Raw genomic sequence first — 220717 nt, 5'->3', positions numbered from 1 at the left:
GTCCCGTGGCGGCCGCCTCGGGACGCCGGACGCAGCGCGGCGGCGGCGCGTGCCCGCATTGCGGCGGCGCACGCCGCCTGCGTCTGCGCGGCCCGGTGACGATCGTCATCCGCGGGTCCCGCTAGCGGCGCGATCTGGCAAACGCAGCGGACGGAGCCCGCCATGAGCAATGTGGAGCGTTTTCTCCAAGCGAAAATCACCGGCCTGACGGCGCGGTTGTCGCGGCTCGCGCGCATCGACAATGCATTCGTCGGGTTGCGGCCGCAGGACATGCCTTATGCGCCGTCGGCGGATCATATTCGCGCGGCGAATGCACGGCTCGCGAGCGTCGAGCAGAGAATCCGCGCGCGTTCCGCCGAATTGCGCAAGGGCTGGCGGCAACGCCCGCCGCAGCGCGTGCTGATCGACATCGCACTCGTCGAACGTGAGCTCGACCGCGCGCGCCGTCTCTTCGGCATGTTCTACGAAGTCTTCGCGCAACGCGGCACGAGCTTCGGGCCGGCGCTCGCGGCGCACGATGTCATCGCGCAGGACTGCTACCGGGCCATCCGCCAGGCCGCGCCGCGCATCTTCGACGGTCCGCTGCTCAAGCCGGTGTGCTATCTGGAGCACGGCTATTCGCCCGCGACGATGCGGCGCGGCGTGCAGTTGTCGCGCCTTCTGGGCGAGCCGAACCCGTTTCCGCTGATTCGCATTCCCTGGGACCGCGACCAGCCGTGGCAGTCCGTTTTTCTGCATGAAGTGGCGCACAATCTGCAGGCCGATCTCGGCATCTGGCAAGAGAACCGTCAGGCCGTGCTGCGGCGCATTCTCGGGTCGTCGCGCGATCCGCTGGTCGCGACCGTCTACGGACGCTGGCACAAGGAAATTTTCGCGGATCTCGCCGCGCTGCTGCTGGGCGGCCCGGCCGCCGCGTGGGGCATGGCGGACTTTCTCGCGAATCCGGGGCCGCGCAGCATGACGTACCGGCCGGGCAGCGCGCATCCGACGGCCTATCTGCGCGTCTACCTGCTCGCGGAGATGCTGCGGCGCATGGGCTTCGGAAAAGACGGGACGCGTCTCTTGCGCGTCTGGCAGGCGCTGTACAAGCCGTCGCAGGGGCACCGCATACCGGCTGCGCTCATGTCGAGCGCGCCGCGCGTGATCCCCGACGTCGTCGATGAAATTGCGTTTCAGACGCGCCGCAATCTCGCCCAGCGCGCGCTTGCCGACATCATTCCGTTTCGCCGCGAGGACGAGGACGCGATCCGGGCGGGCGCGCGCTGCCTCGCCGAGGAACGTCCGGCCGAGTTGCCGCCGCGTCATCTCGTGAGCGCGGCGCACTATGCGCTCGAAGCCGGCCGTATTGCGCCGCGCCGGCTGGCCGAGAACGTCATCGGACAACTGACGGATCACCTGCGCGAGAAGGCCACCGAGCCTTCGCACTACAAGACGGCAGCGTGACCAGCAACGAATTCTCCGACGCCAGGACTTGCCAAAGGTAGGTAGCCGCCATGAACGAAACCCCGAACGCCCTTTCGCCGATGCCGGATCGTCAGACCCTCGCCATCGACAATCTCATCCGGCGCGAACTGAAGGTGGGCGATCCGCGCGATCCTCAGGCGATCGCGCAGGCGCTGGCAGACCGCTATCAATCCGACGTTCGCGCGCAGGCGATCGAAGGCGAGGCGCAGGGCATGCCGTTTCTGCGCACTGCGGTGGTCCGGCCTTCTGCGCCGCCGCCGCTCGCCGCGACCAACATCGATCTGAACCAGGCCCGCCACGACGTCGACACCGATATCGCGCGTCTGCTCGACGACAACCAGAGCAAGGACATCCGGCCGGAACTGGAAGGCTGGCAGCAGGTGATCGTGCGCTCCATCGACGAGGGCGTGGCGGCCGCGCGCATGTCGATGGACACGCGCCAGCGCGACAAGGCTTTCGCGATGCGACGCCAGCTCGGCGACTATGCGCGGCTCGCGCGCATGATCGGCGTGCTGACGCCGGACCTGAACCGCAGTTTTCGCGATCTCGGCCAGAGTCTCGACGAAGTGTCCGCCGTGATCCTCGTGCTGATGGGCGAAGCACTGGCGAACCTCGGGTTCGCGGGCGGTCACTTCCTGCTGCAGGCGCCCTTCACCGAGCTTCAGGCGCGTCGCGATGCCGTGCTGAATGCGTTGCGCCAGGTCGACGGCGTCGCGGCGATGGTCGGACAGGGAAGCACGTGGCCGCGCGGACTGCAATCGTACCGGCAGCTCGCCGCGATGCTCGAAGCGCGCGGACAGGGTGATCTGCGCTCGCTGCTCGGTGAAGGCGAACTCGCGCGCACCATGGACGAAGTCGTGCAGCTCGCGAGCGGCGGCGGGTCGAGCGGATCGCGGGCGATCGGAGCCACCGCGTGGGGACCGCTCGCGCGGCTCAACCGCTTCGTGCAATCGACGCTCGGACAGATTCCGAACGTGTCGCCGGAACTGGCGACGCTTTTGGAGGCGCTGCAATTGTTCATCGACGGATTCATGCCGGCTGGCGGTTTCCGGCTGCTGCGCGTCGCGCGGCCCTCGGTGCTCAACTACGGGCTGTACGGACCGTCGCCGATCACGCCGGCGGAAAACCGGCTGATGAATGTCGTCAATCATCGTGGCACGCTCGCCCGTCAACTGGATTGCCTGACCGACTGCGCGTGCGATCACGACACCGTGCTCGCCCAGATCGTGCTCGACAAGCTGCTGTACGACATCGACCGCTCGATCGACTTCTACTGCGTAGGCGACGCCGATCTCGGTCTGCCGGAAGCGCGCGCCGCCGCATATAGCTTCCTGATCGACGTGATCGTCGCGTCGAACCCGATCAACGCGAGCGCGCAGGCAAGAGAGCCGTTCTTCGGCCCAATGTGGCCGTTCCGCGGCAACCTTCAGCGGCCGCGCGCGTTCTGCAGCACCGGAACCGTGGTGGCCGGCGTGGCGGGCGTGATTCCCGACGCGGTCATCAACGAACTCGACGCGATCCGCCGCCTCTTGCGCCCGCTCGACGCGAACTACTGGTCGGTCACGACGACCGTGGCGAGCTTTGAGAGCATCGTGAAGAACAATCTGAGCTTCATGGGCGGCGCGCCGTCCGCGCTGCGCTTCGTCGACGTGATGCACGAGGAACTCTGCCTGCAGCGGGACAGCGATCTGCAATGGCGTCCGCTCGTCGAGCAGATGACGATTGGCTGCGTGTCCGTCGAAGAGATTTTCGACAGTTCGACCACCGGGCCGGAAGGCATCTTGCCGCTCTTCATCGACCGTGCGCTCGACCTGTTCCGCGAGGCGACGGGCGGCGGCGTCCCCGCTTCGTGCACGCCGCTCGATCCGAGAATTCCGCCGCACTTCGAACAGACGCTCTTCGATCGCCTGTAAGCATTCACGCGTCGCCGGCCGCTTTTGCGGGAGGACATCATGACGATAGACAAATATGGCGGATGGGGAAGCCTTCCTCCGGCCGCCGCGCCGAGCCCGACCATCGCGCAGACGCTCTGCATGGCGCGCATCGAGCAGGACGACAACTTCGACGCGCTGACGCGGGCCGTCAACGATGCAGGCGACAACATCCGCGTGGCGCTCGCGAATCTGAATCCGAATGTGAACGTGGCGCTTGCCGCGCCGGTGGGCACGCTGCTGAACGACCTGAAGACGCTGCTCGACACGACCAACCGGAATATCGACTGCGTCGCGAAGGCGATTACCAGTCAGCCGAGTCTCAGCGAGATCGCTACGCAGACGGCGGCGTTGCGCCAGTGCGTCTGCGAAGCGGGGGAGCGGGTGCGCCTGCTCGCCGGCATCATGAACCGGCAGGCGGACTGGCCGACGCATCTTTCTTCCGTCGCTATCCGCGTGCTGCGGCATTTGTCGCGCTTGAAGGAGGTATTGCTCGCGGCAATGCACGAGGAGCCCTCGGAGGGTCTGACAGAAAAACTCAATGAGCTTGGCGAATCGTTCGGCAATGAGATCGGCGAGCGCAACGACATTCCCTCAGGGATAGTGGATGAAATCGGCAATCTGTATGGCCCTATCCCGCCGGACGAATACGAGAAGGAAATCAACGAGCGTCTGATCGCATTAGCGCGGGTCGAGCAAACTGTGATCGTCGAGCTGGCTTGATCGACGTGCCCGAGGAGCGGGACCATGAACTTCAATACCACGGAAACCATTCAGCGGCTGTGGGAGTCGTTCCTTCAGGAACAGCTCGCGAGCCTGCCGCCCGAACAGCGCGACGCCGCGGCGTCGCAGTTCGAGCAGCGCTTCGCCGAACTGCTCGGCAAGCCCAATGGCGACAGCGGCGAGTCGGCGTTTTTCGATCTGATTGGCCTCGGGCAGCAAGGCGTCGTCGGTTTCGACAAGGTCGGCTATGCGTACATCAAGCCGGACTTCGACGATTCCATCGTGCCGAGCCAGTTGCACGCGGCGGCCGAGCTGTACTACATCTATCAGCACGAGCGCATGAAGATCTTCGAGGTCGCCGAGACACTGCTCAAGCTCTTCCGCCTCGGCAAGATGCGCATTCAGCGCGGACCCGGCGCGCGCGGTTTGTATCTGCTCGAAAAGTGGCGTCCGCTGCGTTATACGCGGCAGGACCGCATGGTCGCGTACCGGCGGGCGTTCAATTACGGCACCGCCCCGGCGCCCGCGGGCGCGATCGTCAATCGAAACTTCCACCGCCAGTTGCTGGGATTCATGGTCGCCGTGAGCCAGTACTTCCGCGACCTGATGATCGGCGAAGTGATCCGCGGCGGCCCCATGCTCGAACAGCGGCCCTTCGGCAGCGTCGCGACGGTGCAGCGCATCGGGCTGGATCTGCGCTATGCGCTCGACCGCTCGACCTACGGCAACATCTTCGCGCTGACGATGGAGACCGGCCATTACCTGATCCAGGTGCTGAAGCTCCTCGATGCGCCCGACATCAAGAAGTCCTTCGATGCGAACACGAAGTGGGACGTGGTCGAGATCGTGTCCAACCGCTACCTCGGCGGCGTCGCGGAGCCGTCGCAGCGCGCGAAGATGGCGGAAAGCGGGCGGCGCATCCTTCAGTTCATCGCGGACAACGACTTCAAGACCGCCGTCGATCCGATACTGTTCCAGAGCGTCGTCCGGCCGATGGGCGCGCACGCGGAAGCATGGGTCGCCGCGTATCGCATGACGCCGGAAGGACGCGGCTTCCCCGGCGTGACGCCGGCGCTGCGAGGCGTGCTCGGCGTGCCGCAGCCGGTGGCCGTTTGAGCACGAGTGGCCGACCGGTGAACCATGAGCCATCGGCCGCGTAAGACGTGAGGCAGGAAAGCCATGCACGCATCCGACATGCTGGTCCACGTCCACACGAGGAAGCTCTCGTGTGTGCTCGATCCGGCGCTGATCCTCGCGACGCCAGGCGGCATCAAGCTGGCGCTGCGTCTGACGCACGTCGTCGAGCCGTGGCTCACCCGCACGTTCTGGCAGTTGATCGATTCGAGCGACTGGCTCCGGGCCGTCCTGCCGAACGAGGACGCGGACGCGTCCGTGGCACCGCGCAGCGACGTGCTCGGCGCGTGGATCGAGATGCGCGAGCAGACGGATGCCGCGTCCTGGCCGTTTCGCTGGATCGGCGACCGTCTCGCCGAATCGCAGTTGCTCGATCACGCGGATGCCTGTCTCATCGAACACTACGAAGCGCTCGCCGACAGTCTCGCCGCCCGCGCCGAGCGCGGTCGCGGCAGGCGCGCCATGGACTGGCACATGGACTGGCCCGCGCACTGGGACCCGGGCACGGCGAGCATCGACACGCTGCCGCTGTCGGCGGCGCTCGATGCCGCGATGATCCTGACCGCGCGAGGCGCGCTGAACGGCGACGAGTGCGAGCCCACGCTGGTGTCCAGGCTGCGCGAGCTGGACATTCTCGTGGAGGAAGCCGACAGCGCGTCGCCCGACTCGCTTTTCGCGGCGGAACGCGCGCTCTTGCGCGAGGCGCTGGCGCAGGCGGGTCTCACGGGCCTGTGCCAGCGCCTGCCGCGGCTCGCCGTCGTGCATGTGACGGCTGAAAGGTGGAACGCCTCATCCGCGGATGAGAACCGTTCGGACGATGCCCGCTCGTCCGACGCGTGGTCCGAAGCGCGGGCGTGGTGGTATCCGGTCTGACTCGGCGGCGGCTCGCGGCAGTCCGCGCGGCGCATCCGTCGGGCCGTAGAAGGGAGCGTGAATCATGCCGAGCGAACTGGCGACAACGCGTGCCGGCGCGCCGCGAATCAACACCGACGAACTGGTCGCCGCGGCCGTGACCGGACAGATCGCGCATCCGGTCGGGCGCACGTCGGCGTATCGCATCGGTTACGACGGCGTGCCGCGCGTGCTGCACGGCACGGGCGGCATCGCGCTGAACAAACGTATCGGCGATGCATGCGTCGGGCTTGCCAGCGATCACACCGAACCGGGCGTCGCGCTGCATCACAACGGACGCGAAATCGTCGGTCCGCGCGACGGGCCGAACAACGCGCTGCTCACGTATGCCTGCGTGGGCAATGCGGTGCATGTGATCAGCGGCCCATGCGAGGGACGCATCGGTCTCGTCACGGGCAAGCACGGCGGCGTGAATCACGTGCTCGTCGACTTTCCCACCGAAGTGCTGCGGCGTCTGCGCATCGGCGACCGGATGCAGGTTCACTCCGTCGGTCCCGGCATGCGGCTCACGGATCATCCGGATATCGACGTCTTCAATGCGTCGCCCGCTCTCATCCGGCGCTGGGGCCTCGTCGAGCGCGACGGCAAGCTGCATGTTCCGGTCACCCATCTCGTGCCGGCGCGCGTGATGGGATCGGGACTCGGCAAAAACACCGCATGGCGTGGCGATTACGACATTCAGCTCGCCGACCGGCAGACGCGCGAGCGTTACCGGCTGGGCAGCCTGCGCTTCGGCGACATGGTGGCGATCATGCATGCCGATGCCCGGCGCGGCCCGCTTTTTCGCAGCGGGTTCGTGACCATCGGCGTCGTCGTGCATGGAGATAGCACGGTGAGCGGACACGGACCGGGCGTCACGCCGCTCATGAGCGGGTCATTGAATGTGATCCGGCCGATACACGCGCCGCAGGCCAATCTCGCGGAGATCTTCGGCGTGCGCCGCGCGGTGCCGCCGCGCGCGCGGCCCACGCTGATCGAGGCGACATCGCGGCGGCCGCGGCGTGGCGATCCTGCGGCCATCGCTCACGCAAAGCCAGATCGGGACCGGCATGAACCGTTACGTCGATGAAGGCGCATCGAGGTCGGCTGATGCGCTCCACCGCGCGCGCTTTACTTCGCCACCTGCTCGCGCCACTTGTAAGCCTGCTGCCAGCCGAGCAAGCGCTTGAGCTTTTCGTTGCTGAGCAGGGTTTCGGATTCCGCCAACTGCTTCTTGACCGGCACGTTCGGATAGAAGCGCTTCAGCAATTCGGCGGTGGGCAGATCCGACGAGACGTCGTCGGCGGCGACGTTCATCACCTGGAATCCGAGACCGTCGTTCTCGATGGCGAGGCGCGCCGCCGTCGCGAGATCGCGTCCGTCGATGTAGCTCCACGCGATGCGCTTTCTCAACGCGGGGTTTTCGAGCCACGCCGGGAATTTCTGGTAGTCGGCGGGATCGAGCACGTTGCCGATGCGAAAGCAGTAGATGTCCGCGCCCGTGCGGGCGTGAAACGCCTTGGCCGTGACTTCGTTGATGACCTTCGACGTGGCATAGCTGTCCATCGGGTCCACCGGATACTCTTCGTCCAGCGGGAAGTACACCGGGTCGCGATGCCGATGCGCGAACACCACGCCGTATGTCGTCTCGCTCGATGCGACGATCACCTTCTTGATGCCGAGCTTCGACGCCGCATCGAGGATGTTGTAGGTGCCCATCACGTTGATGCGAAAGACTTCGTTGTCGGTCGTGACCAGAATGCGCGGAATGGCCGCGAAATGCACGATGGCGTCGATCGGCTTGGGCTCGATGTCATCGTCGAACTCCTTCGGCGTCGTCGTGGATGCCAGCGCGTTGAAGACCTGTCCCGCGTCGGTGATGTCGGTAATGAGCGTGCGAGCGGTGCCCTTCGCCATGGGCACGCGGTCCACGTTCAGCACTTCATAACCGTGCGCGACCAGATCCTCCACCACCCACTTGCCGGCCAGCCCGCTACCGCCGGTCACAATCACTCGCTTCGTCATGCTGCGCTCCTTTTGAATTCGACAGTGTGTGCGCGCATCGTAGCCGTTCTTGGCCTTCCATTTCTGTGACGCGCGTCATAGCGGCGCGCGAGTTGTTCTACGGGTCATCCCCGATGCGCGACTATGACGCGCGTCACAGATTTGCCGTTTCCATCGCGCCTATGATCGGCCTCAGCCTGAACGGAGGAGCGATCGGTGAGCGCACTATCGTCGAATAAAGCGTCGAACAAAGGTTCGAACAAGCCGCAGCCGCAATCATCGCGCGGCGTGGCTCTGCTGCGTGCCTGCCTGCGCATCCGCGAGCTGAACGTACTATCCGTGGTGTTGCTGGTCGGACTCCTGATCAGCGCGTTCTCGCCGTACTTTCTCACCACCAACAATCTGATGGGCGTGTTCCGCTCGTTCTCGCTCGTGGCGCTCATGTCCATCGGCATGATGCTCGTCATCATCACGGGCGGCATCGATCTCTCGGTCGGCTCGGTCATGGGGCTGTCGTCGCTCGTGACGGCGCTCGCCTTTCAGCACGGCATGACGGCATTCGCCGCGGTTCTGTCGGGGCTCGCGGTCGGCGTGATCGTAGGGGCCTTCAACGGCCTGATGATCACGTGGATACAGTTGCCGCCCTTCATCGCGACGCTCGGCACCTTGTCGATCGGGCGCGGGCTCATGTACATCATCACCAAGGGCGTGCCGGTTACGCCGGACGTGCCGGATGCGTTCACATACATCGGGCAGGGCTATATCGGCTTCGTGCCGTTTCCGGTTGTCATCCTGCTCGCGATGACCGGCGTGTTCTCCGTCGTCATGCGTCAGACGCGCTTCGGCCGTCACGTCTACGCGACGGGCGGCAACGAAGTGGCCGCGCGATTGTCCGGCGTGCGCACCGCCCGCGTGAAATTCGCGGTGTATGTGCTGTCCGGACTGATCGCATCGATGGCGGGCGTCATCGCGTTCTCGCGCTTCGTATCGGCGGAACCGGCGTCGGGATTCGGCGCGGAACTGGACGTGATCGCGGCGGCGGCCATCGGCGGCGCGAGTCTTTCGGGCGGCGCGGGCAGCGTCGAAGGCGCGATCATCGGCGCGGCGCTCGCCGGCATCATCACCAACGGCGTGGTGCTTCTCAACATCGATACCTATGCGCAGCAGGCCATTACCGGCTGCGTGATCCTGATTGCGGTGAGCATCGACATATGGCGCGTGCGCCGCAAAGGGCCCTGATCCGAGCCGAATCGACAGAAACCATAACGGGAGACGAAGCATGAAGACCACGCCGAGAATTATCGCGGGCTTGACGCTCGCGCTTTGCGCGACGCTCGGCAGCGCTGCGCACGCGAAGGAGGGGAAGGACATATCGGTCGCCGTGATTCCCAAGGTCGCGGTGCCGTTCTTCGACGACTGCAACAAGGGCGCGCAGTCCGCCGCGGACAAGGCCGGCGTCAAGTATCAATGGGTCGTGCCGCAGAACACGCAGGGCTCGACGCAAGTGCAGATCATCGAAGACCTCATCTCGCGTCAGGTGGATGGCATCGCCATTTCCGTGAACGAGCCGAAGTCAGTCGAAGGCGTCATTAAGCGGGCCGCGCAAAGCGGCGTGAAAGTCCTGACCTACGATTCGGATTCGCCGAAGAGCGGCCGCTCGATGTACATCGGCACGAACAACGTGCAGGCAGGCGAGACGATGGCCGACACGATGGGCCGTGCGTTGAACGGCAAGGGCGAAGTCGCGATCGTGACGGGGCAGCTCGGCGCGGTGAATCTCAACGAGCGCATCACCGGCATCAAGAAGGGTCTCGCGAAGTACCCGGGTATCAAGATCGTCGAGACGCAGGGCACGGACGACGACCTCGCGCGTGGCGTGTCCGTTGTCGAGACGACGCTGCGCGCGCATCCGAACCTGAACGGCATCTTCGGCGTGAGTCAGGTCGGTGGCCCGGCGGTCGCGAAGGTGCTCAATACGAAGGAATTCGGCGCGATGAAAGGCAAGCTCGAAGTGCTCGCCTTCGACGACCTCCCGGATACGCTCAAGGGCCTGAGAGAGGGCTACATTCAGGGCATCATGGTGCAGCGTCCGGTGACGATGGGCTCGCTCGCGGTTCAGCATCTCGTCGCGCAGATCCAGGGTAAGGAGACGCAGGAGAAGGACATCGACACGGGCGTCACGGTGGTGACGAAGGACAACATCGGCAGCTACACCAAATGACGCCCGCCGGCGACCGTACGAAGCCCTTTCTGGAGATGCGCGGCATCTCCAGAACGTTTCCCGGCGTGAAGGCGCTCGACCACGTCGATCTGGCCATCTACAGGGGCGAAGTGCTCGCGCTCGCCGGCGAAAACGGTGCAGGCAAGAGCACGCTCATGAAGGTGCTGACAGGCGTGTATGCGCCCGATCCCGGCGGCGTCATCCTCGTGGAAGGTCGCGAAGTGACGATCGCGAACAGCAATCATGCGCGCGCGCTCGGCATCAACATCATCTATCAGGAGCTGGCGGTCGTCGAAAATCTGACGGTCGGCGAGAACATCTTTCTGGCGAAGGAGCCGCTCACGCGCTTCGGCCTCATCGATCGCGCGCGCATGCATCGCGAAGCGCGCGAGGTGCTGCAGATGATCGACATGGACGTCGATCCGGCGACGCGCGTCAGCGAACTGAGCGTCGGCCAGCGGCAGATGATCGAGATCGCGAAGGCGCTGTCCGCGCAGTCGAAGGTCATCGTCATGGACGAGCCGACCGCATCGCTCAGTCATCACGAAACGAGCGTGCTGCTGGGACTCGTCAAGCGCTTGCGGGAGCGGGGCATTGCCGTGGTCTACATCTCGCATCGGCTCGAAGAGGTCTTCGAGCTCGCGGATCGCGTGACCGTGCTGCGTGACGGCCGCACGGTCAGCACCATGCCGATCGACCGCGTGACCCGTGAAACGCTCGTGCGTCAGATGGTCGACCGCGAGTTGAGCGAGCTTTATGGCGAGCCGCAATCGCACGCGACCGGCCGCCCGGTGCTCGAAGTGCGCGATCTGTCGCTCAGGCAGAGCAAGTCCGCCGATGCACGCATACGCGATATCAGTTTCACGCTGCATCGCGGCGAAGTGCTCGGCATCGCGGGGCTCGTCGGCTCGGGACGCACCGAGATCATGGAGATGATCTTCGGCATGCGCCCCTCGACCGGCTCGATCCTGATGGAGGGCAAGCCGGTCGCGATCCGCAATCCGCATGATGCGATTCGCGCGGGCATCGGCTTCGTCACCGAGGACCGTAAGGCGCAAGGGCTCGTGCTGGGCATGAGCGTGCGCGAGAACTTCAGCCTGACCCATCTCTCGCGCTACTCGCCGTTCCAGTTTGTGCAGCAGGCGCGCGAGCGGTCCAGTTGCGCGGAGTACGTGCGCATGCTCGGCATCAAGACGCCGGGCGTCGAGCAGAAAGTGGTGAATCTGAGCGGCGGCAATCAGCAGAAGATCGTCATTGCGAAGTGGGTCGCGCGGCAACCGAAGGTGCTGATCGTCGATGAGCCTACGCGCGGCATCGATATCGGCGCCAAGGCGGAAGTGCATGCGCTCATTGCGCGGCTCGCGTCGCAGGGCATCGGCGTGATCGTGATTTCGTCGGACCTGCTCGAAGTACTCGCCGTGAGCGATCGCATTCTGACCGTGCGCGAAGGGCGCATTAGCGGCGAGTTGCGCCGCGAGGAAGCAAACCAGGAGAAGGTGATGGCGCTCGCCACTGCCTGACATCAACTCATTTAAACGTTAGAGCGAAGCATGGCAAAGATCGTCGTAGTGCATACCGGACCCGTTACCGTCGAGCCGCTCAAGGCGCAATTCGCAGAGCAGTTGCCGGGCGATCGCGTCATCAACATCGTGGACGACAGCCTGCTTGCCGATGTGCGCGCAGCAGGACGCCTGACGCCCGAAGTGACCGCGCGTCTTTACGCGTACATGTCGAGCGCGCAGGGCATGGGCGCGGACATCATTCTGAACGCATGCTCATCGGTCGGCGAAGCGACGGATCTGCTGCGCGGCCTCATTCGCACGCCCATTGTCAAAGTGGACGAGTCGATGGCCGAAGAAGCGAGCGCGATCGGTTCGCGTGTCGGTGTGGTCGCGACGGTGTCGACCACGCTGGAGCCGACCGTCCGTCTCATTCGCAGCAAGGCGGCCGAGCACGGACGGCAGGTCGACGTGACCGAATGCATCGCGCAAGGCGCATTCGAGGCGCTGCTCGCGGGGGACGCGGGCCGGCACGACGACATCGTGAAACGGGCGATCGTCGAACTGGCCGATCAGGTCGACGTGATCGTGCTGGCGCAGGTTTCGATGGCGCGTCTCGTGCCCGCGCTCGGCTCTCTGGCCGTGCCGGTGCTGTCGAGCCCGCAAAGCGGCGTGGCCGCCGTCAAGCGGGCACTCGCGAATATCGCCTAAGCCGTGGCGAGCGCGTGCGTTCTGCCGATGAAGCGCGAGACGAACGCGGGCGTCAGCACGATCTTGCGTTCGCGCATGTCGACGAGACCTTCGGCCTTGAGATCGCTGATATGCCGGTTCACCGATTCGCGCGACGTGCCGATGAATTCCGCGAGCTTGTCCTGCGCTATCGGCAAGTCGATGAGAATCGCATCGCCGTGATCGACGTAATCGCAAGCGATGCCCACTTGTCCCGAGAACATCACGAGAATGTTGGTGAGCCGCTTGCGCACGTCGTGCAGCGAAAGGTTCTCGATCAACTGCTGCGCTTCCTGCCAGCGCAGGTAGTGATTGCGCAGCACGAACTGGTTGATGACGTCATAGCGTGCGAGCAGGTCCTTGAAATCCTGCTTGCGGATGAAGCAGACCATGCTCGGCGCGAGCGTCTGTGCGTGATGCGAATAGTTCGCCTGATTCAGCACGTCGCCGTCGCCGAAAATCATGCCGGCCTTCACGAACGCGAGTGTGATTTCCTGACCGTCCTCGGTCAGCCGGTACAGCCTCACGCTGCCGCTCTTGAGCAGATAGACGTGCTCGCTCGATTCATCGGGGCGATAAACGATGGTGTTCTTGCGGAGCGTTCGGTGATCGCTGAACGCGGGCATTACCTCGTCGAGGCAATTGCGCTGGATGAGTGAAAGCAGTTCGCTCTTGCCGACAAACCACATTGCCGTCTCCTTGGGGTTGCCTTTCGATCGGCTCTCTTTCCGGGCGCTCGTTCATCGGCGCATGCGGAGCCGTACTTCAGGACGGCTCATTCTACACACGCAAGCATTCGCCGGTCTCTCATGCCGCGTGCGTTGCACCGCACTTTTTCCCGCGAGGCGATGCGCGTTATTGCAATGCGACGAGCGCATGCGCCAGCGTGGGCCGGATTGCGTGGCGAAAATTGCTGCAACTGCGGGAGTTTGGTCATGTAGATGAGCGCACGCAGCTAAGGGAAAATCCCAACAGGAACATCAGACGTCTGATGTATATTTGACCTCATGCCACCTGCGGGAGTCCCATGCGTCTAAGCGTCGAGCGTTCGATGAGCGACAAGATCCAGGAGTCGCTTCTCACGATGATTCGTGAGCGCAAGCTCAAGCCCGGCGACCAGATTCCAACGGAAATCGAGCTATGCGAGCTGCTGGGCGTGGGGCGTTCGAGTCTGCGCGAAGCGGTCGCGCAAATGATCTCGCATGGACTGCTCGAACGCGTGCAAGGCAGAGGAACCTTCATCAGACAAATTTCGCTCAAGCTGCAAGGCGGGCTGGATGATCTGATGTCCGTGACCGACATGATCAAGAGCGTCGGCGCGGTGCCGTCGACGAGCCGCATCCGCATGGACATCGTCGGGGCATCGGAGAGTCTTGCGGACAAGCTGGGTATCGAGGCAGGCGACGAATGCGTGCGCATCGAGCGCGTGCGCCGCGCGGACGACGCCATTGCCGCGTACTGCATCGACACCATTCCGAAGACGCTGTTCGATGCCGCGGACGGAGAACTGGGTGAGTCGCTGTTCGGCATGTTCGCGCGTACCGGGCGCCGTTTGTCCCACACGCATACGTCGATACAGCCGACCATCCTCACGCCGCGCGACTTGCCGGAACTGGGCGACGGCTTCGGTCTGTTTCTGCTGCTGGACGAAGTAGATTTCGATCAGAGCGGCGAGCCGCTTTGCTATAGCAACGACTACTACAACACGAGCATCTTCAAGTTCGACCTGGTGCGCAAACGTCGCTGAAGCGTTCCGCTGACCTGCGCGCTCAACACATCGGAGGAGACACCGATGGAGTTCGAAGCATTTACCGCAGCCGCACTTGCCGATTACCTCGGCGGCATTCCCGAAGTGCGCGCGCGGCTGGGCGATCCCGATGATCTGGAGATCGTCGAAGTGGGGGACGGCAATCTCAACTTCGTGTACTTCGTGACCAATGCGAAGGCGCGCGAGCGCAGCGTCGTCGTGAAGCAGGCGCCGCCGTTTCTGCGGCTCGTCGGCAAGAACTGGCCGCTGTCCTGCCAGCGCATGGAGCATGAAGTCGCGGCGTTGCGACGCTTCGGCGCGTTGTGTCCGCAGCATGTGCCGCAGGTCTTTCACGCGGACAGCAAGCGCTTCCTGATGGTCATGCAGCATCTCTCGTCGCATCGCATCTTGCGGCACGGGCTCATGGACGGCGTCAGGTATCCGCTCATGGCCGAGCATCTGTCGACGTATCTCGCGCAGACGCTTTTCTTCGGCTCCGATCTTTATCTTTCACCCGACATCAAGAAGCAGGCCGTGGGCGGGGCCGTGAACGCGGAGTTGTGCAAGATCACCGAAGACCTCGTCTTCACGTTTCCGTTCGAAGACCATCCGTCCAACGTCTACAGCGCCGCCTTGCCGAAGTCCGCGCTCGACCGCCTGCGCACCGACGATGCGTTGCGCCTCGCCGCCGCCGACATGAAATGGGCGTTCATGAATCATGCGGAAACGCTGCTGCATGGCGACCTGCACACCGGCTCGATCATGGTCAACGAGCGCGAGACCTATGTCATCGATCCTGAGTTCGCCTTCTATGGGCCGATGGGCTTCGACATCGGCGCGCTGATCGCCAACCTGCTGCTCGCGTATTTCTCGCGCGACTATCACGGCCGCCTCGATGGCGGCGATCCCGGCGCGTATCAGGAATGGCTGCTCGATCAGACGGCGCGCATCTGGAACGGCTTCAGCGCGAAGTTCCTTGCGCTCTGGCGCGATCACGAAAGCCGAAGCGGCCGGCCCTTCATCGGCGGATCGGCGGATAGCCGCGCGGCCGAGGCATACCGCGCGCACTTCATGCGGCGGCTTCTGGCGGACACGCTGGGCTTCGCGGGCTGCAAGATTATCCGGCGCATCGTCGGCATGGCGAAGGTCGCGGAAATCACGCGCATTCCCGACGCCGACGTGCGCGCGCAAATCGAAGTGCGCTGCCTGCGCTGTGCCGAAGCGCTGCTCGTGCAGCGCGCCGCTCTGACCGGCATCGAAGATGTCACCCTGCTCGCGCGCGACATGCAGCGCGAGGCCGTCGAACAACGCTGACTGGAGCATGAATGAATTCGCAGCCCTTGTTTCCTGCGCTCGCGCCCACCATCGAGTGGCGTGACGGCAAACTGCTGCTGCTGAACCAGACGCGCCTGCCGCACGAGATCGTGGTAGAGCATGCCGCCGATGCCGCCGCCGTGTGGTGGGCCATTCATGAACTGCGCGTGCGCGGTGCGCCTGCCATCGGCGTGGCGGCGGCCTATGGGCTATGCGTCGCGATGCAGGATGCGCGCGCGTTGCCCGTGGCGCGGTTTCGAGCGGAACTGGAACGGCGCGCCGCGTGGCTCGACAGCGCGCGTCCCACGGCGGTCAATTTGAGCTGGAGCCTGCGGCGCATGGTGCGGCGCGCGCGCGAATGCGACGCGCAGGATGGCGCGGCGCTCTACGACGTGCTCGTCGATGAAGCGAAGCGCATCCACGAGGAAGACATCGCGCTATGCGAAGGCATCGGCCTGCATGGCATGTCCCTCATCCGGCCGGGGAGCGGCGTGCTCACGCACTGCAATGCAGGCGCGCTCGCGACCACCGGTCTCGGAACGGCGACGGCGCCCATTTACGCGGCGCATCGCGCGGGCGTCGCATTCAACGTCTTTGCCGATGAAACCCGGCCCCTGCTGCAAGGCGCGCGTCTCACGGCGTTCGAGTTGCAGCAGGCGGGCGTCGACGTGACGCTCATCATGGATGGCGCGGCGGCTTCGATCATGTCGCAGGGTCTCGTGAATCTCGTGATCGTCGGGACGGACCGCGTGGCCGCGAACGGCGACTTTGCGAACAAGATCGGCACGCTGGGCCTCGCGATCGCCGCGCGCCATTACGGCATACCGTTCTATGTCGCGTGTCCTTCTTCGACGCTGGACTTCTCGACCGCGACGGGCGAGCGCATCGAGATCGAGGAGCGCTCGGCGACCGAAGTCACGCATCTCGCCGGGCAACGTATCGCGCCGGAGAACATCAAGGCGCGCAATCCCGCATTCGATGTGACGCCGCACGCCCTCGTGACCGGCTTCATCACGGAACGAGGCATCGTCGAAGCGCCGTTCGAGCGTTCGCTCAGAAACCTCTTCGCCGCCGAAGGCAACGCGGCATGAACGCGACGGATGAGGACACGCTGCGCCGGGGCATCGTGGAGACGGCGCTCGAAATGCAACGCCTCGGCATCAATCAGGGCACGTCGGGCAATGTCAGCGCGCGTCTGGGCGACGGCCTGTTGATTACGCCGAGCGGCGTTCCGGCACGCGAGCTGGACGCCGCGAGCATCGTGTATCTGCCGCTTAACGTGCGCGACGACGACGATGTCTTTCGCGTCGAACGGCCTTCGTCGGAATGGCGTATTCATCGCGACCTGCTGCGTGCGCGCCCGGACATGCATGCGGTCGTGCACACGCACTCGACGGCGGCAACGGCGCTCGCCATTCACGGCCGCGATATACCGGCCGTTCACTACATGGTCGCGGCCGCAGGCGGCGCGTCGATACGCTGCGCGCCGTATGCGCTCTTCGGCACGCAAGCGCTGTCGGACCACGCGCTCGCCGCGCTGGAAGGAAGACGCGCGTGTCTGCTCGCGCATCACGGTGTTGTCGCGCTCGGCGCGGATCTCCCGCGCGCCGTGTGGCTCGCGCATGAAGTGGAAGTGCTCGCGAGGCAATACCTGCTCGCGTTGCAGCTTGGCACGCCGCCTATCTTGAGCCACGAGCAGATGGACGAGGTGCTGGAACGATTCAAGACGTACGGAAAGCGCAGCAAGAACGATTGAAACCCCGCGACACGACCTGAAGCTAACTGCAATGAACAACTCATACAAAGGAGACAGTGATGGCCTGGAGTTCTGCACGATTCGATAGTTGGGGAACGTTCGGCAAATCCACCGGGGCGCTGCTGCTTTGCGCCGCCGCGCTCGCGGGATGCAACAAGAGCGAAAACACATCGTCGGGCAGCGGTTCTGCCAAGAGCGCGAGCGAAAGCGCGAGCGCGCCGGCGAGTGCACCGGCAAGCGCACCGGCGGCCGCCGCGAGCGGCGCGAAGCCCAAGATCGGCTTCTCCATCGCGACGTTGAACAACGCGTTCTTCGTGGGCCTCAAGGCCGGCGTCGAGCGCGGGGCGAAGGATCAGAACTTCGACCTCGTGCAGACCAACGCGAACGGCGATGCGCAGCAGCAAGTGAACGATGCGCTCAATCTGCTGAGTCAGGGCGTGACGGCGCTCGTGCTCAATCCGATCGATTCGAAGGCGATCATCCCGGCCGTCGAGAAAGCGAACCAGATGAACATTCCCGTCTTCACGCTCGATCGCGGATCGGACGGCGGCAAGGTGACGTCCTTCGTCGCGTCGGACAACGTCGCGCTCGGCCAGACGGCGGCGAAGTGGATCGCGGAGCAGCTCAAGAAGCGATACGGCTCGGAGAAGGGCAACGTCGTCGACCTGATCGGTCTCGTCGGCACCACGGCGGCGACCGATCGCGAGAAGGGCTTCAGCGACGAGATCGCGAAGTATCCGGACATCAAGGTGGTGGCTCGCCAGGAGGGCGCATTCGACCAGGAGAAGTCGCTCAACGCGATGACCAACATCCTGCAGAAGTATCCGCAAATCGACGCGGTATTCGGCGCCAACGACGACAACACCGTGGGCGCGGAAAAAGCCATCGACAACGCGGGGCGCTACAAGCCGCTCGACGACAAGGCGCACATCATGGTGATCGGCGCGGACGGAACCGCACAGGCCCTCTCCGCGATTCGCGCGGGCAAGCAGGACGCGACCATCTCGCAGAACCCCATCAAGATGGCGGCAAAGTCGCTGCAGTTCATCGCGGACTTCAACGCGAAGAAGGACGTCCCCGCGAATTATGCGTGGCCGACCATGCTCATCGACAAGTCGAACATCGACTCGGACGCGGTCAAACAGTACGGCCTGTGGTCCGAAGAAGTGAAGCAGTAAGGCCAACCGGCGGCCGCGCGTTTTGAGGCGCGCGGCCGCGAGCGGAATGCGAACATGAAAGTCGAAACCGAACCGCGCACGCGCGCGCCTTCGAGCACGAAGGCGCCGCTTTTGCGCATGCAGGGCATCGTCAAGAGCTTTCCCGGCGTGAAGGCGCTGCGCGGCGTGAGCCTGGAATTGCAGGCCGGACATGTGATGGCGATCGTCGGCGAAAACGGCGCGGGGAAGTCGTCGCTCGTGAAGACGCTTTCGGGCGCTTACGAGCCGGACGAAGGCGACATCGAAATCGACGGCAAGCCGCTTGCGCGCGGCACGAACGCCGCCATCGACGCCGGTGTTGCCGTCATCTATCAGGAGCTTTCGCTCATCAACGACATGACGGTCGCGGAGAATCTGTTTCTCGGCCGCATGCCCGCGAGCAAGGGCTTCGTGAGGCAACGCGAGGCGCATGCGATGGCGCGCGAGGCGCTCTCGCGCGTGGGCCTCGACGACGTAGCGCCGTGGATGCGCCTCGGCGATCTGCCGCTCAACAAGCGGCAACTCGTGGAAGTCGCCAAGGCCATCGCACGCGACGCGCGCATCCTCGTGATGGACGAGCCGACCGCCGCGCTGCAAAGCCACGACATCGAGAACCTGTATGCGGTCGTGCGGCGCTTGCGCGAAGAAGGACTCGGCATCATCTTCATCTCGCACCATCTGGAAGAAGTGTTCGAGCTGGCGGATTCCGCAGTCGTGATGCGCGACGGCGCGACCGTGGGCGCGCGTCCCATGTCGCAATGGACCGAAGCCGAGCTCGTGCAGGCGATGGTCGCGCGCAATCTCGAATCGTTCTATCCGTGGGAGCCGCGCGACTACGGCGAGGTCGTGCTCGAAGTGCGCAACCTCGCAAGCGCGCCTCTGCTGCGCAACGCGAGCTTCACGGTGCGCGCCGGCGAGATCGTCGGCATTGCGGGCATCGCGGGCGCGGGGCGTACGGAACTGCTGAAGACAATCTTCGGCGCGCTGCCCGCCACGCATGGCGAGATCTTCGTGAAAGGCAGGAAGGTCTCGAATCATTCGCCGAACGAAGGCGTGCGTCACGGGCTCGTCTATACGTCGGAAGATCGCAAGCTCGAAGGGCTCGTGCTGGATGCCAGCATCGAAGAGAACATTGCGCTGTCGAGTCTCCGGGCGCTCGCGAGCGGCGGCTTCGTGCGCGGCGCGAGAAAGCGCAAGCTCGCGCAGGACGCGAGCACGCGCTTCGGCGTGCGCGCTTCGTCCGTGCTGCAAATCACGGGCACGCTCTCGGGCGGCAACCAGCAGAAGGTCATTCTCGGACGCGCCACCGCGACGAATCCCGCCGTCATCATGCTCGACGAACCGACGCGCGGCATCGACGTGGGCGCGAAGACCGAGATCTACGCGCACATGGTGGCGATGGCCCGCGCGGGCGCGGCGGTCGTCATGGTCAGCTCGGAACTGCCGGAACTGCTCGGCATGTCGGATCGCGTGCTGGTGATGTATCGCGGCAGCATCGTGACTGAAATACCGCGCGACAAGGCGGACTCCGAAACGGTGATTCAATGGGCAACGACAGGAGCAGGGGCATGACATCCACGGCAGCCAACCGGGCGGACACCGAAGCGCTGTCGCGCCGCGTGATCCGTCAACTGAGAAGCGGCATCGGGCCATTGTTCGCGGCGCTCGTCATCATCTGCGTCGCGTTGTCGATTGCATCGCCGGAATTCCTCACGACGAGCACGCTCACCAACATCATGGTGCAGGTCTCCGTCGTTGGCATCGCGGCGGTCGGCGGCACCTTCGTCATCATCACGTCGGGCATCGATCTTTCGGTGGGATCGCTCGTCGCGCTGAGCGGCATGGTCGCCGCGACCTTCATGGCGGGATCGAGCCCGGATGCGGTCGGTCTCGGCATAGGCGGGCTCTTCATTGCGCTGGCGACCGGCGCGGCGGTCGGGGCGATCAACGGCTTCGCCATCTCCTGGCTGCGACTCGTGCCGTTCATCGTGACGCTCGCCGCGATGGCAATGGCACGCGGCCTCACGCTTGCCATCTCGGACGGCCGCACGAAGTTCGACTTCCCGAACGCGTTCACCGTGTTCGGCGCGAAGGCCATCGCGGGCCTGCCGATGCCGATGATCGTGATGCTGGTCGTCTTCGTGATCGGCCACGTATTGCTGCGCAAGACCACGTTCGGTCATCAGGTGTTCGCGGTCGGCGGCAATCAGGAGGCCGCGCGCCTCGCGGGCATTCCGGTGCGGCGCGTCGTGTTTCTCACGTACATGCTCGCCGGCGTCACGGCGGCGATCGCGGGCATCGTGCTCGCGGGACGGCTGAATTCGGCGCTGCCGTCGGCGGCGAACGGTCTCGAACTTCAGGTCATCGCGGCCATCGTGATCGGCGGCACGTCGCTCGCGGGAGGGCGCGGCTCGATCGTCGGCACGTTCATCGGCGTCGTGCTGATCGGGGTGATCAACGTCGGCCTGTCGCTGCTGGGCGTGAATCCGTTCTGGACGCAGTTCATTCAGGGTGGGGTGATCTTCGCCGCAGTCCTGCTGGATGCGCTGAGCCAGCGACGCAAGCTGTGACACGCGCGACGTCAACCAATAACGCAGGACATCGAGAGACAAACCAAGGAGACACGCGAAGATGAAGAAGATCATCAACAACCCGGAAACCTTCGTCGATGAGATCATCGACGCGCTCTTGCTTGCGCATCCGAAATGGATCAAGGCGGCGAACGCGGACAAGCGCGCGCTCGTTCGCGCCGATGCGCCCCGCGAAGGCCGCGTAGGCATTGTGACGGGCGGCGGATCGGGCCATATGCCGGGATTTCTCGGCTACGTGGGCGAAGGCTTGTGCGGCGGCGTGGCGGTGGGCAACGTGTTCTCGTCGCCATCGTCGGAACAGATTCTGGAGGCCACCAAAGGCGTGAATGGCGGCGCGGGCGTGCTCTACGTGTACGGCAATTATGGCGGCGACGTGCTCAACTTCGATCTCGCGTCGGACCTCGCGGATGCCGAAGGGATCGAAGTGAAGACCGTCGTGCTGACCGATGACGTCGCATCGGCGCCGAAGGAGCGCGCGTCCGACCGGCGCGGCGTCGCGGGCATGGTGTTCGCGTTCAAGTGCGCGGGCGCGGCGGCCGAACGCGGCGGTTCGCTAGAAGAAGTGGCCCGCATCTGCGCGAAGGCCAATGCGAACTGCCGCACCATGGGCGTCGGCCTTTCGCCGACCATCCTGCCCGCGGCCGGCAAGCCCACCTTCACGCTGCCGGATGGCGAGATGGAGATCGGCATCGGCATCCACGGTGAACCCGGAACGCATCGCGGCGCGCTGCAGTCGGCCGATGCCATCGCCGAGAATCTGATGCGCCAGATTCTCGACGATCTCGCAGCACCGAAGGGTTCGCGGCTCGCGCTGCTCGTCAACGGCTTGGGCGCGACGCCGCTCGAAGAGCTTTATCTGCTGTATCGGCGCGCGGCGAAGATCGCCGAGGGCGATGGCCTGTCGATCGCGTGGTCGTATGTCGGCGAATACGTGACGAGTCTGGAAATGGCGGGGGCATCCATCACCGTCATGCTGCTCGACGATGAACTCGAAGCGCTGCTCGCCGAACCGGCGCATTCGCCCTTCTTTCGCGAAGGCACGCGTGCGTGATTAGGATGACGAAATGATTTCTACGAGACAAATGCGGGACTTGCTGTCGCACGCATTGAGTGAGCTTCCGTCTCATGCCGACGAGCTACGCGACCTCGATGCCGCACTCGGCGACGGCGATCTCGGCATCACCGTGCGCGCGGGATCGGAAGCGGTCGTCAAGGCAATCGGCGCGCTGCCCGACGAGGCCACGCTCGGCGACCTGCTGCTCGCCGCAGGGAAGGCTTTTTCGACGGCCAATCCATCGACGTTCGCAGCACTGGTGGGCGGCGGCCTGCTCGCCGCCGCGAAGACGGTGCAGGGCAAGGATGCGTTGGGACGCGACGAGGCGCTCGCCGTCGGGCGGGCGGTGGCGTCACGCATTACCGAGCGCGGCAAGAGCAAGATCGGCGACAAGACCGTGCTCGATGCGCTGGCGCCGAGCCTGGACGTGCTGGAGGCATCGCAGGGAAGCGCGGCCGATACACTCGACGCGATGATCGCCACGGCGAGCGAACGCGTCGTGGAAACGGCGAAAATGCAGTCGCAGAAGGGCCGCGCGGCGTGGGTGCAGGAGCGGAGCATCGGCCATCCGGACCCCGGCGCGACGGCCTATGTGCGTTTTCTGGAAGCGTTGCGCAAGGCGGTCGATCAGGGCGCGTCGGCGTGAATGCGCGGGCATGCGCGCGCGCGCCCCTGAACTCTATCGGTGAGAGAGCGCGCGCGCCGATTGCAGGAGGTCGTCGAGCATGGCCTGCCGGCGGTCCGGGGTCGTGTCGCGGCCTGTCATGAAGCAGAGGGCCGCGACCGGCGTTCCGGCCCGATCGCGAACGGGCGCGGCCATGCATAGGCGAAACGCGTTCGAGAGTCCCTCGGTGCAGCAGTAGCCGAGGTCGCGCGCGAGCTCGACATCGCGCATGAATGCCTGGAAGTCGATACGAACGCCGTTGTCCAGAACGAAGTCCTCCTGCGGAATCAACGCGCGGATCTCGTCGGCGTTCATGTGGCCGAGCAAGAGGCGTCCGGTCGCGGTCCACGGAATCGGCACTCTCACGCCGATGTCCGAACTGATGTTGAAAGGGCGCGCGCTGTTCTCCGATAGAACGACGGTGTACTTGTTGCCCTCCAGCATGCACAACTGCGCGGTTTCCTCGTGCTTGCGCACCAGCGCGAGAATCGATTGATGCGCGCGGCTGATCAGGTCGTTGTGCGTTGCATAGTCGGAGCCGTAGTAATGCATCTCCCGTCCGAAGAAGACGCTGCCGTCGGCGGTGCTTTCCAGCCAGCCGACTTCGGCGAGGATAGCGACGAGTTCATAGATGCTCGATCGAGGCGCGCCGGTCGCTTCGATCAGCTCGCGAATCGACATGGGGCGCTGCGCAATATGCAGTTGCCTGAACATCGCAATCACGCGATCCACGCCCCGGGCGCGCGACGATTCCATCACAGCCATTCATCCGCTCCATCGTGCGTCAATGATCGAGCACCCGATGCAGAAACTGCCGGGTGCGCTCGTTCGACGGATTGACGAAAATCTGCTCGGGATCGCCTTGCTCGGCGATGACGCCCTTGTCCATGAACACCACGCGATCGGCGGTCTTGCGCGCGAATCCCATCTCGTGCGTGACGACCACCATCGTCATGCCGTCGCGCGCGAGACCGCGCATCACGTCGGTGACTTCGCCGACGAGTTCGGGATCGAGCGCAGATGTGGCTTCATCGAAGAACATGATGCCGGGCTCGACGGCAAGCGCCCGGGCAATGGCGACGCGCTGCTGCTGTCCGCCGGACAACTGGCTCGGATAATGATCCGCGCGCTCGGCGAGCCCTACGCGATCGAGCACGTCCATCGCGCGCTTCCGTGCATCGGCAGGACTCATCTTGCGCGCCTTGATCAGCGCGAGCGTGACATTGCCGAGCGCGGTCTTGTGCGGAAACAGATTGAACTGCTGGAACACCATGCCGACGTGACCGCGTATGTCGCGCGCGCGTTTCGGGTCGTGCAGCGGTACGTCGTTGACCCAGACTTCGCCGGAATCCGCCGTTTCGAGGCCCGCCATGATGCGCAGCACCGTGCTCTTGCCCGATCCCGACGCGCCGATGAGTACGAGGACTTCGCCCGCACGCACGTCGATATTGATTTCGTCGAGCACACGCGTTGCACCGAATGCCTTGCTGACGCCCGTGAGCGCAATGACGGGCTTGTTCTGGCTTTGCTCGCTCACGAGAGCCTCCTGCGGTCATGGTGGCGCACCCACTGCGAAAGCGGGAAGCACACGACGAAGTAAATGAGTGCGACGAGCCCGTAGATTTCGACCGGCTTGCCGATCCGGTCGACAATGGCTTGTCCGCCGTGCATGAGTTCCGACATGCCGATCATGCTGACGATGGACGTGTCCTTGATGAGCGACAGATACTGTCCGACGAGCGGCGGCAGCACGATCCTTCCGGTCTGCGGCAGTACGACGGCGCTGAAGGTCTGCATGCGCGACAGCCCGAGGATCTGCGAGACTTCCCACTGGCCCCTCGGCACCGCCTCGATTCCCGAGCGGAACACTTCGGCGATATAGGCGCCCTGATAAACGCTCAGACCGACGACGCCGGCAGCGAACACGTCGATGGCATAGCCGAAGTAAGAGACGCCGAAGTAGATGAACATCAGCGTGATGAGAACCGGCGTGCCGCGAAAGAGTTCGACGTAGAGCCTGGCGATACGGTCCGTGCCCCACGGCCCGAACGTTCGCAGCACGGCGGCGAGAAGTCCGATCAGCGTGCTGCCGACGATGGCCGCGACCGACAGCAGCAGTGTCGTCACGAGACCCTGCAACAGGATCGACAGACTGGTTCGCAACAATTCGAGTGACATGATCCGGCTCCGGTTCGCGGCTCAGGCGCGGTTGGCACGGCGCAACGCGAAAGCGCCGAACCGCGCGCGCGGGGGCACGACGAGCGGCGGATGAAACAGCTTCGCGCCGAGCCGGCTCGCAACCCATGACAGCACGTTGCTCAGCACCAGATAGGCAACGAGCACGACCGCGAACGTCTGGACGTAGAGCAGCGTGCGCGAGTTGATGACCGTCGCGGTTCCGGTCAGCTCAGGCAGCGCGATAGCGGACAAGAGCGACGTGCCGAGCAGCAACTGGATCAGGTAGTTGACGATCGCCGGATAGACGGCGCGGGCAGCCTGGGGCAAGACGATCTCGGACATGATCTGTGCGCGCTCCAGACCGAGAATTGCCGCCGCTTCCAGTTGCCCGCGCGGCACCGACTGAATGCCCGCGCGAAACACTTCCGACAGATAGGCGCCGACATTCAGTCCGAGCGCGATCACGCCTGCCCAGTAGGCATCGAGCGCAATGCCCGCCGACGGCAAGCCGAAGAACACGATGAAGATCTGGAGAAGCACCGGCGTGTTGCGGATAACTTCGACGTACGCCCGCGCGAGAAAACGAACCACGCCGAGCGGGGACATGCTCGCCAGCGCGGCCACGAGGCCCAGAAAAATCGCCAGCACGAACGCGAGCAGCGTGACCTGCAGAGTCAGCCAGCCGGCTTTCAGGAACTCTGGAACATAGCCCCACAGGGTCAACCACTCATAGCTCATGTCCTTCTCCCTTTCGGATCTATCGGTCCTATCGGTCCGTCGTCGGCCGGCGATTCAGTCATGGGCTGCTCAGAATTGCGGATTGAGCGGAAAGCGCGGATCGACGCCGAACCACTTCTTGTAAAGCTGCGCGTTCACCTTCGACGCATTGATGTTGAAGAGGAACAGATTCAGGTAGTTGAGCCACGCCTGATCGCCGGCTTTCACGCCGAACGCGTTGTACTCCAGCGGCACCAACGCTTCGTTGGTCACGGTCAGTTCGGGGTCGAGTTTCGCCTGATAGGCGAGGAAGTTGTTGTCCTCGATCATCGCGTCGGCTTGCCCTTGCTTGACGGCGAGAATCGCGGCCTGCGAACTGTCGTATTCCTGAATCTTGACCTGCATGTTCAGCGAGCGGACTTCATCGCCGTTGGTCGAACCTTTCACGGTCGCGATCGTGCGGTTAGTCATGTCCTTTACCGACTGAATACCGCTGCTCTTCTTGACCAGCAGCGCTTCGCTCGCGACGACGTACGGCGACGTGAATTCGATGACCTTCGCGCGTTCGAGATTGCGGGTGAAGTTGCAGAAGACGACATCCACCTTGCTCGTCTGCAGATTCGGAATGCGGTTGGCGCTGGTCGTGTTCACGACTTCGAGCTTGACGCCCATCTGCCGGGCCAGCTCTTTCGCGAGATCGACGTCATAGCCGTCCGGCTGGCCGTCCTTGTCGTAGAAGCCGAACGGCGCGAAGGTCAGACAGTCGCCCACGCGCAAGGTCCCGCGTTGCAGGACCGCCTGCAGCGTCGAGGAAGTCGTTGCCGCAGGGCTTTCGGCTGGGGTGGAGACCTTCGTGCATGCCGACAAGGCCACCGTTCCGACGACGAGGAGAGCGGCCGCTTTGCCGCGTAGAGCAACGAATTTCATATGCAGGTCCTGATTCCAGGGTGGACGAGGGACCGGTTCCAGAACTGCATCCGAAAGGCACCGGAGTTTGTGGGTGGTGTCCGATATACCGGACGGGCATCTGACTGTTTGGATTCGGGATCAGTGTTGACCGAGAGAATTTCGGCGGCAAGCAGCCTAATTACGGATTGTCTTGAGCTTTTTGGTGAGATACGGGCTCGATCGTTGCGATGTGTCGAACTGAATCGTTGCGGTCCTGCCTGCTCTCGAATATTCCGTGATAGAGATGAGCGTATCGAGATCCGACATCGAAGATTGCGTGCTGCGCCTGCTTCGGCAGCGCGCCGCGACTTCCTCTATCTGTCCGTCAGACGTCGCGCGCGCCCTGGCCGCCGATGAAGCCGCGTGGCGCGCGCTGATGCCTGCCGTCAGGCAGGTCGCCTCGGCACTGGCGCGTGAAGGGCGCATCATCGTCACGCAAGGAAGCGCAACCGTGCATCCGGACGCGATCAGTCACGGGCCTATCCGCTTGCGACGCGGGCCGACGTTCGAGCAAGCAGAGTGATGCGCAGCGTGGGTTCGGATTGCGTCATCTAAGACGCAGCCGATGACGTACGTGCAACCGCGGTCATCGCAGCGAATGCGCGGCAAGCGTTCTACGGACGCCTTGACGGCGTTCCCGCAAACTGGCCTCATTTCAATGCAGAACGCCTTGCGCGATTCCCGCCAGCGCGCAACCGATCACCACGATAAGCGGCGGAATCTTCCAGCGCACCAACAGGAAAAAGCCGATGACCGCGATCGCGAAGTCGGACGCGGTATGCACGGCGCTGGTCCAGACCGGCGAGTAGAGTGCTGTCGCCAGTAACCCGACGACGGCCGCATTGACGCCGGACAACATGGCAGCCATCGACGGCCGGGCTCGCAGCGCTTGCCAGTACGGCAAGGCCGCCAGCACGAGCAAGAGACCGGGGAGGAAGATGCCGGCGGTCGCGAGCATCGCTCCCCAGGCGTGACTGCTTGTCCCGCTCATCGTCCAGCCGAGAAAGGCAGCAAAAGTGAAAAGCGGGCCCGGAACCGCCTGTGCTGCGCCGTATCCCGCGAGAAAGTCGTTCGACGATACCCAGCCCGTCGCCACGGTTTCCTGCTGAAGAAGCGGAAGGACGACGTGACCGCCGCCGAACACGAGTGCGCCCGAACGGTAGAACGCATCGAACAGGCGGATTGCGTGCGTGGGATCGGTCGCGATCAAGACCGGAAGTCCGAAAAGGAGAACGCAAAACATGATCAGCGCGATCGCGCCGGCTGCGCGCGGCACATGAAACGCCTCAGCGTGTTCATGAGTCACAGCGCGGCTTTTCGCCGTGGCTTCGCGGCACAGCGCAATGCCGAGCAGCGCGCCCGTCACGATGACGACAAGCTGCGCGTAGACGGTCGTCAGCGCTGCGAGGATCGCGATGCTAGCGAGCGCGATGCCCGCCCGGCGATGATCGGGACACAGGCGCCGCGCCATGTCCCATACGGCTTGCGCAACGACGGCAACGGCGACGAGTTTGAGCCCATGAATCAGGCCGCTGCCCACCGGGCCGCCAAGCGAAGGCGCGAGGATCGCAAAGCCGATCAACAGTGCGACAGACGGCAGCGTGAATCCGCACCACGCGGCGATCCCGCCGAGCCAGCCCGCGCGCAGCAAGCCGATGGAGAAGCCCGCCTGGCTGCTGGCCGGTCCGGGCAGGAATTGGCAGAGACCGACGAGATCGGTGAAGGTCTCGTCGCTAAGCCAGCGGCGCCGCTCGACGAACTCGCGGCGGAAATAGCCGATGTGCGCGACAGGCCCGCCGAACGACGTCAGGCCGAGCTTCAGGAAGACCAGAAGCACCTCGAGCGCAGAGCCTGGCCAACGCCGGCTGGATGTGAGACTGTTTGTTTCCATCAAGGGCATGCAATCATCGAGTCCAACAAGCGCGACGGGAGGCACTGCGCGGCATCAGTCGCCGTCGCGAACATCATGGCGATCGTCTCGAATGGGGTGTGCATTGTTATCGGCGCGTTCAAGATCGGCGTCGTCACAGAGTTGCTCTGCGAGCCGGTACCGGACGGTTATCTTAGCGGCATTCCGCTGGCGCTGGTCACAGGCAGTTGCCTCGCGTGCTGGTGACACCAATTCAGTAATTGATCGCGCGGGCGATGCCACGTCGGCCATTTTCGTACCACGAGGTCGGCCCAGCCGGAGTCAATTGCACAATAGACCTGCTGGAAATAGCCCGCCTGAGCCGCGACGTCCCGCAGCGATCGCAGGAATGCGCGCGTGAAGGCCGCACTGGCTTCAGCAGACCCAGCGGGTCGCGGTCTTGTCGACCACGATGACGGCATATCCGCAGGGGCTGACGCGGTCGAAAGTGTCGAGGTGAACAGCATGCGCATAAAACGCTCGCTGGTGCTTCCAGCGCCCGGAACGACGAACAGTTGCAAGCATGCGCTTGCCTCGCGGTCATGGTCGTGCCCGGGCGAGCGGTCGAAGCGTCGATCCCCGCATCGTCATTCAGCGGTCGTCACCGAAGCCGACGTCGGCGGCCGGAGCAAAGCAGCAATATCGTGGCGACGCAAAACCCGGCACCGACATAGAACGTCGCTGCGGGACTGACTCGATCCCATATCGCGCCGGCAACGGTGCTGGATAGCAACGTAACGCTCCCGCTGAACAAGTTGAAGAAGCCGAACGCCGTTCCGCGCGAGTGAGCCGGCGCAGCGTGCGCGACCATGGCCGAGAGCAGGCCCTGCGTCATGCCCATATGCATGCCCCAAAGCGCGACACCCGCGACGACCACGCCCCAGTGCGTCCCCTGCGCGAGCACGATGTCGGCGGCGATGAGAACGCCGAGGCCGCCGATCAGCAACCGGGTATGACTGACTCTGTCCGCGAGCTTGCCGAATGGGTAGGCACAGAGAGCGTAGACCGCATTCATGGCGACCAGGACGAGAGGAACGAGCGCCGTGGGCACGCCGCTTTGCATCGCGCGGAGAACGAGAAACGCTTCGCTGAAGCGCGCCAGCGAGAATACCGCGCCCACGGCGACGACCCACCAATAGCCGCTGCCCATTTCGACGAGCGTGCGCCAACGGATCGATTTCGCGCCTTTCGCGTCTTTCGCGTCCTGCGCATAGTGCGTGTGCGCGGGTTCCTTGATGCCCGTGACGAGCAGCGCAACGGCGAGCAATCCCGGTATGACCGCGATCCAGAATGCAAGGCGATAGTTGTCGGACGAGACGAGCATGATGCCGACCGCGAGCAGCGGGCCGAGGAATGCTCCGACAGTGTCGAGAGACTGACGCAATCCGTATGCAGCGCCGCGCAGATGAGGCGGCGTGACGTCTGCAACGAGCGCATCGCGCGGCGCGCCCCGGATGCCTTTGCCGACACGATCGATGACACGGGCGCCGATGACGACGCCGATCGTCGGCGCGATGGCGAAGAGCGGCTTGCTCAATGCCCCGAGGGCGTAGCCGGCGACGGCGAGCCACTTGCGATTCCGAAGGTAATCGCTCAGCGCACCGGAGAACACCTTGACGATGGGCGCGGTGGCTTCCGCGAGGCCTTCGATCAGGCCGATCGTCGTCGCGCTGGCGCCGAGTCCGACGAGCAGGAACATCGGAAGCAGGCTATGGATGATTTCCGACGACACGTCCATGAGCAGGCTGACCCATCCGAGCACCCAGACGCTCGGCGGTATCTGGCGAAGAATACGTTCTTTCGGTCGAATTTCCATTTTGTCGCGCCAGGTCGTTTCGTCCAGGCACTGCTTCAGCACCTGGTCATATTCGACGATGATCGCGAATGTTAGTTCGACCGCGTCAGCGCGGTTCGCAAGGACGGCTGGAAGTTCGTCACGCCATGATGTTCACGCCGCCATCGATATACAAGGTCTCGCCCGACAGGCGGCGCGCATAAGGCGTCGCGAGAAACGCGCAGGTGAAGCCCACATCCATGATGTCGACGAGTTCGCCGAGCGGCGCGCGCTGGGCCGCCTCGGTCAGCAGCACGTCGAAGTCCTTCAGACCTGAGGCGGCTCTCGTCTTGAGCGGACCCGGCGAGATGGCGTGCACCCGTATGCCCTTCGGCCCCAGTTCATAGGCGAGATAGCGGGCGCAGGCTTCCAGCGCCGCCTTGACCGGCCCCATGACGTTGTAGGTGGGCACCACCTTGTTCGCGCCGTGATAGCTCATGGTGAGCATGGTGCCGCCGTTTTTCATCAGGGGTGCGGCCAGTCGCGCCATCCGTACGAACGAGTGGCAGGAAATGTCCATCGCACGGGCGAAGCCTTCGCTGGAACTGTCGAGCAACTGGCCCTGTAAGTCCTCCTTGGGCGCCCATGCAATGGAATGGACGAGGATATCGAGTCCGCCCCATTCCTTGTCGATCCGTTCGAACACGTCTTCGAGTTCGGTCTGCCGCGATGCATCGAGCGGCATGAAGAGAGAGGCGTCGAGGTCTTTCGCAAGCGGCTCGACATAGGGTCTTGCCTTGTCGTTCGCATAGGTGATCGCGAGCGTCGCGCCGAGTTCGCGAAACGCTTTCGCGCATCCGTATGCAATCGAATGTTCATTCGCGATGCCGGTGATGAGCGCCTTTGCGTCGCGGAGAATGGGCTGCGGCGAGGTCGGTGTCATGAGAGCATCCTTCAGGCAGGCAGAGGCATGGTGTCGCCGGACGACGCCGTTGCGTTGATCGCCGCGAGCGTATGCTGGCCGATCATGAGTTCTTCATTGGTCGGTATGACCCAGACGGTCGCCTTGCTCGACGCCGCGCTGATGCAAGGGCCGCCCGAAGCGTTCGCGGCATGGTCCAGTTCGATTCCGAGCCAAGCGGCATCGCGCACCACGCGCTCGCGAATGATGCTGGCGTTCTCGCCCACGCCGGCCGTGAAAACGAGCGCGTCGATGCCCTGCATCGCGGCTACGAGCGAGCCGAGTTCGCGGGCGATCCGGTACGTGTACATGTCGATGGCAAAGCGCGCGCGCGGCGCGTCGCTCGCGAGCAGCGCGCGCATGTCGCTCGACATGCCCGACACGCCGAGCAGGCCCGACTGCCGGTAGATCAGGTCTTCGATCTGCCGCGTGTCCATCTTCAGTTCGGACATCAGGTAAAGGATCACGCCAGGGTCGAGGTTGCCGCAGCGCGTGCCCATCAGCAGGCCGTCGACAGCGGTGAAACCCATCGTGCTCGCGACGCTCTTGCCGCCTGCCATCGCGCACATGCTCGCGCCGTTGCCGAGATGCGCGACGACCGTGCGGCCGCTCGCGGCGGCCGGCGCCAGGCGCGGCAGCACGCTCGCAATGTACTCGTACGAAAGGCCGTGGAAGCCGTAACGGCGCACGCCCTTTTCGGTGATCGAGGCGGGCAGCGCATAAGCCTGCGCGACTTCGGACGCCGAGCGGTGAAACGCCGTATCGAAGCAGGCGACTTGCGGCAACTCCGGGCGAGTACGCGCGATGATGCGGATCGGACTCAGGTTATGCGGTTGATGCAGCGGTGCGAGCGGCACCAGTTTGTCGAGTTCGTCCAGCACCGCTGGCGTCACTCGCACGGGGCCCGCATACTTCTGGCCGCCATGCACCACGCGATGACCGACGGCAATAAGACGATGCCCTTCGCCGTGGCTGCGCAGGAACGCGCCGATATGCTCGATCGCGCCCTCGTGATCGATGCCGGCGTGCGCGCCCATGTCCTGCGTCGTCGCGTGACCGGCGTGGTCCGTCGCGCTGAAACGCGGCGCTGTGCCCAGTCCGTCGACCTGTCCGCGCAACACGAGATGCATCGTCGTGCCGTCCACGCCGAAAGCGCGGAACTTGATGCTGGACGACCCCGCGTTCAGTACCAGAATGACGTCGGCCATGACGCTACCTCAACACGTTGTTGGGCTCGCGCCTCGCCTGCGCCACGAGCGTGGCGACCGCGCACGAGGCGAGGCGCGTGAGCAGGGCGTCGGCGCGGCTCGTCAGAATGATCGGCACGCGCGCACCGAGCACGATGCCGGCCGCGTCCGCGCCCGCCAGGAACGAGAGGCTCTTGGCGAGCATGTTGCCCGCTTCGAGATCGGGGACCATCAGCACGTTGGCGCGTCCGGCGACCTGCGAATCGATCTGCTTGATTCGCGCGGCTTCGAGATTGATCGCGTTGTCGAGCGCGAGCGGACCGTCCACCAACGCGCCCGTCACCTGGTGTCTGTCCACCATCTTGCACAGCGCGGCGGCTTCTATCGTGGACGGCACCTTCGGATTCACGGTTTCCATCGCCGAGAGAATGGCGACGCGCACTTGCTCGAAGTGCAGCGCGTGGCCGAGGTCGATAGCGTTCTGCAGAATGTCCATCTTCACGTCGAGCGACGGCGCGATGTTGATCGCAGCGTCGGTCACGATCAGCGCATGCTCGGTCTGCGGCACATCCATGACGAAGCAGTGGCTGATGCGCCGCTCCGTGCGCAATCCCGATTCGCGGTTGACGACCGCACTCATCAGCTCGTCGGTATGCAGGCTGCCTTTCATCAACGCTTCGGCCTTGCCCTCGCGCACGAGTTGCACGGCGGCCGAAGCCGCGGCGTGACTGTGCGGGGCATCGACGAGCGGGTATTCCGCAATGGAGATGCCGGCTTGCGCGGCCGCTGCTTCGATGCGCTCTTTGGGTCCGACCAGTTTCGGCGCGATCAGCCCCATGCGCGCCGCTTCCACCGCGCCTTGAATGGAAGTCGGATCGCACGGATGCACGACCGCCGTCTGCAACGGGGCCAGGCTTTTGCAGAACTCGATCAGCCGTTGATACTTCGCGTGGTTGTTTTCCATCGTGCCTCCATCGAGAAGATGACTGCATGCGATACCGCGGGCAAGCTACGGCCGTGCGAGTGCAGCGGCGGTTCGGCCGCGCGCGGGCTTCGCCGTGAGAATCTCGCGGATGCGGTCGAGCATGGCCCGCTGCGCGTCGGTCGGACTCGTGCTTTGAACCCGTTCGTCGGTCATCAGCGCGTCGAGCAGCGTGACGAAGCGCGCGCGATCGTTCTTGTCGGCGATGAGCGTCGGCAACGTTGCGAGCGCCTGTTCAGGTTCGAAGCTGACGATGATTTCCTGCTCGCCCCGAATGCGCCGCCATTGATCGGGCGGCACTTCCGGAAGGTAGTCCGCATACGCCTGCGCCAGCTCCTTGCGCGTGATGAGCCGCGAAAGCGGCAGGGGTTCGCCCTTGCGTGCAAGAAGCGCCGCTGCGCGCGCAATGGCTTCCGTATAGCCGCCTTCGCTGATCGCCGCTAGCGCGTCCTTCACGAAGGGCAGCTCGCGCGGCGGCGCGCCGGTCTTCGCCGGGCTCTCGGCCGGCGCCTTGTGATCGGCCAGATACAACGAGAAGAGGTTTGCGTAGATCGTGAAGAAAGCCGCTTCCATGCCGGCGTCGCGCATGGCCCGGTAATAGTCGAGCGAAGCGCTGATCATCTCGGAGCCGGTCGTCTCCACTGCGCACCACGGGTTATCCGGCTTCGCGGGCTGGCGGTTGGCTTTCACGGCGCTGGCCGCCGACGGCAGCCACGCGAGCCACGGATTCAGGTCCGAAAACGCCCAACGCTGAAAGCGCAGCGGATGGAAGGCGCGCAGCATGCGGGCTGTCGTATCGTTCGACATCGACTGCACGAACGGACGCCCGAACAGTTCATAGGCACGCTGGTTGAATTCGGAGATCTGGGCCACGGCCTCGAAGGGCTTCTCGTCTTCGCGCTCGAAGCGGTTGAAGTGAGCCGCCACTTCTTCGAGCCGATACTCGCGAAACTCGACCTCGTATTCGGGTTGGCCGTCGGTGCCTTCGCGTTCGGTTATGGACATTCCGTACAGACCCGGCGCGAACGATTCGATGGCTTCGAGCACGGAGACGATCTGCGTGTGCTCCTTCTTCGCCACTTTGCCCGACACGAAGATGCCGAGATGGCCGATATGCTGATGCATCAGACCGACGATGACCTGGCCGCGCGCCTTGATTTCCTCGGTGCTGCCGTACAGGTCCGCGACCCAGTTGAAGGCCTGTTGCGGCGGCGTGATGTTATCGCCCAGCGACGCGAACAGAATGATCGGCGAGCGGATCTCGCGCAGATCGAATGCCTTGCCGCTTGCGCCTTTGACATCGCCCGACCAGAGCTTGTTGCCCACGAAGAGGTTGCGCGTGATCCACTCGATCTCCTCGCTATTCATCAGATAGTAGTCGCCCCACCAACGTTCGAAGTCGAGAAAGCGCGCCGGTTCCGTATCGATGTTGTGATACAGGTGGTAGTACTTGTCCCACAGCGTGTTGGCCGGATTGAGGTTCTCGAAGTTCTGCACCAGATGCGCGCCGTCGAACTTGCCGGCGCCGAGGTCCGCGGCGAACGACGCGAGCCACGAGCCGCCGAGCAATCCGCCCGCGTAGCGCATCGGGTTGTCGCCTTCGCCTTCGCTCCACGCGCCGCTCCAGTAAGACATCGGCGCGCCGTTGATCACGATGGGACCGGTGTCGCCAGGGTCGGAAGCAGCGAGCATCATCGCGGCCCAGCCGCCCTGGCAGTTGCCGATGAGCGCGGGCTTGTCACTGTCCGGATGCAGCTCGCGCACCCGCTTCACGAACTGTTGCTCGGCCACGCAGACGTCGAGCAGTGTCTGACCCGGTTCGGGGTCGGGAAAGAAAACGACGAAATACACGGGATGTCCCGCTCGCAGCGCGACACCGGCTTGCGAATCGTCCTTGAAGCCGCCGATGCCCGGGCCATGTCCCGCACGCGGGTCGATGATGAGGTACGGGCGCTTGCGTGCGTCCACGGTCACGCCGTCTGGCGGTGTGATCTTGAGAAGCGCGTAATTGACGGGTCTCTCGAACTCGCGGCCGTCGACGACGACCTCGTAGTCGAAGTGAAGCACCGGTTTCGGCTCCTGCCGGCTTCGTTCGTAGAATGCGGTGCCGCGCTCGCGCAACGTATCCCAGAACATGACGGAACGCTGAATCAAGTCGAGCCCGTAGGTCCAGGTGTCCCAGGGAGTAGGAACACGCGCATTCGTGCCGGGCGCCGTGCCGCCTTGGCCGAGGGCGGCGTGCAACCGATCGGTGAAGTCCTTCTGCGCGTTTTCGGTGCGTGCCTTGAGGATGCGCGCAATCTTCGTGTTGATCTCCCGACTGCGTGACAAATGGTTTGCTGCGTCCATGACGTAGACCTCTCGATCGAAGAGCGGGGACAGCAGTGTGCGACCTGAGTTTTGCGCCAAGTCGCGGCATGAATTCTGAAGTTAGCAGCGGCCGATGACGATTAGACTAAAGCCGCATACGCGGACCGCCAACCGCCGAGTGCAACGACCTTGAGATACATCAAGCTCGCGCGCATTGCAATGCGACGCTGGCCGTGTGTAGCAATGCCTTACTTATGCCGGAAAATGAAGCTGCAATTGAGCTATTGCAACAGGCCTCGTGCGAGTAACGCAAGTCTGTTTAGTCCCGACGTCCGGGTATATTTGTCTTCAACGCGCCGATCGGAAGAGTACTTGGATATGTAGTTAGCCTTATGGCTCTGTCGTAGGGAGTCACTACTTAAGTAGAAGGCGGTGCCGAGCGCAGATGCAGATTGCCTCGCCACTGTAAGGCGTCCTACGATATCCCTGTGCACCGAAAGCAGGATAGGAGTCGTTTTCTCAGCCTCTGCGTGCATCGAGAAGAATGCCGACGCCACGCCGGCGGCCACCACGGCGAATGCCATTTGCGCCTGCTTCACGTCTCGACGAAGAGCGGACGCAGCTACGAAGGAGTCGCAGCGGACTAACGCTCGTTGCGCGCGGCGAGAGTCTGTGAAGCACGAACACCATTTCGGCTCCGCCACGTCTTGGCATAGCGGCTGCTATGCAACGCTGGTTTCACGTCGTGATGACCAGACAATGAGCGAAAAGAATAACAATTCGCGTGCCGATAGGGACATGTATCTTGGTCTCTCGGACTACATCCGCGCCGAGGTAAACGGAATCGTCGATGAGTTCGCTGAATTCGCGCGAGACCATTTGCCGAGCGCGAAGCGGCTCACGCCCACTGAGTTGCGCGATACGGCCGCCGATTTGCTGAGGCACGTAGCCGATGACATGGAGTCGCGTCAAAGCGAGGCAGAGCGGTCCGGCAAGAGCCGTGGCGACTCGCCGCAGAACTCCCCTCCGCTTACCGACGACGCCCGGAGTCACGCACGCGACCGCCTCGCCGCCAGCTTTTCGATGACCGAGCTGATGTCCGAATTCCGCGCTCTACGCGCCAACGTTCTCAGGCGATGGCGCGACGCCAATGTCGGCGATCCTGCGACTGCTGTCGAAGAAGTCGTGCGCTTCGACGAAGCAATCGATCAGGCGTTGACGGAGTCCATCGCCTGGTATGCGTCGCAGACCGATCGCTCGCGCGAACTCATGTCCGGCATGATCGCGCATGATTTGCGCAACCCGCTCGGCGCCATTGTGATGTCGGCGCACTATCTGTTGCGCAGCGACTCGATATCCGGTCCAGAGATGAAAGCAGCGGGCCGTATTCTCAGCAGCGCAACGACGATGGAAAAACTCGTAGGGGACTTGCTCGACTTTACGCAGGTGCGCATGGGCGGAAATCTTGGCATGACGCCCGTGAACACGTCCTTGCGTGAGATCTGCACGAACGCCGTGGAGGAACTGCGAGCGTTTCACCCTGATCGCACCATCGACGTCGATGTACGAGACTCCATCGACGGCTATTGGGACCGGAACCGGCTGCACCAGGTGATCTCGAACCTGATCGCCAACGCACTCGGTCACGGCGCGGCAGATTCCCCGGTGACTGTCAGCGCGGCCACAGAAGGCGCATGCATGAGGCTCGATGTTCACAATCTCGGCGATCCGATACCGGCCGAGAGCCTCTCCGATATCTTCGATCCGCTCAAGCGCCTGCCGCGCACTGGCCCGCATCCGCGCCCGTCGACGGGCGGCGTCGGGCTCGGCCTTTTTATCGTGAAAGAAGTCGCGCAGGCGCACGGTGGATCGGTGACGGTGGCATCTTCTCGCGAGGCCGGGACCACCTTCACCGTCAGGTTGCCGAGGACGCCGTCGGCAGGCGGGGCAGCCGCCGAACTGATAAGCCATGAACGGATTGCCGCAGCCTGCATGTGTGTTTACGGCACCCGTCGCCCGGGGCGCGAGCGTCGCTCCGGGCGGTCATGACGCTCGTGGCGCTCGGAGTGGTGAGGGCGACCCTGATCCTCGCTGATCGTCGAAATCGCTCGCTTGAAGATCGCCTGCGGGCCGGTCGCGGCATTCAGATAGACCATGTACGTATCGAATGACTGAATCTCGCCTGTCAGCTTGATGCCGCTGACCAGGAAGACGGAGACGCGCTTTCGCTGTTTTCGCAGCGCATTCAGGAACTCGTGCTGCGGGGTTGAAACGGCGTCGGACATGGTCGCCTCAGTCAGTGAATCAAAGGTTGGCGGTCGTGGTTGCGCGGCTCGGTAGGTGACATCTGCATGGTCGCTTTACGTCACCCGAACCGCTGACGATTCATTATGGACACGGCCAAAAAAAGCCCGCTCGGAAGCGGACGGCAATGCATATCTTCGACGACGGCCTCACGAAAAGAATCATGTAAGAGCGCACTGTGGAAGTGTAAGGAAACGTTAAAGTGCTGCATAGACGAAATTGGCATCGGTAATATCACCCTCGGTTGCAGAGATCGAATACGACGACAGGCTAGTAAACGCCCACGCACATGAAAGGCATCGTTGAATGCCGACGCTTTCCAGAACCTGAGAGACGAAAACGATGATCATCTACCACGGCAGAGCAGCCTTCGAACCGCAGGTCACGCGCAACGGCAACGCCTTCGTCGCCACCGCGTCGATCCTCGGCGAAGACGGACATTCGACGTCGCTCGGAAAGTGGGGATTGTTCGCCGACGAAGATTGCGCGATGCAATTCGCCATTCGATCCGCAACCGCGTTCATCGAAGGGGATGAATTGCCGGTGCCGCCGGCTCATCTGCCGGCTTGACGTGCTCCGGTCAAATGGGCCGGGCCGATTCAGCTAGTTGCAACAGAAGCGCCGGTCACTGATATTGGCCGGCGCTTCTTACGTGACGACGAACGCGATTACTGCGTCTCTTTCAGCTTTCGAGGCTTGGCCGGCGCCTTCACCTTGTTGTACTCGAATTCCGGCGTGTTCTTCAGCGCCTCCTTCGTCGCGCCGGGCAGATAGAAATTGCCGTCGCGCAATTCCAGCGACGAGATCGGGACCGCCACGTCATGCGTCGCGACGCCGAGGAAGCCACCGGTCGAGATGATTGCAGCGGAGACGGTCGCATCCGGCGAGATCACCAGGTCCATGATGGAGCCGATCTTCGCGTTCTCGTTGTTGTACACGGCCTTGCCGAGAATGCTCTTCTTCGTGCTCCAGCCCTGCAGCAACGCCTGAGATTGCTGGACAGTGACACTCAGAGGCTGTGTCCCGGCGACCTGTGCGTGAGCGCCAAGGCTCACAGCGCCGATAGCGGTGGCGAGTACGAGGCATCGCAGCGATTTCATTAGTGTTCTCCAAGTTGTTTGGCTGGACCCTGTTGCAAGGAACAGGCCCAGTTCCTTGCGTCCGCCAGCCGGTCGTACTCCGCCGCCAACCGGTGGCGCGTCTCTTGCGTAGTTGTCGCGCTAGTTCAGTGTAACCGTGGCTGCGGGCCACGTTCTCAATGAGCAAAGGGGATGAGATGAGCGACATCGAGCGAGATAACAACGAAGCGCGGTCCGTGCAGCCGGAAGACGCAATGGAGCGACGCGCGCTCTTGCTGCATTTGGGCGATGTGGTCGAAGCGATCGGCTGCGTGCTGAAACTCTCCGATCGCCATAAGACCATCGGTGAGGCTGCCGCTAGCGAGGACTCGCTCGCGGACTTGCCGCTACTGCGCTTCGTCGCGCCGGAGTTGACGCCGCACGACTTCGCGGCGCGCGCCGCGACCGCGTACTTCCTCTGGACCAAGGAATTGCTCGAAGCCACGCTCAACCGGAAGCTTCTTGCGCACACGGTTCAGCACGACCTGTTCGCAGGCAATCAGGCCGGCTGGGACGCGTACGTCGAAATGATGAAGCTGCAAGTGCCCTGGTTCGGCGATGATCTCGGGCCGGTCAGCGAGGCGCAAGCCGAGCCTGCGCGGACAGAAATCTGGCCACCGGCGCAGACAGCCAACAGCGATGCAGTCGTGCCAACGCATCCGGTCGAATCAACGAGCTAGATAGCTATGAATAGCTGCTGAGGATCGGTCGGTGGGAGAGGTGGACATGAACCTCGAAGACGAAGAGAGAGCCCTCTGCGAAGCCAACGATGATCTGCACGAAGCGGACAAGCGCATACAGGCTCAAATGAATCTCTTGAAGGAGATGGAGCGGGACGGGCACGACACTTCCCAAGGTGTCAGCCTGCTCGCCGCGATGCGCGAAGCTCGAAAAGCCATGGAGGGTCACAGGGACCGGATACTGCAAACAATCGACCTGCTCAAGAAAGGCAAGATCAAGCCTCGCTGAATGACGCCGAGCGAGACGCTCGGCGTTTGCCGGACTACCACGCCTCAAACAGCGCAACGTGTTCAGCCAGATTGCTTCCGGCTGAGATAGCGATCGAGGAGGGTAGTCGCTGTCGCGCCGTGCAGAAATACCGAAAGTACGATGGCCGCCAGAATGATCGGCAGAAGCGGCCCCACGCGGTCGTGCCCGGCCTTCTCGAGCGAAAACAGCAGATAGTAGAACGCGCCGACGCCGCGCAGGCCCAGCCATCCGGACAGAAGCCGCTGATGCCGGTCCATCGACGAGCCGACGAGAGACAGGGTGCTGCCAAGCGGCCGGGCCACAAGGAAGAGAAACAGGACCGGCCAAATAACCGGCCATTGGATCAGCTCGCGCCAGTGCGCCGACACGACGCTGCCGATGATGACCATCAGCCCCAGTTCGACGAAGCGTTCGATCTCGACCGAGAAGCCCATCATGTTCTCCGCGATATACGCGTGAGCCGTTTCCGGATCTTTGGCCGCTTCTTCCCGCTGCCCGCGCTCGACGGATTCCAACACCTCCCTCGGCGGTTTGTCGCCCGTCGCCTTCATTTCCTGCCGTCGCAGCGCGACGCCGGCGGCGAAGACCGCAATGAAGGCATAGCCATCGACGATCAGGGTCGCACCGTAGGCCAGCGCAACGAGTCCGAGCGCAAGAAAGCCTTCGAGCCCCAGCGCATGGTCGTACTTCGTGCGCAGCTTCGTCACGAGCACGACCACACCGGTGCCCAACGCCCAACCGCATATCGCTGCGCTCGCCAGTCCCCACGCGATCGCAAGGGCGAACGTCCACGGATCTCCGCTGCCGAGACTGCCGATTCCGCAAAGCGCGAGCGCAATGAAGACCATCGGGGAGGCCGCGCCGTCGTTGAGTCCGCCCTCCGATGACAGGGCGAAGCGCAGGGGTTCATCGTCGCCCGCTTCTTCGACGCGCAACTCGTTGGCGAGCACCGGATCGGTCGGAGCGAGCGCGGACGCCAGCAGCAACGCAGGGCCTGCGGCGAGGCCGAGCCCCCATCGCGCGGCGGCGAACATGGTCGCGATGGTAATCAGCATCGCTGGACCGGCGAGGCGCAAGGTCAGTCGCCAGAGCGGCCTCGAAAGCTCGACGCGCAGATACATTCCGATGGCGAACAGCGACACCATAAGCCCCGCTCCGGTGAGCGTGCGAAGCAGGCGCACGTCGCGCTCGATGTCGATGTTGAGCAGCCCGACGCACGCCGGACCAAGGACGAAGCCGACGACGAGGTACACCATTGCGCCGGTCATCGGCAGCCGCTCGACGATTTTGCGGCCCAGCGCCATCAGCACCATCAATGCCCCGACGATCAGGAACCAAACGGCTTCGATCGTCATCGACGTCTCCTGTCAGAGCTTCTGCAGTCTGCGAAACTGATTGAAGTGGCGAATCGCCAGGGTCGCTTCGCCCAGTTCTTCGTGGATGCGCGCGGCGTTGTAGTGGGCATCCGCGAACTCGGGGTCGTGTTCGATGCAACGCTCATAGAACTGCAGTGCCTCGCGAAAGCGGCCCGAATCTTCGAGCGCCACCCCAATGTTGAACAGCAGCACCGGGTCGTTCGCGCGGTATGCCAGCGCGTCTCGATACACCGCTATCGCCTCGTCGAACCGCTCGCTGTCCATGAGGATGCCGCCGAGGTTCAGCGATGCGTCGGTATAGTCGGGCGCGCGTTCGAGCGCTTGCCGATAGGCCGCTTCGGCGGCATCGATATCGTCGTCCTCAAGAGCACGCGCCCGCCGGAACAGTTCGACGGCTTCTTCACGCGCCCGCTGCTCGCGCGGCGCTTGCATGGAGGCGACGTTTCCCGGCGCCTTCGCCTGCTCGAAGTCCAGCAGCAACTGGCCGGTCTCCGCATCCCACTGGCGGCTTGCCTCGTCCCGCACCGCGACCCGGTCGCCGACCGCAGCCACGCGCACGCCAGTGAGCGATCCTTCACGCCCCCAGTTTTTGCGAAGGTGGTCGAGCGCGCGGACGATCTTCATCGGCGAGACGCCAGCGACGCGCAGGGCATGCGCGGTCCTGAGCATGACGATGTCCTGAAAGGTGAAGCGCCGCTCGCGTTTTTCACCGCTCGCCGGTGACACCAAACCCGCAGCGATCATGCGTTCGACGACGCTGCGCGACACGCCGAGCATGCGTTGCACGTCGCGAAGGCTGTAGCCGTCGTCTTGCATGTCACCGCTTCGTGCCCGTTTTGCGGGCCGGCGCCGGTTGGTCCTCGCTGGCCGCGCGGCGCACGGCACGGCGCCTGGGCGCCGGAGTGGCTTCGGCCGCTTCTTCCGCCGGCGCGGCGGTGCGCGCGCTCTTGCGCGCCGCTCGCGCAGCGGTCGGCTGTTCGGCAGGCGGCTTCTTCTTCAGGCTCGCCCGCAGCGCTTCGACAAGGTCGATCAGTTGTGCTCCCGGCTGCTCGACGGCCGGCGCGGCGGTGATCTTGTTGCCCGCGATCTTCTTGTCGATCTCGGCGAGGATGCGCTCTTTCTCTTCGTCCTTGTACGCGGCTGCGTCGTAGCTGTCGACGCGATACTGCTCGATCAACTGCTCGGCGAGCTGTAGCTCTGTCGGCTGGATCTCCGTCTCTTCGATGCCGATGTCGGCCTGCGAGCGCACCTCGTCGGCGTAGAGCAGGGTCTGAAGGATCAATCCGTCGTTACTGGCGCGCACCTGCACCATGTGTTGCTTGCCCTTCCATGTCCAACGGGCGAGCGCGCAGGTCCCGCTATCGTTCATCGCCTTCTGCAGCAGGCGGTACGGTTTGCCGCCGCGCTTGTCGGGTGCGAGGTAGTAGGGCTTGTCGAGGTAGATGGGATCGATCGCCTCGGTCGGCATGAACGAGACGATGTCGATGGTGTGACTGGCGCTCGCTTCGAGCGCATCGAGCTCGGACTTCTCGAAGATCACATACTTCTCTTTCTCGAACTCGTAGCCCTTGACCATATCGGCGCGCTCGACGACCTTGCCATCGTGCGGGCAGACGTACTGCTGCTTGAGCCGGGTGCCGCAGTCCTTGTGCATCAGGTTGAAGCCGACCCCGGACTTGCTTTCCGTCGCCGCATAGACTTTCACCGGGACGGAGACGAGTCCGAAACTCAGAGTCATGGACGCAATCGAGCGAGCAGCCACGGCGGCCTCCCATTGAAGGTAATGGCCCGTTCAACGGTACGCGCCTATGGCGCTTATGGCGCTCATGGCGCTTTCGCGGCCTGGGCCTCGTCCGCGCGCACGTGCCGGTCCAGCCCGGCCGTGACACGCCATTCTTCCAGCACGCGTTCCAGCAGATCGTAGGTGACCGGCTTGCACATATAGCCATCGAACGACGGAAAATCATTGTCGCCCAGATCGTGCCTGCCGGTAATTGCCACCATATAAGCGGTCTGCGAGGCGCCTTCCTGCCTCAGACTATCGCACGTGTGCCGGCCATCGCCGTCGGGCAGGTCCACGTCAGCGAGGATCACGTCGAATAGCTGCGCGCTCGCCAGTTGGCGTGCCGACTCGCACTCGTGCGCGACCGTCACCTCATGACCCATTTGCTCGATCAGCGCCGCAAGACCCGCTGTGAAGTCCCGATCGTCGTCGAAAACGAGAATCTTCATATTATCTCTCCCCGGCGGGCGCTAGACGGTCGCCCGCATGCGCCTCGACGCAACGCAAAAACCATGCCGTGAGTGAATGCGGCCGGCAGCGCGAGGCCTCCGTTGTGCGACCAAGTCTACGCAGCCGCTGCGCTGTAATATTTTCGCGACTGAGTTGCGATAGTACTGGAGCTTCTATTGGCGTCGAGCCTAACCGGCGCGAGAGAGAACGAAGTCTAGGCGGCTCGTTTCACGATTCCCCAGAGTGAGCTGCCGCAATGCATGCAAAGCGGCTTGCGGGATCTTCGCGAGCGCCGCTTTGCGCACGATCAGCGTCGCTTCGTCTGTGCCGCCGAGAAGTCCCTTCGGGTCCTTCAATTCTCGAATGCGGTACTGCTCATGCAGGTACTGCGGGCTCCACAATGGCACGACGACCCAGCGCCGCTCCTTTACGGCGGCTTCGAAAGCGCGCACGCAATCGTCGAGCGTGCCGTTCTCGAAGTAATAGCCGGCCTCCTGCAAACCGTACTGAACGATCATTTCCCGAGAGAATCGACTGATGCCGGCTCCGGGGTTGATGCCCTGAATGAGTTTCGTCATTTTCGCGGCCACGTCCGGCCGCTTCAGGTCCGCAACGCTGTTCACCGCGCTTTCCGGCACATAGTCAGGCACGCCCCACAAGGCGTACGGACGATAAAGCACGGTGATCTTGTCTACCTCATGCTCGAACGGCCCCAGATAGATACCGTGGCTGCTGGGCAGCCAGGCGCTGCTGAGCATATCGGCCTTGCCGTCGCGCAGGATTTCGAAGGCCTGCTCGTGCGGAGCGAATACTTCGTCGACCGCAACACCATGCTCATGCAACAGGCGCCGAACCGCGCCGGATGCAGCGCGATGAAACGAGAGATCGATAGTGACGAGTGTGATGCGGGGATGGTCTGAGGCAGCGCCAGTCATGATCGCTCTCCCGTTCAGATAAAGGTGAAAACCTGTTCGCGCGGCAAACGCGACTTGGGCAGATCGGCGTTGAAGTCTTCGCCACTGCGATGCCCCAGCGCGACAATGACCACGCTCGTGAGCCCTTTTTCGCGCAAGCCCAGACTTGCATCGAGCGCGCGGCTGTCGAAGCCTTCCATCGGCGTGGCATCGACGCCGAGGATGGGGGCACCGAGAAGCAGCCCACCCAGTGCGAGATATACCTGCTTCTCCATCCACTGCGGCGTGTCGCGCAATTCGTACTTGTGCATGTCCACGTACGAGCGGCGGCTCTTGTCCTGACCTGCCTGCATCTGCGGTGTCTTGAAACGGCCGTCCGCCGCCTCGCGCTCGAGAATGTTTTGCAAATGGCGGTCATCCATTGACTCGCGCATGCACATTGCGATGACATGCGATGCGTTGAGCACTTTCGGTTCGTTGTACGCGTAGGCGCCGGTGGTCGATTGAGCGATGCGGGCGCGGCCTTCGGGCGTTGAGGCAACGACGAAATGCCACGGCTGCGAATTCACCGACGAGGGCGACTGATGCAGAACGGTGAGCAAAGTTTCGATCTGCTCGGCCGGTACGGGCGTGCCTGCCTCGAAGGCTTTGACGGTGTGACGAATGCGAACGGCATCAGCGAGATTCATGATTGGACTCCGGTGCTGGATAGGTAAATGCGTCAGAACGTCGGTGCGGGGCCGGCGCCGATTCGTACGCGGAAGAGGGCGTACGGCTTCTTGCGCTCGTCCTTGCCGGCGTGAAAGACCGGTTGGCGATGCAGCTGATTAGCGGTGAAGTACAGATATCCGTCGGTGCCGACCGACAGCGTGTCGGGCCACAGCACGCGCGGGTCGTGCACGATGGTCCGCCACTCGCCGCCCGGTTCGAGCTTGCGGATGGAGTCGTGCTCGTAGTCGCCTGCATAGACGGCGCCGTTCGCATCGCTTTCGAGTCCGTCAGACGCGCCCTTCTCGCCGAGGTCTTTCACAGCGGCCGAAAGTTGTGCTTCGCTGATCGAGGGATCGCGCAGCATCGCGGTGGGCACCGAATACAAATGCCGGCTGGAAAGGGGGCAGTAGTAGAGCGTCGTGCCATCAGGCGAAAGCGCGATGCCGTCCGAGGCGACGGTGAACGGCGCGCTCTTGCCGTTGGCGTCCCGCACTTTGAGGGCTTCGCCTTCGACCACGGGTACGAAGCCCGGATCGGCGGAGGTCGAAACGTCGCCGGTAAGGCGTCGTAATGCCTTGCCCGAATCCAGATCGATCACGATCAATCCACCGGTGCCGCTCAACGACGAGTCGGTCACATACGCGACGCCCGCTTTGCCGACGCGAAAGTCGAACCGCACGTCATTCACGTAGGTCTGTTCGCGCATGACATCGGCCGGAAAAACCAGCGTCTTCACGACGCTATTCGTCGCCAGGTCGATGGCGACGAGCTTCGCACCTCCGGCTACCGGACTCGAAAAGTTGGGCGCGGCCGTGTCGAGTACCCACAGTCGGCCGCGGCCGTCAGCAACCACGCTTTGAACGCTCAGAAAGTGCGTGCCGGGATGAGAAGCGTCGGCGCGATTGATCTCCGCATTCGGATACGCGACCACCTTGCCGTCGCGCAACTCGGCAACGGTGGCCTGAACGTCGTCGCCCCAGCGCGGGAAGTTGACGAAGATCCGCCCGGTCTCGGTGACGCTCACGCCCGTGGGCATCGGACCCATGAATGTCGCGACTGTTTCGATCGACCCGATGGCGCGTTCCGTGGCTTGGTTCGACGACGGCCGATGCGACGCCGCCGCCTGAGCGAGCGCGGGATGCGCCACGACGCCCGCGAAGCCCAGCGCCGCTGCAATTGCAATGACGGCGCGGCGTATCGGATGGCTGTTCCTGCTTTCTCGATGGATGGAAGGCATGGCTGTTCTCCAGTTGTGTCGATGTTGCATGCGGCGCAAGCGCGAGGTCCGCACGGACTAGAAGTTTTCCAGCACGATCTTTCCGCGAGCACGACCGCTCTCGATGAGCGCATGAGCGCGGCGCAGGTTCGTTGCGTTGATGGTTCCGAAGTGGTCGGCCATCGTGGTGCGCAGCGTGCCGTCGTCGATGAGCGCAGACACGCGGTTAAGAATCTCGTGTTGCCTGACCATGTCGGCGGTTTCGAATAGCGACCGCGTGAACATCAGTTCCCAATGCAGCGAAATGGACTTGCGCTTGAGCGGCATGGCATCGAGCGTGTCGGGGTCGTCGATGACGCCGAGCCGGCCTTGAGGCATGAGTGCCTCGACAAGCTGCGGATAGTGAAGATCCGTCTGGGTCAGGCTCGCGACGTAACGCACCTGCGGCGAGCCGATGCTGCGCAGGCCTTCCAGCAAAGGTTGCGAGTGATCGATCACGTCATGCGCGCCGAGTGCTTCGACCCATTCACGTGTTTCGGGGCGGGAAGCGGTGCCGATCACGCGCAGGTTGGTGAGGCGGCGTGCGAGCTGTGTGAGCATCGAGCCGACACCGCCAGCCGCGCCGACGATAAGCAGCGCGTCCCCCGCGCCTGCGTTCTCCGCCACGCCGAGCCGGTCGAAGAGGAGTTCCCACGCAGTCAGCGACGTCAACGGAAGCGCTGCGGCTTGCGCGTTCGAGAGCGTGGCGGGCTTGCGGCCGGCAATGCGCTCGTCCACGAGCGCGTATTGCGCATACGCGCCGGGGCGGGCAATGCTTCCCGCGTAGAAGACCTTGTCGCCTCGCGCGAACATCGACACCTTGTCGCCCACGGCCTCGACGGTTCCGACGGCGTCCCAGCCGAGCACGCGCGGCGTTTCGGTCGGCGAGCCCATGCGAACTTTGGTATCCACCGGATTGACGGCGATCGCGTCGATTTTCACCAGCAGGTCGTGCGGCGCCGGTTCAGGCGTGGGCAGGTCGAAATCGACGAGAGCGTCGGGATGGTCGGCGGGAAGGCCGTGCTGCGTATAGACCACTGCTTTCATGTGCTTGCTCCAGGTACGTGATGGCGGATCTCGGCGGTCACCGTGCTGATGTGCCGCTGTCGTGTGGCTGAATTCTGGCGCGACCGCACAGGTGTGAGAAAGCGGTTAAATTAGGCAGGACTTTCACTCCTGGAATGAAAATGGTCCGCTTGGAAGACCTGCAACTCTTTGTCAGAACCGCGGCGCTCGGCAGCTTTTCGAATGCGGCGAGGGAGGCAGACCTTCTGCCCGGCCAGGTCAGCGCGGCCATCTTGCGGCTGGAGCGAGAGCTCGACGTCCGGCTCTTCGCGCGGTCCACACGCAGTCTCAAGCTCACCGCAGAAGGCGAGCAGTACCTTCCCTATGCGGAAGAAGTTCTCTCCATGCTCCATGAGGGCCGCGAACGTCTGCATGGAGAACGACATGCCCTGCAAGGCATCTTGCGCATCGCGGCGCCATCCGATCTGGGCCGCAATAGCCTGCTGCGTTGGCTGGGAGCGTTTCGCGATCTCCATCCGAAGCTGACCTTGCGGCTGTCGTTGTCGGATCATGTGACCGACGTCTTTCGCGATCCGGTGGACGTGGCCATCCGCTATGGGTCTGCGGAACAGGCGAGCTATGTTGCGCTTGCCCTTGCCGTGAACAATCGAAGGGTGTTGGTGGCCTCGCCGGAGTACCTCAAACGGCGCGGCTCACCGGCTTCTCTCGATGAACTCGTGTTGCACGACTGCCTGCCCTATGTCCTGGCGGGGCGCGTGTACGACCGCTGGTCGTTTCCATTCAACGGCGTGCGGCGGCAGGTGACGGTGAGGGGCACGCTGCTCTGTGACGACGCGGAAATCGCAAGGCGATGGGCGGTGGAAGGCCGGGGCATCGCCTATAAATCGTGGCTCGACGTGCACGACGACGTGCTGGCCGGCCGATTGCAGGTTCTGTTGCCCGACCAACCGGGGGAAACGGTGCCGCTGAACCTCGTGTGTCCGCACCGCCGTCAGTTCTCGCCGGCGGTGAGATATCTTCACGCCCATCTCAGCGAACGGGTGCTGCCGATGAGCGCAGCCATGCGCGAGTACGCGAGCGCGCGCGTGGAATGACCATGAAGCGTTCGAGCGCGGCACCGACTCTGCCGCTCCGACGAGCGCGCGGCATGAAGCGAGCCGGTCAGAACGGTGATTGCTCAGTGGAGACATCAGGGAGTTGTCGCATGCAATCGCACGCAATTCCGAGCGATGCTGCCACGTTGGTCGGTCCCCCTAATGTTCTATCAGACGGACCGGCGTCGATCACGATACGCCCCCGTCACGAAGCGATGCATTCAGGGCCCTTCTATTTTTGACCGCCGTTGACAACTGAAAATTCGACGCATTAGACTGCCTCATACCTCGCGGCCTGACAAAGATGTCCGCCCGAGGACCCGGCACAGAAGCCCCCTGACGAACCGACGGTTCGTCAGGGGGCTTTTTTTTGTTCGCATTTTTCCCTTGTTTCTGCGCCCACTTCTGGAGAATCCGCATGTTGCTGAAGCCGTCGGGCTGGATGCGTCTCGCCCTTACCGCAGGACTTGCACTGACTTCGCTCGCATCGAGTGCCGCCGATCCCGTGAAGATCGGCCTGCTGGAAGATGCCTCGGGAAACTTCGCACTGGCGACGATCCCGAAGATTCACGCCACGCAGCTCGCCGTCGATGAGATCAACGCCAAGGGCGGCATCCTCGGACGTCCGGTTTCACTGATCGCCTACGACACTCAGTCGGACAACACCAAGTTCCAGGAACTCGCACGGCGTCTCGTGCAGACCGACAAGCCGGATGTGATTTTCGGCGCCTTCTCCAGCGCGTCGCGCGAGGCCATACGGCCCATCATGGATCGCGCGCATCAGCTTTACTGGTACGACAATCAGTACGAAGGCGGCGTGTGCGATACCAACACCTTCGTCACGGGCGCGGTCCCCGAGCAGCAATTCTCGACACTCATTCCGTGGATGATGCAGAAGTACGGCAAGAAGGTGTACACCATCGCAGCCGACTACAACTTCGGGCAGATTTCCGCCGAATGGGTGCGCAACATCGTCAAGGAGAACGGCGGCACGATGGTCGGCGAGGAATTCATTCCGCTGTCCGTATCGCAGTTCGGCCAGACGATCCAGAACATCCAGAAGGCCAAGCCCGACTTCGTCGTGACCTTGCTGGTCGGCGCGAATCAGGCCTCGTACTACGAACAGCAGGCTTCGGCCCATCTCAACCTGCCGATGGCGAGCTCGGTGAACGTCGGTCAGGCGTATGAGCACAAGCGCTTCAAACCGCCCGCGCTCAAGGACATGTACGTGACCGCGAACTACGTGGAAGAAGTCGATTCGCCCGCCAGCAACGACTTCAAGAAGCGCTTCCACGCGAAGTTCCCGAACGAGCCGTACATCAATCAGGAAGCGGCGAACGCGTACGACGCCATCTATCTGTATAAGGCGGCCGTCGAAAAGGCCAAGACGACGAATCAGGATGCGGTGCGCAAGGCGCTCGAAACCGGCATCTGCACGGAAGGCGCGCAAGGCAAGGTCTGCATGGACCCGAAGAGCCATCACGCGAGCCATACCATTTACCTCGTGCATGTGAAGGACGATCACTCGGTCGATATCCCGAAGGTCTGGAACGACGTCCAGCCGTACTGGCTAGGCAAGGTGGGCTGCGATTTGCCCAACAAGCCGGATCACCGCCAGTACACGCCGTCGAACCTGCCCAAGAAGTCCTAATGGGGCCGGCGCGCGCTCGCAGAACATAGCGAACGCGCGTCCGCCTTCTGAACGTGGAGCATGCATGGCCACCTTTTCCGTTCTCTACTCGCTCATCTATCAGTTCGGCGACAGCTTCGCCTATCTGGTGCTCGCGGCGCTCGGTCTCGCGGTGATCTTCGGCATGATGGGCGTGATCAATCTCGCGCACGGCGAGTTCATCATGTGCGGCGCGTATGTGACGATCATCGCGGCCAAGCGCGGGTTGCCGCTTCCGCTCGCTATGCTGCTCGGCGCGCTCGCGGCGGCGCTCGCGGGCGTCGTGATCGAACGGCTCGTCATTCGTCATCTGTACGACCGCTTGTTCGATTCCGTCGTGGCGACGTGGGCCATCAGCCTCATCGTGCAACAGACCATGCTGCTCGTCGCCGGTCCTTCGATAGAAGGCATCGGCACGCCGTTCGGCTCGTTCTCGCTCGGCGACTATTCGTTTTCGACATATCGCGCGCTGTTGCCGGGCATTGCGCTCGCCATCCTGCTCGGGCTGTATGTGCTGTTCTTCAAGACGAACTACGGCGTCTGCGCTCGCGCCACGATTCAGAACGCCAACATCGCGCAATGTCTCGGCCTGCGCACGGACCGGCTCTACACGCTGACGTTCGCGCTCGGCGCGGGGCTCGCCGGGCTGACCGGCGCGCTGTATGCGCCGACCATGACCGCAGTGCCGACGATGGGCAGCAACTTCATCGTGCAGGCCTTCGTGTCGGTGGTGGTCGGCGGCGCAAACGTGATCGCCGGGACGACGCCCGCTGCCGCCGTGCTCGCCGTCATCCAGACCGCACTCACGGCCTCGTATGGTCAGTTGTTCGGCCAGATCGGCTTGCTGGTGACGGTCATCGTCGTGATCCGGCTGATGCCGCAAGGTCTCGGCAACCTCTTTTCCCGCGCGCGCTAGGAGGCAAACGTGAAGCAAACGAAAGAGCCTTCGCGGCTGTTCCCGGCCCGCGCCACGCGCGCGGTCCAGTACGTGCCATGGCTCGTAGGGCTCGCGCTGCCGCTCGTCGTGGACGCCACCACGAGCGGCAATCTCGCGTACTGCCTGTTGTGGGCGTTCGGCGCGGTCGGCCTCGCCGCGATGTGGGGCTATGGCGGCATCCTGTCGTTCGGGCAGACGGCATTTTTCGGCTTGGCGGGCTACAGCTACGGCATCTTCACGCTGAACTACGGCGATGCCTGGTTCGATTCGTGGCTGGGTCTCATCGCGGGACTGGCCGTGAGCGTCGTCGTGGCGGCGCTGATCGGCTACATGATCTTCTACGGCCGTATCAAGGGCGTGTTCATCGGTATCGTCACGTTGTCGGTGACGCTCGTGCTCGAAACGTTCATGTCGCAGACGGCCGGCCCGCAGTGGGCGATCGGCGAAGCGCGTCTGAACGGCTACAACGGCATGGGCGGCATGCCGCCGCTCACGATCCCGTGGCCTGGCGGTCCGCTGACGCTGGAAAACGCGAGCTTCTACTACCTCGTGCTGATCCTGTTGATCGTGGTCTATGCCGCAATGCGCAGGCTGCTCGACGGCACGTTCGGGCTCACGCTCATCGCCATTCGCGAGAACCCGCAGCGCGCCGAGATGCTCGGCGTCGACATCCGCCGGCATCAGCTTCTGGTATTCGTGCTCGGGTGTACGCTCGGCGGCTTGTCGGGCGCGCTGTACACGGTCTGGGGCTCGTACATCACGCCTTCGACGATGGGCCTCACGTCCGCCGCCATGCCCGTCATCTGGGTGGCGACGTCGGGCAGGAAGAGCATCGGCGGAACCGTTCTCGGGACCGCGCTGCTGGTGTGGCTTTCGCAGAATCTCGCGGTGTACGGCAGCCAGTACGCGCTCATCCTGCTCGGCGCGATTCTACTGATCGTCGTGCTGGCCGCGCCGGAAGGTCTGCTGCCGTTCGTGACACGGCATCTGCGGCGTCTGAGCCGCCGCCCGGGTCAGGATGCGCGTCTAGGCGGCGCATGTCTCAAACGTGAGGAGGGCAAGTCATGACCACGCTCCTGGAAACGCGCGGACTCAAGAAGCACTTCGGCGGCGCGCATGTCATCAACGGCATCGACTTCAGTATCGATGCAGGCGAGATCCGCTGCGTGATCGGCCCCAACGGCGCGGGCAAGAGCACGTTCTTCAAGCTCATCACCGGCGAGCACCGGCCGTCCGAGGGCAGCGTGATGTTTCTCGGCCAGGACATGAGTCATGTGCTGCCGCACGAACGCATTCGCATGGGCATGAGCATCAAGTTCCAGATTCCCGGCGTGTTCCCGGATCTGAGCGTGCGCCAGCATCTGCAGTTGTCGCTGCATCGCGCAAAGGACGACCGGCCCGAAAGCCTCGATGAACTGTTGCAGCGCTTCATGCTGGAAGACGAGGAGCGTGTGCTCGCCCGCAATCTGTCGCACGGCAAGAAGCAATGGCTCGAAATCGCCATGGCGGTCTCGCTGCGTCCGAAGCTGCTCTTTCTCGATGAACCCGTGGCGGGCATGTCCGTCGAGGAAACGCATGCGACCGGCGAACTCATCAAGCGTCTTTCGGCGGCCGGTCTCACGATGATGGTCGTCGAACACGACATGACCTTCGTCAAGCAGATCGCGTCGCGGGTGACGGTGCTCCACGGAGGAAGCCTGCTCGCCGATGGTCCGCTCGACGAGATCCTCGCCCGCGATGATGTCGCGGAAGTCTATCTGGGGAAGAAGAAATGAGTGCGTTGCTCCAGGTGTCGGGTGTGGAAGCGGGATACGGCGGCGGCCGCGTGCTCAACGGCGTGTCGTTCGGCGTCGGGCGGGGCGAAGTGCTCGCGCTGATCGGCCGCAACGGCGTCGGCAAGACGACGCTGATGCGCGCGTTGATCGGCCTGATCGGCCTCGATGGCGGAAGCATCGAACTGGATGGAGAAGCCATCGGCCACGAGAAGCCGTATGTCCGCGCGCAGCGGGGCATGGGCTATGTGCCGCAGGGCCGCGAGATCTTCGGCGCGTTGACGGTTGCGGAGAACCTGCAGGTCGGCGCGCAGGCGAATCGCGCGCAGGCGGCGCAGATGAAGGACAAGGTCGTCGGCTACTTTCCGATTCTGAAGAAGCGGTATCAGCAGAAAGCGGGAACCATGAGCGGCGGCGAACAGCAGCAGCTTGCCATCGCGCGTGCGCTCATCAGTTCGCCGAAGGTCGTGTTGCTCGATGAGCCGTCCGAAGGCATCCAGCCATCCATTGTCGATCTGATCGGCGAAACGCTTCAGCAAATCGCGCATGAAACAGGGATCGGCGTGGTGCTGGTCGAGCAGGACATGGGAATGGTCGAACGCATCGCGACGCGCTGCTGCGTGATGGACAAGGGCCGTATCGTCGAGACGCTGAGCCCGGCGCAGCTCGCGGACGAACAACTGATTCGCCAGTATCTGGCACTGTGACGGAGACGAAACATGAAATGGCTTGAAGACTCGATCATGATGAAGCGTGGCGTCGGCGCGGATCGTGAACCGGTGGAGCACCATCTGACCGAGGAGATGCAAAAGACCTATCACTACACCATCGGGCCGTACTCGCAGCCGGTGTTGCATGTGAAGCCGGGCGATCGCGTCGTGGTCGAAACGCGCGATGCGTTCGAAGGCAAGATCAAAGAGGAGACCGACAAGCCGTCCGAAGTGCTGCAGGTGCCGTTCCTCAATCCGCAGAACGGCCCGATCATGATCGAGGGCGCGGAGAAGGGCGATGTGGTCGCCGTGTACATCGAAAAGATGGCGCCGCGCGGTGACGATCCGCATGGCTTCTGCTGCATTATTCCCAACTTCGGCGGACTGACGGGCACGGACTACACCGCGCTTCTGAACGAGCCGCTGCCGGAAGTGGTGCGCAAGATCAGGATCGACGAAGAAAACGTGTACTGGAGCAAGCGCAATACGCTGCCGTACAAGCCGCATATCGGCACGCTGAGTCTTTCGCCGGAGATCGACTCCATCAATTCGCTCACGCCCGACAACCACGGCGGCAACATGGACGTGCCCGACATGGGACCGGGCAGCATCACGTACTTGCCGGTGCGCTCGCCGGGCGGGCGGCTCTTCATCGGCGATGCGCACGCTTGTCAGGGCGACGGCGAAGTCTGCGGCACGGCGGTCGAATATCAGAGCACGACGACCGTGCGCGTCGATCTCATCAAGAAGTGGCAGATCGACTGGCCGCGGCTCGAAAACGAAGACGCGCTCATGAGCATCGGCAGCGCGCGGCCGCTGGAAGACGCGACGCGCATTGCCTATCGCGAACTGGTGCTGTGGATGGCCGCGGAATACGGCTTCGACAAGTGGGACGCGTACATGATGCTCAGTCAGGTCGGCAAGGTTCGACTGGGCAATTTTGTCGATCCAAAATACACGGTTGGCGCGATGGTCGCCAAGCACTACCTCAAGTAACGCTTCGGTCAGACGAAACCAAGGCAGTCGGCATCACGCGCGGGGCGTCCGTTCCGCGCGCATTCTAGAGTGCGTCACGAAATGGCTTTGTCCGATCCCATCCGAGTGGGCCTGCTGTGCTCGACGAGCGGCTCGACCGCCTTGCTCGAACAGTCTCAATGGCGCGGTGCGCGCCTCGCCGTCGAGGAAATCAATGCGCGCGGCGGCATTGGCGGGCGCGAGCTCGTCGCGATTCACTACGACCCCGCGTCCGATCCGGCCGTGTTCCGCGAGCTCGCCGAGCGGCTGATCGTGAAGGACGGCGTCAACACGATCTTCGGCGGTTACACGTCGACGAGCCGCAAGGCGATGCTGCCCGTCGTCGAGAAGCACAACCGGCTTCTCATCTACGCGCAGATGTACGAGGGCTTCGAGTATTCGGACAACATCATCTACAGCGGCGCGTCGCCTAATCAGAACGGCGTGCAACTGGCGGACTTCATGACGGAGACCTTCGGCGCGCGCGTGTACTTCGTCGGTTCCAGCTACGTCTATCCGTACGAATGCAACCGCACCATGCAGGAACTGCTGCTTCAGCATCCCGAAGGCGCGATCCTCGGCGAACGGTATCTGTCGCTCGACGCCACGCGCGAGCAGTTCGAGCAAGTGGTCGCGGACATCCGGCGCAAGTCTCCGGACTGGATTTTTAGCACGGTCATCGGCGCGACGGTGCCGTATCTTTACGACGCCTACGCGCACGCGGACTTCGATCCGTCGCGCATGCCCATCGGCAGCCTGAATACGTCGGAGACCGAAATACACGCGATGCAGCCCGGCATCGCGGCAGGACACATCACGGCAGCGCCTTATTTTCAGAGCGTCGATACGGAAGAGAATCACCGCGCCGTGGCGCATCATCAGTCGCGCTACGGTTCGGACACCCCGACCGACATGAACTGGGAGGCTGCGTACTATCAAATGCACATGTTCGCCGAAGCCTACGCACGGTCGGGTTCCGACGAGATCGGCGTCATCATGCCGCATCTTCTCGGATCGGAATACGCGGCGCCGCAGGGCCGGGTGCGTATCGATCCCGTGAATCATCACATGGCGCTCTATCCGCGCATCGGCCGCGCGAACGCCGATGGCCAGTTCACCATTCTGCGCGAGTCGAAGTTCGCCGTCGGCCCCGACCCGTACATGACGCGCCAGAAGCTCGGGGACTGGGTCACGAAGCTGAGCACGCGAGAGTACTGACGTGAGCGCGCGAACAGACAGAGGTCAGCGAAGCCTCACGGGTTCGATTCTCGAGCGCAATGCTCGCGTTGTCGTTTTTCATCCGGACGACGACGACGGACTGACGCTCACGAATCATCTGCGGCGCATGGGCTTTCAGGTCGAGCGATGCTGGCCGCCCACCGACACGCTGCCCGAGAAGACCGATCTCGTGTTTCGGGCGTTGCTGCCCGAAGAGCGCGCGCCGAAGGGCGAGTGGTGCGGGCCGGATGCGCCGCCCGTCATCTGCGTGGTGGCATACGAGAACCCGACGTTCATCGATCAGGCGATCAAGATGGGATCGGACGGCATCGTCACCACGCCGATTCGCGCCTCCGGCCTGCTGTCTACCGTGGTGATGGCGCTCTATCACGCGAAGCGCGCGCGTCAACATACGCAACGCATTGCGAGGCTCGAACAGAAACTGCTCGACAGCCGGCACTTGCAGGAAGCCAAGAGCATCTTGATGACCATGCATCGCGTGAGCGAGCGCGAGGCTTACGACATGCTGCGCGCCCAGGCAATGGAAAAGCGCGTGACCATCGACGACATCTGTCATTCGGTCATTCAGGCGGGCGAAGTGTTGCAGATCGCGCGCGGGCTGGATTCGGAGGACGGGCGCGACAGGGATTGAACGCGTCGCGCCGCCCATTCATCGACACATTTAGGAGCGGCGAACATGGACCTGCAACTGAAGGGCTTGAAAGCGATCGTGACCGGCGGCACCAAGGGCATCGGTCTCGCGATTGCGCGGACGCTGGCTGCCGAGGGCGCCGATGTGGCCATCTGCGCGCGCGACGAAGCGAGCGTCGCGGCGACGGCGAGCGCGCTATCCGAACTGAGCGGCGCGCGGGCGTCGGGTGCCGCCGTCGATGTCTCCGATGGCGCCGCGCTGAAGGCGTGGGTCGAACGTGTCGGCGCGGAGTGGGGCGGGCTGGATATCGTCGTGGCCAACGTGAGCGCGCTTGCCATCGGCAACGACCTCGAATCGTGGCGCAAGGAGTTCGAAACCGATCTGCTCGGCACGGTCAATCTCGTCGATGCCGCCATGCCTTATCTCACCGGGAGCAAGGCGGCGTCGATCGTCGCCATATCGAGCGTGTCGGCACGCGAGATCGACTTCGCGGCCGGACCTTATGGCGTCTTCAAGGCCGCAATCGTGCACTACATGCAGGGGCTCGCGAATCAACTCGCCTCGAAGGGCATTCGCGCGAACACGGTCTCGCCGGGCAATGTGTACTTCGAAGGCGGCGTGTGGGACTGGATCGAGCATAACGATCCGGCGCTGTTCGAACGGGCGCTGGCGTTGAATCCGACCGGCCGTATGGCGCGGCCGCAGGAGATCGCCAATGCAGTGGCGTTCGTCGCCAGTCCGGCAGCGAGCTTCGTGAGCGGCGCGAACATCGTCGTCGACGGCGCGCTTACACGCGGCGTCCAGCTCTGAGGAATCAATCAACTCAACGGGAGCATCGAATGGAAAAACGCAGCGCAATCGACGTGGATCTCGCGACCCTCACGGTCGATGCCGTGCAGGACGGATTCAGCACCGGCCGGTTCACCGCGGAAGAACTGGCGCGCGCCTGCTTCGACTGGATCGAACGTCATAACGACAGGTATAACGCGCTGATCTTCCTGAATCCCGCCGCGATCGACGATGCGCGCAGGATCGACGAGCGGCGCGCCGCCGGCGAAGCATTGGGGCCGCTCGCGGGCGTGCCGGTCGTCATCAAGGACCCGATGGACATGGTCGGCTTTCCGACCACGGCGGGATGGTCGAAGCTGTACAGCAAGACGGGCGGCATCGACCTGATGCCCGAGCGCGACGCGCCGGTTGTCGCGCGCATGCGCCGCGCGGGCGCGGTTCTGCTCGGCAAGACGAACGTTCCTATTCTAAGTCACACCGGATCGCATGCGAACGATAGCTGGGCGGGTCCGACGATCAATGTCGCGATGCCCGACCGCGTGCCGGGCGGCAGCAGCGCGGGAACGGCGGCGGCGGTGGCCTCGGGCATGGCGGTGCTCGGACTCGCCGAGGAGACCGGCGGGTCCATCCAGAACCCCGCATCGGCGCAGGACCTCGTCGGCATCAAGCCGACCATTGGGCTCGTGCCGAACGCGGGCGTGATGCCGCTGTCGGGCAATCGCGACGTGGTCGGGCCGATCGCGCGCAACGTGAAAGATGCGGCGCTGTGTCTCGACGTGATCGCCGGTTACACGAGCGAAGACCCGAAGACGCTCGCTGGCGTCGGCCGGCAACCGGAAGGCGGCTATGCGTCGGCGCTCGACCCTGATGCGCTGAAGGGCAAGCGCATCGGTCTCTATGGTCCCGGCTGGCGCGACCAGCCGCTTTCCGACGAGGCCGCGGCGCTGTACGAGCGCGTGAAGGGCGAGCTGGCATCGCTCGGCGCGACGCTGATCGACGATCCTTTCCAAGGGTCCGGCTTTGCCGAACTGCGCAGGACGACTCCGCCGCTGCGCAATTTCGACGCGCGCGGTCTCGAATCCATCCCCTACGACGTCGAGAAGTATCTGGAGCGTCTCGGCAAGCACGCGTCGATCAAGAGCTTCGCGGAATTCGCGGAGGCCACGAAAGACGAAGACGCTTTCGCACCGAACGGCGTGTTGAACTTCATGCACAGCCTGGCGGATTTCGAGGCCGCGCTGGCGAATCCGTCGCTGCCGCCGGAGATGCCCGAATTCATCGAACTGAAGGCGCGTTATCTGCGCATCTTCGAGCGCGTGTTCGACGAGCAGCGACTCGATGCCCTCGTCTTTCCGCAGATGAGGTGCGAGCTTCCGCCGTTGCACGGAAAGGACACCATTCAGGAGACGACGGTGGGAGAGATCAACATTGCGGGCTTGCCGGGCATCGCGGTGCCTGCGGGTTACTACGCGTCCGGCTCGCCGTTCGGGCTTATTTTCGTGGGTCGCCAGTGGGACGAAGCGGCGCTGCTGGGCCTCGCCTACGCCTATGAGCACGGCGCGGGCAGGCGGAAGACCCCAGTGCTTGGCTGAAGCGCCTTTCGCGCTGCAGCGGCATTGCGGCGGGGGCTCGGCTGCGTGCTGTCGGCGTGCGCGTATGACATCGTCGACACGGATTTGCGCCCCCACACACCAATCACCCCGGATTCGACCCGCAATGCCACGCCGGCATCCTGTCCCGCGCTTCGCTTGACGTGAGTCAAAGGCCGCACGATTCAGCCGCGCATACTGACCGCTCATTCGGCGCCTCGTCGCACGAGTCGCCTCACACCGTCCAGGGGAGTGGTTCATGAGCAGGTCGATGAAAGCTGCAGTCGTTCACGCGTTCGGCGAACCTTTGCGCATCGAAGAAGTGCCGGTTCCGACGCCGGGCCGCAATGAGATACTCGTGAAGATCGCCGCGTCCGGTGTCTGTCATACGGATATCCACGCAGCCGACGGCGACTGGCCCGTGAAGCCCGCGCTGCCGTTCATTCCGGGTCATGAAGGCGTCGGTTACGTGGCCGCCGCCGGGGCGGACGTTACGCACGTGAAGGAAGGCGACCGCGTCGGCGTGCCGTGGCTTTATACAGCGTGCGGTTATTGCGAGCATTGCCTCTCCGGCTGGGAAACGCTTTGCCATGCGCAGAAGAACACGGGCTACTCGGTCAACGGCGGCTATGCGGAATACGTGCTCGCCGATCCCAACTATGTCGGCCATCTGCCGAAGCAAGTCGCCTTCGATCACATCGCGCCGATCCTGTGCGCGGGCGTGACCGTCTACAAGGGGATTCGCGTGACGGACACGCGGCCCGGACAATGGCTCGCCATTTCCGGCATCGGCGGGCTCGGGCATGTGGCGGTGCAATACGCCATCGCGATGGGACTGCATGTGGTCGCGGTGGATGTCGAACCGGGCAAGCTCGCTCTGGCGCGCGATCTCGGGGCGAAGCTGGCAATCGATGCATCCGTCGATGATCCCGCCGCCGTCATCCAGAAGGAGATCGGCGGGGTGCATGGCGTGCTGGTCACGGCCGTGTCGCGCGGCGCGTTCGCGCAGGCGCTCGGCATGGTGCGCCGGGGCGGCACGGTCTCGCTGAACGGCCTGCCGCCGGGCGACTTTCCGCTGCCCATCTTCTCGACTGTGCTGAACGGCATCACGGTGCGCGGCTCTATCGTCGGCACGCGGCGCGACCTTCAGGAAGCACTCGACTTCGCCGCCGAAGGCAAGGTGCGCGCGCACATTCGTCGTGACCGGCTGGAGAACATCAATTCCGTCATCGCCGATCTGAAAAGCGGGAAGGTGGACGGCCGCGTCGTGCTCACGCTGGAGTGAATGCCGCGAACTGCGCGTGTCCACGAACGGCACGCGCATATGCGACGCGCGGGGAAAGGCCGTGAAGTCTGCGTCTCTTCACATGTCCTTTCGACGATATGCAAGGCGAGGAGGCGATGATGAACAATGCTCCCGTGGCAGATGTAGCCTGCCGCATCCGGACGGCAGCGAGTGACGTTGCCGGCTCTTCCCTGCTGCATGACGTCGTCAGGAATCTGATCTGCCGGCAAGCGCGCTATCCCGACATTGCCACCGCGCAAGACTGGTATATGGCGCTTGCCTACAGCGTCAGGGACCGGATGCTGGCGCGCTGGGCCGCGTCGACGAAGATCTACGCCGCGAGAGACGTGAAGATCGCCTGTTACCTGTCGGCGGAATTCCTTATCGGTCCGCAGCTCGGTAACAACCTGCTGAGTCTGGGCATGCAGGACGAAGCGCGAGAAGCGATGACTTCGCTCGGCCAGAACCTCGATGCGCTGCTCTCCATCGAGGAGGAGCCTGGGCTCGGCAACGGTGGACTAGGGCGGCTGGCCGCGTGTTACATGGATTCCCTTTCGACGCTGGAGGTACCGGCGCTCGGGTACGGCATCCGCTATGAATTCGGCATTTTCGATCAGGAGATACGGGGAGGCTGGCAAGTCGAGGTCACCGACAAGTGGCTACAGAACGGCAACCCATGGGAGATCGTGCGACCGGACGTGTGTCACTACGTCGGCTTCGGCGGATACACCACGCAGCGGACCGACGAGCAGGGCCGTCTGCGCGTCACCTGGATACCGGCGCGGCAGGTGAAAGGCGTTGCGTGCGATTTCCCGGTGCAAGGCTATCGCGTGGGCACCTGCAATCTGCTGCGCTTGTGGAAGAGCGAGGCCGTGGAGTCATTCGATTTCGAAGACTTCAACGCGGGCCAGTATTATGAGGCGGTGCAGGAAAAGGTCTTGTCCGAAACCATATCGAAGGTGCTGTATCCGAACGACGAGCCCGAAATAGGTAAGCGCCTTCGGCTCGCCCAGCAGTACTTCTTCGTGTCCTGTTCGCTGCAGAACATGCTGTGGCTCATGGAATACAAGGGCACGTCCATCGAGCATTTCCCCGATCTGTTCGCCGCACAACTCAACGATACGCACCCGTCCATCGCGGTAGCCGAGTTGATGCGTCTGCTGCTGGACGTGCACGGGCTCGCGTGGGATACGGCGTGGGACATCACACAGCGCACGTTCGCCTATACGAACCATACCTTGTTGCCCGAAGCACTGGAAACGTGGGGCTTACCGCTTTTTCAGAGCATGCTGCCGCGTGCGCTCGAAATCATCTATGAAATAAATAGCCGCTTCCTGAGCGATGTGCGCCGCGCCTTTCCGGGCGACGAAGCGCGCGTTGTGCGGATGTCGCTGATCGACGAAACCGGCGAGAAGAAAGTGCGCATGGCGCATCTCGCCACGGTCGGCAGCCATGCGGTCAACGGCGTCGCCGCGCTGCATTCAGAGCTGTTGAAACAGACCGTGATGCGCGATTTCGCCGACATGTTCCCGGAGCGTTTCCTCAATGTGACCAACGGCGTGACACCCCGCCGGTTTCTGCTGCTGAGCAACCCGGGTCTCGCGCGTCTTCTGGATACGACCATCGGCGACGGATGGACCACGGATCTGTCGAGACTTCGCGCACTCGCGGCGCTCGCCGACGATGGCGAATTCCATGGCGCATGGCGTTCGATAAGGCGCACCAATAAAGCGGCGCTTGCCGACCGCATCCGGAACGTGACATGCATCGTGGTCGATCCCGACGCGCTCTTCGACATACAGGTCAAGCGGATACACGAATACAAGCGCCAGCATCTGAATGCGCTCTACATCATCAGCTTGTACCGCCGGTTATGCGCGAACCCGGATCTTGCTTGCGCGCCGCGCTGCTTCATTTTCGGAGGCAAGGCCGCGCCGGGCTACGCAATGGCCAAACTCATTATCCGGTTGATTACGGGCATTGCGGAAGTGGTGAACAACGATGCCGCCATCAGGGACCGGTTGAAAGTGGTGTTTTATCCCGACTTCAACGTGAAGAACGGCCAGTGGATTTATCCGGCAGCCGACCTGTCGGAGCAGATATCCACGGCGGGGAAAGAAGCGTCGGGCACCGGCAACATGAAGTTCATGATGAACGGAGCGGTAACGATCGGCACGCTCGACGGGGCCAACGTGGAGATTCGCGAAGAGGCGGGCGCGGACAACTTCTTCCTTTTCGGACTGACCGCCCAGCAGGTCGAGGAAACAAAGCGCGCGGGTTATCGTCCTGCGGAATACGTGGATTCGAACGACGAGTTGCGCGACGCGCTGGACCAGATCGCGCAAGGGCGCTTCTCGGGCGGGGACACTAACGTGTTTCGGCCGCTAATCGACAACCTCATGCACTCCGATCCTTTCCTCGTGCTGGCCGACTTCGCGGATTACGCTGCTTGCCAGGAGCGCGTGAGCGACGCATGGCGCGACGTCAGGCAATGGACGCGCATGTCGATCATGAACACGGCGCAGTCGGGCAAGTTCTCATCGGACCGGGCGATTCGCGAATACTGCGAGCGCATCTGGAATACTGCGGCAGTGAGAGTCGACCTTGCTCAAGGCTAACATCGAAAGCGCACGCCGCTACCGCGTGCAGCCGGGTTCGCGTTTTCCCGTCGGCGCGACCGTCTCGCCGGGCGGCGTCAACTTCTGCGTGTTCTGCCGCCACGCGACGGGCATGGAGCTGCGTCTTTACGCATCGACGGACAGCGTCGAGCCGTTTCAGATCATCCCGCTCGTCCGCGAGGAAAACAGAACGTTCTACTTCTGGCATGTCTTCGTCGAAGACCTTCCCGTTCACTGTTGCTATACGTGGCGTGCCCACGGTCCGCACGGCATGCCGCAGATGGACGACGAAGCCGCCAGCCGCAAGGAACTGCTCGATCCGAACGCGCGCGCGGTGAGCGAGCGCTTCTGGGACCGGCAACAGGCGAGCGAAGCGCAAGGACCGTCTAACGCATGCATCAGAGCCATCGTCACGGAGCCGCTGGAGACGACCTACGACAGTGACGTTCGCACGCTCGACGACGCCATCATCTACGAGTTGCACGTAGCCGGCTTTACGCGGCATCGGTCGAGCAATGTCCGCAATCCCGGCACCTTCGCTGCGCTGATCGAGAAAATCCCCTATTTGAAGGAGCTTGGTGTCACCCACGTCGAGCTGCTTCCCGTGATGGCCTTCGACGAGCAGGACGTCCCGCGCACGGCGGCTGCGAGAGGACTCACCAACTATTGGGGTTACAGCACGCATGGCTTCCATAGTCCGCACTCGGGCTACTGCGTGGAACCGGCTCGGGCGCCGCAGGAATTTCGCGCGCTCATCGACGCCATGCACGCGGCGGGCATTCGCGTATTGCTGGACGTGGTGTTCAATCACACGGCGGAGGCGGGCGTAACGGGGCCGGTGATCAACTTCAAGGTGCTCGCCAACGAGATCTTCTATCACGTCGATCCCGCCGATGCCGGGCGTTACCGCGATTACACGGGCTGCGGCAACACGATCAATTGCAATCACCCGCTGGTATCCGCCTTCATCTTGCGATGCCTCGAGTACTGGGTGCGCGACCTCGGCGTGGATGGTTTCCGGTTCGATCTCGCGAGCGTCTTCACGCGCGGCGAGGGCGGCGCGCTGCTGAGCAACCCGCCGTTGCCTTGGGCGATCGAATCGTCGGAGGTGCTCTCGCGTGTGCCTTTGATCGCCGAAGCGTGGGACGCCGGGGGGCTCTATCACGTCGGCGCTTTTCCCGGCATGGCATGGGCGGAGTGGAACGGACGCTACCGTGACGTGATACGACGCTTCGTGCGCGGCGATCCGGGCCTCGTCGGGCAAGTATGCACATGCATGGCGGGAAGCGCGGATCTCTATGAAGCGGATGGGCGGCTGCCTGCCAGTAGCATCAACTTCGTGACGTGTCACGACGGCTTCACCCTGCTCGACCTGGTGAGCTATGACACCAAGCACAACGAGGCGAACGGCGAGGACAACCGCGACGGCACGAACGACAACTTGTCGTGGAATTGCGGCGTAGAAGGCGAGACGCAAGATCGCTCGATCATGCGTCTGCGTCTCTCGCAGGCGCGCAACTTCATGGCGATCCTGCTTTTGAGTCAGGGCGTACCCATGATTCTCGCAGGCGACGAAAGCCTGCGTACCCAGCGCGGCAACAACAACGCGTTCTGCCAGGACAACGAGCTTTCATGGATGGACTGGCGCATGTCGAGCGACGCGCTCGCCATGTCGCGCTTCGTTCGGGAAATGATTGCGCTGCGCAAACGTCACGCGAGCCTGCGCCGTCGTCGCTTCCTGACCGGCCGGCCCGCGAAGGGCTGCTCTGAACCGGACGTCGCCTGGCACGGCGAGCGGCTCGGCGAGCCGCCGTGGCATGACCCTGGTGCGCGCCTCGTCGCGTTCACGCTCGCGGGTCAATCAGCGGAAGAAGCCATGCTGCATATCGTGCTGAACATGAATGACGATGCGCGTATCGTCGCGCTTCCTGGCCTTGGCAGCGGAAGCTGGCACCGCATTGTCGATACGTGGGCCGAATCACCGCTCGACATTGTCCCGGACAAGGAATTAGCGCGGACAGAGCGTGACACGTGCCGCGTAGAACCTCGCAGTGTGGTCGTCCTTGAATCGGGCGCAGATTGAGATTGCCCTGGTTCTTGAGGAACCGCTGGATTGCTTGCCTCGATTGCTTGCCTCGAGTCGGGCGCGCACGGCCGTTCAGCTTCGCGTGGCCTTGCCCTTGCGAATGCATGGAATCCGCGAAGCCGGCCTCACGCGCCCGGCGTTTCGGAACTCGGAGCCGGCGGGGTGGGGCGTGCCGATCTTCTCGCCTGCAACTGGCGCGCGCGACCCGCGTCTGCGGAAGATACTTGCCCAGTCGGCTGACCCGTCAGGTCCACTCTCGGCGCACCTTCGACAAGGCTGCTCCAGTACCGGTTCCCACGGCACCAGACTTTGATTGCGTCCTTCAGCTCTTGTTCGGAGAGAGAAAGGTCCGCTCTTTCAGCGAGAAGATCCTTGAGGATGCCTACCTTTAGCGGCACCTTGGGCGCGGGGTTCTTCGGAAAGGCGTTCGGAAAACGCTTCTGCAGCTTCCCGATGGTGTGCACGACGTCGTCGACCGGCGCACCGGCGGTCTTGCGTGGCGCACGGTCCTCGCGCGTAGCCTGCTTCTTGGGCGGCTTCTGCGTGCGGGTACTTTTTGCCTGTTGCGCGAGCTGCTGTTTCAAAGCGGCGAGTTGTTCAAAGCCCATGTGCGTATACCTGAGATATAAGGGCCGATTCTAACAGTCGCTGGAGACACCTGCGTTTTCGTTGCCGCGCACGGTTTTCTCCGCCCGGCAATTGTCGTTGTAATTTCTTCGATCGTTGCAGCGCTCAATTCGCCGCCGATTCTTCAATTCAATGGCGCGCGGGCCGAGTTCTCGGCACCCAACTAAGCGCCTTCGCCTGGCTGACCGCAGCCAGTGCTTCAGGTATGACGATTGCAACTATAGGTTGTCTCCTCCGCGTCCTTCCCCTCTCTCTCGGACGTGGATCTCGGCCCGCCCGTCCCCCCGCGCGGGCCTTTTTTCGTCGCGATCTTGGCCGAATGGAACGATAGAGCGCTTTTGCACCCGACAATCTACGCGAGCGCGGCGGCACCGGCTTTCGCGACGCACGAGTCTTCGGCCGGCTTCATCCCGGAAACGCCGATTGCGCCGACGACATGACCTTGCGATAACAGGGGAACGCCGCCCTCCAAAGCTGTCACGATAGGGGCGGTCGTGAAGGCGGTGCGTCCGCCGTTGACCATGTTTTCGTACGCCTTGGATTCACGGCGGCCCAAGGCTGCAGTACGCGCCTTGCCTATCGAAATCTCGGCGCCAATCGGTGCGCAACCGTCGAGACGCAACAGGCCGAGCAAGTGTCCGCCGTCGTCGACCACTGCGATGGCGACAGGCCAGTTTTGCTTGTCTGCCTCGGCCCGCGCAGCGGAGAGAACGGTGGTCACGTCGTCGATGGACATCACGGGTTTCGTCTGCATTTAATTATCTCGTCGTGGAAAGGTTCGATACCGCTTCGTCGAGCATACCTCTTACCCGGCGGCATGTTGAGTCGGGGTTCATGGAAACAGACGGGCGCAGCGTCGTGAACGAGAGGCGCCGAACTCATGCGCGGCGCCGCATCGTACGTTGGTCAACGCTTACCCTGCGACTCGCCGCGAAGCGGTTATCGCGCGACCTGTTCCCAGAAGGGCGAGCACGGCGCCGAAGATAAGCGCACCCGATACGCAGTAGATGCCGGCGTTCGTGCTATGCGTGATGTCCTTCAGCCAGCCGATGATCGACGCGCTCGCAAAGCCGGCCAGATTGCCGATGGAGTTGATCATGCCGATGGCTGCCGCTGCCGATCCGCCCGCGAGAATGGCGCTGGGATAGGTCCAGAACACCGGCATGGTCGCGAGCATGCCGGCGGTACCGACCGTGAGCGCGAGCATCGCGACGGGAATGTTGCCCGTCATCTGCGTGCTGACGAAGAGCCCGATTTCCGCAAGCGCCGCAGGAATGGCGAAGTGCCAGCGGCGCTCGCCCGTGCGGTCCGAGCTGCGCGCGACGAAGAACATGCTCGCCACGGCGCACGCGTAGGGAACGGCCGTCAGCATGCCGACTTCGAGCGCGCTTTCCACGCCCGTCGCCTTGACGAGAGTCGGCAAGTAAAAGCTGATGCCATAGAGTCCCATCATGCAGCAGAAGTAGATCAAAGCCATCTTCCAGATGCGCAGGTCGGCGAGGACGCCGGCGAGCGAGCCGTGGGTCTTGCCTGCATCGTCGCGCTGAATGTTCGCTTCCAGCACGCGCTTTTCGTCTTCGGTCAGCCACTTCGCCGCGCGGATGTTGTTCGGCAGGCAGGCCAGCGTGACGATGCCGAGCACCGCGGACGGGATCGCTTCGAGCAAGAAGAACCACTGCCAGTTCGACCAGCCGCCTACGCCCCCGAACGTCGCCATGATCCAGCCCGAGAGCGGTCCGCCCACGACGCCGGCCACCGGAATGCCCATCATGAACATGGCGTTCATGCGCGAGCGCCGCGCGGCCGGGAACCAGTACGTCAGATACAGCACGATGCCGGGAAAGAAGCCGGCTTCGGCCACGCCCAGCAAGAAGCGCATGACATAGAACATGGTCGGCGTCTTCACGAAAAGCGACACCGCGGAGATGATGGCCCATGTGATCATGATTCGCGCGATCCAGACCCGGGCGCCCACGCGATGCATGATGATATTGCTTGGCACTTCGAACAAAAAGTAGCCGATGAAAAATATGCCTGCGCCTAAGCCGTACACGGTTTCGCTGAACGCGAGGTCGCTCAGCATCTGCAGCTTGGCGAAACCGACGTTCACGCGATCCAGATAGGCCGCGACGTAGCATAAAAAGAGGAAGGGCAAGAGCCGCCATGCGGCTTTCGAATACGCGCGCGCTTCGGTGGCGAGCGCATGCGCATCCTTGTCGGGTCGGGTGGTCGTTACCATTGTCTCCAGTCTCTCTGTCAGTGTTCAATACTGTGATTCGCGGCTCATGAAATGGCTTCGTCGACGATCTCGATCCAGTGACGAACCGTCGTGCGGCCCGCGCCGCCGAGGTGTGTCTGACAGCCGATGTTCGCCGTCGCGATAACGTCGGGCTTGCCGCTTTCGAGGGCGTCGAGCTTGTTGTCGCGAAGCTGGCGCGACAGTTCCGGCTGCGTGAAGGCATACGTCCCCGCGGAGCCGCAGCACAGATGCGCATCGGGGACGCTCGTGAGCGCGAAGCCGAGCCGCGCCAGCACGCCTTCAACCGAGCCGCCGAGCTTCTGCGCGTGCTGCAGCGTGCACGGGCAATGGAACGCGACGCGCTTCTCGGGCTTGACAGACAGGCGTTCGAGCGGCAACGCGGCAAGCACTTCGCTGATATCGCGCGCAAGCTCGCTCACGCGACGCGCCTTGTCCGCATAGGCAGCGTCGTCGCGCAGAAGATGACCGTATTCCTTGATGAACGCGCCGCAACCGCTTGCCGTCTGAATGATGGCGTCGGCGCCTGCCTCGATCTTCGGCCACCACGCGTCTATGTTGCGCCGGGCGCGGTCGAGCCCTGCGGCCTGCGCGTCGAGGTGATAGTCGACGGCGCCGCAGCACCCGGCTTCCGACACCGCTTCGATGCTTATGCCCAAGCGATCGAGCACGCGCGCGGTCGCCGCATTCGTGTTCGGCGAGAGCGACTGCTGCGCGCAGCCTTCAAGTATCAGCATGCGCCGCGCATGACGCAACGGCGGGCGCACGCCCGCACTCTCGACGGCACGCGGAATCTTGTCGCCGATCGCCGCAGGCAATGCGCCGCGCATCAGCCGACCTGCCTTCAGCAATGCACCGAAGGCGCGCGGGCGCGGAATCACATGTCTGAGACCCGCGCGCATCACGCGTTGCGCGATGGGACGCTCGACGCGCCCGTCGAGCACGTCGCGGCCGATATCCAGCAACGCGTGATACTTGACGCCCGATGGGCACGTCGTTTCGCAGTTGCGGCAGCTGAGGCAGCGGTCCAGGTGCAGTTGCGTCTTGTCGCTGATCGGCTCGCCTTCGAGCATCTGCTTGATGAGATAGATGCGTCCGCGCGGGCCGTCGAGTTCGTTGCCGAGCAGTTGATACGTCGGGCAGGTCGCGTTGCAGAAGCCGCAGTGCACACACGTGCGGAGAATGTCTTCGGCTTCTTTCGCGCGCGGCAGCGTGAGCGCCTGATTGCTGAGATTAGTTTGCATGTCTTGAATGTCGGCTGCGCCGGGTTTCAATAGTCCGCGTACATACGGCCCGGATTGAAGATGCCGTGCGGGTCGAGTCGCGTTTTGAGTTGACGGTGCAGGCGCATCAGTTGCGCGGGAAGGGGATGGAAAGGCTCGGCATCGCGATGCGGCGTGAAGCAGGTTGCATGGCCGCCGGCTGCGCTGGCGATGGCGCGGATCCCGGACGCGCTCGCATCGCTCTTCAGCCAGCGTTGCGCGCCTGCCCAGTCGAGCAGCACCGCGCCGGGAAGATCGATGAGCGGCGTCGCATTCGGCAAGGAGACACGCCAGAGCGGACGCGGATCGTCGAAGAAGGCGAGCCGCTGATCGCGCAGATCGTCCCAGAAGCGCGCATCGAGCGGCTCTCCTCCGATGCGGTCGACCGCGGCCCGCACCGATCCCGTGCCGCCTTCGAGCCGCACATGCAGCGCGCCATCGACGAAGCACGCGCCGGACAGAGGCAGCGCCGCGCGCCGCCACGCACTCAGTTCCTGCATGGCCTCGCTCGCGCTCATCGCGATGGCGAGACTGGCGCAGGCACGCGGCTTCGGCAGCACCTTGAGCGAGACCTCCGTTAGGACGCCCAAACAACCGAAGCTGCCGCTCATGAGGCGCGAAACATCGAAGCCCGCGACGTTCTTCATCACCTGGCCGCCGAAGCGCAGATGCTTGCCCTCGCCCGTCACCACGCGGCAGCCGAGCACGAAGTCGCGCACGGAACCCGACCACGGGCGGCGCGGTCCGGCAAGGCCGGCAGCGACCGCGCCGCCGACGGTCGCCTCGCCGCCGTACATGGGCGGCTCGCACGGGAGCATCTGGCTGGCGTCGTCGAGCACGGCGTTGAGCTCGGCGAGCGGCGTGCCCGCGCGGGCGGTGATGACGAGTTCGCTCGGATCGTAGCTGACGATGCCGCGATGCGAGCGCGTGTCGAGCGTTCGCGCACCGCTCTCGACAGCGCGCGCGAGGCATGCCTTGCTTGACGCACCGCGGATGGAGACCGGCTCTTTACGCGCGATCGCGTGCCGCACTTCGTCGACGAGACGCGCGCTGTCGTCGATGGACATGGAATCGCGGCGCATCAGAATCGCTCCAGTTCGGGGAAGGGCAGTGCCCCGTGATGCACGTGCATCGCGCCGAATTCGGCGCAGCGATGCAGCGTCGGCACGTTCTTGCCGGGGTTGAGCAAACCGGCCGGATCGAAGGCCGCCTTGACTGCGTGAAAGAAGGTCAATTCGTCCGCGTTGAACTGCGCGCACATCTGGTTGATCTTCTCGCGTCCGACGCCGTGCTCGCCGGTGATGCTGCCGCCCACTTCCACGCACAGTTCCAGAATGCGCGCGCCGATGGTTTCGGCGCGCTCCGTCTCGCCGGGCGCGTTCGCATCGAAAAGAATCAGCGGATGCATGTTGCCGTCGCCCGCATGGAAAACGTTCGCCACGCGCAGGCCATATTCCTGCGACAGCGCCGCAATGCCGCGCAGCACGCGCGACAGTTCCCGGCGCGGAATGGTGCCGTCCATGCAGTAGTAGTCGGGGGAAATGCGGCCCACGGCGGGGAACGCGTTCTTGCGGCCCGCCCAGAAGCGCTGACGCTCCGCTTCGTTCGCCGCGAGCCGGATGTCGGTGGCGCCCGCCGCGCGCAGCAGCGCCTCGACGCGTTCGCAGTCTTCGTGCACGTCGGACTCCACGCCATCCACCTCGCAGAGCAGAAGCGCCTCGGCGTCCACCGGGTAGCCCGCGTGGATGAAGTCCTCGGCCGCGCGGATCGCGAGGTTGTCCATCATCTCCAGACCGCCCGGAATCACGCCTGCCGCGATGATCTGCGCAACCGCGTCGCCCGCGCGTTCGACATCGTCGAAGCTCGCGAGCAGCACCTTCGCGCTCTGCGGCTTGGTCAGCAGCTTGACCGTCACCTCGACCACGACGCCCAGCATGCCCTCCGAACCCGTGATGAGCGCGAGCATGTCGAAGCCCGGCGAATCGAGTGCCTCGGAGCCGAGCGTCACGCGTTCGCCGTCGATCGTCACGATCTCCACCTCGAGGACGTTGTGAACCGTGAGTCCGTACTTGAGGCAATGCACGCCGCCGGCATTTTCCGCGACGTTGCCGCCGATCGAGCACGCGATCTGCGAAGAAGGGTCGGGCGCGTAATACAGTCCGTGAGGCGCCGCCGCCTGCGATATCGCGAGATTGCGCACGCCCGGCTGCACGCGCGCGATGCCGGCTTCGGCGTCGATTTCGAGAATTCGGTTGAAGCGCGCCATCACGAGCAGGATGCCTTTTTCCAGCGGCAATGCGCCGCCGGAAAGACCGGTGCCCGCACCGCGCGCGACCACCGGTATCTGTTTCGCCGATGCATAAGCGAGCAGCGCCTGCACTTCTTCGACCGTTGCGGGAAGCGCGACGAGCATGGGCGTCGTGCGGTACGCGGAAAGGCCGTCGCACTCGAAGGGGCGCAAGTCTTCCCTGTCGTGCAGAAGCTGGAGTCCGGGCAGCAGGGCTTGCAGATCGCGCACGATCGCAGCCTTGTCGTGATTCGCGAGCGGCCCGTCGATCTTTTCGTCGTAGGCGTAAGTCATGCGGTGTCTCCGAGCAGAGGGCGTTCGTTGCGACGCCCGTCGTCTTCAATTTTTTCTAAGATTCTTGCGGTCCGAAGCCGGGTTGTCGACAGATTCCGCACTGGTATGACCAGTTTTTTTGAGCGTGCTATTGCTTGATCCACGTCGTGCAGCATGCCAGAACGAGCGACGCATTGTGCCGCTCGGTGCCCGTGTTAGCATTGCAGCTGGTCATACCAGTGCCGGAGCTGCGAAAACGCCATGGAATCGGACAAGCGCAATCTTGCGGATGTCGTCGTCGAGCGCATCGAACGCCTGATCGTCGACGGCGTGCTCAAGGAGGGCCAGGCCCTGCCGTCGGAACGCCGTCTCACCGAAAAGCTCGGCGTTTCGCGCACAGCCCTTCGCGAAGGACTCAGAATCTTGCGTGCGCGCGGCTTGATCGAAACCGCGCAAGGCAAGGGCTCAGTCGTGGCGAAGCTGACGGCCGAGCCTGCGCAGACGCCGATGATGCATCTGCTCGGCTCGCAGCCGCGTACGCTCTACGATCTTCTCGAAGTGCGCGAGATGCTGGAGGCGGAGTCGGCGCGGCTCGCGGCATCGCGCGGGACGCCCGCCGACCATATCCTCATCAAGCGCCGTTACGAAGAGATGGTGGCCGCGCAGTCGCAGGAGACGGACGCCTCGACGCACGCGCGGCTGGACCACGCGTTTCACCTCGCAATCTGCGAGGCGTCGCACAATCCGGTGCTCGTTCATACATTAGGGATGCTTACGGATCTCATGCTGAGTTCCGTCTTCGCCTCGGTGAACAACCTCTATCATCGAGAGCCGCATAAACGCGTGATCGACCGGCAACACGCGCGGTTGTACAACGCGGTGGTGGGCCAGTTGCCCGAGCAGGCACGTCGCGCCGCAAGCCAGCATATCCGCAGCGTGCGCGAGAGCTTCATGGAAATCGAACAGGAGGAGCAGCGGCTGGTGCGGGCGACGTTGCGGCTGAAGGGCTGGTCGTGACTTGCGACGACAGCGTACGTCCTTAAGATGGAGGCTTACAGAATGGCCGCGTCGACGGCCCGCGGCGACACTGCCCCACACGCGCGAATGACGAGCCGCACGACTTCTTCGGTCTGTTCATCGAAGGCTTTTTGCGTCAGCGCCCGCTTGCCTTTCAGCGCGCGAATCTGCGCATCGAAGTCGGCGTAATGCTGCGTGATCGCCCAGATCATGAACATGAACGTGTCCGCCTCGACCGGCGCGAGCAGGCCGCGCGCAATCCAGCTTTCGATGACCGTCACACGCGTATCGAGCCACGGCTTCACACGCTCGCTGAGGATGTCCTGCATGTGGTGCGCGCCGTGAATGATTTCGCTCGCCCACACCTTCGAGCCGAGCGGCCGTCTTCTCGACAACTCCATTTTCGCGCGCACATAACCGCCGATCGCTTCCACCGGGTCGTCGCTGCACTCGAAGGTATCCGCCGCGCGATGCCAGTCCTCGAATATGTCTTCCAGCACGCGGCGATAGAGCGCGAGCTTCGTCGGAAAGTAGTAATGCAGATTGGCCTTCGGCAATCCGGCGCGCTCGGCGATCATCGCCGTGCTCGCGCCTTCTAATCCTTTCTCGGCGAAGACCGCCTCCGCACACGCAAGCAGATGCACCTCGTTGCTTTCGCGAATCTGCGCGCGGCGTCGCCGCAAGGGTGGCGCCGCCTCTTCGTTTCCGGTGATGCCGTTCGTGGCTTCGTCGTGTCTCATCGTCGCACTCTGGTGCCGTCTGTGCCGCATCGTGCCTGAATCGCGCCGTTCGTGCACGCCGCGCTGCATCGCGTCGAAAGCATGGGGAAACCCCGTATGCATCGATGCTGCGACGCAATGGCATGGTTATCGCTTTTACGCCTCCGTGTTTGCCCGCACACAAAATACGTTGATTTGCTTATTTTAATCGGCTAAAACCTGTCCAACCGGACAGGATTCGAAGAGCGCGGCGGTGATCGGCGACGCCCGCTCTTTGCGTGATCCATCGTAGAACGAAGAGTCGTGCACCGCGCGGGTGCGATCACGCACTGCAAGCGCTCGACGCGCACGAACCGAGGTCACTCACATACGAAGTTCCATCGCAAGGAGCGAGGCGCATGAACGTCCTAACGGAGGCAATTACGGAGTCCGGTCTCGACACGTCCATCCGCGTCAACGGCGCGCGGTTGTGGGAAAGCCTGATGACGATGGCCAAGATCGGCGCGACGCCGAAGGGCGGGGTCTGCCGCCTCGCGCTCACCGATCTCGATCGCGAGGGCCGCGATCTCATCGTCAGTTGGGCGAAGGCGGAGGGCTGCACGGTGCACGTCGATCAGATGGGCAACGTGTTCATGCGACGGGCGGGCCGCAATCTGGATGCATTGCCGGTCGTGACCGGCTCGCATGCCGACTCTCAGCCTACGGGCGGTCGTTTCGACGGCATCTACGGCGTGCTCGGCGGGCTCGAAGTGATCCGCACGCTGAACGATCGCGGCATCGAGACCGAGCATCCGATCGAAGTGGTCATCTGGACCAACGAAGAGGGCTCGCGTTTCGCGCCCGCGATGGTCGCATCCGGCGTGTTCGCGGGCGTTTTCCCGCTGGATTACGGGCTTTCGCGCAAGGACGTCGACGGCAAGACCATCGGCGAGGAACTCGCGCGTATCGGCTATGCGGGCGATGTTCCGTGCGGCGGCCGCAAGCTGCATGCGGCGTTCGAACTGCATATCGAACAAGGGCCGATCCTCGAAGCCGAAGACAAGACGATCGGCGTCGTCACCGATGCGCAAGGCCAGCGCTGGTATGAAATCACCCTGACGGGACAGGAAGCGCACGCCGGCCCCACGCCGATGCCGCGCCGCAAGGACGCGCTGCTCGGCGCCTCGCGCGTGGTCGATCTCGTCAACCGCATCGGTCTCGACCATGCGCCGCTCGCGTGCGCGACGGTCGGCATGATGCAGGTGCATCCGAACTCGCGCAACGTGATTCCCGGCCGCGTGTTCTTCACCGTCGATTTCCGTCATCCCGACGATGCCGTGCTCGCGCGCATGGATGCCGCCTTGCGCGAAGGCGTCGCGCGCATCGCGGGCGAGATCGGCTTGCAAACCGAGCTCGAACAGATCTTCTACTACGAACCAGTCAAGTTCGATGCGGCCTGCGTGGCATCGGTGCGCGCGGCAGCGCAACGCTTCGGCTACTCGCACTGGGACATGGTCTCGGGCGCGGGCCATGATGCGTGCTATCTCGCGCAGGTCGCGCCCACATCGATGGTGTTCGTGCCGTGCGTCGACGGCATCAGTCATAACGAAATAGAAGACGCTACGCAGGAGTGGATCGAAGCGGGCGCGAACGTGCTGCTGCACGCGATGCTCGAACGCGCATCCGAACCGGCTCCCTGAGCCGCGCCTTTTTCTCGTTGATTACTTCCGGCCGTCCGCTCGCCCTGCGGACGGAAGGCACCGTCACGCCTTCGACAAGGAACGCGCATGACCATGAAGACCATCGGCGATATCGCGAGCCATCGTCAGACGCACGAACGTCTCGCGTGCGAATTCTCGGACGTCGCGCCGCTGCTCGACGCGACCGCTGCGGCCGCCGCCGCGAGCCGCTGTCACTACTGCTATGACGCGCCATGCGTGCAAGCGTGTCCGACGCGCATCGACATACCCGGCTTTATCCGCAAGATCGGCAACGGCAATCTGAAGGGCGCGGCGTCCGACATTCTCTCGGCCAATCCGCTCGGCGGCATGTGCGCGCGCGTGTGCCCGACCGAGATTCTCTGCGAAGGCAGTTGCGTGCGCAATCATCCGGGCGACGAGCCCGTGCAGATCGGCGCATTGCAACGTCACGCGACCGACTGGGCGATGTCGAAAGACGTTGCGTTGTTCAGCCGCGCGCCGGAAACCGGAAGGCGCATTGCGATTGTCGGCGCGGGACCGGCGGGGCTCGCGTGCGCCTATCGACTGGCGCTCGCGGGACATCGCGCCGTGATTATGGATGCGCGCAACAAGCCGGGCGGTCTCAACGAGTACGGCATCGCCGCCTACAAGACGGTCGACGACTACGCGCAGCGCGAGATCGAGTGGCTTTATTCGATAGGCGGCATCGAGATCCGCACCGGTCAGGCGCTCGGACGCGACTTCACGCTCGACGAGTTGCGCAAGCAATACGACGCGGTGTTTATCGCGTTGGGGCTCGCAGGCGTGCGCGAATTGGCGCTCGAAGGCGAGTCGCTGAACGGCGTGATGAACGCGGTCGATTTCATCGAACAGGTGCGTCAGGCCGATGACCTCGCGAGCGTGCCGGTCGGCCGTCGAGTGGTCGTGATCGGCGGCGGCAATACGGCCGTCGATGCGTGTGTGCAAAGCCGCAAGCTCGGCGCGACGACTGTGACGATGGCTTACCGGCGCGGCGTCGAGAATATGAGCGCGACATGGGCCGAGCGCGAGTTCGCGCAAAGCAATGGCGTACACATCGTCACGCATGCGCAGCCCGTGCGTCTGATCGGCGAGAACGGTCAGGTAACAGGCGTCGAATTCCAGCGCGACGCCGAGCGCTTGGTGATCGAAGCCGACATGGTCCTGAAGGCGATCGGTCAGACGCTCGTGCCTGTGGGCATCGGGCGCGAACTGCTGACGCTCGACGGCGGGCGCATCGTGACCGACGAGAATCGGCAGACGACGCTCGCCAAAGTTTGGGCCGGCGGCGATTGCGCCACCCACGAAGGGCTCGATCTCACCGTGCAGGCCGTGCAGGACGGCAAGCTCGCGGCCGCGTCGATCGACGCGTCGTTCGAGCTGACTGCAATCAAAGCCGCCTGATTCGAAGAGGAGACACGAACATGGCCGATCTTCGCTGCAACATCGCCGGCATCTCGTCGCCGAATCCCTTCTGGCTCGCTTCTGCGCCGCCTACCGACAAGGCCTACAACGTCAACCGCGCGTTCGAGGCGGGCTGGGGCGGCGTCGTGTGGAAGACGCTCGGGCTCGATCCGCATGTGGTGAACGTGAGCTCGCGCTACGGCGCCGTGCAATGGAACGGGCAACGCATGGCGGGGCTGAACAACATAGAGTTGATCACCGATCGGCCGCTCGACGTGAATCTTCGCGAGATCGCGCAAGTGAAACGCGACTGGCCCGATCGCGCATTGATCGTTTCACTGATGGTTCCGTGCAACGAGAAAGACTGGAAGTGGATTCTGACGCAAGTGGAGGACACGGGCGCGGATGCAGTCGAACTCAACTTCGGCTGCCCGCACGGCATGAGCGAACGCGGAATGGGCGCTGCCGTGGGGCAGGTTCCCGAGTACGTGGAGATGGTGACGCGCTGGGTCAAGGAAGGCACCAGGCTGCCGTGCCTCGTCAAGCTGACGCCCAATATCAGCGACATTCGCATGGGCTCGCGCGCCGCGTTCAAGGGCGGGGCGGACGGCGTGTCGCTCATCAACACGATCAACTCGATCGTCGCCGTCGACCTCGACCAGATGGCGCCGATGCCGACCGTCGACGGCAAAGGCACGCACGGCGGCTATTGCGGACCGGCCGTGAAGCCGATCGCGCTCAACATGGTCGCGGAGATCGCGCGCGATCCCGAGACTCCCGATCTGCCGATCTCGGGCATCGGCGGCATTTCGTCGTGGCGCGATGCGGCCGAGTTCATGGTGCTCGGCGCAGGCAGCGTGCAGGTGTGCACGGCGGCGATGCATTATGGCTTTCGCATCGTCACCGATCTGGCCGATGGCCTTTCGAACTGGATGGACGAGAAGGGCTACGCGAGCCTCGACGACATTCGCGGCCGCGCCGTGCAGAACGTCACCGACTGGAAGTACCTGAATCTGAAGTACGACATCAAGGCGCGCATCGATCAGGACAAGTGCATCAAGTGCGGACTGTGCCATATCGCGTGCGAGGACACGTCGCATCAGGCAATCCTGAAGGAGAAGGACGGCAAGCGTCATTTCGAAGTGGTGGATGCGCAATGCGTCGGCTGCAACCTGTGCATGCACGTGTGTCCCGTCGAGCAGTGCATCACGATGGAACGCGTCGATGCCGGTGAATACGCGAACTGGACCACGCACCCGAACAATCCGGCTCGCGAGAACGTCGAGGAGCCCGCGAAAGCGGCCTGAACCACACGCAGCGCTCGTCATTGACCCCGCCGCGCACATCGCGCGAAGATGCGATGGCGCGGCGAACACTTAAGCGGAGTGCATCCGATGAATCAGACAGCGCGTAACGTCGAAGCGAGCAGCCTTTACAACGACGATCTTGCGCCGACCGGCCCGGCGCAACGGACGTGGAAGTGGTATCACTTCGCGGCGTTGTGGGTCGGCATGGTGATGAACATCGCGTCGTACATGCTGGCTGCGGGACTCACCGATCAGGGCATGTCGCCGTGGCAGGCGGTGATGACCGTGCTGCTCGGCAACGTGATCGTGCTGGTGCCGATGCTTCTGATCGGCCATGCCGGCGCGAAGCACGGCATTCCCTACGCGGTGCTCGTGCGTTCGTCTTTCGGCACGCAGGGCGCGAAGCTGCCGGCGCTCTTGCGCGCGATCGTCGCGTGCGGCTGGTACGGCATTCAGACTTGGCTGGGCGGCAGCGCGATCTATACGCTGCTGAACATCCTCACGGGCAATGCGCTGCACGGCGCGGCGTTGCCGCTCACCGACATCTCCGTCGGGCAGCTCGGCTGCTTTCTGTTCTTCTGGGCGCTGCAACTCTACTTCATCTGGCATGGCACCGATTCGATTCGCTGGCTGGAAAGCTGGTCAGCGCCGATCAAGGTGGTGATGTGCGTGGCGCTCGTATGGTGGGCGACCTCGAAGGCGGGCGGCATCGGTTCGATGCTCTCGGCACCGTCCCAGTTCGTCGCCGGCGGCAAGAAGGAGGGCATGTTCTGGGCGACGTTCTGGCCCGGCCTCACCGCCATGGTCGGCTTCTGGGCGACGCTCGCGCTCAACATTCCCGACTTCACGCGCTTCGCACGCACGCAGCGCGATCAGATGGTCGGACAGTCGATCGGCCTGCCGCTGCCGATGGCGCTGCTCTCCGTCATCTCCGTGGTCGTGACGTCCGCGACGGTGGTGATCTACGGCAAGGCGATCTGGGACCCGATCGATCTCACGAGCCGCATGACGGGCATCGGCGTGGGCGTCGCGCTCGTCATTCTCACGCTCGATACCATGTGCTGCAATCTCGCGGCCAACCTTGTCGGACCCGCGTATGACTTTTCGAGCCTGTGGCCGAAGGGCATTTCGTATCGCGCGGGCGGCATGATCACGGCGACCATCGCCATCGTCATGATGCCGTGGAAGATTCTCGCCACCACGCAGGGCTATATCTTCACGTGGCTCGTCGGCTACTCGGCGTTGCTCGGGCCGGTCGCGGGCATCATGATGGTCGATTACTTCTTCATTCGCGGCACGCGGCTCGATCATCGCGAGTTGTTCGAGGAAGAGGGCGAGTACTCGTATCACGGCGGCTGGAACATCGCCGCAGTCGTCGCGCTACTCGTCGGCGTGTTGCCGAATCTGCCCGGGTTCCTGCATACCGCATTCCCCGCTTCCTTTCCCAACGTGCCCGCGTTCTTCAACACGGTCTACACGTATGCGTGGTTCGTCGGCCTCGTGCTGGCCGCGCTCGTGTATGGATCGTGGATGAAACTGCGCGGCAGCCCGCGTGCCGACATGCTGAGCGCTTGAACATCAACGGAGGACGACACATGCCTATTCTCATTCGCGGCGGCACCGTCATCGACGCGGACCGCACTTATCGCGCCGATGTGCTGTGCGCCTATCCGCAAGCGGGAGGCACGATACTCGCCATCGGCCAGGACCTCGATGTTCCCGCCGACACGCAGATCGTCGATGCAGGCGGCCAGTACGTCATGCCCGGCGGCATCGATCCGCATACGCACATGGAACTGCCGTTCATGGGCACGACCGCCAGCGACGACTTCTACAGCGGCACTGCGGCGGGATTGTCGGGCGGCACGACGAGCATCATCGACTTCGTGATTCCGAGCCCGAAGCAGCCGCTCATGGACGCGTTCAGGGAATGGCGCGGCTGGGCGGAGAAGGCATCGGCGGATTACGGCTTTCATGTGGCCGTGACATGGTGGGATGAGTCCGTGCATCGCGACATGGGCCTGCTCGTACACGAACACGGCGTGTCGAGCTTCAAGCACTTCATGGCCTACAAGAACGCGATCATGGCCGACGACGAAGTGCTGGTGAACAGCTTCACGCGCTCGCTCGAACTGGGCGCGTTGCCGACCGTGCATGCGGAAAACGGCGAGCTCGTGTTCCAGTTGCAGAAGCAGTTGCTTGCCAAGGGCTTCACGGGACCGGAAGCGCATCCGCTCTCGCGTCCGCCCGAAGTGGAGGGCGAGGCGGCCAATCGCGCGATCCGCATTGCACAGGTGCTGGGCGTGCCGCTTTACATCGTGCATGTGTCGGCGAAAGATGCGGTCGGTGTCATCGCGAAGGCGCGCAACGACGGCCTGCGCGTATTCGGCGAAGTGCTGCCGGGCCATCTCGTGATCGATGAATCCGTGTACCGCGATCCCGACTGGACGCGCGCTGCTGCGCACGTGATGAGCCCGCCGTTCCGCACGAGCGAGCATCGCGAGGCGTTGTGGCGCGGGCTGCAATCGGGCCAGTTGCATACCACGGCGACGGATCACTGCGTCTTCTGCGCGTCGCAGAAGGCGATGGGACGCGAAGACTTCACGAAAATCCCGAACGGTTGCGGCGGCGTGGAAGATCGCATGGCCGTGCTGTGGCATCACGGCGTGAATATGGGGCGTCTCACGCCGAACGAGTTCGTGCGCGTGACATCGACGAATGCGGCGCAGATTTTCAATCTGTATCCGCGCAAGGGCGCGGTTCAGGTTGGCGCCGATGCGGACCTGGTGGTCTGGGATCCGCAGGCTTCCCGCACGATATCGGTGAAGACGCATCATCAGCAAGTGGACTTCAATGTCTTCGAGGGCATGACGGTGCAGGGCGTGGCGACGCATACGCTCACGCGCGGCGCGCTCGCATGGACCGATGGCGATCTGCGCGCGGTGCGCGGCGCGGGGCAATATCTGAAGCGTCCGCCTAACGCATCGTATTTCGAAGCCGCGCGCGTGGCGAACAAGTTGAGGGAACCGCGTCCTGTGGAGCGAGCGGGGTCGGCGTGAATCGGGTCGATCGGGAAGCCCGGCGGTCTTGTTGCGCGGGGCTTTGTCGCGGGGTCGCGCAGTGCATGTCGTACATGGGCCGGCCGCGCCGCGTCGTCGTCTGTCGCCAGTCCGGTTCGCCCGGGTGATGCGAAACACGCTCGCGCGATCGTTCTAGAACGCGCCTCGCTTGCCGTGCTGCTCGATCGATTCAGGCGTGGCTTTGAAGTAGCTGAAAGTGACTCGCTCGCTGTGAAGTGCAGCGACATTGAGCGGCTGATATAACACTGCCAATGATGTCGAGCGCACGAAGCGCCAAGGCAATCAACTTGCCAACGAGTCAACACCCGACGTCTCGACTTGGCAGAACGCGACATTCGAACTTAGGACCTCCACATAATGTCACGGCCGAAGTACAAATGTCCGATGTCTGGCTCATTAAAACTGTCCGATTGAGATATGCGAGCCATCGCAACGCAGCGTTGAAGCAAGGCATCTGAACGGGCAGGGCGATGAAGCACGGCGCGTTACCGGTTGCGGGCCGCTGACTCGCTCTTGATCGACTGCACGCGGCGCTTCTGCTGCTGCAGCGCCAACGGGGTCGCCTTGATGTCCTGCTGGGTGGATTCACGCTGTTTCTTCAGACGGCGCCCTGATCGACTTCTGTAAGCCGAACGTACTGCCGACAGCCGAGCACGCGCTGGCCGGCGCTCGGTTCCATGCGTTCGTCCGGACCCCGGCCAAACCCGTTGCGCTTGCCGACACGATCGAGTCAAAGAGAGGCAACTAACTGTCTTCCGCCTTCACATGCCCGACTCAGGGGCTTCCTTGTCGTTTGCTGGCAACATCTCGGACTTTACGTATTCCCTAGTCAGAGCTAACAGCCCAGCATCGAAACACGCTCTATGTGCCATTGAGTATGGCTTCTAAAGAGGGTGCAGGAAAGCTCATGGACAGCGGTCGCGCTTTCGATTCGGCGCAGCAAACGCAATGGATGGTCCTACATTGATTAGCATAACGGAATACTGGGTAAGCGGGCACACGAGCGAAGCATGCGGAAAAATCTAGACGGTGGGAATAGGTATGGCTTGTCGGTTATCAATCGGATTCGTTGACGTCGCCCTGTATTCACGCAACGAATCGAGAAAATTCGGCGACTTCCAGGCCCGCCGAGCGATCGAATCAGCTCAGACACTTCACCTGTCGGTAGACGGGTCGGACAGCCTGCGCAGGTTCCTGGGCAGACATACGAGCGACGGATACTTGTCGCCAGACACCCATCCCTCGGAAGTCTTGCGTCGACTGAAGCAAGGGGTTGCAAGTGGCAACATTGTGGCCATATCTTCTCCGCGCCAGTCGCGACAGGCAAGCGGGATAGGTCCAGCAGAGCAATCACCGCGCCCTTACTATGCGACCGTGACGCCATCGCAACTTCATCGCAGAGCCGCGCCGGAGAGCTTAAACCGTTCGCTCGGCCGTGTTGCCCAGCGGTGGGAGAAACTGCCAGCCGAAGATGGACTTGCGATTTTCCGATCAAAGCCTGGCGATGTGTTGCCTGACGGCCGCATCGCCACTCCGTTGACAGAGGGCGGCTCCATGTTCGCTGGCATTATGATGACGGTGGCAGCGACTGCCACCGCTGATTCCGAATCGAACGGTCATAGCGCGCTGGCGAGGAGCTTTGGAGACGAAAGTCCGCTCGGCGACGCATCGCCGTTTGAGTATTCGGATGACTCATCGTTGAGTGATATATCCGACGTGGCAGCCCGAGGTGTCAGTGAGTTCGATGAAGCGGAGTGTTACTCGACTTACGAGTATGAGCTAGATCAATGCGATGCGGTTAGAGCCATGACGCAGAACTTGCGCGCGTTGGCCGTTTGCAAGGAGCATGCGTTTCTGAACTATCAACGCTGTAGAGGATTCTGATGTCCAAATTGCCCCGCGCCACGATCGTGTTTTATAACGAAACCACTCGTCAACTCCAGTTATGCACCGTGCCACTTGCTGAAGTCCGAAGTGCGATTGACCGACAGACATCGCGTGGTTTTGCGATGAACCTGCCGCTTGGTGCTGATGACGATGATGCCTCGCCCATTACTAACGAAGTCTTGCAGCAAATAGGCGGCATGGCTGTATTGAACCAAGGAATGGCCCATCCTGAATTGCGATCACGATTCCAGTTCGATACGCCGGGACCGATGGTAGATTGGGACGCGGCAGATAACAGGACATAGCCAAGGTCGTGCATGAGCGAATCCAGAGAGGCGTGACCCACGAGCGGCTTGTAGTCAAATGTTCAGACAATAAGTCCGAGCGACGCTAATTGATATTATGTCAATCAAAGTCAATGCACGACTGAACCTCTGGATCTAAGCGACAATCGTAATCCACGCCGCACTGGTGCAAAGGGTCGCCACGTCGGCGCATCATGCACATCGATGACTCACCATCTTGCCCGTCGATAGCCAATGCCTTTGCATTACATCGATAAACAATATTTTTCCGAGTTAATCGGCGAGATAACTTATGCCTCGTGGCGCTGCAGGACGGCGCGAAACCATCTCACAGGGCATATCGATGAACGCGATCAAACACTGGAAACGCTATCTCCTCGCAGTCATGTTCGCCGCGGGCAGCGTGTCCGCGCATGCGGACGACCTGCTTTCGCGTGTCAAGAAACAGGGCGAACTTGCCGTCGGCACCGAGATGCAGTTCGCGCCGTTCGACTTCATCGAGAACGGTCAACAGGCGGGCTTCAACAAGGACCTGTTCGCCGCGGTCGGCAAGATCATCGGCGTGAAGGTGCGCTTCATCGATCTGCCGTGGGACAGCGTGTTACCCGGGCTGGACGCGGGCAAGTTCGACATGGTCGCGGGCCCGCTCACCGTCACAAAGGCGCGCATGGAGCGCTACGCCTTCACTTCGCCTATCGCCGATGCCACCGATGCCCTTCTCAAGCGCGCGAACGACGCCAGTATCACGAAGAGCGCGGACATCGCGGGCAAGACCGTCGGCGCGCAGAAGAGCAGCGCACAGAACGCACAACTCAAGACCTATGCAGAGACGCTCAAGCCGGGCGTCACCGTGCGCGAGTACGTCGATAACAATCAGGCCTATGCGGACCTCGCTTCCGGTCGCCTGAACGCGGTCGCCAACTCGCTGACGAACATCGCATACGTCGCGAAGCAACGCCCGAATGTTTTCGCCGTCGTGCAGCCGCCGTTCGGCTCGGCGGTGTACTTCGCCTATTGCATGCGCAAGGACGCCGACAGTCAGTCGCTCAACGCCGCATTCAACGATGCCCTCGCGACGCTCGGCAAAAACGGCGAGCTCGCGAGCCTGCAGAAGAAATGGTTCGGCGTGGCCGTGGATCTGCCCGCCGTGATGCCCACGCCCGCGTACTGAAGCGCGCGATATGTTCAGCATCGAGGCCTTCACCGCAGCCCTTCCGCTGCTGCAGCACGCGGCGCTGACGACGCTGGGGGTATCGGCGGCGGGCCTGGTCATCGGCTTCGTCATTGCGCTGGCCGTGTGTGCGGCGAATCTCTCCGCGAAGCACGGGCTGCATGTCGCCGCGGTCGTGTACGTGCGCGTGTTTCGCGGCGTGCCCCTCCTCGTGCAACTGCTGCTCGTGTACTACCTGCTGCCGTTCATCGGCATCAACGCGCCGCCGTTGATCGCGGCCATCAGCGCGGTGTCGTTATGCGCGGCGGCGTATATCGCGGAGATTCTGCGGGGCGGCTTCGCCAGTCTGCCGCCCGGTCAGAACGAAGCGGCCGTCATGCTCGGCCTGTCGCCGTTCGACCGGCTCGTGCGCATCCAGATTCCGCAGGTCGTGCGCTCGACGCTGCCCTCGCTCGTCAACGAAATGGTGCTGCTCATCAAGGCGTCGTCGCTGATTTCGGTGGTGGGTGTCGCGGAGGTCACGCGCACGGCGCAGAACGTCGCCGCCAGCACCTATCAGCCGATGGAAGCATATGCCGCCGCCGGCCTGATCTATTTCTGCATCTGCGGCGGGCTGGCATGGGTCGCGCATTCCGCCGAACGGCGTCTCGCAGCCTGACCGCCACATCGACGACAGGATTCGTTCCGTGCCTCACTTCGACCTCTCCGCCATCACGCATAACCTGTCGCAGATCGGCGCGGGCTTCGCGACCACGCTGTGGATGTGGCTCGTCAGCGTGCTGCTGGGTGCGATGCTCGGCTTCGTCGTGGCGCTCACGCAGCAACTCGGCGGGCGCTTCGTGCGAGCGTTGCTGCGCGTGTATGTCGAGCTGTTTCGCGGCACGCCGTTTCTCGTGCAGCTGTTTTTGCTCTACTACGGCGGCCCGTCATTCGGACTGACGCTCACGCCTGCGATGGCCGGCGTCCTCGCTCTCACCGTGTATGGCGGCGCATACTTCGCCGAAGTGTTTCGCGGCGGTTTCGCGTCGGTGCCGAAGGGGCATCTCGAAGCGGCGGCGTGTCTCGGCCTCACGCGCATGCAGGCGGTCTGGCGCATTCAGTTGCCGCAGATGCTGGCGCTGATTCTTCCCGCGCTTTCGAATATGACCATCGTGCTGAGCAAGGAAACGGCCGTGCTGTCGGTCGTGACCGTGCCCGAGCTGACGTTCGTGCTCACGGGTATCGGCTCCGCGACGTTCGCCTATGTTCAAACGCTGCTCGTGCTGTGCGCCTGCTATCTGCTGCTCGTCGAGCTGGCGACCGCGGCGGGTAACTGGGCCGAAAAGCGCATGACGCGCTTTCTCGCCTGAAGGTATCGAGGAATCCATGACGCTCATCATCGCCGAACCCGCGCCTGTTCTCAGCGGCGCAGCCGCCGAGCCGCTCGTCGACGCGAAGGGCTTGTACAAGCGCTTCGCTTCCACCGACATTCTTCGCGGCATCGATCTGACCATCCGCAAGTCCGAAGTCCTGTGCATCATTGGGCCGTCGGGGTCGGGCAAGAGCACGCTGCTGCGCTGTCTCGCCGGACTCGAGACCTACGATCATGGCGAGGTGCGTATCGAAGGCCAATTGCTCGGCTATACCGAGCGCGGCGGCAAGCGCGTGCGCGCCACCGCAAGCGAGCTGCAACACACGCGGCGCAATGTCGGCATGGTGTTTCAGCAGTTCAACCTCTGGCCGCACATGACCGTGCTCGGCAACGTCATGGAAGCGTTGCAGCGCGTTCGCGGTTTTCCGAAGGCGAAGGCCGCCGCGCAGGCGGGCCGCATGCTGGAGCTGGTCGGTCTGTCGGGCAAGGCGGACGCGTATCCGTCGCGCCTGTCGGGTGGGCAGCAGCAGCGCGTCGCGATTGCGCGCGCACTCGCCATGGAGCCGCACATCATGCTGTTCGACGAACCCACGTCCGCGCTCGATCCCGAACTCGTCGGCGAAGTGCTGCAGGTGATGAAGCAGCTCGCCCGCGACGGCATGACGATGGCCGTCGTGACGCATGAAATGGGATTCGCCGCGCAAGTGGCGGACACGGTCGCCTTCATCGATGCAGGCCGTATCACCGTGTCAGGCCCGCCGCGACAGGTGTTTCGCGAGTCGAAGAACCCGCGCCTTACACAGTTCCTGCAAAACTATCTGGACCGCAACGCGTTCTGGTCGGGCGACGGCGCGTGATGCCCATTGCATCGACACGCGCATCGACACGCGCATCGACACGCGTGCATATATTCGATGACGCCGACGCTCGCGGCAAACGCCCATCGGATCGCGCATTTCCTCCCTCTTGACAATACACAGCCATGAACACGAATGAGCGCCAGTTGCGCATCGACCTCGCCGCCGCCTTCCGTTGCTTCGCAAAGCTCGGCATGCATGAAGCGGTCGCCAATCATTTCAGCGCGGCGGTGTCGCCGGACGGACGCAAGTTTCTGATGAACCCGAAGTGGGTTCACTTCTCGCGCATCCGGGCAAGCGATCTGCTGCTCCTCGATGCCGAAGACAGCGAAGATCTCGCGGGCCGCCGCGATGTCGATGCCACCGCGTGGGCGATTCACGGCCAGCTTCACCGGCGCGCCCCGCATATCCGTGTGGCGATGCATCTGCATCCCGTTCATGCGACTGCCATCGCGTGCCTCGCGGACCCGGAGATCAAACCTATCGAGCAGAACACGGCGCGTTACTACGGCCGCGTCGCGCTCGACAGCGAGTTCGGCGGCATGGCGGACACGGCCGCCGAGGGCGCGCGTCTTCTTGCAGCGCTCGGCGACAAGTCGCGCCTGATGATGGGCAATCACGGCGTCATGGTGACTGCGGCGAGCATCGGCGAGGCGTTCGACGATATGTACACGCTGGAACGCGCGTGCCAGATTCTGTGCATCGCATACGGCACGGGCCAGCCTCTGAAGGTGCTGTCGCCCGAAGTGGCCGAAAGAACCGCGCGCGACTGGGAAGGCATCGTCGACTTTTCCCTCGCGCACTTCGAAGAGATGAAGCGCGTTCTGGACAAGGAAGACCCGTCCTACGCGGACTGACATGAATCGCGCGAGTCGGCGCAGGTGTTCACACTGCCGGCTTCGCGACGTTCGCCGGAGGCCGCGCGGTTAATACGCGGCCGGCTCGCGCTAGAGCGACCGAGGCAAATCTCTCTCGATTAAATCTCGTCCCTGCCCTTCCTCGAAATTCGAACGACGTAGTGCAGCCATCAGCGTCACGTCGTCTTCTCACTGTCCATACGCCCCGCCTTTCGCTCGCCGCCTTCGTGAAAGCAATTCAAGAAACGCGCACGCGAGCACCGAAGATGGACACCCCCACTGCGAAAAAGAATTTTGGCGAGGACAGCTTTCTTTTTTGATTGTGCATTATGCATTGCAGCAAACGCCTAATTCGCGCGAGACCTTGCGAGGATCAACATGAAGACATCGAACCCAGTGGCAGAGAACACACCGCAAGCCCCGCTGCGTGTGCGACAACTCAGTCACGGCTTCAAGACGCCCGATGGCTCGACAGTGACCATCTTCGACAAACTCGACTTCTGCGTGGGTCACGGGGAGATCGTGTCGATCGTCGGACGAAGCGGCGCCGGCAAAAGCACCCTGTTCAATCTGATCTCGGGACTGCTCACGCCGCAGTCCGGCGAGATATCGGTCGGCAGGCGTCCGGACGGTGGCCCGGGGCGCATCGCCTATATGTTGCAGAAGGACCTGATGATGCCGTGGCGCACGGTACTGCAAAATGCGCTGCTCGGCATCGAGCTGTATCGCAAGGTCAGGCCCGACGATATCGCGCGTGCGCGGCAGATGCTCGCGCGTTACGGCCTCGGCGCGGTCGCCGATGCTTATCCGCATTCGCTGTCGGGCGGCATGAGGCAACGCGTTGCGCTCACGCGCACGCTCCTTGTCGATCCGACGCTCGTGCTGCTCGACGAGCCCTTCTCCGCTCTCGACTACGAAACGCGCCTCGCACTCGAGGACGACATCATTGCGTTGCGTGCACAAAGCGGCACGAGCGTCGTGCTCGTGACACACGACATCGAAGAAGCCATCGCAATGAGCGATCGCGTCATTCTCCTGGGCGGACGTCCCGCCCGCATCGAGGATCAGGTTCTGGTCGAACTCACTACGCACGGTCCGCGCAACGCCGTCTCGGCGCGCGAGGCGCCGGAGTTCCGCGGCTATCACGCGCGCGTGTGGAACGGCCTGCGCGGAAACGTCACGTCGCGCGACCCGCAAGACCTCGCCCAATCCAACACCCTTGCAGGAGCCATGCATGACTGAAGCCGTTCTGTCCACTGGCGTCGCGCAAAAGAAAGCCGTACGCCGCGTACCGCGCAAACTCGGCACGACAGGCGCCGTCGTCGGTATCGTTGTCGCGCTCGTCGTCGCCTGGCAGCTCGCCGTCAGCGCCGGCTGGATCAACGGCAAGCTGCTCGGCTCGCCGTCGGGCATCTATGAAGCCGCCGTTATCGGACTGACGCAGGGCACGCTCGTTTCCGATACCTGGGTCACGCTCTATGAAACGCTCGCGGGTCTTGCCATCGGCAGCGGCCTCGGCATTGCGCTCGGCCTGCTGCTATGGTTTCTGCCGGCCGTATCGGGGGTGGCGGAAGGTCTATCAGTGATCCTAAATAGTATTCCGAAGATCGCGCTCGGGCCGCTCATCGTCATCTGGTTCGGTTCCGATGCTTCGTCGAAGATCTGGCTCGCCGCGATTTCGACGTTCGCCGTCGCGATGATCTCGTCCTGCGCCGCTGCGCGCGAGGTCGACAAGGACTTGCTCAACCTCTTCCATTCGTTCAAGGCCAGGCCTTCGATGATCTTCACCAAGCTCATCGTTCCGAGCGCACTGCCGTGGATCTTCTCGACGCTGCGCGTGAACATCGGCTTCGCGCTCATCGGCGCGGTGGTCGGCGAATACATCGCGTCGCAGTCGGGTCTGGGTCACGCGGTTTTCGTCGCAGGCTCGCTTTTCGACCTCAATACCGTCTGGCTCGGCATCATCGTGCTGACCGTGATGGCTTCGGTTCTGAGCTGGATCGTTCAACTCGCGGAAGCGAAAATCATCTCCTGGAAGAAAAAATGAAGAAGACCCACGCTCTGCTCAACAGTATCGCGGCCGGATGTCTGGTCGCATTCGGGATCGGCGCGACCAGCGTCCGCGCTGCCGAACCGGTCGTCATCTATCAGGCGTTTCAGTCCATTCAGTATCTGCCGCTCTACGTGGCCATCGACAAGGGCATCTTCGAGAAGAACGGTCTCGCGGTGCAGAAAGTGACCGCTGGCAGCGGCGCGGCGGGCGTCGCGGCGGTGATCGGAGGCCATGCGGACTTCTCGCTGCAAGACCCGATGACCGCCATGCTGGCCAACCTCAAGGGTGCGTCGCTCGTGAACGTGGCCAACGTGGTCGCGGGCGTGCCGGTCTGGGTGATCACACCGAAGGACTCGAAGGTCAAGGGCGTCGGCGATCTGGCAGGCAAGAGCGTGTCCACCGCGCTTCCGCCCTCGACGAGCACGTATTTGCTGCAGCGGCTCATCAGCGAACAGAAGCTGGCGGATGTCAAGATGAACACGGTGCAAATCGGCACCGAACTCGCGCCCGTGACTGCGGGCCGCTCGGAAGCCGCCGCGCTGTACATGCCGCAAGCGGAGACGGGACTCGCGCAGGGTTATCGCATCGTTTATGCGTTCCCGAAGGCGTATCCGGGGGGCTATGCTTTCTCCACCATCGACACGCTCGCTTCGACCGTCAAGACCAAGCCCAAGATGGTGGCCGCGTTCGTGAAGTCCATCGGCGAGGCCGAGGCGCTGATCCAGCAGTCGCACGATACGGCGAAGAGCGTCGCGCGCGCGGAGTTTCCGTCGCTCGATCCCGCGATCGTCGATTCGGCGGTGCAGCGGCTGATCGATCAGAAGATCTATGCGGCCACGCCCGACATTTCCGAGCAGGCGTTCCGCAACGCGCTCGATCTGCAGGAGTCGATCGGCAACATCAAGCCGGGCGCGATCACCTATGCCAACGGCGTGGACAACACGTTCGCCGCCGCCGTGAGCAAGTAGCGATGAATCGATCCAACGAGTCACTGCTCGCGACACTGATCGCGAACCGTAACGACGATGCCGCCGCGCGCGCGACGCTGCTCGACGCACAGGCCCGCGCCGATGCGGTCGATCCGTGGCTGCGCGCCTTCGTCCATCGGCCGAGCGCATACGATCTGAGCGATGCCGTTGCGCGCCCGCTTGCGGGCGTTCCGATCGGTGTCAAGGACCTCGCCGATACCGCCGATATGCCGACGAGCTACGGCTCGCCGGCCTACGACGGGCACCGGCCGGAGCGCGACGCGCGCATCGTTTCGACCATCCGTGAACTCGGCGGCACGGTCTTCGGCAAGACCGCGACGACCGAGTTCGCCTGGCGCGGACCGGCCGCCACGGTCAACCCGTGGAACCGCGCGCACACGCCTGGCGGCTCGTCGAGCGGATCGGCGGCGGCTGTCGCGGCAGGCATCGTGCCGCTCGCCATCGGCACGCAGACGGTCGGCTCGATCATTCGGCCGGCCGCCTATTGCGGCGTCGTCGGCTACAAGCCGTCGTATCGGGCGGTGCCGACGGAAGGCTTGCATCCGCTCGCCGCGTCGCTCGATCACGTCGGGTTTTTCGCGCGATCCGTCGAGGATGTCGCGATCGCCCACGCGTTGTTCGTCGATGGCGCGGCACAGGCGGTCGAAAGCGAATCGGCTTGGCGCGACCGCTTTGTGCGCGACTCGTCCACGCTGACGCTCGGCGTCGTTCGTACGCCGTTCTGGGATGACATGATCGCGCCGAATCAGCGCGACAACTTCGATGCCTCGCTGCGCACGCTGAGCGAAGGCGGCGTGCGCATCGTCGAACTCGACTATGGCGCGGACCTGCGTGAGATGCGCGAAGCGACGCTGACGATTCTCGCGGTGGAGGCGTATCGCGCCATCGGCGAAGTGGCGGCACGCGTGCCGGCGCTGATGAGCGAGCACATGCGCCTGCTGTTGTCGGAAGGCCGGGCCATGCCGCTCGAACGCTATCAGCAGGCGTTGCTGTTGCAGGCGCAGGTACGCTCGCAATCTGCCGCGCTCATGCAAGGCTGCGACGCGCTCGTGACCATACCGGCCAGCGGCGAGGCGCCCCGAGGCTATGCGGATACAGGCGACGCCCGCTTCTGCGCGCCCTGGAGCCTCATGGGCGCGCCCGCCGTCAACGTGCCTTCCGGCTGGAGCGATGCTAACCTGCCGCTCGGCTGTCAGGTGATCGGCGCATTCGCCGACGACGCGAGGCTGCTGCGCATCGCCGCGCGCATCGAGAACCTGCTGAAGTTCGAGAGACGCGCCCTGCCCGTCTGAACGACGTGCCGCACCGCACGCGATAACGATAACTCATGGAGACGAGCATGAACCGGCCCTTTCGCACGATCCAACAATACGTGCTCGGCACCTTGCGCGCCGAGATCCTCAATGGCGTCTATCCGCCGAATACGCGGCTTCGTCAGGAAGAAATCGCCAGGCGCATGAGCGTCAGCACGACGCCGGTACGTGAAGCGTTCCGCGATCTGCGTGCGGAAGGGCTCGTCTCGATCGATCCCAACAAGGGCGTCGTCACGCGCGCGCTCACGGCGGCGGACGTGAACGAGATCTACGAACTGCGGATGGTGCTGGAGCCGATGCTGGCCGAGCGCGCCTGCGCGCATGTCAGCGAGGACGATCTCGCGGCTGCGGAGAAGGTCCACGGCGAGATGTGCGCGACATCGTGGTCCGAGACGTGGGCTGTCCTCAACGAGGACTTCCACCAGCATCTGATGAAGGCTGCCTCCGGCACGCGCCTCGCCGAAGTCGTCGAGAACCTTTCGCTCGTTGCGCGGCCTTACGTATCGCTCTCGATGCACGTCAAGCGTGACATTCTGGACAGCAACAACCGCGAGCATGCAGACTTGCTCGATGCGTACCGCGCACGCGATACGCGCGCCGTGCGTGAGCAAACGCGCGCACACCTGGAAAACACGCGCGATGCGGTTATCGCGTGCGTCGCACAGGGCCTGCGTCCGCAAGCGGCGGCCTGATCGCTCATCCTTTCCTGTCCGATGCCCATGACGCACGACTCCCTCGCCTCCCTCGCCTCCCTTTCCGCCGTCGATGCGCGCCGCCTGATCGAAGAGCGCAGCATCTCGCCCGTCGAACTGCTCGAAGCATGCATCGCGCGCGCGGAGGCCATCAATCCTGCCGTGAACGCGTTGGCTGCGACCTGTTTCGAGCGCGCCCGCGACGAGGCGCGCCGTGCCGAAGCAGAGGTCATGCGCGGCGGGCGGCTCGGTTTGCTGCACGGCTTGCCTGTCGGGGTCAAGGATCTGGAAGAGACAGCGGGCGTGCTGACGACGTACGGCTCGACAATGTATCGCTCGAACGTGCCCGACGAAGACAACGCGATGGTCGCGCGCATCCGCGCGGCGGGCGCGATTGTGATGGCGAAGACCAACACGCCGGAAATGGGCGCGGGTGCGAACACGCGCAATGACGTCTGGGGCGCGACGGGAAACCCGTTTGCGCCGCTGCTGAACGCGGGCGGATCGTCGGGCGGATCGGCAGCGGCGCTTGCCACCGGCATGATGCCGCTCTGCACCGGCTCGGACACCGGCGGCTCGCTGCGGATTCCTGCCGCGCTATGCGGAGTCGTGGGGCTGCGGCCATCGCCGGGACTCGTGCCAGCCGACCGGCGGGAGCTTGGATGGGCGCCGATCACCGTCAGCGGCCCGATGGGCCGGACCGTCGCCGACGCGCGCTTGCTTCTCGGGGCGCAAGCCGGCTTCGACGCGCGCGATCCGCTGGCATACGACATCGGTTCCGCCGCGCTGGCGCAGCACCGGCCAACGGATGTTGCGAAACTGCGCATCGGCTTTACCGATGACTTCGGCGTCTGCGCGCTCGACGACGCATCGCGGGCGACGTTCCACGCGAAGGTCGACAGGATCTCACGCTACGTTGCCGTGTGCGAACCGGTGAGCATCGACATGACCGGCATCGACTGGTGCTTCGACGTAGTGCGAGCGCAGAACTTCGTCGCGCAGTTCAAGGAAACGTATGAGCGCGATCCTTCCCAGCTCGGTCCGAATACGCGCGCGAACTTCGAGATGGGCGCGTCGATGACGCTCGGCGACGCGGTCTCGGCGCACAAGTTGCAGACCACCTTGTATAGGCGCTTTCAGTCGCTCATGCAGCACTATGACGCGATCATTTCGCCGACCGTGTCCATCACGCCTTTTCCATGGTCGCAATGGCACCTCGAAGCGATCAACGGCAAGCCGCTCGATACCTACTATCGCTGGCTCGGGCTGACTTATCTGGTCTCGCTGATGACCAATCCGGCGCTATCGCTGCCGTGCGGCGTCGACCATGCCGGCATGCCGTTCGGCGTGCAGGTGATCGGGCCCGCGCGCGGCGATGGGCGGTTGCTCGACATTTCGCAGGCGCTGGAAGACGCATTCAGATCGGAAGACGCGTTGCGGCGCCATGAGCCGGATCTCGATGCACTGTCGCGGCCCGTGCCTGAATTGCGGGCCATCGTGTCGTCGCCGCCGATCGTCGCTTAGATGGATTTGCGGATCGAACGGATCGGGGAAGTCCGGCATCAGCTTGCCATTCGATGCGCTTTGCAAGCCGCATTGCGGTGAGCGTCTTGGCCACTTCCGGTCCGCGGCCGGCAAGCCGTCCATAATCCCGCGAGCTTCAGCGCTGCCTGTAGCGCTTGAACACGTCCTTGCGAATCGAGCCATGTACGCCCCAGTTTGCGTCGACCACCTGCGTTACGCCGAAGTCCGCCGCCACGGACATGAGCGCGATAGCTTCGTCTTCGCTCAGGCCATGTACCGTCATCAGGAAGCGGCGCAGCTTGCGGAAGGCATCGCGCATGGCTTTGTCGAGGCTTGCATGCTGCGCCACTTCCACTTGCGCGCTAGTGCCGAGTTCGGCCAGATAGTTGGGGAACGTGAAGCCATACACCGACCATTGCTGATCTGTTTCGAGCAGCGGATGCGTGAGCCCTTCGAGCAGTGTGCCTTCGAGATCCGCCTTCTTGTGCAGGATGAATTCGAAGTCCCCCGTCAGAGACGTTTCGATAGCCGTGCCGCCTAGCTCGCTGTCGCCCTGCGCCGCGTGCGGGTCGCCCACGGAGAATAACGCGCCCTCCACCGCCACCGGGTAATACATGGTCGCGCCCCGCCCAATGCGCCAGTCGTCGATGTTGCCACCGGTGTAGTTCGGCGGTATGGAGCTGACGTAGTCCGCTTCCGCGGGCGCTACGCCCATGGTGCCGAAGTGCAGGCGCGCCGGTACGCGGATGTCGGAGAGTATGTTTTCGCGCCGCTTCACGAGCCGGTGATCGACCTGAACGCCGGGATAATCGATCGTCGCATGCACGATGCCATCGGGGTCGGTCTGCGGGGTCCACACGTAGTTGTAGACCGCGCGGGCATAGGGTTCGCCAGAAGTATCGAGTTCGAAGATGGTCACCACTTCCCGCGGCTTCGGCTCCTCGAGCAGATCGTGATACTGAAAGCCCCACGACGCGGCCACGTTCGAGCCGAAGCATTTGCCCGCGTGACACGAGCTGCAACTCGGCCGCGGCCTGACATCGAGGATGCGCACTTCGAGCACGTCGCCAGGTTCGGCGCCTTCGATCTCCACGGGGCCGGTCAGCAGATGCACGCCCAGGCCTTCGCCATTGCCCAGGCGGAACGGCCCCTCGGTCGGACCGGCGCCTCGCCGCGAGACGGCCTTGTGCTCGCGCGTCCATTCGAACACGCTTTCTGCGCCCGGATCGCCCGCGACCATGCGCTCGTGGTCGTCGTTGGCATGGTGAGTCAGCGTTTCGATGGTGGCGCGGTCGCCCGACTTGAGCGTGAGGCGCGGTTCTACCCGCTTGCTGAAGTATCCCCAATGCACGGTGGATGATGAAACGGGCAGCGTGTAATGCGTCATTGAATCGTCCTCGGCAAGTGGATGTTCTCGTGTGATTCAGTGCGCGGCTTCGAGCGTGCTGCCCGCGCCCATTACGTTCACGAAGCGCGCCGTCAACGGATGATGCGGTCGCGTCAGCACCTGATGCGCGGGTCCCTCCTCGACCACGGTCCCGCCGCTCAGGAACACGACGCGGTCGGCAACCTCATCCGCAAACCGCAACTGATGCGTCGAGATGATCATCGTCAAGCCATCGTCGAGCGCCAGGCGGCGGATGACTTCGAGCACTTCGCCCACCAGTTCGGGATCGAGCGCGGAGGTCGGCTCGTCGAGCAGCAGCACGCGCGGATTTGGCGCCAGTGCGCGCGCAATCGCCACGCGTTGTTGCTGGCCGCCGGACAGATGACGTGGCAGCGCATCGGCGCGATTCGCGAGACCTACGCGTTCGAGTAGCTCATCCGCGCGGCGGTTCGCATCGGCGAGCGTTGCGCCGTGCACCCAGACGAGCGGCAACGCAATGTTCTCGCGCGCCGTGAGATGGCCGAAGAGATTGAACTGCTGGAACACCATGGCGACGCCAAGGCTTGCACGCTCCTTTGCAAGCTCCCGCCGATTCATGCGCCGCCCGTCATCCCGAAAGCCGAGACGCCGGCCGCCCACGCGTATCTCGCCTTCTTCCCACTGCTCGAGATGATTGATACAGCGAAGCAGCGTGCTTTTGCCCGAGCCGCTCGGTCCGAGCAACGCGACGACTTCGCCCGAGCGGATGTCGAGATCGAAGCCCTTGAGCACTTCCTGCCCGCCATAGTGCTTGTGTACGCCGTCTATCTGCACGGCGATACTGTTGCGGGAAAGCGCGTCATAACGGCGTGCGCGGTCGCCGAGCGTGACGGGCGCCGGGCCGAAGACGGGTGGCAGATCGGTCGGTTCTGCCTGCTTCACGGATACCGGCGCGCTGTGTCGACGTCCGCGTGAGCGGCCGCCCAGGCTCGCGCGATCCAGATCCAGCGCGCGTTCGATCATCAACTGGATGGCCGCGATCGCGCCCGTGAGACACAGGTACAACAGGCCCGACGCGAAGAAAATGGAAAAGAAGTCGAATGTGGACGATGCAAGCTGCGTGCTTCGCAAGGTCAACTCGCCAACAGAAATGACCGAAGCGAGTGACGAGTTCTTCAACGCGCTGACGGTTTCGTTGCCGAGTGCGGGAATCATCGAGCGAATGGCTTGTGGCGCGATGATCCGGCGCATCAGCACCGAAGGCGTCATGCCGAGGGCCTGCCCTGCGAGCGTCTGTCCGCGGTCTACCCCGAGCACGCCCGAGCGGAATATCTCCGCGATGAACGGTGCTTCGTTTGCGGCGAGCGCGAGGCCAGCCGCGCCGATGGCGCTCAGCTTGATGCCGATATGCGGCAGCGCATCGTAGGCGAACACGAGTTGCAGGATGAGCGGCGTGCCGCGAAAAATCACCGTATAGCCCCGCGCAATGGCCGCGAGCGGTCCTATATGGCTCAGTTGCATGGCGGCGAGAACGAGTCCAAGCACGAGCCCGCCCGCGAGTCCGAGCAACGTGACGGCAATCGTGAAGCGAATGCCGTCGAGCAGATACGGCAGGCCGAGATAGTGAAAGAACAGGTCCATATGCCGATGCTTTCGCGCTTACTTTGCGACGACGAGTTGCGGCGTCGCGAGATTCTCGACGCCGAGGCCCCACTTCTTGAGCAACTCGGACTGCGCGCCGCTCTTCTGAACGGCGATGAGCGCGGCCATCACGGCATCGCGGAAATCCGGTTTGTCCTTCGGTACGCCAATGCCGACGAAGTACGGCAAGGTCACGGCGGTCGCTTTATCCAGCTTGTCCGGATACGCCTTCACCGCCTGGTCGACCGTGTTCACGTCGTTGATATACGTATCGGCGCGGCCCGCGAGAATGGCCTGGATGCAGTTGGCGTTGTTGTCGTAGAGCTGCACGGTGGCTTCGGGCTTGCCGGCCGCCTTGCATTGCGGCGCAAGCGCCTGAATGAGCGGCACTTCCACATAGCCTGTGTTCTCGGCGGCCGTCGTGCCGCACATCGACGTATTGATGCCGGTGATCTTCTTGGGATTGCCCTTGGCGACGAGTACGCCGTCGAACACCTTCGAGTACGTGATGAAGTCGGCGGCCTTGGCGCGTTCCTCCGTTGCGTAAATATCGGAGATGACGATATCGGCCTGACCGCTCTGCAAGGTCGTGAGCAGCGCGGCGAAGGTTACGGGCTTGTAGGCCATCGTGAAGCCCAGGCATTGAGCGATCAACTCGCCGAGATCGATATCGAACCCGACGTACTTGCCCGGATCGTTCGGGTCGAGTGCTTCGTAGCCTGGCGTATGCGGATTGATCGCATTGGTGAGCGTCTTGCCCTTGAACTGCGGATACTTCGCCTGCAACGTGCTGCACTCCGCGGGCGCGGCGGCATGCGCCTGTCCCGCGAAAACGAACAACACCGCGCAAAGAGCGCCAAGTCCTGCACGAGATAGTCGGCTCACGAGATTCTTATGCATCGATACGCTCCTGACGGCTGATGACGATTGACTTGCAATGCCCCGAGCGTAGGCGACCTAAATCCAGCGGACTTGACTGGCTGCGCACAACTGCTGGTCTGGGCGTGCACGCTCATCCAAGAAGGCATGACGCAGCGCGTAGCGCGATGCAGGCAAGTGCATGAGTGCGCCGCGATGGCGCACTCATGCACTGCCTTCAGTACACCGTCAAGCTCGCACCGCACGGAGCGCCGTGGCGCGAAGGTTGCTTTTCGAGCGAGAAGCCCCGCTCGACCTATCTCGGAGTTCCCGTTGAACCTGTCGCGCTTCACCACCGAGTCATATCCTGGTTCCAGACGTCGGCATGAATGGATAGGGGCGCTCGCACGTTTCGGCTGGAAGGCCAAGATCGACGGCGGCGAAAGTGGTCTGCAAGGCACGCTGACCTCGCGCGTATCGGCCGGCGGGATAGAATTCATGACCATCGCCTCTGTCGCGCAGACGCTTGAGATGAGCGCGGACCACGCGGACAGTTTCATTCTCGTGCTCCTGATCGATGGCGACGCCACGCTCATCGCCGATGGTCTGCGCGAGCGCGTGAGTCCGCATGACATCGTCTATGCAGTGTCGGGACAAAGCGCTTCGCTCGCTTTCGCAGGGAGCTTTCGCGCGTTCATCGTGCGTGCGCCGAAGAGCGCCATCAACGCGCGTCTCATCTCGCCGCTCTCGCTGCGGGTGGCATTGTTGCCGGGCGCGTCTGGCATGAGCCACGTCTTCTCGGGCTTTCTGCGTTCAGTCGTCGAAACGCACGAAACGCTGAGCGCGGAGGAGTTGCGTCCCACCGAAGTCGCGCTCGCGGAAATACTGGTGGCCTGTCTCGCTGGACAGGAAAGCAAAGGTTCGTTCAACGGGCTGACGCCATCGCAATCGGCCTTGTTCACCCGGCTGTGCCGCTTTATCGAAACCCATCTCGCCGATTCGACTCTCAGCGTGGCCACGCTCGCCAAAGACGAGCGCGTGTCGCCGCGTTACGTGCACAAGCTGTTCGAACTCGCCGGGCAGAGCTTCTCGACTTATGTGCGCTCGCGCCGCCTTGAACGCTGCCGCGTGGAACTGGTCGATCCGCTATCGGAGAAAGTCTCCATATCCGACATTTGCTTTCGATGGGGCTTCAACGATCCCGCGCATTTCAGCCGCGTTTTTCGCGAGCGTTATGGCGCGTCGCCACGCGCGTTCCGGCACGAAGCGAGTCTGGAAATGGCGCGTCATCTGGTGCATTCCCTATCGCGCGGGCTGCCGGTGAATGCGGCGGGTCTGACCGCGCAAGCGCGCAGTGAGGATTCCGGCGATACGCTCGTCGGCGTGCGAGAGGAAAGCGATGCCGTGCGAGCGCGGCCCGCACGGACTGTCGGCAGGCCGCATCATCATCTGTTGCGCGCAACGGCAAATAACGTGCACTGGGGCTATTTCAGCCACGATCTCAAGCCTGTGCTCGAAGTAGAGAGCGGCGATACGGTGACCGTCGAAGCGCTCACGCAGCATGCGTCCGACGACTGGGACCGCATGATCGCGGGCGATGCCGGGGCTGAGAGCGTGTTCCACTGGACGCACGAACGCAAGAACGTGGACCGGCGCGGTGCGGGCCCGATGAACGCCTCCATTTACGGACGAGGCGCGGGCGAAGGCTTTGGCGTGCATATCTGCACGGGGCCGATTGCGGTGAAGGACGCGGAGCCGGGCGATGTGCTCGAAGTGCGCATCTTGGACATTCATCCTCGACCCTGCAAGAATCCGAAATTCCATGGCCGCGCCTTCGGCAGCAACGCCGCCGCGTGGTGGGGCTTTCACTATCGCGAGTTGCTCACCGAGCCGAAGCCGCGCGAAGTCGTGACCATCTACGAGATCCACACCGACGACGCGGGCGACGACAGCGCCTATGCGCGCGCCGTCTACAACTATCGCTGGACACCGCAGCGAGATCCGTTCGGCGTGCTGCATCCGACCATCGATTATCCGGGCGTGCCCGTCGATCACGCGAGCGTCATCGAGAATCACGACGTACTGAAAAACGTGACTATTCCGGTTCGTCCGCACTTTGGCGTGATCGGCGTGGCGCCGCAGCAGAATGGCTTGATCGATTCAATTCCACCTTCGGCCTTCGGCGGCAACATCGACAACTGGCGTGTGGGACCGGGTGCAAGCGTATTCTTGCCGGTCGGCGTGGCGGGCGCGCTGCTGTCTATCGGCGACCCGCACGCCTCTCAGGGCGACTCGGAGCTGTGCGGCACGGCCATCGAATGCTCGCTCACCGGCGACTTCGAACTGATTCTCCACAAGAAGCATACGCTCGCCTCGCAGTCGTTCGCGGACTTGACGTATCCGCTCATCGAAACCGCTGACGAATGGGTGCTGCACGGCTTCAGCCATCCCGACTATCTGGCTGAATTCGGCACCAGCGCTCAAAGCGAGGTGTATCGAAAGTCAACGCTGGATCAGGCCATGCGCGATGCCTTCATCAAGACGCGGCGGTTTCTGATGTGCACCAAGGGGCTTACCGAAGACGAAGCAATTTCGCTTATGTCGGTGGCGGTGGACTTCGGCGTTACTCAAGTAGTCGATGGCAACTGGGGCGTTCACGCGATCATCCGCAAGGTTTTGTTCGCGGATCAGCAGCGGCCTACGTGACCGGTAGCCGTGGCATCGCAATGCGAAGCCCACAGATAAAGCGCTCAGAGTGCCAGGGGCACGACGTACCCAGCGCTTGCTGGACCGATGGTCGGCGCTGGCTGCCGGTTATTCGAAGCGCATCCGCATATGCCGTTGATGCCGTAGCAGCCGTTTGGCTCAAGCAGTGCCGGTGATGGTCGACGTCGTTTGCGCGAGCCATCCGGCGACTCAAAATCGCTCCGCACGGAACGGCGTCAGGTTGACCGCCGGAGGGGTGCCTGTGATCGCTTCTGCAATCAAACGCCCGGTGATGGGCCCAAGCGTCAGACCATGATGCGCGTGGCCAAAGGCGAACCAGAGGTTCCGGTGATGCGGCGCGGGTCCGATGACGGGCATCATGTCCGGCGTGCAGGGACGACGGCCAAGCCAGGGCTCGGAGTCGAGTCGCTCCCCCAAGGGAAATACTTCGCGGGCCAGGGGTTCGATGGCTTCGAGTTGCACGGGCGTCTTCGGTGAGTCCCGTAAGCCGAGTTCGACGCCCGTGGTCAAGCGAATGCCTCTCACCATGGGCGTAATCATGTAGCCGATTTCCGCGTCGAGAACCGGCTGATTCAGCGTCGCGCCGGCCTTGCTTGCGTAATGCATGTGGTAGCCGCGTTTCACCTCTAGCGGCAGACGATACCCGAGCTTCGTGGTCACGTCGCCGGACCACGGGCCCATCGCGATGACCGCGACATCCGCCTGCACGTCGCCGAGTTCCGTTCGAACGCGCCAACCCTTCTCGAGCGTGGATGCGTCACCCACGAGCACTTTGCCGCCGAGCTTTTCCAAGAGCTTCGCGTACGCACCGACAAGGCCGGCCGGGTCACTCACCGAATCGGACGACGAGTAGCGTACGGCAGCCCGCAGGACGGGACTCAAGAAAGGCTCCGTCCGATGCAGCGCATCTCCCTCCAATACGTCGAAGTCGATTCCGTATTCTTCTCGCCAGCGTGCCGCCTCCGCGACGGCGGCGTCGAAGGCTTTGCCTGTACGGAATGCCTTCATCCACCCGTTCTTCCTCAGTAGCGCCTGTGCGCCAGCCGCTTCGATGAGTTCCCGGTGCTCGGAAACGCAATGCTCAATGAGCGTCGAATAGGCTCTCGCGATCTTTGTGTGACGGTCAGCTCGGGAGTGCTGCCAATACTTCACCAGGAACGGCGCCAGCCTTGGCATCGCCATCGGGTGATAGCGCACGTCCGTCGCGCGATTGCGTGCGTAGTGCGCAAGGGACGCAAAGTCGCGCGGCAAGGCGTACGGATACACGCCTTCGCGCTGAATGAGGCCTGCATTTCCGAGCGACGTTTCGTTCCCGGGCGCTTTGCGGTCGATCAGCGCCACGCCAAGACCTCGACGCTGCAGCTGCAGAGCGACCGATGTTCCGACAATGCCGGCGCCGAGGACCATTGCGTCGAACTTCATGTTCTCACTCCTTGCTTTATCCACGATGCGAAAGGCTCCATCGCTCGCGCGGCCCCGATTCCTGCGCTTGAACTGCCCAATTCGCTAAGGGAACTCTCTCTAGTTGTTTCAGAGAATCTTTTGAAGACTCTGGCGAGTGAGTTTATACCTCTGCCCGGAGTGTGCAGCCGCTTCACTTTGGTCAGCGCGTGAGTAATTGCCGGAGAGTGCAATCACGCAATTCGCCAATAAGAAGTCGGGCGCACTTCACACTCTGCCATGTTCTTCGCGTTGGGACGGCTGTCTCGAGTGTTCATTCCTTAGGCCGAGACGTTACGACACCCGCCGTCACCCCTGCGCGGATGTCTACGGGGGATTGCCCTAATGCGTCGCTACGAAAGGCGCTCCAGTGCCGCAGTCGGCCGCCGCAGGCTTCTGCGCACACGCCCACGCACCCGGCTTGCCCAATTATTCGTATATCGCAAATGGCGCGTTCGCTGATTGTTCCATACCAAGGACACACGCCCGCGCCCTATCTTTTGGGCGTCGGCCCTTTGCATTTGAATTGTGTTGCCGCAAAGGCGGACGACGACCCACGCGAATATCAACGCGCATAACGCGCACGAAAGCAACGGAGCCGGGACATGCGATTGCGCCGATTGCGCTGATTGCGCCGATCGCGCTCGCGCTGGAACTGGCTCTTTCGGAGACGGACATGAAAGAAACTGATTGGGACACCTCGTACGAATGGAAGGCAGTCACGCTGCTCGCATTGGGCTTCGGGCTGGTGGGATTGGACAGATGGCTCATTGCCCCGCTGTTTCCCTCAGTGATGAAGGACCTCAACCTGACGGCGCAGGACGTAGGCAACTGCATCGGAATCCTTGGACTGTCCTGGGGAATATTCGCGGCCCTGATGGGCGGCATCTCGGACAAGATCGGCCGCAGGAAAGTTCTCATTCCCGCAATCATCGCGTTCTCGCTGCTTTCGGGCTTCTCCGGTCTCGCTGGCGGGCTCTTCAGTCTCATCGCGATTCGTGGCCTGATGGGTGTCGCGGAGGGCTCCTTCTGCCCGACCAGCTTCGCCGCGACAGCTGATGCATCCCTTGCGCGCCGTCGCGGCCTGAATCTCGGTCTGCAGCAAAGTGGTTTCGCGCTCTTTGGATTGGCGCTGTCGCCCATCATCGCCACGCAGTTGCTCAGTTTCGTTACGTGGCGCTGGGTCTTCGCCCTGGTTGCAATTCCCGGGCTGATTCTCGGGGCGCTCATGTTCTTTGTCATTCGCGAACCGAAAGTCGTTAAGGAGGTTGCTTCGGAACATGCGCCGGCATCGCTCGGCCATGTGCTCAAGAGCCGAAACATTCTTGTCGCCATGCTGGCGTTGTGCTGCGCAATGACGGGTGTTTTCGTTCTCGGCGCCCTGCTGCCCCTTTATCTCACTGGCTACCTGTCGCTCGATACACAAAAGATGGGCCTTGTTGTCTCGGCTATCGGCTTTGGCGGCTTTGTGGGTCAGTTCGCACTGCCGGGCCTCTCGGACCTGGTCGGGCGCCGACTGGCGAGCATCGTGGGCTTCGCCGGAACTGCCGTCATGCTCTATATTTTCCGCGGTCTCGGCGCTCAGCCGCTTGCGCTTTTCTCCGTCCTGTTTGTCGCGTCTTTCTTCACGCTGGGCCTGGTCTCGCTGCTCTCCGGACCCGTCGCGACCGAGGCAGCACCGGTCGGACTTGTGTCGACATCCATCGGCGCAGTGGTGGGCGTCGGTGAGATTTTCGGCGGCGGGATTGCGCCGGCGATGGGCGGCTACGTCGCCACGCACTTCGGTATCGCAAACATCCTCTGGCTGCCGATGTGCGCTGTCGTCCTCGGTATCGTGGTCAGCTTGCTTCTGAAGGAGACAGCGCCGACCGTCGTTCAGCGCCGCGCGGTCGTTCGACCCGGACTGGCTGCAGGTGAGCAACCGCGGTAGTCTACGCGGTGCGCGACGTGCCCTGAGAAGACGGACTTTAGCGCATGGGCCGCGCGACGCACTGAGCCATCCGGTCCGTTTAAACTGGCGTTTTTGCACAGGGAAAGGCGCCACATGGACCGGTTTCTCAGCATCGAGGCATTCGTGAGAGTGGCGGAGGCCAGCAGCTTCGCGGAAGCGGCAAGACAGCTCGGTGTGACGAGTTCGGTGGTGACTAACCGCATTCAGCAGCTGGAAAGGTTCGTGAATGCGCCGCTGTTCCACCGCAGCACGCGCCACGTCCGCCTTTCGGAAGTCGGCGAGGCGTTCTATCGCGAGTGCGCCGAGGTGGTGGGCCGCGTGAATGAGCTGACCGACCAGATGCGCGAGCTCCGCGCGACGCCGACGGGGCGCTTGCGCATTCAGATGCTCCCGGGCTTTGCTCTTGGACATTTCGGCGCGCCGCTCGCCGCATTCAACAAGCGCTATCCGGGAATCCAGCTCGATATCATCGTGAATGACCGGGTTGTCGACCCGGTCGAAGAAGGCTTCGATATCGCCTTCCAGATATTCCCCGCTATTTCAGAGTCGCTCATCGAGCGTCGACTATTCACCGTGCGCCGCCTGTTCTGTGCGTCGCCTGCTTACCTCGAAGAACATGGTGCCCCGCAGCATCCGCGCGATTTGCTGCACCACATCACTGCGCTCTATTCGGGATATCCCTCACGAAACCGCTGGACGATGACTCACGGCACGGAGGTCGTGGAGATGGAGTTGCCGGGCATGATTCGTTCGAATTCCGTCCATTTGCTGAAGGAATACGCGCTGACGGGTGGAGGCATCGTATGTTTGCCGACCCTGGTCGCAAGCGACGCGCTGGTGAACGGGACACTGGTGCCCATTTTGACGGACTATGAGCTCTCAACCTTGAACTTCGCAGCCGTCTATCCGGCGACCCAGCGCCAGGCGTTGAAGGTCAAGGCACTCGTCGAGTTTCTCATTGAATATCTGGGCCCTGAACCGTCGTGGGACGTGCCGTTGCTGGAGCGCGGCTGGGTGCGCTAAAGAGCGAGATCGCGAGACGATTATTCGCGAATCGCAAATGCCATCGTCGGTGTCTGGCAGGTTGTTGCGACCGGCTGTTACCCCTAGAGTTGAACGTAACGAGCAGTTCAACACAGGAGACAGCAATGACCGACACTGCATTCCATACCGTCTTTGGCTCACTCGATAACTTCAAGAAAGGTGGCGTCGAAATAACGAGCGGGAGCGCTCGTCACTACGCCTTCTCGAACGTGTTCGAGGTGGCGTCCAAATCGGCGCCCTACGAGAAGGTTGTCGCCGGCAAGAACCTCGAATACGTCATCGAGGTACTGCGTACCGAGGGCATGTCGCCGTGGTACGCATGCGCGCACGACGAATTCGCCATTCAGATGGACGGCGAAGTCCGCATCGAATTCATCAAGCTCGAACATCCGCCGACGTCCGGGCGCGGAACCGTGAACGCAGGCACCCAGCCTGACGGCCGAAACATGGGCCACGTCGTGCTGCGCAAGGGTCATCAGGCACTGCTGCCCGCCGGCTGCGCATACCGCTTTTCCGCAAGCAAACCGGGGGTCGCGCTCGTGCAGACCGTTCTCGGCGAGCTGTCCGTAGAGAAGTGGGCAGATATCTGTCTGCACTGAGACCTCGACAGACGATATCAAACGTTTCCAGGAGACAAACCATGGCCACCCTTGACACGCTCGACCATCCCGCAGACTTCGCAGCCGACACGGTGCGTTCGACGGAACCTGACGCCATTACCGGCTATCGCCGCTTTCAGCTCGGTGAATTCGAGTTTCAGCGCGACGAGTATTTCGTGAAGATCAGTTGGCCCGCAAAAGGTCAGACGCGCACGCACGCCGTGCCGGCAGACGCTTTCCTGCGCGCAATGATGCGCGATGTGGCATGGGGCTTCTTCTACGGCTGGGTCAACTTCGACCATGTTTTCGGCACGCGCAATCACTACGGCAAGGTGGATGTGTACGCAGGCACCTTCAACGGCATCATGAAGGAGGCGGGCGTCGACTATACCGAGACGTTCGAAACGCCGACCATCATGGCGACGTTCAAGGCCATCCTGCACGACTGGACGAACGAAGGCTTCGACCCGTTCGCAGCGCCGGAGGAAACGGGAACCGCGTTCGGGCGCAAACATGGCGAGAACGACGCGGCAATCGAACGCACGCGCATTGCGACGCGCCGCATGCCGGGCCTTGCAGGCGACTCCCCGCTGCGCGACGACCTGCCGGTCAATCGCGCATTCCTCGACGTCGCGCAAGATGAGCCGGAGGTCCATACCGAGCCTGGATACGAAGGCGAGCTTCACGCGTTCAACCTCTTCAAATACCTTTCCCGTTCCGACGTGACGTGGAATCCGTCGGTGACTTCGGTCTGCGGCCTCAGCCTGTTCTGTCCGACCACCGAAGAATTCATCTTGCCCGTATTCCATGGGAACGACCGGGTCGAGTGGTTCCTGCAACTCTCCGACGAGATCGTCTGGGATATCGGCGACAAGAATACCGGCGCTCCACGCGCTCGAATCACCATGCGCGCCGGCGACATTTGCGCGATGCCGGCCGACATTCGGCACCAGGGCTACTCGACAAAGCGCTCGATGCTGCTGGTGTGGGAGAACGCCACGCCTAACCTGCCGCAGCGCTATGAGAGCGGCGAACTTGCTCCGTACCCCATCGAGTTCTAGGCAGTCCGAAGCATCGAATCGAGGAAGACTCATGCAAACCCAACTCTTCATTGACGGCCGTTTTGTCGATGCCGTCGACCGCGGCACCATCGATGTGCTCAACCCGCACGACGGCTCGCTCATCACAAAGATCGCGGCGGCGACTGCGGCAGATGTCGACCTCGCCGTCCAAGCAGCCACCCGCGCTTTTCCGAAGTGGTCCGCCATGGCTGCTGCTGAACGCGGCCGCCTGCTGCTGCGCCTTGCCGACGCCATCGAGGCGAACGCCGAGGAACTTGCGCAGCTCGAATCCCTCGATACCGGTCACCCGATTCGCGATTCGCGTACGCTCGACGTTCCGCGTACCGCCGCGTGCTTCCGCTACTTCGGCGGCATGGCGGATAAGCTGCAAGGCTCGGTGGTCCCCGTGGAAACAGGGTTTCTTAACTACGTGCAGCGCGCACCTATCGGCGTAGTGGGCCAGATCGTTCCGTGGAACTTTCCGCTGATGTTCACGAGCTGGAAGATGGGGCCGGCTCTCGCAGCGGGCAACACGGTGGTATTGAAGCCTTCGGAGATCACGCCTCTGTCGACGTTGCGCATCGTCGAAATCATGGCTGAGGTCGGCTTTCCGGCAGGCGTCGTCAACATCGTACCGGGCTATGGACACACGGCCGGCCAGCGGCTTGCCGAACACCCGGGCGTGGGGAAGATTGCGTTCACGGGGTCGACGGCGACCGGTCGCCGCATCGTGGAAGCCTCGCAGGGCAACCTCAAGCGCGTGCAACTGGAACTCGGCGGCAAAGGCGCGAACATCGTGTTCGACGACGCGGATCTCGATGCGGCCATCAACGGCGCCGCGTGGGCCATTTTTCACAACCAGGGGCAGGCATGTATCGCCGGTTCACGTCTTGTCCTGCATGAACGTATCGCGGACGAGTTCCTGGAGCGATTCGTTTCGCTGGCCTCCTCCATTCGTGTCGGCAACCCCCTCGACGCCGATACGGAAATGGGGCCCCTGACATCGAAGCAGCATCTGGACCGCGTGCTGACGTTCGTCGACGTGGCGCGAGAACAAGGCGGTCGCGTGCTCACGGGCGGGAGTGCCCCGCAAGACAGCGCCTTGGCCAATGGCTATTACGTCCGTCCAACTGTCATTGAGACGAAGCGCGCGTCCGACCGTATCGCGCAAGAAGAGGTGTTCGGCCCGTTCGTCACGGTTCTGCGCTTTCGCAGTGACGAGGAAGCGCTCGCCATCGCAAACTCGACCGAGTATGGATTGGGCAGCGGCCTCTGGACTCGTGACCTCTCGCGCGCGCACAAGACTGCGTCGGGCATCAACGCCGGGATGTGCTGGATCAACTGCTACAAGCGCGTCAATCCAGGCAGTCCGTTCGGCGGTGTAGGCAAGTCAGGCTACGGCCGCGAGATGGGCTTCGAAGCGATGCACGACTACACGGAGGCGTGCTCTGTGTGGGTCAATGTCGACGGTCGGGTGCCGCCGCACTTCAAGCGTTGAGGTCTTCATGGAGCGCTTTGTCTATCAGGGAACGCCTGCGCGGGTCGTCTTCGAATGGGGTGCGCTCGGTAAGCTGCCGGACGAGTTGACGATGCTTGGCGCGCGGCGGGCGCTTATTCTGTCGACGCCTGAACAGCGGCATCTCGCCGACCGCGTGGCGGACGTCCTTGGCGAGCGCGCCGCGGGCGTCTGCGCGGAGGCGGTCATGCACGTTCCAGTCGAGGTCGCCCGCGCGGCTCGCGCCACGGCCCGCGAAATGGATGCGGACTGTTGTATTGCGATCGGTGGCGGCTCCACCATCGGACTAGGCAAGGCGATAGCACTCGAGTCGTCCTTGCCTATCCTCGCGGTGCCAACGACCTACGCAGGGTCCGAAATGACGCCGATCTATGGCCTGACAGAGGGCCGTCTGAAACGTACCGGCCGCGATGTGCGGGTGTTACCGCGCACCGTCCTGTATGACCCGTCTCTGACGCTGTCGCTTCCTGCCGCCATATCGGCGGCTTCCGGCGTCAACGCGCTGGCCCATGCCGTGGAGGCGCTTTACGCCGACGACGCGAACCCAGTCATCAGCTTGATGGCCGAGGAGTCCATACGCGCGCTCAGCGAAGCGTTGCCGGTGATAGTCGAAACGCCGGGCGACCGCGACATGCGTAGCCGTGCGTTGTATGGCGCCTGGCTCGCAGGTACATGCCTCGGCGCGGTCAGCATGGCCATTCATCATAAGCTGTGCCACACGCTCGGCGGCACCTTCAACCTCCCTCACGCACAAACGCACGCGGCGATGTTGCCTCATACGGCGCACTATAACCACGTCGCCGCGCCGGAGGCGTTGCTTCGTGTCGCCCGGGCGCTCGGCGGAAGAGAAGCCGCGGAGGCCGGCCCGCTGCTCTTCGAGTTGAACGAGAAACTCGGTATCTCTGCGGCGCTGGCGGATATCGGCATGCCCTACGCGGGGCTCGACGAAGCAGCGGATATCGCGTGCAAGAGCCCGTATGCGAATCCCCGGCCGATTGAACGCGCGGCGATCCGTGCGCTGCTTCAAGACGCGTGGGAAGGACGGTCACCGCATTGAGCGGCCGCCGAATAGACATGGAAATAGACATGGAGACAAACGTGACGACAAAAACCGACGATAGCGATGCGAGGCTGACCGAGCAGGTCGTTGCCAGCTTCGCCGACACGCCCGATTCGCGCCTGCGAACCTTGATGCAAAGCCTCGTGCGACACATGCACGCTTTTGTTCGCGAGACGCAGCTTACCGAGCAGGAATGGATGTCCGCCATTCGTTTCCTCACCGAGACCGGCAGAATGTGCGACGACGTCGTGCGTCAAGAGTTCATCCTCTTGTCGGACACGCTGGGCGTGTCCATGCTAGTCGATGCAATCAATCACCGGCTCGCGAGCGGAGCAACGGACACTACGGTGTTTGGTCCCTTCTATATGGCGGACATGCCGGAGCGGGCCTATGGCGAAAACATGGCCTCGACGCCCGGCACACCTGCTGTCGTACATGGGCAAGTACGCAGCACCGACGGCACGCCGCTTGCCGACGCAGTGCTCGACGTGTGGCAAACCGCTGAAAACGGCATGTATTCCGGCCAGGACGCCGACCAGCCGTTCGGCAACCTGCGTGGCCGCTATCGCACCGATGCCGAAGGCCGCTACGCCATCACCACGATTCTTCCGGTCAGCTATCCCATTCCGACCGATGGTCCGGTCGGCAAGATGCTCAATGCAACCGGCAGGCATCCGTGGCGGCCCGCACACCTGCACTTCATGATCGATGCGGTGGGCCATCGAAGACTGGTGACTCATATTTTCGACAAAGACGACAGATACCTCGGGTCCGATGCGGTCTTCGGCGTCAAGCCGTCACTGACGGTTGCCTACCGTGAGCGCGCGGCTGGTGACGAATTCGGTCGTCGGTTCGAGTTGAAAGGCCCGTATCGCGAGGCGAAATACGACTTCGTTCTTGACCGGAGCTAACCAATGCGTCGCTATTTCGCCGTCTTTGCCACTGACAAGCCGGACATGCGCGAGGTTCGCGAGCGTGTGCGACCCAGCCATCGAAACTATCTGCGCAGCGCATCCGAGCATGGCGTTCACGTACGTCTCGGGGGCCCCACCCTCGCGCCGTCGTGCAACAAGATGAATGGGACGCTTCTGGTCGTCGAGGCCGACGACATCGATGCTGTCATGCGCTTCGTAGGAGAGGACCCGTACATGAAAGAAGGGTTGTTCTCGCGGGTCGAAGTCCGTCCGTGGGACTGGAGCCTCGGAAATCCTGAACAACGGGTTTGAGCGATGAACGCAAGTCAGTTATGCCGTCTCGACGAAGTGGCAGATGGCGGTGCACTCGTCGTTCACGAAGAGTCGGTCGCGCGTTCCGTCGTCGTTGTCCGGCGCGGCGATAGGGCCTGGGCATATGTCAATCGGTGCCCGCACTTCTCGGTGCCCCTGGACTTCGTTCCCGGGACTGTTTCCTGTTACCGGTCGCAGGTCTTGATGTGCGCTCATCACAGTGCGCTGTTCAGGTTCGACGATGGAAAGTGCATCGACGGACCGTGCAAGGGAGCCGCTTTGGAAGCGGTGCCTGTGGAGATCGACCCCAATGCATGGGTTGTACTCGCCGGTACTTCGCCGTAACCATAGTCCCGGTATATGCGCTCAGCCGGGAGATGAAACGAGCAATGCCCGTCCGCAAAGCAGACCGCGCCCCGCCTACCTGTTGAAGCTCTCAACCCACGAACGGCAGCTTACGTTCACGCGCTTGCGCCAGCATCGATACGGTGATCTTCCGTACCTCCAGCTTGCTCTGCGTGATATGCGAACGCAGCAGCATGGCCGCTTCACCGCACTTGCCGCGGTCGATGCAGCGAAGCATCTTCGCGTGTTCGTCGTAAGTTGCGCTGGTCCGATGCGGCTTCAGAAAATCCAGCCGCCGTACGATGCGAATGCGCTCCGTCACCTCGTCGTGCACACGCAGCATCTCGCCGTTGCCGCTCGCGCGAACGAGTCCGCGATGAAAGTCTTCGTCCATGGTGAACATCGCGACGGGGTCCGTTTCGCGCGCTTCCGGCGGCACGCACCAGACGGCCTTGAGGGCACTGATGTGCGGATGTGGCGGCGCAGTCGACGCGAGCTTGTCGAGCGAAGCGGTCTCCAGCACGATGCGCAAGTCATAGAGCTGGTCGAGTTGCGCGAAGTCGATCTCTGACACCTTCCAGCCGCGCCTGAACCCCACCTCCAGATAGCCTTCGCGCAACAGGCGAAACAGGGCATCGCGCATCGGCGTGCGGGACACGCCGTAGTATTGCGCGATGTCCGTCTCGGAGAAGCGGTCGCCGGGAAAGAGACGAAAGCTGAAGATGTCCTGCTTCAGCTGCTGATACACCTGTTCAGCGAGCGGATTCGCTTCCTGAATGGGGCGCACGGAAGGACGCTCCATGGCTTTGGGCGAGTCGATTGGGTGTCTCCTGCAAGGGCTGCTCAAAGGGCTTCCTCAGGGCGTTTCGATCAGGCTCACGTGGGCGGCGACGATCATCCATCCCGCGAATGCGTTCGTCTTGTCCGAAAGCCGCGCCCATGTCTGCATCTGGCGGCCGAGCAGAGGCGTCGCGTCGCTGGTGAACTCGGTGCTGACCGTGGCATGATCCGCGCCGAATGTCGTCACGACCGTGCGATGCAGCCGCCGCGAACGAGGCACCGGCGCACAGGTCTCGCGCCACCGGCGAATGGCATCGCCGCCATGCTGCACTTCGGCGATGCCGTAGCGCACGGTTTGCGGCGCGTGCCAGAAAAGCGCGTTCATGGTGGCGACATCGTTATCGACGAGCGCCCGTTCATACGCAATGAACGCCCGCTCCACTTCGGCCACGATATCGGGGCGGTTCACTTCCATCGTCATGAGTCAGGCTTCCTGTAGATCGCCAAGCGTCGCCGTCCATCCGACGATACCGCCCTGCGAGCGAATCATCTCGATGGTCGCGGTCTTGAACGCGGGGATGTAGCTCGCCGTCGCATCCTCGATCAGCATGCATTCGTAGCCGCGGTCGTTCGCTTCCCGCATGCTCGTCTGCACGCACACTTCGGTCGTCACGCCCGCGAACACCAGATGCGTGATGCCGCGTTGCGCCAACTCTTCGCCGAGACGCGTCGCATAGAAAGCGCCCTTGCCCGGCTTGTCGATCACGAGTTCGCCCGCGACGGGCGCGAGCTCATCGACGATGGCATTGCCCGGTTCGCCGCGTATGAGAATGCGGCCCATCGGTCCCATATCGCCGATGCGCGCCTGCGGTGCGCCGCGCAGCCGCTTCGCAGCGGGGCAGTCCGAAAGATCCGGCGCATGCGACTCGCGCGTATACACGACGAGCCAGCCCTCGTTGCGCGCGTGATCGATGAGCCGCGCCACTGTCGGCACGATCGACGCGAGCAGCGACACATCGTTGCCGAGGCTTTCGCCGAAGCCGCCGGGTTCGATGAAATCGCGCTGCATGTCGATGACGATCAACGCCGTATGCGATGCCTCGAAGGTGAACGGCGACGGCCGCGCGCGCGTGATGGCCGGCACGGCGTCAGCCCTCGTAGCGGCGTTCGGGCGCCGGAAAGCCGCATGACGTACCGTCTTTGACGACGACATCCTCATCCCACGGCAGGCGATATTCTCCGCGCACCATGTCCTGCATGAACGTGTACGGGCAATCCTGCGCGCCGCCCTTCACGGCCACGTAGCCGCGATGCCCGAACTGGTAGATGTTGTTTTCGACGCCCCAGTGAATGCGCGCTTCGCGCACGAGATCGGGCCGCATTTCGCAGGTGATGATTTCGTCGGGACGATGGCTGCCTTCCACCATCACCGCGCCGTCGAAATCGCAGAACATGCCCTCGCCCATCGAGTCGAACGTGCCGTCGCTGCCGCACAGACACACGCTCGCGGTCTGCGCGAGATTCTGGAACGCGTTCGACTGATTGGTGACCTTCCATGCATGACGGATCGGCGCGGTATAACCGGCCGTGCGCAGAATGATCTCCGCGCCCTTGTACGCGGCTTCGCGCGCCATCTCCGGAAACATGCCGTCGTGACAGATGATGAGCGAGAGCTTCGCGCCCTTCGGCCCGATGCACACCGGCACGCCGACATTGCCCGGCTCCCACGGCTCCACCGGCACCCAAGGATGCATCTTGCGGTAGTACAGCGCAATCTCGCCCTGATCGTCGATGATGATGCCGCTGTTATACGGATTGCCGCCCGGATTGCGCTCCATGATGGAGAAGCATCCCCAGATGCGATGCTCGACGCAGGCCGCCTTGAATGCCGCCACTTCGGGGCCGTCGAGCGAGCACATGATGGCGTCGTCGGTACTCATCGACAGGCCGTGCAGCATGTATTCGGGGAACACGACGAGATCCATAGCCGGATTGTTGCGCCGCGCCTTGCCCACCATGTCCACGATGCGCCGCGTTTGCGCGGCGAGCTGCGCAGGCGTCGCCACATTCGGATTCTGCAACTGCACGAGTCCCACGACGATGCCTTGCGGCGACTTGTTCAACCCACCGAGACCGCTCGAACTCATTCTTCCTTGCTCCTTTCGTTATGCGTGGACGGTGACCGGCTCCGACGTATCGCGCGTGGCGCTTTCGACGTGGCCGGCCATGTGTCTTCCCAACGCGACGCGATCCGCGCCGCTTGCAGCCGTTTCATGCACGATCCGGCCTTCCGCGATCACCGCGATGCGGTCTGCCAGTTCCAGCAGTTCATCGAGGTCTTCGCTGACGAGCAGCACGGCCGCGCCGCTATCGCGTGCGGCAAGGATGCGCGCGTGAATGTCCGCCACCGACGCGAAGTCGAGCCCGAACACCGGATTCGCGACGATCAGCACATCGACCGCGTGCCCGAGTTCGCGCGCGAGCACCGCGCGTTGCACGTTGCCGCCCGACAGCGTGCCGATGGCGCGTGCAGGCACCGGCGGCCTGACGTTGAATTCGGCGATGAGCCGTTCGGCCCGCTCGCGCATCGCGCGGCGATCGAGCCGCCAGCCGTGGCGCTTCATCGGCGGACGATCGAAGTCGCGCAACGCGAGGTTCTCGGCAACGCTCATGTTCGCGACGCATGCGTTGCGCAACGGTTCCTCGGGCAGCGCGAACACGCGCAGCCGCGTCATTTCCTCCCGCGTCGCGCGATACGGCTCGCCGTGCATGCGCATCTCGCCCGCCTCGACGCGCCGCTGGCCGACGAGCGCCTCGATCAGTTCCTTTTGTCCGTTGCCCGATACGCCCGCGATACCGAGGATCTCGCCCGACTTCACCGCGAGCGAGACTTCGCGCACAGCCGCATGCCCGCGATCGTCGATCACGCTCAGGTTTCGCAACGCGAGGCGCACCGGCGCATCCGCCGGACAAGGCTTGCGCGCAGGGCGCGACTGCGCCAGCTCCGGATCGTCCGATGGCGCTTCGCCGCCCATCATCCATGCCGCGAGCCGGTCGCGGCTCGTGTCCGCCACCGCGCTCGTGCCGACGAGCCTGCCTTTGCGCAGCACGGTCACGTCATCGGCATAGGCCATCACTTCGCGGAACTTGTGCGTGATCATCAGCACCGTCAGTTCGCCGCGCGCGGCGAGATCGCGCATCAGGCCGAGCACTTCATCGGCTTCCTGCGGCGTCAGCACGGAAGTCGGTTCGTCGAGAATCAGAAAACGCTGCTGCAGATACAACTGCTTCAGGATTTCGAGCTTCTGCTTCTCCCCTGCGGCAAGACCGGCGACAGGCGCGTCGAGCGGCAGACGGAAGGGCATCGACCGCATGAACGCCTGCAGCGCGGCGCGTTCCTTCGCCCAGTCGATCTTCCACGGCAGACGTCCTCGCGCGAGCAGCAGGTTCTCTTCCACCGACAAGCCCGCCGCCAGCGTGAAGTGCTGATAGACCATGCCGATGCCGAGCGCCTGCGCATCGCGCGGCGACGCGATCTTCACCTGCCGCGCATCCGCGACGATCTCGCCGTCGTCCAGCACGCCATAGCCGACGAGCCCTTTCACGAGCGTGCTCTTGCCCGCGCCGTTCTCGCCGAGCAGCGCATGGACGGTGCCCGCGCGCACCCTGAGCGTGACGCCGTCGAGCGCAGTGAACGCGCCGAAGCGTTTGGTCGCGCCGAGCACTTCGACGCCCATCGCCTTGATCGAAGCATTCATGGCCGGCTTCCCAGCGCGGCGAGCAGCGCCTTCGAATCGGACACCGTGCCGAAGACGCCGCCCTGCATCAGCACCATGTTGAGCGCGGCGTCGTGGTTGCCGCGGTCGGTCGCGCCGCAGCAGTCCGCGAGAATCGTGCACTCGAAGCCGCGGTCGTTCGCTTCGCGCATCGTCGTGTGGACGCAGACATCCGTCGTGATGCCCGTCAGCACCAGATTGACGATGCCGCGCGTGCGCAGCACCATTTCGAGGTCGGTGGCGCAGAACGAGCCTTTGCCCGGCTTGTCGATGACGATCTCGCCATCCACCGGCTTCAGTTCGTCGATGATCTCCCAACCCGGTTCGCCGCGCACGAGAATCTTGCCGCAGGGTCCTTCATCGCCGATGCCCACGCCTTGCGTTCCCGCGCGGCGGCTTCTCCATCGCTTGTTGGCGGGCAGGTCGGAGAGATCGGGCCGATGCCCTTCGCGCGTATGGATGATCGTGAAGCCCTGCTCGCGCATCAGCGTGAGGACGTTCCTGATCGGCTCGATGGGCGCGCGCGTCATCGAAAGGTCGTAGCCCATCTTGTCGACATACCCGCCGACGCCGCAGAAATCCGTCTGCATGTCGATGATGACGAGCGCGGTGTTCTCAGGGAGCAGGTTGCCGTCGTAAGGCCAGGGATAGGGCCGTGCTTCGATGAAGCGGGTCATGGGTTGCTCCGTGATTAAATCAACGAGTGAGGCTGAGTTCGCCGGGCGCGCCGGCGAGCGTGCGGTCCGGCCGGCAGTTGACGAGCATGATCGCGAGCGTCAGCACATAGGGCGCGGCGTTGAAGAGGTAATAGCCGCTCGTGACGCCGATAGCCTGAAGCGCCGGCCCCAGCGCGCCCGCGGCCCCGAAGATCAACGCGGCCCACAGGCACCGCAACGGCTGCCAGCGCGCGAAGATCACGAGCGCGACGGCCATCAGCCCTTGTCCGCTCGACAGGCCTTCGTTCCAGCTGCCCGGATACACCAGCGACAGATACGCGCCGCCGACACCCGCGAAGAAGCCGCCGGCGGTCGTCGCGAGAATGCGCACGCGCGTGATCGGATAACCCATCGCGCGGGCGCTTTCCGCGTTTTCGCCGACGAGACGCAGCGCCAGACCCCAGCGCGTATGACGCAAGCCCCATTGCAATGCGAACGCGAGCAGCACCCCCGCGATGAACAGCGGATTCACATGCAGCGCGTTGTGCAACTGCGGCGACGACGCCCATGCGCCGAGGTCGATCGACGGCAGCATCGGCGCCTGCGGCTCGATGAACGGCTTGCCGAGATAGAACGCGAGGCCGGTGCCGGCGAGCATCAGCGCAATGCCGAATGCGATATCCGACACGCGCGGCAGCGAGCACACGAGACCGTGCAGGCAGCCGAGCAGCAGCCCGGCGCATCCGGCGGCGAGCACGCCGAGCCACGGCGAACCGGAGAGGTACGCGGCGGCGTAACCGGTCATCGCGCCTGAAACGAGAATGCCTTCGAGCCCGAGATTGACGCGGCCGCCCTTCTCCGTGAGACATTCGCCGATGCTCACGAACAGATACGGCGTGCTGACGCGGATAGCGCCCGCAAAGAGCGACAGCAGGAGCACGGCGACGGGTGAATGTGCATCAAACATGCGTGCCCTCCAGTCCTGCGGCTGAACGCGCGGCCGAGATTGCCTGCAAGCGGATGCGCCATGCCGCGAGACGGCCGCCCATTGCTTCCCACGCGAGCAGGTTGGCAAAGAGGAGTCCCTGCAAGACGAGCGTGGTGGCGTCGGGCAAGCCAAGACGGCGTTGCAGGAGCGACCCACTCGCTTCGATGCCGCCGACGAGGACCGCGCACAACACGATGGCGAGCGGATTCTGGCGCGCGGCGAACGCGACGAGGATGCCTGCATAGCCATAGCCCGCGAGCAGCGAGGCGTTCGCGCTGCCCTGCACCGCCGCGACTTCGAACATGCCGGCGAGGCCCGCCGCCGCGCCGCCCATCGCGCATGCGGCAATGGCGAGCCGGTTCACCGGCAGGCCGACGAGCTTCGCCGCATGATTGTTGCCGCCCGCGACGCGCATCGCGAAGCCCTTGGTGCTGTGTCGCACGAAGACCCATGCCGCGATGCACGCGAGCGCGCCCCACAGCAGGCCCCAGTGCACGTCGAGGCCGGGCAGCGAACCGATGGCGAGCGCATCGGGGACCGGTGGCGTCGACGGTTTATTGAGGCTCGCGGGATCGCGCAACGGGCCTTCGACGAGATGCTTGAACAACGCAATCGCGATATACGACATCAACAGGCTGCTGATGGTCTCGTTGACGCCGCGCAATTGGCGCATTGCGCCGACCGCGCCGATCCACACGCCGCCCGCGAGCATGCCGGCAAGCGCCATCAGCGGGGCGGCCGCGAACCACGGCAACGCGGCGGGCACGTGCGCCGCCACGACGGCCGCGGCCAGTCCGCCGAGCGCGAGCGCGCCTTCGCCCCCGATCACGATCAGCCCGACCTGCGCGGGCAGCGCGACGCACAACGCGGTGAGCATCAACGGAGCGGCGCGCAATAACGTGCTCTGCCATGCGAACGACGAGCCGAACGCGCCCTGCCCGATGAGCACGAGCGCATCGTAGGCGGGTTGTCCCTGCACGATCAGAAACAGCGAGAACAGCGCCAGCGTGCCGACGAGCGCGCACAGCGTGGGTAATGCGGGCAATGCGGGCAATGCGCCGACGGCTGCGCGCGACAACAAGGAAGAAGATGGCATGTCAGCTCCGCTTAGCGAACCCCGTCAGATCTGCCCGACGACGCCCGAGACGAGATAGTTCATGCTCTCCAGCTTGATATCCGTCTGCGCGTAAGCGGCGCCGGACGCGATGGCGCTGCCGCCCTTGTTGTCCTTCAACGGGCCTTTGAAGATGACGTATTCGCCCGCCGCCATCTTCGTCTTGATCGCATCGGCATTCGTCTTGGCGTCCGGCGTGACCTTCGCGCCATAGGGCGACATCTTCACGAAGCCTTGCTTGAGACCGCCGCGCAGGATGTTCGGTTGCGGCTTGCCGGTCTGCGCATCGGTGACGATTTCCCTGAACGGCGTCTGCCAGTCCCATTCCGCTCCGGTCAGATAACCCTTCGGCGCAAGCGCGGCCTGGCTCGCGTGATAACCGCAGCTCATCGCGCCGCGTTTCTCCGCCGTTTCGATGACGACCTTCGGGCCATCGACGTGGCAGGTAAGCACGTCGCATCCTTGATCGACGAGACTGTTGGCCGCTTCGGCCTCCTTGACCGGCATAGACCAGTCGCCGGTGAAGATGACATGCGTCGTGATCGACGGATCGACCGATTGCGCGCCGAGCGTGAACGCGTTGATGTTTCGGAGTACTTGAGGAATTGGCTTGGCGGCGACGAAGCCGAGCTTCTTGCTCTTGCTCACGTGACCGGCCACGACGCCGTTGAGGTACTGGCACTCATCGATATAGCCGAAGTAACTCGCGATATTCGCCGGGTCGCCCTGCTTCCACAGACCGCCGCAATGCGCGAACCGGACCTTCGGATACTTCGCGGCCATCTTGAGCACGTGCGGATCGAAATAGCCGAACGAGGTCGCGAAGATCAGCGTCGCGCCGTCCTGCTCGATCATCGCTTCCATCGTCTTTTGCACGGCGACGGTTTCGGGCACGTTCTCTTCCTCGACCACTTTCACGCCCGGCATTTTGCGGATGACCGCCGCGGCCTGTGCCTGCGCCTGGTTGTAGCCGTAATCGCCCTTGGCGCCGACGTAGATCACGCCGACGGTGAGGTTGCTCGCGCCGAATGCGAGGTCGAACGGCAACGCGCTGCCGAGCGCGAGCGCGCCCGCGCCTTTGATGAACTGGCGGCGATTGGTCATGGTGTGGCTTCCTGTGTGAATGAATGGTCGGAGCGGGGATGCGACGCTGTGCAGGTACGTGCGCCAGCCGCCGAATGAAGTGATGACGCGTGTGCCGCTTTCAGACGCGACGGCGCGGCCATCGTCGGTCGTGGTTGTGCAGATGCCGGGCGGTGAGATACGGCGCGCGTAACAGTCGTGCGCATCGAGCCACGCATCGGCGACGTCGTGCGCGAAGATCGACAGCGAGTGCGCGTGCGTACGTCTCGACGAGCGGACGGACAGTAATCGGCATAGCGGCCGCAGATGCCTGCATGAGTTCAATCTTGAATACAAGTTGAACTCACAATGCACTGTCCATGCCAAGAGAGTTTCCCGGTTTCGGATCAAGGACTTGCCGGAATCAAGTCGAAACAGGTCGACGCACGCTGACCCATTCGAGGTCACGAAGCGGCCAACGATGGTGCGTCGAATCCCGTTGAGGGTGCACTGAGGCGGATATGGGCCACGCCGCGTCGAAGTAGTCGGGCGTGAAGGAGCACTCGACCGTCTAGTGACCGGTACCTCCGGCGCGGTCGCCGTCGCCAAAAGCGCAAAAAAAAGGCGGCGCCGTCAAGCGCCGCCCATCCATAATCACCGAGCACCGGCAGAACCGCTACCGCACCTTGCCCGCCTTCCACGCCGACAGCAACTGCTCATACTTCACTGTCTCGCCCTTCGGTTTTTCGTTGGAAAGCCGCTTCCATGGCGCGTGCTCGTCGGACAGCCACTTGGACGGATCGCTTTGCGGATTGAGTTCCGGCGCGCAAACCTTCATTCCGGCTCGCTGCAAACGGGCCAACACCTGATCCATTTCCTTCGCGAGGTTGTCCATCGCAGCCTGCGGAGTCTTCTCACCCGCCACCGCAGTGCCCACGTTCTTCCACCAGAGCTGCGCCATCTTCGGATAATCGGGCACGTTATTGCCCGTCGGCGTCCACGCGACGCGCGCGGGACTGCGATAGAACTCGATCAGGCCGCCGTACTTGTCCGCGTTTTTCGTGAAGTAGTCGCTATGAATATCGGAGTCGCGAATGAACGTGAGACCGACAATCGACTTCTTGAGCGACACGCTCTTCGACGTGACGAACTGCGCGTACAGCCATGCGGCGGCTCGCTGCTTCGGCGGCGTCGACTTGAAGAACGTCCACGAGCCGACATCCTGATAGCCGTTCTGCATGCCGTCCTTCCAGTAAGCGCCGTGCGGCGACGGCGCCATGCGCCACTTCGGCGTGCCGTCCGCATTCGTGACGTTGCCCGGCTTGAGCATCGAGGCCGTGAACGCCGTGTACCAGAACACCTGTTGCGCAATCCGGCCTTGCGCGGGCACCGGGCCGGCCTCGCTGAAGGTCATGCCCGACGCTTCCGGCGGCGCGTATTTCTTGAGCCAGTCGATGTATTTGGTCGTCGCATAGACTGCTGCCGGGCTGTTGGTGCCGCCCCCGCGCGACACCGACGCACCCACCGGATGGCAGCCGTCCGGCGTCACGCGAATGCCCCATTCGTCGACGGGCATGCCGTTCGGAATGCCCTTGTCGGCTGCGCCCGCCATGGAGAGCCATGCGTCCGTGAAGCGCCAGCCGAGCGATGGGTCCTTCTTGCCGTAATCCATATGGCCGTAGACTTTCTCTCCGTCGATGTTCTTCACATCGTTCGTGAAGAACTCTGCGATGTCTTCGTACGCGGACCAGTTGACCGGCACGCCGAGATCGTAGCCGTACTTCGCCTTGAACTTGTCCTGCAAGTCCTTGCGTGCGAACCAGTCGGCGCGGAACCAGTACAGATTCGCGAACTGCTGGTCGGGAAGCTGATAGAGCTTCTTGTCAGGCGCGGTCGTGAAGCTCGTGCCGATGAAGTCTTTCAAGTCGAGCCCAGGGTTCGTGTATTCCTTGCCCTCCCCTGCCATGTAATCGGACAGCGGAACGATCACGCCATAGCGATAGTGCGTGCCGATCAAGTCGGAGTCCGAAATCCAGCCGTCGTAAATGCTTTGCCCGGATTGCATCGAGGTCTGCAATTTCTCGACGACGTCGCCTTCCTGAATGATGTCGTGTTTCACCTGAATGCCGGTAATCTCACTGAATGCGGCAGCGAGCGTCTTCGATTCGTAGGTATGCGTGTCGATGGTTTCCGACACGACATGAATCTCCTTGACGCCCTGCGATTTGAGTTTCGCAGCGGTGTCGATGAACCATTTCATCTCGTCCATCTGCTGCTGTTTCGAAAGCGTGCTCGGTTGAAACTCGCTGTCCACCCATTTCTGCGCCTCGGGCGTGCCCGCGAGCGCCTGATTCGCAAAGGCGCCTGACACGATGCTCGCCAATGCCAGCGTGACGCTCCGTCTCCTCTGATGCATGGTGTTCTCCTGTCTCTTCCGTGCCCCTTCGACCGTGTCGGCGCCCGCTGGGGGCATCAGCGGAACCGGCAGTTGCCCGTCTTCATCGCATGCGTCCGCTATCTAGCCCTTCCACATGATCGCGAGCAATATCAGCACGGAGGCCGCGAAGCCCGGCCATGAACTGGAGCCCTCGGCGCTGATTGCGAGCCACGCGAGATTGATATACGCCGCAGTCAAGAGGCCGATGAACAGCCGGTCACCGCGTGTCGTCGGGATAGGCAGAAAGCCCTTGCGTTCATGAGTGGGCGAGCGCAGTTCCCATACGGTCATGCCGCCCAGCATCACGACGATGCAGGCGAAGAAGATCGCCACCTCGGGGGTCCAGTACATCCAGGTGAACATCACACTCTCCCCATCGCGAAGCCCTTCGCGATGTAGTTGCGCACGAAGTAGATCACCAGCGCGCCGGGAACGATAGTCAGCACGCCCGCCGCCGAGAGTACGCCCCAGTCCATGCCGGCCGCCGACACGGTCCGCGTCATCACGGCAGCGATAGGTTTCGCGTTGACCGAAGTCAGCGTGCGCGCGAGCAGCAGTTCCACCCAGCTGAACATGAAGCAGAAGAAAGCCGTAACGCCGACGCCCGACTTGATGAGCGGCAGAAAAATCTTCACGAAGAAAGCGGGAAACGTATAACCGTCTATGTACGCGGTTTCGTCTATTTCACGGGAGACGCCCGACATGAAGCCTTCGAGAATCCACACGGCAAGCGGCACGTTGAACAGCATGTGCGCGAGCGCGACGGCAATGTACGTGTCGGTGAGGCCCACGCTCGAATACAGTTGAAAAAACGGCAGCAGGAATACGGCGGGCGGCGTCATGCGGTTGGTCAGCAGCCAGAAGAACATGTGCTTGTCGCCGAGAAAGCGGTAGCGCGAGAACGCGTACGCGGCGGGCAACGCGACGAGCACCGACATCACCGTGTTCATCAGCACGTAGATGATCGAGTTGATGTAGCCCCAGTACCACGAAGGATCGGTGAAGATCACCTTGTAGTTCGCTAGCGTCGCGTGCTGGGGCAGCGTGGCGAAGGTCGCCATGGTTTCCTCGTTCGTGCGCAGCGAGATGGAAACCATCCAGTAAAGCGGAATGAGCGCGAACAGCACATAGACGACGAGCATCGACGTCCGCATCCAGCGGCGCTTATCCTGCATGGTCGGCTCCTTGCGCGGCGATTCCGCCTTTGCCTACGCGGCTCATCCAGCTATAGAGAATGAAGCAAAGCAGCAGAATGATGAGGAAATAGATCAGCGAAAAAGCCGCCGCCGGGCCGAGGTCGAACTGACCGACCGCTTTCTGAGTCAGATACTGACTGAGGAATGTCGTGGAATTGCCGGGGCCGCCGCCTGTCAGCACGAACGGCTCGGTGTAGATCATGAAGCTGTCCATGAAGCGCAGCAGCACGGCGATCATCAACACGCCGCGCATCTTCGGCAGTTCGATGTAGCGAAATACCGCGAAGCGGCTCGCGCCGTCTATTTCCGCGGCTTGATAGAAGGCGTCCGGGATCGCGCGCAATCCCGCATAACACAGCAGCGCGACGAGCGGCGTCCAGTGCCAGATGTCCATCACGAGCACGGTGATCCATGCGGCCGTAGGACTCGCCGTGTAGTTGTAGTCGAAGCCGAGACTATTCAGCCAGTAGCCGAGCAGGCCGATATCCGGCCGCCCGAAGATCTGCCAGATCGTACCCACCACGTTCCATGGAATCAGCAACGGCATGGCAAGCACGATGAGCGTCGCCGATGCGCGCCATCCGGAAGCCGGCATCGACAATGCGAGGCCCACGCCCAATGGAATCTCGAACAGCAGAACGCACGCGGAGAATATGACCTGTCTGCCGAGCGCCTCGCGCAAATCCGGATCGGTCATGATGTTGCGAAACCATTCGGTACCGACGAACACGTGCTGAGTCGGCCCGATGATGTCCTGCACCGAATAATTGACCACCGTCATCAGCGGCAGAATCGCGGAGAACGCGACGCAGACGAATACCGGAATGACCAGCAGCCATGCCTTCTGATTGACGGGCTTGTTCATCGCGCGGCCCCTTCGAGAATGCGGGTTTCGATTCGTTCGTCGTTGCAGAAGAACACGGTCTCAGGCGCGATGAGATGCAGCCACGCAGGACCGTCGACCACCCTTAGATGCGGCTCCAGCTTCGCATTGAAAACATGGCCGTCGCATTGCAGAGTGACCAGTTGATAGTTGCCGAGTTGCTGCGCGCGCAGCACTTGCGCGGCGACCGCACCGGCTTCTCCTTGCTGCGAGAGGCGGACGAACTCGGGGCGAATCCCCAGCTTGAGCGCGCCGCTCGACTGCTGATGCGCGTCCCGTAGCGTGGCAAGCGTGCGGGCGTCGAGCGGCAAGCGCTGCGAGCCGATTCTGGCGCCTTCGGAGTCGAGTTCGATCGGACACAGGTTCATGCCGGGACTGCCGATGAAGTAGCCTACAAAAGCGTGATCCGGCCGCAAAAAGAGCGCATCGGCTCCTCCTTTCTGAACGATGCGGCCATTGGTCATGACCACGACTTCGTCGGCGAAAGTCAGCGCTTCGACCTGATCGTGCGTCACGTAGATCAGCGTGAGCTTCAGTTGCTGGTGGATCTTCTTCAGCTGACGGCGCAGCATCCACTTCATGGCGGGGTCGATCACGGTCAACGGTTCGTCGAAGAGAATCGCCGCGACGTCCTTGCGCACGAGGCCGCGCCCGAGCGAAATTTTCTGTTTGGCGTCGGCGGCGAGATTGCTCGCCTTCATCGGCAGGTCGCGCGTCATATCGAGAATGTCCGCGACTTCGTGCACGCGCTTCTTGACCTCGGCGGCCGGCAACTTGCGATTCCGTAGCGGAAACGCGAGGTTCTCGAACACGGTCATCGTGTCGTAGACCACGGGGAACTGAAACACCTGCGCGATGTTGCGCTGACGTGCGCCGAGCGCCGTCACGTCGCGTCCGTCGAACAACACCTTCCCCTCGGACGGCGTGACGAGCCCCGACACGATGTTCAGTAGCGTGGTCTTGCCGCACCCCGACGGGCCGAGCAACGCATAAGCGCCGCCGTCGTCCCAGACCATGCTCATGGGTTGAAGCGCGTAGTCGTCGCGCGTCGCGGGTCCTGGTCCGTAAGCGTGCGCGAGATTCGAGAACTCAATGCGCGCCATGAGCGGCCTCCGGGCGGGACACCAGCCGGGTATCCGCGCCGAACACGAACAGTTCTCGTGGGTCGATGAAAACGTCGAGCTCGGTGCCGAGTTCGATCTGATGCACGCCCTGCAACTGCGCAACGAGATTGACCGCGCCGGTCAGCGTGCGCACATGCAGGTACGTTTCCGAGCCGCTCAGTTCAGCGAGTTCGAGCCGGCAGCGAACGGCGATCGCATGAGAAGCGTTCGGCTGAAGACGCAGATGCCCCGGCCGGATGCCGATGCGGCACGCGCCGTTCACAGCGTCACCGTGCCGGACCGGAACCTCCACGCCGATCGGCAGACGCGCGCGGCCGTTGGCGCAGTCGCTCGTCAGCATGTTCATCGGCGGGTCGTTGAAAACAGCCGCGGCGGCGACGTCGATCGGGGCGTTATAGACATCCAGCGTGGGACCGAACTGCAGGACGCGGCCTTTATCGACGATCGCCGTATAGCCGCCCAACAGTAACGCTTCGAGAGGTTCGGTCGTCGCGTAGACGACCGTGGTGTTGCCGTCGGCGAAGAGCGTAGTCAGTTCCATGCGCAATTCCTCGCGCAGCTTGTAATCGAGATTGACGAGCGGCTCGTCGAGCAGCACCAGCGACGTACGCTTCACGAGCGCACGCGCGAGCGCGCAGCGCTGCTGTTGTCCGCCCGACAGTTCGCCGGGCCGTCGCTCAAGCAGATGATCGATATGCAGCTTGGCTGCGACTTCGTGCACGCGCCGGCGGATATCGGCGGCGTCGGTCTTTTGCAGGCGCAAAGGCGAGGCGATGTTTTCGAAAACCGTCATCGCCGGGTAGTTGATGAACTGCTGATAGACCATCGCGAGATTGCGCCGGCGCACGCTGACGCCGGTCACATCCTGGCCGTCGACGAGCACTCGGCCTTCGTTCGGCCTGTCGAGACCCGCCATGACCCGCATCAGCGTGGTTTTACCGGCCTGCGTGGGTCCGAGAAGCACATTGATGGCGCCTGGGACGAGGCGCAAATCCACGCCGTAAAGATACGGTTGCCCGCCAGAAACGACACTGACTCGCTCCAGTTCCAGAACCAAATCGCTCTCCTTTGCGGCGTGCGCGACGCCAGTCGCAGAGGCGGCGCTTCAGTGCGGCGTCGATTGGATTTCGCTTGGATTACGTGCAGCAGCCAAAATGTCCCTTTTGTTGGATTCCGTTTAAATCGGGGTAAACCTTACGACAGGAAGAAAAGGACACGGCAACGGACGAGGCAAGGACATGAACGCCAGAAGAAAGTCACCGCCGGCTCGGCACGGACTCGCATTTGCGGACCTACAGCGACGAGCGATTGCCCCGCTTCCTACGCCTGCCGCTTGCTGCGCCCGTACAGCAGCAGCATCGCCGCGATCACGACGCCATAGATGATCTGGCGTCCTGCCTCCGGCATCTGCGCGACGGAAAGGATCGACTGTAGAAGCGTGATGAGAATCGCGCCGGCCACGGTGCCAAGGTACGATCCCCGGCCGCCCAGTATCGACGTGCCGCCCAGCACGACCGCCGCGATGGCGGGCAACAGGTAGGCATCGCCCATCGACTGCGCGGCCTTCGATGCGTACCCCGCCAGCAGCACGCCGCCGAAGGCCGCGAACCCGCTGCACACGGCAAACGCGGCCACGGTGACCAGTCGCGTATTGATGCCCGAAAGATAGGCCGCGCGTTCCGTGTTGCCGATGGCGTACAGCGTCCGGCCGAAGGTCGTGCGCGACAGCAGGAACATCGTGGCGGCGCCGATGACGACCCACAGCGCCACCGCGTTCGGCACGCCCGGCACGAGCCAGCCTGCCGCGAGCCATCGCATCACGTCAGGCGCGGAATCCTGCGGCGACGATCCCCCCGTGTAGACGATCATGATGCCCTGCGCGACGGCATTGGTCGCGAGCGTCGCGATCATCGACGGAATGCGCAGCAGCGCGACGAGCACGCCGTTGACGATGCCGATCAGCACGCCGCAACCGATGCCAGCGGGAATCGCGAGCACGCGTCCGAGGTCGCCTTGTCCCGCGACGGCGCACGCCATCATTGCGCCGACGGTGATCGTCCACGGCAGCGACAAGTCGATATGGCCGAGCAGGATCACCATCATCAGCCCGGTCGCGATAATGCCGAGAAACGCGCCGACCTTCAGCTGCAAGAGGATGTACTCCGGCGACGTGAAGCTGCGCGAGAACATGCCGCCGACGAGCAGCAGCGCGACGATGCACCCGAACGCGATCAAGATCGGCTTGTCGATTCTGCGCGCGAGCCTCGACACGAACGTCGTCCGGCCGTTTGCGGAAACGTCGCTCATTGGAACCACTCCAGGCGGTTGCGGACCCTGAACAGCCCGCGCGCGCCGATAGAAACGGCGAGCAACAGGATGATGCCCTGAAAGAGCGGCTGCCACAGCGCATCGACGTTGAACACGAACAGCAAGTCACCGATCGAGCGGAAGGCGAATGCGCCGAAGATCGCGCCGACCGCGCTGCCCCGACCGCCCAGCAGCGACACGCCGCCGATCACCACGGCCGCGATCGAAAATAAGGTGTACGAATTAGCGCTGCCGAGGCTCGCTTCGCCGGTGTCCGTGAAGAACGTCAGAAACAGCCCTCCGATCGCGGCAAGCAGTCCGGCGAGCGTGTAGCTCATCAGCTTCGCCCGTCGGATAGGCATGCCCGACAGAAAGGCCGCTGGCTCGGAAGAGCCGGTCGCGTAAGCCGCGCGCCCGAGGGCCGAGCGCTTGAAGGGCACCCAGACGAACACCACGGCCGCAAGAAGAATCAGCAGGCTCGCCGGCACCACGCCCGCGACCTTGCCGGTCAGGGCGTCGGCGAGATCCTCGTTGATCGATCCGCCGGGCACCGGGCGCAGCAGCAGCGCCAGTCCGTAATAGACGGCGCCCGTGGCGATGGTCGTGACGATCGGTTGCAGGCGGCCGAAGATGATGATGACGCCGTTGAGCGCGCCGCACAGCGCGCCCGCCGCGAGCACGCCAGCGATGCCGAGCGCGCTGTGCGACGCGTCGCCCGTCACCATCCACGATGCAAGGCAGTTCGTGAGCACGAGCATCATGCCGATCGAGAGGTCGATGCCCGCGGTCAGCACGACGAGCGTCTGGCCCATCGACACCAGCGCGAGCAACACCGCCTTGTTCGCCGCCGTCTGGATGACGTTCGCCGACAGGCTGGACGGATAGTTGAAGAGGTAGATCGCGAACATCAGCACGAAGAGGCCGAACGCGAACGCCGACCCGCGATTTTCCGCGTACCAGTAACGCAAGCCGCTCATGGCGCGACTCCTTCTGAAGCCGAAGTTTGACCGACCGGCAAGTCGAGCGCACTGGCAATGAGGCTTTGCTCGGTGATGGCCGAACCTGCGAGTTCCTTCTTGATCCTGCCTTCGTAGAGTACGAGCACGCGGTCGCAGCAGCCGATCAGCTCGTCGTAGTCGGTCGAGTAGAAGACGATGGCGGCGCCTTCGTCGGCGAGGCGCCTGAGCAGCTGATAGATCTCCTGTTTCGTGCCGACGTCGATGCCGCGCGTCGGATCGCAGAGCAGCAGGATTCTCGGCTGCCGGATCAGCCATTTCGCGATGACCACCTTCTGCTGGTTGCCGCCCGATAGCGAGTCCACGGCGGCATCGAGGCTGAACGACTTGATCGCAAGCAGGCTCATCATCCGGTCGACGAACGACTGCTGGCGGCCGCGATCGATCACGCCCGCCGTGGACATGCGATCGAGCGCGGCAAACGACAGGTTCTCGCGCAAGGACATCGGCAGCATCAGCCCTTCGGTCTTGCGATCCTCGGGAATCAGCGCCATGCCGATCCGGTCGGCGCGGGCCGCGCGGGGGCTCGCAACGGAAACAGCACGGCCATCGATCTCGATCTCGCCCGCGCAACCGCGCAGCACGCCGAACAACGCGAGCAACAACTCTCGCTGGCCTTGTCCGTCGAGGCCGCCCAGCCCGAGAATTTCGCCGCGCCGCAACGAAAAGCTGACGCCTCGAAGCGTGTCGTTCCACGCGAGATCGCGGCAGGCGAGCACGGGTTTGACGGCGCTGCTTGGCGTAGCTTCGTCGACTTCGCGTTCGGGCTTGTCGGGGAAAACGTGCTGATACTTCCGCCCGATCATCATCTCGACGACCTCGTTGTCGGTGCGCGTGCCCGCCTCGAAACTCATCACATGACGGCCGTTTCGGTAGACGGTGCATTCGTCGGCGAGTGCTTTCACCTCGTGCATCCGGTGCGAGATAAAGAGCAGCGCGAGCCCTTCCTCGCGCAGGCGCTTGAGCACTTCGATCACGCGCGCCACGTCGGCTGCGGTCAGCGCCGAAGTCGCCTCGTCGAGAATCAGAATGCGCGGCTCGTGCGCGAGTCCCTTGGCGAGTTCGACCATCTGCTGGCGCGACAGCGGCAGGTCGCGGACTTTCGCGAGCGGATTGATGTCGGGCGCGCCCGCGCGAGCGAGCGCGGCCTCGGCCTGGCGGCGCTGCGCCCGGCGATCGATCATGCCGAAGCGGCGCGGCGGATTCGACGCGAAGATGTTGTCCGCCACGCTGAGATCGGGCACCAGCGACAGCTCCTGATACACGCAGACGATGCCGGCCGCGTTGGCTTCGGCCGGCGACGCAAACGAGACTTCGCGGCCGTCGAGATGCATCGTGCCCTTGTCCGGCTGCACGACGCCCGACATCACCTTCAAAAGCGTGGACTTGCCCGCGCCGTTTTCGCCGAGGACCGCGTGAATGCGTCCCCTGCGCACCGCAAGCTCCGCGTGATCCAGCGCGACGGCGCCGCCATAGCTCTTCGAAATCCCGGACATCTGAAAGAACGGCTGCTCTGCATCCCGCCGCATGCTTCGTCTCCCGTCTTCTCGTCGGCGATGATCCGCTTATTGATTACCCTGACTCTGCTTCATGATTTCCTGCGCCGAGAAGTTGATGCCGCACGTCGGAAAAGAGTTGCCGACGAAGAAGTTGTCGGACTCGTTCGGGAAGTAGTTGACGCCAGCCTTGAGCTTCGAATCGTCCGTGATATCGAGCGGCAGCTTGATCGCGACCGGTATCGTCTGGCCGTCGAGCGCGGCCAGCGCCGTCTTGATCGCGACGGCCACCTGCGCGGGACCGCTTCCCGCCGACGTGCATTTCAGGCCCTGGCTGCCATACTGCGCGCAGAACTTGCGAAAGCCGTTCTCCGTTTCGCCGCCGAACGGCACGAACGGATGCTTCGCGTCCAGCATCGCGCGCACGACACCCGTGTCGCCGCCCTGCGCCGATATGCCATCGAAATGGCCCTGTACCGCGATTGCGTCGGCGGCGGCCTTCTGCGCGACGCCGTCGTCCCACTTGCCATAGACCTGGACGATGTTCCACTTCTTGCCGGTCTGCTCCAGCGTCTTCTGGAAGCCGTTGTGCCGGTCCGTGTCGACCGATGTGCCTGCCACGCCGCGAACTTCGAGCACCTTGCCGCCGTTCGGCACATGATCCGCGAGCCACTTGGCCCACAGCACGCCGAGCCCGTACTGGTCGACGTCGACGTTGATCGCGTCTTCGCTGTCGAGTGTGTTGTCGAATGCGATCAGCACGACGCCGGCCTTCTTCGCGCGGCGAATCGCCGGTCCGAACGAGGACGGGTTCTGCGCATCCACGATGATCGCGTCGTAGCCCGCGTCGATGAAGTTGTTGACGGCCGAGATCTGCGCCGGCACGTCCTCGCCTGTCGAGACGACCTTGAATTCCTTCAGCTTCGCGGCGACTGCCGGTTGCGCGGTGTAGGCCTTGGCCGTCTTGATCATCTGAATGCGCCAGGTGTTCGCGATATAGCCGTTCACGAGCGCAATCCGGTACGGCGCGTTCTTCTTCGGATACTTGATGAACTTGGTGTCGCTCTTCCACGGGACCATGCACGTGGGGTCGCTGGCCGGGCCCGAAACAATTGAAGCCTGCGCGAAGGCCGCGCTTGCGCCTAGCGCGAGCGCCGTAGTCACTGCCACTCGAAGCACCTGGATTCCTGCAAGCATGGCGTCTCCTCTTTGTTGGAATGGACTTACCGGCTGCTGGCGCACATGGCACGTCGTGATGCGCGGCACGATGTGCGAGGCCCGTGCGAGAGGCCAGAACGGCACGCGCGTACGCGTTCGCGTCTGACAGTACTGACTTACCTAGCCACGCGCGATAGTGGTTTACGAGCGTGCGCAATGCCTGCCGAAGCCGTGGTCGATTCACATCGATCTGCGCTGAAGGAATGCTGCGTTGCACATGAACGGACATGTCGATTCGATGATGCTCCGCTGGACCGCGGCAGCCGCAGACGCTCTCGCTCGTGCCCGCGAGGCATTACCGCGCCGCTCACTCCAAACCGGTGCACGAGGTACGCGGCGGTGCATCCGCCGAGCCCTTTCTCCCCTCTTCCAGTGCATGTCGGCAGGCGAAGGCCCGTGCGTCGTGGGGTGTCACGTTGGCACGCTTCATGCCTAATGAATCCCGTTCACGTTACTTGAATATCCTTCCTGGTGTTTTCAAAATCGTTTATCCGCAACGGGAGTGTCATGAACAAACGTCTTCGCCATTTGCTGACCGTGCTCACGGGCGCACTCGCGCTCAACGCCGCTTCGCCGTCATTCGCGCACGCGGACGATCTGCTCGGCCGCATCAAATCCAACAAGGAAATCACGATTGCGACGGAAGCGCGTTACGCGCCTTTCGAATACGTCGATAACGGCAAGATCGTCGGCTATGACGCCGACTTGATGGCCTACGTCCTCAAGTCCCTGCCGGACGTGAAGGTCAAGCAACTCGACCTGCCCTTTCAGGGTTTGCTGCCCGGTCTCGATGCGAAGCGCTTCGACATCGTCGTGACTGCGGTGACTGTCAACAAGGACCGCGCGGATCACTTCGCGTTCACAGTGCCCGTCGCCGATGCCACGACCGGCGTGCTCACCCGCGCCTCCGATGCATCGATCAAAGCGCCCAACGATCTGAACGGCAAGGTGGTCGGCTCGCAGACCGGCTCGGCGCAGTTGCAGGCGCTGATGGCGCTCGACAAGAAGCTCAAGGACGCGGGCGGTCCGGGTCTCAAGCAAATCAAGCAATACGTCGCGTTCGACGAAGCGTATGCGGACCTCGCCGTCGGCCGGCTCGATGCCGTCGCACAATCCGTCGCCAATCTCGGGCCGCTGATGAAGTCGCGTCCGGGCGTGTTCGCGGTGCTGCCGCAGACCATCGGTCCGAAGAGCTACTTTGCGTGGGTCGCGCGCAAGGACACCGACAGCGCCGCGCTGCTGAAGCTCTTCAGCGATGGCATCGCGAAAGCAAACAGCGACGGCACCATGAAGAAGCTGCAGGAGAAATGGTTCGGCTCGACGATGGACGTTCCGGCTACGCTCCCCGCGCCTTCCATCTGACATCGCCATGAAAGGTCCCGATCTGCTCACGCGCTCAATCGGCTACTTGCCGCAATTGCTCGACGGCGCGCTGACGACGCTTCTGCTATCGGCGGTCGCCGTGTGCTGCGGCTTCTTCGTCGGCGTGTTCGTCTACACGATGTCGGTCAGCGACAGCCGCCTGATGCGCGCAACGGCGCGGGTGTATGTCAGCGTGCTGCGCGGCACGCCCGTGCTCGCGCAACTGCTGGTGTTCTATTACGTGCCGTCCGCGCTCGGGCTGGCGTTGCCGGGGCTCGCGGCAGCGGTGATCGGGCTGTCGCTCAATACCGGCGCGTATCAATCGCAGATCCTGGGCGCGGGCTTTCGCTCCATCGCGCCGGGGCAGATCGAGGCGGCATCGACGTTCAATCTCACGCGGCGTCAGACCTTGTGGCATATCGAAGTGCCGCAGGTCGTGCGTGCGACGCTGCCGGCGCTGGTGTCCGAGATGATCGATATCGTCAAGGCGTCGGCGGTGGTGTCGGTCATCTCCGTAACGGATCTGATGCGCGTGGGACAGCAGCTTTCGTCGTCCACGTACCGGCCGCTTGAGGTGTATGCACTGGCCGCGGTGTTTTATCTGGCGATCACGTCGCTGCTGGCGGGCGCGGGTCATGTGTACGCGCTGCGTGCAACTCGGCGTGCGTGAGGAATCGGCATGCATAACTTTCTCGCGCTCTTTCCGCGCTTCATCGAGGCAATGGGCATCACGCTCCAAGTGAGCATGCTTGCGGCGCTTATCGGCATCGTCGCGGGGTTCGCCTTGAACGCGATGCGTCTCGCGCTCGGCCGTCCGTTCAGGTTCGTATATGGCGCGTTCGTCTGGCTGGTGCGCGGCACGCCTTATCTGTCTCAGCTCGTGATCGTCTATTTCGGGCTGCCGGTCATCGGCATGACGCTGACGGCCGTTCAGGCCACGATTCTTTCGCTCGCGTTCTACTCGAGCGCCTATTTCGCAGAACTCTTTCGCGCTGCATGGGCGAGCGTTCCACGCGGCCAGCTCGAAGCCGCCGCCGCATTCGGCGTGAGCCGGCGCGACGCATTTCGCGCCATCGAGTTACCGCAGGCGCTCGCGTTCGCCGCGCCGCTGATCGCGAACCAGACCATTCTCGTCATCAAGGAGAGCGCGGTCGCGTCGATCATCACGGTGCCTGAATTGACGTTGACGGCAAGCGATATCGTCGCATCGAGCTACACGTATATCGGGCCTTATGCGCTCTTGATCGCGTGTTACTGGCTGCTCACGCAAGCCGTCTCGCTGATCGCGCAGGCGGCCACATCCCGCATCTCGTTTCTGAAGAAGACATCATGAGCGACCTTCCGATTCTCAAGCTGCGCGCCGTCGGCAAGTCGTACGGCGAGAACCGCGTGCTCAAGGGCATCGACCTGGACGTGATGCGCGGCGAGATCGTCACGCTGATCGGGCCGTCCGGTTCGGGCAAGACCACCGCGTTGCGCTGCATGAACTTTCTCGAAGCCTACGACGAAGGCGAAGTGTGGATCAAAGGCCAGTTGCTCGGCTATCGATCGGAGGGACGCACGGCGAAGGACCGCGACACTGAAGCGACCATCGCCGAGGTGCGCCGTCCCATATCGATGGTCTTCCAGCAATTCAACCTCTGGCCGCACATGACCGCGCTCGACAACGTCGCGACGCCGCTCGTGCTCGCCAAAAAAATGAACAGACGTGAAGCGCGCGAAATGGCGCAGGCTGCGCTCAAGCGCGTGGGTCTGGAACACAAGGCCGATGCGTATCCGGCACGACTGAGCGGCGGACAGCAACAGCGCGTGGGCATTGCGCGGGCGCTGGCCATCGAACCGGAAGTGATTCTGCTCGATGAGCCTACATCCGCACTCGATCCCGAACTCGTCGAGGAAGTGCTCAACGTCATTCGCTCGCTCGCGCAGGAGGGCATGACGATGGTGATGGTCACGCATGAGATGAGCTTCGCCGCGAAGATCTCCGACAAGGTCGTGTTCATGGAAGCGGGAAAGATCGTCGAAGCCGGATCGCCTTCGCAGTTGTTCGGCAATACGCGCACGCCGCGGTTGCAGCAATTCCTGAAACCGTGGCTCGAACGCAGCTTGACGATTGCAAGCGAAGGAGCGACGTCGTGATCGCAAGAAAGATAGCGGACGCCGTGGACCAGGACCGTCTGCTCGAATCGATCGACACGCTCGCCGCCTTCGGCGCGCGCCGCGACGGCGGCGTGGACCGACCCGCGCTCGGCGAACGGGATATCGAAGCACGACGCTTTCTGATCGACCGTGCGCGTGCGCTCGGATGCAGCGTGCATGTCGATGCGTGCGCGAACCTGTTCTTCCGCCGCGAAGGCGATGCGGCGCTTGCGCCGGTGATGACCGGAAGCCACATCGACACGCAGCCGACCGGCGGCAAGCTCGATGGCTGTTACGGTGTGCTGGCGGGCTTCGAAGTGCTCGCTGCATTGAACGATGCGAACGTGCGCACGCGCCGCCCGTTCGAAGTCGCCATCTGGACGAACGAGGAAGGCACGCGCTTTTCTCCGGGCGCGATGGGGTCGAGCGCGTTCGTCGAGCCGTCGCGCATGGCGCGTTATGCGGATGCGCGAGATTCGAGCGGCATGACCTTGAGCGCGGCGCTGGACCATCACAGCAGCGCGTTTCCCGAGTTGCCTCAACGTGCGCAGCGTGAAGCCGCACATGCTTTCGTCGAACTTCACATCGAACAGGGTCCGCAACTCGAAGACGCCGATGTGCCGCTTGCCGTCGTCAGCGGCATTCAGGGCGTGCGCTGGTATGCGTTTCACGTGCAAGGCATCGCGGCCCACGCGGGCACCACGCCGATGCCGCTGCGCCGCGACGCGATGACGCTCGCCATCGCGCTGCGTCAGGAACTCGATGCCGTCGCGCACGAACTCGGCCGCGCCGATACGCGCGTCACGTTCGGGCGCTGGAGCATCGAACCGAATTCGATCAACACGATCCCGTCGACGGTGAGCTTCACCATCGACTTTCGTCATCCGGACGCGACCGTGCTCGCCGCGTTCGATCAGCACGCGCACGCCATCGCGCAACGTCATGGCGCGCGCATCGAAGCCTTGTTTACGCATGCGCCTGTCGCGTTCGATGCGTCGGTGTTGTCGTGTATCGACCAAGCGTGCCGCGCGCTGGATGCCCGGGCGCTGCATCTGACCTCGGGCGCGTTCCACGACGCGATGTATCTCGCAACGCATTGCCCGACCGGAATGATCTTCGTGCCGAGCATCGACGGCATCAGCCACAACCCCGCCGAAGCAACGGACGCCGGACATCTCGTACTCGGCGCACGCGTGCTCGCCCATTGCCTCACCACACTCTGCAACGACTAAAGGAACCGACATGAATGCCCTCGGCACCACCCTCGCAAGCACCGAAGACAACGGCCATGAAACCGGCGTCAACGCCACGCTGAACGAACCGATCTCGCCGGACGGCACGCCGGAACTCGGCACGACCTACACGGTGCCCGCCCGTTGCGGCCGCGCGGTGCGCGTGAAGGCGGGTCAGACTATCCGCATCGCCAATCCGCACGGCACGCAAGTGTGCGATACGTGGATCTTCAACGCGCAGCATCTGAACGAGTTCCTGTCGTTCGAACATACGCGCGCGTTCATCGACAAGATCATTCCGCAGCCGGGCGACCCGCTCGTGACCAACCAGCGACGCCCGATCGCAGAACTCGTCGCGGATACGTCGCCGGGCGTGCACGATACGCTGATTGCCGCGTGCGATCTGTATCGCTATCGCAATCTCGGTGTCGAGCACTATCACGACAACTGCGCGGACAACTTGCGGCTTGCGTTGAAGGCCATCGGCTTGCGCACGAAGGAAGTGCCTCAGCCGCTGAATCTGTGGATGAACATTCCGGTCAAGCCGGACTATTCGATCGACTGGCTGCCGCCCGTCTCGAAGTCCGGCGATTACGTCGACATCAAGGCCGCGATGGACTGCGTCGTCGTGATGTCGGCGTGCCCGCAGGATATCATTCCGATCAACGCGCTCAACCCGCTCGAAGTCGAGTTCACGGTGCTCGCATAAGCGCGCGCCTCATCCTTTCGATGGTGTTCATTCGTGGCCAGCAAACGACCTTCTTCACCCGCAGCGCGCACTTCCAGTAGAGCCGAGACCGCACCGGCATCCGCCGCCGATGGTCTCGGCACGCGTCTGCGTCATGCGCGCATGGTCCGGCACATGACGCTCAGGGCGCTCGCGGGAGCGGCCGGCTGCTCGGAGAGTCTTCTTTCGAAGGTGGAAGGCGGCCACGCGACGCCATCGCTCGCCATGCTGCACAAGCTCGCCATTGCGCTCGACACCAACATCGCGGCGCTGCTCTCCGCGCCGACGCTCACGGATTCGCCCGTGCAGCGTGCGAGCGAGCGGCCCTCGGTGCGCTTTCCGGGCGCGCGAGCCGCTCCACCTGCAGGCAAACGCAAGCGTGCCGACGGATCGATCATGCTCGAACGCTTGGTCGTTCCGAGTCCCGGCCAGTTGCTTCAGGGCGATATTCATGTGCTAGAACCGCTCGCGCGCAGCGACGAGCAGATTCATCACGTCGGCGAAGAACTGGGCTATGTGCTCGAAGGCGAACTGGAACTCACGCTCGGCGATCAGAGCTATTCGCTGAAGGCGGGCGATTCGTTCTATTTTCCGAGCACCGAGCCGCACAGCTATCGAAATCCGGGCGATACGGTCACGCGCATTCTGTGGGTCAACACGCCGCCCACGTTCTGATCACTGAATCCCTTATCATGGCCAGCACCGATCTTTCGCAGATGCAGTTGCCGCGCTTCGCGGGCATCCCCACTTTCATGCGCGTGCCGTTCGAGCGCGATCTCGCCGCGCTGGATATCGCGCTGGCGGGCGTACCCTTCGATGGCGGCGTCACCGCGCGTCCGGGCGCACGCTTCGGCCCGCGCGAAATCCGCAATATGTCCACGATGATGCGCGCCATTCATCACGTCACGCGCTTCAATCCGTTCGAAGCGTGCCGCGTCGCCGATATCGGAGATGTGCCATTCGAGCATCTGTACGATCTCGAAGCCGCGCACGCCGATATCCGCCGCTTCTTCGAGCCCGTGTTTCGCGCAGGAAAGATGGCGCTGATTGCGGGCGGCGATCACTCGATCACGTATCCCGTCTTCCAGGCTATCGCGCCGAAGCAGCCGCTCGCGCTCGTTCATATCGATGCGCACACCGACACATGGGACGCGTTCAAAGGCTCCAAGTTCACGCACGGCGCACCGTTCAGACGCGCAGTCGAAGCGGGTTTGCTGGACCCCACGCGTACCATTCAGATCGGCATACGCGGCGCGCAGAATACCGACGAAGGCTGGCGCTATTCACTGGATCACGGCATGCGGGTGGTCTTCATCGAAGAGTTCGAGGAACGCGGGCCGGCTGCGATCGTCGAAGAAGCGCGACGCGTGGTGGGCGATGCGCCCGTCTATCTGTCGCTCGATGTCGACGGTCTCGATCCGGTCTTCACGCCCGGCACCGGCACGCCGGAGATCGGTGGCCTGACGACGCGCGAAACGCTCGCGCTTTTACGGGGGCTCGACGGGCTGAACTGGGTCGGCGGTGATGTGGTGGAAGTGTCCCCGCCTTATGATCCGAGCGGCAACACCGCGCTTGTCGCCGCGACGATGATGTACGAGATGCTGTGCCTGTTCGCGGCACGTCTGGCTCGTTCGAGCCGAAGCTAGCGGACGTCGAACGATCGTTTGCTTGAAGGTCCGGGGTAAAGAGCGAAGTACCCGCGTCGCGGGCGTATCCCGCGCCTCCACTCCGACGGTTCCGCGTACGAACGATCGTTCGGTGAACTGAGAACCGGTCGAGCGTCGATGGCTCGACCGCTTTCATCTCGGCTCGTCTCCGCACATATTTCCGAACGGCCGCGGCACCGCAGTGCTCGCGGCTTCCATACGCCGAAGCCGATACGCGGAAAGACTTCCCGACATCCTAAGACCCAGCCTCCAACTATTTTCATACATTACGAAACTTTTCTCATGAAAGCGTTTCGTAATATCGATCTGCAATTCAACTTGAGAGGGTCGCATGAATCGATTGAAACACATGTTGGTAGCAAACATTGCCTGGGCCCGTGAAACGGCTGAAACCGATCCGCAATTCTTTCCACAACTCGCGCAAGGGCAAAGTCCCCGGGTGCTGTGGATAGGCTGCGCGGACAGCCGCGTGCCCGCCGAGACCGTCACACAATGCAATCCGGGTGATCTCTTCGTTCATCGGAACATCGCCAATCTATTCAGTCCTTCCGACGACAACACCATGAGCGTGATCGAATATGCGGTCAAGGTGCTCAAGGTGGATCACATCATCGTCTGCGGGCACTACGGCTGTGGCGGCGTGCGCGCGTCGTTGCTGCCGTTTTCGCGCGATCTTCCGCATGTGAATCGACGCATTGCGCCGCTGTGCGCGCTCGCCGATGCACATCGGCAAGAGCTCGAAGGCTTCTCCGACCTCGACGCGCGCACGAACCGGCTCGCGGAACTCAATGTGCTCGAACAAGTGCGCCTGCTGCGCGCCGAGCCTGTCGTGCGTATGCGCGAGACGCCGCCGCTCGTGCACGGCTGGATCTTCGGCCTGCACGATGGACTCATCAAGGAACTCGCATCCGCTTATGGCGATGATGCAGCCCGACGCGCAGAACCCGCGCCTTCCGAAGCACTCAGGACAGCGGAACTCGTCACCCGCTGAGTCGCGGGTGATATCTCGGGTCATTCAGTGAATTCGGATTGCAGCGTGGTTACCTACCACGCCGCAAGCCGGAACCCGCCATCAAAGATCATGAAGAACATGAAACCATCCAATCGTTTAGCCGAACTTCCGCGCGATATGTTCGCGGGCACAGTCGTTTTTCTTGTAGCGATGCCGCTATGTTTGGGCATTGCCAATGCGTCGGGCGTCGAGCCTTTCGCGGGGCTCCTGTCAGGGATCATCGGCGGGCTCGTCGTTGCGTTGCTGAGCGGTTCGCAACTCAGCGTGAGCGGACCGGCCGCAGGGCTCATCGTCATCGTGGTGGATGGCATTGCGGGCCTCGGCAGCTTCTCCGCATTTCTTCTCGCGGTATTGCTATCGGGAGCCATTCAGTTCGGCTTCGGCTTGCTCAAGGCGGGGCGCTTCGCGGCGTATGTGCCGTCGTCGGTCATCAAGGGCATGCTGGCGGCCATCGGCCTCTTGCTCGTCATCAAGCAGATACCGCTCGCCGCAGGTTTCGCCAATGCAGGCGCGCCGGCAGCAAGCGGCGCGGGCATGCTGAACACGCCGCTCGGTCCCGTATCCATTGCCGCGAGTGTCGTCGCCATCGTTTCGCTTGCCATGCTCGCCGCCTGGGAAACCCGCGCGTGGCGCCGCTTCGCTATCGTGCGCGCGGTCCCCGCGCCGCTGGCGGTCGTGGCGCTCGGCATCGGCATGACGTTGTTGCTCGATGTAGTGGCGCCCGGCTTTGCGCCGCCCGCGCAGCATCGGGTTGCGTTGCCCGCGCTTGAATCGTTCGGCGCGTTCACGGCCGCGCTCGAACTGCCGAACTTCGCCCAACTCGTCAATCCGGATGTCTGGCGTCTTGCAGTGACGCTTGCCATCGTCGCGAGTCTGGAGACCTTGCTCAGCCTCGAAGCCGTCGAACAACTCGATCCGAAGAAGCGCCCCGCGCATCCTGACCGCGAGCTGAAGGCGCAAGGCATCGGCAACATGATGGCGGGCGCGATAGGCGCGTTGCCGATCACATCGGTTATCGTGCGCAGTTCGGCGAACGTGCATGCGGGCGCGCAAAGCCGCTGGTCATCGTTCATTCATGGCGTACTGCTGCTGGTGAGCGTGTTTGCGCTGACGAGCGTGATCAACCTGATTCCGCTCGCCTGCCTTGCGGCGATTCTGATTTTCACCGGCCTCAAACTGGCGAAGCCTTCGCTCTTCGCCGCAATGGCCCGGCAAGGCTTCGAGCGCTTCGCGCCGTTCATCGCCACGATTGCAGGCGTGTTGCTGACCGACTTGCTGATGGGCATCCTGCTCGGCATAGCATGCAGTCTGCTGCTGGCGTTGCGCGCGAATCTCAAGCGGCCCATCACCATGGCGCAGCACGACGATCACTATCTTCTGTCGTTCCGCAAGGACGTGTCGTTCCTGAGCAAGGTGACGCTCAAGCATCATCTGGCCACGATCCCGAATGGCGCGACCGTAATTTTCGATGCCACGCGCGCCGATCATGTCGATGGCGACGTGCGCGAGATCATCGACAGGTTCATTGCGGATGCCCCCGCCAGAGGCATGCATGTGGAATGCAGGCAGATGCCGCCCGCGGAACAGCCGCAAGTGCGCATGCGGCTCAGAGCGGAGTAGGCATCGTGCGTAGGCGATAGCCATCACGCCGAATCGTTGGGAGAATGAAGCCCGGCGCGTCCGCGCAGACGACAGTGTCGTCTGCGTGTGCGTCGGGCCTTTTTACTTCACACGCCCCTACGTTTCCATCCGTTGACTTTGGAACTGACTGGTTCCTATAATGCAGTCACTTCAAGGAAGCATTCATCGCACATGACGAACATCGCTGTTGGCCGTCCTCGTGAATTCGAACTGATCGATGCGGCGCGGGACGCCATGAACGTCTTCTGGGATCGAGGATACGAAGGCGCGTCCCTTTCGGATCTCATCGAAGGGACCGGGTTGTCGCGCGGGAGCCTTTATAAAGCCTTCGGGGACAAGAAAGGGTTGCTGCTGGCGGCGCTCGACGTGTACATGTCGGAAGGACTCAAGGCCACTGCAGACATTCTTTCCCGGCCCGGCGCGGTGAAAGACGCAATCAGGGAATCGTTGATGCGTTATGTCCGGTTGTCCGTGGGCGATGCCGGGCGGCGCGGGTGTCTCGTGGTCGCCATGACCACGGAACTGGCCGGGCGCGACGCAGAGGTCGTCGAACGCACTGGCCGGATGTTTCGGCGCTTGCAGCAGATCTATGCCGCCGCGATCGTACGCGGACAGGCCAGCGGCGAGATTGCCGAGGGCGACGAGCAAGCATTGGCGCGCTTCCTGGTCTGTCAGATCGAGGGCATGCGCGTTCTGGGAAAAACCGGCGTCCCTAAGGCGGACATGATCGCGCTCGTCGACATCGCAATGAGCATCCTCGAGTGAATTTTTTTTGGCCAATTAGGAACCGGACGGTTCCAAACAGGAGCCTATTTCCATGCCTCGAAACGATCCGTCAGCCGACCCGCGTCGCTGGGCCATGTTCTCGGTCCTTCTTGTCGGTGCATTTCTGCCGCCGCTGGACTTCTTTATCGTCAATGTCGCGCTGCCTTCGATCAGGGAGGACTTCGGCGCAACATCGTCAGCCGAGCAGGCCGTCATTTCGGCTTACGCCGGTTTTTACGCGGTCACCTTGATTACCGGCGGACGGCTGGGCGACTTGTTCGGACGCGGCCGGGCATTCTTTCTCGGCTTGCTCGGCTTTGCAGCGGCGTCGACGCTGTGCGGCTTCGCAAGTTCGCCCTGGACGCTGGTCGCCGGACGCGCGCTGCAAGGACTGACGGCTGCCGTCATGGCACCGCAGGCGCTCGCTTCGATCCAGGCGATCTTTCCTGAGTCGGAGAAATCGCTCGCGCTCAGCCTCTACGGCGCAGTCTTCGGCCTGGCTGCCGTGGCCGGGCAGGCGCTGGGCGGCGTCCTGATCTCGCTTAATTTGCTGAATCTCGGTTGGCGCGCGATCTTTCTGATCAATCTGCCGGTGGCCATCCTCGTCGTGATGTTCGGTATTCCATTGATCAAGGAAACACGTGCGCAGGAAGCACGTAAGCTCGACCTCGTCGGCACGGCGCTATCCGTGATAACGCTGGCTGCGCTGATCGTGCCGCTCATCGAAGGACGCGACGCGGGGTGGCCCTGGTGGTCATGGCTGTCGCTGCTTGCAGCGCCCGCGCTGGCGTGGTTCTTCTTGCGCTATGAGAGCCGGCTAGCCATCAGGGGCGGCGCTCCGCTGCTCGACCCCGCCGTTCTGCGCGCACCTGGGCTGGGTCGCGCGCTGCTCATCGCGCTGCTGCTGTACTCGATCGGAACGTTCTTTCTCCTGTTTTCCATATATCTGCAGAGCGCCCTGCACGTCGATCCTTTGAGCGCGGGTCTCGTCTTTCTGCCCTTCGGCGTGGGCTTTCTCCTGGGACCGTTGTCGACACCCTTCTTCTCGCGAATCCTCGGCTCCTACGCCAATCCGTTCGGCATGGGGCTGGAAATCGTCGGTATCGTGAGTCTCGCGGGGCTCGTCGCCGTGACGCCGGTGGGCACTCCGCTCGCGTTCGTGCCGCTCGCTATCGCTCTGTTCATCATCGGATTCGGGCAAGGCGTCGCGCTGCCGACACTGATGCGAATGGTGACGGGCCGCGTCGCGCCAGTCGTTTCAGGAATGATCGCCGGAATCGCCAGTTCGACACTGCAAATCAGCACGTCGCTGAGCGTCGCCATCATCGGCGGAATCTTCTACTCGGTTCTCGGCCAACGCCACGATCCGACTGCCATTGCGCACGCCTTTGTCGTCGCGATGTACTGTATCGTGCTGTGCCTCGCCATTGGCGCAGGATTGGGCGTCTCGCTCGCTCTTTCGTCCCGAAGGGAAACCTCGACCGGGCCAACCCGCTCAAGACTCGTCCGCGAACGCTCGTAGCCGCGAAAGATAGGACTGCCGCCGGACCATCCCGCCGAACGCGAAACGCGCCGGCCGCCACCGGCCTGATGACATTTCGCGGCAGACCTCGTATGTCCAGCGTTTACCCGCCCTTCAAAAAGTCCCGGTATTTGCCGATAGAGGAGTACTTAGATGACATTTTCCGATGACAGAGGCGCAGGGAATGACGAATAACGACCACGATATCGAGCAGCGAGTCAGGCTCGCCGGCAACAACATGTTCGAGCTGCTGCTCTTTCGCCTGGGAAACGCACCGCGAACCGGGGAACGCGAGCTTTACGGCATCAACGTGTTCAAAGTGCGGGAAATTGTCGAGATGCCGACGCTGACGGAGCTCGCCGGCTCATCGGACAAGGTCCTCGGCGTGGTCGACGTGCGCGGCGAAATCATCCCGGTCATCGATCTGGCCGCAGTCACCGGTTGCGTCTCTCGCGGCAAAAGCAGAATCCTGCTCGTGACCGAGTTCGCGCGTACGACGCAAGGCTTCGCCGTCGAGGAAGTCGATGACATCGTGCGCCTGGACTGGAGCCGCGTGCTCTCCGCAGAAGGCCATTCCACCGGCCGGGCCGTAACGAGCATTGCGCGGCTCGACCCGCATGCGGGCGGACGACTCGCTCAAGTGCTCGACGTCGAACAGATTCTGCGCGATGTGCTGCCTTCGAGCGAGCCGGAGATCACCGCGGACAATACGGGACGCCTCGTTCTTCCGCGCGGCGCGAAGGTGCTGGCTGCGGACGACTCCGGCGTCGCGCGCGCGCTGATCGAAGAGAGCCTGAATGCGATGGGCGTGCCGTACATCATGGCGAAGACGGGAAAAGAGGCTTGGGAAGTGCTCGAACGCGCCGGAGAGAAGGCCGCCCAAGCGGGCCGCAAGGTCACCGACGACATCGCGCTCGTGCTCACCGACCTGGAAATGCCCGAAATGGACGGATTCACGCTCACGCGAAAAATCAAGGCAGCCGCTGGCCTTCAATCCATCCCCGTCGTCATTCATTCTTCGTTGTCGGGCTCGGCGAACGAACAGCACGTGCGAAAGGTCGGCGCGAACGCCTACGTCGCAAAGTTCGTCGCGTCGGAACTCGCGGAGGTGATGCGCAACGCCATGGCGGAGGCGGCGGCATGAATCCGACACCCGATCCAAAAGCATCGCGACGATTCCCCTACAGCATTGGAAGCAGCGCGGTGTGGCAGGTAGATGCGACGAGGAAGCTAACGCTGTTCCTCGTCGACGCGTCGATGCCGCTATACAACGTCGTGATCGGCGACGTTCGCTTCTTCGCTAATGCGGAGCAGGCGTTGGCCTTCGCGGAGCAACTCGAAGCTGCACCGGACGAGCGCCCTTCGCGGCCGGCCTGGACCTGGGTGTTCGAGAGTGGCTTCGAGAAGTCGATCGATGGTTCGCCGAACAAGAAATGGCGCCTGCAAGAGGCATGATGCGGTGACGTCGAGGCAACGGCGCGAGTTCTCGAACGCCGCCGATCTGACCTTAGGCATCTAACGACGAGCGACTTGCTTCGGTGTGCGTAATAATAATACGAGAGACCTGGCAAGCGAAACAGACCCTTCTGCGACAAGTGTGTTCTTTCTGAAGATCGCCGCAAACATGCGCGCGAGTGCTTCTTGCGTTCCCCACCTCCAATTCCACTGAACTGCTTACGCCGTCGAAAAGACGGCGGCCGCCGTGCAAACGCGGCTACCGAGGCGTTCGTCGGTGTTTATCCCTCCCCCGCGCGGCACGACGTTTGCGGGACTGTTGGCACCACAAACGGTTGCTCACTATCGGAGACATCGATGAAACTCTTGACGACTCGGGACGGCCTGCCGCGGCTGTCATGGGGGGCGATCATCGCCGGCGTGATCCTTTCGATGATCGTGTATCTGATCATGAGCGTGCTCGGCACCGCCATCGGCGCATCTCTGCTTGCGCCGATGTCGAAGCCTGACGCATTGCGAGGCTTCGGCTTCGGCTCTGGCGTATGGGTGATTATTACGACCGTGCTTGCTGTTTTCGTCGGCTCCTACTACGCGGGCCGCTGCGCGCCGGTGCTCGGATGGCTGCATGGCCTGCTTTCGTGGGCCGTGATGACGCTGTTGATCGTCTACGGGATGACGTCGCTGATTACCGGCGCGGTCAGCACCGCCGGCAGCGTCGCCGCGACGAGCGCGCAAGTCGGCGCGACTGCCGCGAACCAAGCGGGCGGCGGCAGTCAGATCATCGATTCCGCGAAGCAACAACTGCAAGCAGCGGTCGCATCGGCGGCGTCGGCGGCATCCAGTCCCGAAGCCGAACAGAATGCGCGACAGGCAGCAGAAACGGCGGCCAAGGGCGTCGCCCGCGCAAGCTGGTTCTCGTTCGCCGCACTGGTCGTCGGCGCCATCATCTCCATCGTCTCCGGGGGCGCGGGCTTTCGTCATCAACCGCCGTTCGAGGAAGACGGCGGCTCGGCGGTGGACCGCGACGCGGCATCGGGCCGTAACCGGCCGGTATCGAGCCGCGGGCGGCTCTGAACAGGGCGGCGAGAGCCATCCGCAAGTGTCCGGCTGAACATCGGATGGCGAGGGATCGGCTTTCTTGCAACGCTGCGGGCTGTCGCGAGAAGCCGTCCTGCGTTCCCTCGCCTTTCCGTTTCAGAGCGAATCCGCGTTCAGTGCGGCGGCGACGATTCGCAGCTGCTCCCGCTTATGCGCTGCCACGGTGGAATGAGCGCCGGCCGGCGTTTCCTTGCGGCATGCATTGCGTAGGGCGCAACCGGCGGGAAGTACCTTCTCCAGTTCTTCCCGAACGAATCGCCATGCGCCCTGGTTTCGGTCCTCTTCCTGCGCCCACACGATACTGCGCAGGTTGGTGAACCCGGCGAGCGCGCGCCTCAGTTCGTCGTGCGGGAAGGGATAAAGCTGCTCGATGCGGATGATCGCAGTCGAGTCGTCCCGGGATTCATCGCGAGCGTCGCGCAATTCGTAGAAGAACTTTCCGCTGCACAGCACGACGCGTTCAACGGCAGTCGCATCGGCGATGCGTTCGTCGTCCATCACGCTTTGAAATGAACCCTCGGCCATCTCGCGCAGCGGCGCATGCGACGCCACGTTGGCGTAGAGCTTCGACTTCGGAGACATGACGATGAGCGGGGTCCGATGTTGCGCCGTCGCCTGCTGCCGAAGCAGATGGAACCATTGCGCGGAGGTCGAAGGCACGACGATCCGCATGTTTTCATCCGCACATAGCTGAAGGAAACGGCCGAGGTAGCCGCTCGAATGCTCCGGGCCCACGCCCTCGTGGCCGTGCGGCAGCAAGACCGCAAGCGCCGACTCATAACCCCACTTAAATTCACCGGCGGCAATGTACTGATCGACAAAGACCTGCGCGCCGTTGACGAAATCGCCGTATTGCGCTTCCCACACGGTCATCGTTGCCCTGGTTTGCACACTGTAGCCGTACTCGAATCCGAGCACGGCTTCCTCGGTGAGCGGCGAGTTCACGATGTCGAATCGTCCTTGGTTCGCGGCGATCGCATTGAGCGGTACGTGGCTATGGCCCGGCACGTCGTGCGCATCCTGCGCATGCCATACAGCATGGCGATGCATGAACGTGCCGCGCCCGACGTCGAGACCCGATAGACGAATATCATGCCCTGCTGCGAGCAACGAGGCATACGCCAGGTTCTCGGCGAAGCGCCAGTCGGCCGCGCGTTCTTCGTCCGCGACGGTGTCCTGCCACTTCGCGAGCATCGACGCGACGAGCGGATGGACCGACACGTCCTCCGGCACACGGGTAAGCGCAGCGGTCAGCTCGCGCAACTGGCCTAGCGACAGCTTGGCGGTGGTCGGGGCCGGCTCGGTCGTGCCCATGTCGCGACGATTCTGAACGATGGCCTCTGCAGCGGTCTCGTTCGACGCGAGTCTGCGCAACGCTTCGTCCCGCAGGCCGCGAAGCGCCGTACCGCCACCCGTCGCGATGTAATACAGCTCCGTCACGGTCGGATGCATGTCGATGGCCGTCTGCCATAGCGGTTGCGTGACCGAAGGCACGTCATGCTCCGAATGCCCGAGCCGCCGATAACCGATCAGGTCGATGACGATATCGGCGCGGTGCTGCTTGCGATAGTCATACGCGAACCGCGCCGCACGAAGAACATCCTCCGGATGATCCGCATTGACGCGCAGGACCGGTGCATCGATCATGCGGGCGACATCGGTACAGTAAGCGTGGTCGCGCAGGTTCATCCGGTTCGGCGTGGTGAAGCCGATCTGATTGTTCAGGATCACGTGGATGGTGCCACCCAAACCATAGCCGTCCTGCCGCGTCATATTGAGCGTTTCCATGACGACGCCCTGCCCGGCGAAAGCAGCGTCACCGTGCACGGCGACGGGTACGCAGTCTTGACCGGGATGGTCATCCAGCCATGCGCGCGCCATTCCGCTGATGACCGGATACACGCTTTGCAGATGAGAAGGATTGTGTGCGAGCAGCACCGCGACGTCTCCGCACGACGTGCGCTTCGTGACCTCACCGCCGAGATGGTACGGAAGGTCCGTCTGGATAGCCCCGAGATCCGATTCGGGATCGAGGCGATCCATCATTCGTTCGGCGGGGAACTCCATCACGTTGACGAGCGTATTCAAGCGTCCCCGATGGGGCATGCCGAGAAACAACTGTCGCGTGCCATCGCTTGCGGCGCTTTCTATCAAGGTGTCGAGAAGCGGAACGAAGCTCTCGCAGCCTTCGAGCGAGAAGCGCTTGGCATCGTCATATCGTGCCGCGACGAAGCGCTCCCACATCTCCGCGTCGAGAAGACGCGCGAGCAGTGCCTTGCGCTGTTGCTGCGTCGGCTCGGGCAGCGTGAGGTCCCGCTCCATGCGTTCGAAAAGCCAGGCGCGGCGCAACTCGTTGCGTACGCCGCTGCAATCGAGCGTCAGCGCGCCGCAATAAGCGCGCTTCAGTTGGTCTTCGAGTTGCCCGACCGTCGCCGCCGATTCGAACGGTGCAGGTGCGTTGCCGGCGGCGATCGCTTGAGACGCGTCGAGTCCGTGGTAGCGCGGCGACAAGTCGGGCGCGTATCCCGGCGCGGAGAGTCCCAGCGGGTCAAGCGTCGCGATGAGATGGCCGTGCTTGCGGTATGCGTCGATCAGTGCCGCCGTGGGCGAGGCCGCCTTCGATAGCGCGGCGTCAGGCTCGCTTGCGCGGACGCTGGCCGCCTCGTGAACGAGCGCGGCGTCGATTGGGTCTTGGTACATGCTATGAGCTCGATTTCGGATAGAGTTCTTGGGTTCGCTGTCTCTCACCCCGATTGAAGGCGCGGTCAGCGAGTGCGCCGTGCATGACGGCGCACCCCCGACGGTCAGCTGGTCATGAGCATCGGCATACTGGATCGACGCGCGGGCTCCGCATGGGCCGCTGCGCGTACATCGTCCGGGGACGTCGCTACATCCAGCTTGAAGGAAGCGACCAGTTGCGTCAGTTCGGCGGCCTGATCGCGCAACGACTGGGCTGCGGCCGCGCTTTCTTCCACCAGCGCGGCGTTTTCCTGCGTGACCTGGTCCATTTGCGTGACAGCCTGATTGATCTGCTCGATGCCGTCGCTTTGCTCGCGGCTCGACGTGCTCATTTCACCGACGATGGTCGAGACGCGCGAGATGCTGCTCAGCACTTCACGAATGGTTTGCCCCGCCTCCCCGACGATCTGGCTACCGGTGTCGGCCAGGTCGACGGAATCGTCGATAAGCGTCTTGATCTCCTTGGCAGCCGTCGCGCTGCGCTGCGCGAGGCTGCGCACTTCGCTCGCCACGACTGCGAAGCCACGTCCGTGCTCGCCCGCCCGCGCCGCTTCCACGGCGGCGTTGAGCGCCAGGATGTTGGTCTGGAACGCGATGCCTTCGATCACGGCGATGATGTTCACGATCTCGCGCGATGAGGCGTTGATGGCCTCCATCGTATCCACGACGCGGTTCACGGCTTCTCCGCCTTTGCCCGCAATGACCGATGCATCGGATGCAACGCGGTTGGCTTCGAGCGCGTTGTCGGCGTTCTGCTTGACCGTGGAAGTCAGTTCTTCCATCGCGGCGGCCGTCTCTTCGAGGGCGCTCGCCTGCTGTTCCGTCCGGCTCGACAGGTCCATGTTCCCGCTCGCGACTTCCCGCGACGCGTGCGTGATCGTTTGCGTCGCCGTGCGCACATTGCCCACGATACCGTGCAGGTTCTCGATCATTCGCTTGAGCGCGCCTTGCAGCCTGCCGATTTCATCGCTCGACGCGACTTCCAGACGATGCGTCAGGTCGCCGTCCGCCACCGCTTCGGCAAGGTTCACGGCTTCATGAATGGGCCGCGTGATGCTGCGCGTGATGACCACGCCCGTGCCGATTGCCGCGAGCACCGCACCGAGCGACAGCAGGATCATCTGTATGCGCGCGTCGTTGCCGTCTTCGGCTGCCTTCGTCACGGCTGCCTGCATGAGCGCCGCCTGATAGTCGACCATTTTGTCGACGAGCAAGTAGTAGTCGTCCTGTTGACGGGCGAGATCGCCGAGATACAGCTCTCGTGCGGCCTGTTGCTCGTTAGCTTTAACGAGTTCGAAGAACTTGCGTACGCTCACCCCATAAGCCGTTCGCGCGCCGATCTGCTCCTTGAAAAGCGCCTTTCCGTCATCGCTCGTCAGCAGCTTTTCGAGTTTCGAATAGGCTTGCGCGTTCGCGCCACGAATCGCCACATAGTCGTCCATGTACTGCTTGGTCTGGTCTTCCGACGAGGCGAGCAGGAGTTTGCTCAAGATGCCATTGGCCTTGTAGCCATTGGTCTTGATGGTATTGCTCAACGCGATCAGCGAATAATGTTCGCTGACGACGTTGTCCATTTTCTCGTTGCTGGCTTCCAGATGCTTGGTTCCCAGCGCCGCCGTGCCGATCATCAGCGCGACAACCGCGCCGAACGCACAGCCCAGCCGAACGCCGATCTTTAGATTTTTGATGCGCATTTTGCGAATCGCTCCATGTTGTCCATTGTTTCTCCGCGTGGAGTCCTGCTGACTCGTCCTGCGCCGAGTACCGTGAGTGGTCGCTCGTATGCGCTTTTTGACTGTCGGCAATTGAAAGGAATATCGGCAATTACGGCATCGGAATTAAGGGCATGCTGAAATAAATTCTTTACCGAAGTTGGCGTGAACCGATGCGTTCGGCCAGCCTGAAGAGATGGGGGGCTGTTCTTTTCGAGCGTCTAGACGCGGCGACGCTGAGGCAACTCGGGGAGACGGCGAGGCGTGCCGGTGCGCGCATGAGCGGCGCGGGCGGAATGAGCTAACGGCGAGGAGCGGCGTTGGGGAAACTCGACGGCCGCCGATCATCTCCCGTTGCGATCACGCTCGGCCGGGGTCCGGTCGGAACGGTTGAGCTTTATGACTGCGCGAGCGCGGCCTGACGTGGCGTCAGCTGATCGCTCGCGCGCGAAGGTATCGTGGAGCTTGTGGCGACAGCGCCGCTGGCGGAGTCACGGGGGGAAGGCGCCTCCGCGCCCAGCGGAGTCGTCGGCGACGAGAGGCAGCCTCGGGGCTTAGAACGTCGACCACTCACCATCAGCCGCCGCGCAGGCCGCTACCGGCGCAGGGGCCGTTGCCTTCACCGCGCGGGGGGCCGGCGGTGTTCTCTTGACAGGCGACGGCCGCGTCGTCTGCGGCGCGCGACTGATCGTCGTGGGCGCGGCGGATGATTGGGCCGTGCGGAACACAGCGACGGCGGCGGTCAGTTGCTTCGCTTGGTCCTCCATGGAACCCGCCGCTGCCGCCGCTTCTTCCACGAGCGCCGCGTTCTGCTGAGTGACCTCGTCCATCTGCGAAATGGCCTGATTGACTTGCTCGATGCCGCGGCTCTGCTCGTTGGAAGCGGACGCGATCTCGCCCATGATGTCGTTGACGCGCTGGATGGCGGTCCCCACACGCTTCATCGTCTCACTGGCCTGTGCGACAAGGACGGTTCCCTCATGCACTCGGCTGCCGGACGTTTCGATGAGGTCCTTGATCTCCCGTGCGGCCGTCGAGGAACGCTGCGCGAGGTTGCGCACTTCGCTCGCAACCACCGCGAAGCCCCTGCCCTGCTCGCCTGCGCGTGCCGCCTCCACTGCTGCGTTGAGCGCAAGGATGTTGGTCTGGAATGCGATCCCTTCGATCATCCCGATGATTTCGGTGATCTTGCCCGAGCTCTGTTCGATCGAATCCATGGTCTCGATGACCTGACCGATGATCGCGCTGCCCTCGTTGGCAACGGTATTCGCGTTCTCGGCGAGCCCGCTGGCTTGCTGGGCGTTCTCGGAGTTCTGCTTGACCGTTGCTGTCAGTTCCTCCATGCTCGCCGCGGTCTCCTGCAGCGACGCGGCCTGCTGCTCCGTGCGGCTCGACAGATCGGTATTGCCCGCCGCAATCTCAACGGCACCCGACGAAACGGCTTCCGAACTCGTGCGGATGGTCGTCACCATCGCTTGCAGACCGCGACGCATCTGCTCCACTGCGGCGAGAAGGCTGCGGTCGTCCCCATCCTTGATCGCCGTAGGAGAACTCAGGTCGCCGGCTGCGATCTCTCGAACGACGCGCGCTGCGAACTGAGGCTCGCCGCCGAGTGCGCCCGTGACGTTCCGTATGGTTTTCCACGCCAATGCAGCAATGGCCGCGAGCGCCAGCGCAATCAATCCGCTGATCTGCAGCATCGTGTGCACGAAGGTTGCACTGATATCGTCGGTGAAGAATCCCGTGCCGATCCACCAGCCCCACGGTTTGAACTCGACGATGCCGTTCATCTTGCCCGTCATGACGCCCGTGGACGGGTGCGTGGTGACCACCATCAGCACCGGAATGTGCTCCTTATCGAGCATCTCGCGATAAAGCTCGGTGTCCGGGCGTCCGTCCGGCGCCTTGCCGAGCAAGACCTTGCCGATGTTTTCCTGTTTCCGATGCACGAGTGAGGTTCCGTCCGGCAGGCGGGCCCAGTAGTAGCTCTGGTCGGAATAATTCATCCGGTTCAGTGCGGTCTTCGTGGCGGTTTGCGCCTGTTCGGTCGTCATCGCACCGGCAACTTCCTGCTGGTGGTAGTACTCGGCCAGGTGCTCGGCCATCTTCAACATGTTCACAATCTGCGCCCGCTTGTCGTCGAGCATGGCGCTTCGCACGCTGTAGACGCTATATCCTCCGACGGCAAGCAACGCGATAAGCGCGGTAATGGCAAGCAGCGCGAGCCGAGTAGAAATCTTCATGCTAGGTTCCAGGGCGTGGTTGCGGTGGCCGCGATGCGCGGCGTTCTACCTGCTAACGGCAGCAGCGGCGACCTCTTGAATGCGGGGAAAACCATTACCCTTTCGCATGAACGCATGAACGCATGAACGCATGAACGCATGAACGCATACACGACTCAGCGGCGAACTGGAACATCCGCAAAAGCCAAGGCAATAAACGGCCGATAACCATGCATCACTCTGCGCATATTCATGGACCACACTGAACGAAAGTCGCCCGCCGATCTGAAACGCCTCATCGTCGCGACGGTCATCAGCAACGGCTTCGTTGCGTACGACTTCACCGTGTATGGTTTCTCCGCAGCGATGATCGGACGGCTGTTCTTTCCCGCGCACGACGCCGCTTCGTCTCTGCTGTTTTCGCTCGCGACGTTCGGCGCCGGCTTCGTGATGCGCCCGCTCGGCGCCATGCTCATCGGACGATACGCAGACCGTCGCGGCCGCGATGCGGGCATGCGACTGTCCATCGCCCTGATGGCGGCAGGCACGTGGCTCATCGCGTGTCTGCCGACGCCCGCGACGATCGGCGCGAGCGCGACCGTCATGATCGTATTGGCGCGGCTCATGCAAGGACTGGCGGCCGGCGGCGAGATCGGCCCGGCATCCGCGCTGCTGATGGAGTCGGTGCCCTATGAACGGCGCTGCTTCATGGTCAGTTGGCGGGGCGCGAGCCAGGGTGCCGCAGCATGCGTGGCTGCGCTCGTCGGCGCGTGCACGTCCGCACTGCTGCCGCACGACCAGCTCGTGCAATGGGGATGGCGCGTGCCCTTCGTCATCGGCGGATTGATCGCGCCGCTCGGCTGGTGGCTTCGTCGCATACCGGGCGATGCGTCGCCATCGAAGCCGCGTCCCGCGCGCACGCCGCTGCGGATGGTGCTTCGCGAGCACGCACGGCCTCTCGCATGCGGCATGTTGATGATGGCCGCGCCTTCGTCGAGCATTTATATTGCGGTGCTGTACATGCCGAACTACCTGACGCATACGTTGCACCGGCCGCCCGCGATCAGCTTTCTGATCGCGTCGCTCTCCGGCCTCGTGATTCTTGTCGTGACACCGCTCGTCGCGCTCGCCGCAGACCGGCTGATGAGCCGCAAGACGCTGCAGTATGCATCGCTCGTCGGCGCGCTCGTCACGGCTTTTCCGGCCTTCCACGCGCTGACGCGAGGCGCGCCCGACACGCTCGCGCTCGTGATCGTATTGCTCTATGTCGCTATTGCGCTGAACAACGCGGGCGCAGGTTCCGTGCTGATGCTCGAAGCGTTCCCGAAGCATCGGCGCGCAGCAAGCCTGTCGGTCGTCTATACGTTCGGCGTTGTGGTCTTCGGCGGATTCTCGCCGCTCGCCGTCGCATGGCTCATCGACGCGACCGGCAACGCGATGACGCCCGCGTGGTATCTGGTCGCCGCAAACGGCCTGGCGCTGCTCGCACTCAGCCGCTTCCCCGAACGCCCCTTGAATGCGCGGCGTGCATGCGCATGACGGGATCGCTCGCCGCCGCCCGCAACAGGTCTTGTGCGCGCAGCCGCATGTCGAGCGGAGTCACATCGAAGGCGCGATAAAACGCGCGCGTGAAATCCGACGTGCTCTTGAAACCAAGACCCATCGCGATGTCGGCAACCGGCCGATCCGGAAAGCGCGCGAGTTTATCGGCAGCTTCGCGCAAACGGCGATTGCCGATGTACGCGCGAAGGCCGCCTTCCTGCTCGAACGCTCGATAGAGAGCCTCACGGTCGAGACCGAGTGCATCGACGATCTTTGCCGGCGTGAGATCCGCCCGATGCAGGTGCGTCTCGACATAGCGCTTCACCTGGCGTTTTGCCGCGAATCGCAGCGTGTCGCGCAAGTCGTGCAAGTCGTGCAAGGCATCCGCGTTGTCGGCGAATGCGGCGAGCAGGAGCTGCGCGCCGCCACCGAGCGCGTCGATGGCTTCGGACCGGTTCAGCGTCGGCAGTGCGTGTGCGACCGCTTCGAAATGCCGGAAGACCTCGCGCGCGAGCGGCGCGTCTTCGGGCAAGACGCGGCCGTGCAGCGCATCACAGTCGCCGATATGCGCTGCCACGACCGAACGCGGCAGGAACATGGTCAGCACGCGGCACGCGGGACGCTCGATCCGAAAGCGCTGGTTCAGATCGAACACCGCGATTCCGCGCACCGAATCGGGCGCGCTGCGCTTCTTGCGCACGCCGCTGATATGGCCGGACTCGCCCTCCGCATAAACGTGGAACGCGAAATCGTGGCGTGTATCCGTCGACACGCGCGCGATCGACCGCTCGAGCACTAGCGCTTCGGTGCGCGCTTGCGTGAACACCAGTCCGCCCGCCGCATGAAGGTCGATACTGCCCGCGAAGCCGCGCGCGATCTGATCCTTGTCGGGCAATACGTCGACGACGTGCCCCACGCGGTCGCGCCATGCGAGCAATTGACGCTCGCGCGGGAACGTCAGCGTCGAAAAGCGCGTGGCTAGCGTAGGCGGACTGCTCGGCGGGCATGATGGGATGTCGAGTTCGGTCCGTTTCATGTTCGATAACTTGCGGGCGCACGTTGCGGTCCAGCAAAGCCGTACAGAAGGTTAACGGCTCGATAAGACCAAATCCACAGGCCGGCGTTCGATCCTCTTTCGATATTTGCCGTTCCGATTTGCCTATGAAGAACTCAATGAGCATTCTCCCGCGCGCTCTCACGTTTTGCGGCGTAGTGGAAAGCGCGAGTCCACGCAGAAATATTTGTGTTCGATCAAGCGCCTGCCCCGGCAGACCGCTGTAGCATGGGTCCGAGAACACCTGCCACCGGCGCGAGACACTTCACTGCGCCGCCCCTTGCCGTCCCTATACTTTCTTTTGCTGTAGAAGTCGACGCGTGGCGCACATTGGCCCGGTGCTTGCTTGTTTCGGCGCCACACTATCCGGCGAATCGACCGGCACTTGCACAAGGAGGAGACGATGCAAGACGAGATCCGCGAGATTGCGGGCATCCCCGATGAAAGGGAAAACGGTTGGCTCATCCCGGCGATCCGCAACGCCCATCAGCGATCGGAGACGTTCGGCCTCCACGCTTCCACGCGCCCCGACTACGACGTCCTCACCCGCGCCGACCTGCTGCTCAAGCTCGAGCAGAACCGCGTGCTATGCGCGCACGCGACGCCGGTTATGGAAAGCCTGCGTGAGCAGATCGTCAATACGCAAAGCATGATCGTTCTCACGGACGCGCAAGGCTTGATCCTGCACTCCACGGGTGACGACGACTTCCTCGCGCGCGCCGAAAAGGTCGCGCTGAGAGCGGGAGCAAACTGGGCGGAGGAACGACAAGGCACGAATGCAATCGGCACCGCGATCGCCGAACGCTCGGCCACGGTCGTGCATGGCGACCAGCACTATCTCGCGGCCAACCGTTTTCTCACCTGTTCGAGCGTGCCGATCCTCGATCCATACGGTGATCTGATCGGCGTGCTCGACGTAACGGGCGATCATCGCAGCTATCATCGTCACACGATGGCGCTCGCGCGCATGTCGGTGCAGATGATCGAAAACCACCTGTTTTCCAGCACTTTTCAGGGCATGATGCAGATTTCCTTCCATGGCCGGCCCGAATTTCTCGGCACGCTCATGGAAGGCATCATGGCGTTCAGCTTCGATGGCCGCTTCCTGTCGGCCAATCGCAGCGCACAATTCCAGTTCGGCCTGCCGCTGTCGGCGTTGCGCGCGCATACGCTTTCGTCGCTCTTCGGCCTGACGAGCGCGCAATTGATCGATCGTTCGCAAACGAGCCGCGCGCCGCACATTTCGCTCAACCTGAACAACGGCACCGTCGTCTGCGCGCGCGTGCGCCTCGACCGCGCGCCCTTCGCCGACGCGACGACGCCCGCCGCACGGCCTGCCCCGCGCGCGTTGGCCCCTTGTGAGCCGTCGTCCAGGCTCGCATCGCTCGAGACGGGCGATGCCAGAATCTCGGCCGTGATCGGCAAGGTGCGCAAGGTCATCGGCAAGGGTATCCCCATCCTCATCACCGGCGAAACGGGCACGGGCAAGGAACTCCTCGCGCAAGCCATTCACAGTGATTCGCCGCGTCGCGGGGGGCCGTTTATCGCGGTGAACTGCGCATCGATCCCGGAAAACCTGATCGAATCCGAGCTGTTCGGGTACGAGGAAGGCGCATTCACGGGCGCGCGGCGCAAAGGCGCGGCGGGCAAAGTGCTTCAGGCGAACGGCGGCACGCTTTTCCTCGATGAAATCGGCGACATGCCTTACCACTTGCAGGTGCGGCTCCTTCGCGTGCTCCAGGAGCGCGTGATCGATCCGCTCGGCTCGAGCAAGTCCATACCGGTGGACGTGGCGATCATTTGCGCAACGCACCGTAATCTGCGCGAGATGATCGCTCAGAACGCGTTCCGCGAAGACCTCTACTACCGGATCAACGGGCTCGTGGTCAAGCTGCCGCCCTTGCGCGAACGCACAGACCTCGCCGTGGTCATCACGAACATGATGCGGACGTTGAGCGCCGAAGAAGCATGCAACACGCGTCTGTCCATCGATGACGACGTCATGGCATTGTTCGAGCGTTATGCCTGGCCGGGAAACTTCAGGCAGTTGTGCAACGTGTTGCGCACCGCCGCCGCAATGGTCGACGACGATGGCTGCATCCGCCGCGAGCATCTTCCCGAAGACTTCTTCGATGACCCGCGCGTCCCTACGCCAGCGGTCAGTGAAGCAAGCGTTTCATCGGCATTGGATGGTGAACGGCTCGAGGAAGTCACCGTGGCCGTCATTGCGGCGGCGCTCGCGCGTCATCATGGCAATGTGTCGGCCGCCGCCCGCGCGCTCGGGATCTCACGGAACACGATCTATCGCAAGATGCCCGGCTGTTCATCCATGGAGCAGTGAACTGTTGCCCGGGTGTTGCACTTTGGAGCACTCCGGTGCCGGAGCGTGCTGCGCGCGATCTCTTTGTCGAAGGCATGGACCTTGCACCTGTGAGCGCCGGTTGCGAACGGTTCGCGACCGCTGCCACGCATCATTCAAGGAGACGCCATGCAATGGACTAAGCCCGCCTTCACCGATCTGCGCTTCGGCTTCGAAATCACGATGTATATCGCCACACGCTGAAGCCTCAATAAGCATATGTCCGGCTCGGAGCGGTATCGATCCGGACATATGCTCCTCCTCCACTATTCTCTCCACATTATGTAGGACTCCGAAGTCCACAGCGACCCTGCGATGCGACGCGCCTTGTATCGACTGATCTCGCCACTGCCCCATCCGGCAACACTCGACGTCCCACTACTCCACATTGCAACACCCGTGCATCCATCCGCTGCGGCATGAGCTCGAGTTGCATCGACCGCCGCGTCAGCGTGGGGCAAGCCTGGCAGGCGCTTCCTTGATGAATGGCACGTGAGTTGCCTTGACGATGCGGCAACCGTTTCGCATGTCTATCGTTATCGGACACGCAAGAGAGAAGACGTTGCATTCATATCCAGGAGACGACGATGAAGATTCGACCAGTCCCGGCGATGCGCTTGGCGGCCCTTGCAGCAGGCGCCGCGCTGACATTCGCTTTTGCACAGCATCAGGCCATCGCGGCGGATGGCACGCCGGCGCAATACTCCGATGTCACTTATGAACGCCTGATAAGCGCGCAGGACGACCCGGGCTGGCTCACCTACTACCGCACCTACAACGGTCATGCTCACTCTCCGCTCAAGCAGATCGACACGCGCAACGTCAAGGACCTGAAGCAGGCATGGAGCTACAAGTTTCCCGCTGAGCTGCAGCAGGGTTTCGAAGCGACGCCCATCGTCAACGGGCGCTTTATGTTCGTGACGACGCCCAAGGACAACGTCTACGCATTCGATGCCGCGACGGGCAAGCAGCTCTGGAAGTACGAGCCGCAACTCGACGCAAAGTCGTTCAAGACGGCCTGTTGCGATGTCGTGAATCGCGGGGTCGCGCTCTACGGAAAGAACGTCTACGTCGCGATGCTGAACGGCGAAGTGGCCGCGCTCGATGCACAAACCGGCGCACTCGTATGGAAGAAGGCCATGTTCGATCCGGGCATGGGCTACGCATTCTCGCTTGCCCCGCTCGCCCTCGACGGCGCACTCGTCGTCGGCAGTTCGGGCGGCGAGTACGGCGCGCGCGGCTTCATCGCAGCGCTCGATCCCAACGATGGCAAGTTGCTGTGGAAGCGCTTCACGGTGCCCGGCGCGAAGGAGCCGGGCGGCGACACGTGGCCCGATGGCATGCAGGAACATGGCGGCGCGCCCGCATGGCTCACCGGCACCTACGACGCGGCAAGCAAGACGCTCTACTGGGGCGTGGGCAATCCCGGGCCGTGGCTTGCCGACCTGCGGCCCGGCGATAACCTGTATTCGGATTCGCTGCTCGCGCTCGATCCGAAGACGGGCGATCTCAAGTGGCATTATCAGTACACGACGCATGACACGTGGGACTACGACGGCGTGAACACGCCGGTGCTCGCCAACGTCAAGTATCAGGGCAAGGACTACGACGCGATCATTCATGCGGACCGCAACGGCTTCTTCCATGCCATCGATCGCAGCAACGGCAAGCTGATCTACGCGCGGCCGTTCGTGAAGGCTACGTCGGTCACGGGCTACACCGCCGATGGCAAACCGGTGCAGGATGCCGCGAAATACCCGAAAACAGGCACGACCATCGAGACGTGTCCCAGCTTCCTTGGTGGCAAGAACTGGTGGTCCGTGTCGTACGATCCCGAGACACACCTTGCCATCGTGCCCGCGCTGCATGCGTGCATGTCCTTGTCCGGCAAGTCGGTGAATTACATGGAAGGCCTGCCTTATCTCGGAGAAGGCTTCGAGATCAAGCCCGAGCCTGGCAGCAAGGGCTATGGCGAACTGCAGGCGATCGACGTCGATACCGGCAAGAAGAAGTGGAGCTATTGGACCAAGCTGCCATGGAACGGCGGCGTCGCGACCACGGCGGGCGGCCTTGCGTTCAGCGGCTCGCTCGACGGCCACTTGCTTGCGTTTGATGAAAAGACGGGCAAGGTTCTTTGGAAGAGCCCGAAGCTCGCGAGCGGCATCATCGCGCAGCCTTCGGTGTATGAGATCGACGGCAAGGAATATGTCGCCATTCTTGCGGGCTACGGCGGCGCCAATCCGATCTGGGGCGGTCCCATGGCCAAGGTCGCCGACAAGGTGCCGCGCGGCGGCACGCTCTATGTGTTCGCGCTCAATCGTACGTGAACCGCACCTGAACCGCAGATCGGACCGCAGGGCGCAACGTCTTTCGCGCGCTCTGCGGCGCTCTCCTACCACCGGACGTCTGGCCATGACTCATTCACTCCACACCTTTCGCGCGGCGGGGATGCTCGCGGCATTCATCGCGCTCGCTCCTTCCGTGTCCCATGCCACGGTAAAAATCTGCACGTTTCCCGGTAGTCCGTCGGCGTCTCTGGATCGCGCCGTCGCACAAGCAGTCTTCGCGCGCGCCAACATTCCGATCGAGTTCGTGCACGGTATCGGCGAAGGCGATGACGACGGCGTTTCGCTCAGGGAACTCGACAAGCTGCTCACTCGCGATTGCGACGTGATCGCAGGCTTTCCGCGTTCCACGGTCGCCGATGCGTCCGGCGGCAAAATGCGCTTTTCCAGCGGTTATCTGCGCGCGGGATACGTGAGCGTCGAGGCGCCCGGCACCGTGTTGCAGGGCGCAGCGAAGCGCACCGTCGCTGCCACCTATGCGAGTCCAGCGCAACTTATCGCCGTGCAGCAGAAGGGCGTGACGCTCGACCTCGAGAATAGCTGCGCGTCGACGGTCGACGCAGTGGCGACCGGACGCGCGCGCAAGGCCATCGTGTGGTATCCCGCCGTCGTCGCTTATGGCCTGATGCATCCGCAGCGCAGCTTCGATATCGCGCTCGCCGACTCGCCGTATGCGGAATGGCAGCTCTCTTTCGCGTTCGGCGCCAGGGCCGCTGCATCGCGCCCGCTCATCGACGAAACGCTCTCGGCCATGCGCAAGGATGGCGAGCTTCTGGCGCTGACGAAGCAGTGGACCTTGCCCGCGCGAACGACATCGACCGGTTATCTCGACACGCCGTCGACGGCATCGCCCTTGTTCTCGGGGATCATGCTCGCGGACGCGAACGCCTCGCGCATGGGCCGCAACATCAAGGTGTCGAACGAAGTCGGCGCAGAGCCGCCATCGTTCGAACAGGCCCAGATCTCGCATGGAAAGACGCTATATGGAAGCTCGTGCGCGAAGTGCCACGGCGCGCAGCTCCAGGGTGTGACGGCGCCCGCATTGCAGAGGCCGTCGTTTGCACCGGCGGCGAATTCGCATCTGACGGTCGGCGGAATATTCACCTACATGGCGACCAACATGCCCGCCGATCGCCCGGGCAAGATGAAGGACCAGGACTATGCGGACATCATGGCGTTCCTGCTCATGTCGAACGGATACAAGCCAGGCCCGACCAAAATGACCGCCGACATTGCCCGTGCCTCGAAGCTGCCGCTTAACGCGGGGCCTGGTCATTGATTCGGTCTCGGCGGACGTCCACCGCGCGCCTTCGACCTCGAAGGGGCGCGGTGAATCCATAGTGCTTGCAGCCACGCGGCTACGGTCCGTGAGCTGCCCTCATACTGTTCCCACACCGCCTGCGCTCTGTTCCATCGACTCCGCGATCGGCGCCGCGAATGCGGCAAGGCGTGTGACCAGGCGGCAGGCAAGTGCCTGGCTCAACGCCGGTACGCCCCACTCATCCATCGCATCGGCGCTACGCGCCCGCTCTAAGCGTTCTCGCGAAGACCCCAATTCACGAGTGCTACAGCACGATACACCTGTCGCGAATATGAACAGCCGCCGCCTGCGCCCGCAACGCACGGTCTCGCCTAAACCCACGCTGCGCATGACGATGCCGTGCACGAGCTCAATGGCATGGAACTCGCAATGTACTCGCAGCGGCGGCGCGCATCGCCAGCGCCGGACCGCTTCTATCGACATGCGAGGAGCACACAGATGAACCATGCGGAGATGCAGTTCCTGAGCACCGACTATCCGTACAAGAAGCAGTATGGAAACTTCATCGGCGGCAAGTGGGTGCCGCCCGTCGGCGGCGAATACTTCGACGACATCTCGCCTATCACCGGCGAGCCGTTCACCTCCATTCCACGTTCGCGCGAAGCGGACATCGAAGCCGCCCTCGATGCGGCTCATGCCGCGAAGGCATCGTGGGGCAAGACGTCCACAACGGACCGGGCCAATCTGCTGATGAAGATAGCGGATCGCATGGAAGCGAACCTCGCGCGGCTCGCGGTAGCCGAATCGATCGACAACGGCAAGCCGCTGCGCGAGACGATGGCGGCCGATATCCCGCTCGCCATCGATCACTTCCGCTACTTCGCGAGCGCCGCACGCGCACAGGAGGGCTCCATCTCACAGATCGACGAGGACACCGTCGCGTATCACTTCCATGAGCCGCTCGGCGTCGTCGGTCAGATCATCCCGTGGAACTTCCCCATCTTGATGGCTGTATGGAAGCTCGCGCCCGCGCTTGCGGCCGGGAACTGCGTGGTGCTGAAGCCCGCGGAACAGACGCCCGCGTCGCTGCTCGTGCTGCTCGAGGTCATCCAGGACCTGTTGCCGCCGGGCGTGGTGAATGTGGTCAACGGCTTCGGGCTCGAAGCTGGCAAACCGCTCGCATCGAACAAGCGCATCGCAAAGATCGCGTTCACCGGCGAGACGACGACAGGGCGCCTCATCATGCAGTACGCCAGCCAGAACCTGATACCCGTGACACTGGAACTCGGCGGCAAGAGTCCGAACATCTTCTTCGCAGACGTGCTGAACGCAGACGACAGCTTCTTCGACAAGGCGCTCGAAGGCTTCGCCATGTTCGCGCTCAACCAGGGCGAAGTGTGTACGTGCCCATCGCGTGCGCTGATCGAAGAGTCCATCTACGAGCGCTTCATGGAGCGCGCGCTCAAGCGTGTCGCGGCAATCACGCAAGGGCATCCGCTCGATACGAAGACGATGATCGGTGCGCAAGCCTCGCAGGAGCAGCTCGAAAAGATTCTGGCTTACATCGACCTCGGCAAGCAGGAAGGCGCGGACTGTCTCATCGGCGGCGAACGCAATGCGCTCGAAGGCGAGCTTGCCAAAGGCTTCTACGTGAAGCCGACAGTATTTCGCGGCCACAACAAGATGCGCATCTTCCAGGAAGAGATCTTCGGACCGGTGCTTTCGGTGACGACATTCAAAAACGAAGAAGAGGCGCTCGCCATTGCGAACGACACGCTCTATGGCCTCGGAGCAGGCGTCTGGACGCGCGACGGCACGCGGGCGTATCGCTTCGGGCGCGCAATCCAGGCGGGCCGCGTATGGACCAACTGCTATCACGCGTATCCGGCGCACGCGGCGTTCGGCGGCTACAAGCAATCGGGCATCGGACGCGAGAACCACAAGATGATGCTCGATCACTACCAGCAGACGAAGAACCTGCTCGTGAGCTATAGCGAAAAGCCGCTTGGTTTCTTCTAACTTTCGAGCGCGCGGAGCCGCCGCATCGAGCTATCGAGCTATCAAGCTATTGAGCGGCGACTCCTCGCGCACAAAGAGGACGACATGGACGAAGCAGCAGTGCAGCGCGTCGTCGCGACCCCGGCGGCGATAGCGTTGATCGAAAAGCTCAAGGCCGAGCATGGCGCCATGCTCTTTCATCAATCGGGAGGCTGTTGCGACGGCAGCGCGCCGATGTTGTTTCCGGTCGACGAGTTTATCGTCGGGGCCTCCGACGTCAAGCTCGGTGAACTCGCCGGCGTATCGTTCTACATGAGCGAATCCCAGTTCGAATACTGGCAGCACACGCAACTCATCATCGACTGTGTGCCGGGCAATGGCGGCATGTTCTCTCTGGAACGTCCGACCGGCCTGCGCTTTCTCACGCGGTCACGGCTGTTCAGTGATGCGCAACACGCGTGGCTCAGCACGCATCCGGTCGAACACGCGGGATAGGCACAGCCTGCTTGTCCCGCGCGTGCGCACGGCCGACCTACGGCGCGTCGAAGAACCGATTCACAGGCCTCGGCAGGCCGAGATGCTCTCGCAGAGTCGTTCCTTCGTAGGCGCGCCGGAAGATGCCGCGCCGCTGCAACTCCGGCACCACCTTCGTGGCGAAGTCATCGAGTCCGGCGGGCAAGGTCGGGAACATGACGTTGAAGCCGTCGCTGCCCTCCTCGACGAGCCACTGTTCCATCTCGTCGGCGATATCCGTCGCGGTGCCGACCATCTGCAAGCCCGAATAGCCGCCTACGCGTCGCGCGAGTTCACGAACGGTCAGCCCCTCGGCGCGAGCCATGTCGATGACGCGTTCCCGCGCGCTACGGCTCGCGTTGGTCTCGGGGATTTCGGGCAAAGGGCCATCGGGATCGAACGACGATACATCGTGTCCCAGCGCGATCGACAGCGAAGCGAAGCCGCTGTCGTCATGCACGAAGGTATCGAGCAACGCGCGCTTTTCCTGCGCTTCGTCTCGCGAATCGCCGACCACGACGAACGCGCCCGGCAGAATCTTCAGATGGTCTCGCGCGCGGCCGGCGCGCTCCACGCGGCCTTTGACATCGGCATAGAAACGCTTGCCCGCTGCGAGGTTCGGCTGCGCGGTGAACACGGCGTCGGCGGTTTCGGCGGCCAACTGCTTGCCTGCTTCCGATGACCCGGCCTGCACCACGACCGGCCAGCCCTGCACCGGCCGCGCGATGTTGAGCGGCCCGCGCACCGACAGATACGGTCCTTTGTGGTCCAGCACGTGCAGCTTCTCGGGGTCGAAGAAAAGGCCGCTTTCGGTATCGCGCACGAACGCGTCGTCGGCCCAGCTATCCCAGAGGCCCGTGACGACATCGTAGAACTCGCGCGCGCGCCGATAGCGCTCGTCGTGTTCCATATGTTCTTCGCGGCCGAAGTTGCGCGCCGCATCGGGATTGGACGTGGTGACGAGATTCCATCCGGCGCGGCCGTCGCTCAAGTGATCGAGGGACGCGAAACGGCGCGCGATGTGATACGGCTCGTCGAAGGTGGTCGATGCCGTCGCCACCAGCCCGATGCGTTCGGTCACGGCGGCGAGCGCGGAAAGCAGCGTGAACGGTTCGAACGAAGTCGCGGTATGGCTGCGCTTCAACGCATCGACCGGCATGTTGAGCACGGCGAGATGGTCGGCCATGAAGAACGCGTCGAAGCAGGCCGCCTCCAGCGTCTGTACGAAGCGCTTCAAATGACGGAAGTTGAAGTTGGCGTCGGCGTAAGCGCCGGGGTAGCGCCACGCGCCGGTATGCAGGCTGACCGGGCGCATGAACGCGCCGAGATGGAGTTGTCTTGAGTGCGGCATCGCGTGGTTCGGCAGAAAGTGGATTCGCCCACGGTACTGCAACTGGCGAAAACGTGCTCGGATCGGCTGACACTTTGCTCTTCATGTCGCAACGAATATGGCTAGCACAAGAACGGGATGACGCTTATGCCGTCGGCGCTTCGTTGCTATGCATGAAAGATTCGTAGCCTTGGAACGCGAAGTGCCTATAGTCGAAGGCTCATCACATTACTTCATTCCGTCCGCTCCATGACACACATGTTCCATCGTCGCCGGCTGATCGCGACCGCCCTTTCTTTTCTGCTCGCCGCTGCCGCCCTCTCGCCTCTTTCGACGCAAGCCGAGACACGCGAAGTGGTCATCGGCTATCAGGATATGGTCGTGCCCTGGCGCTATGCGCAGGCAAGCGGCGCCGTCGAGAAGGCGACGGGCTACAAAGTGACCTATCGCAAGCTCGGCAGCGGCGCGGACGTGATACGCGCGCTGGCTTCGGGTTCCATACAACTCGGCGAAGCGGGATCGAGTCCCATCGCGGCGGGGCTGTCGCAAGGCGTCGATCTGTCGCTGTTCTGGATTCTCGACAACATCAACGACGCCGAGGCGCTCGTCGCGCGCAACGGCTCGGGCGTGAGCAAGCTCGCCGATCTCAAGGGCAAGACGCTCGGCGTGCCGTATGTGTCGACCTCGCATTTCCATGCGCTCGTCGCATTGCAGCAGGCGGGCGTCGAGCCGTCGGCGGTGAAGATCGTCAACCTGCGTCCGCCCGAAGTGGCGGCCGCGTGGGAGCGCGGCAACATCGACGCGACCTACATCTGGGATCCGGTGCTGGCCCGCGTCAAGCAGAACGGCAAGGTGCTCGTCACGTCGGGCGAAGTCGCGAAGGAGACCGGCAAGGCGACCTTCGACGGCTTCGTCGCGTCGCGCAAGTTCGCACAGGACAACGCCGCGTTCATGACCGGCTTGGTCAAGGTGCTCGCCGATACCGACGCGCAATATCGCGATCACAAGGCCGACTGGAGCGCGGGCTCCGCGCAGGTGAAGGCCGTGGCGGAGGAGTCCGGCGCGAACGCGGCGGACGTGCCCGCGAGCCTCGCGCTCTATGCCTTCCCGACCGCGAGCGAGCAGGCGTCGCCGACCTGGCTCGGCGGCGGGCAACAGTCCGGCGCGGCGAAGTCGCTCGCCGCGACCGCACAGTTTCTTAAGCAGCAGGGCACCATCCAGAACGTGCTGGCCGACTACTCTGCCGGCGTCGATCCACGCTACGCGCAACAGGCCGCGAAATGACGGCGCTCGCCATCCGCAATCTCGGCGTCACTTACGAAGGCGCGAGCACGCCTGCGCTCATGGGCGTCGATCTGCACATCGGCAGCGGCGAGTTCGTCGTGGCGCTCGGCGCATCCGGCTGCGGCAAGACCACGCTGCTCAACTGCCTGGCCGGCTTTATCGATCCGACCGAAGGCGAGGCATCGCTCAATGGCGAGCCAATCATTGGACCGGGCGCGGACCGTGGCGTGGTGTTTCAGAAGCATGCGTTGATGCCGTGGCTCGACGTGCTCGACAACGTGGCGCTCGGCCTGCGTTTTCGCGGCATGAAGCGCGCCGAGCGTCACGAGATCGCGCGGCGCACGCTCGCGCTCGTCGGCCTCGCGCAGCATGAACACGCGAAGGTCTATGCGCTGTCGGGCGGCATGCAGCAACGCGTCGGCATTGCGCGCGCACTGGCAAGCGATCCCGAAGTGCTGCTGATGGATGAACCGATGGGCGCGCTCGACGCGCTCACGCGCGAAAGCGTGCAGGAGCTGATACTCGACGTGTGGGCGCGCACCGGCAAGACCGTGTTTTTCATCACTCATAGCGTCGAAGAGGCGCTCTTTCTCGCGACGCGGCTCGTGCTGATGACGCCCGGCCCGGGACGCATCGAGGAAGTGCACGAGCTGCCTTTCGCGCGCGAGTACGTTCGCAGTCGCGATGCGCGCGCCGTGAAGTCGTCGCCCGCGTTCATCGAATGGCGCGAGCGGCTGACGCGTCGTTTGCATCGAACGGAAAAGGAGGCGGCGTGAACCGGCCCGCTTCGGATACGCCGTTCTCCGGCGCAACGGCGGCGTCGCGTCCGACCCGGCGCGGCGCCCGCGCGAAACGCCGCGCGCGCTATCGCGGCATGCCCGGCGCGGGACCGACAGCGGTGCCGAGCATGCTGTGCGTCGCGGCGCTCGCGCTGCTCTGGTGGTCGGCCACGCATTTAGGGTGGCTGCCGCCGCTCTTCTTGCCTTCTCCGGAAGCGGTATGGCGCGCATTCGTCGACGCCTGGCATGGCCGTCTTCAGGGCGGCCTGCCGCTCTCGGAGCATCTGCTGTGGAGCGCGATCCGCGTGTTCGGCGCGTTCGCGCTGGCGGTCGTCACGGCCGTGCCCGTCGGCATCGCGATGGGCGTGAGCCGCATTGCGCGCGGGGTGCTGGACCCGCCGTTGGAATTTTATCGGCCGCTGCCGCCGCTCGCGTATCTGCCGCTCGTCGTCATCTGGTTTGGCATCGACGAGACCGCGAAGATCGTCGTCATCTGGCTCGCGTGCTTCGCGCCCATCGCGATGGCCGCGCGTGCCGGCGTGCGCAGCGCGAGCGCCGAGCAGGTCAACGCGGCGTGGTCGCTCGGCGCGAACTTCCGGCAGGTGGTGTGGCACGTCGTATTGCCCGCGGCGCTGCCTGAAATACTGACGGGCTTGCGCATTGCCGTGGGCTTCGGCTGGACGACGCTCGTTGCGGCCGAGATGGTCGCCGCCACGGCCGGCCTCGGCCAGATGGTGCTCAATGCGTCGAGCTTTCTGCGCACGGACGTGGTCGTCATGGGGATCATGCTGATCGGAGCGATTGCGTGGATCTTCGACTACGGCATGCGCGCGCTGGAACGGCGGCTCGTGCCGTGGAAGGGACGTTGAAGGGTCTCGCCCGCAGGCGCATGCGGCGGTCGCGCATGCCGAAGCGGCACGCGTGTTGCTACCCGGCGATGCAGAAAGCCGCTGGAGGTCGCCATGAAACGCGTATCGGCGCAGGAGGAGCTTCAAAGCAGCGCCCGCTCGATCGTGCAACCATTGGCCGCGAGACTGGGCGCGCGAAGCTGTCTGTATTTCGAACTCGGTGCAACGCCAGCCAAAGACCTGACGATCTCGGTCCGGTATCGTCCGCCCGAAGAGGTCGTGCTGTCGGAATATGGCGAACGGTTCTATGAAGACGATCCGTTGACGCGGCCCTTCCGCTCGTGGCTGCAAGGAGAAGGGACAACGGTTCCCGAACCGCTTGTCGTCGCACTGCGCGAACTGCCGCAACGTGCGAAGACAAGCTACGAGACGCGCTTTCTCCACCGCGCACGAATCTACGACGTCATTGGTCTGGGGATACCGATGTCGCTTGCTGGCGCACGCAAGGTCTTTTGCTTCGGCATGCATAGACGTGCGACGGAACCGTGGTTCACTGCGTCCGAAGCGAAGACGCTGCGGCGCGCCGCGACCGCGCTGCGCGTGAACGCAGAGAACCTCGCGCTTCGCGAGCAACTCGCACTGCGCGACCGGGTTACGGATGCGTTTTCGCACAGCGGCTCGTACAGCTGGATACTGTTCGACTCGCACTTGCGCGTGCGTGACATGAGAGGAGACGCGCTAGGCCGGCCAGGCGCGCGTTCAACGATGGTCGAGCGCATACGAGCGCAGCTCGAAGCATGTCGCTGCGCCAGGAACAGCCATACGCGTTCGATCAGCCTGCGCGTATACTCAGGCGTGGAAGAAGATGCTGCCGCAACGCTTGCCGCCCGGGAAATCGCGGGCGAAGGAGGCGAGCGATGGTGGCTCGTCCACACCGACACGGCCCCCCGCTCGATCACAAGCAGCGGCTTCGATTCATTCTTCGACGCCGCAGGACTCACAGCGCGCGAGCGAGAAGTAGCTCGCGTAGTCGCCGAGGGCGCAAGTAATGCGGCCGTCGCGAGAGCCCTCGGCATCTCGGTGCTCACCGTTGAGAACCACCTGCGATCGGTGTACGGCAAACTCGGCGTTTCGAGCCGCCTGCAAATGCTTCGCGCGATGCACGATGCCTCCTCTACCTCAACTCCCGAGCGAAGCCACGCAAGTCGTCAATGAGTGCATCGGGGTCCTCGTTGAACGGAAAGTGTCCGCCCGTCGGCATGGTCGTGTAGCGCACGACCGAGTGCGACAGACCAGCGACTTCGCGTGGCGGCATGGGGAATACGGGATCGCGATACGCCGCGAGTGCGACGGGCACCTCGATGGATCGTCCTCGCGGAAGCGTTTGATACCCTTCCAGACCTTCCGCGACGTAGATCCATGTCGAAGGCCCGAAACTGTCCGTGACCAGGTAAAGCATGATCTCGGTGAGGAGCCGGTCCATTGATATTGCGTCGCCGAATGATCGTTGCGACAGATCCGACCATGCGTGAAACGCTTCTGCAATCCATGCGGCGACTCCGACCGGGCTGTCGAACATCGAATACGCCAGCTTGAGCGGCTTCGTTGCCTGAATCCGCGCATAGGCGCTCTCGTTCTTCCACAACTCGGCTTCGCGCGCGGCGAACGAGCGTTCGTCAGCATCGGCATTCTCACTCACAGCACCCGTGCGAGGCGCGGCGCCGTGATGACGCACGCTCTGCATCGTCAGATGGAGCCCACGAATATTCGCGCGATGATGGAACCCGAGCATCTCCGCGATGGCACTGCCCCAATCGCCGCCGTGGACCAGGTACTCGTCGTAGCCGAGCGTTCGCGTCATCAGCTCGTTGAAAAGCGACGCAATGCGTCGCGGGCCGATCGGCGTTGCCGGTGGCGGCGAAAAGTCATAGCCGGGCAGAGAGGGAATGACAACGCTGAAAGCGTCTTCTTCGCGACCGCCGAAGCGCTCGGGGTGGGCAAGCGGCTCTAGCAAGTGAAGATAGCTTGCGAACGTGTAGGGCCAGCCGTGGATGAGCAAGAGCGGGCGCGGCCGCGCTCCGGAACCTCGCTCGTGAACGAAGTGGAGTTCCTGACCGTCGATATTCGTCAGAAAATGTTCGGCGGCGTTGATGTTTCGCTCGGCCTCCCGCCATTCGTATTCGGTTAGCCAGTACTCGCACAATGTGCGCATCCATGCAGCCGGTGGTCCATACCGCCAATCGGTGGCGTCGCGCGGCTCGGCAAATCGGGACCATCGATAAGACTGTATGCGTTCCCGGATGCGGGAGAGGTCTTCGTCCGGAACGTGGACGCGAAACGGAGTCAACGACATGATGGCGTCTCCATGATTGCGACACTTCATCATGGCCGGATGAGCCGAACCTGTCATGACGGAATTCCGTCATCCTTCGATTGCGGAAGGCTTCTCTCCATACCGCCTCGTGCGCAAGCGGAATCGCAAGCACAGCCTCAGGCAAGCGCCCGATCACAACCGACGCGCCTCTCCGATTGCGCACGAACCTCGACTGCTATCGCGGCGTCGGCGCATCCTGCCGGATCAACTCACGACGTTTCAACTCGGCCCAGAATTCCGCCGGTATCTCGGTGCGGAAGGTCCGCAGGTTGTCTTCGAGTTGCGCGACCGTGCGCACTCCCGGGATGCTGGTCGGGATCGCGGGATGGCCAAGGACGAATTGCAGTGCAGCGGCCTTGAGCGGCACCGAGAAGTCCCGGCATACCTGCTCCATTTTGCGTACGCGCTCCAGAATGGCTTCGGGCGCGGGCGCGTAGTTGTATTTCGCGCCGGGAATCGCGCCCGTGGCGAGTATGCCGCTGTTGAAGCCGCCGCCGAGAACGACCGACACCTGTCTTGCTTCACACAGCGGCAGAAAGCCGTCCAGCGCGTCCTGCTCCAGCAGCGTGTAGCGGCCCGCCAGCAGCAGGCAGTCGAAGTCCTGCCTGCGGATCGCTTCGTGAGCCACCTGCCACTCGTTGACGCCCAGCCCGACCGCCTTCACGACGCCTTCGTCGCGCAGCTTCAGCAATGCTTTCGATGCGCCCGCCATCGCCGCTTCGAACATCTGCGGCTGGCGCTCGCCGTGCGTGAACACGTCGATGTCGTGGATCAACGCAATATCGATGTGCTCCAGCGCCAGGCGTTGCAGACTGTCTTCGATAGAACGCATCGTGCCGTCGTAGCTGTAGTCGAAAGCGAGCTCGAACGGCAGCCCGTCGACCCACGGTGCGAAGTCGATGTCGGCGCGCTTGCCCGGCTTGAGCAGCCGCCCGACCTTCGTCGATAGCACGAACTGATCGCGCGGATACCAGCGTAGCGCCTGCCCGCAGCGCGCTTCGCTCAGGCCGTGTCCGTACATCGGCGCAGTGTCGAAGTAGCGTACGCCCGCGTCCCACGCTGCCTTGATCAAAGCCGCCGAATCCTCTTCGCTGATCGGCCTGAAGATGTTGCCTATCGGCGCGGCGCCGAAGCCCATCACCGTTGTTTCAAGCCCTGAACGCGGCCATTTTCGTTTGGCGACTGGATCCAAGTCTGTCTCCTGTTGTGAGTGAGATTGCGCGTCGCTTACTTGACCTTTGCAGCAGCCGCGAGCTTGCGCACGCCCTCTTTCGCATCCTCGTTCGAGTTCATGAAGTTCGTCACCACATCGGTGATTGCGCCAGCCGTGACGGGCGACTGAAGTTCGCCGAAAGCGAGCGATGGCAGAAACCCGCCCGTCTTGATCGTCGCCTGCTCGTCTGCGCGGGACTTCTTCGCGCAGTTGTCGAACTTGTCCATCGGCACATCCAGCCTGACAGGAATGGAGCCTTTATAGAGGCTGAATTGCTGCTGGAAATCGACCGACATGATCGTTTTGGCGAGCGCGATCTGCCCCGGTGTCGCATCCTTCTTGCCGTTCTGCTGAAAGAACACGAAGGCATCCGCCGTGTACGTATAGGCGTTCGACGTTCCGGGCGCGGCCGCGCAGACATAATCGACATCCGCCTTCTTGTTCGCATTGGCGAATTCCCCCTTCGCCCAGTCGCCCATGAACTGCATGCCGCCCGAGCCGGAAATGACCATCGCGGTGGCGAGGTTCCAGTCGCGGCCCTGATAGCCCTTGTCGAAGTAAGAGCGGATCTTCTGAACGGTCTCGAACACCTGAATCATTTGCGGCGATGTCAGCGTCTTCGGATCGAGATCGACAAGGGCTTTGCGATAGAAGTCCGCGCCCTGCGACAGCACGACCGTCTCCCAGATCGTCATGTCTTGCCACGGCTGTCCGCCATGCGCCACCGGCGTGATGCCCGCGGCGCGAAACTTGTCGGCGAGCGCGAAGAACTCCGGCCATGTCGTCGGCGGCGTGCCGCCCACTTTGTCGAGGTCCGCCTTGTTGATCCACAGCCAGTTGATCCTGTGAACGGAGAAAGGCGCGGCCACATAGTGACCGCCCGCCTTGATATCGCTATCGATGAGCGCGGGCGTGTGCGCTTTCCATTCCGCCGCAGGGGCATCGACCGTGACGAGCATCCCTTGCTCGGCCCAGTCCTGAATCAGCGGCCCCTTGATCTGCGCGGCCGATGGCGCATTGCCCGAGATCACCTGCGTCTTCAGCGCCGTCATCGCCGCCGCGCCCGCCCCTCCTGCAATCGCGAAGTCTTTCCACTCGTAGCCCTGTTTGCTCATGTCGTCCTTGAGCACGCGAATGGCTTTCGATTCACCGCCCGAGGTCCACCAGTGAAGAACCGAAACCTGTTCCGCAGCGAGAGCAGCATGGGCGCCCGAGACAAGCAGCGCGACAGCCGTCGCAACCGACGTCAGTTGTTGTTTCATTGCAGTCTCCGAATTTATCGTTATGGATCGAGCGACGCATGCGCGGTCGAAAAGACCACGCATGCATGCCGGTACTTCAGCTACAGGTTGAAGCCGAGTTGCGCCTTGCCGAGTGGAGTCAGGTCGTCAGCCGTTGCGCGGCCGATGAAGTCGACTTCGAAATGGTCGGTCGGGAAGTCGGGCGGACTTTCGCCTTTCAGGAAGCTCGGCAACTGGCGCTTCAGATACGCGTCGTTTTTGGCGCACGCCGGCGCCGAGGCGATATACATCACATTGCTATAGCCCGCACCGTTATGCTCGTCTTCGACGGCATGAATGACGTCGCTGTGCCAGAACACGGTGTCGCCCGCTTGCATCCTGGGAATGGACGACAACGCTTCGAACAGCGGCGCATGGAATTCCGGCTTGATCGAGAGCGCGCGACCGGGCATCGCGCCGCAGAGATCATCGTCGGCGACATCGTCCTGAAGCGCGCGCAAGAGGATGTACACCATCGAATTGGCAATGGGCACGAGTTGCAGCGTGCCGTCGCCCGGGCCTTGCGGCGTCAGCGCCGTCCACCCCTGAAACGTGCGGAACATCGAGCAGACGGCGGGCGACGCGATCTCCTGCACCTCCGTGCGAAAAGCCGCGTCGAAGGCATCGTACTCGCGCCAGTTGCCGGAGAACACGTGGCGATACACCTTGCGAAAATTGCTCTCGATCCAGCGTTCGACCGAGCCGCCGTCGCAATGCGCCGACAAGCCGAGCGATGCCGAACCCGGCGGCCGCCGGCGCAGACGGTCGGCGTAGACGGGCACATGTTCCGGATCGAAGTGAACGCGTCCGTCGCTTTCGTTGCGCCAGAGTTTGTTGAGGAAGACGCGCGCGGCCGTCAGCGATTCCGACTGACGCGCCAGCACTTGCGGCTTCGACCAGTACACGCCATAGATCTGCGGCTTGCTGGAAGCAAGTTGTCCGAAGTATTTGTCCTCGGCGCGGTTTTCGAGGCGCTTGTCGAGATCATTGCGTTCGACGTATTGCGCGATATCGTCATCCCATTGCTGCACCTGTGCGCGCGGGAAAACGTTGCGGATCACACATGCGCCGCGCGACTTGACGAGCGCGATCTGTTCGGCCGTCACGCGCTGTTCAGTGATGTCGGAGAACTGAATCTCCGGAATGACGTTTTCTCCGCGATCGCGCTGGGCTGCGATTCGCTTGGCCTCCGCGCCGATCGATTCTTCGACTTCGGCGAAGACCTCCCGGTAGTTCGGCAACGCCGCGCGAAGCTGTTTTTTTGCCTGCCGGATTGCGGCCGGCACGTCGTCGATTATGAGCGCCATGCTTGTCTCCTTGTGAAGCATCGTGGCGATAGCATATGACGCGTATTCGCAACCGGGTGATACTATCCAGTCGAATTATTTGCGCTTTCGGCCATGAAACCTGCATACGAGCATGTCGCATTCGGCGAGGACTCTTCGGTCCGGGTTTACCATCGGCGGCTTCCGCGTATTCCGTTCGAGTGGCATCACCACCCCGAGTACGAGCTGACCCTGACGATGAACAGTCATGGCAAGCGCTACATCGGCGACTCGGTCAACGACTACGGCGCGGAAGATCTCGTCCTCGTGCCGCCGGATTTGCCGCATACGTGGGCGTCCAACCGCTCTATCGAGCCGTCTTCGCCGCAGGTGGCCATCGTTATCTGGTTCGACGGCGACTGGGCGCGGCGCATGGCGGATTGCTGCCGCGAATATGAACCGCTGCGCAGGCTCTTGCGCAGAGCGGCGTGCGGACTGGCATTCGAGCCGCCTGCCGGCGAATGGATGCGCGGCCGTCTGGACGCGTTGCTTTCGAACGTGGCGCGCGAACGCCTGAGCGCGGCGCTCGACATTCTCTGCACGCTCGCCGACGCGCCCGGCCAGCCGCTCGCTTCACCGAGCGCCTTCGATCAGGCGACGACCGGTCCGTCCGGCCATGAACCGGAGCGGATCAACCGCGTGCTTTCGATGATCGATGCGCGTTTTGCCGAACCGCTGCGGCTGTCCGAGCTCTGCGCGGCGGCCAGTTTGTCGGAGCGCACGCTCACGCGGTACTTCGTGCAGCATATTGGCGAAAGCGTCGGACGGTATATCACGCGTGTTCGGATCGGGCACGCGTGCCGGATGCTCGCCGATACGTCGCTGCCCGTGGCCGTTATCGCCGCCCGCTCGGGCTTCGCGAACGTCGCGAATTTCAACCGGCAATTCAAGGCCGCGAGGCACGCGACACCGGCCGAATATCGGCGGCAGTTCGCGGCGGCGGCGCCTGCTCTTAACGACGATGCGGCGTTGCTGACCGAGCGATCGCCTTCGCTCGAACGCGAGCGCAAGTCATCCGGCGAGAGAAAGCGGCGAAGCGCGTGAGACCGAAGCGCCTAGTGTCTCACCTGCGCGGCGTGTTCTTGAGCCATCGGCAGCGCGATGCCGCCTGACGCGTCGCGGTGCATGATCTCGGCAAGCGCGGCTTCATCGCGGGCAATCACGCCGGGAAGATGCGCACGCAGGAAGTCGACCCAGGTCCGCGTCTTCGCATCGATGAATTTGCGCGACGCATAGAGCGCATAGAGATTCGTGGACTGAAGCGTATGCTGCGGCAGTACGCGCACGAGCGAACCGTTGCGCAAGCCGTCGATTGCGGCATAGAGCGGCAGCATGCCGATGCCCATGCCTTCGCGAATAGCCACCACGAGCGACTCCGCGATATTCACCTGCACCGGCCCGCTGATCTGCAAGGTCTCGCGGCCTTGGGGACCTTCGAGCGTCCATTCCCGCGCGGGAAATGCCGGCGTCTGCAAGGTGAGGCAATCGTGGTCCGCAAGATCGGCGGGCTGCACCGGTGCGCCTCGTGCGCGAATGTAGTCGGGCGATGCGCACAGAATGCTGAACGTGCTGCCGAGCCGGTGCGAAATCACTTCCGAATCGGACAGCGCGGCTGCCGAGACTACCGCGACATCGCTGCTGCCTTCGAAGAGATCGGGCATGCGCTGCGACAGCGTCAATTCGACCTTCACGTCCGGATACAGCGCACGGTATTGCGCGATGGCGGGAAGAATATAGTGCTGCCCTACGCTTGCGAAGCTGAACATGCGCAGCGTGCCCGACGGGTGCTCGTGCGCGCAGCTCGCTTCTTCCTCCGCCCCGTCGACGTCCGCGAGAATCTGCACGACGCGCTTCAGATACCGCTCGCCTGCCGATGTCAACGCAAGGCGCCGTGTCGAGCGGTTCATCAAACGGGTGCGCAAGTGCGCTTCGAGTTCCGATACGGCGCGCGACATGGCGCCAGTCGTCGAGTTCATCGACTGCGCGGCGGCCGTGAAGCTGCCGGTCTGGATCACGCGAGCAAATACCCGCATGTTCTGTAGGGTGTCCATCAAAACGTCACAATTGCCGGAAGGTCACTATTGTCCGCTTAATGGTTAGACCTATTGTTATTGTTTCTGGAAAGAATGTTCCCCGATTCCCTCATTAATCCGTTCGCGCACGCTGTCTAGAATCGCTGCCTTCACGAAGAAGGCAGCGGGCAACAGCATGTCGTTCATGTATCGGCCGCGCGAGCGCGCCCCTATCGCGCGAGGTTCCTTCGACTGCTTGCGCGACTGCTTGCGCGATTGGATGGCAACGGATGGCGCGCTCTGGCTGCACTTGTCCAAGACGCTCATTGCGGCATTCCTCGCAATGGGCCTCGCCATGCGTCTGGAGTTGCCGCAACCGCGCATTGCGATGACGACGACCTTCGTGCTGATGCAGCCATTCTCGGGCATGGTGCTCGCGAAGAGCGTCTATCGCTTCGCGGGTACGATGCTCGGCATGGTCGCCGCGCTCGTGCTGGGCGCAGTATGCGTGCAGCAGGCGGAGCTATATGCCATCGGCTTGACGATCTGGGTGGCGACCTGCACGGCGCTGGCGGTGCGATATCGGCAGTATCGCTGGTACGGCTGGGCGCTCGCGGGCTATACGGCTGCGCTGATCGGCGTGCCGCTCGTCACGGCGCCCGGTCAGCTTCTCCTCGCGACGCTCACGCGAGGCGCGGAAGTCATGCTCGGCATCGTGTGCTCGGGCTTAGTCAGTGCGTTGCTTCTACCGCGGCATGCAAGCGCGAAACTCACTGCGACGCTCGCGCAACGCGAAGCCGCATTCAGGGCGCTTGCCGCCGACATTTTGCGCGGCAGCCTGAAGCGAAGCGCGCGCGAGCGGCATTACGCTCGACTTGTCGCGGATATCGTCGGCTTCGAAGCGACCCGGCGTCTCGCGGCTTATGAGAACCCGGCCCTGCGTCATCAGCGCATGCAGCTCTCGCAATTGAATAACGCGTTCATGAATGCCTGCGCGCGTCTTCATGCGCTCGACCAGTCGATCAAGCGGCTACGCGCCGATATCGCATGCCCCGCCCTCGCGGCATGCCTGCGCGAATTTGCAGATCTGCTGGATTCGACCGATTGCGACCGGCACGCTTTGATGCGCTTTAGAACGTCGCTATCGGCGCGCCTGACGGATGCATCGCAAATCGACATCGTCACATGCGCGGAGCTTCTTGACCGATTGATCAGCGACATGGACCGCATAGCGCAGTTGCGCGCAGCACTGTCCGCGGGTCACCGAGATGACATGCCGTTTGCGCACTATGTCGCGAAGACGGACGGCTTCGTGGTCGCGACGACGTTCGCGCGCACGGCGATGGTGATGGCGGCCGTCGCGGCCTTCTGGATCGCCACTGCATGGCCGAGCGGCGGCTTCGCACTGATCGGCGCGACGCTGGCTTGCGGATTGTCATCGGCATCGGCGCGGCCGGCGCGGTTCGTCGCGGAGATGGCTGTGGGGACGGCCGGCGCAATCGTGATCGGCTATGTCTTCTTGTGCCGCGTCTATCCCGCGATAGACGGCTTCCCGCTGCTTTGCGCAATGCTTTCGGCACCGCTCGCGTTGGGCACATACATTGCGATGCGTCGGCCGACAGCGGGCTATGGCGTCGGTTTCTGCGTCTTCTTCTGTCTGCTTGCAGCGCCCGATAACGTCATCGTCTATGACCCGGCCACGCTGTTGAATAACGGCATCGCCATTCTCGTCTCGATGCTCGTCACGTCGGCGGCATGCGCCATACTCGTGCCGCCTCATACGCCGTGGCTCGTGGGCAAGACGCTCGCCGCGTTGCGTGCTCAAGCCGCGCTCGCCTGCGAAGGCCCGCTGGCTTCCTTGAGCGAACGCTTTCATTCAGGCACGCATGACCTCATGTCCCAACTGCTGGCCCTTTCCGCGCAGTCTTCGCGAGGGCATCGTCGCGCATTGTCGTGGATGCTCGTCACGCTCGAAGTAGGACAGGCGATGATCGATCTGCGCACGCTAAAAGCGGCTCTCGACGTCGATGCGATTCCACCGCCGATTCGTCTCACTTGGGCCTCATCGGTGGCGCTCATGCTTCGCGACGTCGCCATGCTCTTTCGCATGCCCTCTAGTGCGTCGCTTCGGCGCGCGATCAACTCGGTCGTGCGGTCGATTTTCGCTGCGGAAGTGCTCGTCGAATACGCGAAAGCGTTGGGCGCAGATGGCGGCGAAGGCATCCGCGACGCGCACCGCATTCTGGCGTGCCTGCATTTGATACGCGGCGCGCTGATCGATCCGGACGCGCCTTTCGGTTCTTCTCGCTGAACCGATCTTTCCTCTGCATGGAAATGTGCCTTCCGTGCGCGACGATTTATCGCGTGAAGCCGGCTGCCTATAGTGTCTGCACTGCCGAGGCAATGTATGCCAGCGGTCAAGTCCCAAGGAGAGTTCGATGAAGTCGCTTAAGTTCGTAGTCGCTGCAATGATGGTATCGGGCGCATCGCTCGCGATGGCGCAAACGTCCGCGCCCGCTGCTGACAGCAACACTAATCAGTCGTCGATTCAGTCGTCGATTCAGTCGCCGAATCAACCGTCGAATCAGTCGCAATCGTGCGTCGGCCCGGCCAGCTATTGCACGGTCTTCTTCGGCGGCAGTTGAAGCGCGAAGGCGCTGAAATTAGACAAAGCGCAAGAGAAGCGCATCCTGAATTTTCCGTGCGGCGACGCACGGCAATAAAAGCGTCAGGCAATACATATAATCCCGGCGTCGCTCGCAACGCTCTCTTCAATGCGCGGCCTATCAGTCAGGCGCAAGGCGGATGCGAGCGCGTGATTCATGCAGTGCTGGTGGAGATACCGATGTTCGAAGACCGCATTCGTTGTGCCGCGCTACGCGGAAAGATTACTTCCGCAGCCGACGCAGCGCAGCTCGTGCGCAATGGCATGCGCGTGGGTGCAAGCGGCTTTACCCGCGCCGGCGATGCGAAAGCGGTACCGCTCGAAATAGCGCGCCGGGCGCGCGTGGAAAGGGATCCGCTTCGTATCACGCTCATGACGGGCGCATCTCTTGGCAACGACATCGACCGCATTCTCACGGAAGCGGGCGCACTGGAGCGCCGCCTGCCGTTTCAGGTCGATACCACGTTGCGTCGCGCCATCAATCGCGGCGAAGTCATGTTCGTCGATCAGCATCTTTCGGAGACCGTCGAACTATTGCGCGATAAGCGCCTCGGCGCACTCGATATCGCGATCATCGAAGCGGTTGCGATCACCGAAACCGGTGGCATTGTGCCGAGCACATCGGTAGGCAATTCGGCGACTTTCGCGATGCTTGCGCACAAGGTGATCGTGGAGATCAATCTTGCGCAGCCGCTCGCGCTGGAAGGCTTGCACGATATCTGGTCGCCCGCGCCGCGCCCGTCGCGCGCGCCGCTGCCACTCGTTAATCCGAGCGATCGCGTGGGCACGCCGTCTATCGACATTCCGCTCGAAAAGATTGCGGCCATCGTCATGACGAATCAGCCCGACAGCCCCTCGACCGTGCTGCCCGCCGATGAAGATACAGCGATGATCGCGGGCCATCTCATCGAATTCTTCCAGCATGAAGTGTCGCGCGGCCGTCTGCCGAAAGCATTGCCGCCCTTGCAGGCCGGCATCGGCACCATTGCGAACGCGGTGCTGTCAGGCTTCGCCGCCTCGCCCTTCGAAGCGCTCACGCTCTATTCCGAGGTGTTGCAAGACTCGGCTTTCGATCTCTTCGATGCAGGCAAGCTCGCGTTCGCGTCGGGCGCGTCCATGACGCTATCGGCCAAACGCCAGGAACAGGTCCTGAGCGATCTTGACCGCTATCGCGACCGGCTCGTGCTGCGCCCGCAGGAAGTGAGCAATCACCCGGAAGTCATTCGCCGCCTCGGACTCATCGCAATCAACACCGCGCTCGAGGCCGACATCTACGGCAACGTGAATTCGACGCATGTGGGCGGCACCCACATGATGAACGGCATCGGCGGGTCGGGCGACTTCGCGCGCAATGCATCGTATGCGGTCTTCGCGACGAAGTCCATCGCGAAGGACGGCTGCATTTCAAGCATCGTTCCGATGGTCCCGCATTGCGATCACAACGAGCACGACGTGGACGTGATCGTGACGGAACGCGGACTCGCCAATCTGTCGGGCCTTGCGCCTCGTGAACGGGCGCTGACCGTGATCGACAAGTGCGCGCACCCGCTTTATCGAGATTTCTTGCGCGACTATTACCGCGACGCGCAAGCACGCGGCGGGCACACTCCGCATTGCCTGGAAACGGCTTTCGCGCTGCATGAACGCTTTGCGAAGACCGGCTCGATGCTGCAAGACGGAAGCAAGCCGGGCTGTTGATCACGCCCAGCGGCTAGCTTCTGTCCAGAAAGAGATCAGCCACAACGGAGCGAAGCCACCGGTTCCCTGCCTCGTGGTGATACTTCGCATGCCAGTGCTGTCGTACTGCAAACGTGTCGACCGCGAGAGGGCAGGAATGTACCGCGATGCCATTGACTCGGGCCAACGTCTCGCCAATGTTTCTCGGCAACGTGGCGATCAGGTCCGTGGATGCGATGATCGATCCGAGCCCGAGCATACCCGGCAGCTCCAGCACTACGTCGCGCTCGATGTTCTCGCGCAATAACGCTTGTTCGAGCAACTGGGCTCCCGTGCCGCCAGCGATGATCACATGCCCTTCGCGACAGTACTGTTTCAGGCTCAGCCTGCTACGCACGCGCGGGTGGTTTCGATTCGCCAGGCACACCCAGTCTTGCATGTACAGCTGCTGCTGATACATCCCGCCGCCCAGCCAAGGAACGTGTCCGATCGCAAGATCGGCTTCACCGGACTCCAGCGCCCGTTCGGTGTTCCCGTCGATCCGCGCGGCTTCGAGCCGAATACCCGGCGCCTCGGCGCGCACATGAGCCAGCATCCGCGGCAAAAGCGTGATGTGGCTCGCGTCTGTCATGCAGATGCGAAAGCGGCGCTTGGCGGTACTGGGATCGAACGAGATCTCCCATGCGGCAAACCGCCGAAGCGATTCGAGAATTTCTCTGCACGGGCCGATCAGCGCGTCTGCTTGCGGCGTCGGCGTCATGCCGCCCGGCGTACGAACGAACAGGGGGTCCTGCAAATGTTCGCGCAGACGCCCCAGCCAGATGCTGATTGTCGGCTGACTTTGGCCGAGCTGCTCCGCCGCCCGCGTGACGCTGCGCACGTCATACAGAAGGTCGAAGAGCTGAAGCAGTTTGAGATCGGGAAGTTCGGATGGGTTCACGGCGTATTGTCCTGCGCAATGGTCGCATTGTAGCCATTGCCTTGCGCCTTGCGGACACATCGCCGTGAAAGCGGCGCGTCAGGCCCGCTAAGATCACCCAGCCGCCGACACCACCGCGCGAAGCCCGAGCGAATAACTGTCGATGCCGAAACCGCAGATCTGCCCTTTCACGATTTCCGCGAACACCGAGTGATGGCGAAACGCTTCCCTCGCATGGATATTCGACATGTGAATCTCGACGACAGGCACAGTCAGTATCGCGAGCGCGTCTCGTATGCCGTAGCTGTAGTGCGTCCAGGCACCGGCATTGATCATCACGCCGTCGACCTGATCGGCGAACGCCTTGTGGATGCGCTCGCACATGTCGCCTTCGCTGTTGGTCTGGTAAGTCTCGACCGTGACGCCCAGTTCTTTGGCCAGCGCGTGAAGCTGCGCATCGATGTCGGCGAGCGTGGCCGTTCCGTATTGCACAGGATCGCGCTTGCCGAACATGTTGTGATTGATACCGTGCAGCATGAGAAACGTTTTCATCGTCTAGTCCTAGTGTTCGACTTCGCGCTGGGCCGCAGGCGCGACGTTCGTCTCGACAACGGCTCCCGTCTTCGCGGCGGTCACGATTGCATTGGTGATTCGAAGATTCTGCAAACCATCGCGCGCTGTGACGAGAGGACTGGCTTCGCCGTGTATGACGCGCCGAAAGTGCTCCATTTGATGCCGCAGAGGATCGTCGCGCGTCAACTCGGCGACACTCACATCGAACGGCTTCCACCACGAACGATCCTCGGCCTTCCCGTAGGTCTTGAGCCGCATGGTCGGAATCGACAACGATCCGAAGGTGCCGGCAATGGCATAGCAGTCTTCATCCGAGTATGACGAATACGCTTTGTTTTCCTGCGAGGTCTGCTCCCAGCTTCGCGCGCTCGCTGCGGTATCGGATAACAGAAAGGTGCCCAGTGCGCCGCTCGCGAAACGCAGAATGATTGCAGCGGTATCTTCCACCGGGAACCCGCGCGTCGCGTTCGATGAAAACGCCTGCACGGCAACGATGTCGCCGCAGAGCATGCGCAGATTGTGGATCTCGTGAATCAGGTTAAGCAGTATCGGGCCGCCTCCTGGCTCCTTGCGCCAAGGCGCGGCCGTGAAATAGTGATCGGGCTTGAAGAATAACGCGCTGCCCATCACGGCCACGAGCGGACCAAGCGTTCCATCTTCGATGATTTGCTTCGCCCGCATCATGATCGGGCTATGCGCGCGGTGATGCCCGATGAGCACTGACGCGTTGTGTCGATCCGCGGCGGCCACGAGTGTTTCGGCCTCGTCGACGGTCGCAGCAATGGGCTTCTCCAGCAGCATCGGCAAGCCTGCTTGCATGCACACGAGCGCGTGCGGGAGGTGCAATTGATTCGGCGTGGCTAGCACGACGCCATCGGGGCGGTCCTTCGAGATCAGTTCTTCGAGGGACCGGTAGTGCGAAACGCCCGCAGCCGCGGCGACATCGCCTGCGGCGTCCGACGGATCGACGACCGCCGACAGCACGCAGTGAGTGCTTTCCCGAATGACGCGAATATGTTCGAGGCCGATGTAACCGGCGCCGGCAACAGCGATGCGTGTCTTCTCCATGTCACTCTCCGTAGCTTTCGGGGCCGGCGGGATCGCGCTCTTCGAGATCAGATTGCGCAGGATGCCGAGCCTCGATAGCGGAATTGTGTCGGTAACGCCTCGGCCAGACAAGCGGGGTGAACGCCAGCATGAGAAACTGCGTCTACGGTCGCACAGTGCGGCGTCGAATACGTCAACGCGCCTCAGCCGCGTCAAGCCAGCGGGACAGTCAAACGATCAATGACAGCGCGCGTTTGCGGGCGAACGCCACGCCACCACGCGAAGGCTTCGGCCGCTTGCTCGATCAGCATGCCGACGCCATCGGCGAGGCTGCGAATGCCGGCATCGCGGGCGAGGCGCAAGAAGGGCGTGAGTCCCTTTCCGTAGGCCAGCTCATAGGCGCTTCCCATCGGACTGAAGACACTCGACGGGACCGGCGGCAGTTGTGCGGTGAGACTGGCCGACGTCGCATTGACGACGAGATCGAATCGGCCCATCGATGCAAGCTCGGGATACCCGCACGCGCTCAGGAAGTCGCCCGCTGTCACTTGGTCGACGAGCCTCTTTGCCTTTTCCACGTCCCTGTTGGCAACGACGAGTTCGCTCGGCTGTGCGGCAATGAACGGCAGCAATGCGCCGCGCACCGCGCCTCCGGCACCGAGAATCAGTACCCGCTTGCCCGCCATCGGCTGATGCAGGTTCTCTTCGATATCCCTCACCAATCCCACACCATCGAAGTTCTCTGCGATGATGCGCCCGTTCTCGAACTTCATCGCGTTGACTGCGCCCGCAAGCGTTGCGCGCTCGCTGCGTTCGTCTGCCATGGCGAACGCCTGTAGCTTGAACGGTGCGGTCACGTTCATGCCCTTGCCGCCCGCAGCGATGAACTCTCTGACCGTATCGACAAAAGCGTTCTCGGGTTCGAGAGGACCTTCGATAGCGACATACGTCATGTCCTGCCCGGTCTCTTGTGCGAACAGACCATGAATAAGCGGAGACTTGGTGTGCCCGATCGGGTTGCCGATTACCGCGTACTGGTCGCTCATTGCGCGCTCCGTTTCGAGAACAACACGCCGTCGGTTTGCATGGCGTCGATTTCGGCCGCACTGAAACCGAGCGACTGCGCCACTTCCTCATTGTGTTGCCCGAGGTCCGGTCCCACTTCGGCAATCGACGTGTCGCAGTCGGAGAAACGGAACGGCAGGTTCGGCAGACGCAGTTTGCCAAGACGCGGGTGCTCTTGTTCCACCACCATGCCGCGCGCAACGATCTGCGGATCGGCCACCACTTCATCGATGCGTTGAACCTTCGCGCACGGAACATCGACGCTGTCGAGTAATCCCAGCACATCTGCAACCGGCCGGGATGCGACCCAAGGCTTCACCACTGCAAGGATCGCTTCGCGATTCGCGTTGCGCCCGTTGAGGCTATGAAAGCGCGTATCCGTGCCGAATCCCTCGGGCCCGCCATGACCTTCGACGAGCGCGGCGAACCGCTTCCACGAATCATCGACCTGAGCGGCAATCACGAGGTCGCCATCCGCTGCGCGGAACACGCCGTACAACGTCGAGGTCGGCATATCGTGGCCGGTCTGCTCGGGAACCACGCCCTGCATGGTGTAACACTGCACTGCGTACTCGTGCATCGAAAACAGCGTGTCGTACAACGCCATGTCGATGTGCTGACCGCGTCCGCTCTTGACTCGACCGAGTAGCGCCGCGTTGATGGCAGCAACCGCATGGATGCCTGTGTACATGTCGCCGAGCGAGATGCGCATGAGCGGCGGCGGCTCGCCCGGATTGCCGATCATCTGCATGATGCCGCTCTTGGCTTCCGCGATGAGACCGAAGCCCGCACGATGCGCGTCCGGCCCAGTGTGTCCGTATGCGGAGATCGAGCAATAGACGAGTCCCGGATTGCGCGCTGACAGCGCGGGATAGCCGAGACCGAGCTTGTCGAGCGCACCCGGCCGATAGTTTTCGATGAACACGTCGGCCGAATCGCAAAGACGCTCCATGAACGCCTTGCCGCGTGGGTCCTTCATGTTGACGCTCACGCCGCGCTTGCCCATGTTGAGCTGCAGGAAATAGGCACTTTGCTGGTCGTCCAGAATCGTGGCGTGCTGACGTCCTGCGTCGCCGCTACCGGGGCGCTCGACCTTGATCACCTCCGCGCCCAGCGCGGCGAGGCATCGGCCGACATACGGACCAGCGAGGAAGTGGCTGTAATCGACCACGCGGATACCTTCCAGCGGACGGGATTGCATCAGTTTGCTCCCGGACGGCGTGGAATCATCAGGCGATGTTCCCCGCGCTGAACGACCTGCCCATCCTGATTGATCAACTCGGAAGGCAGTACGACGATGCCCCATTGCGGCTTGCTCTTGCTGGCACGCACCGAGCCGACGCGGAATTTCACATGCAGGACGTCATTGACCTTGATCGGCAGCAGAAAGTCCCACGTCCAGCCGAGCGACATGCCCGGCAGGAATCGATAGTCACTCTGCGTCTTCAGGCCATCCGCTATCGACAAGCCGAAGAGCCCGTGCGCGACAATCGACCCGAAGTGGCTCGCGTTCGCATATTCCTCATCGACGTGCACCGGCGTATGGTCGCCCGTGAGATCCGCGTACGCGAGAATGCGCTCTTTCGTGACGGTGTACGTCGGGCTCACGCATTCGTCGCCTTCGCGCGCGTCGTCCCAGTACTTTTCGGTGATAGTGGTGCTCATGCTCACGCCTCCCCGCGTGGATCGATCGACAGCGCCTGCGCGACGCACGCTGCCGGCCTGGCCTGAATGAGTTCGACAGCGAGTCCGTCCGGAAGACGCAGCCAGTTGCGTCCCTGAGGCATTTCGCTGACACCGAACGCTTGCGCCGCTTGCAGTGCGGCATCGAGGTCTTCGCACATCACGCCGAGATGCGCGAGCCGGCCCTCCGGGCCTTCATAGCGAGGTTCGCTGATGAACTGCAGGCCGCCGAGCGTCCAGTATTGACGCGGCTCATCGACGCTTCCGTCCACTTCGCGCATCGTCATACCCAGCACCTGCTCGAAGAACCGGATATGCCAGTGGATGTCCTTGACCCAGATCGCCACATGTTCGAGGTACGCTTTCGGCACGCTCATGCTGCGGCTCCTTGCTTTTGGCGGTCCGTCATCGCGCGCTCGATGCCTTTGATGCAGGCGACCAGCGTCGAATTGACGGGCGTCGGCACGCCGAGGCGTTGGCCCCAGCGCACCACTGCTCCATTGATGAAGTCGATCTCCGTGACCGATGACTTCTCGATGCTTTGCAGCATCGAGGTCTTGAATGCGGGCGACAGCCCGTCCGCCGCCATCTTCCAGGCGTCCTCGGCAGTCGGAATGGAGAGCGCGACGCCTGCGGCCCTGGCCGTAGCCATTGCTTCTTCGATGGCCGCAAGCGATGTCGCCTTGAGAACGGGCTCGTCGTAGAGTTGTCCGTAGGTGAGTCCGGTGACGCCGGTGATCGCGCCGGTCGCGACGTTGATCAGCAGCTTGTCCCACATGGTGCCGATAATGTTGTCGCTGACGGTGGTCGTCAGACCGGCGCTATTGAAAGCGTCCGCAATCGCCGTCACGCGGCTCGTCATCCGGCCGTCGAGTTCCCCGATGATCGTCCGCTTCCCGGTGACGCCGGACTGGATATGGCCGGGCGAACGCAGCACGCCGCCGACATACGTCTTGCCGGCGAGAACGCGTTCGCGTCCGACGATCTCGCTCAGCACGTCTTCGTGACCGAGACCGTTTTGCAGCGATAGCACGACCGTTTCAGGTCCGACGAGATCGAGCGCGCCGCGCATCGCCGAATCGGTATGGAAGGATTTCACCAGCACGATGACGACATCGACCGTGCCGACTTCGGCCGAGTCCATCGTCGCGCGAACCTTGACGCGGCGAGTGCCCCGCTCGTCGTCCACTTGCAGGCCGTCGCGCGACATGGCTTTCACGTGTTGCTCGGAGCGATCGACGAGCCAGGTCTCGTGGCCTCCTTCGGTGAGCGCGGAGCCGATGGCACAACCGAGTGCGCCAGCCCCAAGAAAAGCGATCTTCATTGGCGTCTCCTTGATATGGAGACGAAGATACGGGCTACACCGCCATGCTGGCAATGCAATGGCTTCAATAGCGTTATTGCCTGACGCAATACACCTGTCTCACCGTTTGGCAGAGCTCGCGTGGACCGCTTGCGCCTGCCTCGCTGAAACCACGTACACTCTGCGGCTGCCGCATAAGGCGGCCTCTATCGCGCGACGCTCGGCGTCAGCATAAATTTCTCTTTCTTCTATCAGTCCCTCACGCATGGCAAACATTACGCTTCAAAACAGCAAGGTCGTCATCGCGGGCGGCACGTCGGGCATCGGCTTCGCCGTCGCACAAGCCGCGGCGCAGGCGGGTGCCGAAGTCATCATTGCATCGAGCAATCAGCAGCGTGTCGAAGCTGCATTGAAGCGGCTGCCGCAAGGCGTGCGCGGCGAGCCGCTCGACGTCACCGACGAGGCGCAGGTCAGCGCCTTCTTCGCGCGCATCGGAGCGTTCGATCATTTGGTCTACACCGCTGGCGAGGCGCTGCTGCTGGAGAACCTCGCGGACCTGTCGATTGCCGCCGCGCAGCGTGCTTTCGAAGTGCGCTACTGGGGCGTGTTGAAAGCCGTCAAGTATGGCGCGCCTTTGATCCGCGAGAATGGCTCGATCACGTTGACGAGCGGCGTCGCGTCGTCGCGTCCCCTGCCCGCATGGACGATCCCGTCGAGCATCCTCGGGGCGATCGAGTCGCTGACCCGCACACTGGCCGTCGAACTCGCGCCACTGCGCGTCAACGCGGTGGCGCCCGGCGTGCTGCGCACCGAGATGTGGAACAGCATGGGCGACGCCGATCGCCAAGGCCTCTACGACTACATCGCCGAGAAGATGCCGGTACGGCGCGTCGGTGAAGCGAGCGATGTCGCGCGCACCTATCTGTATTTGATGGAGCAAGGCTTTAGCACGGGCCAGGTAGTCGTCGTCGATGGCGGCCACGTGCTGGTCTGAATAGGCGGCCCGCCGTGCAAATGGCGCGGGATACGGCGTCGTGCCTAAAGATTGTTCGATTGCGCGCGTGCCGGCTTTGCAAGCGCGCACGCCGCCCCCGACACTCTGGCAACCGGACTCGCGGAATGCGCGATGTCTGCTCTTTCACAGATGCGCCGGGAACCCCTCGGCGGGCTCCCGAAGCACATGCAGCGCCGTGCCAACGCGCTACATCGCTGCACAGTCGATCATGCCAACTCGCGGAGCAGTTGAACTTCGATCGGCCCTTCCAGACGCGTCTTGAACGCCTCGGCCATAGCAAGAAAATGCGGTTCCTGCTCGTGTCTGGCAAGCGCTTCGCGCGTCTCCCATCTTTCGATGAACACGAACCGACCAACATGCTGCGGATCGGAATGCGCGGTGTACAGCCGACAGCCGGACTCCTTACGCGTGGCGGAAACACAGGTTCTGATGACGCTTTCTACTTCTGCTTCCATCCCGGCTCGGGCTTGAACCGTTGCAACGACGGTGACTTCTTCGGACATGAGACGGCTCCTCTTCAATTGACGATATCAATAACGACTTTGCCTACCGCTTCCCCGCTCGCCAAGCGCCCGTGAGCCGCTGCGGTGTCCGCAAGCTGAAAGCGGACCGGATCGACGACCGGCGAGAGCTTACCTTCATCCACCAGCGCCGCAATCTTGCGCAAGATGACGCCGTGGCGCTCGAGCCCCTGCCCGGTCAGCATCGGCAACAACATGAAGATGCCGATAAGGCTCAGACTGCGCCCGAGCACCGGGGCGAGGTCGTGCTGCTCCCACGCTGCGCAAGTAACGAGCCTCCCGTACAAGCGAGTCGCCATGGCGGACTGTTCGAGAAGCGCACCGCCCACCGTGTCATAAACGATGTCGAAACCCATGCCATCCGTGTATCGGGCGACATAGTCCTCGGTTGACATGTCGCGATAGGGGATCGCTACGGCGCCGAGACGTTCTGCGAGCGCGAGTTTCTCAGGCGTCGATGCCGTCGCGAACACTTTGGCGCCGAAGACCTTCGCAAGCTGAATGGCGATATGGCCGACACCGCCCGCCGCCGCATGGACCAGGACCTTTTCATCGAGGCTTACCTTCGCTCTGTCCACCAGACCCTCCCAGGCGGTGATCGCAACGAGCGGGAGCGCGGCGGCTTCTCGCATCGAAAGGCGGGCCGGTTTCGGAGCGACGAGGCGCGCGTCGACCACCATGTATTCGGCAAGCGATCCGGCTCTGCCCTTGACGCCGCCAGCACAGCCGTAAACGGCGTCACCCACGTCGAAACCCTCGACGCCTGCGCCGACCTTGCTGACGATGCCGGCGAAGTCCATGCCCAGAACCGCGGGAAGTGCGGGCGCGGCCGGGCCGAGTTCGCCCGCCTTGATCTTGAGATCCGCTGGGTTGACACCGGAGGCATGCACGGCAACGAGCAGTTCGCCTGCCTTGGGTTCGGGGATCGCGAGCGTATCGAGCACTTGCCCTTCGACGCCGAATTCGTTCAATACAAATGCTTTCATAGATGGACCTTCCGATTGGAGGCAGAACGATAGCGCCCGCCGCACCATTTGCAAAACGACAAATTCAAATCGCGTGCATGAGCGCCGCTAATGCTAAGATCCGCGCTCTTTATTTCTTCGCGCATCGCCATGACGACGCCTCGGCTCGAACTCGACAGTCTTCGCACCTTCCTGGCTATTGCAGACGGCGGAAGTTTCACGGCAGCAGCAGCGAGTGTCGGACGGACGCAATCGGCAATCAGCCTGAAGATCCGGAAGCTCGAGGAAACGCTCGACAAGCAGCTACTCGTGCGTAACGCACACCGCACGACACTGACGCCCGCCGGGGAATTGCTACTGGGCTACGCCCGGCGTCTCGTTCGTGACAGCGACGCTGCGATCGCGCACCTGCGCAGCTCCGAGGCGACGGGGACGATACGGCTCGGCATCGGTGAGCTGTTCGTGCCCGATCATCTGCCGCGAGTGCTCACGCGTTTCAGGCAGGCGCATCCGAAGGTGCGACTTCAGGTGCAGGTGGGACTATCGGCCGATCTGATCGAGCAGATGCGATCAGGCGGCTTGGAGGTTGTCGTCGCCAACCGCGAGGGAGACGAACGCGGGGGACGCGTGGTATGGACCGAGCCACTGAGGTGGGTCGCAGCCAATGACTTCGAGTTGGGCGACAGCGGGCCCGTGCCGCTGGTGGCACTGCCCGATCAGTGCGCATATCGGCGCATGGCCATCGATGCTCTCGCGTCCGTCGGACGTCCCGGCGACGTGGTGTACGCGTGCACCAGCCTGCTCGGAGTCGAGGCGGCCATCGCCGCGGGGTCGGGCCTGGCGATACTCGGCCAGTCTTCGCTCGCCCGTAACCCCGGTTTGCAAGACCTCAGCCAGCACTTGCCGCCGCTGCCCGCCTGCGAAATAGCCGTTTATGGCGAGGCAGCCGACAACGGCCGCGCCTTGCGCGCACTGATTCAATTCATCGAAGACAGCTTGCGATCGGACTCGGTGCTGCGAAAGACATAGCCGACGATCGGCACGCTTGCATACAGGCCGCGTACCTTCGTTGCCACCCTCATCGTCCTGACACACAACACGTTTGCGTGAACACCGGGCTTCCCGCAGCTTGCGGCGCGAGACGCGATCGTGTTACCTTTGTTACCGATAACATCCTATCGATCGGACCCTGCATTGCCTTCAATGTTACCGGTAACGAACGGCGCGACGGTCCGACGACGGGAAAGTGCATGCACCGGAGCACGGCGGACAGAGACGCTTGTCGTCCACACCCTTCGCCCGGGCGCAAGCCACGACTTAAGCTGACTACACACAGTACGGAGACAAACACGATGCCAACCATCACTCAGGCTGCCGCAAACACGGCAGTCGTCGGGGACGAGGCCGAAGACCAGTTGTACCGGAAAGTCCTGAAGCGAATCTTGCCCTTGCTGCTGCTTTGCTACGTGGTCGCCTATCTGGACCGGGTCAACGTCGGCTTCGCGAAGTTGCAGATGCTCGATGCACTCGGACTCAGCGACAGCGTCTACGCAGTGGGCGCGAGCATCTTCTTCTGGGGCTATTTCCTCTTCGAGATGCCGAGCAACCTTCTGCTTCACAAGTACGGAGCCCGCTTCTGGATTGCCCGCATCATGGTGACGTGGGGAATCGTGTCTTCGTCGCTTGCCTTCATTTCGCCGCTCGCCAGCTTCTTCCATGTCGGAACAGGGACGATGTTCTACATCCTCCGTTTCCTGCTGGGCGTCTGCGAAGCGGGATTCTTCCCGGGCATCATCCTGTACATGAACTACTGGTTTCCGGCTCGGCGTCAAAGCGTCGCCATGTCGGGATTTCTGATTGCCATTCCGGTAAGCCTTACGCTCGGCGGAGTCGTGTCGGGCTGGCTGATGCAGAACACGCATGGCCTCTTCGGCATGGGCGGCTGGCAATGGATGCTGTTGCTGGAAGGCATCCCGTCGATACTGGTTGCTTTCGTCGTGCTGTTCCGCATGGGCGATGGCATTCAGTCCGCTAAATGGCTGACGGCCGCGGAAAAGGCTTTGCTGCAACAAAACCTCGAGAAGGAAAGCGCCAAGAAGACGCATAGCGTCGCTGCGGCGTTGAAGAGTCCGCGCGTCTGGCTGCTGACATTCATTCTCTTGACGTTTAACACGGGCTTTTATGGTTTGGCATTCTGGCTGCCGTCGATCATTAAAGCCTCAGGAGTGAAGAGCACACTCAACATCGGACTACTGACGGCCATTCCTTATATGTGTGCTGTCGTCGCCATGATCTGGAACGGCGCCCATTCACGCAAGACTGGCGAACGGCGTTTGCATGCCGCCATTCCGGCGTGCATCGGTGGAATCGGCCTGATTCTCAGCGCGCATTTCGCGAGCAATGTGCCGTTGTCCATCTTTCTGTTGACGGTGGCTACTTGCGCGATTCTCGGCCTGATGCCGATCTATTGGACCTTTCCCGGACAGATCCTGTCTGGAACGGCTGCGGCAGCAGGCATCGCGCTCATTAACTCCGTGGGCAACCTCTCGGGCTTTACCGGCTCGATGATTACGAGTGTCGCCAAGGATTTGACCGGGAATATCAATAACGGAACGTATGCACTCGGGGCTTGCTTACTGGTCAGTTGCGTTCTGATTCTGGCGATTCCGAAAAACATGCTCAACGCGGAGCGGGTAGAACACTAACGTTCCGTCTCCTGAGCGCGGTGTCCGCTTCGTGGTGGTCACCGCGCCGGTCTGTTGCTTCGAACGGGCCGAACATCTGAACCGATACCGGCTCGCCTGCGCCGCGTCTCCGCGCCAAGTACTCTGACAAGAGTCTTGGCCGACAGGCGACATCCAAACACGGCCTTGTTGGCTTTAGCCGCGTCGTTAATCCAGTCCCGCCGCACCATGAGGTCGCGGTGCATGTAGCCGATTAGCGCGACCGTCCGGCGAATTCGAACGTGGCGCCTGTAGACTTGGAGTGTCCAACGTGCGTTCCAGGCAAGCCAAATGTTCTCTTCCAACTCTCGTTTCGGCCCGATTGCTACGGCGTTAGCGGCTGCTGCCCTATTCGGCGCGGCCACACCGGTTGCAAAGGCTTTGCTGGGCTCGAACTCCCCGTTCGTCGTGGCGGGACTGTTCTATCTCGGCAGCGGGCTCGGCTTGGGAATAGCCATTCTTGCTCGAAGGCTCAGGGGGACCGGCCCGAAGTTGCATCAAGGTATGACGAGGGCCGAGTTGCCATGGCTGCTCGGCGCCATCGCCGCCGGCGGCGTTGCGGGCCCCGCTCTACTGATGATCGGCCTGTCGACCACACCCGCCGCGACCAGTTCCTTGCTGCTGAACCTGGAGGGCGTCCTCACCGCAGTGATCGCCTGGGTCGTGTTTCGCGAGAACGTCGACCTTCAAGTGTTCCTCGGCATGGCGGCAATCGTCGCTGGCGGCGTTTTACTGTCTTGGCAATCAGGCGAAGGCGGGGTCTCCTTCGGCGCTGTCATGATTGTCGGGGCCTGCCTGTCATGGGCGATCGACAATAACCTCACGCGCAAGGTGTCGGCCAACGACGCGATGGTCATCGCTTGCCTTAAAGGATTGATCGCCGGGCCGGTCAACCTCGCGATCGCATACGCCACAGGTTCATCGCTACCTGGCTTCCTGATGGCCGGTGCAGCGATGGCGACGGGATTCGCAGGCTACGGCATCAGTCTCGTGTTGTTCGTCGTCGCCCTTCGTAATCTGGGCACTGCGCGAACAGGAGCCTACTTTTCGGTTGCGCCGCTTTTCGGGGTGGCTCTTTCCCTCGTCATATGGCCCGAAGTTCCGAACACCCTTTTCTGGGTAGCAGCGGCACTCATGGCTTCAGGCATCTGGCTGCACGTCCGCGAACGACATGAGCACGAGCATACCCATGAGCGAATGGAACATGCACACCGCCATCGCCACGACGAGCACCATCAACACGAGCATGATTTGCCCTACGATGGGACCGAGCCGCATTCCCATCCGCACGTCCACTTGCCGATCACGCATTCTCATGCGCATTTCCCGGACGTCCATCATCGCCATCGGCATTAGCTTCTTCCGGCCGACGACGAAGCTCAGATGACGATCCGCTTTGCCCCTTCTTATGGCGCGAATGAACGCACCTCGCCCGAATTTCGTGCATCGTGACGCGTTGCAGTGCAGGCCGTCACCCGTACCGAGCATCCTTCGCTCGATATAGGCCCCACAGGCTCGATTCTCCGCGCTTGGCACGCTTCCCGCTTTAAACGGTGTGCAAGGAGCCGGCGCGTCATCCGGTTCACAGACAATCTGAAAAGGACGGCTAGGGTTCCGGTCTGCTCGCAGATGCTGGTCCGAGAGCTGTCGACCTCGAACGAGGTTACACGGCGGGACAAAAGCCCGGGAGAGAACGCGATGTTCGCGCTGCTCCCTGCCGTCGCCAACCGTCTCCTCCGAGGTCAACCTCATGCGCAAGCTCGCCCGCTGTCTCGGCATCGTCGCCGTTTCCCTCGTCACGCTCGCTTCGAGCGCCGCCTTCGCCGCGACCCGCAACGACTTCAAGGTGTGCTGGACCATCTATGCAGGCTGGATGCCCTGGGGTCAGGCGAAGACTCAGGGCATCGTGTCGAAGTGGGCGAAGAAGTACGGCATCAACGTCGATGTCGTGCAGCTGAACGACTACGTCGAGTCCATCAATCAGTACACGGCCGGCAAGTTCGACGGCTGCGCCATGACCAACATGGATGCGCTCACCATTCCGGCCGCGGGCGGCGTCGATTCGACCGCGCTCATCGTGAGCGACTACTCCAACGGCAACGACGGCGTGCTCATGAAGGGCAAGGGCAAGCAGATCGCCGATCTGAAGGGCCAGCAAGTCAACCTCGTGCAGTTCTCCGTGTCGCACTATCTGCTCGCACGCGCGCTCGACAGCGCCCACATGAGCGAGCGCGATCTCAAGGTCGTCAATACATCCGATGCCGATATCGCAGGCGCATTCGCGACGCCGGCCGTTCACAACGCGGTGACATGGAACCCGATGCTCGCCGATCTCAAGGCCCAGCCGAACGTCACCGAGGTCTTCGATTCGAGCAAGATTCCCGGCGAGATCATGGACATGATGGTCGTCAACACGAAGACGCTGCAGGAGAATCCCGCCCTCGGCAAGGCGCTGACCGGCGCATGGTTCGAGATGGTCACGCTCATGCACGGCAACTCCGCCGAAACCACGAACGCGCTCACCGCGATGGCGAAGTCTTCCGGCACCGATCTCGCCAACTTCAAAGGCCAGTTGTCCACCACTGCCCTCTTCTACACGCCGAAAGCGGCGCTCGATTTCGTCACGAGCCCGGACATGCCGAAGATCATGACGCGCGTCGCGAAGTTCTCGTTCGATCACGGCCTGCTCGGTCAGGACGCGAAGAGCGCGGACGCGGTGGGCATGGCGTTCGACAAGGGCGTCGTGGTCGGCAACAAGAGCAACGTCAAGCTGCGCTTCGATCCGACCTATGTCGAGATGGCGGCAGCGGGCAAGCTCTGATCATCTTCGAGTCTTCAACGAGGCGGTCACCATGCGACTCATCAATCGACATCCGAGCAGGACCGGCGGCCTGATGCTGCTGCTGTTGCCGTTCGTCGTCCTGTTTGCCGTCTATTTCACCGGATCGTCGATGCGGCTTTCGGTCAATCCCGACGACAAGCTGTTACCGAGCGCGGCGCAAATGAGCGATGCCGTGAAGTCGGTCGCCTTCACCGAGGACAAGCGCACGGGCGAGTATCTGTTGTGGGCCGACACGCTGTCGAGCTTGCGGCGGCTTTGCATCGGCCTCGTGGTGAGCGCGGCGATCGCTCTGGTGGTCGCCATCGCGACAGGCTCGTTCCCGCTCGTCAGCGCGACGCTCTCCCCGTTCATCACCGTCATTTCGATGGTGCCGCCGCTTGCCGTGCTGCCGATTCTCTTCATCGTGTTCGGGCTCGACGAGTTGTCGAAGGTCGTGCTGATCGTCGTCGGCATCACGCCGATGATCATTCGCGACCTGCATGCGCGCGCGGGCGACATTCCCGCCGAGTTGTGGGTCAAGGCGCAGACGCTCGGCGCGAGCAGCTGGACGCTGATTCTGCGGCTCGTGCTGCCTCAACTGCTGCCGCGCTTGCTGGTGGGGCTGCGTCTTTCGCTCGGCGCCGCGTGGCTCTTTCTGATCGCGGCGGAAGCGATCGCGTCCACCGACGGCCTCGGCTACCGCATCTTTCTCGTGCGCCGCTATCTGTCGATGGATCTGATTCTGCCGTACGTCGCGTGGATCACGCTGCTCGCGTGGCTCACCGATGAGTTGCTCCGACGCATCACGCAATGGTGCTTCCCGTGGTACGGCGGGAGCGCGCGATGATCGAAGTCCGCAACGTATGGAAGGAATACGGCGATCAGGTCGTGCTGGAACGCCTGAACCTCACCATCAAGGAAGGCGAATTCTGCTCGATGGTCGGCGCCTCGGGCTGCGGCAAGTCGACGTTTCTGCGGCTCTTGCTCGGCCAGGAACGCCCGACGCGCGGCGAGATTCTGCTGGATGGCGCGCCGCTGCCGGGTGAACCGGACGCTCATCGTGGCGTCGTATTTCAACGCTATTCCGTGTTCGACCACCTGGACGCGCTGCATAACGTGATGCTCGGCCTCGAACTGCCGCGCGCGAAGTTGACGGGCCGGCTGTTTGGCGCGCAGCGACGCGCCGCGCGCGACGAAGCAGCCGCGATGCTCGAACGCGTGGGTCTGGGCGCTGCGCTCACCAAATATCCGCAGCAGTTGTCGGGCGGCATGCAGCAACGGCTCGCCATCGCGCAGGCGCTGATGATGAAGCCGCGCGTGCTGTTGCTCGACGAGCCGTTCGGCGCGCTCGATCCGGGCATACGCAAGGACATGCACGCGCTCTTGTCCGAGCTGTGGCGCGAATCGAAGCTCACCATCTTCATGGTCACGCACGACCTGAAAGAAGGCTTCACGCTCGGCAGCCGCGTGCTCGTGTTCGACAAGGTTCGCGTGGACCCGCAAGCGCCCGGCGCGTACGGCGCGCGCATCACCTACAACATTCCGCTCGATCGCACCCGCGACTCCGCCTCGGCCGTTCATATCGCGCAGGCGGCAGTGCAGGGTGCTTCGGACATCGAACTTGTTCCACTGGAGGGAATCCGCCCATGACATTGCTGCTCGAAGAAACCGTCCCCGGTGGCGGGCATACGTCGCTGATCGTGAAACGCGGACAGTCGCTGCGCGTGACGGACCTGCGCGGCGGCGCGAACGTCAGCGTGATGATGGTGAACGCGGCTGAGAAGAGCGAACGGCTCAACCTGCCCGATTCGCTGAAGTGCCAGCACACCGCGAAGCTCACGGCGGGCCATTGCCTCTACTCCGACATGGGGCGCGTGCTGGCCGCGATCGTCGCGGATACGTGCGGCTGGCACGACAGCATCGGCGGCGTATCGAACGCGCAGGAAGTGACCGAGCGCTACGGCGTGGGCCGCTATCAGGAATTGCGTAACGCGTTCTATCGCAACGGCACGGACAACCTGCTCGTGGAGATGGGCAAGTGGGGCCTCGGCATCTCCGATCTGATGATGACGCTCAATCTGTTCAGCCGTGTTGATGTCACCGACGAAGGCGCGCTGCGCTTCGTGCCCGGCAACTCGAAGGCGGGCGACTACGTGGAGCTTTACGCACCGATGAACACGCTCGTCGTGCTCACGGCGATTCAGCATCCGCTCGATCCGAACCCCGAGTACTCGCCGAAGCCCGTCAAGCTCGAACTGAGCACGGCGCAGCCGGATGTCGCGGAACTCTGCCGCACCGCGTGCGACGAGAACGTACGCGGCTTCATCAACACCGAACGCTTCTTTTTGTGAGCACGGACCTACTCATGACCAGCACGCTTACCGTCAGCGACAAACATCCCGAAAGCGCGGTGTATCGCGAAACGCTCGCCGCGGGCGAGCCCTGGCTGCACGAGGTGAAGGCCGGGCAGACGCTGCGCATCGTCGATCTGGAAGGCAATCAGGCCGTCGATACGCTCTTCTACAGTCTCGCCGATCCGCGCGAACGGTTCGATCCGCAACGCACGCTGCGCCGCCAAGAGAGCCTTTATCTGACGTCCGGCTCCGTGCTCTATTCGAACCTCGGCAATCCGATGCTCACGATCGTCGCCGATACGTGCGGCCGTCACGACACGCTGGGCGGCGCGTGCGCGCAGGAAAGCAATACGGTGCGCTACGCGCTCGAAAAGCGCTACATGCATAGCTGCCGCGACAACTTCCTGCGGGCCTGCGCGCACGACGGGCGGCTTTCGAAGCGCGACATCGGCGCGAACGTCAACTTCTTCATGAACGTGCCGGTAACTGCGCAAGGCGGCCTGACGTTTGAAGACGGCATTTCAGCGCCGGGCAAGTACGTGGAATTGCGCGCGGAAATGGACGTGATCGTGCTGATCTCCAACTGCCCGCAACTGAACAACCCGTGCAACGCCTATAACCCGACGCCCGCGGAGCTCTTGATATGGAACTGAAGCGCATCCGTAGCTTCATCTATCACATCATGCTCGTTCGCTCGGGACGATGCTTCGCGAGCACGCGCGAGGAACTGACACGCGACGAACTAACCCGAGCGCATCGCTGAACGCGTGTCGTGTCGGCCGTGGACGACCACGGCTCGCCATTCTCACGGCGGGACGGCCCGCCTCCGAATCAAGACTGCCTCCATGTTCGAGAAGATACTCATTGCCAACCGTGGCGCCATTGCGTGCCGCATTCTTCGAACGTTGCGCGAACTGAATGTCACCGGCGTCGCCGTCTATGCGGAAGCCGACCGCGCGAGCCTTCACGTCAGCGAAGCGCCCATCGCTCATGCGCTCGGCGACGGCCCCGCCGCCGTGACGTATCTCGACACGGCGAAGATTCTGGAGGTCGCGCGTCGCGAAGGCGTGCAGGCGATTCATCCGGGCTATGGCTTTCTGTCGGAGAACGCGGCGTTCGGCGAAGCATGCGAAGCGGCGGGCATCGCGTTCATCGGGCCGACGCCGGCGCAGTTGCGCGCCTTCGGCCTCAAGCACACGGCGCGCGAAATCGCCGCGAGTCAGGGCGTGCCGATGCTCGAGGGCACGGGACTGCTCGAAGGCGTGGCGGCGGCGCTGGAAGCGGCGCAGGCCATCGGCTATCCGGTGATGCTGAAGAGCACGGCGGGCGGCGGCGGCATCGGCATGCGCGTGTGCTGGAATGCCGACGAACTCGCCACGCATTTCGATGCAGTGAAGCGTCTCGGCGAAAACAACTTCAGCGATGCGGGCGTGTTTCTGGAGAAGTACATCGAGCGGGCGCGGCATCTCGAAGTGCAGGTGTTCGGCGACGGCCACGGCGACGCCATCGCGCTCGGCGTGCGCGATTGTTCGGTGCAGCGTCGCAATCAGAAGGTGCTCGAAGAAACGCCCGCGCCGTGCCTGCCCGAAGGCATATCCGACGCACTGTGCGACGCCGCCGTGAAGCTCGCGAAGGCCGTCGATTACCGCTCCGCGGGCACGGTCGAATTCGTGTACGACAGCGCGGCGCGCCAGTTCTATTTTCTCGAAGTGAATACGCGCCTTCAGGTGGAACATGGCGTGACCGAGCAGGTCTGGGGCGTCGATCTCGTGCGCTGGATGATCGAGCTTGCGGCCGGAACGCTCACGCCTTTGAAGGAACTCGCCGCGAGCCTCACGCCGCGCGGCCACGCGATACAGGCGCGGCTCTACGCCGAAGACCCGGGACGCGATTTCAAACCGAGTCCGGGCTTGCTCACCGACGTGGCGTTTCCGCCCGCCGATGGCCGCGCGCTGCGCATCGATACGTGGATCGAAGCGGGAAGCGAGGTGCCGCCCTACTTCGACCCGATGCTTGCAAAGATCATCGCGTGGTCGCCAACGCGCGACCAAGCCCGCCACGCTTTGGATGCGGCGCTCGACGAGACGCGCGTCTACGGCGTCGAAACGAACCGCGACTATCTGCGCCAGATCGTGCAGGACACGCCGTTCGCATCGGGCGAACCGTGGACCCGCTGCCTGGAGGCGCTCGCCTATCGCGCGACGACCGTGGAAGTCGTGAGCGGCGGCACGCAGACGACCGTGCAGGATCATCCTGGACGGCTCGGCTATTGGGCGGTCGGCATTCCGCCGTCGGGACCGATGGACGATCGCGCGATGCGGCTCGGCAATCGCCTCATCGGCAATGCGGCGGATGCGGCCGCGCTCGAAATCACGATGAGCGGCCCGACGCTGCGCTTCAACACGGACGCGGTCGTCGCCATCACGGGCGCGCAGATTCCCGTGCACCTGAACGATGTCGAACAGCCGCTGAACACGAGCATCCACGTTCCCGCAGGCGCCACGCTCGCGCTCGGCACGATACGCGGCGCGGGCGCGCGCGCTTACCTGTGCGTGCGCGGCGGGCTCGATGTCGCGTCGTATCTCGGCAGCCGCAGCACGTTCACGCTAGGCCAGTTCGGCGGACACGGCGGCCGCGCGCTGCGCGCAGGCGACGTGCTGCATCTTTATCCGCTCGCGGATAAGCACGCGGGCGCGACGCTCGCCAACGTTCCGGCGCTCGACAGCGTGCGCACCATTCGCGTGATCTACGGACCGCATGGCGCGCCCGAGTACTTCACCGCGCCGTACATCGAGCGGTTCTTCGACACCGAGTGGGAGATTCATTTCAACTCCAGCCGAACCGGCGTGCGCCTGATCGGACCGAAACCCGAATGGGCGCGCGAGGACGGCGGCGAAGCGGGACTGCATCCGTCGAACATTCACGACAACCCGTATGCGGTTGGCGCGATCGACTTCACCGGCGACATGCCGGTGATTCTCGGCCCCGATGGCCCGAGCCTCGGCGGTTTCGTGTGTCCGGTGACGATCATCGAAGCGGACCTGTGGCACATCGGTCAGTTGAAGGCGGGCGACAAGGTGCGCTTCGTGCCGGTCGATATCGACGCAGCACGCGAGGCCGCACGCCAGCGTAGCCGCGAGATCGACACGCTGACCATCGAGCCGAACGTACTGCCTGAGCGGAGCGCGCCGCTGACCTCGCCCATCGTTCTGGACACCGGCTCGGGCCATGAAAGGCTCGTTGCGCGCGTTTCCGGCGACACGCACTTGCTGCTCGAAATCGGTCCGGCGGAACTCGATCTCGTCTCGCGCTTTCGCGGTCATGCGCTGATGCAGGCGCTTGAAGCGCAGGCACTTGCTGGCGTCATCGACCTCACGCCGGGCATTCGCTCGCTACAGGTTCACTACCGGCCCGACGATCTGCCGCTCGCGCACCTTCTTGCGATCGTCGCCGAGGCGTGGCAGCAGGTGCTGCTGCAACAGGATTTGCGCGTGCCGTCGCGCGTGGTTCATCTGCCGCTTTCGTGGGACGATCCGGCGTGCCGGCTCGCCATCGAAAAGTACATGACCACCGTGCGCAAGGATGCGCCGTGGTGCCCGAGCAATCTGGAGTTCATCCGCCGCATCAACGATCTCGATTCCATCGATGCCGTGAAGCGCATCGTCTTCGACGCGAGCTATCTCGTGATGGGCCTGGGCGACGTGTATCTCGGCGCGCCCGTTGCCACGCCGCTCGATCCGCGTCACCGGCTCGTGACGACGAAGTACAACCCGGCGCGCACTTGGACGGCGGAGAACTCCGTCGGTATCGGCGGCGCGTATCTCTGCGTGTACGGCATGGAAGGGCCGGGCGGTTATCAATTCGTCGGCCGCACGTTGCAGATGTGGAACCGCTATCGCAAGGTCGCGGATTTCGCGGGGCAGCACTTCCTGCTGCGCTTCTTCGATCAGATCCGCTTCTACGAAGTCCCGGCGGACGAGCTGCTTCGCATCCGCGCGGATTTTCCGCTGGGCCGTTATCCGTTGCGCATCGAGCAAACGGAGTTGTCGTTGTCGGACTATCAGGCGTTTCTCGCGAAGGAATCCGCGAGCATCGACGCTTTCCGCTCGCGGCAACAGGCGGCGTTCAACGCGGAGCGCGAACGCTGGCGCGAAGCGGGCGCGACCGAGGATACGCTCGATGCGCCGGCCGTCGAAGAAGCGCCATTCGCCGCGCTCGAAGACGGCGAAGTCGCCGTTGACAGCGAGATCGCGGGCAGCCTCTGGCAAGTGAAGGTGGCGACCGGCGACATAGTATCCGCAGGCGACGTGCTGCTCGTCATCGAATCGATGAAGATGGAGATCGCCGTTTGCGCGCCCTGCGCGGGCAAGGTCGGCCCGATCCATGTCGCGCCGGGATCGCCCGTGCGCGCCGGCCAGCGCGTCGCCATCATCCAACGTCACTGAACACGGGACACATCATCATGCCGTCATTCGATCTGCGCCTATCCACGCTTCGGTCCGCCTATCGCGCGAAGACACTCACGCCGCGCGCGTTGATTGCGCAATTGCGCGACAAAGCGGCGGCGCTGAATCCCGAGTTCAATCTTTTCATTCACCTTTTGAGCGAAGCGGAACTCGCCCCGTACCTCGAACGGCTAGATGCGCAGGACTCCGAATCAATGCCGCTCTACGGCATTCCGTTCGCGATCAAGGACAACATCGACCTCGCGGGCATACAGACGACAGCCGCCTGCCCCGCGTTCGCCTACACGCCATCGGAGTCGGCAACCGTCATCGCGCGCCTGATCGAACTCGGCGCGATACCGCTTGGCAAGACCAACCTCGATCAGTTCGCGACTGGTCTCAACGGCACGCGCTCGCCGTACGGCAAGTGCCGCAACAGCGTGCGCCCGGAGTATCCGTCAGGGGGATCGAGCGCGGGATCATCGCTCGCTGTCGCGCTCGGCGTGGCGAGCTTTGCGCTCGGCACGGACACGGCGGGTTCTGGCCGCGTGCCTGCCGCGCTGAACAATCTCGTCGGACTGAAGCCGACGAAGGGCCTGCTTTCGATGGCCGGCGTCGTGCCCGCCTGCCGTACGCTGGACTGCGTGACCTACTTCACGGCGACGGCGCAAGAAGCGAGCGAACTGCTCTCGCTGACCGCGCAAGCGGACCACCGCGATGCCTATAGCCGCCAGAATCCGCAGTGGAACACGGCGCGCGCGTTCGGCACGCCCGCCGCGTTTCGTTTCGGCGTGCCGGCGCAGTTGGAATTCGCGGGATGCGCCGAAAGTCCCGCATTGTTCGATGCGGCTCGCGCGATGCTCGAAGCAGCCGGTGGCGAGGCCGTCGAGATCGACTTCGCGCCGTTCGTCGAAGCGGCGCAGCTTCTGTATCAAGGTCCGTGGGTCGCGGAGCGTTACAGCGTCGTGCGCGACCTGATGCTCTCGCAGCCGGATGCGGTGCTGCCCGTCATCCGCGATGTGCTGGCGAAGGCGCCCGGCGCAACCGCTGTCGACCTGTTCCGCGCGCAGTACCGCTTGCAGGCGCTGAAGGCAATCTGCGACGCGTCGCTCGATTCGCTCGACTTCGTTCTGACGCCGACGTATCCGCGTCCGGTCACGCTCGCCGAACTTGAAGCGGATCCTATCGGGCCGAACTCGCTGCTCGGTCATTACACGAACTTCATGAACCTGCTCGACTACGCCGCCGTCGCGACGCCGACAGCTTTCATGCAGAACGGTCTGCCGTGGGGCGTCACCGTCTTCGGCCGCGCTTTCACGGACCAGTATCTGCTGGGCGTCGCCGACTTGCTGCAACGCACGAGCGGCATCGCATGCGTCGGCGGCAACGTGATGTCGGCGGGCGAGCGAAGCATCGCCACGAACGATCGCGTTCGCATCGCGGTGTGCGGCGCGCATATGCAGGGCTTGCCGCTCAACCGGGACCTGCTTTCCCGGGGCGCGCATCTCGTGCAGGCAACGCGCACCGCTGCGTCGTATCGGCTCGCGGCGCTGCCGGCGTCGTCCGATGGAACGCGTAGGCCCGGCATGTGGCGTGTGGCGGAAAACGGCGTCGAAATAGCGGTGGAAGTGTGGGACATGCCGTTCGCCGAACTCGGCTCGTTCATCGCGACCGTTCCCTCGCCGCTCGCCTTGGGCAAGGTCGAACTCACGGACGGCTCGTGGGTGATCGGCTTTGTCTGCGAGCCGTATGGCGTTGAGTCGGGCACGGACATTTCCGCGTTGGGGGGATGGCGAGCGTGGCTTGCCGAACAGCGGCGATGACCGCGGCGTTTTGCCGATCGTAGCCATTCACGTTGGCCGATCGAAGTGCCGGACTCTACGCGGCGTCGTTAATACGATGTTCGCGATGCGTTCCCACGCCCGTTGGCACGGCGAATGACGTGCACGCTTCCTCGTCCGCTTCGCCACCGACCACGCTCGACGAGGCATCGCCTACCGCACGGCCCTGACTACGCCGCCAGCTTGCAGGCGGCATCCCGAACTGGCGCTTGAACGCCCGATTGAACGCCGCCTCCGATTCGTAGCCCACGCGTTCCGCCACTGCCGCAATCGGACGCGGCCCAGCGAGCAGGTCCTGCGCCGCCACTTGCAAGCGCCAGCACGCGAGGTATTGCATCGGCGCCTGACCGAGCAATTGCGTGAAGCGCTGCGCAAGCGCGGAACGCGAGAGACCGACGCGGCGCGCGAGTTCATCGACGGTCCAGTCATGACCCGGTTGCGCGTGCAGCAACGCGAGCGCCTTGCCGACGAACCGGTCTTCGACGCCCGCGAGCCAGCCCCGGCGATCTTCCGGCATCGAGGCGATGCAGCGTCGCACCGCTTCCACGAAGAGCAGTTCCGAAAGCCGCGCAAGCACGGTCGCGCTGCCGGGACGCCACTCGGCCGCCTCCGTCACCGCGAATCGCAGCGACGATTCGAGCCACGCGGATTGCGGGTCGTTGCGCATGTCGATCTTGAAGAGACGCGGCAACGACGCAAGCACTGGATTGACCAGCATATCGTCGCAAGCGAGAAAGCCGCAGACGATCCGCGTGCGGCCCGCTTCTTTTCCAGCTTCTTCGCCCGAGCCTTCGCCACCGACACATAGCCGCATCACGTCGCCGGGCGACGTCGCCAGATATCTCGCCACGAGTTCCTCGGCGGGCGTCGGATCGAGATCGAGCGAACTGCCCATCAGATGCGCCTCGCCTTGCGGCACGACGAGCAGTTCCCCCGCATCGACGCGAATGGCTGACGCGGGATCGTCGGTCAACGCCGCCCTGCACCACCCTTCCAGAATGAGGTGAAACGACACGACGCGCTCGGCGCGCGGCAGGAACGTCGCGCACATGGCGGGCGCAACCTGCCCGACCACGCACCACGGCGCCGTGAAATGGCCGTTCAGATACACGGCCCCGCTGAGACGCAGAAGACGAAGAACGTCGGAAAGCGCATCCATGGCCAGTCCCAAAGTTTCGGCGTCCCGCGCAAAACATCTGGACGCTCGGTCATTCAACGAAGGGCTCCGCGCGCCGATACTGGCATCCACGCGAAACACTACTGACGCAAGGTTAAGCCTAGACGTTGCGTTCGCCAACCCACACTAACGAGGGGTCTCCAGATGAATGACGCAGCTACTTACCAAGGCAGTTGTTTTTGCGGCGCAGTGCGGTTCACGGTGAACGGCAAGCCCGAAGGCATGGGCTATTGCCATTGCGAATCGTGCCGACGCTGGTCCGCGGGCCCCGTCAACGCGTTCACGCTCTGGAAGCCGGATGCGCTGCGCATCATTCGCGGAGCGGACCATATCGCCACTTACAACAATACTGAGCACAGCTATCGAAAATGGTGCAGGATCTGCGGCGGGCATCTCTTCACCGAGCATCCGCATTGGGGGCTGACCGACGTCTATGCCGCCGTGATCGACGACTTCCCATACGAACCCGGCGTGCATGTGCATTACAAGGAATCGAAGCTGCCGATGAAAGACGGTCTGCCGAAGATGCAGGACTTGCCGAAGGAAATGGGCGGCTCGGGTACGAGCGTCGCCGAGTAATTCGTGTTGTTCCCTATCAACCCGCAAAAAGGCAGCACACCTAAGCGATCTCGCCGCGCTGCCATCTTGTCTATCAGGAGCCATGTCATGTCCGCAGTCGCTACCGCATTCTCGCCCGCCGCCGATCTCGCCGCCGTCAAGGTCCGTCAGCAAGCCGCCTGGTCCACGGGCAACTACGCAGTCATCGGCACGACTTTGCAGATCGTCGGAGAGAATCTTTGCGAGGCGCTCGACTTGCGCGCAGGCAGTCGCGTGCTGGATGTCGCAGCGGGCAACGGCAATGCAACGCTCGCCGCCGCGCGCCGCTATTGCGACGTCACTTCCACCGACTATGTCGCTTCGCTGCTCGATGCAGGTCGCGCACGCGCGCAAGCCGAAGGCCTCGCGGTGCACTTTCAGGAAGCAGACGCAGAAGCCCTGCCTTTCCCGGATGCATCGTTCGATGTCGTGCTATCGACGTTCGGCGTCATGTTCACGCCGAATCAGCAACAGGCGGCGAGCGAACTGATGCGCGTGTGCCGGCCGGGTGGAAAAATCGGACTCGCGAACTGGACGCCGGAGAGTTCCATCGGACAGGTCTTCAAGACGATGGGCCAATACATCACGCCGCCCACTGGCGTGAAGTCGCCCGCGCTGTGGGGCACGGAGACGCGCCTCGCCGAATTGCTCGGAAGCGGCGCCGCGCGCATCAGCGCAGTAAAGCGTGAGTTCGTCTTCCGGTATCGGTCGGCGGAGCATTTCGTCGATGTATTCCGCAGCTACTACGGTCCGGTGAACAAGGCGTTCGCCGCGCTCGAAGGCGAGCGGCAAGCCGCATTTCTCGGCGATCTGATGGCGCTTATCGAGACTCGCAATCGTTCCGGCGATGAGACGCTCGTCTTGCCCAGTGAATATCTCGAAGTCGTGGTGGAACGCAAATGATCCCGCTCAAACATGTGTTAGAGGAAGCGCTGGACGCCGGGTTGCGCCTGCACGTGCTCGTCTCTTCTACAGAGTTGCGGCGCGGGTCGTCGCTAATCATGGGTATGCCGTTGTTGTCCTCCGTGTGCTTCTTCGTTCTTCGACTTGCGCTGTCGCGGATAGGTGTAGTGGTTTGAGCGGAGATACAGCTAGCAAGGCGGCGCGGACGTACGCCCGCGCCGTTTGTTCCTCAGCCTTCTTCCTCGCAGCCGTCACGCGAAAAGCGTGTCCAGAGTAATCGGCAAGTCCCGCACGCGCTTGCCCGTCGCGTGCCAGATGGCGTTGGCGACAGCCGCCGCCACGCCGACCACGCCGATCTCTCCCACGCCCTTCGCGCCCAGCGGATTCACGACGTCGTCGTGCTCGTCGACGAAGATGACGTCGATGTCGTGGATGTCCGCGTTCACCGGAACGTGATACTCCGACAGGTTGTGATTCATCTGCCGGCCGAGCTCGTGATCGAATTGCCCGTGCTCGTGCAGCGCCATGCTAATGCCCCAGACCACGCCGCCCGACACCTGACTCGCCGCCGTCTTCGGATTCACGATGCGCCCCGCCGCCACCGCGTTGACCACGCGCGTCACGCGCACGGTGCCGAGCGCGGCATCGACGCGCGCTTCGACGAACACCGCCGAATGCGTGCCGATCGAGTACGACTGCTGCTTGTCGTGCGGCGTCACGGTCACCTGCGCATCGAGCGTGTCGAGGCCCGCGCGCGTCATCAGTTCTCGCAGCGACACGCGTTGCTCGTTGCCCTCGCCGCACGCGACGTATTCGCCGTCGAGCCGCACCGCGTCCGGCTGCGCGCGCGCGAACGCATCGCCGCCGTGTTCCTTCGCGATCGACACGAGCTTGCCGCGCAGGCGTGTGCACGCCGCATGCACCGCGCTGCCGACCGACGACACGGTCCACGATCCGCCTTCGAGCGGCGCCTTCGGCAAACGGCTGTCGCCCAGACGGAAATCGACGTGTTCGAGCGGCACGCCGAGCGCATCGGCGGCGAGCTGCGTCATCACCGTATAAGTGCCCGTGCCGATGTCCGCCGTGGCGCTCGACACGACGACACGCCCGTCGGCGCCGATCTCCGCAAGCGCGGACGCCTCGTTCTGCATCGCGTCCCAGATGCCGGTCGCCATGCCCCAGCCGACGAGTTCGTTTCCTTCGCGCATCGAGCGCGGCGCGAGCGGGCGCTTGTCCCATCCGAAGCGTGCCGCGCCCTCTTCGAAGCATTCACGCAGCGCCTTGCTGGAGAACGGCAGGTTCTTGTTCCCGTCGCGCTCCGCATAGTTGATGAGCCGCAGCTTCAGCGGGTCCATGCCGAGCGTCTCGGCGAGCTCGTCCATCGCCATTTCCAGCGGAAACAGCCCTTGTGCCGCGCCGGGCGCGCGCATGTCGGCGGGCGTCGGCACGTCGAGCTTGCTCACCTTGTAGTCCAGCCGCACGTTGTCACAGGCATACAACTGTCCGGCCCAGTTCACGATGACGTCGCAGTAGTCTTCGTATTGCGATGTCTCGGACACCGCCTCGTGAATGACCGCCTCCAGCCTGCCGTCGCGATTCGCGGCCAGCGCGACGCGTTGCAGACTCATCGGCCGATGCGCGAACGTGAACATCTGCTGCCGCGTCAACACCACGCGCACGGGGCGCTTCAGATCGCGCGCGGCCATGACGGCCAGCGGCAGATGATATTGCGGACGCAAGCCCGAGCCGAACGCGCCGCCGACGAACGGCGAGACGACTTCGAGCATGTCGTCGTCGAAGCCGAAGATTTTCGTCAAATACTGCTTGGTGTTGAGCACGCCCTGCGTCTTTTCATAGACGGTGATTTTGCCGGACGGCTCGGGAATGACCGTGCAGCCGTGCAGTTCGATCGGATTGTGATACTCGGCCGGCGTCGAATAGCGGCTGTCGATCTTGAACGCGGCGGCGGCCAGCGCGCCGTCCGCATCGCCGCGCGGCGGTGGCGGCGGCTCGAAGCCGCCCTTCTCGGTCGAAGGCGGATAGCTGTCGCCTTCGACTTCGCGCAAATCCGTGCAGTGGCTCGTGCGCTCGTAGGTCACTTCGATCAGCGACGCCGCATGACGCGCGAGCTCATAACTTTCCGCGACGACGAGCGCCACCGGCTGCCCGCTATACCAGATGCGATCGTCCCACAGCGGCCGAAACGGCATGCCACCCGGCGCGGACTGGTCCTTCCACGCGGCGTCGTTGAGCGGCAACTCGGGCCGGTTCTCGTGCGTGAGCACCATCAGCACGCCGGGCAGTTCGAGCGCGCGCCGCGATTCGATCGACACGATGCGCCCGCTCGCGATGCGGCTCGGAAGAACGAAGCCATAGCTCATGTCATCCGCGAAGAATTCGCCTGCGTATCGCGCCTCGCCCGTCACCTTCTTTCTGCCGTCGACGCGGTTGACGGGCTTGCCGCTGAAGTGCGCGCCCTGCCGCGCGATGCGTTCCAGTTCGTTCGGAGAATTCATGATGCGTCGTCCTCTCTGCTGGCGAGGCTGATACCCGATGCCTGTTCGAAAGCGCGCTCGATGGCGCGCGCGGTCAGTTCGATCTTGAATGCGTTGCCGGGACGGCCGCGCGCGTCACGCACCATTGCGCTCGCGAAGTCGCGCACGGTGGCGGCATCGAGCGTCTTGCCGCGCAGCGCGGCTTCGGCGTCGCGGTTGCGCCACGGCTTATGCGCCACGCCGCCGAGCGCGCAACGCACTTCTTCGATGCGAGAGCCGTCGAGCTTCAGCGCGAGCGCGACCGACACCAGCGCGAACGCATACGACGCGCGATCACGCACCTTCACGTAGGCGTTATGTTGAGCGAAGCCATCGGCGGGCAAGGTGATGCCGACGATGATCTCGTCATCGCGCAGGTTCGTGTCGATGTGCGGCGTATCGCCGGGAAGCCGGTGAAACGCATCGAACGGAATGACGCGCTCGCCTGCGTCGCTCTTCACGCGCACGGACGCGTCGAGCGCGGCAAGCGCCACGCACATGTCCGACGGATGAACGGCGATGCAATGCTCGCTCGCGCCGAGAATGGCGTGGATGCGATTGACGCCATTCATTGCGCCGCAGCCGCTGCCCGGCTGGCGCTTGTTGCACGGCGTGGCGGTGTCGTAAAAATAATGGCAGCGCGTACGTTGCAGCATGTTGCCGCCGACGGTCGCGACATTGCGAATCTGCGCCGAAGCACCGGCCAATATCGCCTTCGACAGCAGCGGATAGCGCGACTCGATGCGTTCGTCGTAGGCCACGGCGCTGTTCGTGGCGAGCGCGCCGATGTCCATGCCGCCGTCCGTGTTCGGCTCGATGCCGGTCATCGGCAGACGTCGGATATCGACGAGGCTTTCGGGGCGCGCGACGCCTTCCTTGATCAGATCCACGAGGTTCGTGCCGCCTGCGAGAAACGCCGCCGACGGCGCGCGGTGCGCTTCGAGCGCCGCGGATACGTCGTTCGCGCGCGTGTAGGAGAAGCGGTTCATGGGCGCGCCTCCTCGTTCTGAATGTCGGTCCCTTCGACGCCTTGCCCGTTCGACGCCTGCAGGATCGCGTGCACGATGTTCTGATACGCGCCGCAGCGGCAAAGGTTGCCGCTCATCGCTTCGCGCACTTCGGCGGCGTCGTGGGCATGTCCTTCCGCGAGCATGCCGACGGCCGAGCAGATTTGCCCCGGCGTGCAGTAGCCGCATTGAAAGGCGTCGCAGTCGATGAACGCCTGCTGCATCGGATGCAGCGCGTCGCCGTCAGCCAAGCCTTCGATGGTGGTGATGGCCGCGCCGTCGTACGAAACGGCGAGCGCGAGACACGTATTGATGCGCTGGCCATCGACGAGCGCGGTGCACGCGCCGCATTGTCCGTGGTCGCAGCCCTTCTTCGTGCCGGTAAGCTGGCAGTGTTCGCGCAGCAGGTCGAGCAGTGTGGTCCACGGCTCGATGTCGAAACTACGCGCTTCGCCGTTGATCTTCAGCGTGCAGGCGACGCGCTGCGCATGCGGCGCGCCCACGTCCAACGTGGTCGCGGTCGATGAGGTATTCATGGGATCTCCTTGCGGGAATCCCGGTGCGAAGCATGCGCCGTGCCTTGTGCCGTGCTTGCGGCAATAAGAAGTCGAAAGGCAATGCCCAACGACCTGACTCAGAGTGTAAGAACCCGGAGAACCCGAGTACGATCAGGCAAGCGCAGCAAAAAGAAAACGCCCAGACAGGAGCCAACTGAAATGTCAAAGAACCAATACCGCATAGCCGTGATCCCCGGCGATGGAATCGGCAAGGAAGTGATGCCCGAAGCACTGCGCACGCTGGATGCAGTGAGCAAACGCTTTGGCATCGCGCTGGAGTACCAGCACATCGAATGGGCGAGCTGCGACTACTACGCCGCGCACGGCCAGATGATGCCCGACGACTGGAAGGCGCAGCTCGAAACCGCCGACGCGATTTTGTTCGGCGCGGTCGGCTGGCCGCAAAGCGTCCCGGATCACGTCTCGCTGTGGGGGTCGCTCCTCAAGTTCCGCCGCGAGTTCGATCAATACATCAACCTGCGGCCGGCGCGTCTATTCGACGGCGTGCCGTCGCCGCTCGCCAACCGCAAGGCCGGCGACATCGACTTCATGATCGTGCGCGAAAACACCGAAGGCGAATACTCGTCCGTCGGCGGAGTCAGTTTCGAAGGCACCGAGCGCGAATTCGTGTCGCAAACCTCTATCTTCACGCGTCAGGGTGCTACGCGCGTGCTCAAGTTCGCGTTCGATCTCGCGCAGCAACGCGCGAAGAAGATCACGGTGGCGACCAAGAGCAACGGCATCTCCATCAGCATGCCTTGGTGGGACGCCCGCGCCGCCGAAATCGCCGCGCAGTATCCGGATGTCGCATGGGACAAGCAGCATATCGACATCTTGTGCGCGCGCTTCGTGCTGAACCCGGATCGCTTCGATGTGGTCGTCGCAACGAATCTCTTCGGCGACATTCTCTCGGACCTCGGCCCCGCCTGCACCGGCACGATCGGCATTGCGCCGTCCGCGAACATGAATCCCGAGCGCGCGTTTCCGTCGCTCTTCGAGCCGGTGCACGGCTCCGCGCCGGATATCGCGGGCAAAGGCATCGCCAATCCTATCGCGATGATCTGGTCCGCCGCGATGATGCTCGACTTCCTCGGCCAGCGCCCCGCGCACGATGCGATTCTGTCCGCCATCGAGGCCGTGCTCAAGGAAGGGCCGCATACGGGCGATCTCGGCGGCAAGGCCAGCACGAAGGAAGTCGGCGAAGCCATCGCTCAGCGGCTCGTTTAGTACGGCTTGCTAACTATTTTTAAACGCCGCATGGCGAACCGTTCGTTGTTGTTCCGAACGGTTCGCTATGTCGCTCGATTTTCGAGCTTAGCCGATCTTGGGATTCACGACCGACACCTTCGGGCCGTTGCTGTCCCACTGGCTGAGATACCAGTTGCGCTTCCACACCGGGTTCGTGGTAGTGATCGCGCCCGTCACGACGTAGCCATTCAGCCGCAGACCGCCGACCGCAAACGAATCGCTCGTGCAGGTGTCGATATGGTTCGTGATCTGAATGTCCACGTTCTTCGCGACCGGCCCGGCGAAGGCGCCGAGGTACACCAGAATGCCGCCGCCGGAGCAGCCCCGAGTCGTCGGGCTGACGATCTTGATGCCCTGAAGCACTGCATTGTTGTTGTTCGGCTCGATGTCGAGACCATACGCGGGCGCGGTGCCCGAGATGTTCTCCCAGAGCGGATTGTTGAACGTGATGCCGCTGCCCGACGTGATGGTCGCGCCTTGACGGCGGCAGCCGTTCGCGTGGTGGCCGCTGATCGACACGTTCGAGCTCGGCTTGTTCGAGCCGCTCTGGCTATTGCCGATGTAGATGCCGTCGCCCCAGCAGTTGATCGTCGTCGGGTTGGTGATCGTGACGCCGGTGGAGCCGTTGATCGAGATGCCCATGCCCCATTCGCCGGAACCGGCGGAGTTCAGTTCCTTGCTGCCATCGAGGTACGGTGCTTCGATGTTCACGTTGCTCACGTCCCACACGCGCATCATCTGATACGTGCTGCTGTTGTGCGACAGCATCTTGATCGACGCGCCCGGCGCAAAGCGAATATGCGTGTTCGAGCGCAGCGTGAGGCCCGTTGCGTCGATGCGGCTTTTGCCCGTGATCAGCAGGATCTGGCCGACCGAGCCGTCGATGGCAGCCTGAAGCGCCGCGCGGTCGTTGCTCGAGCCATCGCCCTTCACGCCGAACGACTTGTCTTGCAGCACGCCGGCCGTGCTCGTGTTGCTCGTGCCTTGCGAGCCGGTGCTCGAAGCGGTGACGCGCGGGTCTGCCGTGCCGAGGTTCTGCCACGGCGTGGTCCCGCTCTTGAACCAGTTGCCCGCCGTGTTGCGGCCATAGATCGCGCCGTTGAGGTACACGAGGGTGGTGTACGCAACCGGGGAACCCGTACTCATCGACGTGCCGTTGCGCACCGCATGACCGCCAACGAGCGTCCACACGGCGCCCGAGCTATCGGTGATGGATGCTGCCGGCGGAATAGCCGTTCCGTTCGACGACGCGGCCTTTGCCACGGCTGCGGTATCGCCGAGTCCGTCGGCGCCCATTTCGCTGCCGCCGCCGCAGGCGGCCAAGGCGGCGCTGCCCGCGCCTGCCATCACATACGACAGGAATTTTCTACGTGTGAGGGGTGCATTGACGTCGGCCGCAACGCCGATCAGGGAATTTTCGCTCTGTGCTTTAAGTAGACTATTCGTCGACACGGGAAATTATTCATGTTTGCTCAAGGAGGCCGAAGTTTAATGTCCCGAATCTACCGAATGGGTTTCGCGATGTAACAGAAAGAAAGAGCAAAGCACGAGCGTATTCTCATACCGTAAGGAGATAAAACTGCTAGCAGTACTTCTCTTTCTGAGAAAGATCAGACTTTTTGCATGAAAAATGACCTCCAATTAATAGGTTTATTCGGAGTTCTTGTAACGGTCGGCTCGGAACGAGTAGGTATTTCCGATAAATTTTGAAAGTGGTCGTCGTGTCTACATGTCCGCCGCGAGGCTCTTATTATTCATACGAATCGATTAAGTTTAACTGTTGCCTCAGTCCGGCGATGAGGCGGTGAGTTACTTGGCGGATCGGCGCGCGAATGAGCCATCGACGGAGGGCAATACCGAAGGAGTGATCGTTTGTAGTTCTAATTGCTTTGGGGTTGTACCGTGGTAGCTGTGCAAGGCTCGCACTTGGCTTCGCGTATAGGGACAATGCCCCTGCTTAGGGCGCCATTAATCCGGGATGCAAGTGAACCTGCCGTACCGCATCTTCAACGGCACGAAGGCATCGAACCTCTGCTACGGGCGTTTAGGAAACCTGCATGATCGGCGAGCTTCTCGTGTCGGAGCACAGCACGCGATCGGATGGAGAGAAGAAGGAAGTAAAAGAAGCGGGTCCGTAAAGTCACATAGAGACCGACGCCGATCTCGGGAACTGCACGTGACTCTTGGAGAGAGAAGTTTATAGCGCCTGAGACGATCGCCCGGGCAAATCGGGTCGATCGCTCACTGGCGGTTCGCGCTACACACCTTCGACAAGAACGGCGCGATACCGCGCACCTCGGAATCGGTGCTGCGCGACCTCTTGATATGCCGAACTGTCGTACCACGCACGCGCCGCGGCAGTAGACGGAAACTCTACGATCACGACCCCCTCGGGCGCGTCGCCTTCGAGGACTTGCTGAGGTCCGTACGCGGCGAGAACTTTTACCGGATGACCTTGCAGGGTTTCGCCGACCTTGCTTTGATACTGGTCGAGTTCACTCTGATCCTGCGTGCTCTCTCTTGTGAAAACAATGTAAGTGGCCATGACGCATGCTCTCCGAGTAGTGTGAAGGTGTGCGTCATGATGCCATGAATCGGGCGAATACCTCGGTGCACAAAGCGCAGTCGAGAGAGGTTATGCGCGGCCCCTTCCGAAGCCGCTCTTTTTCAACCAAGGGTCACGCACTCACCTCTTTCGACCAACCGGCATACCACTTCTTGAACAATTCGAATTGCGTCTCGGCATAGCGGCGCTGCGCTTCGCTCAGTGCATCCGTCTCATTGAAATGAAGCGTGTATTCCTTCTCGCCGTTGAGCACCATCAGGTATTTGTAGTACAGCACCAGATCCGTGCCTTCGTCGAACGATGAAAGCACTGCAAGCGCGCTTTCGAGTTCACGTGCCTGACGACGCGCCGTCATATCTCCATCGCTCGCTTTGCGGCACAGATCGACCAGCTGCAAGACTTCGCGCGGCAACGCATTGCCGATGCCGGTGATCGCACCTCGCGCGCCGCAGTTGACGAAGCCGTGAAAGACTTGCGTGTCCACGCCGACCATCAAGGTGACGTTCTCGTCCTGGCTGGTGATGTTCTCCGCTGCATAGCGCATGTCCGCCGCACCGCCGAACTCCTTGAACCCGATCAGGTTCGGATACTTCGCCCGCAGCTCGAAAAACAGATCGGCACGCGTGGCAAAGCCATAGTAAGGGCTGTTATAGATGACTGCGGGGAGCGCAGGCGCCGCTTCGAGAATGGCAGAAAAGTGCGCCTTTTGCGCGGCGGGCGACGCACCGCGCGAAAGCACGCGCGGAATGACCATCAGCCCGCTGGCACCGACCTTCGCCGCTTGCGCTGCATGCGATACGGCTTCCCGCGAATTCACCGCACCAGTGCCGACGATAGTCGGGACGCCGGCATCGACCAGCCGCGCCACGCCTTCCTGACGCTGCGCTTCGCTCAGAAGGGGCCAGTCACCCATCGATCCGCAGTACACCACCGCGTTCATGCCCAGACCGACGAGCTCGCGGCCTTTGGAGACGAGCGCGTCGTAGTCCGGCGTGCGCTCGGCCGTGCACGGCGTCATGAGCGCCGGAATGGTGCCCGTGAAGATGTTGTTGCCCATGTTGTTGCCCTCGACATTCGGTGACGATGATTCGTTGATTGAACTCGCCGATACCGCTGGCGATATGCCGCAGTATCACAAGTCAGAAGCATTAAGGCTTGCGTCGATTCCTGTTGGTCAGTGACGAAATCGGCACAAAGACGCATGGTGTGCCGATTCGACTTCATTGCGCACGATCGTCAACGAGAGGCGGCTCGACCTCCAGTAGCGTTGCTATGCGCGCCGGCACGAATGGCGGGCGTTGCGCATCCGTCTTCCAGCCGAAACAGAACGCAGCCGCTTCTCCGCAGATCTTTCCTTGACAAGGACCCATGCCGCAGCGCGTGTGCAACTTCGCATCGCGCCACGAGCGATACTTCGACGCATCGCCGAAAGCGACGTCTTCGCATCGGCACAAGATGGTGTCCGGCTGGGCTAACGTGCGAAGCTGAGGATTCAGCGCGAACGCCTCGTGCATGCGTCGCGCGAATTGCCGATAAGCGTCGCGCGCCGAAAAGAATTTCCGCGCTTGCTCGCGATTGCCCATTGCCGCATGCGCGGCTATTCGGCCTTCGAGCGCGGCAAGCTCCATGCCGCCCACGCCCGTGCATTCGCCTGCGGCATAGACATCGGGCACGGAAGTGGCCTGCCATTCGTCCACACGTAATGCTGTCTCGAACGGTGCATCGACAATCCGACAGCCGAGCGCGATGCCGACCTGAACGTTCGGCACGAGTCCATATGCGCAAGCGAGGCGATCGCAATCGATATCGATGTCTTCGTCGCCATGACGCACGCGCACGCGCGTTAGATGCGTCTCGCCGTGCGCTTCTGCGACGTAAGCGCCGCGATAATACGGCGTCGCGCCCAAATCGAAGCGCATGCGCGCCGCCTGAACGAGCTTCGCGGGCGTCTTCAACAGCCCGGCAGCGAAGCGCCGAACATGGCTTGCCGAAGCCTGCTCGACGATAGCCGCGACCGTAGCGCCGTGTCGACGCGCCGTGATGGCTGCGGCCCAAAGAAGCGGCCCGGTGCCCGCCACCACGACACGCTGCCCCGCGACCGGCATGCCGCCCTTGACCAGCGCCTGCAAGCCGCCCGCGCCCGTCACGCCCGGCAAGGTCCAGCCGGGATACGGCAGAAAACGTTCGCGCGCGCCCGTCGCCACAATCAGCTTCTCGTAGCCGACTCGATAGCCGCGCGCGGCATCTTCGACGAGCAGCGTCTTACCGGGCAGTGATTGCACCACGCGCGTACCGCAAAGTCGTGCGATGTTCTGGTGCCGGGCAAGCGCGTCGATGGCGGCGCGCGCCGGGCCTTTCGGCGCGTGTTGCGGCCCTTGCCGCCAGATTTGCCCGCCGGGCAGCGCGTTATCGTCGATGATGCCGACCTGCACGCCCGCTTCTGCCGCAACGCGCGCCGCATGAAGTCCCGCAGGACCCGCGCCGATAATAAGGACATCGAACTTCATTATGTCGTGCTTCCGGTCTCGACCGACATACCCTGCGCGCACAAGGTCTGACAGGCGAGCCGATGCCGCACGCCATCAATCGTCACCCTGCATTCCTGGCAGATGCCCATGCCGCACAGCGGGCCACGGGCGTCACCGCTCACCGAGCGCCGCGTGACGAAACCCGCTCCACCCGCAGCGAGGGCCACGGCCGCCAGCACCGAACTGCCGCTCGCCACGCTCAAGGCGCGTCCATCGATCCGGACCGTCAACCATTGCTCAGACATGCACGGCTCCGTTGCTGGCGCCGCCTGTCACGCGGCTCGTCTGAAATCGCGAGGGCAGGTACGGCGTCGGGTCGATCGGCAACTGAGACGACGCGCCCGTCATCTGCGCGGCGATCAGCTTCGCGGTGGCGAGCGCCGTCGTCACGCCCAGTCCCTCGTGTCCCGTCGCAATCCACACCGGAACGTGTGCCGCGTCGCTGTGGATAAAGTGCGCAGCCGGGCCGATGAGCGGCAGGCCGTCGAGCGTCGAGGGCCGAAAGCCGGTCCACGCGCGGATCGCATTGAGCGCAGGCAGCCGGGGAAGATACTCGCTCGCGCGCCGAAGCATGCGGGCCATGATTTGGGGTTCGACGGTCGAATCCACGTTGTCGAACTGCCGTGACGAGCCGATCAGCAATTGCCCGGTCGGACGCGGCTGCACGTTGAACGCCACCGACGTGCCGCTCGCGTTGTGCGCGCTCTTGATATAGCCGAGTTCAAGTATCTGATGCCGGATGGTGCCCGGATAGCGATCCGTGATGAGCAGATGCCCCTTCTTCGCCTGCATCGGCAAATCGGGAATCAAGTCGATGGCCTGCAAGCCATTCGCGACGAGAACCGCGCCCGCCGCGATGACTTCGCCGCTCGCAAGCACGACCCCCTCGCGCGTCAATCGCGCGACCGTTGCGTCTAGCCTGCAACTCACGCGGCCTTCGCCCGACGCGTCCGCGATCAGCCACGCAGCGGCGGCCGGCGCGTACACAACCGCATCATCGGGAACGATCATGCCGCCCCTGAAGCCCTCGCGCAGTTCGGGCTCCGCTTCGCGCAACTGCTGCGCATCCAGCATGTCGCATGCGATATTTTCGCGCGCGAGCGAATCTCGACGCTCCTGCGCGAGATCGAATTCTTCGTCGTCGGCGGCAACCCATAGCGTGCCGCAACGCACGAAAGCCTGACGCTTGTCGAGAGGCGGCGCGAGGTCGAGCCATAACTGACGCGACCACGACGACAGCGCGAATTCAGCGGGCGTATCGTCCATCACCACGACGTGGCCCATGCCCGCCGCCGTCACGCCCCCGCCGATTCCCGCGCGATCGAGCACGAGGACATTCAGGCCCTTGCTCGCGAGCTCGCGCGCGCAGGCCGCGCCGACGATGCCCGCGCCGATCACGATCACATCCGGGCAAGCATGTCCCGAGACGGCACTGGCTTTCACGTGCGAATGCCCCACGCGAACGGATCGTCGCTGGAAAAGACGAGCTTCGCTTGGGCGTTCACGTGCGCGGTTCCGCGAATGCTGGGCCGCACGCGTCCCGCCGCGTCATCGCCCATGCTTTCATAGCGCGCCTCAAACACACTGCCGACGATGCTTTCCTGCCGCCAGAGCGCGCCGGGCGCGAGCAGGCCATCGGCCGCGAGGCAGGCGATCTTCGCGCTCGTGCCCGTTCCGCACGGCGAGCGGTCGTACGCCTTGCCGGGGCACAGCACGAAGTTGCGGCTATCGACATCGGGCGTCGGCGATTCGGCGAACAGTTCGATATGGTCGATGAGCGCGCCGCTCTCGCCCGTGATGCCGTTCGCTTCGAGGGCTTCACGAATCGCCCATGCAACGTCCGTCAGTGATTCGACGCGGGCGAAATCGAGCGCCTGACCATGATCGGAAACGAGGAAAAACCAGTTGCCGCCCCACGCGATATCGCCATGAACGCGCCCGAGCTTCGGCACGTCGAGCGGCACTTGCACACGGTAACGGTACGCGGGAACGTTGCGCACGGTCACGCTGAGATCGCTGTGCAGTTCGGCTTCGACGACACCGACAGGGGTTTCTATGCGATGCACGCCGGGCTGGATGCGCCCGAGATGCGCGAGCGAAACGACGAGCCCGATGGTGCCGTGACCGCACATGCCGAGAAAGCCGACGTTATTGAAGAAGATGACGCCCGCCGAGCACGATGCGTCGTGCGGTTCGCACAACAACGCGCCGACCATCACGTCCGAGCCGCGTGGTTCGTTGACGATGCCGGCGCGCACGCGGTCGTAGTCCCGGCGAAAAATCTCGAGACGTTCGGACAGCGGACCGCGACCGAGATCGGGGCCGCCCGCGATGACGAGTCGAGTCGGCTCTCCGCCGGTATGCGAGTCGACGACTTCGATATGAGTGAGTGTGTTCATGAGCCAATGGTAAGCGCGCGCACTGCCAGCGTCTTGGCCGATCGCGTCTGCGCGAGTGATGAAATCGGCATAGCTTCGCGTGCGGCACACACGGGTACAAACCCGGGTACAAACCCGACTAGTCAACGCGCATAACGCCTCTGCCGCCCGAACGCCGCGCAGCTATGCGGATTTCTGCATTGCGACTGATTATTTCCCGCAAGACGCGGCGATCTTCGGCTTCGTATATTTGTGCGCGCCGCTGGGACGGCGCCGATGAGAAGCCAACAAAGAACACCAACACTACGACACACGATCAAACCAAAGAGGATGCCTGAGACAATGAAAGTCGCCACTTCGTACGTATCGGCCGCGCTGCTTGCGTGCTCCACTTTTGCCGGCGCATCGCATGCGCTCGCTGCGTCCGCATCGCCGCAGAACGTGCAGATCGGCTTTGCGGCGCCGCTTACCGGCGGCCAGGCGCACTACGGCGCGGATTTCCGAAGCGGCGTCGAACTCGCGATTGCAGACATGAATGCGACGAAACCGGTTATCGGAGGGCAGCCCGTGCAATTCGTGCTCAACGCACAGGACGATCAGGCCGATCCGCGCACGGGCACCACGGTCGCTCAGAAGCTCGTGGACGATGGCGTGGTCGCCGTCATCGGCCACTACAACTCCGGCACCAGCATTCCGGCCGCGCCCATCTATGCGAAAGCGGGCATCCCCGAAGTCGCGATGGCAACGGCGCCCTCGTACACGCGGCTCGGCTTGCCGACCACCTTTCGCCTGCTGACGTCCGATACGCAGCTCGGCAGCGTGCTCGGCGAATACGTCGCGAAGGGCCTCAAGTTCAAGCGGCTCGCCATCGTCGATGACCGCACCGCGTACGGTCAGGGCGTCGCCGAAGAGTTCGCGAAGGCGGCGAAAGCGGCGGGCGCAACTATCGTTGATCAGGAGTACACAACAGATAAGGCCGTCGATTTCCGCGCGATTCTCACGAAGATCAAGTCCGCTGACGTGGATGCGGTCTTCTACGGCGGCGCCGATACGCAAGCCGCGCCGATGCTGAAGCAAATGCGCTCGCTCGCGATCAAGGCGGTGTTGATCGGCCCGGACATGCTTCAGTCCGAGAACCTGATCAAGATCGCAGGCGGAGCGGCTGAAGGCACGCTGGCGGCATCGGAAGGAAGTCCGCTTGCGCAGATGCCGGGCGGCCACGCGTTCGCCGAGCACTACGAGGCGCACTTCAGCAAGCCGGTCGAACTGTACGCGCCCTACGCGTACGACGGCACCATGGCTGTTTTCAACGCGATGAAGAAAGCGGATTCCACCGATCCGCGCGTGTTCCTCACCGCTCTCAAGAACACGAACATGAAGGGCGTGACCACGAGCGAGCTGTCATACGACAATTACGGCGACCTGAAATACGGCGGCGTGACGGTCTATAAGGTCGCCAATGGCAAGTGGGTGCCGTTGCAAACCGTCGGCACGAAGTAACGCGACCGAGGTGGCCGCATGCTCGCGCAAGCGGCCACCGTTGGGCGTTTTCGGTGACGCGGTCAGTCGATGCTGCGTTGACCGGCACCGATATGCGGCGACAGCGCCGCAAGCCACAGCGAGACAGCCACCGCGCCTGCGTCCGGCGAACCCACGGCGCGCGTGCCGAGATAGCTCGCGCGACCCGCTCTCGGCGTCATCTGCGCGGTGTTCTGCGCGCCCTGCTGCGCCGCCG

Annotated in this window: 198 protein-coding genes and 1 riboswitch (1 of these 199 only partly in view); of the genes, 113 read left to right on the top strand and 85 right to left on the bottom strand. The window is 63.2% G+C overall.

Features of this window, described 5'->3' with window-relative positions:
• Positions 1 to 162: 162 nt before the first annotated feature.
• The 6 genes from NCR35_RS26995 (at position 163) to NCR35_RS26970 (ending at position 7233) form a co-directional block, all read left to right on the top strand.
• Positions 163 to 1443, top strand: coding sequence for a hypothetical protein (locus tag NCR35_RS26995; RefSeq protein WP_250536976.1), 1281 nt, complete (start codon positions 163 to 165; stop codon positions 1441 to 1443).
• Positions 1444 to 1493: 50 nt separating this feature from the next.
• Positions 1494 to 3377, top strand: coding sequence for a hypothetical protein (locus tag NCR35_RS26990; RefSeq protein ID WP_250536975.1), 1884 nt, complete (start codon positions 1494 to 1496; stop codon positions 3375 to 3377).
• A 39-nt stretch (positions 3378 to 3416) separates the two neighbouring features.
• Positions 3417 to 4118 (top strand): hypothetical protein, encoded by a 702-nt coding sequence (locus NCR35_RS26985; protein ID WP_250536974.1) that lies wholly within the window; start codon positions 3417 to 3419, stop codon positions 4116 to 4118.
• 24 nt (positions 4119 to 4142) lie between these two features.
• Positions 4143 to 5234, top strand: coding sequence for a hypothetical protein (locus NCR35_RS26980; RefSeq protein ID WP_244851529.1), 1092 nt, complete (start codon positions 4143 to 4145; stop codon positions 5232 to 5234).
• 63 nt (positions 5235 to 5297) lie between these two features.
• Complete coding sequence (locus NCR35_RS26975) at positions 5298 to 6125, top strand: hypothetical protein (RefSeq protein WP_250536973.1); 828 nt, start codon at positions 5298 to 5300, stop codon at positions 6123 to 6125.
• A gap of 64 nt (positions 6126 to 6189) precedes the next feature.
• Complete coding sequence (locus NCR35_RS26970) at positions 6190 to 7233, top strand: DUF4438 domain-containing protein (protein ID WP_250536972.1); 1044 nt, start codon at positions 6190 to 6192, stop codon at positions 7231 to 7233.
• 41 nt (positions 7234 to 7274) lie between these two features.
• Here NCR35_RS26970 and NCR35_RS26965 read toward each other — a convergent pair whose 3' ends face one another.
• Positions 7275 to 8168 carry an NAD-dependent epimerase/dehydratase family protein gene (locus NCR35_RS26965; RefSeq protein ID WP_250536971.1) on the bottom strand — a complete coding sequence of 298 codons (894 nt, stop codon included), beginning with the start codon at positions 8166 to 8168 and terminating at the stop codon, positions 7275 to 7277.
• Between the two features lie 195 nt (positions 8169 to 8363).
• Here NCR35_RS26965 and NCR35_RS26960 point away from each other — a divergent pair, with 195 nt between their 5' ends.
• The 4 genes from NCR35_RS26960 to NCR35_RS26945 are packed head-to-tail and all read left to right on the top strand — an operon-like array spanning position 8364 to position 12578.
• Complete coding sequence (locus NCR35_RS26960; protein WP_502801728.1) at positions 8364 to 9386, top strand: ABC transporter permease; 1023 nt, start codon at positions 8364 to 8366, stop codon at positions 9384 to 9386.
• Between the two features lie 40 nt (positions 9387 to 9426).
• Positions 9427 to 10368, top strand: a complete 942-nt coding sequence (locus tag NCR35_RS26955) for a sugar-binding protein (protein ID WP_250536970.1) — start codon at positions 9427 to 9429, stop codon at positions 10366 to 10368.
• Positions 10365 to 11888, top strand: a complete 1524-nt coding sequence (locus NCR35_RS26950; protein ID WP_250536969.1) for a sugar ABC transporter ATP-binding protein — start codon at positions 10365 to 10367, stop codon at positions 11886 to 11888. Before NCR35_RS26955 ends, NCR35_RS26950 begins: the two co-directional genes overlap by 4 nt.
• A gap of 30 nt (positions 11889 to 11918) precedes the next feature.
• The gene (locus NCR35_RS26945; protein WP_250536968.1) at positions 11919 to 12578 is read left to right on the top strand and encodes an aspartate/glutamate racemase family protein; all 660 of its coding nucleotides are present in this window, start codon (positions 11919 to 11921) and stop codon (positions 12576 to 12578) included.
• Here NCR35_RS26945 and NCR35_RS26940 read toward each other — a convergent pair.
• A complete protein-coding gene (locus NCR35_RS26940) occupies positions 12575 to 13285 on the bottom strand; it encodes a Crp/Fnr family transcriptional regulator (protein ID WP_250536967.1) in 711 nt (236 codons plus the stop codon). The genes NCR35_RS26945 and NCR35_RS26940 overlap by 4 nt on opposite strands.
• A 362-nt stretch (positions 13286 to 13647) precedes the next feature.
• On the opposite strand from NCR35_RS26940, the gene NCR35_RS26935 reads away from it, so the two are divergent.
• From NCR35_RS26935 to NCR35_RS26895, 9 genes are all read left to right on the top strand, one after another.
• Complete coding sequence (locus NCR35_RS26935) at positions 13648 to 14343, top strand: GntR family transcriptional regulator (RefSeq protein WP_244851537.1); 696 nt, start codon at positions 13648 to 13650, stop codon at positions 14341 to 14343.
• 45 nt (positions 14344 to 14388) lie between these two features.
• Complete coding sequence (gene mtnK, locus NCR35_RS26930; RefSeq protein WP_250536966.1) at positions 14389 to 15657, top strand: S-methyl-5-thioribose kinase; 1269 nt, start codon at positions 14389 to 14391, stop codon at positions 15655 to 15657.
• An 11-nt stretch (positions 15658 to 15668) separates the two neighbouring features.
• Positions 15669 to 16748 (top strand): S-methyl-5-thioribose-1-phosphate isomerase, encoded by a 1080-nt coding sequence (mtnA, locus tag NCR35_RS26925; RefSeq protein WP_250536965.1) that lies wholly within the window; start codon positions 15669 to 15671, stop codon positions 16746 to 16748.
• A complete protein-coding gene (locus tag NCR35_RS26920; protein WP_250536964.1) occupies positions 16745 to 17413 on the top strand; it encodes a class II aldolase/adducin family protein in 669 nt (222 codons plus the stop codon). The genes mtnA and NCR35_RS26920 overlap by 4 nt, the downstream gene beginning before the upstream one ends.
• A gap of 59 nt (positions 17414 to 17472) precedes the next feature.
• Positions 17473 to 18591, top strand: coding sequence for a sugar ABC transporter substrate-binding protein (locus tag NCR35_RS26915; RefSeq protein WP_250536963.1), 1119 nt, complete (start codon positions 17473 to 17475; stop codon positions 18589 to 18591).
• A 54-nt stretch (positions 18592 to 18645) separates the two neighbouring features.
• Entirely contained in the window at positions 18646 to 20181 is a 1536-nt protein-coding gene (locus NCR35_RS26910) for a sugar ABC transporter ATP-binding protein (protein ID WP_250536962.1), read from the top strand.
• On the top strand, positions 20178 to 21179 hold the full coding sequence (locus NCR35_RS26905; protein ID WP_248323863.1) for an ABC transporter permease: 1002 nt from the start codon (positions 20178 to 20180) through the stop codon (positions 21177 to 21179). Before NCR35_RS26910 ends, NCR35_RS26905 begins: the two co-directional genes overlap by 4 nt.
• A gap of 61 nt (positions 21180 to 21240) precedes the next feature.
• Positions 21241 to 22251, top strand: coding sequence for a dihydroxyacetone kinase subunit DhaK (locus tag NCR35_RS26900; RefSeq protein ID WP_250536961.1), 1011 nt, complete (start codon positions 21241 to 21243; stop codon positions 22249 to 22251).
• Between the two features lie 13 nt (positions 22252 to 22264).
• Entirely contained in the window at positions 22265 to 22900 is a 636-nt protein-coding gene (locus NCR35_RS26895) for a DAK2 domain-containing protein (RefSeq protein ID WP_250536960.1), read from the top strand.
• A gap of 33 nt (positions 22901 to 22933) precedes the next feature.
• On the opposite strand, the gene NCR35_RS26890 is transcribed toward NCR35_RS26895, so the two are convergent.
• The 5 genes from NCR35_RS26890 to NCR35_RS26870 all read right to left on the bottom strand — a co-directional run bounded on the left by NCR35_RS26890 (position 22934) and on the right by NCR35_RS26870 (position 26740).
• A complete protein-coding gene (locus NCR35_RS26890; RefSeq protein WP_248323866.1) occupies positions 22934 to 23683 on the bottom strand; it encodes an IclR family transcriptional regulator in 750 nt (249 codons plus the stop codon).
• Between the two features lie 19 nt (positions 23684 to 23702).
• The gene (locus NCR35_RS26885) at positions 23703 to 24455 is read right to left on the bottom strand and encodes an amino acid ABC transporter ATP-binding protein (RefSeq protein WP_250536959.1); all 753 of its coding nucleotides are present in this window, start codon (positions 24453 to 24455) and stop codon (positions 23703 to 23705) included.
• A complete protein-coding gene (locus tag NCR35_RS26880; protein WP_250536958.1) occupies positions 24452 to 25096 on the bottom strand; it encodes an amino acid ABC transporter permease in 645 nt (214 codons plus the stop codon). Before NCR35_RS26880 ends, NCR35_RS26885 begins: the two co-directional genes overlap by 4 nt.
• 21 nt (positions 25097 to 25117) lie before the next feature.
• Positions 25118 to 25834, bottom strand: a complete 717-nt coding sequence (locus NCR35_RS26875) for an amino acid ABC transporter permease (RefSeq protein WP_250536957.1) — start codon at positions 25832 to 25834, stop codon at positions 25118 to 25120.
• 69 nt (positions 25835 to 25903) lie between these two features.
• Entirely contained in the window at positions 25904 to 26740 is an 837-nt protein-coding gene (locus NCR35_RS26870; protein ID WP_250536956.1) for an ABC transporter substrate-binding protein, read from the bottom strand.
• A gap of 265 nt (positions 26741 to 27005) precedes the next feature.
• Here NCR35_RS26870 and NCR35_RS26865 point away from each other — a divergent pair, with 265 nt between their 5' ends.
• The gene (locus NCR35_RS26865) at positions 27006 to 27284 is read left to right on the top strand and encodes a DUF3253 domain-containing protein (protein ID WP_250536955.1); all 279 of its coding nucleotides are present in this window, start codon (positions 27006 to 27008) and stop codon (positions 27282 to 27284) included.
• Positions 27285 to 27416: 132 nt separating this feature from the next.
• Here NCR35_RS26865 and chrA read toward each other — a convergent pair whose 3' ends face one another.
• The gene (gene chrA / locus NCR35_RS26860; RefSeq protein WP_250536954.1) at positions 27417 to 28652 is read right to left on the bottom strand and encodes a chromate efflux transporter; all 1236 of its coding nucleotides are present in this window, start codon (positions 28650 to 28652) and stop codon (positions 27417 to 27419) included.
• 75 nt (positions 28653 to 28727) lie between these two features.
• Here chrA and NCR35_RS26855 point away from each other — a divergent pair, with 75 nt between their 5' ends.
• Positions 28728 to 28877 carry a hypothetical protein gene (locus NCR35_RS26855; protein ID WP_250536953.1) on the top strand — a complete coding sequence of 50 codons (150 nt, stop codon included), beginning with the start codon at positions 28728 to 28730 and terminating at the stop codon, positions 28875 to 28877.
• A 394-nt stretch (positions 28878 to 29271) separates the two neighbouring features.
• Here the strand turns inward: NCR35_RS26855 and NCR35_RS26850 are convergent, their stop codons facing one another.
• The 5 genes from NCR35_RS26850 to NCR35_RS26830 form a co-directional block, all read right to left on the bottom strand.
• A complete protein-coding gene (locus NCR35_RS26850; RefSeq protein ID WP_250536952.1) occupies positions 29272 to 30486 on the bottom strand; it encodes an MFS transporter in 1215 nt (404 codons plus the stop codon).
• A gap of 118 nt (positions 30487 to 30604) precedes the next feature.
• On the bottom strand, positions 30605 to 31387 hold the full coding sequence (fabI, locus tag NCR35_RS26845) for an enoyl-ACP reductase FabI (protein WP_250536951.1): 783 nt from the start codon (positions 31385 to 31387) through the stop codon (positions 30605 to 30607).
• 11 nt (positions 31388 to 31398) lie between these two features.
• Positions 31399 to 32613 carry an acetate/propionate family kinase gene (locus NCR35_RS26840; protein ID WP_250536950.1) on the bottom strand — a complete coding sequence of 405 codons (1215 nt, stop codon included), beginning with the start codon at positions 32611 to 32613 and terminating at the stop codon, positions 31399 to 31401.
• 4 nt (positions 32614 to 32617) lie between these two features.
• Entirely contained in the window at positions 32618 to 33556 is a 939-nt protein-coding gene (locus NCR35_RS26835; protein WP_250536949.1) for a phosphate acetyltransferase, read from the bottom strand.
• Between the two features lie 45 nt (positions 33557 to 33601).
• Positions 33602 to 35923 (bottom strand): DUF3141 domain-containing protein, encoded by a 2322-nt coding sequence (locus NCR35_RS26830; RefSeq protein WP_250536948.1) that lies wholly within the window; start codon positions 35921 to 35923, stop codon positions 33602 to 33604.
• 633 nt (positions 35924 to 36556) lie between these two features.
• Between NCR35_RS26830 and NCR35_RS26825 the strand changes: the two genes are divergently transcribed.
• Positions 36557 to 37933 carry an ATP-binding protein gene (locus tag NCR35_RS26825; RefSeq protein WP_250536947.1) on the top strand — a complete coding sequence of 459 codons (1377 nt, stop codon included), beginning with the start codon at positions 36557 to 36559 and terminating at the stop codon, positions 37931 to 37933.
• On the opposite strand, the gene hfq is transcribed toward NCR35_RS26825, so the two are convergent.
• Positions 37885 to 38169 carry an RNA chaperone Hfq gene (gene hfq, locus NCR35_RS26820; protein ID WP_250536946.1) on the bottom strand — a complete coding sequence of 95 codons (285 nt, stop codon included), beginning with the start codon at positions 38167 to 38169 and terminating at the stop codon, positions 37885 to 37887. The two genes, NCR35_RS26825 and hfq, sit on opposite strands and share 49 nt — an antisense overlap.
• A 361-nt stretch (positions 38170 to 38530) precedes the next feature.
• Here hfq and NCR35_RS26815 point away from each other — a divergent pair, with 361 nt between their 5' ends.
• On the top strand, positions 38531 to 38758 hold the full coding sequence (locus NCR35_RS26815) for a hypothetical protein (RefSeq protein WP_250536945.1): 228 nt from the start codon (positions 38531 to 38533) through the stop codon (positions 38756 to 38758).
• Between the two features lie 98 nt (positions 38759 to 38856).
• Here the strand turns inward: NCR35_RS26815 and NCR35_RS26810 are convergent, their stop codons facing one another.
• Positions 38857 to 39288 (bottom strand): PRC-barrel domain-containing protein, encoded by a 432-nt coding sequence (locus tag NCR35_RS26810; protein WP_250536944.1) that lies wholly within the window; start codon positions 39286 to 39288, stop codon positions 38857 to 38859.
• Positions 39289 to 39446: 158 nt separating this feature from the next.
• Between NCR35_RS26810 and NCR35_RS26805 the strand changes: the two genes are divergently transcribed.
• Entirely contained in the window at positions 39447 to 39986 is a 540-nt protein-coding gene (locus NCR35_RS26805) for a hypothetical protein (protein ID WP_250536943.1), read from the top strand.
• 46 nt (positions 39987 to 40032) lie between these two features.
• Entirely contained in the window at positions 40033 to 40275 is a 243-nt protein-coding gene (locus NCR35_RS26800; protein ID WP_250536942.1) for a hypothetical protein, read from the top strand.
• Between the two features lie 62 nt (positions 40276 to 40337).
• Here the strand turns inward: NCR35_RS26800 and NCR35_RS26795 are convergent, their stop codons facing one another.
• From NCR35_RS26795 to NCR35_RS26760, 8 genes are all read right to left on the bottom strand, one after another.
• The gene (locus NCR35_RS26795; protein ID WP_250536941.1) at positions 40338 to 41651 is read right to left on the bottom strand and encodes a cation:proton antiporter; all 1314 of its coding nucleotides are present in this window, start codon (positions 41649 to 41651) and stop codon (positions 40338 to 40340) included.
• 12 nt (positions 41652 to 41663) lie between these two features.
• Positions 41664 to 42488, bottom strand: a complete 825-nt coding sequence (locus NCR35_RS26790) for a tetratricopeptide repeat protein (protein ID WP_250536940.1) — start codon at positions 42486 to 42488, stop codon at positions 41664 to 41666.
• Position 42489: 1 nt separating this feature from the next.
• Positions 42490 to 43434: a non-homologous end joining protein Ku gene (gene ku, locus NCR35_RS26785; protein ID WP_250536939.1), complete on the bottom strand. Its 945-nt coding sequence runs from the start codon at positions 43432 to 43434 to the stop codon at positions 42490 to 42492.
• A 62-nt stretch (positions 43435 to 43496) separates the two neighbouring features.
• Positions 43497 to 43904 (bottom strand): response regulator, encoded by a 408-nt coding sequence (locus NCR35_RS26780; protein WP_250536938.1) that lies wholly within the window; start codon positions 43902 to 43904, stop codon positions 43497 to 43499.
• 189 nt (positions 43905 to 44093) lie between these two features.
• The gene (locus NCR35_RS26775; protein WP_250536937.1) at positions 44094 to 44840 is read right to left on the bottom strand and encodes a glycine betaine ABC transporter substrate-binding protein; all 747 of its coding nucleotides are present in this window, start codon (positions 44838 to 44840) and stop codon (positions 44094 to 44096) included.
• Positions 44841 to 44854: 14 nt separating this feature from the next.
• Positions 44855 to 45508, bottom strand: a complete 654-nt coding sequence (nfsB, locus tag NCR35_RS26770) for an oxygen-insensitive NAD(P)H nitroreductase (RefSeq protein ID WP_250536936.1) — start codon at positions 45506 to 45508, stop codon at positions 44855 to 44857.
• Positions 45509 to 45540: 32 nt separating this feature from the next.
• Positions 45541 to 46767, bottom strand: coding sequence for an L-dopachrome tautomerase-related protein (locus NCR35_RS26765; protein WP_250536935.1), 1227 nt, complete (start codon positions 46765 to 46767; stop codon positions 45541 to 45543).
• Between the two features lie 57 nt (positions 46768 to 46824).
• Positions 46825 to 47832 (bottom strand): zinc-binding alcohol dehydrogenase family protein, encoded by a 1008-nt coding sequence (locus NCR35_RS26760; protein ID WP_250536934.1) that lies wholly within the window; start codon positions 47830 to 47832, stop codon positions 46825 to 46827.
• A gap of 140 nt (positions 47833 to 47972) precedes the next feature.
• On the opposite strand from NCR35_RS26760, the gene NCR35_RS26755 reads away from it, so the two are divergent.
• The 14 genes from NCR35_RS26755 (at position 47973) to NCR35_RS26690 (ending at position 65241) form a co-directional block, all read left to right on the top strand.
• Positions 47973 to 48905, top strand: coding sequence for a LysR family transcriptional regulator (locus tag NCR35_RS26755; RefSeq protein WP_250536933.1), 933 nt, complete (start codon positions 47973 to 47975; stop codon positions 48903 to 48905).
• A 418-nt stretch (positions 48906 to 49323) separates the two neighbouring features.
• Entirely contained in the window at positions 49324 to 50556 is a 1233-nt protein-coding gene (locus tag NCR35_RS26750; protein WP_250536932.1) for an urea ABC transporter substrate-binding protein, read from the top strand.
• Positions 50557 to 50620: 64 nt separating this feature from the next.
• Positions 50621 to 51490, top strand: a complete 870-nt coding sequence (locus NCR35_RS26745) for an ABC transporter permease subunit (RefSeq protein WP_250536931.1) — start codon at positions 50621 to 50623, stop codon at positions 51488 to 51490.
• Positions 51491 to 51499: 9 nt separating this feature from the next.
• On the top strand, positions 51500 to 52579 hold the full coding sequence (locus NCR35_RS26740) for an ABC transporter permease subunit (protein ID WP_250536930.1): 1080 nt from the start codon (positions 51500 to 51502) through the stop codon (positions 52577 to 52579).
• Positions 52576 to 53286 carry an ABC transporter ATP-binding protein gene (locus NCR35_RS26735; RefSeq protein ID WP_250536929.1) on the top strand — a complete coding sequence of 237 codons (711 nt, stop codon included), beginning with the start codon at positions 52576 to 52578 and terminating at the stop codon, positions 53284 to 53286. Before NCR35_RS26740 ends, NCR35_RS26735 begins: the two co-directional genes overlap by 4 nt.
• On the top strand, positions 53283 to 53990 hold the full coding sequence (locus NCR35_RS26730; protein WP_250536928.1) for an ABC transporter ATP-binding protein: 708 nt from the start codon (positions 53283 to 53285) through the stop codon (positions 53988 to 53990). The genes NCR35_RS26735 and NCR35_RS26730 overlap by 4 nt, the downstream gene beginning before the upstream one ends.
• A 12-nt stretch (positions 53991 to 54002) precedes the next feature.
• The gene (locus NCR35_RS26725) at positions 54003 to 54989 is read left to right on the top strand and encodes an acetamidase/formamidase family protein (protein ID WP_250536927.1); all 987 of its coding nucleotides are present in this window, start codon (positions 54003 to 54005) and stop codon (positions 54987 to 54989) included.
• An 81-nt stretch (positions 54990 to 55070) separates the two neighbouring features.
• Positions 55071 to 56225, top strand: coding sequence for a transporter substrate-binding domain-containing protein (locus NCR35_RS26720; RefSeq protein WP_250536926.1), 1155 nt, complete (start codon positions 55071 to 55073; stop codon positions 56223 to 56225).
• 1 nt (position 56226) lies between these two features.
• On the top strand, positions 56227 to 56877 hold the full coding sequence (locus NCR35_RS26715) for an ANTAR domain-containing response regulator (RefSeq protein ID WP_244851578.1): 651 nt from the start codon (positions 56227 to 56229) through the stop codon (positions 56875 to 56877).
• 45 nt (positions 56878 to 56922) lie between these two features.
• Positions 56923 to 57687, top strand: coding sequence for an SDR family NAD(P)-dependent oxidoreductase (locus NCR35_RS26710; RefSeq protein ID WP_250536925.1), 765 nt, complete (start codon positions 56923 to 56925; stop codon positions 57685 to 57687).
• A gap of 29 nt (positions 57688 to 57716) precedes the next feature.
• Positions 57717 to 59258 carry an amidase gene (locus tag NCR35_RS26705; protein WP_250536924.1) on the top strand — a complete coding sequence of 514 codons (1542 nt, stop codon included), beginning with the start codon at positions 57717 to 57719 and terminating at the stop codon, positions 59256 to 59258.
• Between the two features lie 256 nt (positions 59259 to 59514).
• On the top strand, positions 59515 to 60540 hold the full coding sequence (gene adhP / locus NCR35_RS26700; protein WP_250536923.1) for an alcohol dehydrogenase AdhP: 1026 nt from the start codon (positions 59515 to 59517) through the stop codon (positions 60538 to 60540).
• A gap of 119 nt (positions 60541 to 60659) precedes the next feature.
• Positions 60660 to 63158, top strand: coding sequence for a glycogen/starch/alpha-glucan phosphorylase (locus NCR35_RS26695; protein WP_250536922.1), 2499 nt, complete (start codon positions 60660 to 60662; stop codon positions 63156 to 63158).
• Positions 63145 to 65241, top strand: coding sequence for a glycogen debranching protein (locus NCR35_RS26690; protein WP_250536921.1), 2097 nt, complete (start codon positions 63145 to 63147; stop codon positions 65239 to 65241). The genes NCR35_RS26695 and NCR35_RS26690 overlap by 14 nt, the downstream gene beginning before the upstream one ends.
• Positions 65242 to 65369: 128 nt before the next feature.
• Here the strand turns inward: NCR35_RS26690 and NCR35_RS26685 are convergent, their stop codons facing one another.
• The 6 genes from NCR35_RS26685 to glcD form a co-directional block, all read right to left on the bottom strand.
• Positions 65370 to 65852 (bottom strand): ProQ/FinO family protein, encoded by a 483-nt coding sequence (locus NCR35_RS26685; RefSeq protein WP_250536920.1) that lies wholly within the window; start codon positions 65850 to 65852, stop codon positions 65370 to 65372.
• 371 nt (positions 65853 to 66223) lie between these two features.
• A complete protein-coding gene (locus NCR35_RS26680) occupies positions 66224 to 66625 on the bottom strand; it encodes a heme-binding protein (protein ID WP_250536919.1) in 402 nt (133 codons plus the stop codon).
• 159 nt (positions 66626 to 66784) lie between these two features.
• On the bottom strand, positions 66785 to 68110 hold the full coding sequence (locus NCR35_RS26675; protein WP_250536918.1) for an MFS transporter: 1326 nt from the start codon (positions 68108 to 68110) through the stop codon (positions 66785 to 66787).
• 44 nt (positions 68111 to 68154) lie between these two features.
• A complete protein-coding gene (glcF, locus tag NCR35_RS26670; protein WP_250536917.1) occupies positions 68155 to 69372 on the bottom strand; it encodes a glycolate oxidase subunit GlcF in 1218 nt (405 codons plus the stop codon).
• Positions 69373 to 69398: 26 nt separating this feature from the next.
• A complete protein-coding gene (gene glcE, locus NCR35_RS26665) occupies positions 69399 to 70472 on the bottom strand; it encodes a glycolate oxidase subunit GlcE (RefSeq protein ID WP_250536916.1) in 1074 nt (357 codons plus the stop codon).
• Positions 70472 to 71971, bottom strand: a complete 1500-nt coding sequence (gene glcD / locus NCR35_RS26660; RefSeq protein WP_250536915.1) for a glycolate oxidase subunit GlcD — start codon at positions 71969 to 71971, stop codon at positions 70472 to 70474. Before glcD ends, glcE begins: the two co-directional genes overlap by 1 nt.
• A 240-nt stretch (positions 71972 to 72211) precedes the next feature.
• Here glcD and glcC point away from each other — a divergent pair, with 240 nt between their 5' ends.
• On the top strand, positions 72212 to 72967 hold the full coding sequence (gene glcC / locus NCR35_RS26655; RefSeq protein ID WP_250536914.1) for a transcriptional regulator GlcC: 756 nt from the start codon (positions 72212 to 72214) through the stop codon (positions 72965 to 72967).
• Between the two features lie 35 nt (positions 72968 to 73002).
• Here the strand turns inward: glcC and NCR35_RS26650 are convergent, their stop codons facing one another.
• Positions 73003 to 73707 carry a TetR/AcrR family transcriptional regulator gene (locus NCR35_RS26650; RefSeq protein WP_250536913.1) on the bottom strand — a complete coding sequence of 235 codons (705 nt, stop codon included), beginning with the start codon at positions 73705 to 73707 and terminating at the stop codon, positions 73003 to 73005.
• 377 nt (positions 73708 to 74084) lie between these two features.
• Between NCR35_RS26650 and NCR35_RS26645 the strand changes: the two genes are divergently transcribed.
• The 18 genes from NCR35_RS26645 (at position 74085) to NCR35_RS26560 (ending at position 94173) form a co-directional block, all read left to right on the top strand.
• On the top strand, positions 74085 to 75365 hold the full coding sequence (locus NCR35_RS26645) for a Zn-dependent hydrolase (protein WP_250536912.1): 1281 nt from the start codon (positions 74085 to 74087) through the stop codon (positions 75363 to 75365).
• A gap of 87 nt (positions 75366 to 75452) precedes the next feature.
• Positions 75453 to 76787: an NAD(P)-dependent oxidoreductase gene (locus tag NCR35_RS26640; RefSeq protein ID WP_250536911.1), complete on the top strand. Its 1335-nt coding sequence runs from the start codon at positions 75453 to 75455 to the stop codon at positions 76785 to 76787.
• 20 nt (positions 76788 to 76807) lie between these two features.
• Positions 76808 to 78094 (top strand): NAD-dependent dihydropyrimidine dehydrogenase subunit PreA, encoded by a 1287-nt coding sequence (preA, locus tag NCR35_RS26635; protein ID WP_250536910.1) that lies wholly within the window; start codon positions 76808 to 76810, stop codon positions 78092 to 78094.
• Positions 78095 to 78181: 87 nt separating this feature from the next.
• Complete coding sequence (locus NCR35_RS26630) at positions 78182 to 79669, top strand: NCS1 family nucleobase:cation symporter-1 (RefSeq protein ID WP_250536909.1); 1488 nt, start codon at positions 78182 to 78184, stop codon at positions 79667 to 79669.
• Positions 79670 to 79689: 20 nt separating this feature from the next.
• On the top strand, positions 79690 to 81153 hold the full coding sequence (gene hydA, locus NCR35_RS26625; protein ID WP_250536908.1) for a dihydropyrimidinase: 1464 nt from the start codon (positions 79690 to 79692) through the stop codon (positions 81151 to 81153).
• A 1242-nt stretch (positions 81154 to 82395) separates the two neighbouring features.
• Entirely contained in the window at positions 82396 to 83058 is a 663-nt protein-coding gene (locus tag NCR35_RS26620; protein ID WP_250536907.1) for a hypothetical protein, read from the top strand.
• Positions 83058 to 83366 carry a hypothetical protein gene (locus NCR35_RS26615; RefSeq protein ID WP_250536906.1) on the top strand — a complete coding sequence of 103 codons (309 nt, stop codon included), beginning with the start codon at positions 83058 to 83060 and terminating at the stop codon, positions 83364 to 83366. The genes NCR35_RS26620 and NCR35_RS26615 overlap by 1 nt, the downstream gene beginning before the upstream one ends.
• A gap of 343 nt (positions 83367 to 83709) precedes the next feature.
• Positions 83710 to 84537, top strand: a complete 828-nt coding sequence (locus NCR35_RS26610; protein ID WP_502801727.1) for a transporter substrate-binding domain-containing protein — start codon at positions 83710 to 83712, stop codon at positions 84535 to 84537.
• Between the two features lie 10 nt (positions 84538 to 84547).
• Positions 84548 to 85195 (top strand): amino acid ABC transporter permease, encoded by a 648-nt coding sequence (locus NCR35_RS26605; protein WP_250536905.1) that lies wholly within the window; start codon positions 84548 to 84550, stop codon positions 85193 to 85195.
• A gap of 28 nt (positions 85196 to 85223) precedes the next feature.
• On the top strand, positions 85224 to 85886 hold the full coding sequence (locus NCR35_RS26600; protein WP_250536904.1) for an amino acid ABC transporter permease: 663 nt from the start codon (positions 85224 to 85226) through the stop codon (positions 85884 to 85886).
• 16 nt (positions 85887 to 85902) lie between these two features.
• Positions 85903 to 86745 (top strand): amino acid ABC transporter ATP-binding protein, encoded by an 843-nt coding sequence (locus NCR35_RS26595; RefSeq protein WP_250536903.1) that lies wholly within the window; start codon positions 85903 to 85905, stop codon positions 86743 to 86745.
• Between the two features lie 125 nt (positions 86746 to 86870).
• Positions 86871 to 87602 carry a class II aldolase and adducin N-terminal domain-containing protein gene (locus NCR35_RS26590; RefSeq protein WP_244851602.1) on the top strand — a complete coding sequence of 244 codons (732 nt, stop codon included), beginning with the start codon at positions 86871 to 86873 and terminating at the stop codon, positions 87600 to 87602.
• Between the two features lie 378 nt (positions 87603 to 87980).
• A complete protein-coding gene (locus NCR35_RS26585; protein WP_250536902.1) occupies positions 87981 to 88844 on the top strand; it encodes an ABC transporter ATP-binding protein in 864 nt (287 codons plus the stop codon).
• The gene (locus tag NCR35_RS26580) at positions 88837 to 89649 is read left to right on the top strand and encodes an ABC transporter permease (RefSeq protein ID WP_250536901.1); all 813 of its coding nucleotides are present in this window, start codon (positions 88837 to 88839) and stop codon (positions 89647 to 89649) included. Before NCR35_RS26585 ends, NCR35_RS26580 begins: the two co-directional genes overlap by 8 nt.
• Complete coding sequence (locus NCR35_RS26575; RefSeq protein WP_250536900.1) at positions 89646 to 90623, top strand: ABC transporter substrate-binding protein; 978 nt, start codon at positions 89646 to 89648, stop codon at positions 90621 to 90623. Before NCR35_RS26580 ends, NCR35_RS26575 begins: the two co-directional genes overlap by 4 nt.
• A 2-nt stretch (positions 90624 to 90625) precedes the next feature.
• Complete coding sequence (locus tag NCR35_RS26570) at positions 90626 to 91936, top strand: amidase (protein WP_250536899.1); 1311 nt, start codon at positions 90626 to 90628, stop codon at positions 91934 to 91936.
• A 47-nt stretch (positions 91937 to 91983) separates the two neighbouring features.
• On the top strand, positions 91984 to 92649 hold the full coding sequence (locus NCR35_RS26565; RefSeq protein WP_250536898.1) for a GntR family transcriptional regulator: 666 nt from the start codon (positions 91984 to 91986) through the stop codon (positions 92647 to 92649).
• Between the two features lie 27 nt (positions 92650 to 92676).
• Positions 92677 to 94173 (top strand): amidase, encoded by a 1497-nt coding sequence (locus NCR35_RS26560; protein WP_250536897.1) that lies wholly within the window; start codon positions 92677 to 92679, stop codon positions 94171 to 94173.
• Between the two features lie 136 nt (positions 94174 to 94309).
• On the opposite strand, the gene NCR35_RS26555 is transcribed toward NCR35_RS26560, so the two are convergent.
• The 3 genes from NCR35_RS26555 to NCR35_RS26545 are packed head-to-tail and all read right to left on the bottom strand — an operon-like array spanning position 94310 to position 98080.
• Complete coding sequence (locus NCR35_RS26555) at positions 94310 to 95560, bottom strand: acetamidase/formamidase family protein (protein WP_250536896.1); 1251 nt, start codon at positions 95558 to 95560, stop codon at positions 94310 to 94312.
• 36 nt (positions 95561 to 95596) lie between these two features.
• Positions 95597 to 97180 carry an amino acid ABC transporter permease/ATP-binding protein gene (locus NCR35_RS26550; RefSeq protein ID WP_250536895.1) on the bottom strand — a complete coding sequence of 528 codons (1584 nt, stop codon included), beginning with the start codon at positions 97178 to 97180 and terminating at the stop codon, positions 95597 to 95599.
• An 18-nt stretch (positions 97181 to 97198) separates the two neighbouring features.
• Positions 97199 to 98080, bottom strand: a complete 882-nt coding sequence (locus tag NCR35_RS26545; RefSeq protein ID WP_250536894.1) for an ABC transporter substrate-binding protein — start codon at positions 98078 to 98080, stop codon at positions 97199 to 97201.
• Between the two features lie 291 nt (positions 98081 to 98371).
• On the opposite strand from NCR35_RS26545, the gene NCR35_RS26540 reads away from it, so the two are divergent.
• On the top strand, positions 98372 to 100744 hold the full coding sequence (locus NCR35_RS26540; RefSeq protein ID WP_250536893.1) for an acetamidase/formamidase family protein: 2373 nt from the start codon (positions 98372 to 98374) through the stop codon (positions 100742 to 100744).
• A gap of 210 nt (positions 100745 to 100954) precedes the next feature.
• On the opposite strand, the gene NCR35_RS26535 is transcribed toward NCR35_RS26540, so the two are convergent.
• On the bottom strand, positions 100955 to 102187 hold the full coding sequence (locus NCR35_RS26535) for an NAD(P)/FAD-dependent oxidoreductase (protein ID WP_250536892.1): 1233 nt from the start codon (positions 102185 to 102187) through the stop codon (positions 100955 to 100957).
• Between the two features lie 694 nt (positions 102188 to 102881).
• Between NCR35_RS26535 and NCR35_RS26530 the strand changes: the two genes are divergently transcribed.
• The 9 genes from NCR35_RS26530 (at position 102882) to NCR35_RS26490 (ending at position 111007) form a co-directional block, all read left to right on the top strand.
• Positions 102882 to 104135: an MFS transporter gene (locus tag NCR35_RS26530; protein WP_250536891.1), complete on the top strand. Its 1254-nt coding sequence runs from the start codon at positions 102882 to 102884 to the stop codon at positions 104133 to 104135.
• 114 nt (positions 104136 to 104249) lie between these two features.
• Complete coding sequence (locus tag NCR35_RS26525) at positions 104250 to 105179, top strand: LysR family transcriptional regulator (protein ID WP_250536890.1); 930 nt, start codon at positions 104250 to 104252, stop codon at positions 105177 to 105179.
• 125 nt (positions 105180 to 105304) lie between these two features.
• Positions 105305 to 105799, top strand: a complete 495-nt coding sequence (locus NCR35_RS26520; protein WP_250536889.1) for a cupin domain-containing protein — start codon at positions 105305 to 105307, stop codon at positions 105797 to 105799.
• 41 nt (positions 105800 to 105840) lie between these two features.
• The gene (locus NCR35_RS26515) at positions 105841 to 106860 is read left to right on the top strand and encodes a hydroxyquinol 1,2-dioxygenase (RefSeq protein ID WP_250536888.1); all 1020 of its coding nucleotides are present in this window, start codon (positions 105841 to 105843) and stop codon (positions 106858 to 106860) included.
• A 31-nt stretch (positions 106861 to 106891) separates the two neighbouring features.
• The gene (locus tag NCR35_RS26510; protein WP_250536887.1) at positions 106892 to 108358 is read left to right on the top strand and encodes an aldehyde dehydrogenase family protein; all 1467 of its coding nucleotides are present in this window, start codon (positions 106892 to 106894) and stop codon (positions 108356 to 108358) included.
• A 7-nt stretch (positions 108359 to 108365) separates the two neighbouring features.
• Complete coding sequence (locus NCR35_RS26505; RefSeq protein WP_250536886.1) at positions 108366 to 109433, top strand: maleylacetate reductase; 1068 nt, start codon at positions 108366 to 108368, stop codon at positions 109431 to 109433.
• A 29-nt stretch (positions 109434 to 109462) separates the two neighbouring features.
• Positions 109463 to 110347: an intradiol ring-cleavage dioxygenase gene (locus tag NCR35_RS26500; RefSeq protein ID WP_284503323.1), complete on the top strand. Its 885-nt coding sequence runs from the start codon at positions 109463 to 109465 to the stop codon at positions 110345 to 110347.
• Positions 110348 to 110350: 3 nt separating this feature from the next.
• Positions 110351 to 110662, top strand: coding sequence for a YciI family protein (locus NCR35_RS26495; RefSeq protein ID WP_250536885.1), 312 nt, complete (start codon positions 110351 to 110353; stop codon positions 110660 to 110662).
• A 3-nt stretch (positions 110663 to 110665) separates the two neighbouring features.
• A complete protein-coding gene (locus NCR35_RS26490; protein ID WP_250536884.1) occupies positions 110666 to 111007 on the top strand; it encodes a Rieske (2Fe-2S) protein in 342 nt (113 codons plus the stop codon).
• 91 nt (positions 111008 to 111098) lie between these two features.
• On the opposite strand, the gene NCR35_RS26485 is transcribed toward NCR35_RS26490, so the two are convergent.
• The 19 genes from NCR35_RS26485 to NCR35_RS26395 all read right to left on the bottom strand — a co-directional run bounded on the left by NCR35_RS26485 (position 111099) and on the right by NCR35_RS26395 (position 131039).
• Positions 111099 to 111809, bottom strand: coding sequence for a GntR family transcriptional regulator (locus NCR35_RS26485; RefSeq protein WP_250536883.1), 711 nt, complete (start codon positions 111807 to 111809; stop codon positions 111099 to 111101).
• Positions 111810 to 111863: 54 nt separating this feature from the next.
• A complete protein-coding gene (gene hpxZ / locus NCR35_RS26480; RefSeq protein WP_250536988.1) occupies positions 111864 to 112262 on the bottom strand; it encodes an oxalurate catabolism protein HpxZ in 399 nt (132 codons plus the stop codon).
• Between the two features lie 9 nt (positions 112263 to 112271).
• Complete coding sequence (locus NCR35_RS26475) at positions 112272 to 112931, bottom strand: cysteine hydrolase family protein (protein WP_350029234.1); 660 nt, start codon at positions 112929 to 112931, stop codon at positions 112272 to 112274.
• A 4-nt stretch (positions 112932 to 112935) separates the two neighbouring features.
• Entirely contained in the window at positions 112936 to 113934 is a 999-nt protein-coding gene (locus NCR35_RS26470; RefSeq protein WP_250536882.1) for a formamidase, read from the bottom strand.
• Positions 113935 to 113952: 18 nt separating this feature from the next.
• Positions 113953 to 115545 carry an ABC transporter ATP-binding protein gene (locus tag NCR35_RS26465; protein ID WP_250536880.1) on the bottom strand — a complete coding sequence of 531 codons (1593 nt, stop codon included), beginning with the start codon at positions 115543 to 115545 and terminating at the stop codon, positions 113953 to 113955.
• A complete protein-coding gene (gene biuH, locus NCR35_RS26460; RefSeq protein ID WP_244851614.1) occupies positions 115542 to 116240 on the bottom strand; it encodes a biuret amidohydrolase in 699 nt (232 codons plus the stop codon). Before biuH ends, NCR35_RS26465 begins: the two co-directional genes overlap by 4 nt.
• A gap of 19 nt (positions 116241 to 116259) precedes the next feature.
• Entirely contained in the window at positions 116260 to 117186 is a 927-nt protein-coding gene (locus tag NCR35_RS26455) for an ABC transporter permease (RefSeq protein ID WP_250475551.1), read from the bottom strand.
• Positions 117179 to 118303, bottom strand: coding sequence for an ABC transporter permease (locus NCR35_RS26450; RefSeq protein ID WP_250536879.1), 1125 nt, complete (start codon positions 118301 to 118303; stop codon positions 117179 to 117181). Before NCR35_RS26450 ends, NCR35_RS26455 begins: the two co-directional genes overlap by 8 nt.
• Positions 118304 to 118327: 24 nt before the next feature.
• Complete coding sequence (locus tag NCR35_RS26445; RefSeq protein ID WP_250536878.1) at positions 118328 to 119425, bottom strand: BMP family ABC transporter substrate-binding protein; 1098 nt, start codon at positions 119423 to 119425, stop codon at positions 118328 to 118330.
• 634 nt (positions 119426 to 120059) lie between these two features.
• Positions 120060 to 121799 carry an ABC transporter substrate-binding protein gene (locus NCR35_RS26440; protein ID WP_250536877.1) on the bottom strand — a complete coding sequence of 580 codons (1740 nt, stop codon included), beginning with the start codon at positions 121797 to 121799 and terminating at the stop codon, positions 120060 to 120062.
• Positions 121800 to 121901: 102 nt separating this feature from the next.
• Positions 121902 to 122183 (bottom strand): DUF2160 domain-containing protein, encoded by a 282-nt coding sequence (locus NCR35_RS26435; RefSeq protein ID WP_244851619.1) that lies wholly within the window; start codon positions 122181 to 122183, stop codon positions 121902 to 121904.
• Positions 122183 to 122995, bottom strand: coding sequence for a carbohydrate ABC transporter permease (locus NCR35_RS26430; protein WP_244851620.1), 813 nt, complete (start codon positions 122993 to 122995; stop codon positions 122183 to 122185). Before NCR35_RS26430 ends, NCR35_RS26435 begins: the two co-directional genes overlap by 1 nt.
• Positions 122985 to 123881: a carbohydrate ABC transporter permease gene (locus NCR35_RS26425; RefSeq protein WP_250536876.1), complete on the bottom strand. Its 897-nt coding sequence runs from the start codon at positions 123879 to 123881 to the stop codon at positions 122985 to 122987. Before NCR35_RS26425 ends, NCR35_RS26430 begins: the two co-directional genes overlap by 11 nt.
• Positions 123878 to 125002 (bottom strand): ABC transporter ATP-binding protein, encoded by a 1125-nt coding sequence (locus NCR35_RS26420; RefSeq protein WP_250536875.1) that lies wholly within the window; start codon positions 125000 to 125002, stop codon positions 123878 to 123880. Before NCR35_RS26420 ends, NCR35_RS26425 begins: the two co-directional genes overlap by 4 nt.
• Positions 124989 to 126080, bottom strand: a complete 1092-nt coding sequence (locus tag NCR35_RS26415) for an ABC transporter ATP-binding protein (protein ID WP_250536874.1) — start codon at positions 126078 to 126080, stop codon at positions 124989 to 124991. Before NCR35_RS26415 ends, NCR35_RS26420 begins: the two co-directional genes overlap by 14 nt.
• 263 nt (positions 126081 to 126343) lie before the next feature.
• The gene (locus NCR35_RS26410; protein ID WP_250536873.1) at positions 126344 to 127330 is read right to left on the bottom strand and encodes an ABC transporter permease; all 987 of its coding nucleotides are present in this window, start codon (positions 127328 to 127330) and stop codon (positions 126344 to 126346) included.
• The gene (locus NCR35_RS26405; protein WP_250536872.1) at positions 127327 to 128307 is read right to left on the bottom strand and encodes an ABC transporter permease; all 981 of its coding nucleotides are present in this window, start codon (positions 128305 to 128307) and stop codon (positions 127327 to 127329) included. The genes NCR35_RS26410 and NCR35_RS26405 overlap by 4 nt, the downstream gene beginning before the upstream one ends.
• Positions 128304 to 129875: a sugar ABC transporter ATP-binding protein gene (locus NCR35_RS26400; protein WP_250536871.1), complete on the bottom strand. Its 1572-nt coding sequence runs from the start codon at positions 129873 to 129875 to the stop codon at positions 128304 to 128306. Before NCR35_RS26400 ends, NCR35_RS26405 begins: the two co-directional genes overlap by 4 nt.
• 36 nt (positions 129876 to 129911) lie before the next feature.
• The gene (locus NCR35_RS26395) at positions 129912 to 131039 is read right to left on the bottom strand and encodes a sugar ABC transporter substrate-binding protein (RefSeq protein ID WP_250536870.1); all 1128 of its coding nucleotides are present in this window, start codon (positions 131037 to 131039) and stop codon (positions 129912 to 129914) included.
• 528 nt (positions 131040 to 131567) lie between these two features.
• Between NCR35_RS26395 and NCR35_RS26390 the strand changes: the two genes are divergently transcribed.
• The 15 genes from NCR35_RS26390 (at position 131568) to NCR35_RS26320 (ending at position 145656) form a co-directional block, all read left to right on the top strand.
• Entirely contained in the window at positions 131568 to 132422 is an 855-nt protein-coding gene (locus NCR35_RS26390) for a transporter substrate-binding domain-containing protein (protein ID WP_250536869.1), read from the top strand.
• Positions 132423 to 132429: 7 nt separating this feature from the next.
• Positions 132430 to 133092, top strand: coding sequence for an amino acid ABC transporter permease (locus tag NCR35_RS26385; RefSeq protein WP_250536868.1), 663 nt, complete (start codon positions 132430 to 132432; stop codon positions 133090 to 133092).
• Positions 133093 to 133101: 9 nt separating this feature from the next.
• Positions 133102 to 133755, top strand: a complete 654-nt coding sequence (locus tag NCR35_RS26380) for an amino acid ABC transporter permease (protein ID WP_250536867.1) — start codon at positions 133102 to 133104, stop codon at positions 133753 to 133755.
• A complete protein-coding gene (locus tag NCR35_RS26375) occupies positions 133752 to 134561 on the top strand; it encodes an amino acid ABC transporter ATP-binding protein (RefSeq protein ID WP_284503322.1) in 810 nt (269 codons plus the stop codon). Before NCR35_RS26380 ends, NCR35_RS26375 begins: the two co-directional genes overlap by 4 nt.
• Complete coding sequence (locus NCR35_RS26370; protein ID WP_250536866.1) at positions 134558 to 135793, top strand: M20 family metallo-hydrolase; 1236 nt, start codon at positions 134558 to 134560, stop codon at positions 135791 to 135793. Before NCR35_RS26375 ends, NCR35_RS26370 begins: the two co-directional genes overlap by 4 nt.
• Positions 135794 to 135803: 10 nt before the next feature.
• On the top strand, positions 135804 to 136502 hold the full coding sequence (locus NCR35_RS26365) for a DUF1989 domain-containing protein (protein ID WP_250536865.1): 699 nt from the start codon (positions 135804 to 135806) through the stop codon (positions 136500 to 136502).
• A gap of 141 nt (positions 136503 to 136643) precedes the next feature.
• Complete coding sequence (locus NCR35_RS26360; protein ID WP_250536985.1) at positions 136644 to 137195, top strand: cupin domain-containing protein; 552 nt, start codon at positions 136644 to 136646, stop codon at positions 137193 to 137195.
• Positions 137196 to 137212: 17 nt separating this feature from the next.
• Positions 137213 to 138166: an agmatinase gene (speB, locus tag NCR35_RS26355; RefSeq protein ID WP_250536864.1), complete on the top strand. Its 954-nt coding sequence runs from the start codon at positions 137213 to 137215 to the stop codon at positions 138164 to 138166.
• A gap of 352 nt (positions 138167 to 138518) precedes the next feature.
• The gene (locus tag NCR35_RS26350) at positions 138519 to 139178 is read left to right on the top strand and encodes a carbonic anhydrase (RefSeq protein ID WP_250536863.1); all 660 of its coding nucleotides are present in this window, start codon (positions 138519 to 138521) and stop codon (positions 139176 to 139178) included.
• A gap of 99 nt (positions 139179 to 139277) precedes the next feature.
• Entirely contained in the window at positions 139278 to 140819 is a 1542-nt protein-coding gene (locus NCR35_RS26345) for a SulP family inorganic anion transporter (protein WP_250536862.1), read from the top strand.
• A gap of 192 nt (positions 140820 to 141011) precedes the next feature.
• Entirely contained in the window at positions 141012 to 141605 is a 594-nt protein-coding gene (locus NCR35_RS26340; RefSeq protein ID WP_250536861.1) for a TetR/AcrR family transcriptional regulator, read from the top strand.
• Between the two features lie 52 nt (positions 141606 to 141657).
• On the top strand, positions 141658 to 143127 hold the full coding sequence (locus NCR35_RS26335; RefSeq protein WP_350029232.1) for an MFS transporter: 1470 nt from the start codon (positions 141658 to 141660) through the stop codon (positions 143125 to 143127).
• Between the two features lie 184 nt (positions 143128 to 143311).
• Positions 143312 to 144271 (top strand): chemotaxis protein, encoded by a 960-nt coding sequence (locus NCR35_RS26330; RefSeq protein ID WP_250536860.1) that lies wholly within the window; start codon positions 143312 to 143314, stop codon positions 144269 to 144271.
• Positions 144268 to 144582 carry a hypothetical protein gene (locus tag NCR35_RS26325; RefSeq protein WP_250536859.1) on the top strand — a complete coding sequence of 105 codons (315 nt, stop codon included), beginning with the start codon at positions 144268 to 144270 and terminating at the stop codon, positions 144580 to 144582. The genes NCR35_RS26330 and NCR35_RS26325 overlap by 4 nt, the downstream gene beginning before the upstream one ends.
• A 357-nt stretch (positions 144583 to 144939) precedes the next feature.
• Positions 144940 to 145656 carry a YrzE family protein gene (locus tag NCR35_RS26320; RefSeq protein WP_250536858.1) on the top strand — a complete coding sequence of 239 codons (717 nt, stop codon included), beginning with the start codon at positions 144940 to 144942 and terminating at the stop codon, positions 145654 to 145656.
• Between the two features lie 120 nt (positions 145657 to 145776).
• Here the strand turns inward: NCR35_RS26320 and NCR35_RS26315 are convergent, their stop codons facing one another.
• From NCR35_RS26315 to NCR35_RS26305, 3 genes are all read right to left on the bottom strand, one after another.
• Positions 145777 to 148380: a 2-oxoglutarate dehydrogenase E1 component gene (locus NCR35_RS26315; RefSeq protein ID WP_250536857.1), complete on the bottom strand. Its 2604-nt coding sequence runs from the start codon at positions 148378 to 148380 to the stop codon at positions 145777 to 145779.
• A gap of 104 nt (positions 148381 to 148484) precedes the next feature.
• Positions 148485 to 150113 (bottom strand): methyl-accepting chemotaxis protein, encoded by a 1629-nt coding sequence (locus NCR35_RS26310; protein ID WP_250536856.1) that lies wholly within the window; start codon positions 150111 to 150113, stop codon positions 148485 to 148487.
• 572 nt (positions 150114 to 150685) lie between these two features.
• Positions 150686 to 152278: a methyl-accepting chemotaxis protein gene (locus NCR35_RS26305; protein ID WP_502801726.1), complete on the bottom strand. Its 1593-nt coding sequence runs from the start codon at positions 152276 to 152278 to the stop codon at positions 150686 to 150688.
• A gap of 327 nt (positions 152279 to 152605) precedes the next feature.
• Here NCR35_RS26305 and NCR35_RS26300 point away from each other — a divergent pair, with 327 nt between their 5' ends.
• Positions 152606 to 153892, top strand: a complete 1287-nt coding sequence (locus NCR35_RS26300) for an MFS transporter (protein ID WP_250536853.1) — start codon at positions 152606 to 152608, stop codon at positions 153890 to 153892.
• Here the strand turns inward: NCR35_RS26300 and NCR35_RS26295 are convergent.
• Complete coding sequence (locus NCR35_RS26295) at positions 153843 to 154931, bottom strand: helix-turn-helix domain-containing protein (RefSeq protein ID WP_250536852.1); 1089 nt, start codon at positions 154929 to 154931, stop codon at positions 153843 to 153845. The two genes, NCR35_RS26300 and NCR35_RS26295, sit on opposite strands and share 50 nt — an antisense overlap.
• Before the next feature lie 421 nt (positions 154932 to 155352).
• Here NCR35_RS26295 and NCR35_RS26290 point away from each other — a divergent pair, with 421 nt between their 5' ends.
• From NCR35_RS26290 to NCR35_RS26265, 6 genes are all read left to right on the top strand, one after another.
• Positions 155353 to 157290 carry a sigma-54-dependent Fis family transcriptional regulator gene (locus NCR35_RS26290; protein WP_250536851.1) on the top strand — a complete coding sequence of 646 codons (1938 nt, stop codon included), beginning with the start codon at positions 155353 to 155355 and terminating at the stop codon, positions 157288 to 157290.
• Positions 157291 to 157437: 147 nt separating this feature from the next.
• Positions 157438 to 157512 (top strand): pyrroloquinoline quinone precursor peptide PqqA, encoded by a 75-nt coding sequence (gene pqqA / locus NCR35_RS26285; protein ID WP_157695699.1) that lies wholly within the window; start codon positions 157438 to 157440, stop codon positions 157510 to 157512.
• A 383-nt stretch (positions 157513 to 157895) separates the two neighbouring features.
• Positions 157896 to 159635, top strand: a complete 1740-nt coding sequence (locus NCR35_RS26280) for a methanol/ethanol family PQQ-dependent dehydrogenase (protein WP_250536850.1) — start codon at positions 157896 to 157898, stop codon at positions 159633 to 159635.
• A gap of 85 nt (positions 159636 to 159720) precedes the next feature.
• Complete coding sequence (locus NCR35_RS26275; RefSeq protein ID WP_250536849.1) at positions 159721 to 160932, top strand: c-type cytochrome; 1212 nt, start codon at positions 159721 to 159723, stop codon at positions 160930 to 160932.
• A gap of 480 nt (positions 160933 to 161412) precedes the next feature.
• Complete coding sequence (gene adh, locus NCR35_RS26270) at positions 161413 to 162933, top strand: aldehyde dehydrogenase (protein ID WP_250536983.1); 1521 nt, start codon at positions 161413 to 161415, stop codon at positions 162931 to 162933.
• A gap of 84 nt (positions 162934 to 163017) precedes the next feature.
• Entirely contained in the window at positions 163018 to 163407 is a 390-nt protein-coding gene (locus NCR35_RS26265) for a DUF779 domain-containing protein (RefSeq protein ID WP_250536848.1), read from the top strand.
• A gap of 37 nt (positions 163408 to 163444) precedes the next feature.
• On the opposite strand, the gene NCR35_RS26260 is transcribed toward NCR35_RS26265, so the two are convergent.
• A complete protein-coding gene (locus tag NCR35_RS26260) occupies positions 163445 to 164776 on the bottom strand; it encodes an LLM class flavin-dependent oxidoreductase (protein WP_250536847.1) in 1332 nt (443 codons plus the stop codon).
• Between the two features lie 237 nt (positions 164777 to 165013).
• Here NCR35_RS26260 and tauA point away from each other — a divergent pair, with 237 nt between their 5' ends.
• The 4 genes from tauA to NCR35_RS26240 all read left to right on the top strand — a co-directional run bounded on the left by tauA (position 165014) and on the right by NCR35_RS26240 (position 168881).
• Positions 165014 to 166039, top strand: coding sequence for a taurine ABC transporter substrate-binding protein (gene tauA, locus NCR35_RS26255; protein WP_250536982.1), 1026 nt, complete (start codon positions 165014 to 165016; stop codon positions 166037 to 166039).
• Entirely contained in the window at positions 166036 to 166815 is a 780-nt protein-coding gene (locus NCR35_RS26250) for a taurine ABC transporter ATP-binding protein (RefSeq protein ID WP_250536846.1), read from the top strand. The genes tauA and NCR35_RS26250 overlap by 4 nt, the downstream gene beginning before the upstream one ends.
• Positions 166812 to 167687: an ABC transporter permease subunit gene (locus tag NCR35_RS26245; protein ID WP_250536845.1), complete on the top strand. Its 876-nt coding sequence runs from the start codon at positions 166812 to 166814 to the stop codon at positions 167685 to 167687. Before NCR35_RS26250 ends, NCR35_RS26245 begins: the two co-directional genes overlap by 4 nt.
• Positions 167688 to 167780: 93 nt before the next feature.
• The gene (locus tag NCR35_RS26240) at positions 167781 to 168881 is read left to right on the top strand and encodes a helix-turn-helix transcriptional regulator (protein ID WP_250536844.1); all 1101 of its coding nucleotides are present in this window, start codon (positions 167781 to 167783) and stop codon (positions 168879 to 168881) included.
• Here the strand turns inward: NCR35_RS26240 and NCR35_RS26235 are convergent.
• The 4 genes from NCR35_RS26235 to NCR35_RS26220 form a co-directional block, all read right to left on the bottom strand.
• On the bottom strand, positions 168841 to 170019 hold the full coding sequence (locus NCR35_RS26235) for an epoxide hydrolase family protein (RefSeq protein ID WP_250536843.1): 1179 nt from the start codon (positions 170017 to 170019) through the stop codon (positions 168841 to 168843). The genes NCR35_RS26240 and NCR35_RS26235 overlap by 41 nt on opposite strands.
• Before the next feature lie 196 nt (positions 170020 to 170215).
• Positions 170216 to 171232, bottom strand: a complete 1017-nt coding sequence (locus NCR35_RS26230; RefSeq protein ID WP_250536842.1) for an aldo/keto reductase — start codon at positions 171230 to 171232, stop codon at positions 170216 to 170218.
• Between the two features lie 35 nt (positions 171233 to 171267).
• Positions 171268 to 172515, bottom strand: a complete 1248-nt coding sequence (locus NCR35_RS26225) for an ABC transporter substrate-binding protein (RefSeq protein ID WP_250536841.1) — start codon at positions 172513 to 172515, stop codon at positions 171268 to 171270.
• Positions 172516 to 172595: 80 nt separating this feature from the next.
• Positions 172596 to 173840 carry a DUF1479 domain-containing protein gene (locus NCR35_RS26220; protein WP_250536840.1) on the bottom strand — a complete coding sequence of 415 codons (1245 nt, stop codon included), beginning with the start codon at positions 173838 to 173840 and terminating at the stop codon, positions 172596 to 172598.
• Between the two features lie 93 nt (positions 173841 to 173933).
• Here NCR35_RS26220 and NCR35_RS26215 point away from each other — a divergent pair, with 93 nt between their 5' ends.
• Complete coding sequence (locus NCR35_RS26215) at positions 173934 to 174902, top strand: helix-turn-helix domain-containing protein (protein WP_250536839.1); 969 nt, start codon at positions 173934 to 173936, stop codon at positions 174900 to 174902.
• A gap of 11 nt (positions 174903 to 174913) precedes the next feature.
• Here NCR35_RS26215 and NCR35_RS26210 read toward each other — a convergent pair whose 3' ends face one another.
• Positions 174914 to 175909, bottom strand: coding sequence for a LysR family transcriptional regulator (locus tag NCR35_RS26210; RefSeq protein WP_250536838.1), 996 nt, complete (start codon positions 175907 to 175909; stop codon positions 174914 to 174916).
• 241 nt (positions 175910 to 176150) lie between these two features.
• Between NCR35_RS26210 and NCR35_RS26205 the strand changes: the two genes are divergently transcribed.
• The 3 genes from NCR35_RS26205 (at position 176151) to scpC (ending at position 180233) form a co-directional block, all read left to right on the top strand.
• On the top strand, positions 176151 to 178181 hold the full coding sequence (locus NCR35_RS26205) for an FUSC family protein (protein WP_250536837.1): 2031 nt from the start codon (positions 176151 to 176153) through the stop codon (positions 178179 to 178181).
• Between the two features lie 127 nt (positions 178182 to 178308).
• Positions 178309 to 178515, top strand: coding sequence for a hypothetical protein (locus NCR35_RS26200; RefSeq protein ID WP_250536836.1), 207 nt, complete (start codon positions 178309 to 178311; stop codon positions 178513 to 178515).
• 200 nt (positions 178516 to 178715) lie between these two features.
• The gene (gene scpC / locus NCR35_RS26195) at positions 178716 to 180233 is read left to right on the top strand and encodes a succinyl-CoA:acetate CoA-transferase ScpC (protein WP_250536835.1); all 1518 of its coding nucleotides are present in this window, start codon (positions 178716 to 178718) and stop codon (positions 180231 to 180233) included.
• Between the two features lie 13 nt (positions 180234 to 180246).
• Here scpC and NCR35_RS26190 read toward each other — a convergent pair whose 3' ends face one another.
• The 8 genes from NCR35_RS26190 to NCR35_RS26155 all read right to left on the bottom strand — a co-directional run bounded on the left by NCR35_RS26190 (position 180247) and on the right by NCR35_RS26155 (position 186823).
• A complete protein-coding gene (locus NCR35_RS26190; RefSeq protein WP_250536834.1) occupies positions 180247 to 181152 on the bottom strand; it encodes a LysR family transcriptional regulator in 906 nt (301 codons plus the stop codon).
• A gap of 93 nt (positions 181153 to 181245) precedes the next feature.
• Positions 181246 to 181683 carry a type II 3-dehydroquinate dehydratase gene (gene aroQ, locus NCR35_RS26185; RefSeq protein ID WP_250536833.1) on the bottom strand — a complete coding sequence of 146 codons (438 nt, stop codon included), beginning with the start codon at positions 181681 to 181683 and terminating at the stop codon, positions 181246 to 181248.
• A gap of 9 nt (positions 181684 to 181692) precedes the next feature.
• The gene (locus tag NCR35_RS26180) at positions 181693 to 182772 is read right to left on the bottom strand and encodes a Gfo/Idh/MocA family protein (protein WP_250536832.1); all 1080 of its coding nucleotides are present in this window, start codon (positions 182770 to 182772) and stop codon (positions 181693 to 181695) included.
• Between the two features lie 191 nt (positions 182773 to 182963).
• A complete protein-coding gene (aroE, locus tag NCR35_RS26175; protein ID WP_250536831.1) occupies positions 182964 to 183797 on the bottom strand; it encodes a shikimate dehydrogenase in 834 nt (277 codons plus the stop codon).
• On the bottom strand, positions 183794 to 185017 hold the full coding sequence (locus tag NCR35_RS26170; protein ID WP_250536830.1) for a CaiB/BaiF CoA transferase family protein: 1224 nt from the start codon (positions 185015 to 185017) through the stop codon (positions 183794 to 183796). The genes aroE and NCR35_RS26170 overlap by 4 nt, the downstream gene beginning before the upstream one ends.
• Complete coding sequence (locus NCR35_RS26165; RefSeq protein WP_250536829.1) at positions 185017 to 185481, bottom strand: MaoC family dehydratase; 465 nt, start codon at positions 185479 to 185481, stop codon at positions 185017 to 185019. The genes NCR35_RS26170 and NCR35_RS26165 overlap by 1 nt, the downstream gene beginning before the upstream one ends.
• Before the next feature lie 2 nt (positions 185482 to 185483).
• Positions 185484 to 185876, bottom strand: coding sequence for a VOC family protein (locus NCR35_RS26160; RefSeq protein ID WP_250536828.1), 393 nt, complete (start codon positions 185874 to 185876; stop codon positions 185484 to 185486).
• Positions 185873 to 186823 (bottom strand): ketopantoate reductase family protein, encoded by a 951-nt coding sequence (locus NCR35_RS26155; RefSeq protein WP_250536827.1) that lies wholly within the window; start codon positions 186821 to 186823, stop codon positions 185873 to 185875. The genes NCR35_RS26160 and NCR35_RS26155 overlap by 4 nt, the downstream gene beginning before the upstream one ends.
• A gap of 244 nt (positions 186824 to 187067) precedes the next feature.
• Between NCR35_RS26155 and NCR35_RS26150 the strand changes: the two genes are divergently transcribed.
• Positions 187068 to 187796: an SDR family oxidoreductase gene (locus tag NCR35_RS26150; protein ID WP_250536826.1), complete on the top strand. Its 729-nt coding sequence runs from the start codon at positions 187068 to 187070 to the stop codon at positions 187794 to 187796.
• Between the two features lie 227 nt (positions 187797 to 188023).
• Here NCR35_RS26150 and NCR35_RS26145 read toward each other — a convergent pair whose 3' ends face one another.
• Positions 188024 to 188320, bottom strand: a complete 297-nt coding sequence (locus tag NCR35_RS26145) for a putative quinol monooxygenase (protein ID WP_250536825.1) — start codon at positions 188318 to 188320, stop codon at positions 188024 to 188026.
• Positions 188321 to 188334: 14 nt separating this feature from the next.
• Positions 188335 to 189324: a zinc-dependent alcohol dehydrogenase family protein gene (locus tag NCR35_RS26140; protein WP_250536824.1), complete on the bottom strand. Its 990-nt coding sequence runs from the start codon at positions 189322 to 189324 to the stop codon at positions 188335 to 188337.
• A 90-nt stretch (positions 189325 to 189414) separates the two neighbouring features.
• On the opposite strand from NCR35_RS26140, the gene NCR35_RS26135 reads away from it, so the two are divergent.
• The 10 genes from NCR35_RS26135 (at position 189415) to atzF (ending at position 203469) form a co-directional block, all read left to right on the top strand.
• On the top strand, positions 189415 to 190332 hold the full coding sequence (locus NCR35_RS26135; RefSeq protein WP_250536823.1) for a LysR substrate-binding domain-containing protein: 918 nt from the start codon (positions 189415 to 189417) through the stop codon (positions 190330 to 190332).
• A 323-nt stretch (positions 190333 to 190655) separates the two neighbouring features.
• A complete protein-coding gene (locus tag NCR35_RS26130) occupies positions 190656 to 192008 on the top strand; it encodes an MFS transporter (protein WP_250536822.1) in 1353 nt (450 codons plus the stop codon).
• Between the two features lie 309 nt (positions 192009 to 192317).
• Entirely contained in the window at positions 192318 to 193382 is a 1065-nt protein-coding gene (locus tag NCR35_RS26125) for a DMT family transporter (RefSeq protein WP_250536821.1), read from the top strand.
• A gap of 239 nt (positions 193383 to 193621) precedes the next feature.
• Positions 193622 to 193718, top strand: a riboswitch (guanidine-I (ykkC/yxkD leader).
• A 58-nt stretch (positions 193719 to 193776) separates the two neighbouring features.
• On the top strand, positions 193777 to 194847 hold the full coding sequence (locus tag NCR35_RS26120) for a putative urea ABC transporter substrate-binding protein (protein ID WP_250536820.1): 1071 nt from the start codon (positions 193777 to 193779) through the stop codon (positions 194845 to 194847).
• A 31-nt stretch (positions 194848 to 194878) separates the two neighbouring features.
• Positions 194879 to 195694, top strand: a complete 816-nt coding sequence (locus NCR35_RS26115) for an ABC transporter permease (protein ID WP_250536819.1) — start codon at positions 194879 to 194881, stop codon at positions 195692 to 195694.
• On the top strand, positions 195691 to 196497 hold the full coding sequence (locus NCR35_RS26110) for an ABC transporter ATP-binding protein (protein WP_250536818.1): 807 nt from the start codon (positions 195691 to 195693) through the stop codon (positions 196495 to 196497). The genes NCR35_RS26115 and NCR35_RS26110 overlap by 4 nt, the downstream gene beginning before the upstream one ends.
• Positions 196494 to 197198 (top strand): urea amidolyase associated protein UAAP1, encoded by a 705-nt coding sequence (locus NCR35_RS26105; RefSeq protein ID WP_250536817.1) that lies wholly within the window; start codon positions 196494 to 196496, stop codon positions 197196 to 197198. The genes NCR35_RS26110 and NCR35_RS26105 overlap by 4 nt, the downstream gene beginning before the upstream one ends.
• A 14-nt stretch (positions 197199 to 197212) precedes the next feature.
• On the top strand, positions 197213 to 197854 hold the full coding sequence (locus tag NCR35_RS26100) for an urea amidolyase associated protein UAAP2 (RefSeq protein WP_250536816.1): 642 nt from the start codon (positions 197213 to 197215) through the stop codon (positions 197852 to 197854).
• 192 nt (positions 197855 to 198046) lie between these two features.
• The gene (gene uca, locus NCR35_RS26095) at positions 198047 to 201646 is read left to right on the top strand and encodes an urea carboxylase (protein WP_250536815.1); all 3600 of its coding nucleotides are present in this window, start codon (positions 198047 to 198049) and stop codon (positions 201644 to 201646) included.
• Positions 201647 to 201663: 17 nt separating this feature from the next.
• On the top strand, positions 201664 to 203469 hold the full coding sequence (gene atzF / locus NCR35_RS26090; protein WP_250536814.1) for an allophanate hydrolase: 1806 nt from the start codon (positions 201664 to 201666) through the stop codon (positions 203467 to 203469).
• A 55-nt stretch (positions 203470 to 203524) separates the two neighbouring features.
• Here the strand turns inward: atzF and NCR35_RS26085 are convergent, their stop codons facing one another.
• A complete protein-coding gene (locus tag NCR35_RS26085; protein WP_250536813.1) occupies positions 203525 to 204646 on the bottom strand; it encodes an AraC family transcriptional regulator in 1122 nt (373 codons plus the stop codon).
• Between the two features lie 162 nt (positions 204647 to 204808).
• On the opposite strand from NCR35_RS26085, the gene NCR35_RS26080 reads away from it, so the two are divergent.
• The gene (locus NCR35_RS26080; RefSeq protein WP_250536812.1) at positions 204809 to 205243 is read left to right on the top strand and encodes a GFA family protein; all 435 of its coding nucleotides are present in this window, start codon (positions 204809 to 204811) and stop codon (positions 205241 to 205243) included.
• Between the two features lie 87 nt (positions 205244 to 205330).
• The gene (locus tag NCR35_RS26075; protein WP_250536811.1) at positions 205331 to 206164 is read left to right on the top strand and encodes a class I SAM-dependent methyltransferase; all 834 of its coding nucleotides are present in this window, start codon (positions 205331 to 205333) and stop codon (positions 206162 to 206164) included.
• 251 nt (positions 206165 to 206415) lie between these two features.
• Here the strand turns inward: NCR35_RS26075 and NCR35_RS26070 are convergent, their stop codons facing one another.
• Genes NCR35_RS26070 through NCR35_RS26060 form a run of 3 tightly spaced genes read right to left on the bottom strand, consistent with a single transcriptional unit; the run spans position 206416 to position 210241 of the window.
• Positions 206416 to 208680 (bottom strand): xanthine dehydrogenase family protein molybdopterin-binding subunit, encoded by a 2265-nt coding sequence (locus NCR35_RS26070; RefSeq protein WP_250536810.1) that lies wholly within the window; start codon positions 208678 to 208680, stop codon positions 206416 to 206418.
• Positions 208677 to 209687: an FAD binding domain-containing protein gene (locus NCR35_RS26065; RefSeq protein ID WP_250536809.1), complete on the bottom strand. Its 1011-nt coding sequence runs from the start codon at positions 209685 to 209687 to the stop codon at positions 208677 to 208679. The genes NCR35_RS26070 and NCR35_RS26065 overlap by 4 nt, the downstream gene beginning before the upstream one ends.
• Entirely contained in the window at positions 209684 to 210241 is a 558-nt protein-coding gene (locus NCR35_RS26060) for a (2Fe-2S)-binding protein (protein WP_250536808.1), read from the bottom strand. The genes NCR35_RS26065 and NCR35_RS26060 overlap by 4 nt, the downstream gene beginning before the upstream one ends.
• 180 nt (positions 210242 to 210421) lie before the next feature.
• Here NCR35_RS26060 and NCR35_RS26055 point away from each other — a divergent pair, with 180 nt between their 5' ends.
• A complete protein-coding gene (locus tag NCR35_RS26055) occupies positions 210422 to 211489 on the top strand; it encodes a tartrate dehydrogenase (protein WP_250536807.1) in 1068 nt (355 codons plus the stop codon).
• 87 nt (positions 211490 to 211576) lie between these two features.
• Here NCR35_RS26055 and NCR35_RS26050 read toward each other — a convergent pair whose 3' ends face one another.
• From NCR35_RS26050 to NCR35_RS26020, 7 genes are all read right to left on the bottom strand, one after another.
• A complete protein-coding gene (locus tag NCR35_RS26050; protein WP_250536806.1) occupies positions 211577 to 212806 on the bottom strand; it encodes a right-handed parallel beta-helix repeat-containing protein in 1230 nt (409 codons plus the stop codon).
• A 961-nt stretch (positions 212807 to 213767) separates the two neighbouring features.
• Positions 213768 to 214055, bottom strand: coding sequence for a DUF1330 domain-containing protein (locus NCR35_RS26045; protein WP_250536805.1), 288 nt, complete (start codon positions 214053 to 214055; stop codon positions 213768 to 213770).
• Between the two features lie 133 nt (positions 214056 to 214188).
• Positions 214189 to 215133: a dihydrodipicolinate synthase family protein gene (locus NCR35_RS26040; RefSeq protein WP_250536804.1), complete on the bottom strand. Its 945-nt coding sequence runs from the start codon at positions 215131 to 215133 to the stop codon at positions 214189 to 214191.
• Between the two features lie 163 nt (positions 215134 to 215296).
• Positions 215297 to 216583 (bottom strand): NAD(P)/FAD-dependent oxidoreductase, encoded by a 1287-nt coding sequence (locus tag NCR35_RS26035; protein ID WP_250536803.1) that lies wholly within the window; start codon positions 216581 to 216583, stop codon positions 215297 to 215299.
• Positions 216583 to 216849: a 2Fe-2S iron-sulfur cluster-binding protein gene (locus tag NCR35_RS26030; protein ID WP_250536802.1), complete on the bottom strand. Its 267-nt coding sequence runs from the start codon at positions 216847 to 216849 to the stop codon at positions 216583 to 216585. Before NCR35_RS26030 ends, NCR35_RS26035 begins: the two co-directional genes overlap by 1 nt.
• Positions 216842 to 218062 (bottom strand): NAD(P)/FAD-dependent oxidoreductase, encoded by a 1221-nt coding sequence (locus tag NCR35_RS26025; RefSeq protein WP_250536801.1) that lies wholly within the window; start codon positions 218060 to 218062, stop codon positions 216842 to 216844. Before NCR35_RS26025 ends, NCR35_RS26030 begins: the two co-directional genes overlap by 8 nt.
• Entirely contained in the window at positions 218044 to 219003 is a 960-nt protein-coding gene (locus NCR35_RS26020) for a 4-hydroxyproline epimerase (protein ID WP_284503315.1), read from the bottom strand. The genes NCR35_RS26025 and NCR35_RS26020 overlap by 19 nt, the downstream gene beginning before the upstream one ends.
• A 309-nt stretch (positions 219004 to 219312) precedes the next feature.
• Here NCR35_RS26020 and NCR35_RS26015 point away from each other — a divergent pair, with 309 nt between their 5' ends.
• Positions 219313 to 220482 (top strand): branched-chain amino acid ABC transporter substrate-binding protein, encoded by a 1170-nt coding sequence (locus tag NCR35_RS26015; RefSeq protein ID WP_502801725.1) that lies wholly within the window; start codon positions 219313 to 219315, stop codon positions 220480 to 220482.
• Positions 220483 to 220544: 62 nt separating this feature from the next.
• On the opposite strand, the gene NCR35_RS26010 is transcribed toward NCR35_RS26015, so the two are convergent.
• Positions 220545 to 220717 carry the 3' portion of a dihydroxyacetone kinase family protein gene (locus NCR35_RS26010; RefSeq protein ID WP_250536799.1) on the bottom strand. The gene runs 1549 nt beyond the window's last position, so only the last 173 of its 1722 coding nucleotides appear in the window; the start codon falls outside the window, past its right edge; its stop codon occupies positions 220545 to 220547.

The sequence above is a fragment of the Caballeronia sp. AZ10_KS36 genome (genome assembly GCF_023631105.1).
Lineage (GTDB): Bacteria > Pseudomonadota > Gammaproteobacteria > Burkholderiales > Burkholderiaceae > Caballeronia.
The sequence above is the reverse complement of the archived record's forward strand: the minus strand, read 5'-3'. Positions and strand labels throughout refer to the sequence as shown.

Bases quoted from the DNA above. Each gene is read 5' to 3' on its own strand.
- NCR35_RS26050 (WP_250536806.1), bottom strand. From the start codon at position 212,806: ATGGGCGCCGACGGACTCGGCGATACCGCAGCCGTGGCAAAGGCCGCG.
- NCR35_RS26140 (WP_250536824.1), bottom strand. From the start codon at position 189,324: ATGAAAGCATTTGTATTGAACGAATTCGGCGTCGAAGGGCAAGTGCTC.
- NCR35_RS26305 (WP_502801726.1), bottom strand. From the start codon at position 152,278: ATGCTCGACGACAAGCGGGCGCAGATTGTGAACATGTTGAAGATGGCC.
- NCR35_RS26970 (WP_250536972.1), top strand. From the start codon at position 6,190: ATGCCGAGCGAACTGGCGACAACGCGTGCCGGCGCGCCGCGAATCAAC.
- NCR35_RS26145 (WP_250536825.1), bottom strand. From the start codon at position 188,320: ATGTCCGAAGAAGTCACCGTCGTTGCAACGGTTCAAGCCCGAGCCGGG.
- NCR35_RS26750 (WP_250536932.1), top strand. From the start codon at position 49,324: ATGTTGCTGAAGCCGTCGGGCTGGATGCGTCTCGCCCTTACCGCAGGA.
- NCR35_RS26595 (WP_250536903.1), top strand. From the start codon at position 85,903: ATGACGCTCATCATCGCCGAACCCGCGCCTGTTCTCAGCGGCGCAGCC.
- NCR35_RS26405 (WP_250536872.1), bottom strand. From the start codon at position 128,307: ATGAGCGGCTTGCGTTACTGGTACGCGGAAAATCGCGGGTCGGCGTTC.
- NCR35_RS26335 (WP_350029232.1), top strand. From the start codon at position 141,658: ATGCCTCGAAACGATCCGTCAGCCGACCCGCGTCGCTGGGCCATGTTC.
- NCR35_RS26565 (WP_250536898.1), top strand. From the start codon at position 91,984: ATGAACCGGCCCTTTCGCACGATCCAACAATACGTGCTCGGCACCTTG.
- scpC (WP_250536835.1), top strand. From the start codon at position 178,716: ATGTTCGAAGACCGCATTCGTTGTGCCGCGCTACGCGGAAAGATTACT.
- NCR35_RS26325 (WP_250536859.1), top strand. From the start codon at position 144,268: ATGAATCCGACACCCGATCCAAAAGCATCGCGACGATTCCCCTACAGC.
- NCR35_RS26455 (WP_250475551.1), bottom strand. From the start codon at position 117,186: ATGTTTGATGCACATTCACCCGTCGCCGTGCTCCTGCTGTCGCTCTTT.
- aroQ (WP_250536833.1), bottom strand. From the start codon at position 181,683: ATGAAAACGTTTCTCATGCTGCACGGTATCAATCACAACATGTTCGGC.
- NCR35_RS26130 (WP_250536822.1), top strand. From the start codon at position 190,656: ATGCCAACCATCACTCAGGCTGCCGCAAACACGGCAGTCGTCGGGGAC.
- nfsB (WP_250536936.1), bottom strand. From the start codon at position 45,508: ATGAATCTCGCTGATGCCGTTCGCATTCGTCACACCGTCAAAGCCTTC.
- NCR35_RS26560 (WP_250536897.1), top strand. From the start codon at position 92,677: ATGACGCACGACTCCCTCGCCTCCCTCGCCTCCCTTTCCGCCGTCGAT.
- NCR35_RS26280 (WP_250536850.1), top strand. From the start codon at position 157,896: ATGAAGATTCGACCAGTCCCGGCGATGCGCTTGGCGGCCCTTGCAGCA.
- NCR35_RS26550 (WP_250536895.1), bottom strand. From the start codon at position 97,180: ATGGACCTGTTCTTTCACTATCTCGGCCTGCCGTATCTGCTCGACGGC.
- NCR35_RS26225 (WP_250536841.1), bottom strand. From the start codon at position 172,515: ATGAAACAACAACTGACGTCGGTTGCGACGGCTGTCGCGCTGCTTGTC.
- NCR35_RS26965 (WP_250536971.1), bottom strand. From the start codon at position 8,168: ATGACGAAGCGAGTGATTGTGACCGGCGGTAGCGGGCTGGCCGGCAAG.
- NCR35_RS26945 (WP_250536968.1), top strand. From the start codon at position 11,919: ATGGCAAAGATCGTCGTAGTGCATACCGGACCCGTTACCGTCGAGCCG.
- NCR35_RS26495 (WP_250536885.1), top strand. From the start codon at position 110,351: ATGCGTCGCTATTTCGCCGTCTTTGCCACTGACAAGCCGGACATGCGC.
- NCR35_RS26510 (WP_250536887.1), top strand. From the start codon at position 106,892: ATGCAAACCCAACTCTTCATTGACGGCCGTTTTGTCGATGCCGTCGAC.
- NCR35_RS26805 (WP_250536943.1), top strand. From the start codon at position 39,447: ATGAGCAAAGGGGATGAGATGAGCGACATCGAGCGAGATAACAACGAA.
- NCR35_RS26450 (WP_250536879.1), bottom strand. From the start codon at position 118,303: ATGCCATCTTCTTCCTTGTTGTCGCGCGCAGCCGTCGGCGCATTGCCC.
- NCR35_RS26865 (WP_250536955.1), top strand. From the start codon at position 27,006: ATGAGCGTATCGAGATCCGACATCGAAGATTGCGTGCTGCGCCTGCTT.
- hydA (WP_250536908.1), top strand. From the start codon at position 79,690: ATGCCTATTCTCATTCGCGGCGGCACCGTCATCGACGCGGACCGCACT.
- NCR35_RS26020 (WP_284503315.1), bottom strand. From the start codon at position 219,003: ATGAACACACTCACTCATATCGAAGTCGTCGACTCGCATACCGGCGGA.
- NCR35_RS26790 (WP_250536940.1), bottom strand. From the start codon at position 42,488: ATGCAAGACGACGGCTACAGCCTTCGCGACGTGCAACGCATGCTCGGC.
- NCR35_RS26265 (WP_250536848.1), top strand. From the start codon at position 163,018: ATGGACGAAGCAGCAGTGCAGCGCGTCGTCGCGACCCCGGCGGCGATA.
- NCR35_RS26390 (WP_250536869.1), top strand. From the start codon at position 131,568: ATGAACAAACGTCTTCGCCATTTGCTGACCGTGCTCACGGGCGCACTC.
- NCR35_RS26500 (WP_284503323.1), top strand. From the start codon at position 109,463: ATGGAGACAAACGTGACGACAAAAACCGACGATAGCGATGCGAGGCTG.
- NCR35_RS26215 (WP_250536839.1), top strand. From the start codon at position 173,934: ATGAAACCTGCATACGAGCATGTCGCATTCGGCGAGGACTCTTCGGTC.
- NCR35_RS26535 (WP_250536892.1), bottom strand. From the start codon at position 102,187: ATGAAGTTCGACGCAATGGTCCTCGGCGCCGGCATTGTCGGAACATCG.
- fabI (WP_250536951.1), bottom strand. From the start codon at position 31,387: ATGACACCGACCTCGCCGCAGCCCATTCTCCGCGACGCAAAGGCGCTC.
- NCR35_RS26235 (WP_250536843.1), bottom strand. From the start codon at position 170,019: ATGTCGTTGACTCCGTTTCGCGTCCACGTTCCGGACGAAGACCTCTCC.
- NCR35_RS26630 (WP_250536909.1), top strand. From the start codon at position 78,182: ATGAATCAGACAGCGCGTAACGTCGAAGCGAGCAGCCTTTACAACGAC.
- NCR35_RS26900 (WP_250536961.1), top strand. From the start codon at position 21,241: ATGAAGAAGATCATCAACAACCCGGAAACCTTCGTCGATGAGATCATC.
- NCR35_RS26275 (WP_250536849.1), top strand. From the start codon at position 159,721: ATGACTCATTCACTCCACACCTTTCGCGCGGCGGGGATGCTCGCGGCA.
- NCR35_RS26980 (WP_244851529.1), top strand. From the start codon at position 4,143: ATGAACTTCAATACCACGGAAACCATTCAGCGGCTGTGGGAGTCGTTC.
- NCR35_RS26685 (WP_250536920.1), bottom strand. From the start codon at position 65,852: ATGGGCTTTGAACAACTCGCCGCTTTGAAACAGCAGCTCGCGCAACAG.
- NCR35_RS26520 (WP_250536889.1), top strand. From the start codon at position 105,305: ATGACCGACACTGCATTCCATACCGTCTTTGGCTCACTCGATAACTTC.
- NCR35_RS26045 (WP_250536805.1), bottom strand. From the start codon at position 214,055: ATGGCCACTTACATTGTTTTCACAAGAGAGAGCACGCAGGATCAGAGT.
- NCR35_RS26360 (WP_250536985.1), top strand. From the start codon at position 136,644: ATGGTCCGGCACATGACGCTCAGGGCGCTCGCGGGAGCGGCCGGCTGC.
- NCR35_RS26330 (WP_250536860.1), top strand. From the start codon at position 143,312: ATGACGAATAACGACCACGATATCGAGCAGCGAGTCAGGCTCGCCGGC.
- NCR35_RS26060 (WP_250536808.1), bottom strand. From the start codon at position 210,241: ATGAATACCTCATCGACCGCGACCACGTTGGACGTGGGCGCGCCGCAT.
- NCR35_RS26675 (WP_250536918.1), bottom strand. From the start codon at position 68,110: ATGGTAACGACCACCCGACCCGACAAGGATGCGCATGCGCTCGCCACC.
- biuH (WP_244851614.1), bottom strand. From the start codon at position 116,240: ATGACCCGCTTCATCGAAGCACGGCCCTATCCCTGGCCTTACGACGGC.
- hpxZ (WP_250536988.1), bottom strand. From the start codon at position 112,262: ATGGAAGTGAACCGCCCCGATATCGTGGCCGAAGTGGAGCGGGCGTTC.
- NCR35_RS26295 (WP_250536852.1), bottom strand. From the start codon at position 154,931: ATGAAACGGACCGAACTCGACATCCCATCATGCCCGCCGAGCAGTCCG.
- NCR35_RS26735 (WP_250536929.1), top strand. From the start codon at position 52,576: ATGACCACGCTCCTGGAAACGCGCGGACTCAAGAAGCACTTCGGCGGC.
- NCR35_RS26155 (WP_250536827.1), bottom strand. From the start codon at position 186,823: ATGAAGATCGCTTTTCTTGGGGCTGGCGCACTCGGTTGTGCCATCGGC.
- NCR35_RS26680 (WP_250536919.1), bottom strand. From the start codon at position 66,625: ATGCAGACGAAACCCGTGATGTCCATCGACGACGTGACCACCGTTCTC.
- NCR35_RS26800 (WP_250536942.1), top strand. From the start codon at position 40,033: ATGAACCTCGAAGACGAAGAGAGAGCCCTCTGCGAAGCCAACGATGAT.
- NCR35_RS26515 (WP_250536888.1), top strand. From the start codon at position 105,841: ATGGCCACCCTTGACACGCTCGACCATCCCGCAGACTTCGCAGCCGAC.
- NCR35_RS26705 (WP_250536924.1), top strand. From the start codon at position 57,717: ATGGAAAAACGCAGCGCAATCGACGTGGATCTCGCGACCCTCACGGTC.
- NCR35_RS26910 (WP_250536962.1), top strand. From the start codon at position 18,646: ATGAAAGTCGAAACCGAACCGCGCACGCGCGCGCCTTCGAGCACGAAG.
- NCR35_RS26395 (WP_250536870.1), bottom strand. From the start codon at position 131,039: ATGCTTGCAGGAATCCAGGTGCTTCGAGTGGCAGTGACTACGGCGCTC.
- NCR35_RS26815 (WP_250536945.1), top strand. From the start codon at position 38,531: ATGATCATCTACCACGGCAGAGCAGCCTTCGAACCGCAGGTCACGCGC.
- NCR35_RS26585 (WP_250536902.1), top strand. From the start codon at position 87,981: ATGAAGACATCGAACCCAGTGGCAGAGAACACACCGCAAGCCCCGCTG.
- NCR35_RS26400 (WP_250536871.1), bottom strand. From the start codon at position 129,875: ATGCGGCGGGATGCAGAGCAGCCGTTCTTTCAGATGTCCGGGATTTCG.
- NCR35_RS26310 (WP_250536856.1), bottom strand. From the start codon at position 150,113: ATGCGCATCAAAAATCTAAAGATCGGCGTTCGGCTGGGCTGTGCGTTC.
- NCR35_RS26760 (WP_250536934.1), bottom strand. From the start codon at position 47,832: ATGAAAGCAGTGGTCTATACGCAGCACGGCCTTCCCGCCGACCATCCC.
- NCR35_RS26490 (WP_250536884.1), top strand. From the start codon at position 110,666: ATGAACGCAAGTCAGTTATGCCGTCTCGACGAAGTGGCAGATGGCGGT.
- NCR35_RS26170 (WP_250536830.1), bottom strand. From the start codon at position 185,017: ATGCAATCCCGTCCGCTGGAAGGTATCCGCGTGGTCGATTACAGCCAC.
- NCR35_RS26120 (WP_250536820.1), top strand. From the start codon at position 193,777: ATGCGCAAGCTCGCCCGCTGTCTCGGCATCGTCGCCGTTTCCCTCGTC.
- NCR35_RS26745 (WP_250536931.1), top strand. From the start codon at position 50,621: ATGGCCACCTTTTCCGTTCTCTACTCGCTCATCTATCAGTTCGGCGAC.
- NCR35_RS26365 (WP_250536865.1), top strand. From the start codon at position 135,804: ATGAATGCCCTCGGCACCACCCTCGCAAGCACCGAAGACAACGGCCAT.
- NCR35_RS26830 (WP_250536948.1), bottom strand. From the start codon at position 35,923: ATGGACGCAGCAAACCATTTGTCACGCAGTCGGGAGATCAACACGAAG.
- NCR35_RS26915 (WP_250536963.1), top strand. From the start codon at position 17,473: ATGGCCTGGAGTTCTGCACGATTCGATAGTTGGGGAACGTTCGGCAAA.
- NCR35_RS26765 (WP_250536935.1), bottom strand. From the start codon at position 46,767: ATGCCTTCCATCCATCGAGAAAGCAGGAACAGCCATCCGATACGCCGC.
- NCR35_RS26570 (WP_250536899.1), top strand. From the start codon at position 90,626: ATGAATCGATCCAACGAGTCACTGCTCGCGACACTGATCGCGAACCGT.
- NCR35_RS26840 (WP_250536950.1), bottom strand. From the start codon at position 32,613: ATGGCCGACGTCATTCTGGTACTGAACGCGGGGTCGTCCAGCATCAAG.
- chrA (WP_250536954.1), bottom strand. From the start codon at position 28,652: ATGGAAACAAACAGTCTCACATCCAGCCGGCGTTGGCCAGGCTCTGCG.
- NCR35_RS26210 (WP_250536838.1), bottom strand. From the start codon at position 175,909: ATGGACACCCTACAGAACATGCGGGTATTTGCTCGCGTGATCCAGACC.
- NCR35_RS26645 (WP_250536912.1), top strand. From the start codon at position 74,085: ATGAACGTCCTAACGGAGGCAATTACGGAGTCCGGTCTCGACACGTCC.
- NCR35_RS26555 (WP_250536896.1), bottom strand. From the start codon at position 95,560: ATGACGCATTACACGCTGCCCGTTTCATCATCCACCGTGCATTGGGGA.
- NCR35_RS26385 (WP_250536868.1), top strand. From the start codon at position 132,430: ATGAAAGGTCCCGATCTGCTCACGCGCTCAATCGGCTACTTGCCGCAA.
- NCR35_RS26160 (WP_250536828.1), bottom strand. From the start codon at position 185,876: ATGAGCGTGCCGAAAGCGTACCTCGAACATGTGGCGATCTGGGTCAAG.
- NCR35_RS26180 (WP_250536832.1), bottom strand. From the start codon at position 182,772: ATGGAGAAGACACGCATCGCTGTTGCCGGCGCCGGTTACATCGGCCTC.
- NCR35_RS26465 (WP_250536880.1), bottom strand. From the start codon at position 115,545: ATGAATGCTTCGATCAAGGCGATGGGCGTCGAAGTGCTCGGCGCGACC.
- NCR35_RS26895 (WP_250536960.1), top strand. From the start codon at position 22,265: ATGATTTCTACGAGACAAATGCGGGACTTGCTGTCGCACGCATTGAGT.
- NCR35_RS26040 (WP_250536804.1), bottom strand. From the start codon at position 215,133: ATGGGCAACAACATCTTCACGGGCACCATTCCGGCGCTCATGACGCCG.
- tauA (WP_250536982.1), top strand. From the start codon at position 165,014: ATGTTCCATCGTCGCCGGCTGATCGCGACCGCCCTTTCTTTTCTGCTC.
- NCR35_RS26725 (WP_250536927.1), top strand. From the start codon at position 54,003: ATGAAATGGCTTGAAGACTCGATCATGATGAAGCGTGGCGTCGGCGCG.
- NCR35_RS26525 (WP_250536890.1), top strand. From the start codon at position 104,250: ATGGACCGGTTTCTCAGCATCGAGGCATTCGTGAGAGTGGCGGAGGCC.
- NCR35_RS26870 (WP_250536956.1), bottom strand. From the start codon at position 26,740: ATGAAATTCGTTGCTCTACGCGGCAAAGCGGCCGCTCTCCTCGTCGTC.
- NCR35_RS26445 (WP_250536878.1), bottom strand. From the start codon at position 119,425: ATGACCAATCGCCGCCAGTTCATCAAAGGCGCGGGCGCGCTCGCGCTC.
- speB (WP_250536864.1), top strand. From the start codon at position 137,213: ATGGCCAGCACCGATCTTTCGCAGATGCAGTTGCCGCGCTTCGCGGGC.
- NCR35_RS26350 (WP_250536863.1), top strand. From the start codon at position 138,519: ATGAATCGATTGAAACACATGTTGGTAGCAAACATTGCCTGGGCCCGT.
- NCR35_RS26425 (WP_250536876.1), bottom strand. From the start codon at position 123,881: ATGAACAAGCCCGTCAATCAGAAGGCATGGCTGCTGGTCATTCCGGTA.
- aroE (WP_250536831.1), bottom strand. From the start codon at position 183,797: ATGAGCGACCAGTACGCGGTAATCGGCAACCCGATCGGGCACACCAAG.
- NCR35_RS26780 (WP_250536938.1), bottom strand. From the start codon at position 43,904: ATGAAGATTCTCGTTTTCGACGACGATCGGGACTTCACAGCGGGTCTT.
- NCR35_RS26115 (WP_250536819.1), top strand. From the start codon at position 194,879: ATGCGACTCATCAATCGACATCCGAGCAGGACCGGCGGCCTGATGCTG.
- NCR35_RS26580 (WP_250536901.1), top strand. From the start codon at position 88,837: ATGACTGAAGCCGTTCTGTCCACTGGCGTCGCGCAAAAGAAAGCCGTA.
- NCR35_RS26315 (WP_250536857.1), bottom strand. From the start codon at position 148,380: ATGTACCAAGACCCAATCGACGCCGCGCTCGTTCACGAGGCGGCCAGC.
- NCR35_RS26985 (WP_250536974.1), top strand. From the start codon at position 3,417: ATGACGATAGACAAATATGGCGGATGGGGAAGCCTTCCTCCGGCCGCC.
- NCR35_RS26260 (WP_250536847.1), bottom strand. From the start codon at position 164,776: ATGCCGCACTCAAGACAACTCCATCTCGGCGCGTTCATGCGCCCGGTC.
- NCR35_RS26810 (WP_250536944.1), bottom strand. From the start codon at position 39,288: ATGAAATCGCTGCGATGCCTCGTACTCGCCACCGCTATCGGCGCTGTG.
- NCR35_RS26640 (WP_250536911.1), top strand. From the start codon at position 75,453: ATGACCATGAAGACCATCGGCGATATCGCGAGCCATCGTCAGACGCAC.
- NCR35_RS26795 (WP_250536941.1), bottom strand. From the start codon at position 41,651: ATGACGATCGAAGCCGTTTGGTTCCTGATCGTCGGGGCATTGATGGTG.
- NCR35_RS26575 (WP_250536900.1), top strand. From the start codon at position 89,646: ATGAAGAAGACCCACGCTCTGCTCAACAGTATCGCGGCCGGATGTCTG.
- NCR35_RS26055 (WP_250536807.1), top strand. From the start codon at position 210,422: ATGTCAAAGAACCAATACCGCATAGCCGTGATCCCCGGCGATGGAATC.
- preA (WP_250536910.1), top strand. From the start codon at position 76,808: ATGGCCGATCTTCGCTGCAACATCGCCGGCATCTCGTCGCCGAATCCC.
- NCR35_RS26990 (WP_250536975.1), top strand. From the start codon at position 1,494: ATGAACGAAACCCCGAACGCCCTTTCGCCGATGCCGGATCGTCAGACC.
- NCR35_RS26015 (WP_502801725.1), top strand. From the start codon at position 219,313: ATGCCTGAGACAATGAAAGTCGCCACTTCGTACGTATCGGCCGCGCTG.
- NCR35_RS26610 (WP_502801727.1), top strand. From the start codon at position 83,710: ATGAACGCGATCAAACACTGGAAACGCTATCTCCTCGCAGTCATGTTC.
- NCR35_RS26135 (WP_250536823.1), top strand. From the start codon at position 189,415: ATGCTAAGATCCGCGCTCTTTATTTCTTCGCGCATCGCCATGACGACG.
- NCR35_RS26855 (WP_250536953.1), top strand. From the start codon at position 28,728: ATGGCGATCGTCTCGAATGGGGTGTGCATTGTTATCGGCGCGTTCAAG.
- NCR35_RS26730 (WP_250536928.1), top strand. From the start codon at position 53,283: ATGAGTGCGTTGCTCCAGGTGTCGGGTGTGGAAGCGGGATACGGCGGC.
- NCR35_RS26975 (WP_250536973.1), top strand. From the start codon at position 5,298: ATGCACGCATCCGACATGCTGGTCCACGTCCACACGAGGAAGCTCTCG.
- NCR35_RS26205 (WP_250536837.1), top strand. From the start codon at position 176,151: ATGGCAACGGATGGCGCGCTCTGGCTGCACTTGTCCAAGACGCTCATT.
- NCR35_RS26470 (WP_250536882.1), bottom strand. From the start codon at position 113,934: ATGAGTTCGAGCGGTCTCGGTGGGTTGAACAAGTCGCCGCAAGGCATC.
- NCR35_RS26250 (WP_250536846.1), top strand. From the start codon at position 166,036: ATGACGGCGCTCGCCATCCGCAATCTCGGCGTCACTTACGAAGGCGCG.
- NCR35_RS26935 (WP_244851537.1), top strand. From the start codon at position 13,648: ATGAGCGACAAGATCCAGGAGTCGCTTCTCACGATGATTCGTGAGCGC.
- NCR35_RS26530 (WP_250536891.1), top strand. From the start codon at position 102,882: ATGAAAGAAACTGATTGGGACACCTCGTACGAATGGAAGGCAGTCACG.
- NCR35_RS26545 (WP_250536894.1), bottom strand. From the start codon at position 98,080: ATGCATAAGAATCTCGTGAGCCGACTATCTCGTGCAGGACTTGGCGCT.
- NCR35_RS26085 (WP_250536813.1), bottom strand. From the start codon at position 204,646: ATGGATGCGCTTTCCGACGTTCTTCGTCTTCTGCGTCTCAGCGGGGCC.
- NCR35_RS26905 (WP_248323863.1), top strand. From the start codon at position 20,178: ATGACATCCACGGCAGCCAACCGGGCGGACACCGAAGCGCTGTCGCGC.
- NCR35_RS26955 (WP_250536970.1), top strand. From the start codon at position 9,427: ATGAAGACCACGCCGAGAATTATCGCGGGCTTGACGCTCGCGCTTTGC.
- NCR35_RS26380 (WP_250536867.1), top strand. From the start codon at position 133,102: ATGCATAACTTTCTCGCGCTCTTTCCGCGCTTCATCGAGGCAATGGGC.
- NCR35_RS26105 (WP_250536817.1), top strand. From the start codon at position 196,494: ATGACATTGCTGCTCGAAGAAACCGTCCCCGGTGGCGGGCATACGTCG.
- mtnA (WP_250536965.1), top strand. From the start codon at position 15,669: ATGAATTCGCAGCCCTTGTTTCCTGCGCTCGCGCCCACCATCGAGTGG.
- NCR35_RS26710 (WP_250536925.1), top strand. From the start codon at position 56,923: ATGGACCTGCAACTGAAGGGCTTGAAAGCGATCGTGACCGGCGGCACC.
- NCR35_RS26300 (WP_250536853.1), top strand. From the start codon at position 152,606: ATGGACCACACTGAACGAAAGTCGCCCGCCGATCTGAAACGCCTCATC.
- NCR35_RS26615 (WP_250536906.1), top strand. From the start codon at position 83,058: ATGTCCAAATTGCCCCGCGCCACGATCGTGTTTTATAACGAAACCACT.
- NCR35_RS26720 (WP_250536926.1), top strand. From the start codon at position 55,071: ATGGCTTTGTCCGATCCCATCCGAGTGGGCCTGCTGTGCTCGACGAGC.
- NCR35_RS26505 (WP_250536886.1), top strand. From the start codon at position 108,366: ATGGAGCGCTTTGTCTATCAGGGAACGCCTGCGCGGGTCGTCTTCGAA.
- NCR35_RS26200 (WP_250536836.1), top strand. From the start codon at position 178,309: ATGAAGTCGCTTAAGTTCGTAGTCGCTGCAATGATGGTATCGGGCGCA.
- NCR35_RS26375 (WP_284503322.1), top strand. From the start codon at position 133,752: ATGAGCGACCTTCCGATTCTCAAGCTGCGCGCCGTCGGCAAGTCGTAC.
- adh (WP_250536983.1), top strand. From the start codon at position 161,413: ATGAACCATGCGGAGATGCAGTTCCTGAGCACCGACTATCCGTACAAG.
- hfq (WP_250536946.1), bottom strand. From the start codon at position 38,169: ATGTCCGACGCCGTTTCAACCCCGCAGCACGAGTTCCTGAATGCGCTG.
- glcE (WP_250536916.1), bottom strand. From the start codon at position 70,472: ATGCGCCGCGATTCCATGTCCATCGACGACAGCGCGCGTCTCGTCGAC.
- NCR35_RS26940 (WP_250536967.1), bottom strand. From the start codon at position 13,285: ATGTGGTTTGTCGGCAAGAGCGAACTGCTTTCACTCATCCAGCGCAAT.
- NCR35_RS26240 (WP_250536844.1), top strand. From the start codon at position 167,781: ATGAAACGCGTATCGGCGCAGGAGGAGCTTCAAAGCAGCGCCCGCTCG.
- NCR35_RS26080 (WP_250536812.1), top strand. From the start codon at position 204,809: ATGAATGACGCAGCTACTTACCAAGGCAGTTGTTTTTGCGGCGCAGTG.
- NCR35_RS26835 (WP_250536949.1), bottom strand. From the start codon at position 33,556: ATGGAAAACAACCACGCGAAGTATCAACGGCTGATCGAGTTCTGCAAA.
- NCR35_RS26995 (WP_250536976.1), top strand. From the start codon at position 163: ATGAGCAATGTGGAGCGTTTTCTCCAAGCGAAAATCACCGGCCTGACG.
- NCR35_RS26075 (WP_250536811.1), top strand. From the start codon at position 205,331: ATGTCCGCAGTCGCTACCGCATTCTCGCCCGCCGCCGATCTCGCCGCC.
- NCR35_RS26695 (WP_250536922.1), top strand. From the start codon at position 60,660: ATGAACAATGCTCCCGTGGCAGATGTAGCCTGCCGCATCCGGACGGCA.
- NCR35_RS26430 (WP_244851620.1), bottom strand. From the start codon at position 122,995: ATGCAGGATAAGCGCCGCTGGATGCGGACGTCGATGCTCGTCGTCTAT.
- glcC (WP_250536914.1), top strand. From the start codon at position 72,212: ATGGAATCGGACAAGCGCAATCTTGCGGATGTCGTCGTCGAGCGCATC.
- NCR35_RS26070 (WP_250536810.1), bottom strand. From the start codon at position 208,680: ATGAATTCTCCGAACGAACTGGAACGCATCGCGCGGCAGGGCGCGCAC.
- NCR35_RS26950 (WP_250536969.1), top strand. From the start codon at position 10,365: ATGACGCCCGCCGGCGACCGTACGAAGCCCTTTCTGGAGATGCGCGGC.
- NCR35_RS26030 (WP_250536802.1), bottom strand. From the start codon at position 216,849: ATGTCTGAGCAATGGTTGACGGTCCGGATCGATGGACGCGCCTTGAGC.
- glcF (WP_250536917.1), bottom strand. From the start codon at position 69,372: ATGCAAACTAATCTCAGCAATCAGGCGCTCACGCTGCCGCGCGCGAAA.
- NCR35_RS26590 (WP_244851602.1), top strand. From the start codon at position 86,871: ATGAACACGAATGAGCGCCAGTTGCGCATCGACCTCGCCGCCGCCTTC.
- NCR35_RS26035 (WP_250536803.1), bottom strand. From the start codon at position 216,583: ATGAAGTTCGATGTCCTTATTATCGGCGCGGGTCCTGCGGGACTTCAT.
- NCR35_RS26755 (WP_250536933.1), top strand. From the start codon at position 47,973: ATGGTCCGCTTGGAAGACCTGCAACTCTTTGTCAGAACCGCGGCGCTC.
- atzF (WP_250536814.1), top strand. From the start codon at position 201,664: ATGCCGTCATTCGATCTGCGCCTATCCACGCTTCGGTCCGCCTATCGC.
- mtnK (WP_250536966.1), top strand. From the start codon at position 14,389: ATGGAGTTCGAAGCATTTACCGCAGCCGCACTTGCCGATTACCTCGGC.
- NCR35_RS26110 (WP_250536818.1), top strand. From the start codon at position 195,691: ATGATCGAAGTCCGCAACGTATGGAAGGAATACGGCGATCAGGTCGTG.
- NCR35_RS26290 (WP_250536851.1), top strand. From the start codon at position 155,353: ATGCAAGACGAGATCCGCGAGATTGCGGGCATCCCCGATGAAAGGGAA.
- NCR35_RS26485 (WP_250536883.1), bottom strand. From the start codon at position 111,809: ATGGAGCGTCCTTCCGTGCGCCCCATTCAGGAAGCGAATCCGCTCGCT.
- NCR35_RS26420 (WP_250536875.1), bottom strand. From the start codon at position 125,002: ATGGCGCGCATTGAGTTCTCGAATCTCGCGCACGCTTACGGACCAGGA.
- NCR35_RS26920 (WP_250536964.1), top strand. From the start codon at position 16,745: ATGAACGCGACGGATGAGGACACGCTGCGCCGGGGCATCGTGGAGACG.
- NCR35_RS26340 (WP_250536861.1), top strand. From the start codon at position 141,012: ATGACGAACATCGCTGTTGGCCGTCCTCGTGAATTCGAACTGATCGAT.
- NCR35_RS26320 (WP_250536858.1), top strand. From the start codon at position 144,940: ATGAAACTCTTGACGACTCGGGACGGCCTGCCGCGGCTGTCATGGGGG.
- NCR35_RS26880 (WP_250536958.1), bottom strand. From the start codon at position 25,096: ATGTCACTCGAATTGTTGCGAACCAGTCTGTCGATCCTGTTGCAGGGT.
- NCR35_RS26775 (WP_250536937.1), bottom strand. From the start codon at position 44,840: ATGACTGGCGCTGCCTCAGACCATCCCCGCATCACACTCGTCACTATC.
- NCR35_RS26850 (WP_250536952.1), bottom strand. From the start codon at position 30,486: ATGGAAATTCGACCGAAAGAACGTATTCTTCGCCAGATACCGCCGAGC.
- NCR35_RS26150 (WP_250536826.1), top strand. From the start codon at position 187,068: ATGGCAAACATTACGCTTCAAAACAGCAAGGTCGTCATCGCGGGCGGC.
- NCR35_RS26220 (WP_250536840.1), bottom strand. From the start codon at position 173,840: ATGGCGCTCATAATCGACGACGTGCCGGCCGCAATCCGGCAGGCAAAA.
- NCR35_RS26125 (WP_250536821.1), top strand. From the start codon at position 192,318: ATGTTCTCTTCCAACTCTCGTTTCGGCCCGATTGCTACGGCGTTAGCG.
- NCR35_RS26440 (WP_250536877.1), bottom strand. From the start codon at position 121,799: ATGCATCAGAGGAGACGGAGCGTCACGCTGGCATTGGCGAGCATCGTG.
- NCR35_RS26435 (WP_244851619.1), bottom strand. From the start codon at position 122,183: ATGTTCACCTGGATGTACTGGACCCCCGAGGTGGCGATCTTCTTCGCC.
- NCR35_RS26065 (WP_250536809.1), bottom strand. From the start codon at position 209,687: ATGAACCGCTTCTCCTACACGCGCGCGAACGACGTATCCGCGGCGCTC.
- NCR35_RS26165 (WP_250536829.1), bottom strand. From the start codon at position 185,481: ATGAGCACCACTATCACCGAAAAGTACTGGGACGACGCGCGCGAAGGC.
- glcD (WP_250536915.1), bottom strand. From the start codon at position 71,971: ATGACTTACGCCTACGACGAAAAGATCGACGGGCCGCTCGCGAATCAC.
- NCR35_RS26890 (WP_248323866.1), bottom strand. From the start codon at position 23,683: ATGGCTGTGATGGAATCGTCGCGCGCCCGGGGCGTGGATCGCGTGATT.
- uca (WP_250536815.1), top strand. From the start codon at position 198,047: ATGTTCGAGAAGATACTCATTGCCAACCGTGGCGCCATTGCGTGCCGC.
- NCR35_RS26345 (WP_250536862.1), top strand. From the start codon at position 139,278: ATGAAACCATCCAATCGTTTAGCCGAACTTCCGCGCGATATGTTCGCG.
- NCR35_RS26875 (WP_250536957.1), bottom strand. From the start codon at position 25,834: ATGAGCTATGAGTGGTTGACCCTGTGGGGCTATGTTCCAGAGTTCCTG.
- NCR35_RS26605 (WP_250536905.1), top strand. From the start codon at position 84,548: ATGTTCAGCATCGAGGCCTTCACCGCAGCCCTTCCGCTGCTGCAGCAC.
- adhP (WP_250536923.1), top strand. From the start codon at position 59,515: ATGAGCAGGTCGATGAAAGCTGCAGTCGTTCACGCGTTCGGCGAACCT.
- NCR35_RS26650 (WP_250536913.1), bottom strand. From the start codon at position 73,707: ATGAGACACGACGAAGCCACGAACGGCATCACCGGAAACGAAGAGGCG.
- NCR35_RS26100 (WP_250536816.1), top strand. From the start codon at position 197,213: ATGACCAGCACGCTTACCGTCAGCGACAAACATCCCGAAAGCGCGGTG.
- NCR35_RS26410 (WP_250536873.1), bottom strand. From the start codon at position 127,330: ATGAGCGACGTTTCCGCAAACGGCCGGACGACGTTCGTGTCGAGGCTC.